The organism is Streptococcus sp. 27098_8_113 (assembly GCF_041432545.1).
Classification (GTDB): domain Bacteria; phylum Bacillota; class Bacilli; order Lactobacillales; family Streptococcaceae; genus Streptococcus.
Window position 1 is genome coordinate 57,165 of record NZ_JAPVZU010000001.1, and the last position, 203,457, is coordinate 260,621.

The 203,457-nt window shown below is 43.3% G+C and carries 202 protein-coding genes and 2 tRNA genes (1 of these 204 cut by a window edge); 174 read left to right on the forward strand and 30 right to left on the reverse strand.

Features of this window, described 5'->3' with window-relative positions:
- From O3644_RS00315 to O3644_RS00325, 3 genes are all read left to right on the forward strand, one after another.
- Positions 1-291 carry the final stretch of an Asp23/Gls24 family envelope stress response protein gene (locus O3644_RS00315; protein WP_005591615.1) on the forward strand. 309 nt of this gene lie to the left of the window's left edge, so only the last 291 of its 600 coding nucleotides appear in the window; its start codon lies off the left edge, out of view; it ends in the stop codon at positions 289-291.
- 34 nt (positions 292-325) lie between these two features.
- Complete coding sequence (locus O3644_RS00320; protein ID WP_005591616.1) at positions 326-532, forward strand: CsbD family protein; 207 nt, start codon at positions 326-328, stop codon at positions 530-532.
- Between the two features lie 727 nt (positions 533-1,259).
- Positions 1,260-2,297, forward strand: a complete 1,038-nt coding sequence (locus O3644_RS00325; RefSeq protein WP_371594776.1) for an alcohol dehydrogenase catalytic domain-containing protein — start codon at positions 1,260-1,262, stop codon at positions 2,295-2,297.
- 38 nt (positions 2,298-2,335) lie between these two features.
- On the opposite strand, the gene O3644_RS00330 is transcribed toward O3644_RS00325, so the two are convergent.
- Positions 2,336-3,481, reverse strand: coding sequence for a low temperature requirement protein A (locus tag O3644_RS00330; RefSeq protein ID WP_048766155.1), 1,146 nt, complete (start codon positions 3,479-3,481; stop codon positions 2,336-2,338).
- Positions 3,482-3,668: 187 nt separating this feature from the next.
- Between O3644_RS00330 and O3644_RS00335 the strand changes: the two genes are divergently transcribed.
- From O3644_RS00335 to O3644_RS00345, 3 genes are all read left to right on the forward strand, one after another.
- Positions 3,669-4,487 carry an oxidoreductase gene (locus tag O3644_RS00335; protein WP_048766156.1) on the forward strand — a complete coding sequence of 273 codons (819 nt, stop codon included), beginning with the start codon at positions 3,669-3,671 and terminating at the stop codon, positions 4,485-4,487.
- Between the two features lie 18 nt (positions 4,488-4,505).
- The gene (locus tag O3644_RS00340) at positions 4,506-5,483 is read left to right on the forward strand and encodes an AraC family transcriptional regulator (RefSeq protein ID WP_048766159.1); all 978 of its coding nucleotides are present in this window, start codon (positions 4,506-4,508) and stop codon (positions 5,481-5,483) included.
- 240 nt (positions 5,484-5,723) lie between these two features.
- A complete protein-coding gene (locus O3644_RS00345; protein ID WP_048766162.1) occupies positions 5,724-7,427 on the forward strand; it encodes an alpha-L-fucosidase in 1,704 nt (567 codons plus the stop codon).
- Positions 7,428-7,715: 288 nt separating this feature from the next.
- Here O3644_RS00345 and O3644_RS00350 read toward each other — a convergent pair whose 3' ends face one another.
- Positions 7,716-9,815 carry a GH92 family glycosyl hydrolase gene (locus tag O3644_RS00350; protein ID WP_371594777.1) on the reverse strand — a complete coding sequence of 700 codons (2,100 nt, stop codon included), beginning with the start codon at positions 9,813-9,815 and terminating at the stop codon, positions 7,716-7,718.
- Between the two features lie 169 nt (positions 9,816-9,984).
- On the opposite strand from O3644_RS00350, the gene O3644_RS00355 reads away from it, so the two are divergent.
- From O3644_RS00355 to rpmH, 21 genes are all read left to right on the forward strand, one after another.
- Complete coding sequence (locus O3644_RS00355) at positions 9,985-11,274, forward strand: glycoside hydrolase family 125 protein (protein ID WP_048766422.1); 1,290 nt, start codon at positions 9,985-9,987, stop codon at positions 11,272-11,274.
- 23 nt (positions 11,275-11,297) lie between these two features.
- Positions 11,298-13,937 (forward strand): alpha-mannosidase, encoded by a 2,640-nt coding sequence (locus O3644_RS00360; RefSeq protein ID WP_371594778.1) that lies wholly within the window; start codon positions 11,298-11,300, stop codon positions 13,935-13,937.
- Positions 13,938-14,031: 94 nt separating this feature from the next.
- Complete coding sequence (locus tag O3644_RS00365; protein WP_371594779.1) at positions 14,032-14,910, forward strand: ROK family protein; 879 nt, start codon at positions 14,032-14,034, stop codon at positions 14,908-14,910.
- Positions 14,895-16,778: a family 20 glycosylhydrolase gene (locus O3644_RS00370; RefSeq protein WP_048766415.1), complete on the forward strand. Its 1,884-nt coding sequence runs from the start codon at positions 14,895-14,897 to the stop codon at positions 16,776-16,778. The genes O3644_RS00365 and O3644_RS00370 overlap by 16 nt, the downstream gene beginning before the upstream one ends.
- Before the next feature lie 167 nt (positions 16,779-16,945).
- On the forward strand, positions 16,946-17,866 hold the full coding sequence (locus O3644_RS00375) for an ABC transporter permease subunit (protein ID WP_313962911.1): 921 nt from the start codon (positions 16,946-16,948) through the stop codon (positions 17,864-17,866).
- Between the two features lie 12 nt (positions 17,867-17,878).
- On the forward strand, positions 17,879-18,811 hold the full coding sequence (locus O3644_RS00380) for a carbohydrate ABC transporter permease (protein ID WP_371594780.1): 933 nt from the start codon (positions 17,879-17,881) through the stop codon (positions 18,809-18,811).
- Between the two features lie 85 nt (positions 18,812-18,896).
- Positions 18,897-20,378, forward strand: a complete 1,482-nt coding sequence (locus O3644_RS00385) for an ABC transporter substrate-binding protein (protein ID WP_371594781.1) — start codon at positions 18,897-18,899, stop codon at positions 20,376-20,378.
- A 134-nt stretch (positions 20,379-20,512) separates the two neighbouring features.
- On the forward strand, positions 20,513-21,133 hold the full coding sequence (locus tag O3644_RS00390; protein ID WP_371594782.1) for a DUF624 domain-containing protein: 621 nt from the start codon (positions 20,513-20,515) through the stop codon (positions 21,131-21,133).
- Positions 21,130-22,773, forward strand: a complete 1,644-nt coding sequence (locus O3644_RS00395) for a sensor histidine kinase (RefSeq protein ID WP_371594783.1) — start codon at positions 21,130-21,132, stop codon at positions 22,771-22,773. Before O3644_RS00390 ends, O3644_RS00395 begins: the two co-directional genes overlap by 4 nt.
- A 6-nt stretch (positions 22,774-22,779) precedes the next feature.
- Complete coding sequence (locus O3644_RS00400; RefSeq protein ID WP_371594784.1) at positions 22,780-24,063, forward strand: response regulator; 1,284 nt, start codon at positions 22,780-22,782, stop codon at positions 24,061-24,063.
- A 157-nt stretch (positions 24,064-24,220) separates the two neighbouring features.
- A complete protein-coding gene (locus tag O3644_RS00405; RefSeq protein WP_371594785.1) occupies positions 24,221-25,351 on the forward strand; it encodes an ABC transporter ATP-binding protein in 1,131 nt (376 codons plus the stop codon).
- 328 nt (positions 25,352-25,679) lie between these two features.
- Positions 25,680-27,062, forward strand: coding sequence for a glycoside hydrolase family 1 protein (locus O3644_RS00410; protein WP_371594874.1), 1,383 nt, complete (start codon positions 25,680-25,682; stop codon positions 27,060-27,062).
- 443 nt (positions 27,063-27,505) lie between these two features.
- Positions 27,506-29,173 carry a ribonuclease J gene (locus O3644_RS00415; RefSeq protein ID WP_371594786.1) on the forward strand — a complete coding sequence of 556 codons (1,668 nt, stop codon included), beginning with the start codon at positions 27,506-27,508 and terminating at the stop codon, positions 29,171-29,173.
- Positions 29,174-29,332: 159 nt separating this feature from the next.
- Positions 29,333-30,112, forward strand: coding sequence for an alpha/beta hydrolase (locus O3644_RS00420; protein WP_371594787.1), 780 nt, complete (start codon positions 29,333-29,335; stop codon positions 30,110-30,112).
- A 111-nt stretch (positions 30,113-30,223) separates the two neighbouring features.
- A complete protein-coding gene (gene gltX / locus O3644_RS00425; RefSeq protein WP_371594788.1) occupies positions 30,224-31,681 on the forward strand; it encodes a glutamate--tRNA ligase in 1,458 nt (485 codons plus the stop codon).
- A 96-nt stretch (positions 31,682-31,777) separates the two neighbouring features.
- Positions 31,778-32,419, forward strand: a complete 642-nt coding sequence (locus tag O3644_RS00430) for a DUF6287 domain-containing protein (RefSeq protein WP_371594789.1) — start codon at positions 31,778-31,780, stop codon at positions 32,417-32,419.
- 328 nt (positions 32,420-32,747) lie between these two features.
- Entirely contained in the window at positions 32,748-33,107 is a 360-nt protein-coding gene (rnpA, locus tag O3644_RS00435; protein ID WP_371594790.1) for a ribonuclease P protein component, read from the forward strand.
- A complete protein-coding gene (locus tag O3644_RS00440; protein WP_371594791.1) occupies positions 33,091-33,906 on the forward strand; it encodes a YidC/Oxa1 family membrane protein insertase in 816 nt (271 codons plus the stop codon). Before rnpA ends, O3644_RS00440 begins: the two co-directional genes overlap by 17 nt.
- Positions 33,907-33,924: 18 nt before the next feature.
- Complete coding sequence (jag, locus tag O3644_RS00445) at positions 33,925-34,935, forward strand: RNA-binding cell elongation regulator Jag/EloR (protein ID WP_371594792.1); 1,011 nt, start codon at positions 33,925-33,927, stop codon at positions 34,933-34,935.
- A gap of 51 nt (positions 34,936-34,986) precedes the next feature.
- Complete coding sequence (locus O3644_RS00450) at positions 34,987-35,619, forward strand: hypothetical protein (RefSeq protein ID WP_048765825.1); 633 nt, start codon at positions 34,987-34,989, stop codon at positions 35,617-35,619.
- 139 nt (positions 35,620-35,758) lie between these two features.
- Complete coding sequence (gene rpmH / locus O3644_RS00455) at positions 35,759-35,893, forward strand: 50S ribosomal protein L34 (protein ID WP_000831905.1); 135 nt, start codon at positions 35,759-35,761, stop codon at positions 35,891-35,893.
- 422 nt (positions 35,894-36,315) lie between these two features.
- Here the strand turns inward: rpmH and O3644_RS00460 are convergent, their stop codons facing one another.
- Genes O3644_RS00460 through O3644_RS00470 form a run of 3 tightly spaced genes read right to left on the reverse strand, consistent with a single transcriptional unit; the run spans position 36,316 to position 38,440 of the window.
- Positions 36,316-37,734 (reverse strand): DUF4153 domain-containing protein, encoded by a 1,419-nt coding sequence (locus O3644_RS00460; protein ID WP_048764181.1) that lies wholly within the window; start codon positions 37,732-37,734, stop codon positions 36,316-36,318.
- A gap of 2 nt (positions 37,735-37,736) precedes the next feature.
- Positions 37,737-37,955 carry a helix-turn-helix transcriptional regulator gene (locus O3644_RS00465; RefSeq protein ID WP_048764179.1) on the reverse strand — a complete coding sequence of 73 codons (219 nt, stop codon included), beginning with the start codon at positions 37,953-37,955 and terminating at the stop codon, positions 37,737-37,739.
- An 8-nt stretch (positions 37,956-37,963) separates the two neighbouring features.
- A complete protein-coding gene (locus O3644_RS00470; protein ID WP_041826919.1) occupies positions 37,964-38,440 on the reverse strand; it encodes a DUF2975 domain-containing protein in 477 nt (158 codons plus the stop codon).
- Positions 38,441-38,674: 234 nt separating this feature from the next.
- Between O3644_RS00470 and O3644_RS00475 the strand changes: the two genes are divergently transcribed.
- The 4 genes from O3644_RS00475 to rsmA are packed head-to-tail and all read left to right on the forward strand — an operon-like array spanning position 38,675 to position 41,766.
- The gene (locus O3644_RS00475; protein ID WP_371594793.1) at positions 38,675-39,445 is read left to right on the forward strand and encodes a TatD family hydrolase; all 771 of its coding nucleotides are present in this window, start codon (positions 38,675-38,677) and stop codon (positions 39,443-39,445) included.
- On the forward strand, positions 39,411-40,007 hold the full coding sequence (rnmV, locus tag O3644_RS00480; RefSeq protein WP_371594794.1) for a ribonuclease M5: 597 nt from the start codon (positions 39,411-39,413) through the stop codon (positions 40,005-40,007). Before O3644_RS00475 ends, rnmV begins: the two co-directional genes overlap by 35 nt.
- Before the next feature lie 11 nt (positions 40,008-40,018).
- Positions 40,019-40,873, forward strand: a complete 855-nt coding sequence (locus tag O3644_RS00485; RefSeq protein ID WP_371594795.1) for an SDR family NAD(P)-dependent oxidoreductase — start codon at positions 40,019-40,021, stop codon at positions 40,871-40,873.
- A 20-nt stretch (positions 40,874-40,893) separates the two neighbouring features.
- Entirely contained in the window at positions 40,894-41,766 is an 873-nt protein-coding gene (gene rsmA, locus O3644_RS00490) for a 16S rRNA (adenine(1518)-N(6)/adenine(1519)-N(6))-dimethyltransferase RsmA (protein WP_371594796.1), read from the forward strand.
- Positions 41,767-41,882: 116 nt separating this feature from the next.
- Here rsmA and O3644_RS00495 read toward each other — a convergent pair.
- A tRNA-Leu gene (locus O3644_RS00495) sits at positions 41,883-41,965 on the reverse strand.
- Between the two features lie 99 nt (positions 41,966-42,064).
- Here O3644_RS00495 and rsgA point away from each other — a divergent pair.
- The 22 genes from rsgA to purH all read left to right on the forward strand — a co-directional run bounded on the left by rsgA (position 42,065) and on the right by purH (position 67,429).
- Positions 42,065-42,943, forward strand: a complete 879-nt coding sequence (gene rsgA, locus O3644_RS00500; protein ID WP_048764146.1) for a ribosome small subunit-dependent GTPase A — start codon at positions 42,065-42,067, stop codon at positions 42,941-42,943.
- Between the two features lie 14 nt (positions 42,944-42,957).
- Positions 42,958-43,617, forward strand: a complete 660-nt coding sequence (gene rpe / locus O3644_RS00505) for a ribulose-phosphate 3-epimerase (protein WP_048764144.1) — start codon at positions 42,958-42,960, stop codon at positions 43,615-43,617.
- The gene (locus O3644_RS00510; protein ID WP_005591653.1) at positions 43,610-44,242 is read left to right on the forward strand and encodes a thiamine diphosphokinase; all 633 of its coding nucleotides are present in this window, start codon (positions 43,610-43,612) and stop codon (positions 44,240-44,242) included. The genes rpe and O3644_RS00510 overlap by 8 nt, the downstream gene beginning before the upstream one ends.
- A gap of 1 nt (position 44,243) precedes the next feature.
- Complete coding sequence (locus O3644_RS00515) at positions 44,244-45,500, forward strand: DNA recombination protein RmuC (protein ID WP_048764142.1); 1,257 nt, start codon at positions 44,244-44,246, stop codon at positions 45,498-45,500.
- The gene (locus O3644_RS00520; protein WP_045500508.1) at positions 45,490-46,434 is read left to right on the forward strand and encodes a 3'-5' exoribonuclease YhaM family protein; all 945 of its coding nucleotides are present in this window, start codon (positions 45,490-45,492) and stop codon (positions 46,432-46,434) included. The genes O3644_RS00515 and O3644_RS00520 overlap by 11 nt, the downstream gene beginning before the upstream one ends.
- A gap of 201 nt (positions 46,435-46,635) precedes the next feature.
- Entirely contained in the window at positions 46,636-47,451 is an 816-nt protein-coding gene (gene purR / locus O3644_RS00525; RefSeq protein WP_005591656.1) for a pur operon repressor, read from the forward strand.
- 15 nt (positions 47,452-47,466) lie between these two features.
- The gene (locus tag O3644_RS00530; protein WP_125405090.1) at positions 47,467-48,012 is read left to right on the forward strand and encodes a hypothetical protein; all 546 of its coding nucleotides are present in this window, start codon (positions 47,467-47,469) and stop codon (positions 48,010-48,012) included.
- A gap of 334 nt (positions 48,013-48,346) precedes the next feature.
- The gene (gene rpsL, locus O3644_RS00535) at positions 48,347-48,760 is read left to right on the forward strand and encodes a 30S ribosomal protein S12 (protein ID WP_005591658.1); all 414 of its coding nucleotides are present in this window, start codon (positions 48,347-48,349) and stop codon (positions 48,758-48,760) included.
- 19 nt (positions 48,761-48,779) lie between these two features.
- Positions 48,780-49,250 (forward strand): 30S ribosomal protein S7, encoded by a 471-nt coding sequence (gene rpsG / locus O3644_RS00540; protein WP_005591659.1) that lies wholly within the window; start codon positions 48,780-48,782, stop codon positions 49,248-49,250.
- Between the two features lie 278 nt (positions 49,251-49,528).
- Entirely contained in the window at positions 49,529-51,607 is a 2,079-nt protein-coding gene (gene fusA, locus O3644_RS00545) for an elongation factor G (RefSeq protein WP_371594798.1), read from the forward strand.
- A 239-nt stretch (positions 51,608-51,846) separates the two neighbouring features.
- Entirely contained in the window at positions 51,847-52,854 is a 1,008-nt protein-coding gene (gene gap, locus O3644_RS00550) for a type I glyceraldehyde-3-phosphate dehydrogenase (protein ID WP_005591661.1), read from the forward strand.
- 244 nt (positions 52,855-53,098) lie between these two features.
- Positions 53,099-54,298, forward strand: coding sequence for a phosphoglycerate kinase (pgk, locus tag O3644_RS00555; RefSeq protein ID WP_125389726.1), 1,200 nt, complete (start codon positions 53,099-53,101; stop codon positions 54,296-54,298).
- A 430-nt stretch (positions 54,299-54,728) separates the two neighbouring features.
- Positions 54,729-55,253 carry an aromatic acid exporter family protein gene (locus O3644_RS00560; RefSeq protein ID WP_005591664.1) on the forward strand — a complete coding sequence of 175 codons (525 nt, stop codon included), beginning with the start codon at positions 54,729-54,731 and terminating at the stop codon, positions 55,251-55,253.
- A gap of 76 nt (positions 55,254-55,329) precedes the next feature.
- Positions 55,330-55,695, forward strand: a complete 366-nt coding sequence (locus tag O3644_RS00565; RefSeq protein ID WP_005591665.1) for a MerR family transcriptional regulator — start codon at positions 55,330-55,332, stop codon at positions 55,693-55,695.
- Between the two features lie 30 nt (positions 55,696-55,725).
- Positions 55,726-57,072 carry a type I glutamate--ammonia ligase gene (gene glnA / locus O3644_RS00570; RefSeq protein ID WP_005591666.1) on the forward strand — a complete coding sequence of 449 codons (1,347 nt, stop codon included), beginning with the start codon at positions 55,726-55,728 and terminating at the stop codon, positions 57,070-57,072.
- 184 nt (positions 57,073-57,256) lie between these two features.
- Positions 57,257-57,964 (forward strand): phosphoribosylaminoimidazolesuccinocarboxamide synthase, encoded by a 708-nt coding sequence (gene purC, locus O3644_RS00575; RefSeq protein WP_045500516.1) that lies wholly within the window; start codon positions 57,257-57,259, stop codon positions 57,962-57,964.
- Between the two features lie 56 nt (positions 57,965-58,020).
- Positions 58,021-61,746: a phosphoribosylformylglycinamidine synthase gene (locus O3644_RS00580; protein WP_371594801.1), complete on the forward strand. Its 3,726-nt coding sequence runs from the start codon at positions 58,021-58,023 to the stop codon at positions 61,744-61,746.
- 12 nt (positions 61,747-61,758) lie between these two features.
- Entirely contained in the window at positions 61,759-63,201 is a 1,443-nt protein-coding gene (purF, locus tag O3644_RS00585) for an amidophosphoribosyltransferase (protein ID WP_371594802.1), read from the forward strand.
- A gap of 38 nt (positions 63,202-63,239) precedes the next feature.
- A complete protein-coding gene (gene purM / locus O3644_RS00590; RefSeq protein ID WP_371594803.1) occupies positions 63,240-64,262 on the forward strand; it encodes a phosphoribosylformylglycinamidine cyclo-ligase in 1,023 nt (340 codons plus the stop codon).
- Positions 64,259-64,813, forward strand: coding sequence for a phosphoribosylglycinamide formyltransferase (gene purN, locus O3644_RS00595; RefSeq protein WP_371594804.1), 555 nt, complete (start codon positions 64,259-64,261; stop codon positions 64,811-64,813). The genes purM and purN overlap by 4 nt, the downstream gene beginning before the upstream one ends.
- A complete protein-coding gene (locus O3644_RS00600) occupies positions 64,810-65,889 on the forward strand; it encodes a hypothetical protein (RefSeq protein WP_371594805.1) in 1,080 nt (359 codons plus the stop codon). The genes purN and O3644_RS00600 overlap by 4 nt, the downstream gene beginning before the upstream one ends.
- The gene (gene purH / locus O3644_RS00605) at positions 65,882-67,429 is read left to right on the forward strand and encodes a bifunctional phosphoribosylaminoimidazolecarboxamide formyltransferase/IMP cyclohydrolase (protein WP_371594806.1); all 1,548 of its coding nucleotides are present in this window, start codon (positions 65,882-65,884) and stop codon (positions 67,427-67,429) included. Before O3644_RS00600 ends, purH begins: the two co-directional genes overlap by 8 nt.
- Before the next feature lie 118 nt (positions 67,430-67,547).
- On the opposite strand, the gene O3644_RS00610 is transcribed toward purH, so the two are convergent.
- Entirely contained in the window at positions 67,548-67,847 is a 300-nt protein-coding gene (locus O3644_RS00610) for a YbaB/EbfC family nucleoid-associated protein (protein ID WP_015605798.1), read from the reverse strand.
- Between the two features lie 169 nt (positions 67,848-68,016).
- Between O3644_RS00610 and O3644_RS00615 the strand changes: the two genes are divergently transcribed.
- The gene (locus O3644_RS00615) at positions 68,017-68,430 is read left to right on the forward strand and encodes a hypothetical protein (RefSeq protein WP_048764118.1); all 414 of its coding nucleotides are present in this window, start codon (positions 68,017-68,019) and stop codon (positions 68,428-68,430) included.
- Between the two features lie 36 nt (positions 68,431-68,466).
- Here O3644_RS00615 and O3644_RS00620 read toward each other — a convergent pair whose 3' ends face one another.
- The gene (locus O3644_RS00620) at positions 68,467-70,758 is read right to left on the reverse strand and encodes a Xaa-Pro dipeptidyl-peptidase (RefSeq protein WP_371594807.1); all 2,292 of its coding nucleotides are present in this window, start codon (positions 70,756-70,758) and stop codon (positions 68,467-68,469) included.
- A gap of 102 nt (positions 70,759-70,860) precedes the next feature.
- Between O3644_RS00620 and gla the strand changes: the two genes are divergently transcribed.
- The 11 genes from gla (at position 70,861) to O3644_RS00675 (ending at position 79,459) form a co-directional block, all read left to right on the forward strand.
- On the forward strand, positions 70,861-71,757 hold the full coding sequence (gla, locus tag O3644_RS00625; protein ID WP_314043236.1) for an aquaglyceroporin Gla: 897 nt from the start codon (positions 70,861-70,863) through the stop codon (positions 71,755-71,757).
- A 191-nt stretch (positions 71,758-71,948) separates the two neighbouring features.
- Positions 71,949-72,686, forward strand: coding sequence for a CppA N-terminal domain-containing protein (locus tag O3644_RS00630; RefSeq protein WP_371594808.1), 738 nt, complete (start codon positions 71,949-71,951; stop codon positions 72,684-72,686).
- Entirely contained in the window at positions 72,683-73,615 is a 933-nt protein-coding gene (locus O3644_RS00635; protein ID WP_371594809.1) for a serine hydrolase domain-containing protein, read from the forward strand. Before O3644_RS00630 ends, O3644_RS00635 begins: the two co-directional genes overlap by 4 nt.
- Before the next feature lie 179 nt (positions 73,616-73,794).
- Positions 73,795-74,673: a mevalonate kinase gene (mvk, locus tag O3644_RS00640; RefSeq protein WP_048764110.1), complete on the forward strand. Its 879-nt coding sequence runs from the start codon at positions 73,795-73,797 to the stop codon at positions 74,671-74,673.
- A complete protein-coding gene (mvaD, locus tag O3644_RS00645) occupies positions 74,655-75,602 on the forward strand; it encodes a diphosphomevalonate decarboxylase (RefSeq protein ID WP_371594810.1) in 948 nt (315 codons plus the stop codon). Before mvk ends, mvaD begins: the two co-directional genes overlap by 19 nt.
- Entirely contained in the window at positions 75,592-76,611 is a 1,020-nt protein-coding gene (locus O3644_RS00650; protein ID WP_048764107.1) for a phosphomevalonate kinase, read from the forward strand. Before mvaD ends, O3644_RS00650 begins: the two co-directional genes overlap by 11 nt.
- Positions 76,595-77,599: a type 2 isopentenyl-diphosphate Delta-isomerase gene (fni, locus tag O3644_RS00655; protein ID WP_048764105.1), complete on the forward strand. Its 1,005-nt coding sequence runs from the start codon at positions 76,595-76,597 to the stop codon at positions 77,597-77,599. Before O3644_RS00650 ends, fni begins: the two co-directional genes overlap by 17 nt.
- Before the next feature lie 176 nt (positions 77,600-77,775).
- On the forward strand, positions 77,776-78,066 hold the full coding sequence (rpsF, locus tag O3644_RS00660; protein ID WP_002896497.1) for a 30S ribosomal protein S6: 291 nt from the start codon (positions 77,776-77,778) through the stop codon (positions 78,064-78,066).
- 11 nt (positions 78,067-78,077) lie between these two features.
- Positions 78,078-78,572, forward strand: coding sequence for a single-stranded DNA-binding protein (locus tag O3644_RS00665; protein ID WP_005591685.1), 495 nt, complete (start codon positions 78,078-78,080; stop codon positions 78,570-78,572).
- A gap of 40 nt (positions 78,573-78,612) precedes the next feature.
- Positions 78,613-78,852 (forward strand): 30S ribosomal protein S18, encoded by a 240-nt coding sequence (gene rpsR / locus O3644_RS00670; protein ID WP_000068664.1) that lies wholly within the window; start codon positions 78,613-78,615, stop codon positions 78,850-78,852.
- A 97-nt stretch (positions 78,853-78,949) separates the two neighbouring features.
- A complete protein-coding gene (locus O3644_RS00675; protein ID WP_048763457.1) occupies positions 78,950-79,459 on the forward strand; it encodes a GNAT family N-acetyltransferase in 510 nt (169 codons plus the stop codon).
- A 32-nt stretch (positions 79,460-79,491) separates the two neighbouring features.
- Here the strand turns inward: O3644_RS00675 and O3644_RS00680 are convergent, their stop codons facing one another.
- The gene (locus O3644_RS00680; RefSeq protein ID WP_048763459.1) at positions 79,492-80,166 is read right to left on the reverse strand and encodes a DUF1129 domain-containing protein; all 675 of its coding nucleotides are present in this window, start codon (positions 80,164-80,166) and stop codon (positions 79,492-79,494) included.
- Between the two features lie 18 nt (positions 80,167-80,184).
- Complete coding sequence (locus O3644_RS00685; RefSeq protein ID WP_045500579.1) at positions 80,185-81,129, reverse strand: magnesium transporter CorA family protein; 945 nt, start codon at positions 81,127-81,129, stop codon at positions 80,185-80,187.
- 122 nt (positions 81,130-81,251) lie between these two features.
- On the opposite strand from O3644_RS00685, the gene uvrA reads away from it, so the two are divergent.
- On the forward strand, positions 81,252-84,077 hold the full coding sequence (uvrA, locus tag O3644_RS00690) for an excinuclease ABC subunit UvrA (protein ID WP_048763463.1): 2,826 nt from the start codon (positions 81,252-81,254) through the stop codon (positions 84,075-84,077).
- A gap of 114 nt (positions 84,078-84,191) precedes the next feature.
- On the opposite strand, the gene O3644_RS00695 is transcribed toward uvrA, so the two are convergent.
- On the reverse strand, positions 84,192-84,647 hold the full coding sequence (locus tag O3644_RS00695) for a universal stress protein (protein ID WP_048763464.1): 456 nt from the start codon (positions 84,645-84,647) through the stop codon (positions 84,192-84,194).
- A 257-nt stretch (positions 84,648-84,904) separates the two neighbouring features.
- Here O3644_RS00695 and O3644_RS00700 point away from each other — a divergent pair, with 257 nt between their 5' ends.
- From O3644_RS00700 to O3644_RS00745, 10 genes are all read left to right on the forward strand, one after another.
- Entirely contained in the window at positions 84,905-86,119 is a 1,215-nt protein-coding gene (locus tag O3644_RS00700; RefSeq protein ID WP_371594811.1) for a pyridoxal phosphate-dependent aminotransferase, read from the forward strand.
- 211 nt (positions 86,120-86,330) lie between these two features.
- Entirely contained in the window at positions 86,331-87,119 is a 789-nt protein-coding gene (gene codY, locus O3644_RS00705) for a GTP-sensing pleiotropic transcriptional regulator CodY (protein WP_005591692.1), read from the forward strand.
- Positions 87,119-87,676, forward strand: a complete 558-nt coding sequence (locus tag O3644_RS00710) for a cysteine hydrolase family protein (protein ID WP_048763470.1) — start codon at positions 87,119-87,121, stop codon at positions 87,674-87,676. Before codY ends, O3644_RS00710 begins: the two co-directional genes overlap by 1 nt.
- Before the next feature lie 309 nt (positions 87,677-87,985).
- The gene (gene aspS / locus O3644_RS00715) at positions 87,986-89,722 is read left to right on the forward strand and encodes an aspartate--tRNA ligase (RefSeq protein ID WP_371594812.1); all 1,737 of its coding nucleotides are present in this window, start codon (positions 87,986-87,988) and stop codon (positions 89,720-89,722) included.
- A gap of 202 nt (positions 89,723-89,924) precedes the next feature.
- On the forward strand, positions 89,925-90,227 hold the full coding sequence (gene gatC, locus O3644_RS00720; RefSeq protein ID WP_048763476.1) for an Asp-tRNA(Asn)/Glu-tRNA(Gln) amidotransferase subunit GatC: 303 nt from the start codon (positions 89,925-89,927) through the stop codon (positions 90,225-90,227).
- Positions 90,227-91,693, forward strand: a complete 1,467-nt coding sequence (gatA, locus tag O3644_RS00725) for an Asp-tRNA(Asn)/Glu-tRNA(Gln) amidotransferase subunit GatA (protein ID WP_048763479.1) — start codon at positions 90,227-90,229, stop codon at positions 91,691-91,693. The genes gatC and gatA overlap by 1 nt, the downstream gene beginning before the upstream one ends.
- Positions 91,693-93,126, forward strand: a complete 1,434-nt coding sequence (gatB, locus tag O3644_RS00730) for an Asp-tRNA(Asn)/Glu-tRNA(Gln) amidotransferase subunit GatB (protein ID WP_048763480.1) — start codon at positions 91,693-91,695, stop codon at positions 93,124-93,126. Before gatA ends, gatB begins: the two co-directional genes overlap by 1 nt.
- Positions 93,127-93,216: 90 nt before the next feature.
- Positions 93,217-93,573: a hypothetical protein gene (locus O3644_RS00735; RefSeq protein WP_048763482.1), complete on the forward strand. Its 357-nt coding sequence runs from the start codon at positions 93,217-93,219 to the stop codon at positions 93,571-93,573.
- Between the two features lie 48 nt (positions 93,574-93,621).
- On the forward strand, positions 93,622-93,915 hold the full coding sequence (locus O3644_RS00740) for a hypothetical protein (protein ID WP_048763484.1): 294 nt from the start codon (positions 93,622-93,624) through the stop codon (positions 93,913-93,915).
- A gap of 103 nt (positions 93,916-94,018) precedes the next feature.
- Positions 94,019-94,930, forward strand: coding sequence for a DMT family transporter (locus tag O3644_RS00745; RefSeq protein ID WP_048763487.1), 912 nt, complete (start codon positions 94,019-94,021; stop codon positions 94,928-94,930).
- Between the two features lie 66 nt (positions 94,931-94,996).
- On the opposite strand, the gene O3644_RS00750 is transcribed toward O3644_RS00745, so the two are convergent.
- Entirely contained in the window at positions 94,997-96,364 is a 1,368-nt protein-coding gene (locus O3644_RS00750) for an aspartate kinase (RefSeq protein ID WP_125371151.1), read from the reverse strand.
- 245 nt (positions 96,365-96,609) lie between these two features.
- Here O3644_RS00750 and O3644_RS00755 point away from each other — a divergent pair, with 245 nt between their 5' ends.
- From O3644_RS00755 to O3644_RS00835, 17 genes are all read left to right on the forward strand, one after another.
- Positions 96,610-97,401 carry an enoyl-CoA hydratase gene (locus O3644_RS00755; RefSeq protein ID WP_148877777.1) on the forward strand — a complete coding sequence of 264 codons (792 nt, stop codon included), beginning with the start codon at positions 96,610-96,612 and terminating at the stop codon, positions 97,399-97,401.
- 117 nt (positions 97,402-97,518) lie between these two features.
- Entirely contained in the window at positions 97,519-97,953 is a 435-nt protein-coding gene (locus O3644_RS00760) for a MarR family winged helix-turn-helix transcriptional regulator (RefSeq protein WP_045500607.1), read from the forward strand.
- Positions 97,953-98,927 (forward strand): beta-ketoacyl-ACP synthase III, encoded by a 975-nt coding sequence (locus O3644_RS00765; RefSeq protein ID WP_371594813.1) that lies wholly within the window; start codon positions 97,953-97,955, stop codon positions 98,925-98,927. The genes O3644_RS00760 and O3644_RS00765 overlap by 1 nt, the downstream gene beginning before the upstream one ends.
- 54 nt (positions 98,928-98,981) lie before the next feature.
- Positions 98,982-99,206 carry an acyl carrier protein gene (locus O3644_RS00770; protein ID WP_005591706.1) on the forward strand — a complete coding sequence of 75 codons (225 nt, stop codon included), beginning with the start codon at positions 98,982-98,984 and terminating at the stop codon, positions 99,204-99,206.
- A gap of 129 nt (positions 99,207-99,335) precedes the next feature.
- Positions 99,336-100,310 carry an enoyl-[acyl-carrier-protein] reductase FabK gene (gene fabK, locus O3644_RS00775; RefSeq protein WP_015605768.1) on the forward strand — a complete coding sequence of 325 codons (975 nt, stop codon included), beginning with the start codon at positions 99,336-99,338 and terminating at the stop codon, positions 100,308-100,310.
- Positions 100,303-101,223 (forward strand): ACP S-malonyltransferase, encoded by a 921-nt coding sequence (gene fabD, locus O3644_RS00780; protein WP_371594815.1) that lies wholly within the window; start codon positions 100,303-100,305, stop codon positions 101,221-101,223. The genes fabK and fabD overlap by 8 nt, the downstream gene beginning before the upstream one ends.
- 12 nt (positions 101,224-101,235) lie before the next feature.
- Positions 101,236-101,970: a 3-oxoacyl-[acyl-carrier-protein] reductase gene (gene fabG / locus O3644_RS00785; protein WP_148887001.1), complete on the forward strand. Its 735-nt coding sequence runs from the start codon at positions 101,236-101,238 to the stop codon at positions 101,968-101,970.
- Positions 101,971-102,022: 52 nt separating this feature from the next.
- A complete protein-coding gene (gene fabF, locus O3644_RS00790) occupies positions 102,023-103,255 on the forward strand; it encodes a beta-ketoacyl-ACP synthase II (RefSeq protein ID WP_371594816.1) in 1,233 nt (410 codons plus the stop codon).
- Positions 103,256-103,753: an acetyl-CoA carboxylase biotin carboxyl carrier protein gene (gene accB, locus O3644_RS00795; RefSeq protein WP_371594817.1), complete on the forward strand. Its 498-nt coding sequence runs from the start codon at positions 103,256-103,258 to the stop codon at positions 103,751-103,753.
- Positions 103,750-104,172 (forward strand): 3-hydroxyacyl-ACP dehydratase FabZ, encoded by a 423-nt coding sequence (gene fabZ, locus O3644_RS00800; protein WP_371594818.1) that lies wholly within the window; start codon positions 103,750-103,752, stop codon positions 104,170-104,172. Before accB ends, fabZ begins: the two co-directional genes overlap by 4 nt.
- A gap of 18 nt (positions 104,173-104,190) precedes the next feature.
- Positions 104,191-105,558, forward strand: coding sequence for an acetyl-CoA carboxylase biotin carboxylase subunit (locus O3644_RS00805; protein ID WP_045500622.1), 1,368 nt, complete (start codon positions 104,191-104,193; stop codon positions 105,556-105,558).
- 65 nt (positions 105,559-105,623) lie between these two features.
- Positions 105,624-106,487, forward strand: coding sequence for an acetyl-CoA carboxylase, carboxyltransferase subunit beta (accD, locus tag O3644_RS00810; RefSeq protein ID WP_371594819.1), 864 nt, complete (start codon positions 105,624-105,626; stop codon positions 106,485-106,487).
- The gene (locus tag O3644_RS00815) at positions 106,484-107,254 is read left to right on the forward strand and encodes an acetyl-CoA carboxylase carboxyl transferase subunit alpha (RefSeq protein WP_371594820.1); all 771 of its coding nucleotides are present in this window, start codon (positions 106,484-106,486) and stop codon (positions 107,252-107,254) included. Before accD ends, O3644_RS00815 begins: the two co-directional genes overlap by 4 nt.
- A 182-nt stretch (positions 107,255-107,436) precedes the next feature.
- Entirely contained in the window at positions 107,437-107,985 is a 549-nt protein-coding gene (locus O3644_RS00820; RefSeq protein WP_371594821.1) for a carboxymuconolactone decarboxylase family protein, read from the forward strand.
- Positions 107,986-108,233: 248 nt separating this feature from the next.
- Positions 108,234-108,815, forward strand: coding sequence for a TetR/AcrR family transcriptional regulator (locus tag O3644_RS00825; RefSeq protein ID WP_371594822.1), 582 nt, complete (start codon positions 108,234-108,236; stop codon positions 108,813-108,815).
- Positions 108,808-109,488 carry an ABC transporter ATP-binding protein gene (locus O3644_RS00830; RefSeq protein WP_371594823.1) on the forward strand — a complete coding sequence of 227 codons (681 nt, stop codon included), beginning with the start codon at positions 108,808-108,810 and terminating at the stop codon, positions 109,486-109,488. Before O3644_RS00825 ends, O3644_RS00830 begins: the two co-directional genes overlap by 8 nt.
- 3 nt (positions 109,489-109,491) lie before the next feature.
- Positions 109,492-110,643 carry an FtsX-like permease family protein gene (locus O3644_RS00835; protein WP_371594824.1) on the forward strand — a complete coding sequence of 384 codons (1,152 nt, stop codon included), beginning with the start codon at positions 109,492-109,494 and terminating at the stop codon, positions 110,641-110,643.
- 27 nt (positions 110,644-110,670) lie between these two features.
- Here O3644_RS00835 and O3644_RS00840 read toward each other — a convergent pair whose 3' ends face one another.
- A complete protein-coding gene (locus O3644_RS00840; protein WP_149555907.1) occupies positions 110,671-111,138 on the reverse strand; it encodes an NUDIX hydrolase in 468 nt (155 codons plus the stop codon).
- A 121-nt stretch (positions 111,139-111,259) separates the two neighbouring features.
- Between O3644_RS00840 and truA the strand changes: the two genes are divergently transcribed.
- From truA to tig, 5 genes are all read left to right on the forward strand, one after another.
- Positions 111,260-112,009, forward strand: a complete 750-nt coding sequence (gene truA, locus O3644_RS00845; RefSeq protein WP_149555908.1) for a tRNA pseudouridine(38-40) synthase TruA — start codon at positions 111,260-111,262, stop codon at positions 112,007-112,009.
- Positions 111,999-112,760, forward strand: coding sequence for a bifunctional hydroxymethylpyrimidine kinase/phosphomethylpyrimidine kinase (locus O3644_RS00850; RefSeq protein ID WP_149555909.1), 762 nt, complete (start codon positions 111,999-112,001; stop codon positions 112,758-112,760). Before truA ends, O3644_RS00850 begins: the two co-directional genes overlap by 11 nt.
- The gene (locus O3644_RS00855; RefSeq protein ID WP_371594825.1) at positions 112,750-113,232 is read left to right on the forward strand and encodes an ECF transporter S component; all 483 of its coding nucleotides are present in this window, start codon (positions 112,750-112,752) and stop codon (positions 113,230-113,232) included. The genes O3644_RS00850 and O3644_RS00855 overlap by 11 nt, the downstream gene beginning before the upstream one ends.
- A gap of 12 nt (positions 113,233-113,244) precedes the next feature.
- Positions 113,245-113,808: a TIGR01440 family protein gene (locus O3644_RS00860; RefSeq protein WP_371594826.1), complete on the forward strand. Its 564-nt coding sequence runs from the start codon at positions 113,245-113,247 to the stop codon at positions 113,806-113,808.
- A 427-nt stretch (positions 113,809-114,235) separates the two neighbouring features.
- Positions 114,236-115,519 carry a trigger factor gene (gene tig / locus O3644_RS00865; RefSeq protein WP_149555912.1) on the forward strand — a complete coding sequence of 428 codons (1,284 nt, stop codon included), beginning with the start codon at positions 114,236-114,238 and terminating at the stop codon, positions 115,517-115,519.
- A 174-nt stretch (positions 115,520-115,693) separates the two neighbouring features.
- Here the strand turns inward: tig and O3644_RS00870 are convergent, their stop codons facing one another.
- Positions 115,694-116,584, reverse strand: a complete 891-nt coding sequence (locus tag O3644_RS00870; protein ID WP_371594827.1) for a helix-turn-helix domain-containing protein — start codon at positions 116,582-116,584, stop codon at positions 115,694-115,696.
- Positions 116,585-116,800: 216 nt separating this feature from the next.
- On the opposite strand from O3644_RS00870, the gene O3644_RS00875 reads away from it, so the two are divergent.
- The 11 genes from O3644_RS00875 to O3644_RS00925 all read left to right on the forward strand — a co-directional run bounded on the left by O3644_RS00875 (position 116,801) and on the right by O3644_RS00925 (position 124,035).
- The gene (locus O3644_RS00875; protein ID WP_185774117.1) at positions 116,801-117,169 is read left to right on the forward strand and encodes a hypothetical protein; all 369 of its coding nucleotides are present in this window, start codon (positions 116,801-116,803) and stop codon (positions 117,167-117,169) included.
- Between the two features lie 613 nt (positions 117,170-117,782).
- Complete coding sequence (rlmB, locus tag O3644_RS00880; RefSeq protein ID WP_125371120.1) at positions 117,783-118,514, forward strand: 23S rRNA (guanosine(2251)-2'-O)-methyltransferase RlmB; 732 nt, start codon at positions 117,783-117,785, stop codon at positions 118,512-118,514.
- Positions 118,514-119,158 (forward strand): hypothetical protein, encoded by a 645-nt coding sequence (locus O3644_RS00885; RefSeq protein WP_371594828.1) that lies wholly within the window; start codon positions 118,514-118,516, stop codon positions 119,156-119,158. Before rlmB ends, O3644_RS00885 begins: the two co-directional genes overlap by 1 nt.
- A gap of 143 nt (positions 119,159-119,301) precedes the next feature.
- The gene (locus O3644_RS00890) at positions 119,302-120,165 is read left to right on the forward strand and encodes a DegV family protein (protein WP_148888643.1); all 864 of its coding nucleotides are present in this window, start codon (positions 119,302-119,304) and stop codon (positions 120,163-120,165) included.
- A gap of 183 nt (positions 120,166-120,348) precedes the next feature.
- Positions 120,349-120,795 carry a 50S ribosomal protein L13 gene (gene rplM / locus O3644_RS00895; protein ID WP_003026230.1) on the forward strand — a complete coding sequence of 149 codons (447 nt, stop codon included), beginning with the start codon at positions 120,349-120,351 and terminating at the stop codon, positions 120,793-120,795.
- Positions 120,796-120,813: 18 nt separating this feature from the next.
- Positions 120,814-121,206 carry a 30S ribosomal protein S9 gene (gene rpsI, locus O3644_RS00900; RefSeq protein WP_002902303.1) on the forward strand — a complete coding sequence of 131 codons (393 nt, stop codon included), beginning with the start codon at positions 120,814-120,816 and terminating at the stop codon, positions 121,204-121,206.
- A 353-nt stretch (positions 121,207-121,559) separates the two neighbouring features.
- Complete coding sequence (locus O3644_RS00905) at positions 121,560-121,862, forward strand: TMEM175 family protein (RefSeq protein WP_004240734.1); 303 nt, start codon at positions 121,560-121,562, stop codon at positions 121,860-121,862.
- Entirely contained in the window at positions 121,787-122,128 is a 342-nt protein-coding gene (locus O3644_RS00910) for a hypothetical protein (protein ID WP_000397556.1), read from the forward strand. Before O3644_RS00905 ends, O3644_RS00910 begins: the two co-directional genes overlap by 76 nt.
- Before the next feature lie 13 nt (positions 122,129-122,141).
- Positions 122,142-122,465, forward strand: coding sequence for a potassium channel family protein (locus tag O3644_RS00915; RefSeq protein ID WP_001253404.1), 324 nt, complete (start codon positions 122,142-122,144; stop codon positions 122,463-122,465).
- A complete protein-coding gene (locus O3644_RS00920) occupies positions 122,462-123,511 on the forward strand; it encodes a DUF389 domain-containing protein (protein WP_371594829.1) in 1,050 nt (349 codons plus the stop codon). Before O3644_RS00915 ends, O3644_RS00920 begins: the two co-directional genes overlap by 4 nt.
- Positions 123,512-123,537: 26 nt before the next feature.
- Complete coding sequence (locus O3644_RS00925; RefSeq protein ID WP_371594830.1) at positions 123,538-124,035, forward strand: GNAT family N-acetyltransferase; 498 nt, start codon at positions 123,538-123,540, stop codon at positions 124,033-124,035.
- 5 nt (positions 124,036-124,040) lie between these two features.
- Here O3644_RS00925 and O3644_RS00930 read toward each other — a convergent pair whose 3' ends face one another.
- The 4 genes from O3644_RS00930 to O3644_RS00945 all read right to left on the reverse strand — a co-directional run bounded on the left by O3644_RS00930 (position 124,041) and on the right by O3644_RS00945 (position 125,902).
- Positions 124,041-124,358 carry a hypothetical protein gene (locus tag O3644_RS00930; RefSeq protein ID WP_371594831.1) on the reverse strand — a complete coding sequence of 106 codons (318 nt, stop codon included), beginning with the start codon at positions 124,356-124,358 and terminating at the stop codon, positions 124,041-124,043.
- A gap of 122 nt (positions 124,359-124,480) precedes the next feature.
- The gene (locus O3644_RS00935; protein ID WP_048766472.1) at positions 124,481-124,684 is read right to left on the reverse strand and encodes a CsbD family protein; all 204 of its coding nucleotides are present in this window, start codon (positions 124,682-124,684) and stop codon (positions 124,481-124,483) included.
- Between the two features lie 136 nt (positions 124,685-124,820).
- Positions 124,821-125,450 (reverse strand): DUF421 domain-containing protein, encoded by a 630-nt coding sequence (locus tag O3644_RS00940; protein ID WP_371594832.1) that lies wholly within the window; start codon positions 125,448-125,450, stop codon positions 124,821-124,823.
- A complete protein-coding gene (locus O3644_RS00945) occupies positions 125,450-125,902 on the reverse strand; it encodes a DUF3290 family protein (protein WP_048792275.1) in 453 nt (150 codons plus the stop codon). Before O3644_RS00945 ends, O3644_RS00940 begins: the two co-directional genes overlap by 1 nt.
- A gap of 214 nt (positions 125,903-126,116) precedes the next feature.
- Here O3644_RS00945 and O3644_RS00950 point away from each other — a divergent pair.
- Positions 126,117-126,189: transfer RNA gene (locus O3644_RS00950), tRNA-Thr, on the forward strand.
- A 52-nt stretch (positions 126,190-126,241) separates the two neighbouring features.
- Here O3644_RS00950 and O3644_RS00955 read toward each other — a convergent pair.
- The gene (locus O3644_RS00955) at positions 126,242-126,505 is read right to left on the reverse strand and encodes a SemiSWEET family transporter (protein ID WP_005591744.1); all 264 of its coding nucleotides are present in this window, start codon (positions 126,503-126,505) and stop codon (positions 126,242-126,244) included.
- A 403-nt stretch (positions 126,506-126,908) separates the two neighbouring features.
- Between O3644_RS00955 and O3644_RS00960 the strand changes: the two genes are divergently transcribed.
- The 17 genes from O3644_RS00960 (at position 126,909) to O3644_RS01040 (ending at position 141,270) form a co-directional block, all read left to right on the forward strand.
- Positions 126,909-127,355 (forward strand): LytTR family DNA-binding domain-containing protein, encoded by a 447-nt coding sequence (locus O3644_RS00960; protein WP_015605723.1) that lies wholly within the window; start codon positions 126,909-126,911, stop codon positions 127,353-127,355.
- A gap of 5 nt (positions 127,356-127,360) precedes the next feature.
- Positions 127,361-128,026, forward strand: coding sequence for a hypothetical protein (locus O3644_RS00965; protein ID WP_371594833.1), 666 nt, complete (start codon positions 127,361-127,363; stop codon positions 128,024-128,026).
- Between the two features lie 135 nt (positions 128,027-128,161).
- Positions 128,162-128,350: a 50S ribosomal protein L28 gene (gene rpmB / locus O3644_RS00970; RefSeq protein ID WP_001140948.1), complete on the forward strand. Its 189-nt coding sequence runs from the start codon at positions 128,162-128,164 to the stop codon at positions 128,348-128,350.
- A 145-nt stretch (positions 128,351-128,495) separates the two neighbouring features.
- Positions 128,496-128,861: an Asp23/Gls24 family envelope stress response protein gene (locus O3644_RS00975; protein ID WP_005591747.1), complete on the forward strand. Its 366-nt coding sequence runs from the start codon at positions 128,496-128,498 to the stop codon at positions 128,859-128,861.
- Between the two features lie 2 nt (positions 128,862-128,863).
- On the forward strand, positions 128,864-130,528 hold the full coding sequence (locus tag O3644_RS00980) for a DAK2 domain-containing protein (protein ID WP_371594834.1): 1,665 nt from the start codon (positions 128,864-128,866) through the stop codon (positions 130,526-130,528).
- Between the two features lie 263 nt (positions 130,529-130,791).
- Positions 130,792-131,382, forward strand: coding sequence for an SP0191 family lipoprotein (locus O3644_RS00985; protein ID WP_048766462.1), 591 nt, complete (start codon positions 130,792-130,794; stop codon positions 131,380-131,382).
- A 147-nt stretch (positions 131,383-131,529) separates the two neighbouring features.
- Positions 131,530-131,706, forward strand: coding sequence for a hypothetical protein (locus tag O3644_RS00990; RefSeq protein ID WP_193388954.1), 177 nt, complete (start codon positions 131,530-131,532; stop codon positions 131,704-131,706).
- A 183-nt stretch (positions 131,707-131,889) separates the two neighbouring features.
- Entirely contained in the window at positions 131,890-132,765 is an 876-nt protein-coding gene (locus O3644_RS00995) for an ABC transporter ATP-binding protein (RefSeq protein ID WP_048766458.1), read from the forward strand.
- Between the two features lie 12 nt (positions 132,766-132,777).
- Positions 132,778-133,512: an ABC transporter permease gene (locus O3644_RS01000; RefSeq protein WP_048766455.1), complete on the forward strand. Its 735-nt coding sequence runs from the start codon at positions 132,778-132,780 to the stop codon at positions 133,510-133,512.
- Positions 133,513-133,516: 4 nt separating this feature from the next.
- Positions 133,517-134,623, forward strand: coding sequence for a sensor histidine kinase (locus O3644_RS01005; protein WP_048766453.1), 1,107 nt, complete (start codon positions 133,517-133,519; stop codon positions 134,621-134,623).
- Positions 134,620-135,219 carry a response regulator transcription factor gene (locus O3644_RS01010; protein WP_048766451.1) on the forward strand — a complete coding sequence of 200 codons (600 nt, stop codon included), beginning with the start codon at positions 134,620-134,622 and terminating at the stop codon, positions 135,217-135,219. Before O3644_RS01005 ends, O3644_RS01010 begins: the two co-directional genes overlap by 4 nt.
- Before the next feature lie 161 nt (positions 135,220-135,380).
- On the forward strand, positions 135,381-137,081 hold the full coding sequence (locus O3644_RS01015; protein WP_048766450.1) for an acetolactate synthase large subunit: 1,701 nt from the start codon (positions 135,381-135,383) through the stop codon (positions 137,079-137,081).
- Positions 137,074-137,550, forward strand: a complete 477-nt coding sequence (gene ilvN, locus O3644_RS01020; RefSeq protein ID WP_005591757.1) for an acetolactate synthase small subunit — start codon at positions 137,074-137,076, stop codon at positions 137,548-137,550. Before O3644_RS01015 ends, ilvN begins: the two co-directional genes overlap by 8 nt.
- 64 nt (positions 137,551-137,614) lie before the next feature.
- On the forward strand, positions 137,615-138,637 hold the full coding sequence (gene ilvC, locus O3644_RS01025; RefSeq protein WP_048766447.1) for a ketol-acid reductoisomerase: 1,023 nt from the start codon (positions 137,615-137,617) through the stop codon (positions 138,635-138,637).
- Between the two features lie 66 nt (positions 138,638-138,703).
- Complete coding sequence (gene ilvA / locus O3644_RS01030; protein WP_037586260.1) at positions 138,704-139,954, forward strand: threonine ammonia-lyase IlvA; 1,251 nt, start codon at positions 138,704-138,706, stop codon at positions 139,952-139,954.
- A gap of 93 nt (positions 139,955-140,047) precedes the next feature.
- Positions 140,048-140,944, forward strand: a complete 897-nt coding sequence (locus O3644_RS01035; protein ID WP_048766446.1) for an SPFH domain-containing protein — start codon at positions 140,048-140,050, stop codon at positions 140,942-140,944.
- Between the two features lie 110 nt (positions 140,945-141,054).
- Positions 141,055-141,270 (forward strand): hypothetical protein, encoded by a 216-nt coding sequence (locus O3644_RS01040; protein ID WP_001130035.1) that lies wholly within the window; start codon positions 141,055-141,057, stop codon positions 141,268-141,270.
- Between the two features lie 93 nt (positions 141,271-141,363).
- Here the strand turns inward: O3644_RS01040 and O3644_RS01045 are convergent, their stop codons facing one another.
- Together O3644_RS01045 and O3644_RS01050 are read right to left on the reverse strand one after the other, a co-directional pair.
- Positions 141,364-142,104 carry an amino acid ABC transporter ATP-binding protein gene (locus O3644_RS01045; protein ID WP_005591761.1) on the reverse strand — a complete coding sequence of 247 codons (741 nt, stop codon included), beginning with the start codon at positions 142,102-142,104 and terminating at the stop codon, positions 141,364-141,366.
- Positions 142,101-143,666 carry an ABC transporter substrate-binding protein/permease gene (locus tag O3644_RS01050; RefSeq protein WP_371594835.1) on the reverse strand — a complete coding sequence of 522 codons (1,566 nt, stop codon included), beginning with the start codon at positions 143,664-143,666 and terminating at the stop codon, positions 142,101-142,103. Before O3644_RS01050 ends, O3644_RS01045 begins: the two co-directional genes overlap by 4 nt.
- A gap of 190 nt (positions 143,667-143,856) precedes the next feature.
- Here O3644_RS01050 and O3644_RS01055 point away from each other — a divergent pair, with 190 nt between their 5' ends.
- From O3644_RS01055 to sufB, 9 genes are all read left to right on the forward strand, one after another.
- Positions 143,857-145,692 (forward strand): DUF2207 domain-containing protein, encoded by a 1,836-nt coding sequence (locus O3644_RS01055; protein WP_371594836.1) that lies wholly within the window; start codon positions 143,857-143,859, stop codon positions 145,690-145,692.
- Positions 145,693-145,780: 88 nt separating this feature from the next.
- On the forward strand, positions 145,781-146,623 hold the full coding sequence (locus tag O3644_RS01060) for an undecaprenyl-diphosphate phosphatase (protein WP_371594837.1): 843 nt from the start codon (positions 145,781-145,783) through the stop codon (positions 146,621-146,623).
- A gap of 264 nt (positions 146,624-146,887) precedes the next feature.
- Complete coding sequence (mecA, locus tag O3644_RS01065) at positions 146,888-147,625, forward strand: adaptor protein MecA (RefSeq protein ID WP_371594838.1); 738 nt, start codon at positions 146,888-146,890, stop codon at positions 147,623-147,625.
- Positions 147,616-148,788: a glycosyltransferase family 4 protein gene (locus O3644_RS01070; RefSeq protein ID WP_371594839.1), complete on the forward strand. Its 1,173-nt coding sequence runs from the start codon at positions 147,616-147,618 to the stop codon at positions 148,786-148,788. The genes mecA and O3644_RS01070 overlap by 10 nt, the downstream gene beginning before the upstream one ends.
- 83 nt (positions 148,789-148,871) lie before the next feature.
- Positions 148,872-149,642, forward strand: coding sequence for a Fe-S cluster assembly ATPase SufC (gene sufC / locus O3644_RS01075; RefSeq protein WP_371594840.1), 771 nt, complete (start codon positions 148,872-148,874; stop codon positions 149,640-149,642).
- Between the two features lie 41 nt (positions 149,643-149,683).
- Positions 149,684-150,946, forward strand: coding sequence for a Fe-S cluster assembly protein SufD (gene sufD, locus O3644_RS01080; RefSeq protein WP_297665437.1), 1,263 nt, complete (start codon positions 149,684-149,686; stop codon positions 150,944-150,946).
- A 40-nt stretch (positions 150,947-150,986) separates the two neighbouring features.
- Complete coding sequence (locus O3644_RS01085; RefSeq protein WP_371594841.1) at positions 150,987-152,219, forward strand: cysteine desulfurase; 1,233 nt, start codon at positions 150,987-150,989, stop codon at positions 152,217-152,219.
- Complete coding sequence (gene sufU / locus O3644_RS01090; RefSeq protein ID WP_371594842.1) at positions 152,206-152,643, forward strand: Fe-S cluster assembly sulfur transfer protein SufU; 438 nt, start codon at positions 152,206-152,208, stop codon at positions 152,641-152,643. Before O3644_RS01085 ends, sufU begins: the two co-directional genes overlap by 14 nt.
- A 17-nt stretch (positions 152,644-152,660) precedes the next feature.
- Positions 152,661-154,073, forward strand: coding sequence for a Fe-S cluster assembly protein SufB (gene sufB / locus O3644_RS01095; RefSeq protein WP_125383452.1), 1,413 nt, complete (start codon positions 152,661-152,663; stop codon positions 154,071-154,073).
- Positions 154,074-154,265: 192 nt separating this feature from the next.
- Here the strand turns inward: sufB and pbp3 are convergent, their stop codons facing one another.
- On the reverse strand, positions 154,266-155,543 hold the full coding sequence (pbp3, locus tag O3644_RS01100) for a D-alanyl-D-alanine carboxypeptidase PBP3 (RefSeq protein ID WP_371594843.1): 1,278 nt from the start codon (positions 155,541-155,543) through the stop codon (positions 154,266-154,268).
- Positions 155,544-155,822: 279 nt separating this feature from the next.
- Between pbp3 and O3644_RS01105 the strand changes: the two genes are divergently transcribed.
- Positions 155,823-157,781: a peptide ABC transporter substrate-binding protein gene (locus O3644_RS01105; RefSeq protein WP_371594844.1), complete on the forward strand. Its 1,959-nt coding sequence runs from the start codon at positions 155,823-155,825 to the stop codon at positions 157,779-157,781.
- A 285-nt stretch (positions 157,782-158,066) separates the two neighbouring features.
- On the opposite strand, the gene serS is transcribed toward O3644_RS01105, so the two are convergent.
- From serS to O3644_RS01130, 5 genes are all read right to left on the reverse strand, one after another.
- Positions 158,067-159,344, reverse strand: a complete 1,278-nt coding sequence (gene serS / locus O3644_RS01110; protein WP_125387382.1) for a serine--tRNA ligase — start codon at positions 159,342-159,344, stop codon at positions 158,067-158,069.
- 213 nt (positions 159,345-159,557) lie between these two features.
- The gene (locus O3644_RS01115; RefSeq protein ID WP_288931169.1) at positions 159,558-159,929 is read right to left on the reverse strand and encodes a DUF956 family protein; all 372 of its coding nucleotides are present in this window, start codon (positions 159,927-159,929) and stop codon (positions 159,558-159,560) included.
- A gap of 70 nt (positions 159,930-159,999) precedes the next feature.
- On the reverse strand, positions 160,000-160,941 hold the full coding sequence (locus O3644_RS01120; RefSeq protein ID WP_002893579.1) for a PTS system mannose/fructose/sorbose family transporter subunit IID: 942 nt from the start codon (positions 160,939-160,941) through the stop codon (positions 160,000-160,002).
- Positions 160,942-160,959: 18 nt separating this feature from the next.
- Entirely contained in the window at positions 160,960-161,766 is an 807-nt protein-coding gene (locus tag O3644_RS01125) for a PTS mannose/fructose/sorbose transporter subunit IIC (RefSeq protein ID WP_148887450.1), read from the reverse strand.
- A gap of 44 nt (positions 161,767-161,810) precedes the next feature.
- On the reverse strand, positions 161,811-162,800 hold the full coding sequence (locus O3644_RS01130) for a PTS sugar transporter subunit IIB (RefSeq protein WP_148887449.1): 990 nt from the start codon (positions 162,798-162,800) through the stop codon (positions 161,811-161,813).
- A 580-nt stretch (positions 162,801-163,380) separates the two neighbouring features.
- Between O3644_RS01130 and O3644_RS01135 the strand changes: the two genes are divergently transcribed.
- The 4 genes from O3644_RS01135 to O3644_RS01150 all read left to right on the forward strand — a co-directional run bounded on the left by O3644_RS01135 (position 163,381) and on the right by O3644_RS01150 (position 167,579).
- Entirely contained in the window at positions 163,381-164,142 is a 762-nt protein-coding gene (locus O3644_RS01135) for an elongation factor Tu (RefSeq protein WP_371594845.1), read from the forward strand.
- Between the two features lie 199 nt (positions 164,143-164,341).
- Positions 164,342-165,259, forward strand: coding sequence for a glycine--tRNA ligase subunit alpha (gene glyQ / locus O3644_RS01140; RefSeq protein WP_002893545.1), 918 nt, complete (start codon positions 164,342-164,344; stop codon positions 165,257-165,259).
- Positions 165,260-165,261: 2 nt separating this feature from the next.
- The gene (glyS, locus tag O3644_RS01145; protein WP_371594846.1) at positions 165,262-167,301 is read left to right on the forward strand and encodes a glycine--tRNA ligase subunit beta; all 2,040 of its coding nucleotides are present in this window, start codon (positions 165,262-165,264) and stop codon (positions 167,299-167,301) included.
- 20 nt (positions 167,302-167,321) lie between these two features.
- Positions 167,322-167,579 carry a DUF896 family protein gene (locus O3644_RS01150; RefSeq protein WP_039975732.1) on the forward strand — a complete coding sequence of 86 codons (258 nt, stop codon included), beginning with the start codon at positions 167,322-167,324 and terminating at the stop codon, positions 167,577-167,579.
- 164 nt (positions 167,580-167,743) lie between these two features.
- Here O3644_RS01150 and O3644_RS01155 read toward each other — a convergent pair whose 3' ends face one another.
- Positions 167,744-168,706, reverse strand: a complete 963-nt coding sequence (locus tag O3644_RS01155; protein ID WP_371594847.1) for an asparaginase — start codon at positions 168,704-168,706, stop codon at positions 167,744-167,746.
- A 66-nt stretch (positions 168,707-168,772) separates the two neighbouring features.
- Here O3644_RS01155 and O3644_RS01160 point away from each other — a divergent pair, with 66 nt between their 5' ends.
- The 7 genes from O3644_RS01160 (at position 168,773) to O3644_RS01190 (ending at position 178,291) form a co-directional block, all read left to right on the forward strand.
- Positions 168,773-170,179, forward strand: a complete 1,407-nt coding sequence (locus tag O3644_RS01160) for a Cof-type HAD-IIB family hydrolase (RefSeq protein WP_371594848.1) — start codon at positions 168,773-168,775, stop codon at positions 170,177-170,179.
- 66 nt (positions 170,180-170,245) lie between these two features.
- The gene (locus tag O3644_RS01165) at positions 170,246-171,307 is read left to right on the forward strand and encodes a M24 family metallopeptidase (protein WP_371594849.1); all 1,062 of its coding nucleotides are present in this window, start codon (positions 170,246-170,248) and stop codon (positions 171,305-171,307) included.
- Between the two features lie 61 nt (positions 171,308-171,368).
- Entirely contained in the window at positions 171,369-171,929 is a 561-nt protein-coding gene (gene efp, locus O3644_RS01170; protein WP_125387389.1) for an elongation factor P, read from the forward strand.
- Positions 171,930-171,959: 30 nt separating this feature from the next.
- Entirely contained in the window at positions 171,960-172,349 is a 390-nt protein-coding gene (locus tag O3644_RS01175; RefSeq protein WP_045500744.1) for an Asp23/Gls24 family envelope stress response protein, read from the forward strand.
- On the forward strand, positions 172,342-172,779 hold the full coding sequence (nusB, locus tag O3644_RS01180; RefSeq protein WP_297665347.1) for a transcription antitermination factor NusB: 438 nt from the start codon (positions 172,342-172,344) through the stop codon (positions 172,777-172,779). The genes O3644_RS01175 and nusB overlap by 8 nt, the downstream gene beginning before the upstream one ends.
- 815 nt (positions 172,780-173,594) lie before the next feature.
- Complete coding sequence (locus tag O3644_RS01185) at positions 173,595-173,810, forward strand: hypothetical protein (RefSeq protein ID WP_371594850.1); 216 nt, start codon at positions 173,595-173,597, stop codon at positions 173,808-173,810.
- A 656-nt stretch (positions 173,811-174,466) separates the two neighbouring features.
- On the forward strand, positions 174,467-178,291 hold the full coding sequence (locus O3644_RS01190) for a pullulanase (RefSeq protein WP_371594851.1): 3,825 nt from the start codon (positions 174,467-174,469) through the stop codon (positions 178,289-178,291).
- A gap of 277 nt (positions 178,292-178,568) precedes the next feature.
- Here the strand turns inward: O3644_RS01190 and O3644_RS01195 are convergent, their stop codons facing one another.
- Positions 178,569-179,534, reverse strand: coding sequence for a LacI family DNA-binding transcriptional regulator (locus O3644_RS01195; protein ID WP_371594852.1), 966 nt, complete (start codon positions 179,532-179,534; stop codon positions 178,569-178,571).
- A complete protein-coding gene (locus tag O3644_RS01200) occupies positions 179,515-180,969 on the reverse strand; it encodes a sucrose-6-phosphate hydrolase (protein ID WP_371594853.1) in 1,455 nt (484 codons plus the stop codon). The genes O3644_RS01195 and O3644_RS01200 overlap by 20 nt, the downstream gene beginning before the upstream one ends.
- Before the next feature lie 200 nt (positions 180,970-181,169).
- Between O3644_RS01200 and O3644_RS01205 the strand changes: the two genes are divergently transcribed.
- The 26 genes from O3644_RS01205 to O3644_RS01330 all read left to right on the forward strand — a co-directional run.
- Positions 181,170-183,182: a sucrose-specific PTS transporter subunit IIBC gene (locus O3644_RS01205; protein ID WP_371594854.1), complete on the forward strand. Its 2,013-nt coding sequence runs from the start codon at positions 181,170-181,172 to the stop codon at positions 183,180-183,182.
- A gap of 159 nt (positions 183,183-183,341) precedes the next feature.
- On the forward strand, positions 183,342-184,241 hold the full coding sequence (gene scrK / locus O3644_RS01210; protein WP_062123547.1) for a fructokinase ScrK: 900 nt from the start codon (positions 183,342-183,344) through the stop codon (positions 184,239-184,241).
- An 80-nt stretch (positions 184,242-184,321) separates the two neighbouring features.
- A complete protein-coding gene (locus O3644_RS01215; protein WP_371594855.1) occupies positions 184,322-184,732 on the forward strand; it encodes a peptide deformylase in 411 nt (136 codons plus the stop codon).
- A gap of 103 nt (positions 184,733-184,835) precedes the next feature.
- Positions 184,836-185,330, forward strand: a complete 495-nt coding sequence (locus tag O3644_RS01220) for a hypothetical protein (RefSeq protein WP_371594856.1) — start codon at positions 184,836-184,838, stop codon at positions 185,328-185,330.
- A gap of 151 nt (positions 185,331-185,481) precedes the next feature.
- Positions 185,482-186,576, forward strand: coding sequence for a DUF4352 domain-containing protein (locus O3644_RS01225; RefSeq protein ID WP_371594857.1), 1,095 nt, complete (start codon positions 185,482-185,484; stop codon positions 186,574-186,576).
- A gap of 109 nt (positions 186,577-186,685) precedes the next feature.
- A complete protein-coding gene (locus tag O3644_RS01230; protein ID WP_371594858.1) occupies positions 186,686-187,822 on the forward strand; it encodes a M20 peptidase aminoacylase family protein in 1,137 nt (378 codons plus the stop codon).
- Positions 187,823-188,026: 204 nt separating this feature from the next.
- Complete coding sequence (locus tag O3644_RS01235) at positions 188,027-188,860, forward strand: transporter substrate-binding domain-containing protein (RefSeq protein WP_371594859.1); 834 nt, start codon at positions 188,027-188,029, stop codon at positions 188,858-188,860.
- 86 nt (positions 188,861-188,946) lie between these two features.
- Positions 188,947-189,822: a MetQ/NlpA family ABC transporter substrate-binding protein gene (locus tag O3644_RS01240; RefSeq protein WP_125390222.1), complete on the forward strand. Its 876-nt coding sequence runs from the start codon at positions 188,947-188,949 to the stop codon at positions 189,820-189,822.
- 206 nt (positions 189,823-190,028) lie between these two features.
- Positions 190,029-191,405 (forward strand): M20/M25/M40 family metallo-hydrolase, encoded by a 1,377-nt coding sequence (locus O3644_RS01245; protein WP_371594860.1) that lies wholly within the window; start codon positions 190,029-190,031, stop codon positions 191,403-191,405.
- Positions 191,395-192,459 (forward strand): methionine ABC transporter ATP-binding protein, encoded by a 1,065-nt coding sequence (locus O3644_RS01250; protein ID WP_125383247.1) that lies wholly within the window; start codon positions 191,395-191,397, stop codon positions 192,457-192,459. Before O3644_RS01245 ends, O3644_RS01250 begins: the two co-directional genes overlap by 11 nt.
- A gap of 1 nt (position 192,460) precedes the next feature.
- On the forward strand, positions 192,461-193,153 hold the full coding sequence (locus tag O3644_RS01255) for a methionine ABC transporter permease (RefSeq protein ID WP_005591809.1): 693 nt from the start codon (positions 192,461-192,463) through the stop codon (positions 193,151-193,153).
- Positions 193,154-193,410: 257 nt separating this feature from the next.
- On the forward strand, positions 193,411-194,004 hold the full coding sequence (locus O3644_RS01260; RefSeq protein WP_371594861.1) for an MptD family putative ECF transporter S component: 594 nt from the start codon (positions 193,411-193,413) through the stop codon (positions 194,002-194,004).
- A gap of 225 nt (positions 194,005-194,229) precedes the next feature.
- Positions 194,230-195,075, forward strand: coding sequence for an S-adenosyl-l-methionine hydroxide adenosyltransferase family protein (locus tag O3644_RS01265; RefSeq protein WP_062005582.1), 846 nt, complete (start codon positions 194,230-194,232; stop codon positions 195,073-195,075).
- Positions 195,076-195,086: 11 nt separating this feature from the next.
- Entirely contained in the window at positions 195,087-195,650 is a 564-nt protein-coding gene (locus tag O3644_RS01270) for an ECF-type riboflavin transporter substrate-binding protein (RefSeq protein WP_371594862.1), read from the forward strand.
- A gap of 135 nt (positions 195,651-195,785) precedes the next feature.
- Positions 195,786-195,986 carry a potassium transporter gene (locus O3644_RS01275; protein ID WP_371594863.1) on the forward strand — a complete coding sequence of 67 codons (201 nt, stop codon included), beginning with the start codon at positions 195,786-195,788 and terminating at the stop codon, positions 195,984-195,986.
- Positions 195,970-196,167 (forward strand): helix-turn-helix transcriptional regulator, encoded by a 198-nt coding sequence (locus O3644_RS01280; RefSeq protein ID WP_005591814.1) that lies wholly within the window; start codon positions 195,970-195,972, stop codon positions 196,165-196,167. Before O3644_RS01275 ends, O3644_RS01280 begins: the two co-directional genes overlap by 17 nt.
- 19 nt (positions 196,168-196,186) lie before the next feature.
- Positions 196,187-196,681, forward strand: a complete 495-nt coding sequence (locus tag O3644_RS01285) for a DUF6773 family protein (protein ID WP_371594864.1) — start codon at positions 196,187-196,189, stop codon at positions 196,679-196,681.
- Positions 196,682-196,725: 44 nt separating this feature from the next.
- Positions 196,726-197,202: a DUF6773 family protein gene (locus O3644_RS01290; RefSeq protein ID WP_371594865.1), complete on the forward strand. Its 477-nt coding sequence runs from the start codon at positions 196,726-196,728 to the stop codon at positions 197,200-197,202.
- On the forward strand, positions 197,199-197,876 hold the full coding sequence (locus O3644_RS01295; protein WP_371594866.1) for a lysostaphin resistance A-like protein: 678 nt from the start codon (positions 197,199-197,201) through the stop codon (positions 197,874-197,876). The genes O3644_RS01290 and O3644_RS01295 overlap by 4 nt, the downstream gene beginning before the upstream one ends.
- Positions 197,877-197,885: 9 nt before the next feature.
- Positions 197,886-198,377, forward strand: coding sequence for a DUF6773 family protein (locus O3644_RS01300; protein WP_371594867.1), 492 nt, complete (start codon positions 197,886-197,888; stop codon positions 198,375-198,377).
- 136 nt (positions 198,378-198,513) lie between these two features.
- On the forward strand, positions 198,514-199,500 hold the full coding sequence (locus tag O3644_RS01305; RefSeq protein WP_371594868.1) for a rhodanese-related sulfurtransferase: 987 nt from the start codon (positions 198,514-198,516) through the stop codon (positions 199,498-199,500).
- Between the two features lie 157 nt (positions 199,501-199,657).
- Positions 199,658-200,461: a helix-turn-helix transcriptional regulator gene (locus O3644_RS01310; RefSeq protein WP_371594869.1), complete on the forward strand. Its 804-nt coding sequence runs from the start codon at positions 199,658-199,660 to the stop codon at positions 200,459-200,461.
- A 56-nt stretch (positions 200,462-200,517) separates the two neighbouring features.
- Positions 200,518-200,931: a VOC family protein gene (locus tag O3644_RS01315; RefSeq protein WP_125401348.1), complete on the forward strand. Its 414-nt coding sequence runs from the start codon at positions 200,518-200,520 to the stop codon at positions 200,929-200,931.
- A gap of 9 nt (positions 200,932-200,940) precedes the next feature.
- Positions 200,941-201,303 carry a TfoX/Sxy family protein gene (locus O3644_RS01320; RefSeq protein ID WP_371594870.1) on the forward strand — a complete coding sequence of 121 codons (363 nt, stop codon included), beginning with the start codon at positions 200,941-200,943 and terminating at the stop codon, positions 201,301-201,303.
- A 614-nt stretch (positions 201,304-201,917) separates the two neighbouring features.
- A complete protein-coding gene (locus tag O3644_RS01325) occupies positions 201,918-202,679 on the forward strand; it encodes a nucleoside phosphorylase (RefSeq protein WP_371594871.1) in 762 nt (253 codons plus the stop codon).
- A gap of 6 nt (positions 202,680-202,685) precedes the next feature.
- Positions 202,686-203,457: DUF3744 domain-containing protein (locus tag O3644_RS01330; RefSeq protein ID WP_371594872.1), on the forward strand; the 772-nt coding region annotated here is incomplete at its 3' end.

Consider the following 203,457-nt stretch of genomic DNA (forward strand, 5'->3'; position numbering starts at 1 on the left):
AAAGATGTTGTTGTGGCGGAAGTTTCTAAGATGACTGATTTGGAAGTTGTTGAAGTAAATGTCAATGTTGTTGATATTAAAACGAAAGAACAACATGAAGCTGACTCAGTTAGCCTTCAAGATCGAGTGACAGATGTTGCTGAATCAACAGGAGAATTTGCTTCAGAGCAATTCGAAAAAGCAAAATCTGGTCTTAGCGGTGGTTTTTCAGCCGTTCAAGAAAAAGTTGGTGAAGGTGTAGAAGCTGTTAAAGATGCTGCTTCATCAAGTGAAAAAGCTCGCGTACATTAATTAAAAACAAAAAGAAATAAAGGAGGACATAGCTATGTCAACAGAAGAAAAATTCAACCAAGCTAAAGGCGCTGTCAAAGAAGGTGTTGGGAAAGTAATCGGTGACGAAAAACTTGAAAAAGAAGGAGCAGCTGAAAAAGTTGTTTCTAAAGTCAAAGAAGTTGCTGAAGATGCAAAAGATGCAGTTGAAGGCGCTATTGAAGGTGTTAAAAATATGCTTCATAAAGACGACGAGAAATAAGGTTATGCTGTATTATATATAGTAGCTGGTAGAAATCAACTATAGTCTAAAGGAGACCTCATCTTAGGGTCTCCTTTACTTTTTTATGTTCATTCTTTTTAGTTAAATTTTTTCAAACTCCATAGCGTAAACGCTTGCAATCTTTTGGTAGAAGGAGTATAATACAAGTGAAGATAGGGAAAGGAAAAACTTAATTTCGCATTCGATTTGCTTTGCTGATATATTTATTTGTAACATATAAGTCGTTGCTTTACTGGACTATTGGTTAGATCATTGGGTAGGCCTGCTTAGCCTATCTGATTATGACAGTGGGATAGAAAGTAGAAGCTTTTAGATGGTTTTCAGTCTTCGAGATGTTAACCGATAGTTGCTTTGTGATTAATATTTCTAATGCTAAGATAAAAGAAAATCATTAGCGCTTAAAGGAATTAAAAATTTAATAATCAACAATCATTGTTAGTCAGTTCCGAATGGAATAAACTGATTGCTCCCATATCAGCAAGGTGAATCAGACCTCTAGCCGAGTCACGCTAGAGGTCATTTTGATGGATTCAGCAGCTATTGCTGGAGTATGGCCTCAGCTAGTGAGGACTAAGAAAGCGGCTTTAAAAAGTGATGGGTAGGGCTTGCTGGGAAAGAAAATTGTCACGCAACTCTTTTACCTTCCCTTAGGCTAGGTCTCTGAAAAGTGATATAATATAGTTAGCAAAACACAAGGAGAAAAGCAATGAAATCTGCAGTTTATCTTAAGACTGGTCAAGTTGGACTAGCAGAAATGGATCATCCGCAAATTCTAGATCCAGATGATGCCATTATCCGTATTGTTCGGACCTGTGTCTGCGGCTCTGACCTGTGGAGTTATCGAAATGAGCAGGTGAAGCCTGGGCGCATGAACAGTGGACACGAGGCGATCGGGATTGTCGAGGAAGTCGGTGAAGCAGTAACGACTGTGAAAGCAGGCGATTTTGTCATTGCTCCCTTTACTCATGGATGTGGGGACTGTGACGCTTGCCGAGCAGGATATGACGGGACTTGTGACCGGCATATTGGCAATAACTGGTCAGATGGGGTGCAAGCAGAATATATGCGCTTCAAGTATGCCAACTGGGCTTTGGTGAAAATTCCGGGTCAGCCGTCAGATTATTCAGAAGGGATGCTTAAGTCCTTCTTGTCGCTGGCTGATGTCATGCCGACAGGCTACCATGCAGCGCGTGTGGCGGATGTTAAAGCAGGTGACAAGGTAGTCGTCATCGGTGATGGGGCTGTTGGGCAATGCGCTGTTATCGCCGCTAAGATGCGTGGCGCTTCTCAGATTGTTCTCATGAGCCGTCATGAAGACCGGCAAAAGATGGCGCTTGAATCAGGAGCAACAGCAGTGGTTGCTGAACGTGGCGAAGAAGGCATTGCCAAGGTGCGCGAAATCCTCGGTGGCGGAGCTGATGCTGCGCTCGAATGTGTCGGAACAGAAGCAGCTGTTGACCAAGCGCTTGGAGTCCTTCACAACGGCGGCCGATTAGGCTTTGTTGGTGTTCCCCACTATAATAATCGTGCCCTTGGTTCCACCTTTGCACAAAACATCACAGTGGCGGGTGGCGCAGCCTCTGTCACAACCTACGACAAACAACTCTTATTGAAAGCAGTTCTTGATGGCGATATCAATCCAGGTCGCGTCTTTACTTCCAGCTATAAACTAGAAGAGATCGATCAAGCTTATAAAGATATGGATGAACGCAAGACCATTAAGTCGTTGATTGTGATTGACTAAAACAAAAATTCTAGTAGAGGCTGTCTACTAGAATTTTTTTAATACAAATCCCAATCCGGTGTTGAGAATTTCTTGGTTTGGGTCATATAAAAATGTGTGAAATGGATTTCCGTTGCTAAAGTCATCAAGGTTGCAATCGTAATAACGATGTTAGGATTGGCTGAGAAAAGCAGGGAAAGAACCAGTCCGATAAAGAAGAATGCAGCTTGTAAGCCATAGTAGAGCTTGTCATACTTGAGGTAGCTCTTGTTAAAATAGCCATTTGCCAGAATGGCAGCTTGGAAGAGCCCGATACCCGTATAGAAGAAACCAGTCGCAAAGAGGTGATGAGCTTCAGGATTTACCAAGAAACTCATAGACACAGTGACCATAATTAAGCCGATGAAGATAGGGTAGTGACTGTAAATGAGGAAAATTCCTTTATTCTCCCCTTCCTCATCAATGGCATGGTCAAACTGACCAAAGTAATTCATAAAGAGGTTGACCATGATGATAAAGTAAAGGATAGAATAGATGGAGAAGTTTTCCAGAGTAAAGAAGTCCGCTAGGCCCATAATCATCTCGCCAAAAGTGATGATAACTAAAAGCGAAATGCGTTCAATCAGGTGGGGAAGATTAATTTGAAAATGGGAAACTTTTCGGGTCAATAGGACGGGCATGATAAAGGTCAGGAGAATCCCAGTTATGTAGACATGAATTCCAAGATGAATTGGCAAGAGAGCAGCTGGGTAGACCAGGACAGTTCTGAGACCGGTCATCCAAAGAAAGCCCTTAATACTTTTTCGATTGGCCGAAGTGGTAGACTTCCGGAAGTATTCTACCAGGTATTGGAAAAATAGGGTTAAGGTTAAGGTTCCCACTGTCCAGCAGAAAGCATGGAAATAGGACTGCCAGTCATTAGTAATCATGTTTGCTATCAAGAGCAGCATGGCCATATTGATGAACATGACGACCATATTGAAAAGAGAATTCTTTCCGTAACGATTCGTGTAGACGGTCTGAATCATCCAAGAATTGACCAGAACCAGAAGTGACATCAGGAAACCAAAGATAGCATCTAATGATAAGACACCATGGTGAAGATGATGAATGAGGGCAGTGGTTTTGGAAATCGCGTAAACAAAGACCAAGTCATAAAAAAGCTCACTAAACTCTACCCGTTTGTGTTTGATAAGATTTGTCATTGTAAATCCTTTCGTGGCAATTTCTAACAATTCATTATAACAGAAAATAAATAGAATTAGAAAACTTGTTTTTTATCAGAATTCTTGACGTAAATTATCATTCCGTTGTCAGAGATTGTCATTTACCTGTCAGTTTCTGTATCGTATAATAGTCTCATCAATCAAATGAAACAAAAGAGGAATCATCATGTCAAACAAAAAAGTTATTTTAGTCACAGGCGCTTCATCAGGTATGGGAAAGTTGTCAGCTCAAGACCTCATTAAAGCAGGTCACACAGTCTACGCAGTTGCTCGTAGCGTGGACAAGATGAAAGGCTTGGAAGCTCTCGGAGGTCACATCATGAAGATGGACGTGACCAATGAAGAAGATATCGAGAAAGTAGTAGCGCAAGTCATCGCTGAACAAGGTCGTATCGATGTTCTCTGGAACAATGCAGGTTACGGTCTCTATGGCCCAGTAGAAGATGTATCTATGGAAAAAGCTCAACAACAATTTGAAGTCAATGTTTATGGTGTGGCACGCTTGACAAAGAAAGTCTTGCCATATATGCGTGCTCAAAAAGAGGGGCTTATCATTAATACTTCATCAATGGGTGGCAAAATCTACACACCACTTGGAGCTTGGTACCACGCATCAAAACACGCTATTGAAGGATTCAGTGACTGCCTCCGTATGGAAGTCAAAGAATTTGGTATCAAGGTCGTTGTCTTAGAGCCAGGTATGATCAACACTGGTTTCAACGCAACAGTTGGTCAAAACTTCTCCTACGAGTCTAAGAACGGAGCTTACAGCCGTTTGGTCAATGGATATATCAAAGCCATGGAAAACAACCCAGCACCAGGTTCAAAACCAGAAGTGATTTCACGTACTGTTCTCAAAATCATCAACGCTCGTAACCCTAAGACACGTTACTTAGTTGGACGTGGAGGAAAACTTTTGGTTGGTATCCGTCGTATCTTTGGCGACAAATTCTTCGACCGTATGATGCTCTTGTCTATGCGTTAATAGAAATGGAGGAAGCCGATGCGTCTGAGTCTCAGTCAGCAGTATATTGACAATTTGAAACTGATCGGGCTGGATCTGAACATGATCCTGGAACTGGCCAATCTTCCAGATACCACCTGGAAGGAAGAGATGAATCCCTCAACTCTGGATTATTACCATCTTTTGACGGCTTTTGACAAGGTAGCCAATGATGAGCAGATTATCGCTATGAGCCGCATCAAGGATATTCAAATGTTCATGCCACCTTTCTTTGCGGCACTTTCGTCAAAAAATGGTCTCGCAGCGATGGAGCATTTTGCTAAATACAAGAAAATCACAGGCCCCATTGTTGTCAGTATCGAAACCTTCGATGACCTTGTCCGTGTTAGCTACCGCTATGATTATCCAGGTCTCGACTTGCCTCGTTTTGCCATTCTCAATGAACAGTTGTTATTGGTGGATTTGATTCGGACAGGGACGGGAGAAACTATCACGCCAGTACATGTCGGGACTCCCTATACTTATGAAGAGTTGAGTCAGTCCACGCTTGGTTGTCACGTGGAAGAAATGGAGGGCAATGAAGTTGTCTTTAAAAAGGCAGACTTGGAGAAACCATTTTTAACTGTCAATAATATCATGTTGGACTACCTAGAGCCCCAACTTAAGGAACGTTTGGCAGAAGCCATGGCCAGTGAAAGTTTTACAGGTCTCGTCCAGCAAAAACTCTACCAAGCTATCCCAAGCGGCGCCTTTGGTATCGAAGATATCGCAGCGACTCTCGGTATTAGTAGCCGGATCTTGCAACGAAACCTGACGGCAGAAGGAACCAAGTTTAATCAAGAATTGCAAAATGTGCAGAAGATTCTAGCCTTTGGTTACTTCAAAAATCCTGATATGACAACGGATGATGTGGCTTATCTGCTGGGTTATTCAGAAGTGTCCTCCTTCTCGCGAGCCTTTAAAAAGTGGACAGGAAAGACCATTTCAGAGTATCGAGAAGAAAATAAAGCAAAATAATACTTAAAAATGCAGCTTTTAAAAAGAAATGATAGCTATTGTGTTGTCAGTTTGATAAATCAAGTTAGGCCATTTTCAATGTTCAGATTTGATGCATTTCATAAAGTTTTTCAACAAATTATAGAAGAAAGAGTGGCTTTTTAGGAAGTCAGAAAGGAGGCGTTGTTAGCGTCTTCTTTTTTTGTTATAGTGGAGCTAGAGAAGAGATTGACTAGGAAGAAATGAGGAATAGCGAGACTTATGAAAAAATTGGAAGAGATTGTGGATTTTGGCCCCTTGCCTTCAGCGGCTCAGCTGGCTTATCATCGAGATGAATTGGCCGCTTTTATCCATTTTGGCATCAATACTTTTTACGAGCAGGAATGGGGAAATGGTCAAGAAGATCCTCGGCTTTTCAATCCGACTAAACTCGATACAGACCAGTGGATCAGGGTTCTGAAAGAAACAGGCTTTAAACGGGTCATTGTCGTGGTCAAGCATCATGATGGTTTTGTTCTTTATCCAAGTCGTTATACAGACTATACGGTGGCTGCCAGTCCGTGGAGAGATGGTAAGGGTGATCTCTTGGCTGAGATTTCACGCTCAGCCAGTCAGTATGATATGGATTTGGGGCTTTATCTTTCGCCTTGGGATGCCCACAGTCCGCTCTATCACGTAGATACTCAAGAAGCCTACAATGAATATTACCAGCAGCAATTAGAAGAAATATTGAGTAATCCACTTTATGGCAATAAAGGGAAATTTGTTGAAATCTGGATGGATGGGGCGCGTGGAGAAGGGGCTCAAAAGCTTTCCTATGAGTTTGAGGCTTGGTTTGAGACCATTCGTCGCTATCAAAAGGACGCTGTCATTTTTTCAACTGAAGCGACTGAATTGCGTTGGATTGGCAATGAAAGTGGCCGAGCTGGTGATCCCTTGTGGCAGAAGATTCGGCCAGAAAAGCTAAGTGAGCAGACACCGCCTGTCTATCTTTGCCATGGGGATCCAGAAGGTACGCACTATTCTGTTGGGGAAGCAGATGTGTCCCTGCGTTCGGGTTGGTTTTATCATGACAGTCAGCAACCCAAGTCCTTGGCGGATTTGCTGGATATTTATCTGGCTTCGGTGGGGCGGGGGACACCGCTTTTGCTCAATGTGCCTCCGACCAAGGAAGGTTTGTTGGCGGAAGTCGATGTCCAGCGCCTGCAGGAATTTCATCAGGTTATCTCTAGCCTTTACGATGAAGACTTGGCTACGGAGGCTGAAGTCACAAGTAGCAGTGAAAGGGCAGGCTATCCAGCAAGCAATCTGACGGACGGCCAAAGGGAGACCTTCTGGGCTCCGAATGCGGAGGAAACTTCCTATGTCTTAGAGATTGACCTCGGTCGCAGTTGCACTTTTAATTTGCTAGAAATCAGAGAACCGATTGCCAAAGGGCAACGGATCGCAGGTTTTATTCTAGAAGTGAAGAAAGAGGATGACTGGGCTGTCTTTGCCCGTGGTCATACGATTGGCTATAAGCGTCTACTTTTGGGTGAAATGGTCGAGGCTCGTTACTTGCGCTTGATTTTGACGGATTTTCAAGCCTTGCCACTGTTGAGTAAGCTGGGCGTGTACAGGACACCAGCGATTATGGAGGAAGAGAAGAGACCTTCTGGTTTGGTACTTTCACAAGCAGCGGACACAGTAATCGGGGGGCAATTGACTCAGATTAGTCTACGTCGTTTAGATGGGCTGGAGCAGGCGGAGCAGATTCGACTGGTTACGGAGCCTGGCACAGGAACGCACGGAACGGCTTATGAGGATCAAATCTGGGATGTGAGCTTTGCTTCGGGCGAGAGCAACAAAGAGCTGACCTTATCAACCTTGGCTTTCACAGGTCAGCAAGAATTGAATTTTTACCTTTGCGCCAGCCGTGAGGATGGTCGTCAAAGCAGACTCAAGATAGAGGTCAAGGGAAGTTAGAATTCGATTTCGTCGTCCCCCTCCGCACAGTTGAGTAGGGCTGTAAAAGCTGATGAAACCAGCCTAATAGAGCCCACTCAACCACTGCGTCTTACTTGACAATCCAAAGACAATTGAGGAGTCTGAGACAAAAGTCCGACCTTAAATATAAAAAGCGAACAAAACTAGTTTTCTGGTAATCAGAATTCTGCTTTGTTCGCTTTTCGCATTTAATGATAGATTTGAAGGGCTTAATAATTAAGATTTTAAAAATTGAAATCTTTTTGTCCCAAACTCCTCTTGCTGTTTTTATGAGTGTGTAGAGGATGAATTTGGCAACCAAGATAGGTAGAAGTCCAGCCTGTCAGAAGCCAGTAAGTCCTCATGGGAAATTCGCTGCTGGCTTTGTCCGTCTAATTCTGCCTTTTTCACAAACTGGAAGTGGGGGTAGTTATCATGAGCGTAAATATCAAACCATTTTTGATTTTGTGGCAGGTAGAGGCGCAGGTGGTTAAAGAGCGGGATACCTAAGTCATAGTGAGGCTTGCCAGGGCAAGTCGGATAGAGACCCAAGGCGCTCCAGATATACCAAGCAGAAAGACTGCCATTGTCTTCGTCTCCAGGAAAAGCCTGCCAACTAGCCTGAAAAGCCTCTTCTCTTAAGCTTTTGATTAACAGACTAGTGTATTCTGGCCTGCTACTATAGCGGAAAAGATAGGGAATATGGAAACTAGGCTGATTGGAAATGGCTAGCTGGCCAAAGTGGGCATTCGCCATCTCGCTCATTTCGTGAATTTCGTAGCCGTAGCCTGTGACATCAAAATAAGGCTGGTCCTGACAGAGCCTAGTCAGATAATCGGTAAAGGCTGGCTCACCGCCTATAAGCTCTTTCAAGCCTTCAATATCATGGAAGACGCTGAGCGTATTTTGAATAGCAGAGCATTCGGCATAGTCTCGGCCCCAGCTGTAAGGAGAGAAGTCGGCTCGAAATTGTCCTTGTCGGTCTTTGGCCCGTATATAGCCCGTTTCTGAGTCGAAAAGGTTTTGATAATGGCGTGCCTGCTGGCCGTATCGCTGGGCTACTTGCTCCTCGTGGAGTTTGCTGGCTAGGCTGGCAATGCAAAAGTCGCTGTAACTATAGTCCAGCGTGTGGCTGACGCTTTCATGATAATCTGTTGGCAGGTAGCCCAAGGTTTGGTAGTCGCTAGCCCCGTGTCGGCCGTAACGTTTGGAAGGATCCTCTTTCTCTGCTGTGTCCAGCATGGCTTGGAACAATTCCTCTTCTAGGTCAGGAATGAGATCTTTCGCAGCGGCATCCGCAATGACACCGTCAATCAAGGTTCCTGGCATCATACCCCGTTCATCAGGAGCCAGCCACTTGGGGAGATAGCCCGTTTCTTTATAGAAATTCAGAAATCCTTCTAGAAAGTCGTGATAGGTGTCGGGTGCGATAAGAGCTAGGAGAGGAAAATTGGTTCGAAAACCATCCCAAAATCCAATATTAGTAAAGAATTTGCCAGACTGGACAGTCTGATGGCTAAAGTCCCAATGAATTTCTTGTCCTTCAGCATCAATTTCATAAAAGGTCTGAGGAAAGAGGAAAAGGCGGTAAAGAGTCTGGTCGAATATGCGGCGGTCAACCTTCCCCTGTTCCACAACATCAAATCGGTGGAGATAGCTTTCCCAGGCTTGCTTGGTCTGCTCTTTCACCGTATCAAAGTCAGCTTGGGGCAGATTCGTCACAGCTTGCTCTTCCGAGATAAAGGAAGTGGCTAGGGCGAATTGCAGTTGTCCCTGCTCAAAGTCTAGCACCAAGTCCTCTCCAAGGGTATGACTGGCCTGAATGGGCTGATCAAAGCGCAGGCAGACATGCATGGTCAGAGGCCGCTTGGCTGGATTGGTTTTTTCTTTTAAATTACCTATAAGCGTGTAAGCGTCCAGCATCCGAAAATAAGTCTGAGCCTCACTGTGCAGGATAAGGCTGATAGGCAGGGTCAATCGGCTTGTGAGGCGGAAGCAGGCTCCGTAAGTAGTCGGAGTCAGTTCCGTACTGACTTGATAACGGTTGGAGTGAACTTTCAAATAATGTGGCTGAAAAATACTCTCGTCCGGTCGATAGGACGACTGGCGGTGATAGATATCAGGCTTGCCTATCTTTTCAGTGACAGGCGTGAGCAGGAGCCAAGAGAAATCCCCAATCCAAGGACTGGGCTGGTGGGTCAGACGAATACCTTGGAAAATGGGTAAGTCCGGTTTAAAGAACCAAGCACCATCTGTATGGCTGCTCTGAGGAGCGAAATAATTCATACCGAATGGTGCCCCTGTATAGGGCAGGGTATTGCCGTGGGAAAAGCTATGGGAATTGTCCGTTCCATAGCGGGTATCAATCGTTTCTAGTATTGTTTTCATGGGAAATCTCCTTCAATCCAGCTTGCTTTGTCTTGATTATAACATGAATCAGGAAGCAGCGGACAAGGCAAAAATATATGATCGAAAGGCCTTTAGTTTGTGTATATATTTTAAAAACTGTTTAGCCTATACTAGAGAATGTAAACGAGTATGAAAAAGGAGAAGGAATATGGTTTATTCTAAAGAAATTGTTGGGAAATGGTTGGATTCTATCGCCCAGTTAGCTCAGGATCACCCAGCTTGGGTTTCTGTTTTTGAACGTTGCTATACGGATACCTTGGATAACACGGTCGAAATCTTAGAAGATGGGTCTACTTTTGTGCTGACAGGCGACATTCCAGCTATGTGGCTACGGGATTCGACGGCTCAGCTCAAGCCCTACCTCTTTGTAGCTAAGCAAGATCCAAAAATTCGTCAAACGATTGCTGGCTTGGTTAAACGTCAGATGACGCTGATTCTCAAAGATCCTTATGCTAATGCCTTTAATATCGCTGACAACTGGAAAGGTCACCATGAGACAGATCATACAGAGCTGTCTGGTTGGATTTGGGAACGCAAGTACGAAGTGGATTCTCTCTGCTATCCTCTGCAGCTGGCTTATCTCTTGTGGAAAGAGACTGGGGAAACGAGCCATCTAGACGCTACTTTTGTTGCTGGAGTCAGAGAAATTCTACGAGTTTGGACGATCGAGCAGGACCACAACCAGTCTTCTTATCGCTTTGTCCGTGATACAGATCGCAAGGAAGATACCTTGGTCAATGATGGCAAAGGCCCTGACTTTGCAGTGACAGGCATGACTTGGTCGGCCTTCCGTCCAAGTGATGATGCTTGTATTTACAGCTATCTAGTACCGTCTAATATGTTTGCAACGGTTGTTTTGGGCTATGTGGCAGAAATTTTTGAAAAATTGAACTTAGAGGGTGCTGAGGAGATCGTTCCGCATGCGCAGCGCCTGCAAAAGGAAATCAAGGAAGGAATTGAAAACTACGCCTACACCCAAAATGCCAAGGGTGAAAAGATTTACGCTTTTGAGGTGGACGGTCTGGGGAATGCCAGCATTATGGACGATCCGAATGTACCAAGCCTTTTAGCAGCGCCTTATCTAGGCTTTTGCTCAATTGACGACGAAGTCTACCAAGCGACACGCCGCACCATTCTGAGCCCAGAAAATCCTTACTATTACGAGGGTAAATATGCTGCGGGACTTGGTAGCTCACACACCTTCTACCGTTATATTTGGCCGATTGCCCTAGCCATTCAAGGATTGACCACGCACGATAAGGAAGAAAAACGTCGAATTTTGGACTTGCTCGTGGCCTGCGATGGTGGTACAGGTGTTATGCACGAAAGCTTCCATGTGGACGACCCGACTAAGTATTCTCGTGAATGGTTCAGCTGGGCCAACATGATGTTCTGCGAATTAGTATTAGATTATTATGATTTAAAAATTGAGGTATAGAATTAACAAGTAGAGGAACAAAAATGGAAAATATTACTGTACATATCATTTCTCACAGCCACTGGGATCGCGAATGGTATCTCCCTTTTGAATCCCACCGTATGCAGTTGGTCGAGCTTTTTGACAATCTTTTTGATCTTTTTGAGAATGATCCAGATTTCAAGAGCTTCCACCTAGACGGGCAAACCATTGTCTTGGATGATTATCTGGAAATCCGTCCGGAAAATCGCGATAAACTGCAGCGCTATATTGACGAGGGCAAGCTAAAAATCGGGCCTTTCTATATCTTGCAGGATGACTATTTGATTTCCAGCGAAGCCAATGTCCGCAACACCTTGATCGGTCAGCAGGAGTGCAAGAAATGGGGCAAGTCCACTCAGATTGGTTATTTCCCTGATACTTTTGGAAATATGGGACAAGCGCCTCAGCTCTTGCAGCAATCTGGCATTCATGTAGCAGCTTTCGGCCGAGGAGTGAAGCCAATCGGATTTGACAACCAAGTCTTAGAGGACGAGCAGTTCACTTCTCAGTACTCTGAAATGTACTGGCAAGGTGCCGATGGCAGTAAAGTTCTAGGCATTCTCTTTGCCAACTGGTACAGCAATGGGAATGAAATCCCAGTCGACCCTGAGGAAGCGAAGATTTTTTGGGAGCAAAAGTTAGCAGATGTGAAGAGCTATGCCTCTACCAATCAATGGCTGATGATGAACGGCTGTGACCACCAGCCAGTTCAGCGCAACCTCAGCCAAGCCATCCGAGTGGCCAATGAGCTTTATCCAGAAATCAACTTTGTGCACAGTTCTTTTGATGACTATATGCAAGCTGTGGAAGCGGCCCTGCCTGAGGAACTGTCAACAGTTCAAGGCGAATTGACCAGCCAAGAAACGGATGGTTGGTACACCTTGGCTAATACCTCTTCAGCCCGCATCTATCTGAAGCAGGCCTTCCAAGAAAACAGTAACTTGCTAGAGCAGGTGGTTGAGCCGCTGACTGTTATCACAGGCGGTCACAATCACAAAGACCAGCTGACTTATGCTTGGAAGACCCTCTTGCAAAATGCTCCGCACGATAGCATTTGCGGCTGCAGTGTCGACGAAGTTCACCGCGAAATGGAGATCCGCTTTGCCAAGGTTAATCAAGTGGGCGAATTTGTCAAAGGCAACCTACTGGAAGAATGGAAGCAAAAATTAGATAGCCGCCAAGCTGAGAGTGACCTGCTCTTCACCGTTATCAATACTGGGCTCCATGACAAGGTAGATACCATTTCTGTAGATGTGACATTTGCGACCTGTGATTTCAAGGAAGCGCATCCGACAGAAGCCTATCGAAGAATGGCAGAATTGACAATTCCAGACTTAATTGTGAAGGATTTGGATGGTCGTTATGTCGAAGCTAAAATCGAAGATTTGGGAGCTAATTTCCAATATGACCTACCGAAAGACCGCTTCCGTCAGGCTTATATTGCTCGGCAGCTGCGCGTGACCTTGCCGATTCATCTAGCCCCTCTGGCTTGGAAAACTTTCCAATTGCTTCCTGACGCAAAAGAAGAGCATGAAGGCCTCTACCGCAATGGCGTGATTGACACTCCATTTGTGACTATCAGCTTTGATGAAAATTTGACCGTCTATGATAAGACGACCCACGAAGCCTATGAAGACTTCCTCCGCTTTGAAGATCGGGGCGACATTGGAAATGAGTATATCTACTTCCAACCCAAAAATACAGAGCCAATCTATGCAAAACTGGCTGGCGTTAAGGTGTTGGAAAACAATGCCCGCTATACCAAGGTGGAATTAAACCATGAATTGACCTTGCCAGTAAGCGCAGACGAACTATTGAATCAGGAACAAAAGGGCATCGTTGAGTTTATGACGCGCTCAGCAGGTCGTTCGTCGGAATTGACAACTATGACCTTGACAACTGAGTTGACGGTCTTTGCGGACAGTCCGCAATTGCGCTTTAAGACTCGCTTTACCAATACCGCTAAGGATCACCGCATCCGTGTTCTCTTCAGGACTCACAACAGCAGTAAAACCAACGATTCAGACAGTATTTACGAAGTGGTTCGTCGCAACAACCAACCAGCTGCTTCATGGGAAAATCCAGAAAATCCACAGCACCAACAAGCCTTCGTCAGTCTTTATGATGATCAAAAAGCAGTCACAGTAGCCAATAAAGGCCTAAATGAATACGAGATTTTAGGCGATGATACGATTGCGGTCACTATTCTGCGGGCAACAGGTGAGCTGGGCGACTGGGGCTACTTCCCAACGCCAGAAGCGCAGTGCTTGCGTGACTTCCAAGTCGAATACACAGTAGAATGCCACCAACCACAAGAGCGATTTGCTGCTTACCGTCGGGCCAAAGCCTTCCAAACACCATTGACAGCTCTGCAAATTTCCAAACAAGAAGGAAGTGTTGCGGCAGCTGGACAAGCCTTGGATCACCCTGCCTTGAACCTAGCAGAAATTTGTCCGACAGCCCTGAAAGTGGCTGAAGATGAGTCAGGAATCGTACTTCGTTACTACAATATGACCCAAGAAGAGCAAGAAGTGACAACTGCTTCCCAAACCCTAGTCAACCTTTTGGAAGAAGTACTTCCAGAAAAAGATGGAATCTTAGGACCACAGGAAATTCGCACAGAGCTCATGAAAAAAGATTAAAAAGAGGAGGCTAGGGCAATGGACTAAATATTTGAAAATTTAGTTCCTTGCCCTATTGCCTTGCAAGTTCTAGAAAACAGAGAAAGGAGAAAAAATGCTTATTGCAACAATTGACATAGGCGGTACAGGTATCAAGTTTGCGGCTATGTCCAAAGAAGGAGAGATACGAGAAAAGCAAGAGCTTGCTACGCCAGACAATTTAGATGACTTGCTGACTTGGCTGGATTCTTGTCTTTCCAAGCAGGCTTACCAAGGCATTGCCATGAGTGTGCCTGGGGCGGTTGACCGAGAGACAGGAGTCATTGGTGGGATTAGCGCTGTTCCTTATATTCACGGTTTTTCTTGGTATGATAAGCTGGCTTCTTATGGTTTGCCGGTTCACTTAGAAAATGATGCCAACTGTGTTGGTTTGAGTGAACTTCTTGCTCATCCAGAGCTAGAAAATGCAGCCTGTGTGGTTATTGGCACTGGGATTGGTGGAGCTATGATTATCAATGGCAAGCTTCATCGTGGTCGCCACAGTTTGGGTGGGGAGTTTGGCTATATGACAACCCTAGCACCTGCTGAAAAACTCAATAACTGGTCGCAACTTGCCTCAACTGGCAACATGGTAGCTTACGTGGTCGAGAAATCAGGGCAGGCAGACTGGGATGGTCGCAAGATTTACCAAGAGGCTGCGGCAGGAAATGCCCTTTGTCAAGAAGCTATCGAGCGGATGAACCGTAATCTTGCACAAGGTTTGCTCAATATCCAGTATCTCATCGATCCAGATGTGATTAGTCTGGGCGGCTCCATCAGCCAAAATCCTGACTTTATTCAAGGTGTCCGCTCAGCGATTGCTTATTATGTTGAACGTTATGAAGAGTATTCGGTGGCACCAGAAATTTTAGCATGTACCTACAAGGGGGAGGCTAATCTTTATGGTGCTTTAGTAAACTGGTTACAGGAGGAAGGCCAATGGCCACATTCTTAGGATTATCAAGCAAGCAAGAAAAGGCTCTTGCTCGTTTAGAAAAATATTTGAACTTGGGTGAGATTGAAGTCAGTCTTGTTCCTAGCTCAGCCGTCTCAATCAAGGTGGAAGGCCATCAGGGACGTTATCAAGTCAGCTATCATAAGCCTCATCAGCTCTATCGTGCTTTAGCCCTCTTATCTGCCGCTCTCAAAGCAGGGCAGGATGAGGTACAGATTGAGGAAAGAGCGGCCTATGAGGACTTGGCCTATATGGCCGACTGCTCTCGCAACGCCGTCTTGAATCTGAACTCGGCTAAGAAAATGATTGAAGTCTTGGCCTTGATGGGGTATTCCACTTTTGAACTTTACATGGAAGATACCTATGAGATAGAAGACCAGCCCTATTTTGGCTATTTCAGAGGCCGGTACACTGTTGCAGAATTGCAAGAGATTGAAGCCTATGCCGCAGATTTTGATTTGACCTTCGTGCCTTGTATTCAGACCTTGGCCCATCTGTCAGCCTTTGTCAAATGGGGTGTCAAGGAAGTGCAGGAGCTTCGAGATGTTGAGGATATTTTACTGATTGGGGAAGAAAAGGTCTACGACCTTATCGAAGGCATGTTTAAGACTATGTCCCAGCTTCGCACACGTAAGATAAATATCGGGATGGACGAAGCCCACTTGGTTGGTCTCGGACGTTATTTGATTCAGCATGGTTTCCAAAACCGCAGTCTCCTCATGTGCCAACATCTTGAGCGCGTGCTGGATATCGCTGATAAGTACGGTTTCCACTGTCAGATGTGGAGCGATATGTTCTTCAAGCTCATGTCAGCAGATGGCCAGTATGACCGTGATGTGGAAATCCCAGAGGAAACTCGAGTTTATCTAGAGCGGCTCAAAGACCGTGTGACCTTGGTTTACTGGGATTACTATCAAGATAGCGAGGAAAAATACAACCGTAACTTCCAAAATCATCACAAAATCAGTCAGGACATTGCTTTTGCTGGCGGTGCTTGGAAGTGGATTGGCTTTACACCTCACAATCATTTCAGTCGCTTGGTAGCTCTCGAAGCCAATAAGGCTTGCCGGAAGAATCATGTCAAGGAAGTGATTGTGACTGGCTGGGGAGATAACGGTGGAGAAACCTCACAATTCTCAATCCTGCCTGCTCTGCAGATTTGGGCAGAACTAGCCTACCGAAATGATTTAGATAAATTAGCCGAGCATTTCTTGGTGAGCACAGGCCTTGATGTTGATGATTTTATGAAAGTAGACTTGGCCAATCTATTGCCAGGCTTACCAGAAAACCTCAGCGGTATCAATCCAAATCGTTATATCCTTTATCAAGATATTCTCTGTCCTTTGCTGGAACGCCATATCCGACCTGAAGAAGACAAGCAGCATTTTGGAGCTGCCGCTCAGTCCTTGCAAGAAGTCAGCTACAAAGCTGGTGAATATAGTTATCTCTTTGAGACTCAGGCTCAGTTGAATGCGCTCTTGGCCTTGAAAATTGCCGTCACATCTGGCATTCAAGAAGCCTATCGTGTAGGAGACAAGGATCGCTTGGCAGAACTAGCTGAAAAAGACTTGCCTTTGCTCTATCAAAAAGTAGAAGACTTTGCCGAGCAATTCAGTCGCCAATGGCAGCTAGAAAATAAAATTTTCGGACTGGATACCATTGATATCCGCTTTGGAGGCTTGCTCAAGCGCATCAAACGGGCGCAGGAACGCCTACAGCAATACACAACTGGTCAGCTTGATTCTGTAGAAGAATTAGAGCAAGAAATCTTGCCTTTCAATGACTTTTATGGAGACAAGGACTTTGCAGCCACAACAGCCAACCAGTGGCATACTATCGCTACAGCGTCAACGATTTACACAACGTAATTATTTTGTTTGATCATAGTTTTCATGCCTCTATTCTACTTTTTATCTGTATATTAGATAAATAATTTGTATAGTTTTTTCTATAATTAGGAGTTTAAATGAGAATAGAAAAAGGCATATAATAGAAACATGAAAACGATATCAAAACAATAGAAAGGGAGATTTGAATGAATAAGGTTATCAAAACACTAAAAGAAAACTTTATTTTCTTGCTCATGGTCTTACCAGGAGTTATTTGGTTTGTTTTGTTCTTCTATATACCAGTTTTAGGAAACGTCGTTGCATTTAAGAATTTCAAACTAAGCGGCGAAGGATTCATCCATAGCCTTATGAGCAGTGAATGGGTGGGCTTCAATAACTTCAAGTTCTTGTTTAATTCTAGAGATGCTTATACAATTACACGAAATACCATTCTCTACAATGGTGGTTTCATCGTTTTAGGATTGATTTTCTCTGTCGGAATTGCCATTATCTTTAGCGAACTTCGCTCGAAAAAGATGGTAAAGATTTATCAGACAACCATGCTGTTTCCGTATTTCCTTTCTTGGGTTATTATTAGTTTCTTCGTAGATGCTTTCTTGAACCCTGGTAAGGGCTTGCTGAATAATTTATTGCACAATCCGAATATCAACTTTTATACAGTGGTCTCTTTCTGGCCAGCCTTCATCCTCTTCATTGGTATTTGGAAGGGCTTAGGATACAGTAGTATTTTGTACTATGCAAGTATCATGGGAATTGATCCGACTTACTATGAGGCAGCAACGGTCGACGGTGCTACAAAATGGCAGCGTATCCGTAATATCACCTTGCCATCTTTGGCTTCTCTGATCACAGTACTAACCATTCTAGCAGTCGGAAATATCTTCCGCGCGGACTTCGGTTTGTTCTATACTGTTCCGCATGATTCAGGATCGCTCTATAGTGTAACCAACGTTTTGGATACCTATGTCTATCGTGGATTGACCGGTACAGGTGATATCGGGATGGCGTCAGCTGCGGGTCTCTATCAATCAGTTGTGGGCTGTATCCTTGTTATCGTCAGCAACCTGATTGTCCGCAGAATTGATAAAGAATCTGCTCTCTTTTAGAAGGAGGAACTTATGAAATCCCCAAAAATTCAAAAAGAAAAAGTCGATAATGTGGGAATTCACTCCTTTAGTAAAAAAGCCGATTTTTTCTTTAACATCTTGATTGCGATCTTCTCGCTTTCCTGTGTTCTGCCTTTCTTCTTTGTCATCATCATCTCGCTGACAGATGAAAGCAGTTTGGTTCATAATGGTTTTGCCTTTTGGCCATCACAGTTTAGCTGGGCGGGCTATGAATTCTTATTTGGCTTGAAAGATCAGCTCTTGCAGTCACTCTTTGTGACAGTGGTGATTACGGTAGTAGGTACTAGTTTGAATGTCTTTTTCACAACAACTTACGCCTATGCCATTTCACGTCGAAGCTTTAAATTCAAACGCTTCTTTACCTTGTTTGCAATGGCAAGTATGCTCTTCCAAGCAGGGATGATCCCTACTTACATCGTTATGACCAACTTGCTTGGTTTAGGAGATACAGTGTGGGCCTTGATTTTGCCACTACTGCTTAGTCCTTTCAATATCATTTTGATGAGAACCTTCTTCAAGAGAACGATCCCAGAAGCGATTATTGAATCTGCTAAGATTGATGGTGCCAGCGAGACTCGGATTTTCTTCCAAATCTGCTTGCCACTATCTCTTCCAGGTATCGCTACAATCACTCTCTTCACTGCCCTTGCTTATTGGAACGATTGGTTTAACGCCCTGCTCTACATTCGCAGTGACAACTTAGTTCCCCTTCAGTATTTGCTGATGAAGATTCAGCAAAATATGGACTACTTGTCTAAGAGTGCGGGAGCGAGTGCTCAGCTGGCAGGCTTGACAGGATCTCTCCCTAAAGAGTCTGGTCGTATGGCTATGGTCGTAATTGCAACCTTGCCAATCGCTAGCGTCTATCCATTCTTCCAACGTTACTTTGTTAAGGGATTGACTATCGGAGGCGTCAAAGAATAGCTTGCCCCCTTTAGTCTTAGAGTTTTTACTACTAAAAACTCACATTATTAAATTTGTATATAAAAAATTAAAAGGAGATTTTTCTATGAAAAATTGGAAAAAATATGCCCTAGCTTCTGCTAGCTTCCTAGCTTTCTCAGGCCTCCTAGCAGGCTGCGGTAGTCTTACTGGTAACAACCAAAAGTCATCTAAAACGGATGATGGTAAGACAGTTATCAAGATGTACCAAATCGGTGACAAACCAGATAATTTGGACAAATTGCTCGAAAATGCTAACAAGATTATCGGCAAAGAAATCGATGCTAAGTTGGATATCGAATACATCGGTTGGGGTGACTACGAACAAAAAATGAACGTTATCACTTCATCAGGTGAAAACTACGACATCGCCTTCGCTCAAAACTATGTCATCAATGCCCAAAAAGGCGCTTATGCTGACTTGACTGAGCTCTACAAAAAAGAAGGTAAAAAACTTTACGATTCTTTAGACCCAGCTTACATCAAAGGAAACACTGTCAACGGTAAAATCTATGCTGTTCCAGTTAATGCCAATGTAACTTCTTCACAAAACTTTGCCTTCAACGGACCACTTCTTGAAAAATATGGTATCAGCGATATTTCAAATATCCATTCTTACCAAGATTTGGAACCAGTTTTGAAAGCTGCTAAAGAAAAAGATCCAAAAGTTGTTCCTTTCGCTATCGGTAAGAACTTTATCCCATCTGACAACTTTGATTATCCTGTAACGAACGGCCTTCCTTTCGTTATTGACTTGGAAGGCGATACAACTAAGATTGTAAACCGTTACGAAGTTCCTCGTTTCTTGGATAGCCTCAGAACCATCCATAAGTACTATCAAGCTGGCTATATTCCAAAAGACGTAGCAACTAGCGATACTGCATATCAATTGTCTGAAGATTCTTGGTTCGTTCGTGAAGAAACAGTAGGACCTGCTGACTATGGTAACAGCTTGCTTTCTCGTGTAGCTAACCGTAAGATCGAAATCAGCCAACTGACTAAGAACTACAAGAAGAACCAAACTACTCAAGTAGCGAACTTCGTTATCTCAAACAACTCTAAGAACAAAGAAAAATCAATGGAATTGTTGACTTTGCTTAACACTAATCCTGAATTGCTGAACGGCCTTGTATATGGACCAGAAGGCGAAAACTGGGAAAAAGTTGAAGGTAAAGAAAACCGCGTTCGTACTTTGAAAGGCTACAATGGTAATACCCACATGTCTGGCTGGAACACAGGTAACAACTGGATCCTTTACATCAATGAAAACGTAACAGATCAACAAATCGAAGATTCTAAGAAGATTCTTGCAGAAGCACCAGAATCACCAGCTCTTGGATTTAACTTTAATGTAGATCCAGTTAAGGCAGAAGTATCTAGCATCACTAACACAATGAAAGAATACGACACTGCAATCAACACTGGTACAGTTGATCCTGACGTTGAAATTCCTAAGATGATGGACAAACTGAAATCTGAAGGAGCATACGATAAAGTATTGAAAGAAATGCAAAAACAATACGACGAATTCCTTGCTGCTAAGAAATAAGCAAAATCATAAATCCTCCTCGTCATATTTTGAGGAGGATTTTTCTTCTTTTGACTGAGAGGAATTTTTGGAAACGGTTGAAATGTGTTATAATTTTATAATGTACAGAATGTAAAGAACAGAAAGGAAAAATAATGGGAAGACTAGTTGAGTGGATTTTTCAACGAATTTATATGGCCATGCTTGCGTCCGCTATTTTTTGGGTATTGGCTCTGTGTGGAGGTCTTGTTTTTGGACTTGCTCCAGCCGGTTGTGTGCTCATGACTTTGTTTCAGCAATATGGCTATGACTATAAAAAATATCACTGGAAAGAAGCGTGGGATTTGTTTAAAGAAAATTTCCTTGCTACAAATAAAGTTTTCTTGACCTTGTTTGCAGTGCAGGCTCTTTTGTCTTATGGAATTTATCTCCTCATCCAGCTTCCTCATCAAACGATCCTTTATCTCTTGTTGACGATTGCAAATTTGCTCTTTTTGCTTTTGGCGCCAGCAGTGTATGCAGTTTATTTGAAATTGCAGGTTTTTTTTGATTTTTCTTATAAAAATAGCTTAAAATTATCTCTGATTGGTGTTTTTCTCAATATTTCAGCCATGCTGAAACTTTTATTGGGGACAATCTTGCTATTGATTGCCAGCTACTTTATGCCGGCTTTACTCTTCTTTGTTTTTATTGGGCTTTGGCACTTTTTCATCAGTGATGTCCTAGACCCAATTTACCAAACCATTCAGTCTAAGTTGAAAACAGAAAAATCATGAAGAAATTTTGGCTCCATTCTTTACTAAAAGTCTATGCTGTCATTATGGTGGCGATTGTGGGATGCTTGGGTATCATCCTGTCCTATTCCGGTTGGCAGAGTCGCTATAATGAGACCAAGCAGATTGCACAGCGAGCAGCTACGCGCTTGGCTGACGAAGTGGATTACTATAACCGCCGGGCTAATCAGCTAGCCCAAAGTTTGGTTGAAAATCAAGCAAAGTTGGACGGGATTTATAACTACTTTATCATGAGTCCCTCTGAGTACGCTAGTTGGCGCTTATCTGCGGATGTACCGACTTATGTTCAGGTATCCCTTCACAAAAATATCAATGATATTTATATTGAAAATGAATTTATCATGGGCATTGATATTGCCTTAAATGATTACAAAACCGTTTTTGTTTCTACAAGGCAAGCCCGAGGCGGCATGCAGATTCCAGCTGAAGAATTCAGGCCTGCACGAGAAGCCTTTCCCATTGCGATTTATGATAAGACAGTCGATCAAGTCATTGGAACGATTTACATTCGGATTGATGAGGAGGTCTTCAACAAGGTTGTCGATAATACGCGGGGCGATGTTCCACTCGCTCTCAGCGTTATTTCGCCTTATAAAAAAGAAATCCTGCATTTTGGCGATACAAAAGGAATTGGCCAAGATGACTGGATCAAAAAAGAAACCATTTACAATTATACTATCCAGACGGCAGTGCCTGCGCATTATGTGATAGAGAAAACGGTTTTCAGCACTGGTTTGATTATTTTTTCTGGTCTGATTTTGGTTGGAGTTTTATATGCCGCTTTGCAGAGGATCTTTCTCAATTACCAAAGGCAGGTCGTTGATATTGTGGATACGCTTCATCTCATCACGGATGGTGAAAATCAGAAGCGCATTGCGACAGAGACTAAGGAGCAGGAGTTGCTTCTGATTGCGACAACGACCAATACCATGTTGGACAGTCTGGACAAGAGTATTCGGGATATTTATCGTTTGGAGATTAGCCAAAAAGATGCTAATATGAGGGCCTTGCAGGCGCAAATCAATCCTCATTTTATGTACAATACCTTGGAATTTATCAGGATGTATGCGGTTATGCAGCGGCAGGAAGAGTTGGCAGATATTATCTATGAATTTAGCAGTCTGCTGAGAAATAATATCTCAGATGAATCCAGAAGCAGTTTGAAAAATGAATTGGAATTTTGTCGGAAATATAGCTATCTTTGTATGGTTCGGCATCCCAAATCAGTGGCCTATGGCTTCAAAATTGAAGAAGGCTTGGAAGAAATGATGATTCCCAAGTTTAGTATTCAGCCGCTGATTGAAAATTACTTTGCCCATGGCATCGACTACCGCAGGAAGGATAATGTCATCAGTGTCAAGGCTCAAAAGATAGACGGCGCTGTAAGGTTGATGATCCAAGACAATGGTCGAGGCATCCCAGCTGACCGTTTGGCCGAAATCCAAGACATTCTGACCAGCCGAGAGCTAATGGATGCCCAGAATCGAGAACAGCAAAGATCCATTGGTATTCGGAATATTCATGAACGCTTCTTGCTCTTTTTTGGCGACCGTTATAGTATCCGACTGAAATCTCAAAAGGACCAAGGAGTGACCTATATTATAGAAATTAAGGATGAATAGAAAAAGATGTACAGAGTATTACTAGTCGATGATGAATACATGATCACAGAAGGCTTGAAGGTGCTGATTCCTTTTGAAAAGTGGAATATGCAGGTTGTTTCTACAGCCAATGATGCGGAAACGGCCCTCGCCTATATCAAGGACAATCCTGTGGATTTGGTCATTACCGATGTCAATATGCCAGGGATGAATGGCTTGCAGATGATTGAGCAGATGAAGAATTCCCTGCCCAATGCAGCTTTTATAATTCTTTCAGGCTATCAAGAATTTGAATATGTCAAAACCGCTCTTAATTTGCAGGTGGCAGATTATCTGGTGAAGCCAGTCGATAAGGTCGAACTGGCAGCAATCTTAGAAAAATTGGAAAGGGAATTTGACCGTTCTTCCAATAATCAACTAGAGCTGATTTTTAAAGAAGAGACAAGCGAAGATGAAATAGCTACTTATCTCAAATCCTTCGATAGTGTCTGGTTGGGAGCAGCTGCTCAAGAAAAAGGGCTAGTTTCAGTTCCTTATAGTATTTTAGGACAGACAGGCTATTTGTTTTTATCCTCGCAAAAGGAAGAAGCACTCTATCTAGAAGAATTCACAGCTCCTTATAAACAAGGCCTGCAGGCTTTCAAGCTTAATCTAGAAAAAACTCTATTCTATGGAACGGTTAGCTTGCAAGAAACCAATCCGCTCTTTAGCTATTATGAGCCCATGTATCGTGTAATTATTCAAGGAAATATCGGTCAGATTTTGGACGAATTGGACTTGCTCAAGGATATCGTGCTGCAAAATACGCCTGAAGTTTCAATTACCAAACAGTTGTTCATTCAGTTTATCATGGATGTTTACCATCTGTTTCAGCATTTGAAACCAGACGATATGACAACCATTATCAAAAAGATTGAAAGCACGAATACCTTTGCAGACTTGCTGGATTATATGAAAGATCAGCTCTCAGATTTGTTCGCTCAGTATCGAATGAATGAGAATGTTGCCAATGTCTTGGAGGTGATTGGTCGTGATTATCAAAAAGACTTATCCCTAAAAGATATCAGCAAGGAACTCTATATCAATCCAGTTTATTTGGGGCAGCTAATCAAGCGTGAGACCAACTCCACTTTTGCAGAGTTGCTAAATAAGCAGCGCATCAAGGCTGCCCAGCAGCTCTTACTTGCCAAAAATGACAGTATAGAAGACGTTTGTTATGCAGTTGGATATAGCAATGTTGGTTATTTCTACAAAGTCTTTCGGAAGCTGTGTGGCAAGTCGCCTAAGGCCTATCGGAAGCAAGTCGAGTGATGAAATCGCTAAAGTGAGTGAACCTTCATTTCTTTTCTATATTAATGCTAAAAAAAGTAGAAAAAAAGATATAGAAGAGTCAGTGTGAGAGCCTACTATTCGTGATATAATCAAGCAGAAAGAACTTACAATATGATAAAGGAGTTAGGAGAAGCTTATGGTTGAGTTAAATCTGAAAAATATTTATAAAAAGTATCCAAACAGTGAGCACTATTCTGTTGAAGACTTTAATTTGGACATCAAGGACAAGGAGTTTATCGTTTTCGTTGGTCCGTCAGGATGTGGGAAATCGACAACTCTTCGTATGATTGCGGGTCTTGAGGATATCACAGAAGGAACAGCGTCAATTGATGGTAAAGTTGTCAATGACGTGGCGCCGAAAGACCGTGATATTGCCATGGTCTTCCAGAACTATGCCCTCTATCCACACATGACAGTCTATGACAACATGGCTTTCGGACTCAAATTGCGCAAGTACAGCAAGGAAGATATTGACAAGCGGGTGCAAGAAGCAGCTGAAATCCTTGGTTTGAAAGAATTCTTGGATCGTAAGCCGGCAGACTTGTCAGGTGGTCAACGTCAGCGGGTTGCAATGGGTCGTGCCATCGTGCGTGATGCAAAGGTTTTCCTAATGGACGAGCCTTTGTCAAACTTGGATGCGAAGCTGCGGGTATCCATGCGTGCTGAGATTGCTAAAATCCACCGCCGTATCGGAGCGACCACTATCTACGTTACCCACGACCAGACAGAAGCCATGACGCTTGCAGACCGGATTGTTATCATGTCAGCAACCAAGAACCCTGCTGGAACTGGAACGATTGGTCGAGTAGAGCAAATCGGTAGCCCACAAGAAGTTTACAACCACCCAGTTAACAAATTTGTGGCAGGCTTCATTGGAAGCCCAGCGATGAACTTTATCACTGTGACACTTGAGGGAAATCAAATTGTTGCCAATGGCTTGCGTTTGACAGTTCCAGAAGGAACACTGAAGGTGCTGCGTGAGAAGGGTTATGACGGCAAGAAGTTGATCTTTGGTATTCGTCCAGAAGACATCAATACAGAAGCTGCCTTCTTAGAGACCTTCCCAGACTCTGTGGTTCATGCGACTATTTCTGTCTCTGAGCTTTTGGGTTCTGAGTCTCACCTTTACTGTCAAGTTGGTGACAGCGAGTTTATCGCACGTGTAGATGCTCGTGACTACTCAGAAACAGGTGCTGGAATTGACCTTGGCTTCGACTTGAACAAGGCGCATTTCTTTGATTTCGAAACAGAGAAAACAGTTTATTAATCAGTGAAAATGATGAAGAGGCTGGGACAAAAGTCCTAGCCTCTCAATTGTCTTTGGTTTATCGAGCAAGACGCAGTGGTTGAGTGGGCTCTACTAGGCTGATTTCATCAGCTTTTACAGCCCTACTCAACTGTGCGGAGGTGGGACGACGAAATCGAATTCTAACGAATTACCGATTTCTGTCCCACACTCTTTTTGAATGAACTTTTAGTCTTCGCAATCACAAATGCCTTTAATCAGTGGAGAAATTTGAATAGACTGTTGCTTTCTTTTTGCAGAAGGTCTTTATATAATGAGGTGTAAAGATAAATCGAGAGGTAAATAAATGATGATTCAATTTCCAAAAAACTTCGTCTGGGGATCTTCTACATCGGGTCCGCAAACGGAGGGGCGAATTTCAGAAGATGGGAAGGGAGACAATCTTTGGGATTATTGGTTTAGCCAAGAAGCCCATCGTTTTTATAATGAAATTGGACCTGGTAAGGCATCCACTTTTTACGAAAATTGGGAGCAAGACATCGACCTTTTAGTCGAAACAGGCCACACGGCCTTTCGGACTTCCATTCAATGGTCACGGCTTTTTCCAAATGGACGTGGCCCAGTCAATCAAGTGGGAGTTGACTTCTATCGAAAGGTCTTTGAAAGAATCAAGTCCAAGGGCATTCGCTTGATTGTCAATCTTTATCATTTTGACCTGCCCTTTGCCTTGCAGGAAGCACAGGAAGGCTGGGAAAGTTTGGATACAGTCCATGCTTATGTAGACTATGCCCGTTTCTGCTTTGAAAGCTACGGTGATTTGGTGGATCAGTGGGTAACCTTTAACGAGCCTATTGTACCGGTTGAGTTTGGCTATTTCTACGATGGGCATTATCCTAATAAAGTGGACGCTCAAGCTGCAGTAAAGGTGGCTTATCATACCCAGCTAGCTAGCTCTTTAGCAGTGAAAGCCTGCCATGAGGTTGGAGCAGACTACAAAATCGGCATTATCCTAAATCTGACACCTGCTTATCCACGCAGCCAGCATCCAGCGGACTTGAAGGCAGCTCGTATTGCTGAGCTCTTCCAAGCTAAGTCTTTCTTGGATCCATCTGTTTTGGGATATTATCCAGTAGAGCTGGTCGATCTTTTGCGCGAGCACGATCTTTTGCCGACTACGACTGAGGAGCAGTTGCAGGCTATTCGGGAAAATACAGTAGACTTTTTGGGTGTCAATTATTATCAGCCTCTACGGGTTGCGGCGCCTAAGTATTTGAAGCATCCAGAGTCGCCACTTCTGCCCGATCATTTCTATGAGCCTTATGTCATGCTTGGTCGCAAGATTAATCCTCACCGTGGCTGGGAAATCTATGAACAAGGAATCTACGATATTGCACAGAACATCAAGGAAAACTACGGCAATATTGAATGGATGCTGACGGAAAATGGCATGGGAGTCGAGGGTGAAGAGAAATTCCGTGAAAATGGTATGATCCAAGACGATTATCGGATTGATTTTGTTAAAGGCCATCTGCGCCAGCTCCATCGTGCCATCCAGGACGGGGCTAACTGCACAGGCTACCTCATGTGGACTTTTATCGATTGTTGGTCTTGGCTTAATAGCTATAAGAACCGCTACGGCTTGATCGAGCTCAATCTAGAAACCCAAGAACGGACTATCAAAAAATCAGGGCACTGGTTCAAAGAATTAAGCCGAAATAATGGCTTTGAATAAGTCTATCTACCAATTCATCCTATATAAGATAGGGCGGCTTCCCAACTAATCTTCTGATCGATTTCAGGAGAGCAGCTTAGGGTATCCTGCTCGGATAATAGAATCTGGTCTCAGACTAGGTTCTATTATTTTTTATCTTGTGAGTATATCTAGCTCCTAAAAGCTGTCTTCTAAAACGAAACCGAGAGGATGTCTTTCTTCGCATGTTACATCAGGAAGAGAGAAGTGGTCAGAAACTTGCTGTATCAAACTACTATCTTTAGATTTGCCGCTCGTTCTATGGGTTTCCTTTGTTTTGAAAAAAACGTGAAAAAATGCTATAATGACTAAGATGTGCAAACTTTGTTTGCAAAACTGTAATTCGACTTGGCTTGCCAAGGACCGTTAGTATTAAAATCAAGGAATCTTTGATAAAGGAGATTCTAAAATCGATAGGAGTAAAAATGAGTAAAAGCACGATTAAGCTGATTACTTTGGGTGGCGTTCGTGAGAATGGGAAAAATCTCTACGTCGCCGAAGTGGATGATTCCATTTTTGTATTGGATGCTGGGCTCAAGTACCCAGAAAATGAGCAGTTGGGAGTAGATGTAGTCATTCCCAACATGGATTATTTGTTTGAAAATAAAGACCGAATTGCGGGTGTCTTTCTGACTCACGGTCATGCGGATGCCATCGGTGCACTGCCCTATCTTTTGGCAGAAGCTAAGGTACCAGTCTTTGGTTCGGAATTGACGATTGAGCTAGCTAAGCTCTTTGTTAAAAACAATGACGCTGTTAAGAAATTCAATGATTTTCATGTTATCGATGAAAATACAGAAATTGAATTTGGCGAAACGGTTGTCTCTTTCTTCCGGACGACCCACTCGATTCCAGAGAGCTTGGGAATTGTTGTTAAGACGCATGAAGGCAATATTGTTTATACGGGAGATTTCAAGTTTGACCAATCTGCCAGCGAATCTTATGCGACAGATTTCGGCCGTTTGGCTGAGATCGGCCGTGAGGGCGTTTTAGCTTTGCTGAGTGATTCAGCCAACGCTGACAGCACCGTGCAAGTGGCTAGTGAAAGCGAGGTTGGACGTGAGATTACGGACACGATTTCTGATTGGGATGGGCGTGTCATCGTGGCAGCGGTTGCCAGCAATCTGTCTCGGATCCAACAGGTTTTTGAAGCTGCGGCAGAAACAGGTCGTCGTGTCGTTTTGACAGGCTTTGATATTGAAAATATCGTCCGTACGGCTATCCGCCTCAAGAAATTATCCTTGGCGGATGAGCGCCTGTTGATCAAGCCTAAGGAAATGTCTAAGTTTGAGGACCACGAGCTGATTATCTTGGAGACGGGTCGGATGGGCGAGCCTATTAATGGTCTGCGCAAGATGTCCATTGGTCGTCACCGCTACGTAGAAATCAAAGACGGAGACTTGGTTTACATCGTTACAACGCCATCTATTGCCAAGGAAGCAGTCGTAGCGCGTGTGGAAAATATGATTTACCAAGCTGGTGGCGTGGTCAAGCTGATTACCCAAAACTTGCGTGTATCTGGCCATGCCAATGCGCGTGACTTGCAGCTCATGCTCAATTTATTGCAACCCAAGTACCTCTTCCCGATTCAGGGAGAATACCGTGGGCTGGATGCCCATGCTAAGGCAGCCATGGAAGTCGGGATTTTACCAGAAAATATCTTGATACCGAAGCGTGGCAGCATCATGGCCTACGAAAATGGCGACTTTGTACCAGCTGGAGCAGTGTCAGCAGGCGATGTCATGATTGATGGAAATGCCATCGGTGATGTGGGCAATATCGTCCTGCGTGACCGTAAGGTTCTGTCTGAAGACGGTATCTTTATCGTGGCACTTACGGTCAATCGTAAGGAGAAGAAAATCATTTCCAAAGCCAAGGTTCATACTCGCGGATTTGTCTATGTCAAGAAGAGCCGTGACATCCTGCGGGAGAGCACTGACCTGATCAATAAGACAGTGGAAGACTATCTGGCTCAGGATAACTTTGACTGGGGCGAGCTCAAGGGAACCGTTCGTGATAGTTTGGCCAAGTTCCTCTTTGAGCAAACCAAACGCCGGCCGGCTATTCTTCCGGTTGTCATGGAAGTTCGCTAGATTATTCGTGGGAAGAGCTTTCCCAGTATTTTGCAGAGAGAAAGTCGAATATCGGCTTTTTCTTATCTTTTGGCGGTCGCAGAACAGGCTTTGCTTTCAGAGTGGGACTGGCTATGATGCCTAATCAAGAACAGTAGTTTTTACAAGAGGAGAAAAAAGATGGCAGTGATGCAGATAGAATATTATTCAGAAGTTTTGGAGATGGAGTGGGGAGTCAATGTCCTTTATCCAGATGCGTCGCGCGTGGACGAACCAGATGATACGGATATTCCTGTCTTGTATCTGCTTCATGGTATGAGTGGCAACCACAATAGTTGGCTCAAACGCTCAAATATTGAGCGCCTCGTTCGCTCGACTAACTTGATTGTTGTGATGCCAAATACCAACAATGGCTGGTACACCGATACCCAGTATGGCTATCATTACTATGAAGCTATCGCTGAGGAGCTGCCACGGGTGCTCAAACGCTTTTTCCCCAATATGTCTGATAAGCGGGAGAAAAACTTTATTGCTGGCTTGTCCATGGGTGGCTATGGCTCTTTTATGCTGGCGCTTAAGACTAATCGTTTTTCTTATGCAGCTAGTTTGTCTGGGGCACTCAGCTTTCACGATCAGCATCCAGATGATACTGACCTAGCCAAGCCGGCATACTGGCGTGGTATTTTTGGTGATTTGGAAGACTGGACCAGCAGTCCTTATTCACTGGAAACCTTGGCCAAGCAGTCGGATGGAAAAACTAAGTTTTGGGCTTGGTGCGGCGAGGAGGATTTCCTCTATGCGGCCAATAACCATGCCGTGGAAAATTTGAAAAAGCTAGGTCTGGATATTAGCTACAGCCACAGTCCTGGTAAGCACGAATGGTACTACTGGGAAAAGCAATTGGAGAAGGTTTTAGCTTGGCTGCCGATTGACTTTGTTCTCGAAGAAAGACTGTCTTAAAAAATCATACGATTCAGCGGATTCTGGGTCGAGAATGTGATATAATAATAACGTTTGAATACGAAAGCAGGAGCGAGATATCCCTGCTATTCCCAAATAGGAGATCGAAAATTGACAAAAGATATTCGAGTGCGTTATGCACCAAGTCCAACGGGACTTTTACACATCGGAAATGCGCGGACCGCGCTCTTTAACTACCTCTATGCTCGTCATCATGGTGGAACTTTTATCATCCGTATCGAAGATACAGACCGCAAGCGCCATGTCGAAGACGGTGAGCGTTCACAGCTTGAAAACCTCCGTTGGTTGGGGATGGACTGGGATGAAAGCCCAGAAACACATGAAAACTATCGCCAATCAGAACGTTTGGAATTGTATCAAAAATACATTGACCAATTGCTAGCAGAAGGAAAAGCCTACAAATCTTACGTTACAGAAGAAGAATTGGCTGCCGAGCGTGAACGTCAGGAAGCAGCTGGTGAAACACCGCGTTATATCAATGAGTTTCTAGGCATGTCAGAGGAAGAGAAGGCAGCCTACATCGCAGAACGTGAAGCAGCAGGCATCATTCCAACGGTTCGTTTGGCTGTCAATGAAGCTGGTATCTACAAGTGGACTGACATGGTCAAGGGTGAAATTGAGTTTGAAGGTGGCAATATCGGTGGTGACTGGGTGATCCAAAAGAAAGATGGTTACCCAACTTACAACTTTGCCGTTGTCATCGATGACCACGATATGCAAATCTCTCATGTTATCCGTGGAGACGACCACATTGCCAACACTCCAAAACAGCTTATGGTTTATGAAGCGCTTGGTTGGGAAGCACCAGAGTTTGGTCACATGACCCTGATTATCAATTCTGAAACTGGTAAAAAGTTGTCTAAACGCGATACCAACACTCTCCAGTTTATCGAGGATTACCGCAAAAAGGGCTACCTACCAGAAGCAGTCTTTAACTTTATCGCTCTTCTCGGTTGGAATCCTGGTGGGGAAGACGAAATCTTCTCTCGTGAAGAACTCATCAGACTCTTCGATGAGAACCGCCTCAGCAAGTCTCCAGCTGCCTTTGACCAGAAAAAGATGGACTGGATGAGCAATGAGTACATCAAGAATGCGGATTTTGAGACAATCTTTGAAATGGCAAAACCATTCTTGGAGGAAGCAGGACGCTTGACCGACAAGGCTGAAAAAATGGTAGAACTCTACAAACCACAAATGAAATCAGTGGATGAAATCGTTCCATTGACAGACCTTTTCTTCTCAGATTTCCCAGAATTGACGGAAGCTGAGAAAGAAGTGATGGCTGGTGAAACTGTTCCTGTGGTGTTGGAAGCTTTCAAAGCAAAACTGGAAGCAATGACAGATGAAGAATTTGTGACAGAAAACATCTTCCCACAAATCAAAGCAGTCCAAAAAGAAACAGGTATCAAGGGCAAGAACCTCTTCATGCCAATCCGTATCGCTGTTTCTGGTGAAATGCATGGTCCAGAATTACCAGATACCATTTATCTATTAGGCCGTGAAAAATCCATCCAGCATATCGACAATATGTTGAAAAAAATTCAATAAGATAAACCAGCTTTCGAGCTGGTTTTTGCTTTCTAAAAAGCTGTATTTATGTTACAATAATGTTACAAGAACAAGAAATATTGCGAGGTGCTAAAGATGAAAAAATGGGTGATTCTCTTGGCTGGAACTTTGGTGGCATCGTCTGTGTTAGTGGCCTGCGGTCAAAAGAAAGAAAAACCGACTTCGCCTTCTAGCAGTTCCAAAGTTAGCTCGACCTCGACCAGCTCAGCTTCTTCCAAAAAGTCTGAGACGAGCAAAAGTTCGACAGAGCTGTCTACTGAAACAAGTAGTTCGGACACTTCTATCTCTAGCAGTCAGGAGCCTTCGGAGCCAGCAACTAAGGAGTCTTCTGCTAAGTCAGAAAGCAAGGGGGAAAGAGAGCCTGCCGCTACCTCTAGTTTAGATATGCAGGCCATTGCTTCTGGGGACTTTTCTAGCATGGCTGGTACTTGGCGGGATGCCAATGGCGTCACTTATACATTTGATGCCAAGGGACTTGTATCAGATGTTGCCAAGTTGGAGCTGGTTTACGCTGGTCTGGATGAAAATGGAATTTATCGTACTAGCATTCGTTGGCATAATCTTACAGGTGCTGCCTTGTCTATTATTCCAGCGGGGAAAAAGTTGCCAGCAGGAGAGACTGTTAGCGGACAGGATCCGACTGATAGTAGTCGAGATCGCTTCATTATTGCCCAAGGCATCTCAGAGCACCCAGACGTTTTTTACCGTGTAAAATGAGAGTGGGACAGAAATCGGTAATTCGTTAGAATTCGATTTCGTCGTCCCACCTCTGCACAGTTGAGTAGGGCTGTAAAAGCTGATGAAATCAGCGTAGTAGAGCCCACTCAATCACTGCGTCTTGCTCGATAATCCAAATACAATTGAGAGGCTAGGACTTTTGTCCCGGACTCTTTTTTGGAGCTGTACTGCCGATCTCTTCTTTCCGAACAGCTTCTTTCATTCGGTAAAACTATTCAAAAAGAGGGCTCGTCTCGCACCTAGCCCTTATTGGCTTTTTGGGAAAATATGGTATAATAGAGTTAATTTTGGTGGATGGAGTTGAGTTTTGAGAAAAAACTATCGCGTCAAGAGCGAAAAAGATTTCAAGGCGATTTTTAAAGCTGGGCAGAATTTTGCCAATCGAAAGTTTGTCGTTTATAAATTAGAAAAAGAACAGCGCCATTTTCGAGTGGGGGTTTCAGTCAGTAAAAAGCTGGGCAATGCAGTTGTCCGCAATAGTATCAAAAGAAAGATTCGTCATGTCTTGATTCAGCATCGGGCAGATTTGACCAAGGATGACTTTGTTGTTATTGCTCGCAAGGGAGTTGAAACTCTAGACTACCATCAAGTGGAACAAAATTTATTGCATGTCTTAAAAGTTTCAAAAATTTATCAGGAAGGATTTGTTTGTGAAAAAGAAGAGTAAGATAGGATTTCTTTTAGTGGCTTCGCTGCTCATTCTGACAGCTTGTGGCACTAGCGAAGTGACCGCTAATTCAAGTGATTTTTGGGAGAAATTAGTTTATTTCTTTGCGGAGATGATTCAATTCTTGTCCTTTAATGGAAGTACAGGGATTGGGATTATTCTCTTTACATTGATTATTCGGACAGTCTTGTTGCCAGTCTTTCAATTTCAGACGACCTCCTCTAGAAAGATGCAGGAAGTTCAGCCTCATATCAAGAAGCTTCAGGAAAAATATCCGGGCAAAGATATGGATAGCAGAGCAGCTTTGGCAGAGGAAACCAGCAAGCTTTATAAAGAAATGGGGATCAATCCCTATGCTGCTTTTCTTCCGCTCTTTATCCAAATGCCAGTGCTTGTGGCACTTTTCCAAGCTCTGACACGAGTTGAATTTCTAAAAACAGGTCACTTCCTCTGGCTTAATCTAGGAACAACAGATCCTACCTTTATCCTACCTATTCTCGCTGCTCTCTTTACTTTCTTTAGCACTTGGCTATCCAATAAAGCCTTGCCAGAAAAAAATGGTGGGACGGCAGTGATGACCTACCTAATGCCGGTATTGATTTTCTTCTTTTCGGTGTATGCAGCCAGCGGGGTTGCTCTTTACTGGACAGTTTCTAACGCCTATCAAGTCGGTCAGACCCTACTTTTGAGCAATCCTTTTAAGATTATTGCTGAACGTGAAGCAAAGGCAAAGGCGGAGCGCCAATTGGAAATGAAGAAAAAACGTGCCCTTCAAAAAGCACAGAAAAAGAAAAAGTAAAAAGGAGGACTCTTGCAGATGGTTATTTTTACAGGAGCAAGTGTTGAAGAAGCGATTCAAAATGGACTAAAAACGCTGGATATCCCACGAATGAGAGCACATATTACCGTTGTTTCGCGTGAAAAGAAAGGATTTCTCGGTTTATTTGGCAAAAAGCCTGCGCAGGTAGATGTGGAGCCGATTGCTGAAACGACTGTGACCAAGGCCAACCAACAGGCGGTAAAAGGAGTTCCTGAGGAAATCAATGCACAAAACGAGCCAGTACAAAGTGTTAGTGAAGCAACAGTCGACTTGGGACGAGTGGTGACGGCTATCAAGAAGGCCGAAGGCGAAGGTGAAACTGTTTCAGAAAAAGTCAAGGCTGAAATTCTTAAAAATGATAAAGATGCCAGTACCATTCTGGAAGAAACAGGTGCAATTGATTTCTTAAAGACCAGTCAAGCGGTTGATGAAGCACAGACTCAGAAAGACTCAGAGGAAGATAGCTCTTTAGCAGAAGTGGCACCTAGTCAGCAAGAGACAGCTGAGTCGTCCTTCTTTGACTTGGGGATCCAGGTTGAGGATGATTGTGATATTGAAGAAGTTGTCGCAAGTGTGACCACATATGTGCAAAAGATTGTGGATGAAATGGATGTTGAAGCGACTCTTTCTAGTAGCCACAATCGCCGAACAATCAATATGCAAATTGATACGAATGAGCCAGGGCGCGTGATTGGTTACCACGGTAAAGTCTTGAAAGCCTTGCAGCTGTTGGCTCAGAATTATCTTTACAATCAATATTCCAAGAGCTTCTACATTTCTATCAACGTGAATGACTATGTGGAGCATCGTGCAGAAGTTTTGCAAAGCTATGCGCAAAAATTGGCTCAGCGTGCTCTAGAAGACCGTCGCAGCCAGCATACGGATCCTATGTCTAATAGTGAGCGTAAAATCATCCACCGGATCATCTCAAGAATTGATGGTGTGACTAGCTATTCAGAAGGCGATGAGCCTAACCGCTACGTTGTTGTAGATATTGATTCGGAATAAATCTTAACCAGCTGCTCAGCTGGTTTTTAGATACAGAAAGGAGAAAATTCCATGTCACTTTTTCCAGCTATTGAGTCGTTTTTGACTGTTCAAGGAAGTAAATACATTTCACCAGATAAGGCAGGGGAACTGCGAGAGACAATGTTGGATTTGAAAGCTAGAGGTCAGGCTGCTCGGCAAGAGTTTGCGAATTTGGTCCGAGACTTTCAGGTTCTCTATCCTAAGCTGAGTCTGGAGCGGACCAGCAATTGGCTGAATCAGGCTCAGATTTTACGCCCACATTTTTGGAATTATCTAAGAGGCTATGGGGAAATCACAGAGCCCATGTTCGCTCTGCGCTTGTATGGAACTGCAGAAGATTTTGGAGTGTCGCTGGAGGTAAGCTTTATGGAGCGCAAGAAAGACGAGCACAGTCTCAGCAAGCAAAATCGGGTGCTGAATCTGCCCATTCAGCCGCCAGCTTACTATTTTGCCCAGATAGATGGCGTGAGTCAACGCTTCGAAGCTACGGAAGCAAATAGGCAGCATCTAAGCCAGCAGGTGGCTGCTGGGCTAGTCCGCAAGGTTTTGATCAAATATGACGTCAATCTTTCCGAGGCCGCAAGTAAGCAACAAGTTCTGTCGGAGCTTGAGCAGGCTATGACAGCTTTGATTCCCTTCTATGAGGCGACACGATTTGAATGATTTCGCTTCCAAAAAGAAACAATTCATCCAATACTATTGACAAACAGGAGAGAATCAGATAGAATAGTAAAGTATGTTTAGTAACTGATCACTTTATAGCCGGCTAAACGAATACAAAATCTATGAGGAGGTATTCATCGTGAAACGTACTTATCAACCAAGTAAACTTCGTCGTGCGCGCAAACACGGATTCCGTAACCGTATGTCAACTAAAAACGGTCGTCGCGTATTGGCAGCTCGTCGTCGTAAAGGACGCAAAGTTTTGGCTGCATAATCCAAACGATTACCATAAAGAAACCAGTGGAGACTCGAGACCGCTGGTTTTTCTATTGTTCTTGATAAAATAGGCTTCTATGGTTTAAGGGTGGCTAGTATTGCTATGAAGGAGTCCGTGCAGAATAGGAACTTTACATGAAATGGAAGGTAAACGGGCTAGTCTAGGTGGTTTCTAGGTGTATCTTATCTAGTTTGAATAAAAGAAAAGAGAGTGGGATAGAAATCGGTAATTCGTTAGAATTCGATTTCGTCGTCCCACCTCCGCACAGTTGAGTAGGGCTGTAAAAGCTGATGAAATCAGCGTAGTAGAGCCCACTCAACCACTGCGTCTTGCTCGATAATCCAAAGACAATTGAGAGGCTAGGACTTTTGTCCCAGCCTCTTTTTGATACTTATATTGGCATATAAGTATGCTCTCTATCAAGCAGCTAAGAGCAGGGGATAGAGGTAGCAGAGCAGCGTGAAACTAATAAGGGCGTAGAAGATACCGATTCGGATCGCTTGGATGGGCTTGTAGAAGCGAATCAGGGTTAGAATACACCAGACCAGTAGAACAAGGATAAACCAAGCTGAAATCAGGCGCAATGGTGTTGGACCATAAAGATAGATATAGATGCCAAAGAGTTTCCAGCCGGCAAGCAAGGCCAGTAAAAAGGCGAAAATAAAGAGGATAGTGCTGGCTAGACGAGTACCTTTCTGGTCCCAGAGAGGTTTTTGGGCCAGCAAATAAAAGGCGGCTAAGACAGCGAAATTTAGAAGTGATACACGAACGAGTTGCCAGAAGCCAGCAACAGCAACAGTTGAGGCATTTTGCGGAGAAATAGTTTGGAGACTAGTGCCAGTACTAAGGAGTTCGTTTAATTCTCCTAAACCAACAAGGAAAAAGAGAGCGTAGGTCAGGCAGAGACTGCCGATGATGATATAGGCTGTAAAAGCAGGAAACATCTGCAGTGGCTGAATGCTATTTTGGAAACTTTGGTAGGTAACTTTGATATTCTTTTGATTCAGTAAGCTGCCAACAATCAGACTGTAGAGATAGAGGCCAATAGGTAGGGCCAAGAAGAGACGAAGAGCGATGGCGTCTGTATCAAGATTTGAAAAGATCAAGTCAAAGAAAAGATGCAAGGCATCAGCTGTATCACTAAAGAAAAGAGCAAATCGATCAGAGACTTGGCTGAGTTGTGACCAAACGAAGAAGACAAGCGTACCAGCAATAAGAAGGCTGCTTGCGATCATCGTACTTTGGAGTGCTTTTTTAGAAGAATCGCTGTCTTCAGTAGTTGCATCTGAAGCCTTATCGCTCAGAGCAAAGACCTGAAGACCAGCGAAAAAGTTTCTAAAAGGTAGAATCACAAAGGCCTGAATGCTATCGTACCAAACCATGATTCCCAAGCGGCCTTGATTGAGCCAGCCCGTCCGTGACAGGATATAAAAAGAAAAGGAGATGTGGAGAGTCAAAGTCTGAAAAATTTCTAATTGTGGGTGAAAGCCCCAGATACTGAGTGCCAGTGCCTGAGTCAAACTGAGAATCAGGAAAAGCTTGGACTCGAGCCCAGTAGAGACATCCTTTTCGATTTGAGGCAAGCTTTTTGGCGTTTTTCTTACTAACCACTCGGTCAGGCTAATCAAACCAATTGCAATAGGGAAAAAGTAAATGGTCTTGTTGCCGTCGATGGCAACTGTATAAAAGTAGGCCAAAAAATAGAGAATGAGAGAGCTGATTCTATAATTATTCAGTTCCTTTATATTTAAAGCTGTGAAGATGTTTTTTCGTTCTTGGTCTTTTTCAAAAGGAAGGTAGGGTTGCCCCGTCATCTGTTCTTGTGATGGTGTTTCCATGTTTATTTCTCCTCGGTTTCATCTGTGATATATTCAAGAATATCGCCGGGTTGGCAGTCCAATTCCCGACAAAGGGCATTAAGTGTTGAAAAGCGTATTGCCTTGGCTCGGTTATTTTTCAAGATGGACAAGTTGGCAGGGGTGAGGTCAATCAATTCTGCTAAGCGTCCAGCACTAATCCGTTTTTGAGCCATGACAAGGTCTAAATTTATCTGAATCATAGTCCCTCCTAAATCGTGTAGTCTACTTCTTCTTGCAGCTCAATTGCCTTGCCAAAAGCATTGCGGATAACCCGAATAATCAAGGTTAAAATGCAGCAAGAAACGGCTACGAGGAGCATGGGCATATAGACAGTCAAGCCCATAAAGAAAGAAATGAGGGCGACCATTCCGACTTCCCAGCCCAGATAGCGCATATACTGTACATTCTGTCTGATAAAGACTTGATTTTTCCCGATGCGGCTAAGGAGCCGATAGAGATGCACGATACAGGTCAGAGCCAGACAGCCTAAGACATAGCCTAGAAGCAACAATATCCAATAACGACTTTCTCCCTGAAAGAAAGGAGAGGGAAATTCGATGACTAGGCTGACTACCCAAGGTCCGATGGCTATCAGGACAATGGAAGCAATGAATAAAATGCTGAGGCTGATTTTTGTAAGCACAATGCTTATATCTTCAGCTGTTTTTTGTCTTGTCTTTGACATGGATTCCTCCAAATAATTTCTATTTTTATTTACTATATCACAAAATATATCGATAATCAATAACAAAATATCGAAAAATAATAAAAAATTATCAAAAAACAGTAAAATTATTTTTGATAGGAGTTGAAAAAATAATAAATACCCTCTGAAGTAGGCGGAGAGAAAGTAAAGCTCTTGCCCCTTTATCTGACTTTTTTGGTATAATGAAGAACAGGAAATATAAGGAAGTAAAGCATGAAAATTTTTGATACACACACGCATTTAAATGTGGAAGAATTTGCTGGGCGAGAGGCAGAGGAGCTCCAGCTAGCTGCAGAAATGGGCGTTAGCAATATGAATGTCGTCGGTTTTGACCGGCCGACCATTGAGCGCGCCTTGGAGTTGGCCGACAGTTATGAGCAGATTTACGCTACGATTGGCTGGCATCCGACTGAGGCTGGGACTTATGATGAGGCGGTGGAAGCCTATCTGCTGGACAAGCTTGGTCATCCAAAAGTGGTGGCTCTGGGCGAGATTGGTCTGGATTATCACTGGATGACAGCGCCCAAGGAAGTGCAAGAGCGAGTATTTCGCCGACAAATCCAGCTCTCCAAAGAGTTAGACCTGCCCTTTGTCGTCCACACGCGCGACGCTTTAGAGGACACCTATGAGATTATCAAGAGTGAGGGTGTAGGCCCTCGAGGCGGTATTATGCATTCTTATTCGGGTTCTTTGGAAATGGCAGAGCGCTTTATCGAGCTGGGGATGATGATTTCCTTTTCTGGAGTCGTTACCTTTAAAAAAGCGACGGATATTCAAGAAGCTGCGCAGCACCTACCTTTGGACAAAATCCTCGTCGAGACAGATGCGCCTTATCTGGCACCTGTTCCCAAGCGTGGCCGAGAAAACAAAACAGCCTATACCCGCTATGTTGTAGAAAAAATTGCTGACCTGCGTGGGTTGACGGTCGAAGAAGTAGCGCAGGCGACCTATGAAAATGCAAAGAAGGTGTTTAGGCTTGACTGAGAAGATAAAAATCCCGCAAGTGGTCGTTGTGGAAGGGCGTGATGACACAGCCAATCTCAAGCGCTATTTTGATCTTGAGACCTATGAAACTAGAGGCTCTGCCATCAGCGATGCGGATATCGAGCGGATTCGTCGCTTGCAGGACTTACATGGTGTTATTGTTTTTACAGACCCTGACTTCAATGGCGAGCGGATTCGCCGTCTGATCATGACGGAAATTCCCGCTGTCCAACATGCCTTTCTCAAGCGTGACGAAGCAGCCCCTAAGTCCAAGACCAAAGGGCGTTCACTAGGCATTGAGCATGCGAGTTTTGAAGACTTAAAAACAGCCCTCGCTGGGGTAACCAGCCATTTTGAATCAAGCAGTGATTTTGATGTGACAAAGAATGACCTCATGCGGCTGGGCTTGCTTATGGGAAGCGATAGCCGTCAGCGTCGAGAGTATCTGGGCGAAGAACTCCGCATCGGCTATTCCAACGGCAAGCAGCTGCTCAAGCGGTTGGAACTGTTTGGCGTGACTTTGGCGGAAGTAGAAGAAGCCATTCTCAAATATTCAGTCTAACGGAGTAAGAAATGGAAAAAGTAATTATTACGGGCGGCAATAGTGGTATTGGCTACCAGGCTGCTAAACAGTTAGCTGAAAAGGGGTGGTCAGTGACCCTATTTTGCCGACGGAAAGAAGCTGCCGAGCAAGCTTGTGAGGAAATTCGTCAACAGACAGGAAATCGACATGTAGATTATACCTTGGTTGATCTATCAGATATGAAGAGTGTCAGGAAAGCAGTGGAACAGTATATTCAAAAAGAAGATGTTCTAGACGTTCTAATTAACAATGCAGCTGACTTTGATTTGTCAGTCAAAAAGCCCATCCTGACTAAGGGTGGTTTAGAAAAGCAATTTGCGACCAATGTTGCCGCCCCTTTCTTGCTGTCTATCTTGTTGAAAGGTTTGTTGGAAAAATCTGAGAGTGGTCGGATTATTAATATTTCTTCCCAAGGGCTGATGCTTTATCCTTTCATGAAGCTTGATTTTGAAAATTTAGCTGGTCAAAAACATTATAGTCCTGCCAAGACCTATTATCAGAATAAACTGGCCTTGTTGATGCTGTCGCTTTATATGCGGAAATGGTGGAAAGGTATCAAAATTCAGGCAATCCGTGTGACCAATGTCAGAGTTGATATGCGCCGCTACAATCACCTCAACACTTTTATGAAAAATCTGTATAAAATTAAGTCAAGATTTTCGATTAGCCCTGAAGAAATGGCTAAAGTTTACACAGCCTTATCTACAGAAGATTGCTATAAAGGATTTTTGTATGACGAAAAATGCAAAGAAGTTAAGGCTAATGCATTTGCTTACGAGGAAGAAGAGCAGAAAAAACTTTACACCTTGCTAGAGCAAATGACATCCTTAAAAGATAATGAATAAATAATTAGAAAAGAGAAAAGATGAGAATTGCAGACTATAGTGTGACCCGTGCCATTCTGGAGCGTCACGGTTTCACCTTTAAAAAATCGTTCGGTCAGAATTTCCTGACGGATACCAACATCCTCCAGAAGATTGTGGATACAGCCGAGATTGATAAAAATGTCAATGTCATTGAAATTGGTCCTGGTATTGGGGCTTTGACAGAATTTTTGGCGGAAAGTGCCGCCGAGGTAATGGCCTTTGAGATTGATGATCGACTGGTTCCGATTTTGGCGGATACTCTGCGCGATTTTGACAATGTGACAGTGGTTAATCAGGATATTCTCAAGGTTGATCTGGCTCAGTACATAGCAGAGTTTAAGAATCCTGACCTGCCTATCAAGGTAGTGGCGAATCTTCCCTACTACATCACGACGCCGATTCTCATGCATTTGATTGAGAGCGGGATTCCTTTTAGTGAGTTTGTCGTGATGATGCAGAGGGAAGTGGCGGATCGAATTTCAGCTCAGCCGAATACCAAGGCTTACGGCAGTTTGTCGATTGCGGTCCAGTATTACATGACGGCCAAGGTTGCCTTTATCGTGCCGCGGACAGTCTTTGTGCCAGCGCCAAATGTGGATTCGGCCATTCTCAAGATGGTACGCAGAGACCAGCCAGCAGTTGAAGTCCAAGACGAGAAATTCTTTTTCAAGGTTTCCAAGGCTAGCTTTGTCCACCGTCGCAAGACGCTCTGGAACAATCTGACCAGTCATTTCGGGAAGTCAGAGGAGACCAAGGCTAAGCTAACAGCTGCTTTAGAGCAAGCTGAATTGTCTCCAAGTGTCAGGGGAGAAGCCTTGACTTTGGCAGATTTTGCCCGTCTGGCGGATGCCTTGAAGGAACAAGGATTATAAGATTTGAAAACCAGCCCTTTTTGAAAAAGGCTGGTTTTTTGAAATAAATTTCAAGAAGATTTCATAATTTTCCAAAACAAAAACTCTTGTCAACTTGGACAAGAGTTCCTGTTCGATGCGGAGGAAGGGATTTGAACCCTCACACCCGTACGGGCACATGCGCCTGAAGCATGCGTGTCTGCCGTTCCACCACCTCCGCTTGCTTTTTATTATAACATATTTTTTGAAAATGCCAATAGTAAAAGCCAAATATATGTTTTTTTGATATAATAATTGTATTAACTTTAAAGGAGCAGTCTTGCAAGGAATAATTATCAAAGCCTTGGCTGGCTTTTATTATGTAGAGTCAGATGGGCAGGTGTATCAGACGAGAGCGCGTGGGAATTTCCGCAAAAAAGGACAAACGCCTTATGTTGGTGACCATGTCGAATTTTCAGCGAACAAGGATTCTGAAGGCTACATTTTAAAAATAGACGAGCGTAAAAATAGTTTGGTGCGGCCACCTATTGTCAACATTGATCAGGCAGTTGTCATTATGAGTGCCAAGGAGCCAGATTTCAATGCCAATCTCTTGGATCGTTTTCTGGTGCTTTTAGAGCATAAGCGGATCCATCCTATTATCTACATCAGCAAGTTAGACCTGCTTGAAGATGAGCAGAGCTTGGATGTCTATGTACAGGCCTATCAGGCCATCGGCTATGAGGTCGTTAAAACCACTGAGGAGTTGCTGCCACTTCTGACAGGGAAAATCACTGTTTTCATGGGTCAGACTGGTGTTGGAAAGTCCACTCTGCTCAATAAAATAGCACCAGACTTGCAATTAGAAACAGGAGAAATTTCTGAAAGTCTGGGGCGGGGGCGTCATACGACACGAGCGGTTAGCTTTTATAACCTGAATGGCGGAAAAATTGCGGACACTCCGGGCTTTTCTTCTCTGGATTATGAGGTGGACAAGGCAGAAGATCTGAATGCAGCCTTTCCAGAAATTGCCGGAATCAGTCGGGACTGCAAGTTCCGAACTTGTACCCATACGCACGAGCCGGCTTGTGCCGTCAAACCAGCCGTAGAAGCCGAGCGAATTGCAGCTTTTCGTTTTGAAAATTACCTGCAATTTCTCAGTGAAATCGAGAACCGTCGTGAAACCTATAAAAAGACAGCTAAAAAACTTCCTAAATAGAGAAAGGAACTATCATGAAAACATTTAAAATTGCTCCCTCTGTTCTGAGTGCGGATTATGCTAATTTTGAGACTGAGTTGAAAAAGCTAGAAGCTAGCGGAGCGGAGTATGCCCATTTGGATGTCATGGATGGCCATTTTGTACCCAATATCAGCTTTGGAGCCGGTGTTGTGGCCAGTATGCGTCCCCACAGCAAGATGGTTTTTGATTGTCATCTCATGGTATCCAATCCTGAGCATCATATTGAGGAATTTGCTCGAGCAGGTGCAGATATTATCAGCATCCATGTGGAAGCAACACCGCATATTCATGGAGCTTTGCAGAAGATTCGGGCGGCAGGTGTCAAGCCTAGTGTCGTCATCAATCCTGGAACACCGGTTGAAGCGATAAAAAATGTCTTGAATTTAGTGGATCAGGTCTTAGTGATGACAGTCAACCCAGGCTTTGGGGGTCAGGCTTTTCTGCCCGAAACTATGGGTAAGATTCGTGAACTGGTCGCTCTGCGAGAGGCCAATCAGCTGAACTTTGATATTGAAGTTGACGGTGGGATTGACGATAAGACGATTCAGATGGCTAGAGAAGCTGGCGCCAATATTTTTGTGGCCGGTAGCTATGTCTTCAAAGGTGATGTCAGCCATCAAGTTCAGACCTTGAGGGATGTACTAGATGCTTAGGATTGCTCTGTTTGCTGGCGGTGATTTGACGGAGGTCAATCGAGATTTTGATCTTTTTGTCGGAGTTGATCGTGGTGCCTTTTATTTGCTAAAGCAGGGCTTGCCTCTAGATCTAGCGGTTGGTGATTTTGATTCTGTCTCTGACGAAGAATTGCTGCATATCAAAGATAGAGCCAAGGAAGTCATTCAGGCTCAGCCTGAAAAGGATGATACGGACTTAGAATTGGCTGTTCTGGCTTGCTTTGAGCGCTATCCAGACGCTTATCTGACGATTTTCGGCGCCTTTGGCGGTCGTCTAGATCATGCTCTGGCCAATGTTTTCTTGCCCAGCAATGATAAAATCGCTCCCTATATGGAGCAGCTGATCTTAGTGGATGCCCAGAATTGCATCTGCTATGTTCCCTCTGGCCGTCATGAGATCAAGCCGGTGGAAGGCATGGACTATCTGGCCTTTCTGCCGACAGAGGATGTTCCTTTGACCATTGAAGGAGCTAAATATCCTTTAAACGAAACGAATTTTTTCTTTAAAAAAGTCTATGCTTCTAACGAATTTATAGATAGACCTGTATTTTTATCCTTTGACAGGGGTTATACGGTTGTTATTTACAGTAAAGATAGGAGTTGATATGGAATATATCATCATCATCCTGCTTATCATCAATCTGGTCTTTCTCTATTTCTTCTGGCAGAGACAGGGGCAGCAGGAGCAGGCAATCAGAGTCTTGCTAGAAGAGCAGGAGGATCACTTGTCCGACCAGCTGGATTACCGCTTTGAGCAGGAAAGGCAGCAGGAGGCTCTTCGGCAAAAAGAGTTGGAACTTGTTCTGGGAGATCGGCTGGCAGAAGTTCGAACAGATTTGCACCTTCATTTGACGGATTTGCGAACCGAAATGGCGGATAGTTTCAGTAAAAATCGAGACAAGACCGATGAGCGGATGCGTCAGATTCAGGAGTCAAATGACTTACGGCTGGAGCAGATGCGCCAAACTGTTGAGGAAAAATTAGAGAAGACTTTGCAGAGTCGTCTGCAGACCTCCTTTGAGACGGTGTCCAAGCAGCTAGAGTCTGTTAATCGTGGTTTAGGAGAGATGCAGACAGTGGCTCGGGATGTGGGCAGTCTCAATAAGGTTCTTTCCAATACCAAGACCCGTGGCATTATGGGCGAGCTCCAGCTGGGACAAATTATCGAAGACATCATGACACCTAGCCAGTATGAGCGGGAATTTGCCACAGTGTCAGGTACTAGTGAGCGCGTGGAGTATGCTATCAAATTGCCTGGGCAGACAGAGCAGGACTATGTCTACCTGCCCATCGATTCCAAGTTTCCTCTGGCGGATTATTACCGCTTGGAAGATGCTTATGAATCGGGCAACAAGGAAGAAATTGAATTTCACCGTAAGTCGCTGTTAGCTAGCGTCAAGCGCTTTGCCAAGGATATCAACAGTAAATATCTGGCTCCGCCAGCTACGACGAATTTTGGGATTATGTTTTTGCCAACGGAGGGACTCTATTCCGAAGTGGTTCGCAATCCAGAGTTTTTCGACGGTTTGCGGCGAGATGAGCAGATTGTCGTAGCTGGACCGTCTACCTTGTCAGCCCTGCTCAACTCTCTCTCAGTTGGCTTTAAAACCCTAAACATCCAGCGTAGCGCAGATGACATCAGCAAGGTTCTGGGCAGTGTCAAGCTGGAATTCAATAAGTTTGGCGGTATTCTAGCCAAGGCTCAGAAACATCTGAAGAACGCTTCTGGTAGCATTGACGAGCTACTGACTCGCCGAACCAATGCCATTGAAAGAACGCTACGGCATATTGAATTGTCTGACCAAGACCTTCATTTACACTTGCTCGATATTCCAGATGAAAGGGAAGACTATGAAAATTAATCAAATGAAAAAAGATGAGATGTTTGAAGGCTTTTATCTGATTAAGTCAGCCGAAGTCCGACAGACCAGAGCTGGGAAGAATTACCTCGCCTTCACTTTCCAAGATGACACTGGAGTGATTGAAGGGAAATTATGGGATGCCCAGCCCCATAATGTGGCAGAATTTACAGCGGGGAAAGTCGTTCACATGCAAGGACGCCGCGAAGTCTACAATAACACCCCGCAGGTTAATCAGTTGACCCTGCGCCTGCCAAAAGCGGGTGAGCCTAATAATCCTGCTGATTTCAAAGAAAAACCACCTGTTGATCAAAAAGAACTGCGAGAATATTTGGCGCAAATGATTTTCAAGATTGAAAATCAAGTCTGGCAAAGGGTTGTGCGCTCCCTTTACAGCAAATATGATAAGGAATTCTATTCCTACCCAGCAGCGAAAACCAATCATCATGCTTTTGAATCAGGACTCGCTTTTCATACAGCTACCATGGTCAAACTAGCTGATGCGATTGGTGACATCTATCCTCAGCTCAATAAAAGCCTCCTTTTTGCAGGGATCATGCTGCACGACTTGGCCAAAGTCATTGAGCTGAGTGGCCCAGAAAATACGGAATACACTGTCCGAGGCAATTTGATTGGGCATATTGCACTGATTGATGAGGAACTGACCAAAACACTGGCTGAGCTGAAAATCGATGATACGAAAGAAGATGTCATCGTTTTGCGCCACGTTCTTCTTAGTCACCACGGTCTCCTCGAATACGGAAGTCCCGTTCGTCCAAAGATTATGGAAGCAGAAATCCTACACATGATTGACAATCTGGATGCGGAAATGATGATGATGACCACGGCTCTGTCTCTCGTTGCTCCAGGAGAAATGACCAATAAAATCTTCGCATTGGAAAATCGTTCCTTCTATAAACCAAAAATTGATAAGTGAAATACGAAAAATGGGCATTATATTTAGTATAATGTTCGTTTTTTTGATATAGTATGATATAATGAAAAAAATAAAATAAATATTCATGGAAATCACTCCAAACTTTGAAATAGGAAGAATTGAATTACTGCTCTATGCGAGAAGAGCTACGTTTTCAGATTAGTTTGTGGCTGATTTTGATGGAGTCGAATTGGTGAAAAAATGAAATTAAGAAGAAGTGAGCGCATGGTGGTTATTTCCAATTACTTGATTAACCATCCTTACCAATTAACAAGTTTAAACACATTTGCAGAGAAATATGAATCTGCCAAGTCTTCTATTTCAGAAGACATCGTGATTATCAAACGTGCCTTTGAAGAAATCGAGATTGGTACGATTGAGACAATTACCGGTGCTGGGGGAGGTGTCGTCTTTACTCCTTCCATTTCAGAAAAGGAGGCCAAGGCTATCGTTCAAGACCTCCGCGATCAGCTGTCTGAGAGTAATCGAATCCTGCCTGGCGGCTATATCTACTTGTCAGATTTACTCAGTACACCATCTATTCTCAATAATATTGGCCGCATCATTGCCAAAGCTTTTAAAGATCAAAAGATTGATGCCGTTATGACGGTGGCGACCAAGGGGGTTCCGCTTGCCAATGCTGTCGCTAATGTCTTGAATGTTCCCTTTGTCATTGTTCGTCGTGATTTGAAAATCACTGAGGGTTCTACGGTCAGTGTCAACTATGTCTCTGGCTCTAGCGGAGATCGGATTGAGAAAATGTTCCTCTCAAAACGTAGCCTAAAGGCTGGAAGTCGAGTGCTGATTGTCGATGACTTTCTAAAGGGAGGCGGAACGGTTAATGGGATGATTAGCCTTCTGTCTGAGTTTGATTCGGAGTTGGCAGGAGTAGCGGTCTTTGCGGACAATGCGCAAGCCAATCGCGATCATCTGGAATACAAATCGCTGTTAAAGGTGACCAATATCGATGTTAAATCAAATACGATTGATGTTGAGATTGGGAATATATTTGATTAACTTTAGGAAAGAATTATGAGAAATATTTTTGATAAATTAGAGGGAATTTCTGTTTTTGTTCGTTCTGGAATTATATTGATCTTAGCGGCTATCTTGATTTCTGGTCTTTTATTTTTAAAACCGGCTCAGAAGAATACTGGCTCTACTAAAAACGTTAGTTACAGTAGACGTTCAAGTTCTAGCTACGCTAGTTCTACAAATCAAGCATCTTCAGAGGATAATACGATTCAGAATGCTGAAGCTGCTGTTAAAAAATTAGAAGAAGAGCGTACCGATGAAAGTTTAGCTCAAGCACAAGCAGCGGTTGATAAGGTAAAAGATGAGGAAGCCAAAGCTAAGTTCCAAGGTCGAATTCAAGCCGTAAAAGATGCAATGAAAACACCTGAGGAATCCTCTGAACCTGATTCAGATCAGCAGCCTGCTCCAACGCCCTCACCAGCCTATGTAGCTCCCGCAGTTTCAAGTGAGACACCATCACAACCACAGGAAAATCACAGTCCAGCCCCTGCTACAAGTTCGGAGCATACTCCCAGCTCGTCTTCTCCTCCCTCAGGAGCTTAAGCGACACAGTGATTACTAGTAGAGGAATCATAATAAAAATAATAAGAACTCTCAATCATGCAAAATGAAGCATGTTCTGAGAGTTTTTTTAGTTTGCTAGTAGTAAAATATCTTTATTTTAAACGCTTATTAAAGATTACAAGAATAAGCAAAAAATTAAGAAAACCTATTGACGAGGATATGCTTCTGTGTTACAATGATAAACGGTACTTTTTACTTTTGGTCTCTCAAAAGTGTACAGAGACGTGCTGACAAATGTTGCAAAAGTACACACAGATGATAGCTGTCACCAAGTGTATCATCACCAAAATTAAAAAAATACAGGAGAATGTAGATGCCTACAATTAACCAATTGGTTCGCAAACCGCGTAAATCAAAAGTAGAAAAATCTAAATCACCAGCTTTGAACGTTGGTTACAACAGCCACAAAAAAGTTCAAACAAACGTATCTTCACCACAAAAACGTGGTGTTGCAACTCGTGTCGGAACTATGACACCTAAGAAGCCTAACTCAGCCCTTCGTAAATTTGCCCGTGTACGTTTGAGCAACTTGATCGAAGTTACAGCTTACATCCCAGGTATTGGACACAACTTGCAAGAGCACAGCGTGGTGCTTCTTCGTGGTGGACGTGTAAAAGACCTTCCAGGGGTACGTTACCATATCGTTCGTGGTGCACTTGATACAGCAGGTGTTACTGACCGTAAGCAAGGCCGTTCTAAATACGGTACTAAGCGTCCAAAAGCATAAAGAAAGGGGATAAAGATAAATGAGTCGTAAAAACCGTGCGCCTAAGCGCGAAGTATTGCCAGATCCGCTTTACAATTCACAATTAGTTACTCGTCTTATCAACCGCGTTATGCTTGATGGTAAGCGTGGTACAGCAGCTTCTATCGTTTACGGAGCTTTTGAGCAAATCAAAGAAGCTACTGGAAATGATGCACTTGAAGTATTTGAAACAGCGATGGAAAACATCATGCCTGTTCTTGAAGTACGTGCACGCCGTGTCGGTGGTTCAAACTACCAAGTACCGGTTGAAGTTCGTCCAGAACGTCGTACTACACTTGGACTTCGTTGGTTGGTAACAATTTCACGTGGTCGTGGTGAACACACTATGCAAGATCGTCTTGCAAAAGAAATCATGGATGCTGCTAACAACACTGGTGCAGCAGTTAAGAAACGCGAAGATACTCACCGTATGGCTGAAGCTAACCGTGCCTTCGCACACTTCCGTTGGTAAGATCATGATACCAAGGGCGCTAAAGGCACAAGGCAAAAATAGGAAACTGATGCAGTGTTTGAAGAACACAAAGCAGTTTGTCTTTTTTGCGCAGGGCCTCGCTCGGGTTCAAATTAGCTAAAAATATTATTCTTAGCTATAATTCAACTGATCGTCTTATAAGTTGAAACCAACAAAAAACAAGATAAACATTGAGAACGGGTAGGTCCTGCCTATCCGTTTTTTCTAAATAATGTTATAATAGATTGTAAAATAAAAAAATAGGAGAAACTAACCTCATGGCACGCGAATTTTCACTTGAAAAAACTCGTAATATCGGTATCATGGCTCACGTCGATGCTGGTAAAACAACAACTACTGAGCGTATTCTTTACTACACTGGTAAAATCCACAAAATCGGTGAAACTCACGAAGGTGCGTCACAAATGGACTGGATGGAGCAAGAGCAAGAGCGTGGTATCACTATCACATCTGCTGCGACAACAGCTCAATGGAACAACCACCGCGTAAACATCATCGACACACCAGGACACGTGGACTTCACAATCGAAGTACAACGTTCTCTTCGTGTATTGGATGGTGCGGTTACCGTTCTTGACTCACAATCAGGTGTTGAGCCTCAAACTGAAACAGTTTGGCGTCAAGCAACTGAATATGGAGTTCCACGTATCGTATTTGCTAACAAAATGGACAAAATCGGTGCTGACTTCCTTTACTCTGTAAGCACACTTCACGATCGTCTTCAAGCAAATGCACACCCAATCCAATTGCCAATCGGTGCTGAAGATGACTTCCGCGGTATCATCGACTTGATCAAGATGAAAGCTGAAATCTATACTAATGACCTTGGTACAGATATCCTTGAAGAAGATATTCCAGCTGAATACCTTGACCAAGCTCAAGAATACCGTGAAAAATTGGTGGAAGCAGTTGCTGAAACTGATGAAGACTTGATGATGAAATACCTTGAAGGTGAAGAAATCACTAACGAAGAATTGAAAGCTGCTATCCGTAAAGCAACTATCAACGTTGAATTCTTCCCAGTATTGTGTGGTTCTGCCTTCAAGAACAAGGGTGTTCAATTGATGCTTGATGCGGTTATCGACTACCTTCCAAGCCCACTTGACATCCCAGCGATCAAAGGTATTAACCCAGATACTGATGAAGAAGAAACTCGTCCAGCATCTGACGAAGAGCCATTCGCAGCTCTTGCCTTCAAGATTGCAACAGACCCATTTGTAGGTCGTTTGACATTCTTCCGTGTATACTCAGGTGTTCTCCAATCTGGTTCTTACGTAATGAACACTTCTAAAGGTAAACGTGAACGTATCGGACGCCTTGTGCAATTGCATGCCAATAGTCGTCAAGAAATCGAAACCGTTTATGCTGGTGATATTGCAGCTGCTATTGGTTTGAAGGATACAACTACTGGTGATTCATTGACAGATGAAAAAGCTAAAATCATCCTTGAGTCAATCCACGTTCCAGAACCAGTTATCCAGTTGATGGTTGAGCCAAAATCTAAAGCAGACCAAGATAAGATGGGTATTGCCCTTCAAAAATTGGCTGAAGAAGATCCAACATTCCGCGTTGAAACAAACGTTGAAACTGGTGAAACAGTTATCTCTGGTATGGGTGAGCTTCACTTGGATGTCCTTGTTGACCGTATGCGTCGTGAGTTCAAGGTTGAAGCAAACGTAGGTGCTCCTCAAGTATCTTACCGTGAAACATTCCGCGCTTCTACTCAAGCACGTGGATTCTTCAAACGCCAGTCTGGTGGTAAAGGTCAATTCGGTGATGTATGGATTGAATTTACTCCAAACGAAGAAGGAAAAGGCTTCGAGTTTGAAAATGCTATCGTCGGTGGTGTGGTTCCTCGTGAATTCATCCCAGCGGTTGAAAAAGGTTTGATTGAGTCAATGGCAAATGGTGTCCTTGCTGGCTACCCAATCGTTGACGTGAAAGCTAAACTTTACGATGGTTCATACCACGATGTCGACTCATCTGAAACAGCCTTCAAGGTTGCGGCTTCACTTGCTTTGAAAGAAGCTGCTAAGACTGCACAACCAGCTATTCTTGAGCCAATGATGCTTGTAACCATCACTGTTCCTGAAGAAAACCTTGGTGATGTTATGGGTCACGTAACAGCTCGTCGTGGACGTGTTGACGGTATGGAAGCACATGGTAACAGCCAAATCGTTCGTGCTTATGTTCCACTTGCTGAAATGTTTGGTTATGCGACTGTTCTTCGTTCTGCAACACAAGGACGTGGTACCTTCATGATGGTATTTGACCACTACGAAGATGTACCTAAATCAGTACAAGAAGAAATCATTAAGAAACACCGTGGTGAATAATTCACTACATGACGCTCGCTTCTAGCGGGCGTTTTTTCTTTATGGAATCAAAATATGAAATTTATGAAAAATATCGAAAATACATGAAAGAAAATTTGTTACTTGTTAATAATAATGAAATCAGTTGCAATTTTACTCAATAAGGTATATAATAGATATGTTGAAAGGTGATTTGTAGTGATTCAAGTTACTCTTTTCACATAAAAATTTTTTTGATTTTCATAAGGAGGAAATCACTAATGGTAGTTAAAGTTGGTATTAACGGTTTCGGTCGTATCGGTCGTCTTGCTTTCCGTCGTATCCAAAACGTAGAAGGTGTTGAAGTTACTCGCATCAACGACCTTACAGATCCAGTTATGCTTGCACACTTATTGAAATACGACACAACTCAAGGTCGTTTCGATGGTACTGTTGAAGTTAAAGAAGGTGGATTCGAAGTTAACGGTAAATTCGTTAAAGTTTCTGCTGAACGTGACCCAGAACAAATTGATTGGGCTACTGACGGTGTAGAAATCGTTCTTGAAGCAACTGGTTTCTTTGCTAAGAAAGATGCTGCTGAAAAACACCTTAAAGGTGGAGCTAAGAAAGTTGTTATCACTGCTCCTGGTGGAAACGATGTTAAAACAATCGTATTTAACACTAACCACGACGTTCTTGATGGTACTGAAACAGTTATCTCAGGTGCTTCATGTACTACAAACTGTTTGGCTCCAATGGCTAAAGCACTTCAAGACAACTTTGGTGTTGTAGAAGGATTGATGACTACTATCCACGCTTACACTGGTGACCAAATGATCCTTGACGGACCACACCGTGGTGGTGACCTTCGTCGTGCTCGCGCTGGTGCTGCTAACATCGTTCCTAACTCAACTGGTGCTGCTAAGGCTATCGGTCTTGTAATCCCAGAATTGAATGGTAAACTTGATGGTTCTGCACAACGCGTTCCAACTCCAACTGGATCAGTTACTGAGTTGGTAGCAGTTCTTGAAAAGAACGTTACTGTTGATGAAGTAAATGCAGCTATGAAAGCAGCAGCTAACGAATCATACGGTTACACAGAAGATCCAATCGTATCTTCAGATATCGTAGGTATGTCTTACGGTTCATTGTTCGACGCAACTCAAACTAAAGTTCTTGACGTTGACGGTAAACAATTGGTTAAAGTTGTATCATGGTACGACAACGAAATGTCTTACACTGCACAACTTGTACGTACTCTTGAATACTTTGCAAAAATCGCTAAATAATTCAATTGTATGTAGAAGAGATCCGAATGGATCTCTTTTTTGTTTTACAGAACAGCTTGAAGGAGTGGCTATTGGAAATCACCCTGCTCATGCAACATCATTAGCATTTATCAGAAAAATGTGAATCGTGTAGTCTTTCATCTATCTTTGATTGGAGAAAAGGAAAAGCCATGAATTTTTACTATCACTTTTGTAGATTTTGTGATATAATTAACACGTATAAAAAAAGAAGGAGTCATATCTAATGGCAAAATTGACTGTTAAAGACGTTGACTTGAAAGGGAAAAAAGTTCTCGTTCGTGTTGATTTCAACGTTCCTGTAAAAGATGGCGTGATTACTAACGACAACCGTATCACTGCAGCACTTCCAACTATCAAGTACATCCTTGAACAAGGTGGACGTGCTATCCTCTTCTCTCACCTTGGACGTGTAAAAGAAGAAGCAGATAAAGAAGGTAAATCACTTGCTCCTGTAGCTGCTGATTTGGCTACTAAATTGGGTCAAGAAGTTAAATTTATCCCAGGCGTTACACGTGGTGCTGAATTGGAAGCAGCTGTTAACGCTCTTGAAGATGGACAAGTTCTCTTGGTTGAAAACACTCGTTTCGAAGATGTTGATGGCAAGAAAGAATCTAAAAATGATCCTGAACTTGGTAAATACTGGGCATCACTTGGAGATGGTATCTTCGTAAACGATGCATTCGGTACAGCTCACCGTGCACACGCATCTAATGTTGGTATCTCAGCAAACGTTGAAAAAGCTGTTGCTGGATTCCTTCTTGAAAACGAAATTGCCTACATCCAAGAAGCAGTTGAAGCTCCAGAACGCCCATTCGTAGCCATTCTTGGTGGTTCAAAAGTTTCAGACAAGATCGGTGTTATCGAAAACTTGCTTGAAAAAGCTGATAAAGTCCTTATCGGTGGTGGTATGACTTACACATTCTACAAAGCGCAAGGTATCGAAATCGGTAACTCACTTGTAGAAGAAGACAAATTGGATGTTGCTAAAGCTCTTCTTGAAAAAGCAAACGGCAAATTGATCTTACCAGTTGACTCAAAAGAAGCAAACGCATTTGCAGACTACACTGAAGTGAAAGATACTGAAGGTGAAGCAGTAGATCCAGGCTTCCTTGGTTTGGATATCGGTCCTAAATCTATCGCTAAATTTGACGAAGCCTTGACTGATGCGAAAACAGTTGTATGGAACGGACCAATGGGTGTGTTTGAAAACCCTGACTTCCAAGCTGGTACAATCGGTGTGATGGACGCTATCGTGAAACAACCAGGCGTGAAATCAATCATCGGTGGTGGTGACTCAGCTGCCGCAGCCATCAACCTTGGTCGTGCAGACAAGTTCTCATGGATTAGTACGGGCGGAGGCGCTTCTATGGAGCTTCTTGAAGGTAAAGTATTGCCAGGTTTGGCTGCACTTACAGAAAAATAATTTCAGCCCGTTAGTCTCTACAAAATCCTGATTTTGTAGAAAAAGGAACAAAACTGAAACGTTAACGAAAAGGTGGCTATGTCACCTTTTTGTGTAGTGGAGGTATTTGTGACGCGGTGGTGGTGCCTCAATGGAACTCCTTGAAGGTAAAGTTCTTCCAGGGCTTGCAGCTTTGACTGAAAAATAATCTTTGAAACGGAAAGAGTTGGGTAACCAACTCTTTTTCTTTTGTCCTTGTAGGCTTCTGAGGAAATGGATTTTTGGCTTCTATTTTCCTAATGAGTAATCAATAATGGGAAATATAGTTAGAAATACAGTAGAAGCTGGCTATGCATCCTTGTAGGATATAGACAATAAACTCGATGGACAGAGCCTTTTTGTTAGAAAATATGTTAGAATAAAGATAGTTTACTTTTAAAAAGGAAAAAGCATGAGCTATTTTAGTAAGTATAAATTCGATAAATCAAAATTTCGCTTGGGTATGAGGACGATGAAAACAGGGATAGCAGTCTTTATTGTCCTACTTATTTTTGGTATGTTTGGCTGGAAGGGGCTCCAAATTGGGGCTTTGACAGCGGTGTTTAGCCTGCGAGAAGATTTTGATAAAAGTGTTCATTTCGGAACTTCTCGTATTTTAGGAAATAGTGTCGGGGGCTTTTATGCCTTGCTATTCTATCTGTTGGGAAATTTATTGAACGGCCAATTTTGGGTGACCTTAGTATTTGTGCCAATCTGTACGATGCTGACGATCATGACCAATGTTGCTATGAACAATAAGGCTGGGGTGATTGGTGGTGTTTCAGCTATGCTGATTATCACTCTCTCCATTAGTCCGGAAGATACTATTTTATACGTTTTTGCTAGAGTTTTTGAAACCTTTATGGGGGTCTTTGTCGCAATAGTTGTAAATTCGGATGTGGATAGAATTAAGAATTTCTTTAAGTCTATAAATTAAAATGTGTAAGAAAATCTCACATTGATTGTTGACATACAAAAAAAATTAGTTATAATAGTGCATAGAGAGGAAAAAAATGAAGGAAAAAGAGTTTCGCCGAAATATGGCAGTCTTTCCCATAGGTAGCGTTATGAAGTTGACGGACTTATCTGCCCGTCAGATTCGATATTATGAGGAGCAAAACCTCATCACTCCCCTTCGGAATGAGGGCAATCGCCGAATGTATTCCCTGAATGATATGGACCGCCTTTTGGAAATTAAGGATTATATTTCTGAAGGTTATAATATCGCTGCTATCAAAAAGAAATATGCTGAGCGTGAAGCTAAATCCCACAAAACGATTAGCGAAAAGGAAGTCCGTCGAGCTCTCCACAATGATATTTTACAGCAAGGTCGTTTTGGCTCTTCTCTGCCAACCTTTGGTCACATGCGTCGACCATAAACTATTTTTTAAAACTATAAGGAGTTACCCATGCCCATTACAGCAGCTGATATTCGTCGCGAAGTAAAAGAAAAAAACGTCACTTTCATCCGTCTGATGTTCTCTGATATTTTGGGAACCATGAAAAACGTTGAAATTCCAGCAACGGATGAGCAGCTTGAAAAGGTCTTATCAAATAAGGCTATGTTTGACGGTTCGTCTATCGAGGGATTTGTTCGGATTAATGAATCTGATATGTATCTTTATCCTGATTTGGATACTTGGACAGTTTTTCCTTGGGGAGATGAAAATGGCAGTGTAGCAGGCTTGATCTGTGATGTTTATACGACAGAACATGTTCCCTTTGCAGGAGATCCTCGTAGCAACCTTAAGCGAGCTCTCAAACATATGGAAGCATTGGGCTTCAAGTCTTTCAATCTTGGTCCTGAGCCAGAATTTTTCCTTTTCAAATTGGATGAAAATGGTGATCCGACACTGGAAGTGAATGACAAGGGGGGCTATTTTGACTTGGCGCCGACAGACTTGGCAGACAATACTCGTCGAGAAATTGTCAATGTTTTGACTAAGATGGGATTTGAAGTAGAAGCGAGTCACCACGAGGTAGCAGTTGGTCAGCACGAGATTGACTTTAAGTATGATGAAGTGCTTCGCGCTTGTGATAAGATTCAGATTTTCAAGTTGGTGGTGAAGACCATCGCTCGTAAGCACGGCCTCTATGCGACTTTCATGGCTAAGCCCAAGTTTGGTATTGCTGGTTCTGGTATGCACTGCAATATGTCCCTCTTTGACCAAGATGGAAATAATGCGTTTTATGATCCAGAGGATCCAAAAGGAATGCAGTTGTCTGAGACAGCCTACTATTTCTTGGGCGGTTTGATTAAGCACGCCTATAACTATACGGCTATCATGAATCCGACTGTCAACTCTTATAAACGTTTGGTGCCTGGCTTTGAAGCGCCAGTTTACATCGCTTGGGCTGGGCAAAATCGCTCACCTTTGGTTCGAGTACCGGCATCGCGCGGCATGGGAACTCGCTTGGAGTTGCGTTCAGTAGACCCTATGGCTAATCCTTATATCGCTATGGCGGTGCTCTTAGAAGTGGGACTGCATGGAGTGGAAAATAAAATCGAAGCGCCAGCTCCAATTGAGGAAAATATCTATGTGATGACAGCTGAGGAGCGCAAGGAAGCCGGTATTACAGACCTGCCATCTACCCTCCACAATGCCCTTAAGGCTTTAACTGAAGATGAGGTCGTCAAGGCAGCTTTAGGAAACCATATTTACACTAGCTTTGTTGAAGCCAAGCGGATTGAATGGGCTAGCTATGCGACCTTCGTTTCCCAATGGGAAATTGATAATTATTTGGACTTATATTAATGAATTCTAGAACAGGGCTTGAAAAAGTCCTGTTTTTGTATGGAAACAAGATATTTTCAGTTTTTAAATGTTGTATTTCCAATCTTTTTCATGCTTTTGTATCCAGAATGTACGGGGAAAACTTGTAAAATATATTTAAAAGTGATACACTTAAAGCATAAAAACACGAAAGGCGAATAATAAAATGTCAAACAAGTTGTTATATTCGGGAAAAGCAAAGGATATTTTTGCGACAGAAGATGAGCAGGTGATTTTGTCCCGCTACAAGGATCAGGCGACTGCTTTTAACGGTGTCAAAAAGGAGCAAATTGCAGGTAAGGGAGTGTTAAATAATCAGATTTCAGCCTTTATCTTTGAAAAGTTGAATGCTGCCGGTGTAGCAACGCATTTTATCGAGAAAATCTCAGATACAGATCAGCTCAATAAAAAAGTTGACATTATTCCTTTGGAAGTTGTGCTCCGCAACTACACAGCTGGTTCCTTTTCAAAACGCTTTGGTGTGGAAGAAGGCATCGCATTTGAGACTCCGATTGTCGAATTTTACTATAAAAATGATGATTTGGATGATCCTTTTATCAATGATGAGCATGTGAAATTCCTAAAGATTGCGGATGACCAGCAGATTGCTTACTTGAAGGAAGAAACGCGTCGTATCAATGAACTTTTGAAAGCTTGGTTTGCTGAGATTGGTCTTAAATTGATTGACTTTAAGCTAGAGTTCGGTTTTGACAAAGATGGCAAGATTATCTTGGCAGACGAATTTTCACCAGACAACTGCCGCTTGTGGGATGCGGATGGCAACCACATGGACAAGGATGTTTTCCGTAGAGGACTAGGTGAATTGACAGACGTTTACGAAGTTGTTTGGGAAAAGTTGCAGGAATTGAAATAACAACCTAAAGGCTGTTTGGGAACATTGCAAGAGATGAAATAAAGGAATAAGAATTGATGGATAAACGTATTTTTGTTGAGAAAAAGGCTGATTTTCAGGTCAAATCAGAGAGTTTGGTAAGAGAACTCCAGCACAACTTGGGATTGTCAACTTTGAAAAGTATTCGCATTGTACAGGTTTATGATGTCTTTGATTTGGCTGAGGACTTGTTTGCACCTGCAGAGAAGCACATCTTCTCTGAGCAGGTGACAGACCATGTCTTGGACGAAGCAGCTGTGCAAGCGGATCTTGCCAACTATGCTTTCTTTGCCATTGAAAGCCTGCCAGGGCAGTTTGACCAACGTGCAGCATCTTCGCAAGAAGCCTTGCTTTTGCTGGGGAGTTCGAGTGATGTGACAGTCAATACCGCTCAACTTTACTTAGTCAATAAAGATATTGATGCGACTGAGTTGGAAGCGGTCAAGAACTACCTGCTAAATCCAGTGGATTCTCGTTTCAAGGACATCACGACAGGGATTGCCAAGCAGGAATTTTCAGAGTCAGACAAGACCATTCCTAAATTGACTTTTTTTGAAAGCTATACAGCAGAAGACTTTGCTCGCTACAAGGCCGAACAAGGGATGGCTATGGAAGTGGACGATTTGCTCTTTATCCAAGACCACTTTAAGTCAATCGGACGCGTGCCAACTGAGACAGAGCTCAAGGTTTTGGACACTTATTGGTCTGACCACTGCCGTCACACGACTTTTGAGACCGAGTTGAAAAATATCGACTTCTCAGCTTCAAAATTCCAAAAGCAATTGCAGGCGACTTATGACAAGTATATTGCTATGCGTGATGAACTAGGTCGGTCTGAAAAGCCACAAACCTTGATGGATATGGCGACTATTTTCGGTCGTTATGAGCGTGCTAATGGACGTTTGGACGACATGGAAGTGTCAGACGAAATTAATGCTTGCTCGGTCGAAATCGAAGTGGATGTCAATGGTGTGAAAGAGCCATGGCTTCTCATGTTTAAAAATGAAACCCACAATCACCCAACTGAGATCGAACCGTTCGGTGGAGCGGCTACCTGTATCGGTGGAGCCATTCGTGACCCATTGTCAGGCCGTTCATACGTTTACCAAGCTATGCGTATCTCAGGCGCTGGTGATATTACAGCTCCGATTTCGGAAACGCGTGCTGGTAAATTGCCACAACAAGTCATTTCTAAAACAGCGGCTCACGGTTACTCTTCTTATGGGAACCAGATTGGTCTTGCGACGACATACGTTCGTGAATACTTCCACCCAGGCTTTGTAGCCAAACGCATGGAGCTTGGTGCCGTTGTTGGGGCTGCTCCCAAGGGCAACGTTGTCCGTGAAAAACCCGAAGCGGGCGATGTGATTATCCTTCTTGGAGGCAAGACCGGCCGTGATGGTGTCGGTGGTGCGACAGGGTCTTCTAAGGTTCAAACAGTTGAGTCTGTAGAGACTGCCGGTACTGAGGTTCAAAAAGGGAATGCCATCGAAGAACGCAAGATTCAGCGCCTTTTCCGTAATGGGGATGTCACTCGTCTCATCAAGAAATCCAACGATTTTGGAGCAGGTGGTGTCTGTGTGGCTATCGGTGAATTGGCAGATGGTCTTGAAATCGACCTCAACAAGGTTCCTCTTAAATACCAAGGCTTGAATGGTACAGAAATTGCTATCTCTGAATCACAAGAACGGATGGCAGTTGTGGTGCGTCCTGAGGACGTAGATGCCTTCGTTGCGGAATGTAATAAAGAAAATATTGACGCTGTTGTGGTGGCGGCAGTAACTGAAAAACCAAATCTTGTCATGCACTGGAATGGTGAAACCATTGTCGACTTGGAACGCCGTTTCCTTGATACCAATGGTGTGCGTGTCGTTGTTGATGCCAAGGTTGTGGACAAGGATGTCAAGCTTCCAGAGGAGCGTACAACAAGCGCTGACACACTTGAAGCTGATACCCTTGCGGTTCTATCTGACTTGAACCATGCGAGTCAAAAAGGCTTGCAAACCATCTTTGACTGCTCGGTTGGTCGTTCAACTGTCAATCATCCACTTGGCGGTCGCTACCAACTCACTCCAACTGAGGCATCTGTGCAAAAATTGCCAGTTCAACACGGTGTAACTCACACTGCGTCAGTCATGGCTCAAGGATTCAACCCTTATGTGGCAGAATGGTCTCCATACCACGGTGCGGCCTATGCGGTTATCGAAGCAACCGCTCGTTTGGTTGCTGCTGGTGCCAACTGGTCCAAGGCTCGTTTCTCTTACCAAGAGTATTTCGAGCGCATGGATAAACAAGCTGAGCGTTTTGGTCAACCAGTAGCAGCTCTCCTAGGCTCTATCGAAGCACAAATCCAACTTGGCTTGCCATCTATTGGTGGGAAGGACTCTATGTCTGGCACCTTTGAGGAATTAACCGTACCACCAACCTTGGTTGCCTTTGGGGTGACAACGGCGGATAGCCGTAAGGTGCTTTCTCCAGAGTTCAAGACTGTTGGTGAAAACATCTACTACATTCCAGGTCAAGCCCTCTCTGCAGAAATTGATTTTGAACTTATTAAGTCTAATTTTGCTCAGTTTGAAGCCATTCAAAAAGCTCATAAGGTGACGGCGGCTTCAACTGTCAAATACGGTGGTGTGGTTGAAAGTTTGGCTCTTGCTACCTTTGGGAATCATATGGGTGCAGAGGTGACCTTGCCTGAACTTGCAAGTTCTTTGACAGCTCAATTAGGCGGTTTTGTCTTCACGTCTCCTGAAGAAATCGTTGGAGTGGAGAAGATTGGTCAAACAAGTGCAGACTTTGCTCTCCTTGTCAACGGTGTGAAGCTAGACGGACAGAAACTTGACAGTGCTTTCCAAGGAAAACTGGAAGAAGTTTACCCAACAGAATTTGCTCAAGCTAAAGAATTGGACGAAGTTCCAGCTGTCGCTTCTAACGCAGTCATCAAAGCCAAAGAAACTATTGAAAAACCTGTGGTTTACATCCCAGTCTTCCCAGGTACCAACTCAGAATATGACTCAGCTAAGGCCTTCGAAAAAGAAGGTGCAGAGGTCAACTTGGTGCCATTCGTGACACTCAATGAAGAAGCCATTGTCAAGTCAGTTGAAACCATGGTTGACAACATCGGTAAGGCTAACATCCTCTTCTTTGCAGGTGGATTCTCAGCTGCGGACGAGCCAGATGGTTCCGCTAAGTTTATCGTCAACATCCTTTTCAATGAAAAAGTACGTGCAGCCATTGATAGCTTTATCGCTCGTGGTGGCTTGATTATCGGTATCTGTAATGGATTCCAAGCCCTCGTAAAATCAGGCCTTCTTCCATACGGGAACTTTGAAGATGCCAGCAGTACCAGCCCAACTCTCTTCTACAATGATGCTAACCAGCACGTGGCTAAGATGGTGGAAACCCGTATTGCAAATACCAACTCACCATGGTTGGCTGGTGTTCAAGTGGGTGATATCCACGCTATTCCTGTATCGCACGGTGAAGGGAAGTTTGTCGTGACGGCTGAGGAATTCGCTGAGCTCCGTGACAATGGACAAATTTTCAGCCAATACGTGAACTTTGAAGGCAAACCAAGCATGGATTCTAAGTACAATCCGAATGGTTCAGTCAACGCTATCGAAGGAATTACCAGCAAGAACGGCCAAATCATCGGTAAAATGGGACACTCAGAACGTTATGAAGACGGTCTTTTCCAAAACATCCCAGGGAATAAAGACCAGCATCTGTTCGCGTCAGCTGTGCGTTATTTCACAGGGAAATAAAAGGTATAAAAAATGACATACGAAGTAAAATCTCTTAATGAAGAATGTGGCGTTTTTGGTATCTGGGGGCATCCAGATGCTGCTAAAATGACCTATTTTGGGCTCCACAGTCTTCAGCACCGTGGTCAGGAGGGGGCAGGGATCCTCTCCAATGACCATGGACAATTGAAGCGCCATCGTGATATGGGGCTTTTATCAGAAGTCTTCAGAGATCCTGCTAATTTGGATAAATTGACAGGGACTGGAGCGATTGGACACGTGCGTTATGCGACTGCGGGAGAAGCTTCTGTAGACAATATCCAACCTTTCCTTTTCCGCTTTCATGATATGCAGTTTGGCTTGGCTCATAATGGAAATCTGACCAATGCAGAATCTCTCAAGCAAGAATTAGAACAAAGAGGCGCGATTTTCAGCGCGACTTCGGACTCGGAAATCTTGGCTCACTTGATTCGCCGTAGTCACAATCCTAGCTTGATGGGCAAAATCAAGGAAGCACTTAGTCTTGTCAAAGGTGGCTTTGCTTATATCTTGCTGTTTGAGGACAAGCTGATTGCTGCCCTTGACCCTAATGGTTTTCGTCCTCTTTCGATCGGAAAAATGGCCAATGGAGCAGTCGTGGTTTCATCTGAAACCTGTGCCTTTGAAGTAATCGGTGCTGAGTGGATTCGCGATGTGAAACCAGGAGAGATTGTCATTGTTGACGACAATGGTATCCAGTACGATAGTTATACGAATGATACTCAGCTCGCGATTTGCTCTATGGAGTATATCTACTTTGCCCGCCCTGACTCCAATATCCATGGTGTCAATGTCCATACAGCTCGGAAACGTATGGGTGCCCAATTAGCGCGTGAATTTAAGCATGAGGCGGATATTGTGGTCGGTGTGCCCAATTCTTCACTCAGCGCAGCCATGGGCTTTGCGGAAGAATCCGGTCTGCCAAATGAGATGGGTCTTATCAAGAACCAATACACCCAACGCACCTTTATCCAACCAACTCAAGAATTGCGGGAGCAAGGGGTGCGGATGAAACTGTCTGCTGTTTCAGGTGTTGTCAAAGGCAAACGTGTGGTCATGATTGATGATTCCATTGTTCGTGGGACAACCTCTCGCCGTATCGTTCAGCTTTTGAAAGAAGCGGGGGCTTCTGAAGTTCACGTTGCTATTGGCAGTCCAGCGCTAGCTTATCCATGTTTCTACGGGATTGATATCCAGACGCGTCAGGAGCTGATTGCTGCCAATCATACGGTCGAAGAAACTCGCCAAATCATTGGAGCGGACAGTCTGACCTATCTTTCTGTTGAGGGATTGATTGATTCGATTGGGATTGAAACGGATGCGCCGAACGGTGGTCTCTGTGTCGCTTACTTTGACGGCGACTACCCAACTCCTCTCTACGACTATGAGGAAGAATATCGTAGAAGTTTGGAAGAAAAGACCAGTTTTTACAAATAGGCGGATAACGATTTTCCATTAAAGGAAAGGAAGAGAAGATGACGAATAAAAATGCTTATGCACAATCTGGTGTGGATGTTGAAGCGGGTTATGAAGTTGTTGAACGGATCAAAAAGCACGTGGCTCGTACGGAGCGTGCAGGTGTCATGGGAGCTCTTGGTGGTTTCGGTGGCATGTTTGACCTTTCAAAAACAGGTGTCAAAGAGCCGGTCTTGATCTCAGGGACTGACGGTGTCGGAACTAAGCTCATGCTGGCCATCAAATACGACAAGCATGATACCATCGGTCAGGACTGTGTGGCCATGTGTGTCAATGATATCATCGCTGCAGGTGCGGAGCCCCTCTATTTCCTCGACTATGTGGCGACAGGGAAGAATGAACCAGCTAAACTAGAACAAGTCGTTGCTGGTGTGGCAGAAGGTTGTGTGCAGGCTGGTGCTGCCCTCATCGGTGGAGAAACGGCTGAAATGCCTGGTATGTATGGGGAAGATGACTATGATTTGGCTGGTTTTGCGGTCGGTGTGGCTGAAAAATCTCAAATTATTGACGGTTCAAAAGTAGCAGAAGGAGATGTGCTTCTCGGACTCGCTTCAAGTGGTATTCACTCAAATGGCTACTCACTCGTCCGTCGTGTTTTTGCGGACTACACAGGTGAGGAAGTTTTGCCAGAATTGGAAGGCAAGAAACTCAAGGAAGTTCTTCTGGAGCCGACTCGTATCTATGTCAAGGCTGTCTTGCCACTCATCAAGGAAGGCTTGGTAAACGGTATTGCCCACATTACAGGTGGCGGCTTTATCGAGAATGTCCCTCGTATGTTTGCAGCTGACTTGGCTGCTGAGATTGAGGAAAGCAAGGTTCCAGTCCTTCCAATTTTCAAAGTCCTTGAAAAATACGGTCAGATCAAGCATGAAGAAATGTTTGAAATCTTCAATATGGGCGTAGGACTCATGTTGGCAGTTAGACCTGAAAATGTAGATCGCGTTAAGGAATTGTTGGATGAACCAGTCTATGAAATTGGTCGCATCGTCAAGAAAGAAAACGAAAGTGTCATTATCAAATGAAAAAAATAGCGGTTTTTGCCTCTGGTAATGGCTCAAATTTTCAGGTGATTGCCGAAAAATTTCCAGTGGAGTTTGTCTTTTCAGACCATCGTGACGCCTATGTGCTAGAGCGTGCAGAAAAGCTTGGTGTCCTGTCCTATGCTTTTGAACTCAAGGAGTTTGAGAACAAGGCAGACTACGAAGCAGCCCTTGTCGAACTCTTAGAAGAGCACCAGATTGACTTGGTTTGCCTCGCCGGCTACATGAAAATCGTTGGGTCAACCTTACTTGGAGCCTACGAGGGGCGTATTATCAATATCCATCCAGCCTACCTGCCCGAATTTCCGGGAGCTCATGGGATTGAGGATGCTTGGAATGCTGGTGTTGCTGAGAGCGGCGTTACCATTCACTGGGTGGACTCCGGTGTAGATACAGGCAAGGTCATCAGACAAGTCCGTGTGCCACGGCTGGCTGATGACACCATCGAAAGCTTCGAAGCTCGCATTCATGAGGCAGAGTACAAGTTGTATCCAGAAGTGCTGGAGAGTTTTGGAGTAGAGAGGAAATTATGAAAAAATCACAAGCCAAAGGATATTTATTAGAAATTGTACTGGCTAAGTTATTAAAAGTTAACGGATATGATTTAGTAACGAGTACCGATAATGAGATTGTAAATTTACCTAGGAATGGTTTAAATGTCAAGGGAAGAGGTGGTTATCATCAATTTGACTCTTTAGGAACGTTCCGTATCACGCCACCATTTGTATATCCTATACGTTTATTTTTAGAGGCTAAATTTTATACAAATAAGGTTGGCATAGATAGAATTAGAATGGGAATAGGTATTCTACAAGATGTAAATACTAATTATTCCACAGTTGAGATGACAAGTGAAGAGTTAAAGCTACCTAAATATAATTATAATTATGCTATTTTTTCTACATCAGGATTTACAGATGATGCTCAAAGATTGGCCATAGCTCATAAGATTTATTTAATGGATTTATCATCTGGCTATTACAATTGGATTAGAGATTTTATAAATCAAATTGTAGATAGATGGTTTGACATTAACGGGATTCGTGGTGAAGATATTAGCGGCGATATTTTTAATGGTTTCAAAGAGGATTTTTCTAGGTGGATTAATAATTTAAGTTATAATGAACTTTATAGATGGTTTTATTTCGATATTCAACAATCAGTTGTGAATGAATTTGTAAACCAAATGCAAAATGTTAGAAGTATTTATATAGCGAGTACAAAGAGTTCACAAATTATAGCACTGGTACCTGATGATGATGAAGACTTTCGTGAGTCGCTACGTAGAAACCCACATCAAGAAGTAACTATCACAAGGAATGAAAATGAGAATGATGTATGGATAGTTAGACCAACTGGAAATTATGATCGATATAGACTTACATTTCAATTACCATCAGTTATTCGAGAGTATATTTTCGATAACTCAGCAAATCAAGATGAGAGCGCTTATAACGCAAAAAGAACAAGTTTTGGGATGCTATCGTTTATTGCTTATCTAGATGATAGACATCCTACTTTGTGTACACTAAAATTCAATGAAAACGCAACGAGACGTTTGGTAGGTCGCTATAATCAACGATTAAGATTGGAGAATAATAATGACTAAACGCGCACTGATCAGTGTCTCAGACAAGACAGGCATTGTAGAATTTGCGAAAGAGCTGAAAGCTCTGGGCTGGGATATCATCTCAACCGGTGGGACCAAGGTTGCCCTTGATAGTGCTGGGGTAGAGACCATTGCTATTGACGACGTGACTGGTTTTCCAGAAATGATGGACGGTCGCGTCAAGACCCTCCATCCAAATATCCACGGTGGGCTCTTGGCTCGTCGTGACTTGGACAGCCACTTGGAAGCGGCTAAAGATAATAAGATTGAATTGATTGACCTTGTGGTGGTCAATCTCTATCCTTTCAAGGAAACCATCCTTAAGCCGGGTGTAGAGTATGCAGACGCGGTTGAAAACATTGATATCGGTGGACCATCTATGCTTCGTTCAGCAGCGAAGAACCATGCCAGCGTAACAGTTGTAGTAGATCCTGCTGACTATGAAGTGGTGCTTGACGAATTGGCAGCAAATGGCGAAACAAGTTACGAAACGCGTCAACGTTTGGCGGCCAAGGTTTTCCGTCACACAGCAGCTTATGATGCCTTGATTGCAGAATACTTCACAGCTCAAGTGGGTGAAGAAAAACCTGAAAAACTCACTTTAACCTATGACCTCAAACAAGCCATGCGCTATGGGGAAAATCCTCAACAAGATGCCGATTTCTACCAAAAAGCTTTGCCGACAGATTATTCTATTGCTTCGGCAAAACAGCTCAACGGGAAGGAATTGTCCTTTAACAATATCCGCGATGCGGATGCGGCCATTCGTATCATCCGTGATTTCAAAGAACGTCCAACCGTTGTGGCTCTCAAACACATGAACCCATGTGGTATCGGTCAGGCTGATGACATCGAGACTGCTTGGGACTATGCTTATGAGTCTGATCCAGTGTCTATCTTTGGTGGAATCGTCGTTTTCAACCGTGAGGTAGATGCTGCGACAGCTGAGAAGATGCACGGTGTTTTCCTTGAAATCATCATCGCACCGAGCTATACGGATGAAGCGCTAGCCATTTTGACCAATAAAAAGAAAAACTTGCGCATCCTTGCCTTGCCATTTGATGCTCAAGATGCTAGTGAGGTAGAGGCAGAATACACAGGTGTAGTAGGTGGACTTCTGGTGCAAAACCAAGACGTGGTCAAAGAGAGCCCAGCTGACTGGCAAGTGGTGACCAAACGCCAGCCAACCGAGACAGAAGCAACTGCTCTTGAATTTGCTTGGAAGGCTATCAAGTACGTCAAATCAAACGGGATCATCGTGACCAATGACCACATGACACTTGGTGTTGGCCCTGGTCAAACCAACCGTGTGGCTTCTGTTCGTATTGCGATTGAACAAGCTAAAGACCGTCTTGACGGCGCCGTCCTTGCTTCTGATGCCTTCTTCCCATTTGCGGATAATGTGGAAGAAATTGCTAAGGCCGGTATCAAGGCCATCATCCAACCTGGAGGATCAGTCCGTGACCAAGAATCCATCGAAGCTGCTGACCAATATGGCTTGACTATGGTCTTCACAGGAGTGAGACATTTTAGACATTAAGAAGATTTATATTGGAGAATATGCTTAGATCTTTTCTCCAATTTTTTGCGCAAAAAAACTCCCAAAAGAATGAATATATCATCTTTTGGGAGTTGATGTTTAAAAGGGCTTAACAGAATTAGAAAGAAAGTCCACTTTGGAAAGCGCTGAGTTTTTGTTTAGCTACTTCGTTGATTTGATCGATAGCAGCATTGATAGCTTGGCTAGTCAGATCAGACAGAGTTTCCATATCTTCTGGGTCTACGATAGCAGGCTGAAAGTCAATTTTAACAACCTTTTTATCACCAGTAAGAGTTGCTACAACTAAATCTTGGCTAGATTTTCCAACAAATTCAGTTGCGGCTAATTCTGCTTGAGCAATGTCCATTTCTTTTTTAAGTTTTTGGGCTTGCTTCATCATGTTTTGCATATTCATCATAAGATTTTCTTTCCTTTCTCTCGCAAGGGCTGAGCCCCTTAGTAATCTTCACTCTTCAATTATATCATTTTTTGGAAAAGTGGCAAGAAGAACATTTCTAGAAGGTTTGACAAAGATTTAGCCTTTATAGTAGAATGGTCATGAATCTATATCCCAAGGAGAAGATAACTTGAAAAATAAGAAGATAAAAGCTTTGCTGTTGGTAGTGCTCTCATCCCTCTTCATCCTAATCGGCTGTAGTGGTAGCCCTAAAATTCAGGGGAAATGGAATGTGCAGGACGCTAGCGGTGAACAAACGACCATTGAAATAAAAGAGAAAACCATCATTATCAACGAAGAAGAGTATAAGTATACTCAAAATGCTGTTGGTTTTAAAAATGGGGTGAGTTATTATGGCCTGACTCGGAAAGATAATGGCAAAATATTTTCTATCGTCTTTCCTGAGAAAGATAAAAATGTTGCTATTATGCTAATTCCTGATTCAGACGAGGATTATCTCACAGGCAGTATGCTCTTTGCTATGAACCGCAAGGAAAAGCCGGATTATAAAAAATATGCAGAGAAATATTTTAATCTACGATAAAAGAAAAAGGCGCTGAATTTCAGCGTCTTTTAGGTTTTATGACAGTGATGCCATGATCGGCAAGTCTAGACTAGACTGCCCTAGATCTACCGTCAGCTGATAGTCTGTCTTATCACGGACGGTGTGTTCGAAGTCAGTGGTGTAGAGGACGAGACGCAGTTGGTCGCCTTTTTTCATCTTGTAGATAGTTGGTTGCAGTTCAAAGCTACATTCCATCCATTGGTCAGGGGCAACTTCTTCGACCGTCAGCAAGTCTGTCCGATTTTGCAGGTTGAGGAAACCTTTGGTAATGACACGGTGTGGCGTTTCAGCAAAAGGCAACTCAACTAGATTGTCCAGCATATAGTAGCGGCCATTGTCCATGACTCGAGGATCAAGCGGTGTCGGAATCGGGGTGAGGCGCTTAGCTGGTCCGAAGTCCAGCAATTGAGCAGAAATCAGTCCCTTATCGGTGCTGGATTTGAGGCGCAGTTTGAGCTGGGTGGCTCCGTTGAGGAAGAGGTCGTCTTCCAAAGTCCAATCCAGAGTAATCTGGTTGACCTTGCCGTCAAAGAGTTCGTTTTTAAAGCTTTGGTAGTTTTTAGCAAAACGATTGTAATCTTCTTCTGAATATTGGTTTTGAATCTCTTGAAAGCCTTTACCTAGATGGAAATGAGCGTAGTTCTTTTGTCCACCGAAGTCTTCCAGAGTGAGCCAATTTTGAGCTTGGCTGTTGTCCTGCCAGATGACTGGTGGTAGTTCGAAGTCTGAAGCATGCCCCAGCAGTTTTTTGCTGAGGAGGGCATTCATGGCTTCGCGGAAGTCGATGGACTGCCAGTTGTTCATGTAAACATGGGCACCATTGTGGAAGAAGAGGTGCTTTTTGATGTGAGCTGGCAGAGCTCGGAACATATTATAAACATGGAGGGGTTTGACATTCCAGTCCTGAGAGCCGTGGGTGAAGACGACTTCGGCCTTGACCTTATCTGTATGGAGCAGATAGTTGCGGTCATGCCAAAATTGATTGTAATCTCCGGTTTGCCGGTCTAGGTCCTTACGCTGTTGCTCTAGGCTCCGCTGATAAGCATTATTATGACGCAGGTAGTCACCAGCCCTCAGGCTGCGGGAGTAAGTTAATTCGGTCAAGGATTCAAAATCCTCTCCTGGGTAACCTCCGGGACTAGTGACGAGGCCGTTTTCGCGGTAGTAGTTGTACCAAGAAGAAATCCCAGCTTCGGCGATAATGACTTCCAAACCATCTACACCAGTCGTAGCCAGCCCGTTGGACATGGTGCCCAGATAGGAAATGCCTGTCGTAGCTACTTTTCCGTTGGACCAACTAGCCTTGATTTCCCGCTGGCGTGTGTGGTCGGTGAAGGCTCGGCAGCGGCCGTTGAGCCAGTCAATAACGTTTTTATAGGCCTCGATCTGTTGATAGTCACCATTTGTCATCAGACCGTCAGAATCTTTGGTTCCCACGCCAGACACGTAGAGATTGGCAAAGCCGCGGGGTAGCAAATAATCATTGAGCGTGTAAGTGCCGATATGGCCTAATTTTTCCTCGGCTTCAGAGACTTCTTGAACAGGAGCTAGCGCATCCAGTTGGAGCAATTTAAGCTTGGGGTCGTGGACTGTGATGTGATGTGGCTCTTTTTTTACTAAGTCCACATTCATATTATGGAGAGCCTTATCGCTGGCCGGATCGTTGGTTCCCTGATGATAAGGAGAAGCGGTCATGACAGCAGGGATTTGCCCTTGGTAACGAGGACGGATAATGCTGACTTTGACTAGATCTGGCTGGCCGTCTCCATCAGTATCCACGCGTGATTCCACATAAACCACCTCTCGGATAGCATCATGGCTGGAAAAAGTTGCCAGGCTCTTGCCGTTGAAGTAGTGGTGGGTATTGTCCTCAGGGATCAATCCCTCGCTGACCAGCTTATCAACCAACAGATTGCCATTCTTTGTTCGAGTGTTGAGCAACTGGTAGAGATTTTCTAGCAGATCGCCGTAAACGATAGGGAAGTTGCTTTCTGTTCGGAATTTCTCAAGATCGGTGAAATCAACAAAAGGCACAAAATCCAAGAGCTGAAAGGCAGTCATATAGAAGACCTCAGCTGTCATTTCGCGGTCTGACTCGAAGAAGGTCAACAAGTCAGTTTCGCTATCAGCGGCCCAAGCTCGAAGCAAGTAGTCAGTATCCTGATAGAGAAAGAAACAACGTTGTAGGAAGCTTTGGAGATTGTCTTTGTCAGAAAGTTGCGGCTCATAGATGAAGCCCAACTCGGCTAATTCTTGGCGCATAGTGTCTGGATTTGTCTTGCGATAACTATACTGATTGAAGCGCATATTTTTCCCTCTTTTTCTGGTTTTTATTTAAAATGACCTTTACATTATCCATTATACTTGATAAAATATAGATTGTCTAAAAAATTTTAAAGGAGAAATTAGATGGATTTCAGTTGGGCTATTAAATATGCCACGGAATTTTTAGGAACAGCTATCCTTATCATTTTGGGGAATGGTGCTGTTGCCAATGTTGAATTAAAAGGAACTAAAGGTCATCAAAGTGGCTGGTTGGTCATTGCCGTTGGTTACGGTATGGGGGTTATGATTCCAGCTTTGATGTTTGGAAATACCTCAGGTAACCACATCAATCCTGCCTTCACTTTAGCACTTGCGATTAGTGGTTATTTCCCATGGGCGCATGTAGCACCTTACATTTTTGCTCAAGTTTTGGGTGCGATCTTTGGACAGGCTTTGGTTGTAGCGACACACCGTCCTTACTACTTGAAAACAGAAAATCCAAACAATATCTTGGGTACTTTCTCAACCATTTCAAGTCTAGATCACGGAACACCTGAATCTCGTAAAGCAGCAACAATCAATGGCTTTATCAATGAGTTTGTTGGTTCCTTTGTTCTTTTCTTTGCAGCGATGGGCTTGACTAAACTTCACTTCGGTGCGGAACTGAAGGTTCTTATCGAGAAGAATGTACAACAACAAGCTCTTCAAGCAGCTCAAGCAGGTCAAAAAGTAGCAGAATCAGATGTTCAAAGTCTTATTCATAATACATTTGCACAAGCAACAAATGGATCATCTGCTGTCGCTCACTTGGCACTTGGTTTCCTTGTCATGGCTTTGGTAACTTCACTTGGAGGTCCTACTGGACCAGGTCTTAACCCAGCCCGTGACCTCGGACCTCGTATCTTGCACTTTATCTTGCCAAAATCAATCCTTGGTGAACACAAGGGTGATTCAAAATGGTGGTATTCTTGGGTACCGGTTGTGGCACCAATTGCGGCTGGTATTGCAGCAGTAGCTTTATTTAAAGCGATTTACGGATAGTATTTATCAAAAGACCGAGAGAAATCTCGGTCTTTTTTGTTGGCTTCTGACTAATGGAAAAATGCGATTTGCTTTATATTTTTGGTCTGTTAGATTAGGATAGTGGAAATGTTCTGAAAATTGTTGGTTTGCGCATAATTTCTTGTCAAAAAAATGAAAATTTATTACAATAAAATGGTTTGGAGGAAGTTATGAGTGTGAATCATGTTGCAAGAATTGTTCCAGTAATAAAAGTAAATAATCGGAACCTAAATCAAGATTTCTATAGCAAAACGCTAGGGATGAAATCCCTATTAGAAGAAGGAGCCCAGTTGTCTTTGGGCGATCAAACCAAAACAGAAAGATTGATTTTAGAAGAATCTCCAAGCATGCGCTCTCGTCGAGTGAAAGGGGCAAAGAAATTGGCTCGCTTAGTGATCAAGGTGGCACAAGCGTCAGAAATTGAGGCTTTGTTGGCTCGAGGGATTGAAGTTGATAGTTTATATCATGGGGAGAAAGGTTATGCTTTTGAAGCGACTTCCCCGGAAGGTGATCACATCCTGCTCCATGCAGAAGAGAACCTGAGCAGCTTACAACCAGTCCAAGAAACTCCTGCATTTGAAGGGCAGGACGATTTTATCGGCTTGAGTCAATTTGATGTGGAAAAGATTGAGCTTCGTGTCCCAGATTTACAGGCTGTCAAAACTTTCTATCAGCCAGTGAGCAATGTCTTGGATTTCCTAGATGTGCAGGAAGCCCAAGGAGAAGATTTGCAAGCTGATAATACGAAAACTTGGGATCTGGCTATGCTCAAATGTTTGGTGGCGGACTTTGATGTGGAAAAATTGTCATCGATTTTTGCGACACAGAAATTTTTTGTCCCTAAATCTAAAAAATTCTTGGTCAGCCAAGACCCAAGTAATATTGAACTATGGTTTGAGCAACTATGACTCAGCGAATTTTAGAAAAGATCGATCAGCAGCTTGCTGCGGGGCTTTATCCTGGGGCTAGTTTGTCTCTTTATCGTGATGGACATTGGCAGAGTTTTTATCTGGGCTTGGCAGACCCAGCCAATCAATCAGCAACGCAAGCTGGTCTGGTTTATGATCTGGCCAGTGTCAGTAAGGTGGTTGGCGTAGGGACCTTGGTGGCATTTTTGTTTCAGACTGGTGACTTGGATATCGATGCGCCTTTGCGGCGCTATTATCCTGCCTTTCATGATGATCGGGTGACCCTGCGCCAGCTTTTGACCCATACCTCTGGGCTCGATCCCTTTATTCCCAATCGAGATAGGCTCAATGCTCAAGAATTAAAGGCGGCTCTCAATAGCTTGACAGTGCGGGATGACAAAACCTTCCATTATACAGATGTCAACTTTCTCCTGCTAGGCTTTATGCTGGAGGAGATCTATGGGAAGGATTTGGACAGGTTATTTGCAGAAAAGATTTTTCAGCCGTGGGCGATGCGGAAAACCAGCTTTGGACCAGTAGCTTCTGCGGTTCCGACTGTTCGTGGTGTTAAAGCGGGTGTGGTTCATGATCCCAAAGCGCGTGTCTTAGGCCATCATGCCGGTAGCGCTGGGCTTTTTTCAAGACTTGAGGATTTGCAGATCTTTTTAGAGCATTATTTGCAGGATGAATTTGCAGAGAAATTGAGCCAAAACTTTGCTCTAGAGCCGGGCAAGACACGCAGTCTAGCTTGGAATTTGGAAGGGGACTGGCTGGATCATACTGGCTATACGGGGACTTTTATCATGTATAATCGGGCAGAACAGAAAGCTGCAATCTTTCTTTCCAATCGAACTTATGAAAAGGATGAGCGTGCCCAGTGGATTTTAGACCGTAATGAACTGATGGATCTAATCAGAAAAGAGTGGTAGCCTCCTCTCTACCGAAGCCAAAGGTCAGTCGCTGATGATAAAATAGGATAGAACTCCGGCACTTGCTTGGAGTTTTTGACTGCTTAACGTGACTTTGTCTGTCAAGATAGGAAAAGATCGCTTTTTTTCCAAAAGTATATTAAAATATAGAAGATAGAAGGAAGAAATAGAGAGAAAGTATGACAAAAGAGAAGGGTGTCGGCAAGGCACATAGCAAGATTATTCTTATGGGAGAGCATTCGGTGGTCTATGGCTATCCAGCCTTGGCTTTGCCTCTCAATAATATCGAAGTGACTTGTCAGGTATTCCCTTCTGAGAAGCCTTGGACTCTCTATGAGCAAGATACCTTGTCCATGGCTGTGTTTGCCTGTCTGGAGCACTTAGGGAAGCAAGGCGCTCAGATTCGTTGTCAAGTGGATTCTATGGTGCCAGAAAAGCGGGGCATGGGCTCGTCTGCTGCTGTCAGTATTGCAGCTATTCGTGCGGTTTTTGACTACTTCGAAGAGGCCTTGGATCATGAAACTCTGGAAATTCTGGCCAATCGAGCAGAAATGATTGCCCATATGAATCCAAGCGGTCTGGATGCCAAGACCTGTCTTAGTGATGTAGCTATCAAGTTTATTCGTAATGTCGGATTTTCAGAGATTGAGCTAGATTTGGGCGCTTATCTGCTGATTGCGGATACGGGCATTCACGGACACACGCGGGAAGCCATCAAAAAGGTGGAAAGCTTGGGTCAGGAGGCTCTGCCCCTCTTACAGGAGTTGGGAAATCTGACGAAAATTGTTGAAAAGGCGATCCATCTCAAAGATTTGCTGACCATGGGTCAGGCTATGACTAAGGCTCACGGCAAACTAGCTCAGTTGGGAGTTTCTTGCCAGCTATCTGATGACTTGGTCGAGCTGGCGCTTGAAAATGGGGCTCTTGGAGCCAAAATGAGTGGCGGTGGTCTAGGTGGCTGCGTGATTGTGCTAATAAAAGAAAAGAAAGAGGCGGAAGACCTAGCCCGTCTTTTGAGAGAGAAAGGAGCCAGCAACATATGGATAGAAAGTCTGTAAGTGTCAAGTCTTACGCCAATATTGCCATTGTCAAGTATTGGGGCAAGGCGGATGCCGAGCGGATGATTCCTGCCACTAGTAGTATTTCCTTGACTTTAGAGAATATGTATACCCAAACCCAGTTAAGTCCACTTTCGGCTGAGGCTGCTGGCGATGAATTTTATATCGATGGGCAATTGCAAAGCCCAGAAGAGCATGCTAAGGTCAGTCGGATTATTGATCGCTTTCGGACGGAGCCAAGTGACTGGGTGCGGATTGATACCAGTAACAATATGCCGACAGCAGCAGGTTTATCCTCTAGTTCCAGCGGTTTATCTGCTCTGGTCAAGGCTTGTGATGCTTATTTTGAAACTCATTACAATACTGAGGAGCTGGCTCAGTTGGCCAAGTTTGCTTCAGGTTCGTCAGCCCGCTCCTTCTTTGGTCCTTTGGCAGCATGGGACAAGGATAGCGGAGCGATTTATCCTGTGCAAACCGATCTTAAGCTAGCCATGATTATGTTGGTGCTTCATGATGAGAAAAAGCCGATTTCTAGTCGACTTGGCATGCAGCTCTGTGCCGAAACATCTAAAAATTTTCAGGCTTGGATTGACCAGTCAGCACAGGATTATCAGGATATGCTGTCCTACTTAAAGGATAATGATTTTGAGAAAGTTGGGCAGTTGACCGAGGAGAATGCTTTGCGGATGCATGCAACGACAGAGACAGCCACGCCTCCATTTACTTATCTGACAGAGGAAAGCTATGCTGCGATGGATTTCGTTCGCCAGCTCCGAGACCAGGGGCATCCTTGCTATTTCACCATGGATGCTGGTCCTAATGTCAAGGTTCTCTGTCTGGAAGAGGACTTGGAAGACTTGGTGCCCCTCTTTGAGAATCAGTACCGTCTGATTGTCTCCAAAACGAAGGAATTGCCTGATGGAAACTAAGATGCAAGTCCAGACCTGCGGAAAGCTCTATCTAGCTGGGGAATACGCTGTTCTGAGTCCTGGTCATGCGGCTTTGATTAAGAATATTCCTATTTATATGCGGGCAGAAATTGAGGCGGCGGATAGTTATGAACTGGATTCGGATCTTTTTAGCAATAAAGCCAGTCTAGCACCAGATGCGGATTATGCCTTGATTCAAGAGACTATTCAGCTGATGAATGACTATCTCGGCTTGATACAATGCCCATTGCACCCATTTGCTTTGACTATCAGAGGAAAAATGGAGAAAGACGGGCGAAAGTTTGGGCTGGGTTCTAGCGGAAGCGTTGTTGTCCTGACGATCAAGGCGATGGCCGCTTTTTATCAACTGAAACTAAGCTCTGACCTCCTCTTTAGACTAGCTGCAGTAGTGCTTCTCGAGCGGGGGGATAATGGCTCCATGGGAGATCTGGCCTGCATTGCTTATGAACAACTGGTTTATTATCGTTCTTTTGATCGGATGGCAATCCGCCAGCGATTGGTCGACACAAGTCTATTAGAAATTTTAGGGCAAGATTGGGGCTATGAGATCAAACCAATCTATCCTGCTTTATCCTGTGATTTTCTGGTTGGTTGGACGAGAGAACCGGCTATTTCTAGTGACCTTGTTAAGCGGGTTAAGTCGAGTTTAAACGAAGACTTCTTGACTCAAACCCAGCTTCAGGTGGACAGTCTGAAAGAAGCTCTTTTGTCGGCTGATAAGATAGCTGTAAAAGATAGCCTATTGACTGCCAGTCAGTTATTAGATAGCCTCAGTCCGCTGATTTACACGGAGAAATTACAGGACTTAAGAGAGGCGAGTCAAGGCTTGGATTGTGTCGCTAAAAGCAGTGGAGCTGGCGGTGGAGACTGTGGCTTCGCCCTGTCTTTTGCTGCCGAAGATAGCCAAACCTTGATCCAACGCTGGCAAGAAGCTGGTCTGGAATTACTCTACCGAGAAAGGATGGGTGCTCATGAGCCAAAGTCGTAAAGATGATCATATCAACTATGCCCTAGAACAGCCCCTTGGCTACAATAGCTTTGATGATATAGAATTAATCCATCGTTCTTTGCCAGCCTATGATTTGGCTGAGATTGATTTATCCACTCATTTCGCCGGGCGTGACTGGGATTTTCCTTTTTATATCAATGCTATGACAGGTGGAAGTCCAAAAGGGCGAGAAATCAATGAAAAATTGGCTAAAGTGGCGGAGGCCTGCGGCATCCTCTTTGTGACAGGTTCCTACAGTGCAGCCCTGAAAAATCCAGATGATGATTCTTATGCTGTGGCAAAGGATAAGCCTAGTCTACTCTTGGCCAGCAATATCGGTCTTGATAAACCAGTAGCAGCAGGCTTGCAGGCAGTGTTGGATTTGAAACCTTTATTTCTCCAGCTACATATTAATGTCATGCAAGAATTGCTAATGCCTGAGGGAGAGCGGACTTTCAAAACTTGGAAGCAGCATTTGGAAGTCTATGGAAAAGATTTTCCGGTCCCCCTTGTCCTCAAGGAAGTAGGCTTTGGCATGGATCGAAAGACGATTGAGGAAGCGCAGGCACTAGGAATTTCAACCTTTGATATTTCTGGTCGTGGTGGAACGAGCTTTGCCTATATTGAAAATCGGAGGAGCGGTCAGCGAGACTATCTCAACGGTTGGGGGCAGACCACAGCCCAGGCCTTACTGGCAGCCCAAGACTGGGTGGACAAGGTGGAGTTGCTGGCTAGCGGTGGCATTCGCCATCCTCTAGACATGGTTAAAGCCTTAGTTCTGGGTGCTAAAGCAGTCGGCCTTTCTCGGACGATGTTAGACTTGGTCGAAAAACACTCAGTCGAAGAGGTCATTGCTATTGTAAATGGTTGGAAAGAAGATTTACGGCTGTTGATGTGTGCCCTGTCCTGCCGCAACCTCCAAGACTTAAAATCCGTCCCTTATCTGCTTTACGGTCGCTTAAAAGAAGGAGCCGAACAGGTGCAATAATCACTTGCTGGTATGCTTTGTCTAGCTGATAAAATGCTTTAGCAAATCATTCAAGGAAAAGCGAAATTTATTCTTGCTATTTGCTGGAAAATCTAGTATAATTATTATTTGTGAGTGAACCTCACTTACCCCTTGCAGCGTCTTGGGGTCATTAGACCAAAAGGAGGAACATATCAATGGCTAAATACGAAATTCTTTATATTATTCGTCCAAACATTGAAGAAGAAGCTAAAAACGCTTTGGTAGCACGCTTTGACTCTATCTTGACTGACAACGGTGCAACTGTTGTTGAATCAAAAGACTGGGAAAAACGTCGTCTTGCATACGAAATCCAAGATTTCCGTGAAGGACTTTACCACATCGTTAACGTTGAAGCAAACGACGATGCAGCTCTTAAAGAGTTTGACCGTCTTTCAAAAATCAACGCTGACATTCTTCGTCACATGATCGTCAAACTTGACGCTTAAGAAGGTAAATTATGATTAATAACGTTGTACTTGTGGGACGTATGACCCGTGATGCTGAACTTCGCTATACACCGCAAAACCAAGCGGTCGCAACCTTTACTCTGGCTGTTAATCGCAACTTTAAAAATCAAAGTGGTGAGCGTGAAGCGGACTTTATCAATGTTGTTATCTGGCGTCAGCAGGCAGAAAATCTTGCTAATTGGGCCAAAAAAGGCGCTTTGATCGGAATTACTGGTCGCATCCAGACTCGTAATTACGACAATCAGCAAGGCCAGCGTGTCTATGTCACAGAAGTCGTTGCAGACAACTTTCAGCTTCTGGAAAGTCGTGCAAGCCGTGAAGGGCAGCCTTCAGCTGGCTTTGGCGGCGGTGGCTTCGGTGGAAATTCTGCACCAAGCTATGGTAATGCTGACTCATTCAACCAAGTACCGAACTTTTCTCGTGATGAAAGCCCATTCGGCAATTCAAACCCGATGGACATCTCAGACGATGATTTACCATTCTAATAATGGACAAAACTAGAACTATAATATAAAGGAGAATAACATGGCTCAACAACGTCGTGGCGGATTCAAACGCCGTAAAAAAGTTGATTACATCGCAGCAAACAAGATTGAATATGTTGATTACAAAGATACTGAGCTTCTTAGCCGTTTCGTTTCAGAACGTGGGAAAATCCTTCCTCGTCGTGTAACAGGAACTTCAGCTAAAAACCAACGTAAAGTAACAACAGCTATCAAACGCGCTCGCGTAATGGCTTTGATGCCTTTCGTAAATGAAGACTAATATGAGTCCCTGCTTCTAGCAGGGATTTTTGCTATCTTGATGATAGAAAGGGACAGTGCTATAATATAAGAAACTATCGAGATATGAGAGGCTTGCCATGACAGAAGAACTAGCCATCAGAAAGATGCTTTTTGAGGATATTGAAGGCTTATCGAATGCTTTTATCCAGCAAGGCTGGCCTGGTCGGAGAGAGATTTTAAAAAACTACTTTCTGGAGCAAGAGGAGGGTGAGCGCCAAGTTTTGGTGGCTGTTGTTGGGGAATTTTTGGCTGGCTACATTACAGTCATCCCATTGGCAAAGCATGGGCCTTTTGCTGGTCTTTATCCTGAGTTAACGGATTTTAATGTTTTTGAAAGTTTCCAAAAGCGAGGAATTGGGACAGCTTTATTGGACAAAGCTGAGCAAGCAGCGCAGCATTATTCAGATGTGGTCAGCTTGGGTGTTGGGCTACATAAAGGCTATGGTCCAGCACAACGACTGTATGTGGGTCGTGGTTATATGCCAGATGGGTCAGGAGTTTGGTTTCAAAATCAGCCACTCACGCCCTATGCTTCGTGCGAGAATAACGATGACTTGGTTTTATACTTTTCAAAAAGTGCAAAATAAAAGAGGTTGCAAAACCTCTTTTTCTATGCTGCTTAATATTTCGCTGGTCCCATAGTCGCACTCTTGATATTGAAGCGCTTCTTGAGGTAGAAACGGAGTGCTAGGGTGATCCCTCCGATGATGGCAACGACAATGTTTGACAAATGTGGGTTGAGAGAGTCGGGCAGTAGGCTAGAACCAATGATTGAAAGGGTCCAAAGACCAATGGCTATTAGCATGATAAGGATAGATTTGAGTAGATGTGGACGCTGGCTACGGTCAGTGTCTGGTCCGTAAAAACGGTAAACGAAATGATAGAGGGCGTAGAAAGCGAGACCGCCGACAATACTTCCAAAGACAAGTGTCGTCATGCCGTAAACAGACGGTCGAGAAGATGCCAAATTAACGATGGAAGTCAGAACGGTAAAGAAACCGAAAATGAAAAGAACAGAATCCAGCATCATCCATTTTGGATCGTCGTTTTGTTTTGGATGTTCAGCATCATAGCGTTCCTTAGCAGTGAGAGAAGAAGCCCAGTAAGTTGGTGCCCCGTAGAGAGCACGGGCAGGGATACCCTTGGCTTGATTTTCTAAAATATTTGGAATGATTTCTTCTAAGATTGCCTTCACTTCTTCGTCGGATTTGCCATCTTTGAGGAGTTGGTGAGTAGCGATGTGGAGAAATTCCTTATTTTTCTTAGTTAGTTTGTCTGATACTACTTGTGACATAAGAGTCCTTTCTGGTGGTTAGAATAATTTTTTATGGAAGAGGTAGAGGGTCAGAGAGCCACTCAGAGCAAAGGCGATAAACATGATAATCCAGAAGGCATGTGGCTCGCCATTTAGAGGCAGTTCATTATCTTTGAAGTTCATCCCATAGGCTGAGAAAAGCATGGTCGGGATGGACATAACAACGGTTACTAAGGCCAGTGTCTTCATGACATTATTCTGGTTGTTGGAAATAATTGAAGCAAAAGTATCTGTCATGCTGTGGAGGATATTTCCATAAATATCAGCCATCTCGATGGCCTGCTGGGTTTCAATCAGGGTATCTTCCAGCAAATCTTCATCTTCCAAGTATTTCTTGATATTGCTGGTAGAGCTGGTCAGTTTCTTAATCACGCGCTCATTGGTCTTGAGGGAGGCTTTGAAATAGACGATGGTCTTTTCCAGCTCCATGAGCTCAATCAGTTCTTCATTTCGAGTCGACTGGTGCAGTTGGCTTTCAATCTGCTCACTCTTGCGATCAATGGAACGCAGGGCTGTCAAATACAGCTCGGCATTGCGGTAGAGAATCTGAAAGATAAAACGTGACCGCATGAAAGTATAAAAGTTACGTAAGCGACGGTGGATAAAGATATCCAGTAGGGGCAGCTTTTCCAAACAGGTCGTGATGATAGCTTCTTCTGTGATGATAATACCAAGCGGGATAGTAACATAGTAGGTCTGATTATTCCGTTCCTCTGTGATAGGCACGTCTACGATGATCAGTGTGTATTCATCCTCGATAGTGACACGAGACATTTCCTCGGCATCGAGTGGTGCTCGTAGGTCAGCTATGTCAATGCCAAAGGCGTTTGCGATTTCTAAAGATTCATTTTGGGAAGGATTGACCATATTTATCCAAGTTCCTGATTCAAGTGTATCAATTTCCTTGAACTCGGTTGTTGTTGATAAAAATACTTGCTTCATATCTCCTCCTAGAATCGTTTATAAGCACCGTCTTATTATACTACAAATTCTAGTCTTTTGGGAAAAAGTTTGCAGAAAAATTTGCTATAATAGAAGAAGTTTAAAGGTAAAGTGTGGAAGAGATGCAAGATAAAATTGTGATTCATGGAGCGCGAGCTCATAATTTAAAAAATATTGATGTAGAAATACCCCGAGACAAGCTGGTCGTGGTGACCGGTCTGTCTGGTTCGGGCAAGTCCAGTCTAGCTTTTGACACCCTCTATGCTGAGGGGCAGCGCCGCTATGTTGAGAGCTTGTCGGCCTATGCTCGGCAGTTTTTGGGCAACATGGAAAAGCCGGATGTGGACTCGATTGATGGTCTCAGCCCGGCTATTTCCATCGACCAGAAGACGACTAGTAAAAATCCCCGCTCAACAGTGGGAACAGCTACTGAAATCAATGATTACCTGCGCTTGCTCTATGCGCGTGTTGGAACGCCCTACTGTGTCAATGGACATGGAGCGATTAAGGCCTCGTCTGTTGAGCAGATTGTCGACAAGGTTCTGGAATTGCCAGAGCGTCAGCGATTACAGATTTTAGCGCCAGTCATTCGCAAGAAAAAGGGACAGCATAAGACCGTTTTTGACAAGATTCAGAAAGACGGCTATGTCCGGGTGCGCGTGGATGGGGATGTCTACGATGTAACAGAAGTGCCAGAGCTTTCTAAGAGCAAGCAGCATGATATTGAAGTTGTGGTAGACAGAATTGTCATCAAGGAAGGAGTGCGCAGCCGCCTCTTTGACTCGGTTGAAGCAGCTCTGCGGATTGCTGAGGGCTATGTGGTGATTGACACTATGGACGGTCAAGAGCTGCTCTTTTCTGAACACTATGCCTGCCCAGTCTGTGGCTTTACGGTGCCAGAGTTAGAGCCGCGCCTCTTTTCTTTCAATGCGCCTTTTGGCTCCTGTCCGGACTGTGATGGTCTAGGAGTTAAGCTGGAAGTGGATCTAGATGTGGTCGTGCCAGATTCTAGCAAGACTTTGCGCGAAGGAGCGCTAGCGCCTTGGAATCCCATCTCCTCCAACTACTATCCACAGATGCTGGAGCAGGCTATGGCAGCCTTTGGCATTGATATGGACAAGCCTTTTGAGGAGCTGACTGAGGAAGAAAAACAGCTGATTTTCTTTGGCTCAGATGGACGAGAGTTCCATTTCCATTATGAAAATGAGTTTGGCGGCGTGCGCGATATTGACATTCCTTTTGAGGGAGTTGTCACCAATATCAACCGTCGCTACCATGAAACCAATAGTGATTTTACTCGGACACAGATGCGGACATATATGAATGAGCTGACTTGTGCGGCTTGTCACGGTTATCGACTTAGTCCTCAGGCTCTGTCTGTCAAGGTTGGTGGCGAAGACGGCTTGCATATCGGTGAGATTTCAGACTTGTCCATTGCAGATCATTTGGTCCAGTTGGACAAGCTTAGCTTGACTGATAACGAAGCTACGATTGCGCGGCCTATTCTCAAAGAAATTCATGACCGCCTGACCTTCCTTAATAACGTTGGCCTTAATTACCTGACTTTGTCTCGCTCGGCAGGGACTCTATCAGGAGGCGAGAGCCAGCGGATTCGCTTGGCAACTCAGATTGGCTCGAACTTGAGTGGCGTCCTCTATATCTTGGACGAGCCCTCTATTGGCTTGCACCAGCGTGATAATGACCGCCTGATTGCCAGCCTCAAGAAGATGCGCGACCTAGGCAATACCCTCATCGTTGTTGAGCACGACGAGGACACCATGAGAGAGGCGGACTGGCTGATTGATGTGGGACCAGGAGCTGGTGTTTTCGGAGGTGAAATCGTCGCAGCGGGCACTCCAGCGCAAGTGGCCAAGAGCAAGAAATCTATCACAGGCCAATACCTGTCAGGTAAGCGCGAGATCCCAGTACCATTGGAACGCCGTGTAGGCAATGGACGCTTTATCGAAGTGACAGGGGCTCAGGAAAATAACCTGCAGAATATTACGGCTAGATTCCCTTTAGGCAAATTTATCGCGGTGACGGGAGTTTCTGGATCTGGTAAGTCAACGCTGGTCAACTCTATCCTTAAAAAAGCCATTGCCCAAAAACTCAACCGCAACTCTGCCAAACCAGGTAAGTTTAAGAAAATCAGTGGTATTGAGCATGTGGATCGACTGATTGATATTGACCAAAGTCCGATTGGCCGGACACCGCGCTCTAATCCAGCTACCTATACTGGAGTCTTTGACGATATTCGCGATCTGTTTGCCAAGACCAATGAAGCCAAGATTCGCGGCTACAAAAAGGGTCGTTTCAGCTTTAACGTCAAGGGTGGCCGCTGTGAGGCCTGCTCGGGTGATGGGATTATCAAGATTGAGATGCACTTCCTACCTGACGTCTATGTGGCCTGTGAGGTCTGCCACGGCACTCGCTATAATAGTGAGACGCTAGAAGTTCACTACAAGGAGAAGAATATCGCCCAGGTTCTGGACATGACGGTCAATGATGCGGTAGAATTCTTCCAGCATATTCCCAAGATTGCCCGCAAACTCCAGACAATCAAGGATGTGGGACTAGGATATGTGACTCTAGGGCAGCCAGCCACAACCTTGTCAGGTGGTGAAGCCCAGCGTATGAAGCTGGCCAGCGAGCTTCACAAGCGCTCGACTGGCAAGTCCTTCTATATCTTGGATGAGCCGACCACGGGTCTGCATTCTGAAGACATTGCCAAGCTCCTTCATGTGCTATCACGCTTTGTGGACGATGGCAATACAGTCCTCGTTATCGAGCACAATTTGGATGTTATCAAGACAGCTGACCATATCATCGACTTAGGACCAGAAGGCGGTGTCGGTGGCGGAACCATCATTGCCACGGGGACACCAGAAGAAGTCGCAGCTAATCCAGCCAGCTATACCGGTCAATATTTGAAAGATAAGCTGAAATAAGATTTTTATTGTTCTAAAACACAAATCCCTCACTAGGCTAACCTAATGAGGGATTTCAACTTATAGTTATGAGGGAAGTAGGGCATAGCTATCGCAGCAACCTACTAGATATTTTTAGAATGTTTTCTCTTTGTCACGAACGACCAGTAAGTCCACTTTCGCGTGGCGAAGGATATATTCGGATGATGAGCCGACTAGGAGGCGTTCAAAGGCATTGAGACCAGTAGCTCCGACCATAATCAAATCAACCTTGTGTTCGTCAGGAATATCAGTTGACAGGAGGGTTTTGGGATTGCCCAATTCAATGACGATATCGACGTATTTGACCCCAGCTTTTTGCGCCTTTTCCTTGTACTCTGTCATCAACTTTTGTGCTTCTTCTTGGAGATCTTCGTAGACCTCAGCGTCAAAGGTTGAGACGCTTTGGAGAGCCCGGGTATCAATCACATGAGCAATTGTCAAACGAGAAGCATTTCTCAGCGCTACATTAACACCTTTTTCAAAAGCGAGTTCTGCTTCGCGAGAGCCGTCAACAGCGACCATGATATTTTCATATTTTTGTTGAGTCATAAAGCTACCTCCATCTTTTGTCGAATCCTAGATTCGAGTTTCTTATGTCTTCACTTATATTGTAAACCTTTTCAGAAAAAAAGTAAAGCTGCAAATGAAATTCAGAAATCAAGTGAAATTATTTTGATGGATAAGTGTATTTTCCTAAATTAGAAGCTTTATTTTAGTTGAATGGAGCGTTCTTAGATTCTTCCTAATTGTCAATCTTTTTTTCTGATGGTATAATAAAATCATTCAAATGAATTGAGGAAAATAGGATGAAAGAATTTAATAAGTCCAGCAAACTGGAGCATGTAGCCTATGATATTCGTGGGCCAGTTTTGGATGAAGCGATGCGGATGCGGGCAAACGGAGAAAAAATTCTCCGCTTGAACACGGGAAATCCAGCTGAATTTGGCTTTACCGCTCCAGACGAGGTCATTCATGATTTGATTATGAATGCGCGTGACAGTGAGGGTTACTCTGATTCTAAGGGGATTTTCTCAGCCCGTAAGGCCATTATGCAGTATTGCCAGCTCAGAAATTTCCCTAATGTTGATATCGATGATATTTATCTTGGAAATGGAGTCAGCGATCTGATTGTTATGTCTATGCAGGGACTCTTAGATGATGGAGATGAGGTCCTAGTACCAATGCCGGACTATCCGCTCTGGACGGCTGCAGTTAGTCTGGCTGGTGGGAATGCCGTTCATTATGTCTGTGATGAGCAGGCAGAATGGTATCCAGATATTGACGACATCAAGTCAAAAATCACTTCTAATACTAAGGCTATTATTATCATCAATCCTAACAATCCAACGGGAGCACTTTATCCTAAGGAACTTTTGCTAGAGATCGTAGAAATTGCTCGCCAGAACAATCTTATCATCTTTGCGGATGAAATTTATGACCGCATGGTGATGGATGGACATGTGCATACGCCTGTGGCAAGCCTAGCTCCAGATGTCTTTTGTGTCAGCATGAATGGTCTATCAAAATCTCATCGTATCGCGGGCTTCCGAGTTGGCTGGATGGTGCTATCTGGTCCTAAGCGGCACGTTAAAGGCTATATCGAAGGCCTTAATATGCTTTCCAATATGCGCTTGTGCTCCAACGTCTTGGCCCAGCAGGTTGTGCAAACATCGCTTGGAGGTCACCAGTCGGTGGATGAATTGCTTTTGCCAGGTGGCCGTATCTATGAACAGAGAAACTTCATTTACAATGCCATTCAAGATATTCCAGGTTTGTCTGCGGTCAAACCTAAGGCGGGTCTTTACATCTTCCCGAAGATTGATCGAGAAATGTACCGTATCGATGATGATGAGCAGTTTGTTTTGGATTTCCTCAAGCAGGAAAAAGTCCTTCTTGTCCATGGTCGGGGCTTTAACTGGAAGGACCCAGATCATTTCCGAATCGTTTATCTGCCTCGGGTAGATGAGCTAGCTCAGATCCAAGAAAAAATGACGCGCTTCCTGCGCCAATACCGCAGATAAGCATAATTATAAGTCATAAACCGTTTAAAACAAATTCGTCTTAGAATTGTTTTAAATGGTTTTTTTGATGAAGTGATTTTTTTCACTATCATTAAATTCTGAATCTTTCAGAATTGTAGCGAATTTTTTTTCAATACACAATTTTCAGATAATTATTGAAAATTTCGGTCGATTATGATACAATCAAGGAGACTAAATACGAGGTAAATGTATGGCAAAACTATTAGAAAAAACAAGGAAGATTACTTCTATCTTGAAACGTTCAGAGGAGCAACTTCAGGAGGAACTTCCTTACAATGCGATCACTCGCCAGCTTGCTGATATTATTCATTGCAATGCCTGCATCATCAACAGCAAGGGCCGTCTCTTGGGCTATTTTATGCGCTACAAGACAAATAATGATCGTGTAGAAGCCTTTTTCCAAGACAAGACTTTCCCCAAAGAATATGTCCAAGAAGCAAACATGGTGTATGAGACGGAGGCTAATCTGCCTGTAACTCACGATTTGACCATTTTCCCAGTGGAAACCAAGGATGAATTTCCAGATGGTTTGACTACTATCGCACCGATTCATGTTTCAGGAATTCGCTTGGGCTCGCTGATTATCTGGCGCAATGATAAAGAATTTTTGGATGATGACTTGATTCTGGTTGAGATTGCCAGCACAGTGGTCGGTATCCAGCTGCTTAACTTCCAGCGGGAAGAGGACGAGAAGAACATCCGTCGCCGGACAGCTGTGACCATGGCGGTCAATACTCTGTCTTACTCAGAGCTAAGAGCTGTTTCAGCTATTCTGGGCGAGCTCAATGGCAATGAAGGGCAACTGACGGCTTCTGTCATTGCTGACCGGATAGGGATTACTCGTTCAGTCATTGTCAATGCCTTGCGCAAGCTGGAGAGTGCGGGGATTATTGAAAGCCGCTCGCTGGGGATGAAGGGAACTTATCTGAAAGTACTGATTCCAGATGTTTTTGAGGAAATTAAAAAGAGGGATTACTAATGGCAAGAGCGCTGATTTCCATTGATTATACGTTTGATTTTGTTGCAGATGAGGGCAAGCTGACAGCAGGAGCGCCTGCTCAGGCGATTTCTGAAGCCATTGCTCAGATGACCGAGGCGGCATTTGATCGAGGCGACTATATCTTCTTTGCTATTGATGCCCACGATGAGAATGATGCCTTTCATCCTGAGAGTAAGCTGTTTCCACCTCATAATATCAAAGGAACCAGCGGTCGCAATCTTTATGGTCCCTTGGCTGATTTTTATGACAAGCATCAAGCAGACTCTCGGGTCTTTTGGATGGATAAGCGTCATTATTCTGCTTTTTCCGGTACGGATTTAGATATTCGATTGCGGGAAAGAAAGGTAGATACGGTCATTTTGACTGGAGTCTTGACAGATATTTGCGTCCTGCATACGGCGATCGATGCTTATAATCTTGGTTATCAGATTCAGGTGGTAGAGCCAGCTGTGGCTTCTCTGTCAGAGGAAAATCACAAATTTGCCTTAAATCACTTGCAAAATGTTCTAGGTTCGACTATAATAGATACAATTTAAGAGTAAAAGAGAAGCAGAGTAGGCTTGCTGACTTGCACAGAGAGTGCTGATAGCTGAGAGCAGTACCAAGAAAGCAAAACCGAAGAACATGTTTCATAATCTTTTGTGTGACCAAGCACAAACGCCGCTCACGTTACGAGCGTAGAGGCTGCCTTTTAAGGTGGTGAATAACAGTGGTACCACGGCTTTCGTCTGTTTCAGAGACGAAGGCTTTTTGTTTTGCAAAAGGAAAAGTGGATATGCTGGAAGAAAGTTGCTAATATGCCTAAGGACAGGGCAGCTTGCAAATGGATTTGAAAGGGAGAGAATATGAAAGAAATTTTTATCGGAAACTACGGTTTAGAGCAGGTCGGACAGACCATGACCGCAACTGGCTGGGTGGCCAATATCCGCAATCATGGTAAGCTGGCCTTTATTGAATTACGGGACCGTGAGGGCTTGCTTCAGGTCTTTGTTAGCGGTGATATTGAAGATTTTGCTAAGCTGGAAGACATTGGCAAAGAAGATGTCATTGCAGTGACGGGGCAAGTCGTTCAGCGGGAAGAGCGCTTTGTCAACAAGGCCATCAAGTCTGGTCAGGTTGAGCTAAGGGCAGAGAAGATTGAGGTCATTGCTAGCAGTAAGCCTCTGCCTTTTGAGTTGGACCAGCATGCCCATACAGGGGAAGATCTGCGTCAGAAATACCGCTACCTGGACTTGCGCCGTGAGAAGATGACACATAACCTCAAACTGCGCCATCAGATCACATCAACTATTCGAGAATATTTGAACAGTTTGGACTTTTTGGAAGTGGAGACGCCTTATTTGACCAAGTCAACACCTGAAGGGGCTAGAGACTTCTTGGTTCCTAGTCGGGTCTTTAAAAATCAATTCTACGCGCTGCCTCAGAGCCCTCAGATGCTCAAGCAGTTACTGATGGGGGCTGGACTTGAGCGCTATTATCAGATTGTTCGTTGTTTCCGTGACGAAGATTTGCGGGGCGACCGTCAGCCAGAGTTTACCCAGGTAGATTTGGAGCTGAGTTTTGCCAGCGAAGAAGAAATCCGAGCTCTGGTTGAAGCTATGCTCAAGGCTGTTGTTAAGAAAACTCATGGTTTAGAGTTGACAGAAGCTTTTCCGACTATCAGCTATGAAGAAGCTATGAGCCGCTTTGGTTCTGATAAGCCAGATACACGCTTTGGTTTAGAGTTGAAGAGTTTGACGGATTTGTGCCAGTCCAATGATTCGCTTCTCATCAAGAAAGCTTTGGACAACCAAGAGGAAGTGATGGGAATCTGTTTGCCAGATGCAGCTAGTGCTTTTAGTAAGAAACAGCTGAGCCACTACTATCAGGAAATGAAGGAATTTGGCTGCAGTCGTTTCGCCAGTCTAAAGGTTGAAAATGGCCAGTTAGTTGGAGATTTGGCTAGCACCTTTGAAGCTGAAAGTCAGGAGTTACTGACACGTTTTGAGGCCAAAGATGGAGACCTCATCCTGCTAGTCATGGCCAAGAAGCGTCGGGCTCAGGAAGCTTTGGGACATCTGCGTCTAGAAGTCGCAAAAGCTTTGGATCTGATTGATCCGGGGCTGCTTCATTTCCTCTGGGTTGTGGATTGGCCGCTGCTGGAGTGGAATGAAGACCAAAACCGCTATCAAGCCATGCACCATCCTTTCACACAGGGCGTTTTTAAAGAAGGTCAGGAGCCAGATCAATACCGCAGCCATGCCTATGACATCGTCTTGAACGGTTATGAGATTGGCGGAGGAAGTCTACGGATTCATGACAGGAAGGCTCAGGAAGCGATGTTTGAGCTATTGGGCATGAACCGAGAAGATTATGAGCGGGACTTTGGTTTCTTCTTAGAAGCCTTGGAGTATGGCTTCCCACCACACGGTGGCTTGGCTCTGGGCTTAGATCGTTTGGTTATGATTTTGGCTGGGGAAGAAAATATCCGCCAGGTCATTGCCTTTCCGAAAAATGGTACTGGCTTTGACCCTATGCTGGAAAGTCCGAGTTTGGTTGACCAAAGACAGCTCAAAGAACTGTATTTGGAATTGAAGAATTAGCCTGAAATATGGTAAAATGAAATGATGCGAATTCCTGAAGAAATCAGGAAGAAGTTAAAGAAAGAGGTCGCAGCTACGAGAGCTTGGTGCCTCTATCTTAGCAAAACAATGCGAGTTAAATACCTCGAAAACAAAGATTTTTCTTAGATTTATCGTTTTCGGTCGGTATTCAGGCTCGCCTATCTTATGAAAGGAATCAGAGATGAAGATTACTCAAGAAGAAGTAAGTCACGTTGCAAAACTGTCAAAACTGGCTTTTTCACCAGAAGAGACAGCTGAGTTTGCGACAACCTTGTCTAAAATTGTCGACATGGTCGAACTGCTCAATGAAGTGGACACAGAGGGTGTGCCTTTCACTTCTAATGTGGCAGCTAATATCAACTATATGCGAGAAGATGTGGCTCAGCCAGGCTGGAACCGGGACGAGCTTTTCCAAAATGTACCTGAAAAAGAGCGGGGCTACATCAAAGTGCCTGCCATCCTAGATGACGGAGGAGATGCCTAATGACTTTTAATCACAAGACCATTGAAGAACTGCACGACTTGCTGGTCAAGAAAGAAATTTCTGCGGTTGAGTTAACTCAGGCGACTTTGGCAGACATCAAAGAACGTGAAGGAGCTGTGGACAGTTTCATTACTATCAGTGAAGAGGAAGCATTGGCTCAGGCTGCAGCTCTGGATGCCAAGGGCATTGATGCGGACAATCTTATGAGCGGAATTCCGTTAGCGGTTAAGGACAATATCTCAACCAAGGGAATCTTGACGACGGCTGCATCTAAAATGCTCTACAACTATAAGCCGATTTTCGATGCAACCAGTGTAGAAAAGCTCTATGGTAAGGATATGATTATCGTTGGGAAGACCAACATGGACGAGTTCGCCATGGGTGGATCCAGCGAAAACTCTTACTTTAAGACGACTAAGAATGCTTGGGACAGCAGCAAGGTTCCTGGTGGATCATCAGGTGGTTCAGCGACAGCTGTTGCCTCTGGTCAGGTTCGCCTGTCACTAGGTTCAGATACGGGTGGCTCCATTCGTCAGCCTGCTTCCTTTAACGGTGTAGTCGGCCTCAAACCAACTTACGGACGGGTTTCTCGTTTTGGTCTCATTGCTTTTGGTTCTTCTTTAGATCAGATTGGGCCTTTCTCTCAGACGGTTAAGGAAAATGCCCAGCTTCTGAATGTTATTGCTGGTAATGATCCTAAAGATTCTACATCATCACAAGAAGCAGTGCCAGACTTTACTAGCAAGATTGGCCAAGACATCAAGGGCATGAAGATTGCCTTGCCTAAGGAATACATGGGTGAGGGAATTGACAGCAAGGTCAAGGAAACGATTCTGGCAGCAGCCAAGCACTTGGAAAGTCTAGGAGCTATCGTTGAAGAGGTTAGCCTGCCTCACAGCAAGTATGGAGTGGCTGTTTACTATATCATTGCTTCCTCTGAGGCTAGCTCTAACCTGCAGCGTTTTGACGGTATTCGCTATGGTTACCGCGCAGAAGGCATTGAAAATCTAGAAGATGTCTATGTCAAATCCCGCAGCGAAGGCTTTGGTGAAGAGGTGAAACGCCGCATCATGCTGGGGACATTCAGCTTGTCGTCTGGTTACTACGATGCTTACTTCAAGAAAGCTGGTCAGGTTCGGACCTTGATTATGCAAGATTTTGCTAAGGTTTTTGAAAAATATGACTTGATCTTAGGCCCAACTGCACCAACTGTAGCTTATGACTTGGGCAGTCAAAACCAAGATCCTGTGGCCATGTATTTGGCTGACCTTTTGACCATTCCAGTCAATCTGGCTGGCCTGCCAGGTATTTCAATCCCAGCTGGCTTTGCAGATGGTCTTCCCGTTGGCTTGCAGCTGATTGGGAACCACTTTGATGAAGCGACCATCTATCAGGCAGCCGCAGCATTTGAAGCGACGACTGACTACCACAAACAGCAGCCAGTTATCTTTGGAGGTGAAAAATAATGAACTTTGAAACAGTTATCGGACTGGAAGTCCATGTTGAATTGAAGACCAATTCAAAAATTTTCTCACCAGCTCCAGCTCACTTCGGTGAAGATCCAAATGCCAACACCAATATCATCGACTGGTCCTTCCCAGGTGTCCTGCCTGTTATGAACAAGGGTGTCATTGACTATGGAATCAAAGCTGCTCTGGCTTTGAACATGGATATTCACCAGAAAATGCACTTTGACCGCAAGAATTACTTCTATCCGGACAATCCAAAAGCCTATCAAATTTCTCAGTTTGATGAGCCGATTGGCTACAATGGCTGGATTGAGATTGAGCTAGAAGATGGCACGACCAAGAAAATCCGTATCGAGCGGGCCCACTTAGAAGAAGATGCCGGAAAGAATACCCATGGCAGCGATGGCTACTCTTATGTGGACCTCAACCGCCAAGGGGTACCGCTGATTGAGATTGTATCGGAAGCAGATATGCGCAGTCCAGAAGAAGCTTATGCCTATCTGACTGCCCTCAAGGAAATCATTCAGTACACGGGCATTTCTGATGTCAAGATGGAAGAGGGTTCCATGCGGGTCGACGCTAATATTTCTATCCGTCCTTACGGTCAGGAAGAATTTGGTACCAAGACTGAGCTGAAAAACCTTAACTCCTTCAACTTTGTCCGTAAGGGTCTGGCATTTGAGGAAAAACGCCAAGCGGAAATCCTACGCAGCGGTGGTCAAATCCGTCAGGAAACCCGCCGTTATGACGAAGCAACTGGCGAAACCCTGCTCATGCGGGTCAAGGAAGGTTCAGCGGACTACCGTTACTTCCCAGAGCCTGATCTGCCGATCTTTGAGATTGAGGATGCTTGGATTGAGCAAGTACGCAGTAGCCTGCCAGCCTTTCCAAAAGAACGCCGGGCTAAGTATGTGGGCGATTACGGTCTTTCTGACTACGATGCTAAGCAGCTGACAGTGACCAAGGCTGTGTCAGACTTCTTTGAAGCAGCTCTTGCAGCAGGCGGTGACGCCAAGGCTGTCTCTAACTGGCTCCAAGGAGAAGTGGCTCAATACCTCAATGCCGAAGGAAAGACCATCTCTGAGATTGAGCTGACACCTGAGAACCTGACTGAGATGATTGCGCTGATTGCAGACGGTACGATTTCCTCTAAGATTGCCAAGAAGGTCTTTGTCCATCTAGCTAAAAATGGTGGCTCTGCTAAGGAATATGTACAAAAAGCAGGCCTGATCCAAATCTCAGATCCTGCCCAGCTATTGCCAATCATTCAGCAAGTCTTTGCGGATAATGAAAAAGCCATCAATGACTATAAGGGCGGCAACAAGAATGCAGCCAAGTCCTTGATTGGTCAGCTCATGAAGGCTACCAAGGGCCAAGCCAACCCACAAGTAGCACAAAAACTGCTCAACGAAGAGTTGGAGAAACTTTAGAGATAAGTAGAAAACCAGTCGCGAGGCTGGTTTTCACCTTTTATTTGAATGGTATTTATGGTAAAATAGATAAAAAATAAAGGAGTTCTTATGTCAGAAATTAAAGTAAAACGCGGAACAGGCTTTGTAGGGATCATTGGGAATTTTCCAATTTTAATCAATGGTCAAAAGGTTGGTACAATCCAGAATGGCGACGAGGCGGCCTTTCCTATTGAGGGAGAAGAAGCTGTTGTTCGTGTAGGAGCTGCCCCTATGAGAACCAAGCCAGTGACAGTTAAAGCAGGGCAAACTTTGCTAGTTGAAACAAATTTTACAAATTTTTCTATCTGTCTAGGAGTTTTGTTGCTCGGCCTGTTCTTTGGTGGTCTAGTGCGTGCAATTCTCTTAATTCTTTATATTGTTTTAATGTTTCTTCTGCCTTTTTACTCAGCTAGGATTGAAGAATAAACTGAAGAGTTTTTGTTGATAGGTTAGCTTGAAATAAAGGATTTTTTGATGCCAAAATTTACCATTACGCGTGCTACCGGTATGGTCGGAGTAGCTCAAAATGTTGCAGTATATCTAAATGGTGAACTTGTGGATAAACTTGCGAATGATGAAAGTAAAACGCTGACTTTTGAGGGAAACAGTGTTGAACTACAGGTTGGACAAAGCTTTATGAAATCGCATAATATTCAAGTGAAAGATGGTCAGAAAGTACTTGTTACAGCTTCTGGAATGCGAGCTATGCTAGGAATTATTGGCTTTATATTAGGCTTGCCTTATTTACTTCTTGAGATAGAGGATTAGCCATTTTTGGGCTCTGCTAAATCATAAAAAATCAGTCAAAACAGACTGATTTTTCTTTATGGTTTATGTTATAATGATCAAAGCTAACAGAAAGAGGTTTGAGATGTCAAAAGTTTTAAGGGGGACCCTTTATACCTTGGCTGCGGGGATTGCTTGGGGCTTATCGGGAACAAGTGGTCAATATCTGATGGAGCATGGTTTTTCGGCACTGAGCTTGACCAATGTACGCTTGTTGCTAGCAGGTTTGGTCTTGATGATGTTGGCTTATGCAACAAATAAAGATTCTTTTAAAGAGATTTGGAAATACAAGAGCTCTCTGCTACACATTTTAATTTTTGCAGTTCTAGGCTTATTCATCAATCAATATGCATATTTAGCGGCCATTCATGAGACGAATGCAGGAACAGCAACGGTTTTACAATATCTCTGTCCAGTGGGAGTCTTGGCTTACACTTGTGTCAAAGACAGAGTAGCACCGACTGTGGCTCAGGTCTGCTCCATGATTTTGGCTATCGGTGGAACCTTTCTGATTGCGACCCACGGTCAGGTCAATCAGCTCTCGATGACGCCAAAAGGCTTATTTTTAGGCATTTTCTCAGCTTTTACTTATGCACTTTATATTCTTTTGCCGATTGAGCTCATTAAAAGGTGGGGAAGCATGCTGGTTATCGGCATTGGGATGACCATTGCAGGTATCTTGCTCCTTCCTTTCAGCGGTATTTTCCAGCATCAGTGGCAATTCCGTTTAGATATCCTTCTAGCCTTGGTCGGCATCATTGTCATCGGAACAATCTTTGCTTACACCGTCTTTTTGAAGGGAACAAGCTTGGTCGGTCCTGTCAAATCTAGCCTCTTAGCCTCGATTGAGCCTATTTCAGCGGTCTTTTTTGCCTTTGTCATTATGAATGAACGCTTTTATCTACTTGATTTTGTAGGTATGGGCATGATTTTGCTGGCTGTCCTGTTGATATCTGTCAAAGACCTAATCTTGGAAAAGAAAAAAGGTTTATTATAAGCAAGAAAGAATAAGGAAAGACCTAGCTCTGAATAGAGCTAGGTCTTTGTTGTTTACTTATTCGGTTTATTCATTGCTTTCTGAGCTGCCAAAGAATGCTTTGTACAGAGCACGGATGGCCTCTTTTTCTTGGTTCTTATTGACAACAAACATGATAGAAACTTCACTAGAACCTTGTGACATCATTTGGATATTGATTTTGTTGTCAGAAAGAGCTCTAGTCGCAGTAGCAGTCACCCCGATATGACTTTTCATTTTTTCGCCGACAATCATGATGATAGAGAGGTCATGCTCAATCTCAGCGTAGTCTACTTCTGCTTTTTGTACAAGTTGGCGCAGAATTTCTTCTTCTTTGATTGGAGTTAATTCACGTTCACGAAGAATGATGGAAAGATCATCGATTCCTGTTGGCATATGCTCCCAACCGATATTTAGATCTTCCAAAATCTGAAGCGCCTTTCGGCCAAATCCAACTTCTCGGTTCATGAGATACTTGGACATGTTAATGCTTACGAAGCCAGAGTCGCCAGCGATTCCTACAACAGGAGGATGATCTTCGCTATGTTTATGGACGATGCGCGTACCAGGGTGCTCTGGATTGTTGGTATTTTTGATAACGAGTGGAATTTTTCCGCGATAGGCTGGAAGCAGGGCTTCATCGTGAAGGACAGTAAAACCTGCATAGGCTAATTCTCGCATTTCACGGTAAGTAAGCTCAGCGATAGAGCGTGGCTTATGAATAATCCCAGGGTGAGCAGCAAAGATGCCGTCCACATCAGTGAAGTTTTCATAGACGTCAGCTTTGACACCAGCTGCAATAATTGATCCTGTAATATCTGAGCCACCACGAGAAAAAGTACAGATCTGTCCATCTTGAGTGACACCAAAGAAGCCAGGGATGACAAGGACTTCATCGGAATGAATTAGTTCTTCCAATTTATCATAGCTTGAAGGAAGGATCCGAGCATTTCCTGGTTCGCTTGAAACCACTAGTCCAGCTTCTCTAGGATGGACGTAGCGAGCCGGGATGCCATTGTGGTTAAAGTAAGCTGCGATGAGCTTAGCATTGTTGTTTTCACCAGCTGCTAGGAAAGTATCGTAAAGAAATTCATTATTTTCAATTGGCAGAGTAGCTAGGGAGATGATGCTCTTAGAAATTTTTTCAATAATTGCAGATTTTAGACCTAGCTCAGAGACCATATCGGAGTAGCGTTTAATAATCCAATTTTGCTCCTTTGAGACATCATTTCCTGCAATGTACTGGCGATAATACTTAATCAGGGCATCGGTGACTTTTGTATCTTGGTCATCTCTTTTTCCTGGTGCAGAAACGACAACGAAGCGACGCTCAGCATCAGACTTTACAATATGTAAGACTTTTTCTAACTGTGAAGCAGAAGCAAGTGAACTTCCGCCAAATTTTACAACTTTCATAGAAACTCCTAAAGATGATTTAGGAAAAATTATAACAAAATTCTGAAAATTTTGCAAATCTATCAGAAGCATCGCTTTATATAAATTTATTGCAAAAATAAGCAAAAAACGAATATGAAATCAAATTTTCCAGTTTTTGTTTTCTTTCTTACATCTTTTATGCTAGAATAAATGTAATTTGACTATCAAATTATTTAATTATAAAATGAAATGACTGTAATTACCCAGTCTGGAATGGAGTTAGAATGACTTTTAATGGTATTCTTTATAAGGTAGTTGATGAAGTGGCGACTATTACCTTCAATCGCCCTGAAGTTTCAAATGGTTTCAATATTCCGATGTGTGAGGAGATTTTAGAAGCGATTGAGCTGGCCGCAAATGATGAGGCAGTGAAGTTTTTAGTGATCAATGCCAATGGGAAGGTCTTTTCTGTCGGTGGCGACCTAGCTGAGATGCAAAGAGCTGTCAGTGCTGACGATATTCAATCCTTGGTAAAAATTGCAGAGCTGGTCAATGACATTTCTTTTGCCATGAAACGACTACCCAAGCCAGTTATCATGAGTGTGGATGGCCCTGTTGCTGGTGCAGCTGCCAATATGGTCGTGGCTGCAGATTTCTGCATTGCGACGGAAAAATCTCGCTTCATTCAAGCTTTTGTGGGAGTGGGCTTAGCGCCAGACGCCGGTGGGCTTTATCTTCTGACTCGGGCAATTGGTGTGACTCGGGCAACCCATTTGGTTATGACTGGAGAGGCTCTGACTGCAGAGAAGGCTCTGGATTATGGTTTACTCTATAAGGTCTGTGAAGCAGAGAAGCTAGAAAAAACAACGGAACAGTTGCTGAAGAAGCTAAAACGCGGTTCGCTGAATTCTTACAGAGCTATGAAAGAAATGGTCTGGAAGAGCCTGTTCAGCGGTTGGAATGAATATGCGGAGTTGGAGTTATCTTTACAGAAGTCTCTTGCTTTCACTGAGGACTTCAAAGAAGGTGTCCAAGCTTATACTGAGAAGCGTCGTCCACAATTTACAGGTAAGTAAGGATTTGTAGGATAAGAAAATTATTTGAAAATCAAATAAATTTTCAAAAGGACTTGCAAATTATTTTGAGATCTGATAAAATTTGAATGTCAAAGTATTTATGAAGGAGGTGTTGGTTTGAATTATCAATTAGTCAATGATTATTTAACATCCATTTTTAATAATGTTTTGGTTATTGAAGAGTCCAGCCTCCGAGGCAGTCAATTTAAAGATGTCTCCATTAAAGAAATGCACACTATTGATGTTATTGGTACCATGCCTAATGCGACTCCAAGCGATATTTCAAAGGAATTGTTAGTCACTTTGGGGACTGTCACAACCAGCTTGAATAACTTGGAGCGTAAAGGGTATATCGAGCGTCGCCGTTCATCCATTGACCGTCGTGTAGTTCATCTGAGTTTGACTAAGAAGGGGAGACTCTTGTATCGCCTTCATAAACGATTCCACAATCGCATGGTCATGCAAGTAGTGGAAGGAATGTCCTCAGAAGAAAAAAATGCAATGCAAAAAGGTTTGCAGAACTTGTATAATTTTTTAGAGGAGTTGAAATAATGAACTATGCAAGAATCACTCAAGTAGCTCATTATGCTCCAGAGCAGATTGTCACAAATGATGATCTGGCCAAGATGATGGATACAAGCGATGAATGGATCTCAAGTCGAACAGGTATCAAACAGCGACATTTATCTCGGACTGAGTCAACCAGTGATTTAGCTACAAAGGTTGCTGAGCAATTGCTAGAAAAGGCCCAACTGTCTGCTGATCAGCTTGATTTTATCATTGTTGCGACGATCACTCCGGATTCTATGATGCCGTCAACTGCAGCTAGGGTGCAGGCCAATATTGGAGCTGCCAAGGCTTTTGCTTTTGACTTGACGGCAGCTTGCAGTGGCTTCATCTTTGCCTTATCAACTGGAGAAAAGTTCATTTCCTCTGGTCGCTATCAAAGAGGTTTGGTCATCGGTAGCGAAACGCTTTCGAAAGTCGTTGATTGGTCGGATCGTGCGACGTCAGTCTTGTTTGGTGATGGGGCTGGAGGAGTCTTGCTTGAAGCGGCAGAAAAGCAGCATTTTTGGGCTGAAAGTCAGTTTACTGATGGCTTGAGAGGTCAGAGTCTGACTTGTGGTGGACTTGGTTTGTCCTCTCCCTTTTCGGAAAAGCAAGTTGATGATCGCTATTTGAAAATGGAAGGCCGAGCAATCTTTGATTTCGCCATTCGTGATGTGGCACAGTCTATCAAAAATACCATTGAAGAGAGTCCATTTTCAGTGGAGGAGCTTGATTATCTGCTCTTGCATCAAGCCAATTTCCGAATTTTAGATAAAATGGCGAAGAAACTCGGAGTTTCTCGGGAAAAACTACCTGCTAATATGATGGAATATGGCAATACTAGTGCAGCTAGCATCCCGATTTTATTATCTGAGTGTGTCCAACAGGACTTGATTAAGCTGAACGGAGATCAGACTATTTTATTGTCAGGTTTCGGTGGAGGTTTGACATGGGGCACGCTTATTGTTACAATTTAGTTAATCATGTGGAAACACATAGATAAAAAATATATTTTTTAAAGGAGTCTATCCATGGCAGTATTTGAAAAAGTACAAGAAATTATCGTTGAGGAACTTGGTAAAGAGCCATCAGAAGTTACACTTGAGTCAACTTTCGATGATCTTGAAGCGGATTCATTGGATTTGTTCCAAGTAATCTCAGAAATCGAAGATGCATTTGACATCCAAATCGAAACTGAAGAAGGCTTGAAAACAGTTGGTGACTTGGTTGCTTACGTAGAAGAAAAAACAAAATAATAAAGATTTGAGAGTATCGCAAGATATTCTCTCTTGTTTAGGTAATAGTTTGACTGTCAAAGTAAAAAGTCTGCTATCTCGCAGCTTTAGCTCAAGCTATTACTTAAGCAATGATTAGAGGAAGGTATTATGCAAACACGAATTACAGAATTATTAGATATTAAATACCCTATTTTCCAAGGTGGTATGGCCTGGGTCGCAGATGGTGACTTGGCTGGTGCGGTTTCAAAGGCTGGTGGTCTTGGGATCATTGGTGGCGGAAATGCGCCTAAGGAAGTGGTGAAAGCCAATATTGACAAGATTAAGTCTTTGACTGATCGTCCTTTCGGTGTCAATATCATGCTTTTGTCGCCTTTTGTAGATGACATCGTGGACCTCGTCATTGAAGAGGGTGTAAAAGTGGTGACGACTGGTGCCGGCAATCCAAGTAAGTACATGGCTCGTTTCCACGAAGCAGGTATTACTGTGATTCCTGTTGTACCAAGTGTGGCTCTGGCTAAACGGATGGAAAAAATCGGAGCGGATGCCGTCATTGCTGAAGGGATGGAAGCCGGTGGTCATATCGGTAAGTTAACGACCATGACCTTGGTTCGTCAGGTCGTAGAAGCAGTCAGCATTCCAGTTATTGCAGCTGGTGGTATTGCGGATGGCTCTGGTGCTGCAGCTGGATTTATGCTGGGGGCAGAGGCTGTTCAGGTCGGAACTCGTTTTGTTGTTGCTAAGGAATCCAATGCCCACCAAAATTATAAAGATATGATCTTGAAGGCTCGTGATATTGATACGACAATCTCTGCTCAGCATTTCGGCCATGCGGTTCGTGCTATCAAGAATAAGCTGACGCGTGATTTCGAAAAAGCTGAAAAAGAAGCCTTCAAGCAAGAAACTCCAGATTTGACTGTTTTTGAAAATCTAGGTGCTGGTGCCTTGGCCAATGCGGTTGTCCGTGGTGATGTGGAAAATGGTTCGGTCATGTCCGGTCAGATTGCCGGCTTGGTCAGCAAGGAAGAAACAGTCGAAGAAATCCTCAAGGATATCTATTATGGCGCTGCTGAAAAGATTCAGCAAGAAGCAAAACGTTGGGCAGGAGTTACTAGAAATGACTAAAAAAGCCTTTCTCTTTGCCGGTCAGGGAGCCCAATATCTGGGAATGGCTCGTGACCTCTATGAGCAGTATGATGTGGTCAAGGCGACTTTTGAGGAAGCGAGTCAAGTTCTGGGCTATGATGTTCGGGCATTGATTGACCAAGATGAAGAAAAACTCAACCAAACTCGCTATACTCAACCAGCAATTTTGACAACTTCTCTTGCTATTTATCGCTTGCTGGCTGAAGAAGGAATCCAGCCTGATATGGTGGCCGGCCTCTCTCTAGGCGAATACTCTGCCTTGGTAGCTGCTGGTGCGCTGAACTTCAAAACAGCGGTAGCTCTAGTCGCTAAACGCGGAGCTTTCATGGAGGAAGCAGCTCCTGCTGGTTCTGGAAAGATGGTTGCGGTCCTAAATGTGGAAGTGGCTCTTATTGAGGAAGCCTGCCAGACGGCTAGTCAGCTAGGAGTTGTTTCTCCTGCCAATTACAATACTCCAGGTCAAATTGTCATTGGGGGAGATGTGGCAGCGGTGGACAAGGCGGTGGAATTGCTCAAGGAAGCAGGTGTGAAACGCTTGATTTCGCTGAATGTTTCAGGTCCTTTCCATACAGCACTCTTAAAACCAGCCAGTGAGCAATTAGCTCAGGTTTTGGCTGAAACAGAATTTGCTGATTTTCAGCTTCCGCTAGTGGGCAATACAGAGGCGGATATCATGGAAACAGGTAGAATTAAGGAATTGCTGACCCGCCAGGTCATGGAACCAGTTCGTTTCTATGACAGTATCGCTAAAATGCAGGAAGCTGGTGTGACAGAATTTATCGAGATTGGCCCAGGGAAAGTCCTGTCTGGCTTTATGAAGAAAATTGATAAATCGGCAATTGTTCATTCTGTTGAAAGTGTAGAGACTTTGACAGCCCTACTGGAAAAATAATGGGGAATATCAATGGAATTAAAGAATAAAAATGTTTTTATTACTGGCTCTAGCCGTGGGATTGGTTTGGCCATTGCACATAAGTTTGCAAGTGCAGGTGCCAATATTGTCTTGAACGGGCGCGGACAAATTTCGGACGAAGTTTTAGCTGAGTTTGCTGGCTATCCAATAAAGGTCGTGGCTATTTCAGGCGATGTGTCTGATGGCGCTGATGCTAAGCGAATGGTTGAGGAGGCGATTGCGGCTTTGGGTTCTGTAGATATCTTGGTCAACAATGCTGGAATTACCCGCGATAAGATTATGCTCAAGATGACAGAGGAAGACTTCGAGCAAGTGCTGAAGGTCAATCTGACTGGAGCCTTCAATATGACGCAAGCTGTCTTGAAACCAATGACCAAGGCTCGTCAGGGAGCAATTATCAACCTATCAAGTGTTGTCGGTTTGACTGGTAATGTCGGTCAGGCCAACTATGCAGCCTCTAAAGCTGGCTTGATTGGATTTTCTAAGTCAGTTGCTCGCGAAGTAGCTGGGCGCAATATCCGTGTCAATGTGATTGCCCCAGGCTTTATCGAATCGGATATGACAGACGGGCTTTCTGAAAAAATCAAAGAAGCCTCTCTGGCTCAAATCCCAATGAAACGGTTCGGCAATACCGAAGAAGTGGCTGATGTCGCCTTGTTCTTGGCAGGTCAGGAATACCTTACTGGTCAGGTTATCGCGATTGATGGCGGGCTGACCATGCAGTAAGTGCAATGCATTTGGATTTGACAGTTTACCAATTATCATAAAGGAGTTCACTATGAAACTAAATCGAGTTGTTGTAACAGGTTATGGCTTAACCTCTCCCATCGGAAATACACCAGAAGAATTTTGGAATAGTTTAAAAGAAGGTAAGATTGGGATTGGTCCCATCACCAAGTTTGATCACAGCGATTTTGCTGTTCATAATGCGGCAGAGATTCAAGATTTTCCTTTTGATAAATACTTTATCAAGAAAGATACCAATCGTTTTGATAATTATTCCTTGTATGCCTTGTATGCAGCTCAAGAAGCGGTAACAAATGCTAATCTTGATGTAGAAGCAATCGATAGAGATCGCTTTGGTGTCATCGTGGCTTCTGGTATCGGTGGTATCAAGGAAATCGAAGATCAAGTCATCCGATTGCATGAGAAAGGTCCAAAACGCGTTAAGCCAATGACTCTTCCAAAAGCTTTGCCAAATATGGCTTCAGGAAATGTGGCTATGCGCTTCGGTGCAAATGGTATCTGTAAATCAATCAATACAGCTTGTGCCTCTTCCAATGATGCGATTGGGGATGCCTTCCGCTCTATCAAGTTTGGTTTCCAAGATGTCATGCTAGTTGGTGGGTCAGAAGCTTCTATCACTCCTTTTGCCATTGCTGGTTTCCAAGCTCTGACAGCCCTATCAACTACGGAAGATCCAACTCGTGCTTCTATTCCATTTGATAAAGACCGTAACGGCTTTGTGATGGGAGAAGGATCTGGGATGTTGGTGCTTGAAAGTCTTGAACACGCTGAAAAACGTGGGGCAACTATCTTGGCTGAAGTAGTCGGTTATGGAAATACCTGTGATGCCTACCATATGACTTCTCCGCATCCAGAAGGTCAGGGTGCAATCAAGGCAATTAAATTGGCTTTGGAAGAGGCAGAGATTTCTCCAGAGCAAGTAGCTTATGTCAATGCCCACGGTACTTCAACTCCTGCTAATGAAAAAGGAGAAAGTGGTGCTATCGTAGCTGTTCTTGGTAAAGAAGTACCTGTATCTTCAACCAAGTCCTTTACAGGACACTTGCTTGGGGCTGCAGGAGCGGTAGAAGCAATCGCTACAATCGAAGCAATGCGCCATAACTTTGTACCAAAAACAGCTGGAACAAGTGAATTGTCAGACTATATTGAAGCGAACGTCGTTTATGGACAAGGCTTGGAGCAAGAAATTCCTTATGCGATTTCCAATACATTTGGCTTCGGTGGTCACAATGCTGTTCTGGCATTCAAGCGTTGGGAGGACTAGATGAATATCAATGAAATTAAAGACTTGATGGCTCAGTTTGACCAATCAAGCCTGCGTGAATTTTCTTATAAAAATCAAAGTGATGAATTGACTTTCAGCAAGAATGAAAGTTCTGCCGCAGTCGCAGCAACTCCATCAGTCAGTGCAGCTCCTGTTGTAGTTCCAGTGCAGCCAGCAAGTGCACCTGTATCTGAGACAGTTTCCCAAGCAGCTCCAACTGCAGCACCTGAGGTGGCTCCAGAGGCTCCGGCACCTGCTGCTGAGGGTGATGTCGTGGAAAGTCCCTTGGTTGGTGTGGCTTACTTAGCAGCTGGTCCAGACAAGCCACCGTTTGTATCTGTTGGAGACCAAGTTAAAAAAGGTCAAACCCTGATGATTATTGAAGCCATGAAGGTCATGAATGAAGTTCCAGCACCGAAAGATGGTCTGATTACAGAAATTCTGGTTCAGAATGAAGAAATGGTTGAGTTTGGGAAAGGGCTGGTACGCATCAAATGATTGATATCAATGCAATAAAAGAGGCGCTTCCGCATCGCTATCCCATGCTTTTGGTGGACCGTGTTTTGGAAGTCAGCGAAGATGAGATTGTCGCTTTGAAAAATGTGACGATCAACGAGCCATTCTTTAACGGACATTTCCCTCAGTATTCAGTTATGCCGGGTGTCTTAATCATGGAAGCACTGGCTCAAACGGCTGGTGTGCTGGAATTGTCTAAAGAAGAAAATAAGGGCAAGCTGGTCTTCTATGCTGGCATGGACAAGGTTAAGTTCAAGAAGCAAGTTGTACCAGGCGATCAGCTGATTATGACGGCCAAGTTTGTCAAGCGTCGTGGCACTATTGCAGTGGTAGAGGCCAAGGCCGAAGTTGATGGCAAACTTGCAGCAAGCGGAACCTTGACCTTTGCGATTGGTCAATAAGAAAGAGGAGATTTCACCATGTTTCGTAAAATTTTAATTGCTAACCGTGGGGAAATTGCGGTCAGAATTATTCGTGCAGCTCGCGAGCTGGGAATTGATACAGTCGCTGTTTATTCAACAGCTGACAAGGAAGCGCTCCACACCCTACTGGCTGATGAGGCAGTCTGTATCGGGCCGGCCAAGTCTACGGATTCTTATCTAAACATGAATGCTGTTCTGTCTGCTGCTGTTCTGACAGGTGCGGAAGCCATTCACCCTGGTTTTGGTTTTTTGAGTGAAAACTCTAAATTTGCGACCATGTGCGAAGAAGTCGGCATTAAGTTTATTGGACCTTCAGGTGCTGTTATGGACTTGATGGGGGACAAAATTAATGCTCGGGCTCAGATGATTAAGGCCAAAGTGCCGGTTATCCCAGGTTCTGATGGAGAAGTTCATACCTCTGAAGAAGCCTTGGAAGTAGCTGAAAAGATTGGCTATCCAGTCATGCTCAAAGCTTCTGCTGGTGGCGGCGGTAAAGGCATTCGTAAGGTTGAGAAGCCTGAGGATTTAGTAGCGGCCTTTGAGTCTGCTTCTAGTGAAGCCAAAGCGGCCTTTGGTAATGGAGCCATGTATATGGAGCGAGTCATCTATCCAGCGCGCCATATTGAAGTCCAGATTTTGGCAGATCAGCAGGGGCATGTGGTCCACTTGGGCGAGCGGGATTGCTCTTTGCAGCGGAATAATCAGAAGGTGCTGGAAGAAAGTCCATCTGTGGCAATTGGGAAAACCCTGCGCCAGCAGATTGGGGAGGCAGCTGTTCGGGCTGCTGAGTCTGTCGGCTATGAAAATGCCGGAACGATTGAGTTTCTGCTGGATGAAGCCAAGGGTGAATTCTACTTTATGGAGATGAATACTCGGGTACAGGTAGAGCATCCAGTGACTGAGTTTGTTACTGGTGTGGATATTGTTAAAGAGCAGATTAAGATTGCAGATGGTCAAGAGCTGTCCTTTAGTCAAGAAGATGTTGAAATTCGGGGTCATGCGATTGAATGCCGGATCAACGCTGAAAATCCAGCCTTTAACTTTGCACCGAGCCCAGGCAAGATTTCCAATCTTTATCTGCCAAGTGGTGGAGTGGGACTGCGCGTGGATTCAGCAGTCTATCCTGGCTACACCATTCCTCCTTACTACGACAGCATGATTGCCAAAATCATCGTTCACGGGGAAAATCGCTTTGATGCCCTGATGAAGATGCAACGTGCACTCTATGAACTAGAAATCGACGGTGTCGTGACCAATAGCAGTTTCCAACTGGATCTGATTTCAGATCCTAATGTGATTGCTGGTGATTATGATACAGCCTTTCTCATGGAGAAGTTCCTTCCGGCTTATCAAGAGAAAAAATAGATGACAAGGAGTGATTTTGTTTGAAAGAAGCAGAATCACTCTAAAATTTAATGAAGGAGTAAGCAATGCCTTTGTTTTCAAAAAAGGATAAATATATTCGAATCAATCCTAATCGTTCCTCTCGTGCCTTGCCTCAGCCAAAACCAGAAGTTCCAGATGAGCTTTTTTCTAAGTGTCCAGGTTGTAAGCATACCATTTATCAAAAAGATTTGGGGGCAGAGCGTGTCTGTCCAAGCTGTGGCTATACTTTTCGGATTTCAGCTTTTGAGCGTCTGAGTTTGACGGTGGATGAAGGAAGCTTTGAGGAATTGTTCACAGGTATTGAGACGACAGATCCCTTGCGTTTTCCAAATTATCGAGAAAAACTGGCGGAGACACGGGCAAAGACTGGCCTAGATGAGGCTGTTTTGACGGGGACAGCTAGTATCAAGGGACAAAAAACAGCCCTTGGCATCATGGATTCCAACTTTATCATGGCTTCCATGGGAACAGTTGTCGGTGAGAAGATTACTCGTCTCTTTGAGTATGCGACAGAACATAAATTGCCAGTCGTCCTCTTTACGGCTTCTGGCGGTGCCCGCATGCAGGAGGGCATCATGAGCCTGATGCAAATGGCCAAAACTTCTGCTGCTGTACAACGTCATTCAAAGGCTGGCCTTTTTTACCTGACCGTTTTGACAGATCCGACTACAGGTGGTGTCACAGCCTCTTTTGCTATGGAAGGTGATATTATCTTGGCAGAAGCGCAGGCCTTGGTAGGCTTTGCTGGTCGTCGGGTTATTGAGTCTACTGTACGGGAAAAATTGCCAGATGACTTTCAAAAGGCAGAGTTCTTGCTGGAGCATGGCTTTGTTGATGCGATTGTCAAACGTGGTGAATTGCGGGATCGGATTGCTACTCTCTTGAGCTTTCATGGAGGTGACCAATGACAAAAATCAGTCAGATTATCAAAGCGGCGCGTGATCAGTCCCGTTTGACGGCTCTGGATTTTGCCCAAGGCATTTTTGATGATTTTGTGGAATTGCACGGAGATCGTGGTTTCCGTGATGATGGTGCTGTCGTTGGTGGTATCGGAACTTTAAATGGTCAGCCAGTCACAGTGGTCGGTATTCAAAAAGGTCGCAATTTGCAGGATAATTTGCGACGGAACTTTGGTCAGCCCCATCCGGAAGGCTATCGCAAGGCCCTACGTCTCATGAAGCAGGCTGAGAAATTCGGCCGTCCAGTCGTGACCTTTATCAATACGGCTGGTGCCTATCCTGGTGTCGGTGCTGAGGAGCGCGGACAGGGAGAAGCCATTGCCCGTAATCTCATGGAAATGAGTGATCTGAAAGTGCCCATTATTGCCATTATCATTGGTGAGGGTGGCTCTGGTGGGGCGCTGGCCTTGGCAGTTGCTGACAAGGTCTGGATGCTGGAAAACTCCATGTATGCCATTCTCAGTCCTGAAGGCTTTGCTTCGATTTTATGGAAGGATGGCAGCAGAGCAATGGAGGCGGCTGAGATGATGAAGATCACCTCGCACGAGCTCTTGCAGATGGGTGTCGTTGATAAGGTTATCCCTGAACGCGGCTTTAATAAAAATGAGCTCTTAGCTGCAGTCAAGCAAGAAATCAGTGCCGAACTAGCAGAACTTTCTAAACTTTCCCTTGAGCAACTTTTGGAAGATCGTTATCAGCGTTTTAGAAAATATTAGTCAGAAGCCTTAGGGCTTCTTTTTCTTGCTTGAGAGAGGTATGGAGGCAGTTAAGGTGGTAATATATTTTGGTTTGACATGTAGCAATATATTCTCTTTATAGAGGTCATATAAAATATATATTATACAAGCTGTCAGACCTATGTTAAGATAGTTGCTAATCAAAAGAAATGAGGTTTCATATGTCAGAATTTACTATCCATACGATTGAGTCCGCCCCAGCTGAGGTGAAAGAGGTTTTAGAAACTGTTCAAAAAGATAACGGTGGCTATATTCCCAATCTTATCGGTCTTTTGGCCAATGCGCCAACGGCCTTGGAAACTTATCGGACGGTTGGAGCCATCAATCGCCGCAACAGCCTGACACCGACTGAGCGAGAAGTAGTGCAGATTACAGCTGCAGTTACCAACGGCTGCGCTTTCTGTGTAGCGGGTCATACAGCCTTTTCAATCAAGCAGATTCAAATGAATGATGATCTTTTGGAGGCTCTACGCAATCGTACGCCGATAGATACAGATCCGAAGCTAGATACACTTGCCAAATTTACCATTGCTGTCATCAATACCAAGGGACGGGTCGGAGATGAGGCTTTGGCAGACTTTCTAGAAGTGGGCTATACACATGAGAATGCTCTGGATGTAGTTCTGGGTGTCAGCCTTGCGACCCTCTGCAATTATGCCAATAATCTAGCAAACACACCAATCAATCCAGAATTGCAGCCTTATGCTTAGTCTTTTAGGAGATGAGAAGGGCTTTTAGCCCCTTCTTTATCATTAGCTATAGTCAAGCAAAAAACTAGTTCCGAGCTGGAGAGACTTTCTCTGGTTTAACTTCCAGAAGAGTTTTATCAATACTTTAGAAAATATAAAAAAAATTGAAGCCGAAAGGCTTCTTTTTATACTTGTTTTTTAATGTTCTGTGTGATATTATATTTTAAGAAACAGATGTTGCGCAACAATTGTATCTAAAAGGAGTTTTGATGCCACCTAAAAATAAATTTACTCGTGATGAGATTATTCAAGCAGCTCTAGGGATTGTCAGAGAAGTCGGCTTAGCTGGTTTGACTGCTCGTTCTCTGGCTGAACGTTTACAGTCTAGTCCTAAGGTTATTTTCGGTCAGTTTGAAAATATGGAGGATTTAAGTCATTCGGTTGTTCGGGCAGCTGAGTTTGTCCTAGTCCAATATATTCGTTCGGCTTTGGAGCGGGCCAAGCCTTTCAGAGCAGTTGGTATGGATTATATCCTTTTTGCTAGTCAGGAGCCTCAGCTTTTTAAAATTCTCTATCTAAATCCTCACAAGCACCCCATTGAGTCTTTCAAGGACTTTTTGCCTCAGAAAGACCATAGTTATCAGCAGATATTAGAGTCGATTGTGGAGGATTATCCCATGCACATAGAAAGTGCAGAGTTCGTGTATCAGCATTTGTTTATCTATTCTCATGGTTTGGCTAGCATGATAGCATCGGGTATTTATTCTTTTAGTCAGGAGGAAGTGACAGAACGTTTGACGCAAGTATTTGCTGCCCTCCTAAAGGAAATGAAAGGAAACAAGAATGATTAGATTAAAGGAAATTTGCAAGTCCTACAACGGAAGAGAAGTCTTGAAAGGCATCAACTTGGAGATTGCGGATCGAGATTACTTGGTCATTTTGGGAGCTTCTGGCTCTGGGAAGTCAACCTTGCTCAATGTTTTATCAGGCCTAGAAAAACCAGACAGTGGTCATGTGTACTTCGGTGAGGAAGATTTATCTCAGCTGACAGAAGGTCAGTTGACGGCTTTTCGCCGAGCGCAGATTGCCTTTATTTTCCAGCAGTATTTTTTGCTTCCAAATCTCACAGTGGAGCAAAATGTCAAAATGGGTGCCAACTTAGCAGGTAATCAAGATTATGTCCGAATTTTGGAGGCTTTAGGTTTAGGTGATAAACTCCAACATTATCCAAGTCAGCTTTCAGGAGGCGAGCAACAGCGAGTGGCTATTGCACGAGCCCTGGCCAAAAGACCTCGCGTCCTCTTTTTGGATGAGCCGACTGGAGCTTTGGACGAAGCAACAGGTCGTCAGATTCTGGCCTATATTTCAAGTCTTCAAGAAGAGCTAGGTTTTACGCTAGTCATGGTGACCCACAATGCAAATATTGCTCAGATGGCTAAGACTGTTGTCCATATCAATAGCGGCCAGATCCAAAGCATAGAGACAAATAGCCAGCCCAAAACGGCCTATGAGATTGGATGGTAAGCTATGTTTTCAATAAAAGATTTGTATAGACTAGTCGTTGTATCAGTTATTAGCTTTTGTGCGGTCTTTGTGACCAATCTCTTCCTAAATTTTTATCTGGATATCCGTTTACTAGATCAAACAAATTGGTTGCCTGAGATTCGAGCTGTTTACGATGCTCAAGTTGCGATTTCTTGGTTAATTGCATCAATTAGCGGAGCTGTTTTATCCCTAACATCGATACTCCTTCTCTTCTTTTACATTCGGCAATTTATTGACCAGCATAAGCCAGAATTAGGAGTTTTAAAAGCTCTGGGCTATAAAAACTGGGAAATTGCTCGAAAGTTTTGGCTTTTTAGTCTTCCAATTGGTTTGGGAACAGGCACTGGCTACTTCTCTTCGTTTGTCATGATGCCACATTTTTATCAGTTGCGTAATCAAAGCGGAGTTTTGCCTGAAATTACCATCCGGCAACATTGGCCCCTCTTCTTGTTTCTCGTTGTCTTGCCGACTCTTGCATTTGCTGCTTTAGCTGTCCTCTATGCTAGTTATTGTCTACGTTTGCCTGCTCTAGACTTGCTCAAGCGGGTCAGCTCTCGTAAAAAGTCACCAAAAAGGAAAGTAGGAAAGAAAATAAGGAAAGACCGTCCCTTTTTAACAGACCTTTCTGCCAGCCTGCTCTGGTCTAGAAAATTATTAATATTCTTTGTCATTTTTGGTTCGATGTGCTTTTCAGCTATGATTCAGCTATCATTTAGTATGAAAGAATTGACAGATGAGACCATTCAGAGCATGATGATGTCAATCGGTACTGTCCTGTCAGTGGCAATCCTCTATCTGTCGCTGGGAGTACTCCTGCAGGAAAATCAAGAAACCCTAGCTATTATGAAGGTTTTTGGTTATAGCAGAAATGAGTGCCATAAGAGTTTATTTGCTCCTTATCGTATTCTTGCTTTTTTGGGCTTTGTCTTAGGAACGGGCTATCAATACGGGATTATGCAGCTTTTACTCAGATTGATGGAAAAATCAATAGCTCAGAAAGTTGACTATGATTTTGATTTTGGAGTCTGCCTGATGACTTTGCTAGTCTTTGTCTTAGTTTATGAAGGTTTAATCTATTTATCCAGCAGGAGGCTGGATCAACTGACTATTAAGCAGGTCATGTTAGGAGAATAAAGAAAAAATGAAGTGATGCTGTTTACTTCATTCTTTTTTACTGATGATATGCTGGATGCCTGTCTGGAGGTGCTTGAGGATGTGTGTGATTTCCTTTGGAAAAACTTTATAGTTTTCCAAGTCTGTCAGGGGAATCCAATAGACTTGTTCTTGGTTATGTTGGTAGTCAAATTGCTTACCGTGAGACTTCATCAGGTAATAGAAGCAAATCTCATGACAATCTAGCCCTTTGAGGATGCCTGTTGAGTTTGAAAATAAATTTTCATGAACAAAAGCCAGCTTCTCAATCTCATACCTTTGCCCAGTTTCTTCGAAAACTTCTCGCTGGACAGCTTCTTCGGAGGTCTCTCCAAATCTGACTGCCCCTCCTACTGAATAGAAATAGTCTTCGCTAGGAGAGGATATGACACAGAGGGCTTCCTCCTCAATGATGAGTGCAGCAGTCCGATAGCGAAAGCGCTCCTGCCCTTGGGTATAAGAAATATCCTTTGCCATAGTGTCCTCCTTGCGTTTTTTAGTTTACTTGATTTCGCTCTTTCTGTCAATGCTTTCTGTACCCAGACAGTTATATTCTTTCTCTCTTGCGACAGGCTTTTTTTCCTGTTAAAATAAGGACATGACTCGTTATAAAGCCCTTATTTCCTACGACGGGCATGACTTTGCTGGCTTTCAGCGCCAGCCTCATGCTCGGAGCGTTCAGGAAGAAATCGAAAAAACCTTAACTCTTATCAACAAAGGTCAGCCTATTGTCATCCACGGAGCTGGTCGGACCGACAGCGGCGTTCATGCGCTTGGGCAGGTCATTCACTTTGACCTCCCGTCAGCTAGGGATGAAGAAAAGCTGCGGTTTGCTTTAGATACCCAGACGCCAGAGGATATAGATGTCATTTCTGTGGAGGAAGTGACGGAAGATTTCCATGCCCGTTACAATCCACATAGCAAGACCTATGAGTTTCTGGTGGATATTGGTCGTCCAAAAAATCCGATGATGCGTCACTATGCGACCCACTATCCCTATCCTTTGGAGATTCCTCTGATGGAGCAGGCCATTAAAGCCTTGGAGGGAACGCATGATTTTACAGGCTTTACAGCCTCGGGTACCAGTGTGGAAAATAAGGTTCGCACGATTACAACGGCCAGTCTGACTTTTGATGCGCAACGTAATTTTCTAGTCTTTACTTTTTCGGGCAATGGCTTTCTCTATAAGCAAATCCGCAACATGGTGGGAACCTTGCTTAAGATTGGAAATAAGCGGATGCCAGTCAACCAAATCGAACGGATTTTAGAAGAAAAGAATCGGCAGCTAGCTGGGCCAACTGCAGCACCTAATGGTCTTTATCTAAAGGAGATTATTTATGAAGAATAAGTTGATTTTAGCCCTTTCTGGCAATGATATTTTTAGTGGTGGTGGTCTTCATGCGGATTTGGCTACTTATACGGTCCATGGCCTGCATGGTTTTGTAGCGGTGACATGCTTGACTGCGATGACGGACAAGGGATTTGAAGTTCTTCCGACCGACGAGCAGGTCTTTGAGCAGCAACTCTCTTCGCTAAAAGATGTGCCGTTTTCGGCTATCAAGTTAGGCTTGTTACCGACGGTTGCCATTGCAGATCAGGCTCTGGGCTTCATCAAAAAGCAAACGGGCATACCAGTCGTGCTAGACCCTGTCCTAGTCTGTAAGGAGACCCACGATGTGGAAGTGTCGGCTCTTCGTGATGAATTGATCAAATTTTTCCCTTATACGACCATTATCACGCCCAATCTACCAGAAGCAGAGATCTTGACTCAGTCGGAGATAAGGACTTTGGATGATCTCAAGGCTGCGGCTGTGACCCTCCATGAACTAGGAGCTCAAAATGTCGTAATCAAGGGAGGAAATCGTTTCAGCCAAGATCGGGCCCTTGATTTATTTTACGATGGCAAAAACTTTCAGCTACTGGAAAGCCCTGTTTTACCAAATAATAATACAGGAGCTGGCTGTACTTTCGCTTCTAGCATAGCTAGTCAGCTTTTGGCAGGTCAATCACCTCTTGAAGCCGTCAACTATTCAAAAGATTTTGTTTACCGCGCCATTCAGCGCTCAGATCAATATGGAGTTATTCAATATGAAAAATAATCAGACAAGAAAAATCGCTTTGCTGGCTGTCATTACAGCCCTATCCATTGTTTTTGGGAATTTTTTCAAAATCCCTACGCCAACTGGCTTTCTAACCTTGCTAGATGCAGGGATTTACTTTACCGCATTTTATTTTGGTCGTAAGGAAGGAGCCTTGGTTGGGGGCTTGTCTGGTCTCTTGATTGACTTAGTGGCGGGCTATCCTCAGTGGATGGTCTTCAGCCTCATCTGCCATGGCCTTCAAGGCTACTTTGCTGGCTTAACTGGCAAGCAGCGTTATATCGGTTTACTCTTGGCTGGACTTGCCATGGTCGGCGGCTATGCTCTCTTTGGTAGCATCTTGAGTGGACCAGGTGCAGCTATCGCAGCTATTTGGGGCAATGTCATGCAAAATATTTTTGGTTTGGTGGTCGGCTATGCCCTTTACAGAGCTTTTCCCCTTGTCTTGAAAAGAGCCGTTCAGCCAGAGTAAGTGAGGTAAGAGATGGATTTAGAGAAGCTTGAAAAGGAGACCAGACAGATCGCTACAGATGTCTTGGACAAGGCGGGTTTGGTCAAGGGAAATATTTTTGTCCTAGGTCTATCTTCTAGTGAAGTCATGGGGGGACACATTGGCCAGCATTCCAGCAGGGAAGTCGGTCAGGTCATTGTCAAGACCTTGTTAGATATTCTGCAAGCACGGGGAATTTACTTGGCCGTTCAAGGCTGTGAGCACCTCAATCGTGCCTTGGTTGTGGAACGAGAATTGGCAGAAAAGAAAGACCTAGAAATTGTCAATGTCCTGCCCAGCCTCCATGCAGGCGGAAGTGGCCAGCTAGCAGCTTTTGACTATATGGAAGATCCTGTGGAGGTTGAGTTCATCACAGCCCATGCTGGCTTGGATGTGGGAGATACGGCGATTGGCATGCATGTCAAGCATGTTCAGGTTCCTATTCGCCCTCAACTGCGCAGTTTGGGTCAGGCTCACGTTACCGCCCTTGCCAGTCGTCCCAAGTTGATTGGCGGAGCCAGAGCCTCTTATATTGAGGATAGAATTCGAAAATCTTAGTAGAAGAGGAGAAGAGGCTGGGACAAAAGTCCTAGCCTCTCAATTGTCTTTGGATTGTCGAGTAAGACGCAGTGGTTGAGTGGGCTCTACTACGCTGATTTCATCAGCTTTTACAGCCCTACTCAAATGTGCGGAGGTGGGACGACGAAATCGAATTCTAACGAATGACCGATTTCTGTCCTACTCTCTTTTCCCAAATGGTAGACTTTGCCTGTCGCTTCTCATGCTGGCAAAGGAAGTGAATCGACAATGATAGGAGAATATTGTCTGCTAAGAGCTGGGCCAATGGTCAAAAAAGAGCAAAAAGTGGCTAAGATTTCAGCCTATGAAAGGGGAAAAAGGCGAAAAATAAAAGGTGTCTCTTGAAAAAACTGCTACTTATGTTATAATGGATTGTATGTAAAAAATTTGAAGGAGAACTGACAGAATGTCTGTATCATTTGAAAACAAAGAAACAAATCGTGGAGTATTGACTTTTACTATCGGTCAAGACCAAATCAAACCTGCTTTGGATCGTGCTTTTAATGCAGTTAAGAAGAATATTGCTGTACCAGGTTTCCGTAAAGGTCATATTCCTCGTCCAGTCTTCAACCAACGTTTTGGTGAAGAATCACTTTATCAAGATGTCTTGAATGCATTGCTTCCAGCGGCTTATGAAGCAGCTGTAAAAGAAGCTGGTCTTGAAGTGGTTGCACAACCCAAAATTGATGTGACTTCAATGGAAAAAGGCCAAGACTGGGTCATCACTGCTGAAGTTGTGACAAAACCTGAAGTGAAATTGGGTGCTTACAAAGACCTTGAAGTATCTGTAGAAGTTTCTAAGGAAGTGACTGATGCTGAAGTTGATGAGCGCATTGAACGTGAACGCAACAACTTGGCTGAATTGGTTCTGAAAGATGGAGCAGCAGCTGAAGGTGATACAGTTGTCATCGACTTTGTTGGTTCTGTTGACGGTGTTGAATTTGACGGTGGAAAAGGCGACAACTTCTCACTTGGACTCGGTTCAGGTCAATTCATCCCAGGTTTCGAAGACCAATTGGTTGGTCACTCAGCTGGTGAAACAGTAGACGTTGTTGTAACCTTCCCAGAAGACTACCAAGCAGCTAACCTTGCTGGTAAAGAAGCAAAATTCGTTACAACAATCCATGAAGTAAAAGAAAAAGAAGTTCCAGCTCTTGATGATGAACTTGCAAAAGACATCGACGAAGAAGTTGAAACTCTTGCTGAATTGAAAGAAAAATACCGTAAAGAATTAGCAGAAGCCAAAGAAGCAGCTTACAACGATGCAGTTGAAGCAGCAGCGATCGACCTTGCAGTAGAAAATGCAGAAATCGTTGATCTTCCAGAAGAAATGATTCACGAAGAAGTTCATCGCGCTGTCAACGAATTCCTCGGCAACATGCAACGTCAAGGTATCTCTCCTGATATGTACTTCCAAATCACTGGTACAACTCAAGAAGACCTTCACAAACAATATGAAGCAGATGCTGCAGCACGCACTAAGACGAACCTTGTTGTAGAAGCAGTTGCGAAAGCAGAAGGCTTTGAAGCTAGCGCTGAAGAAGTTGAAGCAGAAATCACTTCATTGGCAACAGACTACAACATGGAAGCAGACCGCGTTCGCCAATTGCTTTCAGAAGAAATGCTTAAACATGATATCGCTGTTAAAAAAGCAGTTGAAGTCATCACAAGCACTGCTAAAGTAAAATAATAGCTTCTAGTCAGCCCTAGTGGGTGACAAATGCAAGCACAAGAGAGAACGATTTGTTCTCTCTTTTTTGATGTTGGAGGGATAGTTTAAAAATAGGAAAGCTAATCTCTAAATTAAAATAAGCTCTACAATTCCTACAAGGAGTGAACCACTGTAAAAATTATAGAGCTCATATCACAACATCCATGGAATACCCATTTCGTTTGATGCTTCAATAGCATGAAATGCAGCTATTTCGTTTTCAATAATTTTTAATAACTCATCCTCCTCTAGTAAACGTAATATTTCAAGATTTTTTTGTATTAGTTCTTCATCAGCATCACAAATTCCGATTCTGGCCGAATGAAATGCAATTGCATCATACCGTTTAAGTAATTTTGCTGTTTTAATAACAATCGAACAAATATGACTGCACATCGGAAAATGTTTGTAATAAAAATAAAAGGTAGACAAATTTGATAGAAGGGCTAACTTTATAGGAAGGATATTTTGGAAATCAGAGTATTTTTCTAGTCTGTGAAGAATTAATTGAGTGGTATCTAGAATAGTCTCCGTAGGAAGGACAAAAAGAATGGAGTTTAAAATGTTGAAATCTGATGCGTACCATGTGTCATGGTGTTTTAGATCGTTCCATAAAATGTCAACGATATCTTGTGTCACCTTATCTCTGTTTGAAATTCCATTCTTTCTGATTTGAAGTATAACTGTCAAGGATTGGTGCAATTTTTGGATAGAGATATCCCAATGAGTTTTTAGATAAGATTCACATTTTTTGTAAATTGTTTCGAGTTCTCCTACTCCACTAATTGAATGGATATTGCTGATTTGATTTAATAGTTGGGTATGCTCGCTAGGATGGTAAAGATTGCAAATATAATCAAATTCATCAAAGCTCATATTAATTTGTTGAAGTAAAAAAGCCATGTTCTCATACTTTGGAACGACAAGCCCATTCTCTATCTTAGAGAGTGTTGTAGGAGACAGTACATTGCCACACACATCTGACTGAGTGAGGTTTTTAGACTTTCTAATTTCTTTATAAACTTTTCCAAAATCATATCTCATATCATAATCTCCAAAAAAACTTGAAAATAGTTAAAACAATACTACATGATTCTGACTACATTATATAATTTAGTAAGGAGGAATGCAAAGAAATATAAAAAATTTCAAGTCGTAAATTATGTTGTGTCATTTTCTTATATATTCTTACTAAACTCTATGTTAGGCTAGAGAACTGTGTAGAATATAGAACTTAGAAATAAGAAAGTAGGTCAAAAAATGGCTAAGAAAAAGATGCTGTTAACTTTATCAGTCGTAGCATTAGGAATTGCTTCATATGCTTTGCTGAAACCAGTTATTGCAGAAACAACAATCGGTAAAACAAACGAAAATCAGACGATTTCAATTTATAAGAATTTACTAAAAGGTAAATCTGAAAAAGAAATTAATGACTACTTTTCAGGTTTATCAGACAGTAAACTGATCATTGCAGACAAATCAGGTGGTTTTACAACTAGCTCTACAGATGACTACAGTAATCCAGTAGAGACAATCGATGAGAATGGCAATAAAGAATTAAAATCTTTCCAAGATAAAAGTGTTGCCGCAACAGTTGGTGAAATCAAAGAAGCACTTAAGAATAACTAAATTATACAGCCTGCTGATGTTAATTGCTGGTTGTTGAATTAGAGAGAAAAGTTCCACTGAAAAGTGGAACTTCTTTTGTCGTATGTTTAGATTTTGGGCTCTATGATAAAAAGCTTGACCTCTTGGAGTGACTGGTTAGAGGAAGTATGTCTAGCTTAAGCCTCGGCTGGTCACTTTTCCTATAGATTCATGGCAACCTAGGTCACGGCTGGTCACTTTTCCTATAGATTCGTGGCAATCTAGGCCTCGGCTGGCTACTTTTCCTATAGTTTCTTGGTATTCTAGGCCTCGGCTGGTCACTTTTCCTATAGATTCATGGCAATCTAGGCCTCGGTCGGTCACTTTCCTTTAGTTTTTAAGGTAAATGATACTTGAGATAGCTGTTGGACAAAAGTAAGTGTCTGATGAGGGAGTATTTCTTTCTGTTTGGAAAACGGCTAGAGGAACTGGCTAGTCTAGCTTGTTTCTAGGTCTCAAATAGGGAATTGTTTCAAAAATAAATAGGATAACAAAATGAAGTTTTTTGCTGATTGCTGAGAAATGCTAGGCTGTCATAGAGAGATATTTAGCTTTTAGACAGATTTTTTTGGGGAGCTTGTGATATACTGTTAGTATGGAAAAAAATGATATTGTTTACGGCGTGCATGCTGTGACCGAGGCCTTGATGGCCAATACGGGAAATAAACTTTACATTCAGGACGACTTGCGTGGCAAAAACGTGAGTAAGCTGAAAGATTTGGCGGCAGAAAAGAAGGTTTCTATCTCTTGGACACCCAAGAAAACCTTGCAGGAGATGACGGATGGAGCCGTTCACCAAGGCTTTGTCTTGCGGGTATCAGAGTTTGCCTATGCAGATTTGGCGGATGTTTTGAAAAAAGCGGAGCAGGAAGAGAATCCTCTGCTGTTGATTTTGGATGGCTTGACAGACCCGCATAATCTGGGCTCTATCTTACGTACGGCTGACGCGACCAATGTGACGGGAGTGATCATTCCTAAGCACCGAGCAGTCGGCGTGACACCAGTTGTGGCCAAGACCTCTACGGGGGCTATCGAGCATATTCCTATTGCCCGTGTGACCAATCTCAGCCAGACCCTGGACAAGCTCAAGGAAGCTGGCTTCTGGATTTTTGGGACGGATATGCAGGGGACGCCTGTTCATAAGTGGAATACGGCTGGCAAGCTAGCCCTCATCATTGGCAACGAAGGTAAGGGCATTTCCAGCAACATCAAGAAGCAGGTGGATGAGATGCTGACTATTCCCATGAATGGCCATGTCCAAAGCCTCAATGCCAGCGTCGCAGCGGCCATTCTCATGTATGAAGTCTTTAGAAATCGGGTGGGCTAATGCAAGTACTAGGAGCTTATGCGTTAGAAAAATATCAAACAGAAACGTTTGAGCCAATCATTTATGATATCTACCATAATAAAAGAGAAGATAATTATTGCTTTTGCTTTGAAATCACTGAGGAAGCAGATCAGTATCCCTTAGAGGATTTATTGACCCAATATTCCTTGAATTGCACGGATTTATACGGTCAAGGAAGTCAGGTAAATGGCGCTTTGAAATACCTAATTGAGGTAGAAACTTTATCCAGTGATAAGGCGAATCTCATCAGCATTCTCAATTTTTCTACAATTTTAAATAAAGAGATTGTGAATTATGTAAAAGGAAAATATGAGTGCCTTGCTGAAAAGAGGTGTATGAGTTCCTTTTATATGGGAAATCAAAAAGTGGAAGTTCCTGTGCTTGCTTACCGAAGTGATAACTCTGGGATGGTTTCTTTTCAAAATAAATATCCAGAAGGACAATTAACAAATTTATTTTTAGAAGATAAAAAATATGATGTTGAGTGTTTAGATGGGGAATGGACTTGTATTGAATTGCTTAATGGCAAAGCAAACCTTATTTTAAAAAATTCACAAGATGAATATTTCCAATATAATTTTGATTTGAAAGGCTTTCAAGGTGTTAGTCCTGTTTTAGACTAACCGAGCGCAACTAGCTTTCCTAAGAAGCAAGCGATTTCCAATAGCTAGTCCCGATATGGTGGTAGGCAAATCACCACTACTAACCCGCTGATGTCCATGGAGCAGCCTTCTCTTTGGTAACTAAAAAATGATGGAGAAAAAAGATGACCTTTAAAATTTTAACGGATTCGACGGCAGACCTGCCAGAAAGCTGGACCCAAGAACATGATGTGCAGGTTCTGGGCTTGACTATTCAGCTGGACGGGCAAACCTATGAGACAGTCGGACCAGATAAGTTGACTAGTGAGCAGCTTTTAGCCAAGATGGAGTCTGGCAGCAAGCCGACGACCAGCCAGATCAATGTCGGCCAATTTGAAGATGTTTTCCGCCAGTATGCTCAGGAGGGCACAGCAGTTCTCTATGTGGCCTTTGCTTCAGCCTTGTCTGGAACCTACCAAAGTGCGGTCATGGCGCGGGAGATGGTCTTAGAGGATTATCCTGAGGCGATCATCACCATCCTTGATACCAAGGCAGCTTCGATGGGTGAAGGCCTCTTGGTCATGAAGGCTGCAGAAGCGAGAGCGGCAGGTCAAAGTCTGGAGCAGACGGCAGACTTGCTCCAAAGTCTAGTGCTTAGAGTCCAGACCTATTTCTTAGTAGATGACCTCAACCACCTCATGCGGGGTGGCCGTATTTCTAAGGCAGCGGCTCTTATGGGAAGCTTGGTCAATATCAAGCCCATCATCGCAGTGACAGCTGACGGAAGTCTGGATTCGGTCGCTAAGGTGCGGGGCAAGAAGAAGGCGCAGGCTGAGGTGGTTCGGATGACCTTAGAGACGATTTCTGATCCACGGGTTGTAGTCGCCTATGCAGGTGAAAAAGAAGTCGCTGAAAATGTCAAGGAGCAGCTGTTGGCTTCTGGACAGGTTACAGAAGTCCTGATTCTGCCTCTCGGCCCGGTTATTTCGACGCATACTGGTCCAGGTACTCTAGGACTCTTTAGCATTGGCAGTGAACTTTCAGACTAAATGGAAATGAAATCGTTATTTTATAAATAATTGCATCAAATATATTGACTTTTGGTTAGAAAATTTGGTATGATAGTAGGCGGTATTGTTTACCCCATTTGTAAGGCCCCGGAACCTTTCAAATAACCCGCGGACCGGAACATCCGCCCTGTAAACAAAAACGATATTCATATAGGAGAAATCATGAACAAAACAACATACATGGCTAAGCCAGGTGAAGTTGAACGCAAATGGTATGTAGTAGACGCTACTGATGTACCTCTTGGACGCCTTTCTGCAGTTGTAGCAAGCGTACTTCGTGGAAAAAATAAACCAACATTCACACCACACACTGATACAGGTGACTTCGTAATCGTTATCAACGCTGAAAAAGTTAAATTGACTGGTAAAAAAGCAACTGATAAAGTTTACTACACTCACTCAATGTACCCAGGTGGTTTGAAGTCTATCACTGCTGGTGAACTTCGCTCTAAGAACGCTGTTCGTTTGATCGAAAAATCAGTTAAAGGTATGCTTCCACACAATACTCTTGGCCGTGCTCAAGGTATGAAGTTGAAAGTATTTGTAGGCGCTGAGCACACTCACGCTGCACAACAACCAGAAGTTCTTGATATTTCAGGACTTATCTAAGGAAAGGAACAATAAAGTATGTCACAAGCACAATATGCAGGTACTGGACGTCGTAAAAACGCTGTTGCACGCGTTCGCCTTGTTCCAGGAACTGGTAAAATCACTGTAAACAAAAAAGATGTTGAAGAGTACATCCCACACGCTGACCTTCGTTTGGTTATCAACCAACCATTCGCAGTTACTTCAACTGTTGGTCAATACGACGTTTTCGTAAACGTTGATGGTGGTGGCTACGCTGGTCAATCAGGAGCTATCCGTCACGGTATCGCTCGTGCCCTTCTTCAAGTAGACCCAGACTTCCGCGATTCATTGAAACGCGCAGGCCTTCTTACTCGTGATGCTCGTATGGTAGAACGTAAGAAACCAGGCTTGAAAAAAGCTCGTAAAGCATCACAATTTAGTAAACGTTAAAACTTATTTAAACTTATTGAAAGCATTTCGTATCAAAAATACGGGATGCTTTTTCTGTTCACCCCAAATTTTTGTAACTAGGTGATACTTGAAATTAATACAAATTTGGTTGTTTTTGATAAATCTAAGCAACACTAAATGATGAAGTGAAAGGGGATGAATCTTTGATAGTATTCATTTATTGTGAAATATGATATATTTATTAATTAGATGGATGAATACTTCTAGAGTTAAATATAGCATAATAGGGACAGACTTTTTGGTTTATTTTTGTTTGTAGTCGGATTATGAAAGAATATCCAATATTATGCGATAAGATAGAATGTTACAAAAAAGAAAGGGGATGCAATCCGATGAAGAAAGACAGATTAATTGTATTGACAGATGCTGTTCTAGCAATTATTATGACCATCTTGATTTTAGAGTTAGAAAAACCAACAACACCAAGTCTTGAAGCTTTTTGGGATTTACGGCAAAATTTCTTTGCTTGTTTTCTTTCCTTTTTCTGGTTGGGATCGTTATGGATGGCACTAAACACATTATGGGAAAAGGTTGAGAAAATTTCCTCAGAAATTATTTGGTGGAATTTGTTTCTACTCTTGGAGCGGCAGGAGTTCTCTTTGGAGAATTTCATGCCATCCAAGATACCAGTCTGAATGATGTGGTGGACCGGATCTATATAAATGTCAAGGATTTACCGTTTCAGTCCTTGGGAGCTTTAGCTAATATCCTGTCTGATGTTAAGAAGGGACTGATTCAAGACAGTCATATCTGGTCTTTCTTCCAGTCATTTTTCAAACAATATCAGTTGATAATCAGCTTAAATCAGATCTATCAGTTTGTCTATCTTTCTCTGATGGAGATCATGTCCTATCTTCACTTTGATTATTGGAAAAAACGGCTCGGTCAGGAGCTAGTATGAATAAGGAGAACAAATGAGACGTTTAAAAATGTTATGGCATATTATACAGGTTACGGGTTTTACTCGGTTTGCTCTGAGTTTTGTGACCTTTGTTTTTGGGTCAGGAGGCGTGCTTTTCCTAGTTGAACCTGCTATCACAAATTACGGAGACGGTCTTTGGTATGCTTTTGTGACTTCGACGACTGTCGGCTACGGGGATCTCCTAGCTGTGACCTTGATTGGAAGGATTACCAGTGTCTTCTTGACGATTTATGGGCTCATATTTTTTGGCTGTTTATCAGCTGTTATTATTAATTATTATACCGATTTAAATAAGGAAAGAGGAGAGGACAAATGACTGCCAATTATTCAACACGGGAATTCCGTGAGAAATTATATGATGACCTTCATGTTCGATTAAGAGATACAGTGATTTTGATGTGTGCGATTTTTATTGCCTCTATAGGTCTAAATATGAATTCAACAGCTGTCATTATTGGAGCCATGTTGATTTCCCCTCTTATGACACCGATTGTTGGACTGGGGTTTGGTTTAGCTATTTTTGATACGCGTTTAATCAAGCAATCTCTAGAGGTTTTATTTACTCAAGTATTGGTCAGTTTGCTTGTATCGACTCTGTATTTCTGGATTTCTCCCTTATCTTATGCAAGTAGCGAGTTGATTGCACGAACCTTTCCAACCATTTGGGATGTTCTCATTGCTATTGCTGGTGGGATAGCAGGTTTCATTGGTTCAAGGAAAAAAGAAGCAAACAATATCGTGCCAGGAGTAGCCATTGCTACAGCTCTGATGCCACCTATCTGCACTGCCGGCTATGGTTTAGCTAATGGAAATGTACGATTTTTATTTGGTGCTCTCTATCTTTTCTTGATTAACTGTGTCTTTATAATGCTAGCCAACATTATAGGAGCAAAAATTTTAATGAGAAAATCTCCCTTAACTTCATTCAAAGAGCTAAGCATTAAAATGAAAATTGGTTTGATATCTTTGATTGTATTATTGGTTGTTCCAGCCGGTTATTCGGCAGTTACTCTGACTATAGAACAAGCGCGAAAAGAAGGTGTCAAACAGTTTGTAGGAAAAGAGTTTGCCAATTATACGGTCATTAATCAAGTCTACAAGTCAAGGGACAATGAATTGGTCTTGACAATTGTTGGTGACCCGATTTCAGAAGAAGAATTAGAAATAATTCACCAAAAACAAGCCTCTTACGGTATTGAATCTGTTCAATTGAAAGTCAATCAAGTCAATAATTCGCAAAAATTAGATAGTGAAGCGACAAAGGAATTTTATGAAACCATTGACAAGTATATCGATCAAAAACTCTCTGAAAAGGATTCGCAAAAAGATCTCGTAAAAGAAAATGAAGCAGACAAGGATTGAGGACGATGAACTGAATAGGTTTAGAGTTGCTGTCTGAAGAAAATAGTCTAGATGTCTATTCTTTTGAAAAAGAAAATCGGGAGTATTTTGAGCGGAATTTGCCTCCCAGACCAGCTAACTATTTTGATCCAGAAGGTTTTAAAGAAATTACAGCGCAATTATTAACGGAACAAGAAAATCACGACGCCTACATGCATCTTATTAGAGATTCGCAAGGCGTTATGGTTGGAAGAATCAATTTAAGTATTTTAGGGAGCGATAGAAAAACAGCAGAACTTGGATATAGGATTGGAGAAAATGTTACTAATTTAGGCTATGCAAGCGAAGCGGTTAAACTTGTTTTAGACAAGGCATTTCATACTTATGGTTTAAATAGAATCATTGCGGGAACGGCAACGGATAATATTGCCTCTAAGAGAGTGATTTTAAAAAATGGTTTCACCTTTAGTAGGAACATAGAAAATGACCTACAAATGAATAATGAGTGGGTTCATACAGAGATGTTTGAGATAACGAATCTATAACATCATCATTCCCAGTTTAGTGACAGGCTCGATGGAGTCATTAATCTTTGCGGACATTCAAGAATTTTCTCTGGCTCTAAAAAGTCAAGAGTTTCCCGGAAATTTCTCTGAGTCATTTTTTGAGATTTATAAAAGCAATTTTCACGAATTGTTTGATTAGCGATATCAGCTGTAATTACATATGCTTTTGTTACCTGTTTATCACTATGAGTTAAGGCTCCAGAAACAGGCTGTAGTGAAACTCCAGCTTGCTTTATTAATGTGGCTTCTGTGTATCCCAGTTTATAAAAGGATCGTAGAAAAAATCTCAGTTTGACATTCATGAGATGCTTTTGTTCTCTTCTGAAAAATCGATGCCTTAGCAATATAGAAAAACACCCTCATCCCTAGTTCTGCTAAAAGCATTGGATAAGAGTGTTTTTTCTATAAGAACGATAGACGATGATTATTCTTCGTCTTTTTTGATAATGTTTTTAACGCCTGCGATAGCACCTTCAACAGCGCCTTTTGCGTCTTCAGCAACTTCTTTCGCTTTTGAAGCTAGTTTTTCAGCAGTGCCTTCTGCTTGAGTTTTTGTATCGCCAGTAAGTTTTCCCAATCCTTCTTTGAGAGAACCTTTAGCTTGGTTGAATTTTTCTTCGATTGACATGGAAATTTCCTCCCTTTATTAAATGTATTATCTAAGTTGGATGCGGTTTGATACTCATTCAAGCGAGATAATACATACAAGTATAGACTCTTTACTAAGAAAAAGCAAATAACTGCTACGAAATGACAAAACATTTTTAATAAGTCACGACATTAATTTCGCCTTTGTCATATTCTGCAATGAAGATATCGGAGACATTTTCAAAGCCTTCTTTTTGGAGTTCGGTCATCAACCATTCTTCTGACTTACCAATAGATTCTAAAATTTCAAGCTGGACAACTCCATCCGTAATGATTGGATACTTCGGATTTTCGTCGCCAATTCTTACGATAATCAATTGACCATTTTGCTCGATGACAGCTCTTTTGACTTCTTTCAGTTGGAAGCCTCCTTGGGAGCGTAATTTCAGAGCGACGTCTGATGCGGATAGGCCTTTTGAACGGCAGGCTTCAGGATCTAGTTTGCCGTTTTTGATGATAATAGTTGGCTTCCCGTCAATCAGGTGTTTGATGTAGGAAACATTGGTGTTCAGCCATTTTAAGAGCAAAATCAGAATAGTCCAGATGATTAGGATGATTGCATATTGAAGGATAGTAATGGAGCTATTGTAGATGATCCCGCCGATAATGCCACCGAGAACAAAGTTTTGTACTTGGTCTGTTGCAGAGCTTGGTGCTAAATTTCCCTTACCTGTCATATTGATGACAAAAACGAGAGAAACGAGTCCCAAAGCTAACTTAATTGCAATTGTAATAAAAAAGCTCATTATTTTTCAACCTCCACGAGTTCAACGTCTGATTTGTACAGTTCCATTTTTTCCAATAAATAGCTATCCTGATCGGTTCCGCTAATAGCACGGTAGAATTGTTTGCCAACCTTAATGATAGCTCCATCTGTTGTAGCTGAAGTGTTGACGTAGACTTTTTCCTTCTCAACGCCTAATTCTTTTGAGACAACCTCAATAAAATGCAAGGAGCTACGGAATTGATTGTCATTTGACTGATTGTTTTGGAAGTTAGTAATGCTAATCAAAACAGTGGCTACTAGGGACAAGATAGAAATAATGGATAACTCACGGAACTTACTTCCTCGTTTATCTTTATAGGCCTTAAAGGCGAAAAATCCCGTCACTAAAACCAAGCAGGCTGATATAATCACCATCACCCAATTCTGCTGGCTAATCTGACTCAGTACATAGTCATATGAATAGAATTTCATAAGATCCCTCACTTTTTTTGAATTCAAGCTATTATAAAACAATTAATCAGCTACATCAATAGCTTTATATAGAAAAAATAAAGTTTTCTAGAACTTGTTTGAAAGATGGAAGCTATATATTCCTAAGTAGAATATTTCACTTCATTCGAGTTTTGAAACTGCTAATAAAGCTTGACAAAATCCTTCAGAGTGCTAGAATAAGAGACAGGTAGAGGCCGATTTAGCTCAGTTGGTAGAGCAACGCACTCGTAACGCGTAGGTCACAGGTTCGATCCCTGCAATCGGCAGAAAGAAAACCAGCACCTTTTTATGGGGTTGCTGGTTTTGTTTATATAATTCTTATAAAGAAGTAAGAAAAGTTAGGCCACCTAATATCACTCCCGCAGCATTGGGAATAATGAGGATCCAGTCTTTTTTAGGTTCTTTTGTCCAACCGTAGATAACCCAAATCAGGCAAGAAACCGCTGCGAATAGTGGTTGGAAAGGTTGAGCTTTGGATCCTTGTAAGTTTGCGATAATTTGTGGAATATAAGCGACGAATACAAGAATTCCAATAAAAGCTCCAATAGATCCGACAAAACGATTAATTTTTTGTTTTGACATACGATACCTCCTGAACGTCCATTATATCAAAACGGAAAAAATTGTCAAATGAGACGTAAGCCAGTATGGAGAATAAGTTTTAGTTTTTATCTAAAACTAAGAGAAAGAGCCAAGTGTGGTTTGAGAAGTAGCGTTAGAATTGTTCATACCCGATTTATCCATGTTAGGCTGGATAGAGAGCTTATGATCATAGAAATAGTAGTAAATCAGTATTGTCGTGTTGATAAAAATGGGTAATGATCAATTTCTTTGAAGCCTTATGTTTGGAAAATTCAAGATTTTTTATTTCATTTCAATCTTTTAAAACAACCACTTACCAGTCGAAATTGACCACTTACTGAAAGTCCCTTGTTTCTTTTCAAGAAATTGTTATAATGAAGATAGAAAAAGGGGAGGAGTGCTTATGAAGGTTCGAATTGAGCTAGACGATCGTTTGGCTGATACAGAATTGGTGATTCGAGTATCGCGGATTGATGAGAGAATTCAGAAGATTCAAGATGCTTTGAATGAAGCGACTGCTCCAGCCATTCTCTTTTATAAGGAAAATAGTGAGTATTTTGTGGACTTGGCGGAGATTCTTTTTTTCGAGACGGACGGAGCCAAAATCTTTGCTCACGCGCGCAATGATGCCTATGAGGTCAAGTTGAAACTCTATGAGTTGGAGGAATTGCTGCCTCGCTATTTTTGCAGAATTTCCAAATCAACCATTGCTAATGCTAGGGCGATTTATTCTCTAGAAAAGTCTTTCTCGGGTACCAGTTCCGTTCAGTTTTCTGAAACGCATAAGAAAGTGCATGTTTCAAGGCATTATTATCAACTACTAAAAGAAAAGTTAAGTGAAGTGAGGTAATCATCATGAAAAAAACAATTCTAGGCGTCGGTTTTTTGGTTTTAGCCGGCTGGATTTTGCTTCAGGGAAACTTTGGTATTCCCATGTTTAATTTTAATATCTGGCCCCTGCTTTTGGTCGGCATGTTTGCGTATTTTGCCCTGGAAAATTTCTTGGAGCGAGATTTTGGGGCTGCTCTGATCATGATGATTATTGCTCTGATAATTGCTAATTCTGTCTACCACTTCTTGGCTATCTCCACAGGCACCTTGATAATGGGTGGTATTTTGGCCTGCATTGGGCTTAACATGATTTTTAAGCCGAGAAGAATCTGGGGTGTCCGTTATTTGTCTGGCAAGGGCTTGTCTACAAAGGAAGGAGAGATTTCCTTTGGCAGTGGGACTCGCTATATCAACTCGGATAATTTTATCCATGATAAAGTAGAGTGTGCTTTTGGCAGTGCGGCCGTCTATTTTGATAATGCCAGAATTTTAGGTGATTCTGCTAGTTTTGATGTAGAAGTATCTTTCGGCAGTGCGGTGCTTTACATTCCAAGCAACTGGCGAGTAGAGCTAAATGTGGACAATGCTTTCGGTACAGTGGTCAATCCGCATAATGTCAATGAAAAAGACAAGACTTTATATGTGCGCGGTAACGTCGCCTTTGGCTCTTTGAAGATTGTTTATATCTAAGAAAACGGATTATTGATTAGAAATTGTAAAGTTTGGGAAAATGTACTTGCCAAACGTCAAGTTTTTTGATAATATAGTACGGTATGTGGTGCTAGCACATCCGTAATATTAGATCTAATAGGAGGAAACACACTAATGGCTAAAGTATGTTACTTTACAGGTCGTAAGACTGTATCTGGAAACAACCGCTCTCACGCGATGAACCAAACAAAACGCGCTGTTAAACCAAATCTTCAAAAAGTTACTGTTTTGATCGACGGAAAACCTAAAAAAGTTTGGGCTTCAGCTCGCGCGCTTAAGTCAGGTAAAGTTGAACGCGTTTAATACATGAAAGGGATTGGAAAGATTTATTCCTTCCCTTTTTTGTTGTTGAATTTTCAGACTAGACAGTTTATTTCTGCCCTTCCTCTTTTACACCCTGTATAAAATATGGTAGAATAAACTATAAAATACTTTTGAGGTACAAGTGATGACTGTAAAAATCAATACAAAAGATGGTCAAATTGAGCTGACTGATGACGTGATTGCAACAATCGTTGGCGGCGCAGCAACTGAAATTTTTGGTGTGGTTGGAATGGCTAGCAAAAATGCAATTAAAGATAACTTTCAAGCTCTTTTGGGTAAAGAAAACTATGCCAAGGGTGTGGTAGTAAAAACGTCTGAGGATGGTGGTATTGCAGTTGATGTTTATACCGTTTTGAGCTACGGCATTAAAATCAGTGAAGTTTCCAAAAATATCCAAGAACGCGTTAAGTTTAGTTTGGAAAATCAACTTGGGATCACTGCCCATACAGTGAATGTCTATATCCAAAATATTAAAGTTGTAGGAGAATAATCGTGTCAAATATTACTACTAGTTTATTTCAAGAAATGGTGCAGGCGGCATCAACTCGTTTAAATAAACAGGCTGAGTATGTCAATTCTTTAAATGTTTTCCCAGTTCCAGATGGTGACACAGGAACGAATATGGGCATGACCATTGAAAATGGTGCCAAAGAAGTAGCTGATAAGTCAGCTTCAACAGTTGGTGAAGTGGCCGCTATCTTTGCCAAGGGACTCTTGATGGGTGCGCGTGGGAACTCTGGCGTTATCACGTCGCAGCTCTTCCGTGGTTTTTCGCAAAGCGTAAAAGGCAAAGATGAGCTTGATGGACAAGCTTTGGCTCTTGCCTTCCAGTCTGGTGTAGAAGTAGCCTATAAGGCTGTTATGAAGCCAGTTGAGGGAACAATTCTGACTGTTTCTCGTGGTGCGGCCATCGGTGCTAAAAAGAAAGCTGAAGCGACAAATGATGCTGTCGAAGTTATGAAAGCGGCTCTTGAAGGAGCAAAGGCTGCCCTTGCTAAAACGCCAGATATGTTGCCAGTTCTCAAGGAAGTTGGTGTTGTGGACTCTGGTGGTCAAGGTTTGGTCTTTATCTATGAAGGCTTCCTTTCTGCCCTGACTGGCGAATACATCGCATCAGAAGATTTCCAAGCGACTCCGGCTACGATGACTGAGATGATCAATGCTGAACACCACAAATCTGTAGCAGGCCATGTGGCGACAGAAGATATCACTTTTGGTTATTGTACAGAAATCATGGTGGCTTTGAAGCAAGGACCAACCTATGTCAAGGACTTTGACTATGATGAATTTCGTAATTATTTGAATGAGCTTGGTGATTCCTTGCTGGTAGTTAATGATGATGAAATCGTGAAAGTGCACGTCCATACAGAAGATCCAGGTCTGGTCATGCAAGAGGGACTGAAGTATGGTAGCCTTGTCAAGGTAAAAGTGGACAACATGCGTAACCAGCACGAAGCCCAGCTTGAGAAGGAAGAAAAAGCAAGCAAGCCAGCTGAAGAAAAAGAATACGCTATTATCGCCGTAGTAGCTGGTGATGGTCTTGCTGAAATCTTCAAGGCTCAGGGTGTGGACTATATCATTTCTGGTGGTCAGACTATGAACCCTTCTACAGAGGACTTTATCAAGGCTGTTGACCAGGTGAATGCGCGCAATATCATTTTCTTGCCAAACAATAAAAATATCTTCATGGCGGCTCAATCTGCGGCAGAAGTGCTTGAGCAACCGACGACTGTCATTGAGACACGTACGCTTCCTCAAGGTTTGACAAGTCTTTTGGCCTTTGATAGTGGAAAAACAATCGAAGAGAACCATGAGCGAATGACAGCTGCCTTGAGCGACGTGGTCAGCGGTAGCATTACGACTGCAGTTCGTGATACGACCATTGATGGCCTCGAAATCCATGAAAATGATAACTTGGGCATGGTTGATGGCAAAATCCTTGTGTCCAATCCAGATATGTTAACAACTCTGAAGGCAACCTTTGCGAAGATGTTGGATGAGGACAGTGAAATTGTTTCCATTTATATCGGCGAAGATGGTGACGAGGAATTGGCAAATGGCTTGGCTCAAGATCTGATGGAAGAATATGAAGATCTAGAAGTTGAGATCCACCAAGGAAATCAGCCAGTTTATCCATATATTTTTAGTGTAGAATAATTTATTTGGGAGTAGGACAGAAATCGGTAATTCGTTAGAATTCGATTTCGTCGTCCCACCTCCGCACAGTTGAGTAGGGCTGTAAAAGTTGATGAAATCAGCGTAGTAGAGCCCACTCAACCACTGCGTCTTTGCTCGACAATCCAAAGGCAATTGAGAGGCTAGGACTTTTGCCCCAGCCTCTTTGATTTTTTTATATGCAAGATTTAGACAAGATAGTGGCATTATGGTATACTGGAAAAAATAAAAAGAAAAGGTGTACTATGAAAAAGTTATTTATTCTAGTTATTTCTGCTTCTGTATTATTGACAGGATGTGTAGTTCCGAAATTTGGCAAGCATCGTCCAAAGGTTCCAGCTGAATCAAGAGTCGCTGAAACGAGCTCAAGTTCCAGCTCAAGTGACTCCTCTACGAGTGCTTCTTCTGAAAGTACAGCTATTGTCTCTAAAACCTTGGTCGGAGACCTCAAAGGCATCCATCATCGTGATACGGTGACCTATCGAGGAGACAAACTCTTGAAACTTCGAATGGAGCTGTTGAGTAATTTGCCAGAAGAAGCCAGTGGTGCTGCAGCTACTATGAGCCCAGAGGAAATGACCGCTATTATTCGAGAAGGAATGGAATCAGAACCAAACTATGTGGAAGCTAAGAATATGGAGGGAGTGACGATTGAATACTCCGTAACAGCTGATAAGAAATTACAGGCCATAGTTGATCTGGATTTTGAGAAAATGGATGTAGCGAAAGCAGCAAGCCTATCTTTCTTTAAAGACTTGGGACTTAATGACATAAAAGACACCTCTCCTTCAATGTTTATTTTAGGTATGAAATTAGGCGGCTTGAAAGAAGAATAAGAGTGTATAAAGGCGAGTTATCTCGTCTTTTTTTGCTGCCTAGAAACCGTGACATTTGTCATATGGTCTAGTGACAAAATCATCTAGTCGGAAGATGCAGGAAGTTTTATAATACAAGTAAGAAATGAAGAAATAGGGAGTAGTTACATGAAAATATGGTTGATAAAGGTAGCAGTCTTGAGTCTAGTTGGGATGATGTTTTATCAGTTGGCGAGAATGAGCGGAGCAGCTCTTTACCGCTTTCCTTGGGAGATTTTCGCTAGCTTGGGAATGGCTAGCTACGTCCTAAAGGAAGTGGCTAAGTTAAGCAAAAGGGGAAAGTAGAAATGAAAAAATACTTGTCCATCTTATTCATTGGAGTTGCAATGGGTGTATGGTGTTTTCAGATGATACCGGGTTTTCTGTTGGAATTTCTACCCCGGCAATTTTATATAGGAGTAGGGGGAGTGATTCTAGTTGTCTTTGTCATCTGGCCGCTCATCTATGATTTTATTAAGGAGGAAGATCATGAAATTGATTGAAGTGAAAAAGCTATCTAAAAGCATTCGGGGGAAGGAAATCTTGCGTCACATTTCCTTTGACATTGAAGAAGGGGATTGTGTGGCTCTGATTGGCCCCAACGGAGCTGGTAAAACAACTCTGATGGATTGTCTCCTAGGCGATAAATTCCTGACTTCTGGTCAAGCACTGGTTCAAGGCTTAAAGCCAACGGATAATCGTTTGAAAGAGATGGTTGCCATTTTGCCTCAGGAAAATACAGTGGTGGGGGATTTGAAAGTCAAGGAACTCCTCGCTTTCTTTCGCTCTATCTATCCTAACAGCTTGTCTGAAGAGGAAATCGATGCCTTGTTGGGCTTTTCTGACAAGCAAAAGAACCAGCTAGCTTCCAAGCTCTCTGGTGGTCAAAAACGCCTCTTCTCCTTTATTTTAGCCTTGATTGGCCGTCCAAAGATTCTCTTCTTGGATGAGCCGACATCGGCTATGGATACCTCGACCCGCCAGCACTTCTGGGAAATTGTGGATCAGCTCAAGAAGCAAGGCGTGACTATTGTCTATTCTTCCCACTATATTGAAGAAGTGGAGCATACGGCTGATAGGATTTTGGTGCTCCATAAGGGAGAGCTAATCCGCGATACCACGCCTTATGCCATGCGCAAGGAAGAGCAGGAAAAGCACTTCACCCTGCCCCTTTCCTATAAAGAAGTTGTGGAAAAGATAGCTGGTGTGACAGAGATTGAAATCAAGCAAAAGGCCTTATCCTTTGCGACCAAGGATGCCAGTCAGGTCTGGCAAATTCTGCAGGAGCATGGCTGTACGATTGAAGAAATCGAAGTCCGCAATCGCACCCTGCTGGATAGCATTTTTGAGACGACACAAGAGTAAAGGAGAAACATCATGAAAAATATGGTTAGTTTAATGAAAATGGAGTTGATTTTGATGAAGCGGCAGGCGGCTTACTACCTGCTCTCTATCGGTCTGCCCAGCGTGTTCTATCTGATCTTTTCAGGGATAATGTCAGGTTCTGATGTACCGACGCTTGCGCTCCATACCTACCTCTTTTCTATGACCGTTTTTAGTATCATGTCCAGTGCTTTTTTCAGTATTCCCAGTACCTTGCAGTCGGACAAGACCAATAACTGGCAAAAAATGATTCAGCATTCGCCCGTTTCTATGGTAGAATATTATATATCCAAGCTTTTCAGTACTTTGTTGACCTTTCTGCTTTCCATTATCGTGGTCTTCTCTGTCGGACATTTCGTTCGTGGAGTCAATGTGCCCATGATGGACTGGCTAATGATTGCACTGATTCTTTTGATCGGTAGTCTGGTCTTTATCGCCATGGGCGTCTTGGTCAGTCTCCTGCCCAGTGCCCAGCTTATGTCGGTCGTAGGCAATATCGTTTATATGGCTTTAGCGGTCTTGGGTGGGCTTTGGTTTCCACTGACTATGTTTCCAGACTGGTTGCAATCTATCGGCAAGCTAACTCCGAGTTACCAGCTCATGCAGGTGGTTTCTGCCTATTTGGAACACCATGACTGGAATCTTTCTGCCATGCTAATCGTCCTGGTCTATACCATTTTCTTTAGCATTTTAGTCCTTCAGCTCAAAAAACGGATTGAGGTTAAATAATTCTATGTGGGAAAAGTTCAAAAACATACATCATATGTTTCATATTTCTCTGGTCTTTATCATCTTTCCAATAGCGGGTGTCATCAGCGGTGAATACCCGCTTTTGACTTTGCTTTGGACAGCATTGTTTATAGGGGCTTACTATACCATCCTCACAGAGAAAAAGCCTTTCTACCAGGCTCTGTCCTGGTGGATCATGCTTGCCTACATTTTTTATACTCCCATTTGGCTGAGTGTGGGCTTCGTGTGGTATATTTTTTATTTGTCCAATCTTCTAGTTTATCATTATAAGGAAATTTCCTTTACATCTTGGCGCTTTTGGAGTTTCTTAGCTATACAACCGGCTCTTCTAGTCGGGTTGTATCTGCAACATCAATTGAACACTGGCTATCTGGTCTTTTTCTCAACGACCTTTCTCTTTTCGGATTTCTTGACGCTGGGTCTGCACCGTATCCAAGTTGCTGAACAGCTTAAGGAAGAAAAAAGCAAGCAAAATGCCCAGCTCAATCTTTTCTTAGCGGAAAATGAGCGCAATCGAATCGGACGGGATTTACACGATAGTCTGGGACATACCTTTGCCATGCTTAGTGTCAAGACGGAGCTGGCCCAGCAATTCCTACAAATGAAGGCTTATGAGCAGGCGGAGAAAGAGATGGAGGAAGTGCGACGGATCAGTAAGCAGGCCATGGCTGATGTTCGACGGATTGTAGACAATCTCAAGACGCGGACGCTGGATGAAGAATTAAATACAATCCGAACCATGCTGGAAATGAGTGCTATTGACTTGGAGCTTCATAATCAGCTCAATGTAGCCAGTATCCCTACGGAAATGCAGTTTACAATTAGTATGATTTTATTGGAATTAGCAACCAATATTATCAAGCATGCGGAGGCCGAGAAGTCCAGGATTGATTTGTATAGTCAGGATCGAGATTTAATATTGGAAGTTGAAGATGACGGCCGAGGCTTTAAGCAAGTGACGGGCCAAGACTTGCATTCGGTACGTGAGCGCTTGGAGGGGCTTGATGGTAGCGTGGAGGTCATCAGCAATCACAAGCCAACCATTATTCTCGTGCGCTTGCCATATAGGATTAGAGGAGACGAGCGATGAAGTTATTATTAGCAGAAGACCAGAGTATGCTGCGGGATGCCCTTAGCCAGCTCTTGCAGTTGCAGCCGGATGTTGCTAGTGTTTCTCAAGCGGCAGACGGTCGTGAAGCTATTGAGCTACTTAAGACCAATCCAGTCGATGTGGCTATCTTGGATGTAGAAATGCCTTATCAGACAGGGCTGGATGTCCTAGAATGGATCAAGGAATACCAGCCAACTGTCAAGGTTATCATTGTGACAACTTTTAAGCGTCCAGGCTATTTTGAGCGAGCGGTTAAGGCGGATGTGGATGCCTATGTACTCAAGGAACGTAGCATTGCGGATCTGATGAAAACTATTCACACGGTCTTGGCTGGGCAGAAAGAATACTCACCTGAACTTATGGAAGTGCTGATGACTCATAAAAATCCCCTCTCTCATCAGGAGCTTCTAGTCTTAGAGGCAGCAGCAACTGGGCTTTCTAATAAAGAAATTGCTGAAAAACTCTATTTATCAAATGGAACTATTCGTAACTATATGTCGGCCATCCTGACCAAGCTAGCAGCTGACAATCGTACGGAAGCTGTCCGGATTGCTCAAGAACAAGGATGGATATAAAATAATTATCTCGCTACATTCGGATTTAGCGGGATTTTCTTATCTTTTTCAATCAGAATGAAAAAAAACATCCGCGATACTTGCAATTTTTTTCAAAAATGTTATCATAGTAGAAAGCTTTTTGAATTTTTAGAAAATTGTAAATAAATGAAAGGGGAAATATGGAAAGAATCCAATTAGAAACTCCTAAGTCCGGCTCGCAGCTGGTCTTGGAAACCTTGAAGAATCTTGGTGTTGATACTATTTTTGGCTATCCTGGTGGTGCAGTCTTGCCCCTCTATGATGCTATTTATAGCTTTAAAGGTATCCGCCATATTCTTGGTCGCCATGAGCAAGGGTGTGTTCATGAAGCAGAAGGCTACGCTAAGTCTACTGGGAAAATTGGTGTGGCCGTTGTAACTAGTGGTCCGGGGGCAACCAATGCCATTACTGGGATCGCCGACGCTATGAGTGACAGTGTTCCCCTTTTGGTTTTTACTGGGCAGGTAGCGACACCAGGCATTGGTAAGGATGCCTTTCAAGAAGCCGACATTGTCGGTATTACTACTCCTATCACTAAGTACAATTATCAGGTACGGGAGACGGCAGACATACCAAGAATCATTACGGAGGCTATTCATATTGCGACCACAGGTCGTCCAGGGCCAGTCGTTATTGATTTGCCAAAGGATGTCTCAGCTCTGGATACAGACTTTATCTATGACACTCAGTTGCATCTGCCAAGCTATCAACCAACAATTGAGCCTAATGAATTACAAATTAAGAAGATTCTTAAACAGCTTTCTAAGGCTAAGAAACCTGTTCTTCTTTCTGGTGGCGGTATTAGCTATGCAGGAGCAGCAGCGGAGATGGTTGCTTTTGCGGAGCGGTATCAGATTCCAGTAGTGACCTCATTGTTGGGACAGGGAACGATTGCGACAGATCATCCTTTGTTCTTAGGTATGGGTGGCATGCATGGTTCTTTCGCGGCTAATATTGCGATGACGGAAGCGGACTTCATGATTAGTATTGGTTGTCGTTTTGATGACCGTCTGACTGGTAATCCTAAGACCTTTGCTAAAAGTGCTAAGGTGGCCCACATTGATATCGATCCAGCAGAGATCGGTAAAATCATCAGCGTGGATATTCCTATTGTAGGAGATGCCAAGAAAGCTTTGCAAATGTTGCTTGAAGAAGAACAGGTGCACAACAATACCAGTAAGTGGATAGAAAAGGTGACACGAGACAAGGAGCGGGTGCGCTCCTATGATAAGAAGGAACGAGTTGTCCAACCTCAGGCTGTTATTGAGCGCGTGGGTGAGTTGACCAAGGGCGACGCCATTGTGGTCACGGATGTTGGCCAGCACCAAATGTGGACAGCCCAGTACTATCCTTATCGCAACGAACGTCAGTTAGTTACGTCTGGTGGTCTTGGAACCATGGGCTTTGGTGTTCCAGCAGCGATTGGAGCCAAGATTGCCAATCCTGATAAGGAAGTGGTTCTCTTCGTTGGAGACGGTGGCTACCAGATGACCAATCAAGAAATGGCCATCCTAAATATCTACAAGATTCCGATTAAGGTCATCATGCTCAATAATCATTCGCTAGGTATGGTTCGCCAGTGGCAGGAAGCCTTCTATGATGGTCGTACCTCCGAGTCAGTCTTTGACAGTTTGCCAGATTTTCAGCTGATGGCTCAGGCTTATGGTGTCAAATCCTATAAATTTGATAATCCAGAGACCATTGCTCAAGATTTGGAAGTCCTAAAGGAAGATATACCGATGTTTATCGAGGTAGATATTTCCCGCAAGGAGCACGTGCTTCCAATGGTGCCAGCTGGCAAGAGCAATCATGAGATGTTGGGGGTGAAGTTCCATGCGTAGAATGTTGACAGCTAAACTCCAGAATCGTTCGGGTGTTCTGAACCGCTTCACTGGTGTGCTTTCCAGACGTCAGGTCAATATCGAGAGTATCTCCGTTGGTGCGACCGAGGATGAAAATGTTTCTCGGATCACCATTATCATTGATGTAAATTCCCTCAATGAAGTGGAGCAGATTATTAAGCAGCTTAATCGCCAGATTGATGTGATTCGGGTGCGAGATATTACAGATCATCCTCACCTAGAGCGAGAAGTTATTTTGATCAAGGTATCAGCACCGGTTGCTAAGCGTGCAGAAATCTTGGCCATTATCCAGCCTTTCCGGGCAACGGTAGTCGATGTGGCGCCAAGCTCGATCACTATCCAGATGACGGGCGATGCAGAAAAGAGCGAAGCGCTCTTACGAGTCATCCGTCCTTACGGCATTCGCAATATCGCACGGACTGGAGCAACTGGTTTTACCCGCGATTAAACGCAACCTTTAATTTGTTAAAACAGCCTAACAGGCAATAAAAATAGAAAAGAGAGTAAACATTATGGCAGTAACAATGGAATACGAAAAAGATGTAAAAGTAGCAGCACTTGACGGTAAAAAGATCGCCGTTATTGGTTATGGTTCACAAGGTCATGCTCATGCACAAAACTTGCGTGATACAGGTCATGATGTGATTATCGGTGTTCGTTCTGGTAAGTCATTTGACAAAGCTAAAGAAGATGGCTTCGACACATACACAGTAGCAGAAGCAGCTAAATTGGCTGATGTTATCATGATCTTGGCACCAGATGAAATCCAACAAGAACTTTACGAAACAGAAATCGCTCCTAACTTGGAAGCTGGTAACGCAGTTGGCTTTGCTCATGGTTTCAATATCCACTTTGAATTTATCAAAGTTCCTGCAGATGTAGATGTCTTCATGTGTGCACCAAAAGGTCCTGGTCACTTGGTTCGACGTACTTTTGAAGAAGGCTTCGGTGTTCCAGCTCTTTACGCGGTATATCAAGATGCTACTGGAAATGCCAAAGACATCGCTATGGACTGGTGTAAAGGTGTTGGTGCAGCTCGTGTTGGTTTGCTTGAAACAACTTATAAAGAAGAAACTGAAGAAGATTTGTTTGGTGAACAGGCTGTACTTTGTGGTGGTTTGACTGCCCTTATCGAAGCAGGTTTTGAAGTCTTGACAGAAGCAGGCTATGCTCCAGAATTGGCTTACTTTGAAGTGCTGCACGAAATGAAACTCATCGTTGACTTGATCTATGAAGGTGGATTCAAGAAAATGCGTCAATCTATTTCAAACACTGCTGAATATGGTGACTATGTATCAGGTCCACGTGTGATTACAGAGCAAGTCAAAGAAAACATGAAAGCAGTTCTTGCAGATATCCAAAATGGTAAATTTGCAAATGACTTTGTAAATGACTATAAAGCTGGACGTCCAAAACTCACTGCTTACCGTGAACAAGCAGCTAACCTTGAAATTGAAAAAGTCGGTGCAGAATTGCGTAAAGCAATGCCATTCGTTGGTAAAAACGACGACGATGCTTTCAAGATCTACAACTAAGATTGTGTGGAAAACTCAGCTGGGATACCAGCTGAGTTTGTTTACCTCATTTGGAAAGGAAAAGGAATGTTAACAGCAAAAGATATCGTCCGTGCTCATAAAGTATTAAAAGATGTTGTTGTCAATACACCACTTGATTATGATCATTACTTGTCAGAGAAGTATGGGGCAAAAATTTATCTTAAAAAGGAAAATGCCCAACGTGTCCGTTCTTTCAAAATCCGTGGTGCCTATTATGCTATTTCTCAGTTGAGCAAGGAAGAGCGAGAACGTGGGGTTGTCTGTGCTTCTGCGGGCAATCACGCTCAGGGTGTCGCATACACTTGTAATGAAATGAAAATCCCAGCGACTATTTTTATGCCTATCACAACTCCTCAGCAAAAAATTGGGCAGGTTCGTTTCTTTGGTGGTGATTTTGTTACGATTAAGCTAGTAGGAGATACTTTTGATGCTTCTGCTCGGGCGGCTATGGAATTCACACGGATGGAAAATCGGACTTTCATTGATCCTTTTGATGATGCTCATGTTCAAGCAGGTCAGGGAACGGTTGCTTATGAAATCCTAGAAGATACAGCTCGGGAGTCCATCGATTTAGACTTGGTCTTGGTACCAGTAGGAGGCGGCGGTCTCATCGCAGGAGTATCCACTTACATCAAGGAAAGCCAGCCACAAATTGAAGTGATCGGGGTAGAGGCGAATGGAGCCCGCAGTATGAGAGCAGCTTTTGAAGCAGGCGGTCCTGTCAAACTCAATGAAATTGACAAATTTGCGGACGGTATCGCAGTCCAAAAGGTAGGGGCATCTACTTATGAAGCAACGAAAAAGAATGTAGAAACGCTTATCGGGGTTGATGAAGGCTTGATTTCAGAAACCTTGATCGATCTCTATTCTAAACAAGGAATCATCGCAGAGCCTGCTGGTGCAGCTAGCGTGGCAGCCTTGGAAGTGTTGCGAGAATATATCAAAGGAAAAACTGTCTGCTGTATCATTTCGGGTGGAAATAATGACATTAACCGTATGCCTGAAATGGAAGAGCGCGCCCTCATCTATGATGGCATCAAGCATTATTTTGTAGTAAATTTCCCGCAGCGGCCTGGTGCCTTACGTGAATTTGTAAATGATATTTTAGGGCCAAATGATGACATTACTCGATTTGAATACATCAAGAGGGCCAGCAAGGGAACAGGTCCGGTCTTGATTGGGATTGCTCTGGCCAATAAGCATGACTATGCGGGTCTGATCAATCGAATCGAGCATTTTGATCCTTCCTTCATCAATCTAAACGGAAATGAAACGCTTTACAACATGTTAGTCTGATCCTAAAAATATTTTAGCAAAATCCCACTTTTTAATTGCAAGTGAGTGAGGACTGTGCTAGAATATACTATATTAAATTAAGGAGATGCGCTTATGTTACTGAATTTCTTTTTCTTCTTTCTCATTTTTGTCCTTCTTTGTGGTCTATTGGCATTTAGCTCGCTTTATGTCGTGCGCCAGCAATCTGTTGCCATCATTGAGCGTTTTGGTCGGTACCACAAGACTAGCACAAGTGGGATGAATGTCCGTTTGCCTTTGGGAATTGACAAAATCGCCGCTCGTGTTCAGTTGCGTTTGCTACAAAGCGACATTATTGTTGAGACTAAGACTCAGGATAATGTCTTTGTGACCATGAATGTGGCGACTCAGTATCGGGTAAATGAACACAATGTCACGGATGCTTACTATAAACTCATGCGGCCAGAAGCGCAGATCAAGTCCTATATCGAAGATGCTCTGCGTTCCTCAGTTCCAAAACTGACCTTGGACGAGCTCTTTGAAAAGAAAGATGAGATCGCCCTAGAAGTTCAAAAGCAGGTAGCTGAAGAAATGTCGACTTATGGCTACATCATTGTCAAGACCTTGATTACCAAGGTTGAGCCAGATGCAGAAGTTAAACAGTCTATGAACGAAATCAATGCCGCTCAACGCAAGCGCGTGGCAGCTCAGGAATTGGCAGAAGCAGATAAGATTAAAATTGTAACTGCTGCAGAGGCCGAAGCTGAGAAAGACCGTCTTCATGGGGTTGGTATTGCAGAGCAGCGGAAGGCAATCGTAGACGGCTTAGCAGATTCAATTAAGGAGCTTAAAGGCGCCAATGTTGAGTTGACAGAAGAACAGATTATGTCCATCCTCTTGACTAACCAGTATTTAGATACCTTGAATAATTTTGCAGATAAGCAAGGAAATAACACGATCTTCCTTCCAGCAAATCCTGATGGAGTGGAGAGTATTCGTACCCAGATCCTTTCAGCCCTCAAAGCTAAATAAATATAGAATATTCAGAATTATTTAATTTGTTTGTTTTGGTTTTTCTAAGTTGACAAACTGTATAAAAACCATTATATTAGTATTCGAAATAAGTTAGAGAGGAGTAAGAAATGGCTAAATCAAATTTTGAAAAAGTAGAGTCAGTCGTTGGATGGGTTCGTGACAAAAAAATTACAGGTTACCGTATTAGTAAAGAAACAAACGCGCGTGAAATGTCAATTATTGCTCTTGCTCAAGGACGTGCAAAAGTAAAGAATATTTCTTTTGAAACAGCTCTTGGCTTGATTGATTTCTACGATAAGAATCATGAAAAGTTTGAAGACTAATCTTCGGAAAGTGGGGAAACCCGCTTTTTTATTTTGCGAATAAAAAAACAAGGCGGATGTATCTTTTTCCGTCTTGTTTGTTTGCTTGGTTGTTTATTTCAAGAAGCGATGTAGGAATTCCTTGGTTCGTTCTTCTTTAGGATTGGTAAAAAATTCTTGTGGAGTGCCTTCTTCTGCGATGACGCCCTTATCCATAAAGATAACACGGCTGGAAACATCGCGGGCAAATTCCATTTCGTGGGTCACGACAATCATAGTCAGGCCTTCTTTAGCCAATTCTTTCATGATTTTCAGGACTTCGCCAACCATTTCTGGGTCAAGAGCTGAAGTTGGTTCATCGAAAAGGATGGCATCAGGATTCATGGAAAGCGCACGTGCAATGGCAACCCGCTGCTTTTGTCCACCTGAGAGTTGTTTAGGCTTGGCTTGCCAGTAGAGCTCTCCCATACCCACCTTTTCCAGATTTTCTTTAGCAATCTTTTCTGCTTCAGCACGCTCTCTTTTGAGCACGGTTGTCTGAGCTACGATGGTGTTTTCCAGCACATTGAGATTTTCAAAAAGATTGAAACTTTGGAATACCATGCCTAATTTTTCGCGGTAGTGAGTCAGGTCGTAGTTTTCGTCCAAGACATTTTTTCCACGGTAGAGAATTTCGCCAGCAGTAGGTGTTTCTAGGAGGTTGATGGAGCGGAGAAAGGTTGACTTTCCGCTACCTGAACTTCCGATAATGGAGATAACTTCGCCCTTGTGGACAGTAAGAGAAATGTCTTTTAAGACTTGATTCTCCCCATAGGATTTTTTGAGATTTTTAATTTCTAAAATTGTTTCGGTCATTGTTTCAATTCTCCCGTCTGCATTTGGTTGGCACCTGTTGTGTAATGATCTGTGTCAAATTTCTGCTCGATGAAACGAAGGATTCGAGTGACGGTAAAGGTCAAGACAAAGTAAATAACTGCGATAATAGTGAAGGTTTGGAAATACTGATAAGTCTGAGTAGCAATAGTATTTCCTGAGAAGTAGAGCTCCACCACGGAGATCACATTCAGGACAGATGTATCCTTGATATTGATGACAAATTCATTCCCCGTCGCAGGCAGAATGTTGCGGACCACCTGTGGCAGGACAACCTTGCGCATGGTTTGGCCGTGGGTCATTCCGAGCGCAGTAGCTGCTTCGAATTGTCCCTTATCAACGGCAAAGATACCACCGCGGACAATTTCACTCATGTAAGCACCAGTATTGATAGAAACGATAAAGATGGCTGCAGCTGTCCGGTCAATCGAAATACCAAAAGCCTGAGCCGTTCCATAGTAGATAACCATGGATTGTACAATCATAGGAGTACCACGGAAGATTTCAATGTAAACATTGAGGAACCAACCGAATAGTTTTTGCAGGAAGGCTAGAGCCTTATTTTTTGAAATGGGCGCTGTCCGATAGACCCCAATCAGCAAACCGATGAGGAGACCAGCGATTGTCCCTGTAATGGAAATGAGCAAGGTCAAACCAGCTCCGCGTAAGAATTGTGGCCAATTTTCCTTCCAAATCTTAAAAACTTTATTGAAGAATGTATCTTCTGCATCGTCAGTGTCAGTATCTACAGGCTGATTTTTAATCATCTGATCCATCAGCTGGACTTGGTCATCCGTTGAGAGTTTAGCGATAGCTGCATTAGCTTGCTCGATTCGGCTGTCGTCTTTACGCATACCGACGGCGATGGAAGCATCCTCTTCGCCAACCTCAAAGCCCTCTTTGAATTGGATCATTTTGAACTTAGAGTTGGCAGCTTCAGCTGTCAGAGCTTCGGGACGTTCAGAAATGTAACCGTCAATAACACCAGATTCTAGAGCTTGACGCATTTGGGCGAAATCTCCCATGGCGGTCTCTTGCTTAGCACCTGGCAGTTGAGAAATCAGATTGTAAAGATAGACACCTTGCTGAGAGGTGATTTTAGCATCTTTAAAGTCCTTGAGGGTCTTGGCATTGGCGTAGTTGCCGTCTTTTCGAACCAGCATAACAGGCTCACTGGTGTAGTAGCTGCTAGAAAAGGCGATTTCTTTTTTCCGTTCGGCTGTTGGGCTCATACCAGCGATAATCATATCGATTTTACCAGAGGTCAAGGCTGGAATCAGTCCGTTCCAAGAAGTTTTCACAACTAGAGGTTCCTTGCCCATTTCCTGAGCAATCTTCTTAGCAACTTGGACATCGTAGCCGTTGGCATACTGATTTGTTCCTTCGATTTTGACAGCGCCATTCGAATCATCATCTTGGGTCCAGTTGAAAGGGGCATAGGCCGCTTCCATCCCAATTCTAAGATAATCATCCGCCTGAGCTACGGTAAAGGTCCCCAGACAGACGAGGAGGGCTGTCAATAAGGTTAAAATGAATTTTTTCATATTCTCTTCTAGTCCTTCTAAAATAGTTCTTTCTATTCTACCGAAAAATATTCGACTTTTCAATCCTGGTAAGCCCTTACTTGAGAAAAATGCTATAATAGGATAAAGATTTAGAAAAGGACTTTGGTTTATGAAAAGGTACTTGTCAGGGATTTTTATTCTTTTTTTGAGTTTATTTTTTGCTGGAACGGTGTCAGCTTTAGACTATCAAATCCAGTCGTATCAAGGAGATTTGGAGATCCATGCCGATAATACAGCCACCTATACAGAAGAGGTGACTTATCATTTTGATGATGATTACAATGGCCAGATGGTCTCCTTAGGATCGGCGGGAAAGATGCCAGAAGGCTTTGCTATTGATTCAGATCCAAAAGTTTCCGTGAGAACGAATGGAGTCGTAAAATATGACTTTGAGCCACGAGTCACAGATTTAGGAGATGGCTACGAGGTTAAGATTTACAATGCGGGTAAAGAAGGCGATACGGTCAAAGTAACAGTCACATGGAACCTGACCAATCTTCTGTTTCTCCATAAAGATATTGCAGAGCTCAAATGGACGCCGATCAGTGATTGGGAAGAAGAGCTGCAAAATGTGACGATTAAGGTTTGGGGCCTGGGAACTTGGACCTTAACGGACATGTATGTCCATACAGGTTATTTTGGTCAATCGGCTACTATAAATAGGGACCGAGGTGATTATCGGATACAGCTATCTCATTTGCCTAGCAGGAAGAAGGTTGAACTGCATGGATATTGGCATCGCCAAGCTCTGCATCAGGCAGTAGAGGATCCAAAAGCAACCAACTATCTACAGACTTTTCAAGCAGTTGAGAAAGAGATTGTAGCCAAGAGCCAGTTTTATCATCGCTTGGGGAAAGTTTATCTGCCTCTTTTGGGGTTGTTCTTGCTGATGCTTTCGGGAATATTTTATTTGATCTTTCGAGTTAAGATTCGTCCTAGCCAAGCTTTTCCAAAAGATGCTCGCCTCTATGAAGCTCCGCAAGATCTGGCTCCGCTCATTGTAGCGGCCAATATCTTTGCTGTGGATATGAGGGAAGTCGATCCGACCAGTGGCGGACGAGCCGCATTGAAATTTGAAAATTTGGTGCAGGCGACCTTGCTGGATTTGATGGATCGAGGCTATATCGAGCTTTTAGGAACTGCAGACAAGCCAATCTTGAAACCAACTTCTAAAAAAGGTTTGTCAGAGTTTGAAGGTCAATTCTTACAGATGGCATTTGGTGACCATAAACAGACAGCTGTAGCAGACTTGTTTGAATCTTATCAGATTTCAGAAGATCTTTATAAAAATAAAAAATCAACAGATGAAGCACGAATCCGCCAAATTGGAAATCGAATAAAAAATCGCTTTTCAACTGATTTAAACCTTTTGTCTGAACAAGTATTAAAGGAGATTCGGGAGCTAAACTTGCTGGATCACTATCGTCCTTTGAAACGAGGAGAAAAGCTTCTCTTGTGGTTGGCTCTAATGGCAAGTTTCCTTGCTTTTGGCTTGTCTCTCTTGACATTTTTTATCTATTTGATCAAGCTAGACGGTTTTATTTGGTCCTATCTTCCGCTTGCAGCTGTCGCTTCGGTGTTGACCGTTCTGCTGGGCAGAGCCTTGCAGTTATATCAGCGGGATGGTGTCTTGAGCGATGAGGGGGCCCATGATTTCTATCTCTGGAATAGCTTTGCGAATATGCTACGCTACATCGCTCGCCTATACGATACCGAGGTAGAGGGCATTGTCCTGTGGAACCGACTTTTGGTCTATGCTACCCTATTTGGCTATGCGGATCGGGTTAGTCGGGTCATGAAGCTGCGTCAGATTTCCTTGGAAAACGCGTCTATGAATACTTATCTACAATATAATCTTCATCCTATTTTCTACGCAAGTTCCCATAGTTTTTCAAATTATGGACACATTGCCTCGACGGCCAGTCATTTTTCTGTTTCATCAGGAGGGGGAGCAGGAGGTGGCTTCTCTGGTGGCGGTGGAGGCGGAGGTGGCGGAGCCTTTTGATAAAAAGCTTGCTAAAGCCCTTGAGAAAGCTTTTCCTCTCCTCCAATATGTGGTATAATAAATGTTAAAGTTGTTTTAGGAGTTATGTATGTTTATTATTGAAATTTTAAAGTCCATTATTTATGGAATTGTTGAAGGAATTACAGAGTGGCTACCCATTTCGAGTACCGGCCACTTGATTCTGATTCAAGACTTTATCAAGTATAAAAATGAAAATCCAGCCTTCATGGAAATGTTCAATGTTGTCATTCAACTGGGAGCTATCTTGGCGGTTGTGGTGATTTATTTTGATAAGCTCAATCCTTTTAAGCCAGGGAAAACAGCTCGTCAAATTCAGCTGACATGGCAGCTCTGGGCCAAGGTAGTCGTTGCTGCTTTGCCAGCTGCAATTATCGGCCTTTTCCTAGATGATTGGTTTGAAGCCCATTTTTATAATCTGGTATCCGTTGCAATCATGCTGATTATCTACGGGGTTGCCTTTATCTATCTGGAAAAACGAGAGCAGGTGGAACCGACTGTTACAGAATTGAGCAAACTTCCTTATCAAACCGCTCTTTATATCGGTCTTTTCCAAGTCTTGTCCCTCTTTCCAGGAACTAGCCGATCAGGTGCGACCATTGTCGGTGGTCTCTTGAATGGTATCAGTCGACCAGTTGTAACAGAGTTTACTTTCTACTTGGGTATTCCAATCATGTTTGGTGCAAGTGGGCTGAAAATCCTGAAATTTATCATCAAGGGTAATTCTTTAGGTTTCGATCAATTATTCCTTTTATTGGTAGCGATGGGAGTGGCTTTCGGAGTCAGTCTTTATGTGATTCGCTTCCTGACAGACTATGTCAAGAATCATGACTTTACAATCTTTGGTAAATATCGGATCGGCCTCGGAGCCCTGTTGTTGGTTTACGGTCTGATCAAGGTTATTATTGGCTAATCAAGAGGCTGGGACAAAAGTCCTAGCCTCTCAATTGTCTTTGGATTGTCGAGCAAGACGCAGTGGTTGAGTGGGCTCTACTACGCTGACTTCATCAGCTTTTATAGCCCTACTCAACTGTGCGGAGGTGGGACGACGAAATCGAATTCTAACGAATTACCGATTTCTGTCCCACTCTCTTTTCTTATTTGACTCGTTATTTTTTTGAAATAAGTTTAGAATTTTAGTATAATAGAAAGACTATGAAAGTATGAGGTTAATGAGATGGAAGTGAAACAGATTAATGATTCGACGATTAAAATCACCATCCAATTGGAAGATTTAGAAGAACACGGCATGGAAATTGCAGATTTCCTAGTTCCCCAAGAAAAAACAGAAGAATTTTTCTATACAATCTTGGATGAGCTGGAAATGCCGGAAAGCTTCTTAGATAGTGGCATGCTGAGCTTTCGGGTGACGCCTAAGCCAGACAAGCTGGATGTCTTTGTAACAAGATCCAAGATTGATAAGAATTTGAATTTTGAAGATTTGGGCAATCTACCAGATCTGGATGAGCTCAGCCAGATGTCTCCAGATGAATTCTTAAAGACTTTGGAAAAAAATATCTTTGAAAAGAGTAAGGATGATCTCGAGGCGGTTAAATCTTTAGAGGCAGCAGAGGCTGATCAGGAGGATTCTTCAGAAGAGAAGGAAGAAGAGAACCTAGACCGTTATGTCTATTATATTCTGTCTTTTACTGATTTGCGCAGCGTAGTTTCTTTCGCCAAAACGGTTAACTATCCGATAGACCTGTCAGAACTCTATAAATATGACTCAGCCTACTACCTGACTATTTTGGTAGATTTGGAAGAGCAACCGGAGCTCTATCCAGCTTGGTTACTGGCTAAAATGCGGGAATTTGCTGAGGATACAGATATTACTCGTGCTGTCCTGCAAGAACACGGACGTCTGCTTTTGGTGACAGAAGCCATCCAACAGTTGCAGAAAGTTGAATGCGTATGATTGCTTTTCCATTGAAGTTCATTTTGGTGCTACTAGCGACATTTTTTGTCGGAGTTTTGCTGACTCCCCTAGTTCGGCTCTTGGCTTTTAAAATGGATGCAGTCGACTATCCTAATGCTCGACGAATCAATAAAAAGCCCATGCCGAGTGCAGGCGGACTGGCGGTTGTGGCAGCTTTTACCCTGGCAACTTTGGTCTTCATGCCGCAGATTGTTGGCCTCACTTTTTTTGAACAGACTTATTTTGACTATATTTGGCCGGTAGTGTTGGGGGGCTTGATTGTTGCCCTGACGGGGCTTATCGATGATATTAAAGAATTAAGTCCCCTGATGAAGTTAGGGGGGATTGTGCTGGCTGCCTGCCTGATTTGGTGGCTGACGGATTTCCGCTTGGATGATTTTAAGATTCCTTTTGGAGGTCCCCATCTCTTTTTCCCACCTTGGTTATCTTTCATTTTGACCATTCTCTGGATTGTCTCCATTACCAATGCGGTCAATCTCATGGACGGTTTGGACGGCCTTGTCAGCGGGGTCTCCATTATTTCCTTGCTAACCATGGGGATTGTTTCCTACTTTTTCTTACCGGGTCATAATTTATTCCTGACCCTGACCATTTTGGTTTTAGTGGCCTCTATTGCTGGCTTCTTTCCTTACAATTATCATCCAGCCATTATATATGGCGGGGATACGGGGGCTCTTTTCATCGGTTTTATGATTTCGGTCCTGTCTTTACAAGGCTTGAAGAATGCGACGGCAGTAGCGATTGTTACACCTATGATTATCTTGGGTGTGCCAATTACCGATACTTTTTTAGCAATCGTTCGTCGGACTTTGTCTGGTCAGAAATTCTATCAGCCTGACCGCCACCACCTTCACCATAGGCTCCTGTCCTTAGGATTGACACATCGGGGAACAGTTCTGGTTATCTATGGGATTTCGATGATTTTCTCTATGATTTCCCTCCTGCTAAATGTATCGACTCGTATCGGCGGACTCCTCCTCGTGATTGGCCTTCTACTAGGTGTTGAACTCTTAGTAGAACTAATAGGGGTTCTGGGGCCGCAGAGGACGCCTCTGCTCAATATCTTGCGCTTTATCGGAAACTCCTCTTATCGAGAAGAAGTTCGAGAGAAGAGATATCAAAAGAAACACAAACAAGAATAGTTCTAAACAAAATAAAAGCCTTTTGGGCTTTTTTTTGGTATACTAAAGTATGTAAATCAGCTAAGTAAAGAAAGGAAAAAGAAATGTCTGTCTTAGAAATCAAAGATCTTCATGTTGAAATTGAAGGGAAAAAAATTCTCAAAGGGGTAAATCTTACTCTGAAAACGGGAGAGATTGCAGCGATCATGGGTCCAAATGGAACAGGGAAATCTACCTTGTCTGCAGCCATTATGGGTAATCCTAACTACGAAGTAACTCAAGGAGAGGTGCTTTTTGATGGGGTTAATATCTTGGAGCTGGAAGTAGACGAGCGTGCTCGTATGGGACTCTTCCTTGCGATGCAGTATCCTAGTGAAATTCCTGGCATTACCAATGCAGAGTTTCTCCGTGCGGCCATGAATGCTGGCAAGGAAGACGATGAAAAAATCTCTGTCCGTAACTTCATTACTAAACTAGATGAAAAAATGGAACTGCTCAACATGAAAGAAGAAATGGCTGAGCGCTACCTCAATGAAGGCTTCTCAGGTGGTGAGAAAAAACGCAACGAAATCCTCCAGTTGCTCATGCTAGAACCAACTTTTGCGCTCTTGGATGAGATTGACTCAGGTCTGGATATTGATGCTCTCAAGGTCGTATCTAAAGGGGTCAATGCTATGCGTGGAGAGGGCTTTGGCGCTATGATCATCACCCACTACCAACGCCTGCTCAACTATATCACTCCAGACGTAGTTCATGTCATGATGGAGGGGAAAGTTGTTCTTTCTGGCGGTCCAGAATTGGCAGTTCGCTTGGAAAAAGAAGGCTATGCCAAATTGGCTGAAGAGTTGGGCTTCAACTATACTGAAGAAGTCTAGTCAAACATTCTTTTGACTTTGATAAAAGATAGGAGAATGACATGACGAAAGAATTAATTCACGAATTTTCACAGCTTCACGCAGAACCAGATTGGTTGGCTAATCAACGTCAGCAGGCTTTTGACAAGATGGACCAACTAGATTTACCAGTTATTGAGCGGGTTAAATTTCACCGCTGGAATCTGGGAGACGGACGGATTTCTGATAGCGAGCCTTTGACCAGTGTGCCAGATTTTACGGCTCTTGGAGACAATCTCAAGTTTATCCAAATGGGAACTCAAACTGTCCTTGAGCAATTGCCAGCTGACTTGGCAGAGCAAGGTGTGGTCTTCACTGATTTTCACACTGCTTTGGAAGAGATTCCAGAGCTGGTGGAGCAGCATTTTATGTCTGCGGTCAAGTACGACGAGGACAAATTGGCGGCTTACCATACGGCCTACTTCAACAGCGGTGCGGTGCTTTATGTGCCGGACAATGTTGAGATTGACCAGCCGATTGAAGGAATTTTTTATCAGGACAGCGAAAGCGATGTTCCTTTTAACAAGCATATTTTGATTATCGCGGGCAAGCATTCCAAGGTTAACTACTTGGAACGCTTGGAAACTTACGGCGAGGGCTCTGTTCCAGTAACAGCTAATATCACCGTCGAAGTCATTGCCCAAGCAGGTGCCCAGATTAAGTTTTCAGCCATTGACCGCCTAGGCGAAAATGTAACAGCCTATATCAGCCGCCGTGGCAAGCTGGATAATGATGCCATGATTGACTGGGCCATCGGCGTTATGAACGAAGGCAATGTCGTGGCTGACTTTGATAGCGACCTTTATGGTAAGGGCAGCCATGCGGATATGAAAGTGGTGGCTCTTTCCAGCGGTAAGCAAGTTCAGGGAATTGACACCCGCGTAACTAACTATGGCTGCAACTCTATCGGAAATATCCTGCAGCACGGGGTTATCCTGGAAAAAGGGACCTTGACTTTCAATGGTATCGGTCATATTATCAAGGGGGCTAAGGGTGCTGATGCCCAGCAGGAAAGTCGGGTTCTCATGCTGTCTGACCAAGCGCGCTCAGATGCTAACCCAATCCTCTTGATTGATGAAAACGATGTGACAGCTGGTCACGCGGCTTCTATCGGCCAGGTGGATCCAGAGGATATGTACTACCTCATGAGTCGGGGTCTTGATAAGGCGACGGCAGAGCGCTTGGTCGTGCGTGGCTTCTTAGGCTCAGTGATTGTAGAAATCCCTGTTAAAGAAGTCCGTGATGAAATGATTGAAAATATCGATATTATTCTCGCAAAAAGATAAAAAGCTGGGCCTTGTCCCTTGTAAGTAGATAGGAGTCTTCATGTCTGGATTTAATGCAGAAGTAATCAAGCAAGATTTTCCCATTTTGGACCAAATTGTCAATGATGAGCCTTTGGTTTATTTGGACAATGCGGCGACAACCCAGAAACCCAAGCAGGTGCTGGCAGCTATTGAAAACTACTATCTTAGAGACAATGCCAATGTCCACCGCGGTGTGCATACGTTAGCTGAGCGGGCAACTGCAGCCTATGAAGCAGCCAGAGAAAGAGTTCGCTCTTTTATCAAAGCAGCTTCTAGCAGAGAAGTCCTCTTTACACGAGGAACTACGACGGGGCTTAACTGGGTGGCTCAGTTTGCGTCTGAAAGGCTGCAGCCTGGTGACGAAGTGATGATTTCCATTATGGAGCACCATTCCAATGTTATTCCTTGGCAAGAAGCTTGTAGGAAGACTGGAGCCAAGTTGGTTTATGTCTATCTCAAGGACGGTGCTCTGGATATGGAAGATTTCCGTGCCAAGCTCAATGAGCGAACCAAGTTTGTTTCTCTGGCTCATGCTTCTAATGTCCTCGGGGTCATCAATCCCATCAAGGAGATTGCCCAGCTGGTTCATCAGCAAGGAGCGCTTTTGGTGGTGGATGGTGCTCAATCCATTCCGCACATGAAGATTGATGTACAGGATTTGGATGTGGACTTCTTCGCCTTCTCTGGGCATAAGATGGCAGGCCCGACTGGTATTGGAGTTCTCTATGGCAAAGAAGAGCTGCTAGAGCAGATGTCGCCAGTTGAGTTCGGCGGTGAAATGATTGATTTTGTCTATGAGCAGGAAGCGACTTGGAAGGAGCTTCCGTGGAAGTTTGAGGCTGGAACGCCGAATATGGCCGGAGCAATTGGTCTTGCGGCGGCCATTGATTATTTGGAAGACTTAGGTATGGATGCCATTGCCCAGCATGAGCAGGACCTGATTGCCTACGTATTTCCTAAGCTGCAGGCAGTGGAAGGCTTGACCATTTATGGCTCTCAGGATTTGGCTCAGCGCTCAGGTGTGATTGCCTTTAATCTGGATGGTCTTCATCCGCATGATGTCGCGACGGCTCTGGACTACGAAGGTGTGGCTGTTCGGGCGGGTCACCATTGTGCTCAGCCCTTGCTAACCTATCTGCAGGTACCAGCGACTGTACGGGCCAGCTTTTATATCTACAATACCTATGCGGATTGTGACAAGCTGGTAGATGCTTTAGAAAAGACAAAGGAGTTTTTCAATGGCACTTTCTAAGTTAGACAGTCTTTACAAGGCGGTTGTGACCGACCATTCGGCTCACCCCCATCATCATGGGAAGCTGGAAGATGTGGAGCAAGTAGTTCTCAATAACCCGACCTGTGGCGATGTTATCAACCTGTCTGTGAAGTTTAATGCGGAAAACCAGATCGAGGATATTGCCTTTGTGAATTCCGGCTGTACCATCTCAACAGCTTCGGCCAGCATGATGACGGATGCAGTTCTGGGCAAGACAAAAGAGCAGGCGCTGGAATTAGCAGAAGTCTTCTCGCAGATGGTTCAGGGCCAGGAAGACAGTCGCCAGAAAGAATTGGGAGATGGCGCCTTTTTAGCAGGCGTTGCCAAATTCCCACAGAGGATTAAGTGTGCGACCTTGGGTTGGAATGCCCTCAAGCGAGCAATTGAAGAAGATAAAAAGTAAGAATGTGAAAGGAAATTATGTCAGAAGAAAGAGTAGAACCAAAACCAATTGATCTTGGTGAGTACAAGTTTGGTTTCCATGACGATGTTGAGCCTGTTCTCTCAACAGGGAAAGGGCTGAATGAAGCGGTTATTCGCGAGCTCTCTGCAGCCAAGGGTGAACCAGAGTGGATGTTGGATTTTCGCCTTAAGTCCTACGAGGTTTTCAAGAAAATGCCGATGCAGACTTGGGGTCCAGATTTGTCAGAAATTAATTTTGATGACTTGATTTATTACCAAAAGGCCTCTGATAAGCCAGCTAGAAGCTGGGATGAAGTGCCTGAGAAGATCAAGGAAACCTTTGAGCGGATTGGGATCCCAGAAGCGGAGCGAGCTTACCTTGCTGGTGCAGCTGCCCAGTATGAGTCCGAAGTGGTCTACCACAATATGAAGGAAGAGTTCCAAAAGCTTGGGATCGTCTTTACGGATACCGACTCAGCTCTTAAGGAATACCCAGAGCTTTTCAAGCAGTATTTTGCTAAGTTGGTTCCGCCGACAGACAACAAGTTGGCTGCCCTTAACTCTGCAGTTTGGTCTGGCGGAACCTTTATCTATGTACCAAAAGGCGTTAAGGTAGACATTCCGCTCCAAACCTACTTCCGTATCAACAATGAAAATTCCGGTCAGTTTGAGCGTACCTTGATTATCGTTGATGAGGGAGCAAGTGTTCACTACGTAGAAGGATGTACAGCGCCTACTTATTCAAGTAACAGCTTGCATGCGGCTATTGTCGAAATCTTTGCCCTCGATGGGGCCTATATGCGCTACACCACTATTCAAAACTGGTCCGATAATGTCTACAACCTTGTGACCAAGCGGGCGCGAGCTATGAAGGATGCGACAGTTGAGTGGATTGATGGAAACTTAGGTGCCAAAACAACCATGAAATATCCATCAGTCTATCTGGACGGAGAAGGGGCGCGTGGTACCATGCTTTCTATTGCCTTTGCCAATGCTGGTCAGCATCAGGATACAGGGGCTAAGATGATTCACAATGCTCCGCATACCAGCTCATCTATTGTTTCCAAGTCCATTGCTAAGGGCGGAGGTAAGGTAGACTACCGCGGACAAGTGACCTTTGCTCGCAATTCTAAGAAATCTGTCAGCCATATCGAATGTGACACCATTATTATGGATGATTTATCTGCTTCAGATACCATTCCATTTAATGAAATCCACAACTCACAGGTAGCTTTGGAGCATGAAGCTAAGGTTTCTAAGATTTCCGAAGAGCAGCTCTACTACCTCATGAGCCGTGGCTTGTCAGAATCCGAAGCGACTGAAATGATTGTCATGGGCTTTGTTGAGCCATTCACCAAAGAACTACCAATGGAATACGCTGTTGAGTTGAACCGTCTCATCAGCTATGAAATGGAAGGGTCTGTTGGATAAAAAGAGGCGTTGGCCTCTTTTTAATTACGAATAAATCTTTGCTTAAGCAAAGTGTTTAAAAAATTCAGAGGACCTGTTAAACAGTAGCAGAATACTATATTGCTAGTCAACTCTCAAAGAACTTTTTTTGATTACGTTAAACGTTTATAAACTAAAGAAATACCACGAATCAATTGATTCGTGGTATTTCTTTTATAACTTCTCATTGACAAAGCGGATAAAATCGTTCCACCAGACTTTGAAAATGATAGCTTTTTCAACCTTTTTTTCTGTAATCATAGAAATAGAAGTTTTCTTATTTTCGATGTAGCCCTGGCCGATTGGCTCAGAATCTGTATAAGTGAGGGTGCCCACTACACTACCCTTTTTCAAGGGTGCCTGCAGCTCCTGTCGACTTGGAGTAAAGGTGACTTTATGTTCAGCCTGATTGGCTATCCGTTCTAAGATTACCAAGTCCTCACTAGCAACTGCAGCGACCTTATCTTCTTGGCTGTCTCTAACAGCTACTTGAGAGTTATTGTATCTTTCACCTTTTTTGACTAAGACTGTCGGAGAGAAATTCTGTGTAACGTAGGTCATTAGGCTAGATGTAACGCCAAAACGGGTATTAGGGTCGTTATCTTCCTGTGCGACCCCTAAAACGACTGTAATCAATCGCATCCCTTTTTCACTTGTCACGCCGACAAATGAAACACCATTCTGCTCAGATCTTCCTGTCTTCAACCCCTTCACTCCTGTCCGAAAACTAGGAGAGCCTTCCAACATTAAGTTGGGATTTTCTAGTTGGATTCCTGCAAAATTCACATGAGATTTGGAAGTGATGCCAAGGACCTCTGGGTAGTCATCGATCAGATGTGAGGCAATCACAGCTATATCATAAGCACTGAACTTATTGACAGTCTCTTGTTTTTTCTTGCTTTTAGAATTCTCTGCGGCCTCCTCTTCGGTATTGGTAGTTTCTAACGAACCATCTAGTAAACGAATATCCGTACCAGTAGCATTTACAATGGTTGCATCAGAAATATTCCATTCTTTGAGTTTGGCTTTCATCATCTTGACAAAATTTTCCTCATTTCCACCAACTTTTTCTGCCAGAGCAATGGTGGCGCTGTTGGCACTGGCCAAAAGAGAGGCATTCAGCAAGTCCTTTACCTTGTAGCGTCGCGCTTCCAGAGGCAAGTTTGCGATAGATGGATTTACTGTCAGCTGGTAAGCATAATCAGAAATATCAACCTCAGTTTCTAGGCTCAATTTGCCATCAGCAATGGCCTCGTAAACCAGATAAACAGTCAAAATGTTAGTAATAGCACCGACTTCTAGTGGGCTTGTAGCCTCCTTTTCATAGAGGATTTTTCCTGAGTTTGCATCGACAGCAATGGCGCTTTTAGCGGCAATTTCATAGTCATCTGCCAGAACAGGCTTGGCAATCAGGCTAAAGAATAGCAGTAGGAATACAAAAAGTTTTTTCATTTCTTTCCCCTAGATTAGTAATAAATCTATTGTAACATAAAAAAGCCGATATTTTTGATAATCCTATTCAAGAATCCTTGTAAAATATTGAACAAATTTTTATTTATAAGATTTTCTGCATTTTTATGAAAATATATGAAAATGCATAGAAATTTTCCTATACTTTGTTTCAATAAAAATAAGAAAAATGCATAGAATTTTAAAATTTTCTTAAATAAGACTTGTTTTTGTCTGGAAATGATGTATAATAATACATAATCTAAAGAAGGAGATTTGCTCATGAAAAAATCTAAATGGTTGGCTATTACTGGTTTGGTTGCAGCATCAGCGCTATTCTTGGCTGCTTGTGGCAAGTCAAGCACTAGCTCGGCAAAGACATATTCTTATGTCTATGGAACAGATCCAGATACATTGGATTATGTAAACTCCAATCGCTCCTCTACTTCTGACGTTATTGCCAATTTGGTCGACGGTCTTTTAGAAAATGATCAATATGGGAATCTTGTTCCTTCATTGGCTGAAGACTGGACTGTGTCTAAAGATGGCCTAACTTATACTTATAAGTTGCGTAAGGACGCTAAATGGTACACAGCAGAAGGTGAAGAATATGCTGCTGTCAAGGCACAAGACTTTGTCACAGGGCTTAAGCACGCTGCAGATGAAAAATCAGAAGCATTACCAATCGTGCAAAACTCTATCAAGGGACTAGATGCTTATATCAAAGGGGAAAGCAATGATTTCTCTACTGTAGGTGTCAAGGCGATCGACGATTATACAGTTCAATACACTCTGAATCAGCCAGAAAGCTACTGGAATTCTAAGACAACGATGGGCATTCTCTTCCCGATTAACGAAGAATTTCTGAAGAAAGAAGGCAAAGACTTTGGTACAGTGAAACCTTCCGGTATCCTCTACAATGGTCCATATGTATTAAAGTCATTTACTTCTAAGTCTGTTATCGAATATTCTAAAAACCAAAACTATTGGGACAAGGACAATGTGAAGATTGAAGATGTCAAGTTGACTTACTACGATGGTTCTGACCAAGAGTCATTGATCCGTAACTTTACTGATGGTGCTTACACACAAGCTCGTCTCTATCCGACTAGCTCAAACTACGCATCAGTAGAAAAGAAATACAAAGACAACATCATTTTTACTCCACAAAACTCAACTAGCTATTTCTATGCCTTTAACTTGAATCGTCAGGCTTATAGCCACACTTCTAAGACAGATGCCCAAAAAGCTGCCAGCAAAGAAGCAATTCAAAATAAAGACTTCCGTCAAGCAATCAACTTTGCTTTTGACCGTAAATCCTTTGGTGCCCAGATGAATGGTAATGAAGGAGCAACGAAGATCATCAGAAGCTTGCTTGTCCCTCCTAGTTTTGTGCAAGTAGATGGCAAGGACTTCTCGGATGTCGTTGAATCACAGTTGGCTTCTTATGGCGATGAATGGCAAGGTGTCAAATTAGCTGATGCTCAAGACAGCATTTACAACCCAGATAAGGCCAAGGCAGAATTTGCTAAGGCGAAAGAAGCTTTGCAAGCACAGGGAGTTGAATTCCCGATTCATCTAGATGTACCAGTTGACCAAACTGATAAAATCATGGTGCAGCGGACCAATTCCTTCAAACAATCTGTTGAGGCAGCTCTAGGCCAAGAAAACGTTGTGATTGACGTGCATCAAATGTCATCAGACGATTTTGATAACTCTACTTACTTTGCGGAAACAGCTGCCCAAAAGGACTATGACCTTAATATGTCTGGTTGGTCAGCGGACTATCAAGATCCAGTGACTTATTTGAATATCTTTAACCCAGAGACAGGGGATATCTTGGACAATATTGGTCTGACAAAAGGCCAAAACCAAGACCTTGCTTCCAAGGTTGGTTTAACGGACTACAAAGCGCTTTTGGATCAGGCAGATGCAGAAAAGCAAGATACCAATGCTCGCTATACCAAGTATGCAGCAGCGCAGGCTTGGTTAACAGATAGTTCTATTGTGATCCCATCTATTTCTGCAGGTGCGTCACCAATGGTTCAAAAGGTCGTACCATTTACCAAAGCCTACTCTTATGTAGGTATCAAGGGCGATACCTATGTATTTAAGGGAATGGAGCTTCAAGATAAGGTTCTGACAGTAGCTGATTATCAAAAAGCTTTGAAAAAATGGGAAAAAGAAAAAGAAGAATCAACTAAAAAAGCTCAAGAAGAGTTAGCAAGTCACGTTAAGTAACAGAAAAGAGGCTGGGACAAAAGTCCTAGCCTCTCAATTGTCTTTGGATTGTCGAGCAAGAAGCAGTGGCTGAGTGGGCTCTACTACGCTGATTTCATCAGCTTTTACAGCCCTACTCAACTGTGCGGAGGTGGGACGACGAAATCGAATTCTAACGAATGACCGATTTCTGTCCCACTCTCTTTTAAAGTGGAAAATCCTATATTTCGTTTATTTTTTTGAACTGTTGGATTTCTCCTCAAGTAGAATAAGAAAAGGTCCGATTTGTTTCGGACCTTTCATTGTTCATTTTGGTGCGATGACTTCCAAACCACCCATGTACGGACGTAGGACTTCAGGAATGGTTACAGAGCCATCTTCGTTTTGGTAATTTTCTAAGATAGCAGCCACTGTGCGTCCGACAGCAAGTCCAGAACCGTTGAGAGTATGAAGGAGTTTGACCTTGCCATCTGCTTCGTCACGGTAGCGGATTTGAGCTCGACGAGCTTGGAAATCTTCCGTGTTAGAGCAGCTAGAGATTTCACGGTAGGTGTTCTGAGCAGGAATCCAAACTTCCAAGTCGTAGGTTTTAGCAGCTGAGAAGCCCATGTCGCCAGTAGAAAGGGCAACAACGCGGTAAGGCAGATTGAGCTTTTGTAGGATGTTTTCTGCATTGGCAGTCATCTTTTCTAGCTCTTCATAAGATTCTTCTGGCTTGGCAAATTTTACCATTTCAACCTTGTGGAATTGGTGCAGGCGGATCAGACCGCGCGTGTCACGACCGGCAGAACCGGCTTCAGAGCGGAATGATGGGCTCATAGCTGTGAAGTAGATTGGCAATTCTTTACCGTCTAGAATTTCGTCTCGATAATAGTTGGTCAGCGGAACTTCAGCAGTCGGAATAAGCACGAAGTTAGTGTCGCTCAGTTCAAAAGTATCTTCTTTGAACTTAGGATATTGCCCGGTACCAAACATAGAGTCATGGTTGACCATATAGGGAGTGATGACTTCTGTATAGCCTTCTTTGCCATGCTCATCCAGCATGAAGTTGTAGATAGCACGCTCTAGTCTAGCTCCTAAGCCTTTGTAGAAGAGGAAGCGGGCTCCCGTAACTTTTGCGCCACGTTCCCAGTCCAGAATATCCAAGTCTTCGCCCAAATCCCAGTGAGCCTTAGCTTCAAAGTCAAATTGGCGCGGTGTACCCCAGCGGCGGACCTCTACATTGTCATCCTCGTCTGCCCCGACTGGCACGCTATCGTGCGGAATATTTGGCAGGGTTGTGGTGAACTCGGTCAACTTAGCATCTAATTCAGCCAAAGTAGCATCCAAGTCCTTGATTTCAGCAGATAGTTTTTGCATGGCTGCAATCTTATCATCTGCATTTTCTTTGTTGCGCTTAGCTTGGGCAATCTCTGCAGAAACGGTGTTGCGTTCTGCTTTGAGATTTTCTACTTTTACCAACAAATCACGTCGTTGCTCATCAATTTCCTTCATTTGATTGAGCACATCAGCTGCTACGCCACGGGTAGCTAATTTCTCTGCGACAGCATCAAAGTCTGTCCGAATACGTTTTAAATCTAACATAAAACCTCCAAAAAATAAAAGCACACCGAGGAAACTGTTGGAGCGGCTAGGCCGCGGTTCCATCCAACTTCACAGGTGTGCACTTGATTATGTATGTAGTTGTATTGCAACGGTAGAATTTCACACTAGGCTCCTATCTGCTCGCAGCACCCGCAGACTTTCTGAAAGAAGCGATAGTCTTACTTATCCGTTTCCTAGATTATACAGGATTTTCTATTTTTTTGCAAATAGATTTTTAAAGAATTGGCCAATTGTTTGGATCAAGGTAGGCAATTTGACAACCTTTTCATTCCCGATATGTTGCCGTGCAATTTTGAGAATCTTTCCAGTGTCCTTGGAGGCAAAGAGAAACTTTCCCTTGTCTGTAAACACTTCAAAATGGCGACTGACATTTTTACCAGAGACATTGGCACCGATCTGCTGGATGCTAGACCAAGGTAGCTGGATATAGTCTTCTACATTGGAATCAGCGTAGAATTCCAGTGCGACATCACCGACTAAAAACTTTCCAACCTTGCCACCTAAACCCAGATAGGAAACCCCTGTCGTTTGAAATTCAATCGATTTATTTTGCGATTGCGCCATAAAACATCTCCCTTTTAAATACTATAGCTATTATACCACAATAAAAAGAAGGCCGAAACCTTCTTTTTAATTACATCAAACCAGCAACGTGAGCTAGCACACCAACTACAAAGAGGGCGATGATGATAGTGATAGGGGATACTTTCTTCTTAAGCAACCACATACAAGCGAAAGTTAGAAGCAGTCCCATCAAACCAGGAATCAAAGAATCCAAGTTTTGTTGGAAAGTTGTAACTTTTTCAGGGGTTTGAGATAGTCCTTGCCCTACTTGAGCAAAGGCTTCTTGGATACCCTTATAGCCACTAGACAATTTGTCCCAATGAATATATGCTTTATCATCTAGCTTAACAGATGAAACGTTAAAGACAAACTTAATAGATACCCAGCGCTCAACCAGAACAGCCAAGATAAACATACCTAGAATTGAAGCACCTTTGGTAATGTCTTGGAGGATACCACCAGACATGTCCTTAGTGATTTCAGAACCAGCCTTGTAGCCCAATTCTTGTGTGTACCAGAGGAAAGCCATCCGGATAGCATTCCAAGCTAAGAAGAAGATAAGTGGGCCAATGATATTTCCAGTCAAAGCAAGAGATGCCCCAAGTGCTCCAAGGATAGGACGAACTGTGAACCAGAAGACAGGGTCTCCGATACCAGCCAGAGGTCCCATCATACCGATTTTAACCCCTTGGATAGCCGCATCGTCAATTGCTGCACCATTTGCTTTTTCTTCTTCAAGCGCAAGTGTAACTCCGATGATTGGAGCTGCAACATATGGGTGAGTGTTGAAGAATTCCAAGTGACGCTCAAGAGCAGCAGCTTGATCTTCTTTTTTAGTATAAAGCTTCTTAATAGCTGGAATCAGTGAATAAGCCCAGCCCAAGTTTTGCATACGTTCGTAGTTCCAAGAACCTTGCAAGAAAGTAGAACGCCACCAAACTTTTTGACGGTCAGCCTTTGAAAGAGTCAATTTTCCTGACTCATCAGGTTTTACAGTATTTAATTCTGTCATGATAGTGTGTCTCCTTTCTTAGTAGTCTTCTAGGATATCGCCGATTGGATCGTTAGATGAAGCTGTTGCTCCACCGCCACCATTTCCGCCTTTTTTAGACAGGGTAAGGTAGATGAGAGCGATAGCGACACCAATTGCACCAAGAGCAATCAGAGTGAGTTCGCTGACAGCAGCTAAAGCGAAACCAATAGCGAAGAATGGCCATACTTCACGAGTTGCCATCATGTTGATAACCATGGCATAACCAACAGCTACGACCATACCACCACCAATTTGCATCCCTTCTGATAGCCAAGCTGGCATAGCTTCAAGAGCAGCTTTAACGGACTCAGCAGGAATCATCAAAAGAAGTGCTGCAGGGATAGCAATACGTGCTCCTTGCATGAAGAGAGCGATAAAGTGAGCGCGTTCAACGCCTTTGATGTCTCCTTTTTTCGCAGCAGCATCTGCACCGTGAACCAAACCGACTGACAAAGTACGGACAATCATAGTTAAGAAGAGACCAGCAACAGCAAGTGGAATTGCAACACCTTGTGCTACAGCAATTCCTTTGCTTGAGAAGTCTCCACCCAGTACCATGATGATAGCAGCGGCAACAGAAGCGAGGGCAGCATCAGGTGCTACAGCAGCTCCGATATTAGCCCAGCCAAGAGCGATCAGCTGGAGAGAGCCACCAAGCATAACACCGGCTGCCAAATTACCAGTTACCAGTCCAATCAAGGTACAAGCAACCAGCGGTTGGTGGAATTGGAATTGGTCCAAGATACCTTCTAGACCAGCTAAGAAGGCAACAAAGACTACTAAAACCATAGAAATAATAGACATGTTTTAAATCCTTTCATAATAATATGAGAGCGAAACGTTTAAGATTATTGAACGTTGGCTTTGTTAATTAAGTCAAACAAATCTTTCTTAGAGTCATTTGGTACTTTACGTACGTCGAATTCAACTCCGAGATCACGCAATTTTTCGTAAGTAGCTACGTCGTCCTTGTCCATTGACAGAACGTTGTTGACCATTGTCTTACCAGTTGAGTGAGCCATTGAGCCGACGTTGAGAGTCTTGATTGGCACACCGCCTTCGATAGCGCGTAGGGCATCTTGTGGAGTTTCAAATAAGATAAGAGCGTGCGTATTACCAAAGCGTGGATCTTTTGAAACAGCAATCAGCTTATCAATTGGAACAACGTTTGCTTTAACATTACCAGGTGCAGCTTGTTTGATGAGCTCTTTACGAAGTTCATCTTTAGCTACTGAGTCAGAAGCAACGATGATACGGTCTGCTTTTGAATCTGGAGTCCAAGCTGTTGCAACTTGTCCGTGCAACAAACGAGTATCGATACGAGCAAGGTTGATTTTGAGCTTGCCGTCTCCGATAACAGTTCCTTCTGGGATAGCTGATTGAGTAACTGGTGCAGCAGCAGGAGCAGCGCTTTCTAGGACTGGATTCAGCTCTTCTGGAAGTGCTTTTACGCCTTCCTTAGCTTCCTTGATGATATTTGCAACGACAGCATCTACGCCAGCGTTTGCATCCATCATGCGCTCTGTGTAGGCTTGAATTAGCATAGGCAGGTTCAAACCTGTAATAATCGCGAACTTGCGGTCTGGATTTTCACCCATGACACGGCTAGCTTGGTTAAATGGAGACCCGCTCCAAAGGTCAGCCAAGACCAATACCTCATCGTCCGCATCAAACGAAGCCACTGCGTCATTGAATTTTGCATACAGATCATCAGGACCTTCGTTTGGCATGAAAGTTACAACTTGAACTTTTTCTTGCTCACCAAAAATCATAGAACCTGACTGATGAATGCCGGCAGCAAATTCACCGTGGCTGGCAATAATGATTCCAATACTCATTATTGTTTTTCCTCCTTATAAAATGTTTGACTTAAGTTTAAGAAAACTTTAAGGCTAACTATTATTATAAAACGTTTTCATGAAAAATGCAAGTACCTGAGTCAAAGCAACAAAGATTTTCAAATTCTATTTCTAGTGAAAAACGCTGTTATATCAGTCTTTTTTTATCCTTTCTTCTCACTAAATAATTAGATGAAGATTAGATTATCAATATAACTAGGTTAATATATGGAAATTGTTGAAAATTTCTATGAAAATGCTTATCTACTAGATTGATAGAAAGCAAATCTGTATAGGAAGAATTTATAGCTGAAGCTCAAGAAGTATTTTACAAAGCATCTATTTTCTGTTATAATCTTTTTTAGGAAGAATTCTCATTATCTACTTTTTAGCGAGTCTGGGTGGGTGGGAGCCAGATAGGGAAGCAGTGCGGATGGCGCTTTCGGTTAACATTTTTAAACGTAATGAAGTAATAAATTAGGGTGGAACCGCGTCTTGACGCCCCTAGGTCGCATAGCCTAGGACTGTCGGATGTGGTTCTTTTGCTTACTGAGCCTATTGTTCGAAAGAAAGGAGATTCGTGGAGAACCTTTATCTTGTAAAAGACGAGAACCAATTAGCAGCTTTTCGAGGTTTCGTCGCAAAGAATGCCGCAAAGTTGCAGGACTATCTAGCTTTTTTGAAAGACGAGTTTGCGGTTTATGACTTGCCGCAAGCCATCATTTGGTCCGATTTTGATTCTGCTACGCAGATCATTCGGGAAATTCCTGTGCCGGCTTATACAAATGATAAGCGGATGGTTATGACTCCCGAGTTGACGGTTTGGAAAGATTTGTATCTCCTTCAGTTGGAGAATTACGAGTCCTCTCACCAAACTCAAGCAATAGCCAACCACTATCAGTCTTTGTCTGAAAATTCTCTCTTGCAGATTGTGGGCCATGAGTTAGCTCATTGTTCGGAGCATTTTTCAGATGACTTTGATGGATACGGTGCCTATATCTGGTTTGAAGAAGGGATGGCTGAGTATATTAGTCGCAAGTATTTCTTTACAAATGAGGAATTTCGAGTGGAAAAAGCTTGTAATCAGTCTCTCGTAAAGCTCTTTCAGAAAAAGCACGGTTGGCACTCATTGAATGATTTTGGCACTTCAACTTATCAAGGGAATTATGCTAGTATTTTTTACGAATACTGGCGCAGTTTTTTGACAGTTGACAAGTTAGTAGAAAATCTAGGCAGTGTGCAAGCGGTCTGTGATTCTTATCATCGTTGGACGAATACAGATAAAACACTTCCCTTGTTGGATTGGTTCATACAGCAGAAAATAATAGACAAAGAGATATAAACAAACTAAAGGAGTAACAAATGTCTAAGAAATTAACCTTTCACCTCGCCAAAGTCAATTGCGAACCTAAAGGTTCGATTGACTAACGACAACCGCTATGGGGCGGTTTGTCTAGGCGATGTACTAGCTTTTCAAAAGGGAAATAATCGTTCCCTTTTGAACGCTTCGCAAGAATCTCAAGAAACTAAAGGAGTAACTAATGTCTAAGAAACTTACCTTTCAAGAAATTATCTTGACTTTACAGCAGTTCTGGAATGACCAAGGCTGTATGCTCATGCAAGCTTATGATAATGAGAAGGGGGCGGGAACGATGAGTCCCTATACCTTCCTGAGAGCTATTGGGCCTGAGCCTTGGAACGCGGCCTATGTAGAGCCGTCTCGTCGGCCAGCAGATGGCCGTTATGGGGAAAATCCCAACCGTCTTTATCAGCACCATCAATTTCAGGTGGTCATGAAGCCATCTCCAAGCAATATCCAAGAACTTTACTTGCAGTCTTTGGAGCTCTTGGGCATCAATCCGCTGGAGCACGACATCCGCTTTGTTGAGGATAACTGGGAAAATCCGTCAACTGGTTCAGCTGGTCTGGGCTGGGAAGTCTGGCTGGATGGTATGGAAATCACGCAGTTCACTTACTTCCAGCAGGTCGGAGGTCTGCCAACTCAACCGGTGACAGCTGAGGTGACTTATGGTCTGGAGCGTCTGGCTTCTTATATCCAAGAAGTGGACTCAGTTTACGACATTGAGTGGGCTGATGGTGTTAAGTACGGTGAAATTTTCACTCATCCTGAGTATGAGCATTCTAAATACAGCTTTGAGGTCAGCGACCAAGACTTGCTCCTGGGGAATTTTGAGAAGTTTGAAGCGGAAGCTAAGCGCTGTCTGGACGAGCATCTGGTGCACCCGGCCTATGACTATGTTCTCAAATGCTCGCATACTTTTAACCTCTTGGATGCGCGTGGAGCCGTATCTGTGACAGAGCGGGCTGGTTATATTGCTCGTATTCGTAATCTGGCGCGTGTCGTGGCCAAGACCTTTGTGGCTGAGCGCAAGCGTCTAGGCTACCCACTTTTGGATGCAGAGACTCGCGAGAAACTCTTGGCAGAGGAGGGAGAATAATCATGGTAAAAAATTTATTAGTTGAATTAGGCTTGGAGGAAATGCCAGCCTATGTCGTGACACCGAGCATGAAGCAGCTGCGCGACAAGATGGGAGCCTTCCTTACAGACCATCGTCTGACCTTTGAGAAAATTGAAATGTTCTCAACGCCTCGTCGTTTGGCAGTGCGCGTAGTTGGCTTGGCGGACAAGCAGTCTGATCTGACAGAAGATTTCAAAGGCCCTTCTAAGAAAATTGCTCTGGATGCAGATGGCAACTTTACCAAGGCTGCTGAAGGATTTGTTCGTGGCAAGGGCTTGACGGTTGAGGACATTACTTTCCGCGAAATCAAGGGCGAAGAATACGTCTATGTGACTAAGGAAGAGGTCGGCCGCCCGGTAGAGGAAATCATCCCAGCAGTGACGGAAGTTCTGCAAGCTTTGACCTTCCCTGTCAGCATGCACTGGGCCAACAACACCTTTGAATACATCCGCCCAGTCCACACCTTGACTGTGCTCTTAGATGAGCAAGTCTTTGATTTGGATTTCTTGGACATCAAGAGCGGTCGTACCAGCCGTGGACACCGCTTCTTAGGTCAGGAAACGGAGATTGCTTCTGCAAATTCTTATGAAGATGACCTGCGTGCTCAGTTTGTCATTGCCAGTCCTATTGAGCGGGAAAAGATGATTATCGAACAGATTCGGGCGTTAGAGCAGGAGCACGGTGTTTCTATCGAGATTGACGAAGACTTGCTCAATGAAGTGTTGAATCTGGTAGAATATCCAACTGCTTTCTTGGGTAATTTTGATGCTAAATACTTAGAGGTGCCAGAAGAAGTCTTGGTAACTTCCATGAAAGAGCACCAGCGTTACTTTGTTGTGCGCGATGCTGAAGGCAAGCTTTTGCCGCACTTTATCTCTGTCCGTAACGGAAATGCAGAGCATTTGGAAAATGTCATCAAGGGGAATGAGAAAGTCTTGGTGGCTCGTCTGGAAGATGGGGAATTCTTCTGGCGGGAAGACCAAAAACTAGCTATTGCCGACTTGGTTGAAAAGCTGAGCAATGTGACCTTCCACGAAAAGATTGGCTCTCTGGCAGAGCACATGGAGCGGACTGGCAAGATTGCTGCTCTCTTGGCGCAAGAAGCAGGCTTGGATGCTGATGAGACAGCTGATTTGGCTCGTGCAGCGGCTATTTATAAGTTTGACTTGCTGACTGGCATGGTTGGGGAATTTGATGAGCTGCAAGGTATTATGGGTGAAAAGTATGCTCTTCTGGCTGGTGAGAATGCTGCAGTGGCAGCTGCCATTCGGGAGCACTATATGCCGACTTCAGCCGATGGCGAATTGCCTGACACCAAGGTCGGTGCTGTCTTGGCGCTGGCTGATAAGCTGGATACTATTCTGTCCTTCTTCTCAGTTGGCTTGATTCCGAGCGGTTCCAATGACCCTTATGCGCTGCGCCGTGCGACTCAGGGTGTTGTGCGTATCTTGGACAAGTTTGGCTGGAACATTGACTTGGCTCAACTTCTTGGTCGACTTTACGAACTCAAGTTTGATAGCCTAAGCTATGACAACCAAGAGGCCGTGCTAGACTTCTTCCGTGCCCGTGTTGAGAAAATGATGGATCGCAACATTCCAAAAGACATCGTGACGGCTGTTCTTCAAAGCACTCACTTCGTTGTACGCGATTTGGTAGAAACGGCTGGGCTTCTGGCAGAAAAAGCTCAGGAAGATAACTTCAAGTCAGCGGTGGAAAGCCTATCTCGGGTCTTCAATCTAGCTGAGAAAGCCCAAGGGCAGACAGCTGTCAATCCAGCCCTCTTTGAAAATCAAGAGGAAAAAGACTTGGCTGCAGCCATTGAAAAAGTGGGGCTGACGCCTGACTTAGCTGCCAATCTGGACCAACTCTTTGCTCTCAGTCCAGTTATCGATGCTTTCTTTGACCATACTATGGTCATGGCAGAAGATGAGGCAGTGCGTAACAATCGCCTAGCTCTCCTAGCTTCTTTGACAGCCAAGGCCGGCCAGCTGGCGCAGTTTAATCAGATTAATACCAAATAAAAGGTAAGAGAGGTAGAATCATGGATCCTAAAAAAATTGAACGTATTAACGAACTGGCTAAAAAGAAAAAAACGGAAGGTTTAACTGCTGAGGAAAAAGTGGAGCAAGCCAAGCTTCGTGAAGAGTATATCGAAGGCTACCGCCGCTCAGTTCGCCATCACATTGAAGGCATCAAGATTGTTGACGAGGATGGCAATGATGTAACGCCTGAAAAATTGCGCCAAGTTCAGCGCGAGAAAGGTCTTCATGGCCGCAGTCTAGATGATCCAAATTCATAATAACAAGAAAATAGACTCCGATTTATGATTTCGGAGTCTTTTTTTGCAGTTTATAACTTAGCTTAAGGCTAAGAATATTTATGGACTTTATATCGAGGGATACAGCATTTATAAAGGAAAATCAAGAAATAATGCCTAGCAAGCGAGTAGACAAGCTTGGTTTTTTATCCTTCTATATAGTCTCTTAATGCTTGACCACTTAGGCCGACATTGAGGGCAATCAGTAGCTTGATGCGAGCCTTCGGTGCATTGAGCTCTTTGACAAACATGATTCCGGCTTGGTGCAGCTTGACACCACCGCCTTCATAGGCGTAGACAGGTTCAGCAATACCGTTGAAACAACGTGAAACGAGAGCGATGGGGAGACCAGCTTCTGCCATCTCTGTTAATGTTTCCGCAGTTTCTTTTGGCAGATTGCCTGCGCCAAAGGCTTCGATGATGAGACCGTCTAGCTTTTGCCAATCCAGCATATCAAGCAGTTCTGTTTTCATACCGGCATAGGCTGGAATGATGGGTACCAGTCCCGAAATGCTAGTCAGATCAAAGCGGACGCGGGGCTCCGCTGTTTTAAAGTAGAGGATTTCCTGCTTCATAACGAGGCCCAGAGGACCGTGTGTCGGAGTTTGAAAGGTGCTGACATTGGTGGTGTGGGTTTTGGTGACATACTTGGCAGCATGGACTTCATCATTCATGACGACGAGGACACCCTTGCCACGAGCTTTCTGGTCACTGGCCACCCGCAAAGCAGTCAGGTAGTTATAAACTCCGTCACTGCCGAGTTCATTTGAACTTCTCATAGCTCCGGTCAAAACGACAGGGATATCAGGCAGTTCCATGGTATCAAGGAAGTAGGCTGTTTCCTCCAGAGTATCGGTTCCGTGGGTAATGACTACTCCATCGTATTGGTCAGCGTCAGCCTTGATCTTTTGGTAGAGTTCCAGCATGTGCTGGGGAGTGATGTGAGGGCTGGGAACGTTGAAGAAATCAACGACCGTTACTTCAATACCATCTAAGGGAACTGCCACATGGTTCATGGGATTGTCTTGGCTGCTATTGACAGCACCGCTTCCGTCAGCCTGCATGGAAATGGTGCCACCAGTATGTAAAACTAAAATCTGCTTATTCATAGATGTGCTTCTCCGTGAATTGTGTTATAATTTATTGTATCATAAAAGGAAAGAATGAGAAAATCAATGGAAATAAAAGCCGTCTTTTTCGATATCGATGGAACCTTGATTAATGACAGTCGAACCGTCTTGAAATCGACAGAGGCCGCCATTAAGAGTTTGCAAGAACAAGGGATTTTGGTCGGTTTAGCGACAGGCCGCGGCCCCTTCTTTGTCAAGCCTTTTATGGATAAGCTGGATTTAGACTTTGCTGTCACCTACAATGGTCAGTATATTTTTTCAAAGGACAGGGTTATTTCTGCCACACCGATTGATAAGCAGAGCCTGCGTGATTTGATTGCCTATGCCAAGGAGCACCGGAAAGAGATTTCCTTGGGGACAGAACAGGCCATGCAAGGTTCAAAAATTATGACCTTTGGTATGAGTTCCTTTTCTCAGTGGGCAACCCAGTTTATCCCTAGGAGCATGACTCGGACGGTGAGCTGTGGTTTTAACAAGATTGTGAGTAAGGCCCTGCCTCAGCATGAAGAAGACCTGTTGAAATTGATTCAAGAGCCTATTTATCAAGTGCTGATTTTGGCGGATCCGGCTGAGAGTGAAAAAATTGAAGCGGATTTTCCCCATTTGAAATTTACTCGTTCGAGCCCCTATGCGGCGGACATTATCAATCAAGGGATGTCCAAGCTGGAGGGGATTCGTCTAGTTGGTCAAGAATACGGCTTTGATATCCATCAGGTCATGGCCTTCGGAGATTCAGACAATGACTTGGAAATGCTGTCGGGAGTTGGCTTGTCTATTGCCATGGGAAATGGGACCAGCTCTGTCAAGGAAGTAGCCAAGCATACGACTAGCAGCAATAGTCAGGATGGGATTCATCGGGCGCTGGAACATTTCGGTATTTTGGCCAGCGAGAAAGTCTTTGTATCCCGCGATCACCACTTCAATAAGGTCAAGACCTTCCATGGTGTCATGGATGAGTCTACGCAGGAAGAACCCATCGCTTGGACACCAGAGGAAGCTCGGCATCGTGCTGACTTCAAGTTGGAAGAGGTAGTTGAATTTCTCAGAGCTGCCAGCTCTTCAGAGGAAGAATTTGATCAGTCGATGGCTAGAATGCACGAGGCTTTAGATAAGGCTGCTGCCAAGGTACGAAGCAAGCGAGAGGCCGAAATTTCCTTGGTTGGGCAAGTCGATGCCCTGATCGACATGCTCTACTTTACATATGGTAGCTTTGTCTTGATGGGAGTCGATCCCGAGCGGATTTTTGATATTGTCCATCAGGCCAATATGGGGAAAATTTTCCCAGATGGAAAAGCGCATTTTGATCCCGTGACTCATAAAATCCTAAAACCAGATGACTGGGAAGAGAAATATGCGCCAGAACCAGCGATCGAACGTGAGTTGGAACGCCAGATTCAGGCCTATCAGCGCAATGTGGAAAAGACGCAAAAAGAAACAAAAGACGAAGAGTAGTGACTCTTCATTAGCTAAATTTTTATTTTACGATACTCAATCGGATTATTTTACGGAGGTTTTCTCATGTTATCAAGAGTTGAAAAATTTGAAGCAGCCTTGGCTCAGACAGAATGCGATGCTGTTCTAGTAACCAATCTGAAGAATATTTACTATCTGACTGGTTTCAGCGGGACAGAGGCGACAGTTTTCATTAGCAAGTCACGACGGATTTTCCTGACGGATTCTCGTTATACCTTGATTGCCAAGGACGTGGTTGAGGGCTTTGATATTGTTGAAACGCGGGATGCGGTTGGTGAAATTGCTAAAATCATTGCGGACGACAAGCTGCAAAAAATCGGTTTTGATGATGAAATTTCCTATGCTTACTTCAAGATGCTGGAAAGTGTGTTTGCTGGTCATGAGCTGGTGCCGATGACAGGTTTTATTGAAAAGTTGCGCATGATCAAGGATGAACAAGAAATCGCGACCATTTGCAAGGCCTGCCAGATTTCTGACCAAGCCTTCCTAGACGTGCTGGACTTTATTAAGCCTGGTCAGACGACAGAGCTGGCTATCATGAACTTTTTGGATGCTCGCATGCGCCAGCTAGGTGCTTCAGGTGCCTCCTTTGACTTCATCATCGCTTCGGGCTACCGTTCTGCTATGCCGCACGGTGTGGCTAGTGACAAGGTCATCCAAAATGGTGAAACCTTGACTATGGACTTTGGTTGCTATTATAATCACTATGTCAGCGATATGACACGGACTGTTCATGTGGGGCAGGTGACAGATGAAGAGCGGGAAATTTATGATATTGTCCTGCGCAGCAATCAAGCCTTAATAGAAGCGGCTAAAGCTGGACTCAGCTGTATTGATTTTGACCGGATTCCTCGTCAAATTATCAACGATGCAGGCTACGGACCTTACTTCAGCCACGGGATTGGCCACGGGATTGGTCTGGATATCCATGAGATTCCTTACTTTGGCAAGTCAGAAGAGCCAATCAAGGCTGGCATGGTCTTGACCGATGAGCCGGGCATCTATCTGGATGGCAAATACGGCGTTCGGATCGAAGATGATCTTCTGATTACAGAGACTGGTTGTGAGGTCTTGACCCTCGCTCCAAAAGAATTGATTGTGATTTGAGAATTATCAAGCTTTATGGTAGAATAAAGAGTAAATTATTTATTAAAGAGGTAAAAAACAAATGATTGAAGCAAGCAAGCTGAGAGCTGGAATGACTTTTGAAACTGCAGATGGTAAATTGATCCGCGTGTTGGAAGCAAGCCACCACAAACCAGGTAAGGGAAATACTATCATGCGTATGAAATTGCGTGATGTTCGTACTGGTTCTACATTTGAGACTAGCTACCGTCCAGAAGAAAAATTTGAACAAGCTATCATCGAAACAGTACCAGCACAATACTTGTACCAAATGGATGGTACTGCGTATTTTATGAATACTGAGACTTATGACCAATACGAAATCCCAGTCGTTAATGTAGAGGACGAGTTGAAATTCATCCTTGAAAACTCAGATGTGAAAATCCAATTCTACGGATCAGAGGTGATCGGTGTGACAGTACCTACAACTGTTGAATTGGTGGTAACAGAAACACAACCATCTATCAAAGGTGCTACTGTAACAGGTTCTGGTAAACCAGCAACTCTTGAAACAGGTCTTGTTGTTAACGTACCAGACTTCATCGAAGTTGGGCAAAAATTGGTCATCAATACAGCAGAAGGAACTTACGTTTCTCGTGCGTAATTTCAATCTTTCATATAGAAAGGAATTCTTATGGCAAACGAACAATTAGGCGAAATCGTTATTGCGCCACGAGTCTTGGAAAAAATTATTGCCATTGCTACGGCTAAGGTAGAGGGCGTTCATTCTTTTGCAAATAAAAGCATGTCCGATAGCCTTTCTATGCGTACGCTTGGACGCGGTGTTGCGCTGCATACGGATGAAAGTGGCGACATATCAGTGGATATCTACCTCTATCTGGAGTACGGTATCAGTGTACCAACAGTTGCAGTTGCGATCCAAAAAGCAGTCAAAAGTGCTGTGAACGATATGGCTGAAGTGGAGCTGTCTGCTGTTAATATCCATGTGGCAGGCATTGTTCCAGAAAAATCACCAAAACCAGATTTGAAAGATCTGTTTGATGAGGATTTCCTCAATGACTGATGTTTTGTTAGAATCTAGAAGAGAGCTACGTCAGCGGGCTTTTCAGGCTTTGATGAGTCTGGAATATGAGGGTGACGCCATTGAGTCTTGCCGCTTTGCTTATACCTATGATAAGGACGAAGAGGAGACAGATGCTGAGGTCAATATCCCAGCCTTTCTACTCAACTTGGTCACAGGGGTGCTCCAGTCCAAGGAAGAATTGGATAAAAAAATTGCCCAGCACTTGAAAGCAGGCTGGACAGTTGAGCGTCTAACTTTGGTGGAAAAGAATATCCTGCGATTAGGCATCTTTGAAATAACAGAGTTTGATACTCCGGAGCGAGTAGCGGTCAATGAAGCCATTGAACTTTCCAAGCAATTTTCTGATGAAAAATCAAGTAAGTTTATCAATGGTATTTTAAGCCAATTTATAACAGAAGAAAAAGACTGAGACGACTGCCTCAGCTTTTTTGGTTTTCGATAGTTGCAGTCGCTGACAAATCATAAGAAAGTTTCTGTAGGTCTATGGCTGGACCAGTCTAGCTTGCTATATGTTAACGGCGACCTAGGTCTCGGCTGGTTACTTTTCCTATAGATTCATGGTAACTTAGGCCTCGGTCGTCTACTTTTCCTATAGATTCATAGCAACCTAGACCTCGGCTGGTCAATTTTCCTATAGTTTAATGGCAATGTAGGTCTCGGCTGATCACTTTTCCTATAGATTCATGGCAACTTAGGCCTCGGCTGGTTACTTTTTCTATAGATTCGTGGTAACTTAGATCTAGGTTGGTCACTTTCCCTATAAATTCATGGTATTCTAGATCTCGAACGCTCTTTTCATATCTGTTTATAGGATAAATCGCTTTCGTTTCTTACGATTTTTACTAGGTCTTTTAGAGATGAGGAATGGTCTAGTCAGTCTAAGTAAGAAAAGAAAGAGATAATAGAACATCTCCTAAAGAGCAATTTTTTAGAAGAGAATTTTTGAGGGAGATCTTTGGATTTAATAACTATTTGAATACGGCTATATGGGGAAATTTAAATTGATAGTAAACTTGATAATGTTGAAAAAGTTTCTGTCTATTTTTGTATAATATTTCTACATAAAAACTTTATGGACTAAATAATAATTGATATAATAGGAAAGAGGGAGTATCTAATAGATTGTATTGTTAAAAGCTCTAAGGTACTTGAAAAATTCTAAGAAGAGGAAGAGCTTAGAGCAGGTGAATACATGGATTATTTGCAGATTACAAGAGTATAAGTATGACGATTGTTTTGATTTCAGTTATTACTGCATTTCTATATCATAAAATCGCAGAACATTTTAAGAATAGTTATATTGATTGGATTCTATTTCTATCATTGATTTTATTTCATTTTATATGGGATTACTATTTCTTACCAATTGACATAGTAATAGCCCTCAGTGGGGTACATCTACTATCAAATTTCTTTGAAAAGGTAAGAAGTAAACAATGAAACTGATTTAGAGAGAATCACAATAAAATGAAAGATAAAAAGTTGGGTATTTAAAATGAAACATTTTTTGCAGGTCTTGGTTCAATAAACTTTGCTAGTTATCTAATTGCTATAGGTGTAGGATTGGCACCTCTCTTTCACATTTTTATAATCGGTTCGGAAGTAAGTTTTGGGAAAATAGTATTGTCTATAATAGCTATATTTTCAATCATTGTTTTAACAATTGCTCGAATTTATAGAAGATTTTTCTATGTAGATTAGTTCGATTTTCTTTAAAGTTTGGGAAAATCTTATCTTTCTAAAAAAACGGACAGTGCTATTGAAATGCAGGTGATAGCCTAAGAAAAGCGGTAGTGATTCTAACACCAAAAAGTAATCAGGGATTGAACTACATTAAAAAAACTTTAAAAGAAAAGCTTTATGAAAGAAAAGCTTTTTTTGATGAGTCTAAAGAAATATTTAGCTTCATTATCTTAAACAAGACAGAGAGAGCTGGTGAATTTCGTATAAAACTAATCTGAAATCATACATAAAGCTTTGGAATAAAAAATGATCTATGAAAACCTTTACATTTCGATAGATAATCTGTATAATAAATACAGAAAACGTTTGCATACGTATTTTCTATAGGAAAAAATAAAGGAGTTTTTTTATTTATGAAAAGAAACTATCATCTACAGTCTCGGACCAGTGAAAAGCGTCATTATTTTGGGATTCGTCGCTTAAAAGTCGGAGTAGCATCTGTCGTGATTGCATCCGGCTTCCTCTTTGGAGGTGCTCAGTTAGCCAAAGCGGATGAGACAAAGGCTACGACTAGCCCAGTAACGAAAGCAGTATTAGCTGCTAATTCAGAAGTTTTGCCTAAGCCAGCAGATGAAGCAAAAGCTGAGGAAGTGGATAGTTCAGCGCAAAAAGAAAGCGAACAAAAAGGAGAGATCGAGAAAAGTACTCAGCCTGAAGCAGTAGTAAGTCAAGCTGCCCAACCTACAGAGGTGGTAGACTCTAGTGCGACTCCAGAAGCAGCTGGGAAAGAAGCAAAAGAAACAGCTGCATCTGACGAGAAAGAAAAGCCAGCGTCAACTAATCAGTCGGAGACATTGCCAAAGGATGCTATCGCAGATGGCCATATGCGTTTCCATTTCAAAAATCTACCATCCGAGAATCTGGATAGCTTAGGCTTATGGACTTGGGATGATGTTGAAACGCCTTCTGGTCAAAAGGGAGGTTGGCCGACTGGTGCGACTAGTTTTGCGACAGCTAAAAAAGATGATTACGGCTATTACCTTGATGTCAAGATGGCAGAGAAAAGAAGCAAGGTTAGTCTCTTAATCAACAATACGGCAGGTCAAAACATTACGGGAGACAAGACAGTTGAGCTGCTGAGTCCTCAGATGAATGAAGTTTGGTTTGACAAAGACTACAATCCTCATACCTCTGAGCCCTTGAAAGAAGGAATGCTTCGGATCAATTATTATCGTACAGATGGTCAGTATGATAAGAAATCCCTCTGGCTCTGGGGAGATGTGCAACATCCAGGTCAAAATTGGCCTGATGGCGTGGACTTTGAAAAGACTGGGAAATACGGTCGCTACGTAGATGTTCCTCTGAAAGAGGCTGCAAAGATGGTTGGTTTCCTGCTTTTAGATGAAAGCAAGTCAGGAGATGATGTGAAGATTCAAAAACAGGATTATAATTTCGCAAATTTGGGTAAAACTAGCCAGATTTTCTTGCGTGATGCGGATCCAACGGTTTATACCAACCCTTACTTTGTCAATGATATCCGCATGACAGGAGCCCAGCATGTTAGCCTGACAGAAATTGAGGCGACCTTCTCTACCTTAGAAAACGCTAAAAAAGAAGACATTCTGAAAAACCTAAAAATTACCAACAAAGATGGCGGAGAAGTCGCTGTTAAAGATGTGGTTCTGAATTCAAAGAATAAAAGTGCAAAATTGATCGGTGATTTTAACCAAGCTCAGTCACCTTACCTTATCAAATATGGCAATGACCAATTCAAAACCAGCATGAACTGGCAGTTGAAGGACAGTCTTTACAAGTATGATGGTGATTTGGGCGCGCGTGTTTCTCAAGCGGGCAAACAAGTGGATCTGACCTTCTGGTCACCAAGTGCGGACCAAGTCGATTTAGTGGTCTATGACAAAGAAGATCAGAACAAGGTTCTTGGGCGCATAGCTATGCAGAAGGGGGAGTCTGGCACATGGACTAGTAGCTTGACGCCTGAGAGCGGGCTAGGTCTTTCTGACTATCGTGGCTATTTCTATCATTATGAAATTAGCCGTGGCGGCAAAAAAGTTCTTGTGCTGGACCCATATGCCAAGTCTTTAGCAGCTTGGAACAATGAAGATGCGGACAAGGGAGATGCCTACAAGATTGCCAAGGCAGCCTTTGTAGATCCAAGTGAATATGGACCGAAAGACCTGACCTATGCCAATATTCCAAACTTCAAGAAGCGGGAAGATGCCTTGATTTATGAGGCGCACGTTCGTGACTTTACCTCTGATCCAGCTATCTCAAAGGATTTGAAATCTCAATTTGGGACCTTCTCAGCTTTCATTGAGAAATTGGATTATTTGAAAGACTTGGGAGTGACGCATGTTCAGCTCTTGCCAGTTCTGAGCTATTACTTTGTCAATGAGCTAAAAAATGCTGAGCGCATGGACAAGTACGCTTCCAGCAACAGCAACTATAACTGGGGTTATGACCCGCAAAACTACTTCTCGCTGACAGGTATGTACTCCAGCACACCGACAGATCCAGCCAAGCGCATTGAGGAATTTAAAAATCTTGTTAACGAAATTCATAAGCGTGGTATGGGCGTTATCATGGACGTGGTCTATAATCACACAGCCAAGACCTCTATCTTTGAAGATTTGGAGCCCAATTACTACCACTTTATGGATGCGGATGGCACACCGAGAACCAGCTTTGGTGGCGGCCGCTTGGGTACTACCCACTATATGAGCAGACGGGTCTTGGTGGATTCGATCAAGTATTTGACAGAGCAGTACAAGGTAGATGGTTTCCGTTTTGATATGATGGGAGACCACGATGCAGAGTCCATCCAAAAAGCCTTTGAAGAAGCTAAAAAGCTCAATCCAAATCTCATTATGCTGGGTGAGGGGTGGAAGACTTATGCAGGTGATGAAAATAAAGCAGTCCAGCCTGCTGACCAGTCTTGGATGAAGTCAACAGACACGGTGGCTGTCTTCTCAGATGACATTCGCAACACCTTGAAATCGGGTTATCCAAATGAAGGAACGCCAGCCTTTATCACTGGTGGAAAGCGCAATGTAGAAGATGTTTTCAAGAATATCAAGGCACAGCCAACCAATTTTGAGGCAGATAGCCCAGGGGATGTGATCCAATACATTGCGGCCCATGATAATCTGACCCTCTTTGATATTATTGCCCAGTCGATTAAGAAAGATCCAGCAGTCGCTGCCAATAATCAAGAGATTCATCGCCGCCTGCGTCTGGGAAATCTGATGATGCTGACTTCGCAAGGGACACCATTTATTCACTCTGGTCAAGAGTACGGTCGGACCAAGCAATTCCGTGATCCTGCCTATAAATATCCTGTCTCTGAAGACAAGGTTCCTAATAAAGCGCATTTGTTGACCAATGAGGACGGCACACCGTTTGAATACCCGTATTTCATTCATGATTCTTATGATTCGAGCGACGCGGTCAATCATTTTGACTGGACCAAGGCGACTGATGCGGAGAAATTCCCAGAAAATGCCAAGAGTCGTGCTTATATGAGGGGCTTGATTAGTCTGCGGAAATCAACGGACGCCTTTACCCGCAGCTCCAAAGCAGAAGTAGATCAAAATGTGACCCTCATCACCCAGCCTGGCAAGGATGGCGTTGAGAAAGAAGACCTTGTCCTTGGCTACCAAGTGGTTGCTTCGAATGGCGATATTTATGCAGTCTTTGTCAATGCGGATAAAAAGGAGCGAAACTTCAACTTTGGTGAAACCTACAAGCATCTAGCAGGTGCAGAGGTTGTGGTTGATGGCAATAGCGCAGGCGTTTCTGCTATTTCAAATCCAGCAGGTGTCACTAGAAACAGTAATGGATTGACTCTAGCTCCGCTGACAGCGATAATTTTGCGGATTAAAAAGGCGAGTCCAGCTCAAGAAGAAAAGCCTCAAGATACAAGTAAAGACATCCAGCAAAATCCGTCTCAAGGCAGCGTTAAGGAGCTTCAAAAAGAACAAAGCCCTAGACCTAGCTTGTCGAATAAGCTTGTTCAAGTTCCATCTGCTACTACATCTCCATCTTCAGAGAGTCAAAAACAACTTGCTGCAGAGCCACAGCAGGACAAAGTAAGTCCTACTGAGACTGCTTCGACAGAAAAAGTCTTGCCGAAAACGGGCACAGAAACTTCTCTGCTGGCGATTTTAGGTGGTTCTCTTGCCTTCTTGGCTGGCTTGCTCGCTTTTAGAAAGAAGCAATAAAGTGAGAGTGGGACAGAAATCGGTAATTCGTTAGAATTCGATTTCGTCGTCCCACCTCCGCACAGTTGAGTAGGGCTGTAAAAGCTGATGAGATCAGCGTAGTAGAGCCCACTCAATCACTGCGTCTTGCTCGACATTCCAAAGACAATTGAGAGGCCAGGACTTTTGTCCCAAACTCAGCAGTTGTAGAAATCCATGTTTCTCAGCCGTGATAGATAAAAATACGACTTCCATTTTGGAAGTCGTATTTTCTTATTTAGTAGGGATTGAATGAAAATTACACACTTTTACCAGGCAAGAGGTTCACAGGCAGGAAGTAGCCGGTTGTTGTGACTTCTTGCTTGTCAATTTTTTGTAGCAGTAAATCGACCAGAAGTTTGGCAATCTCCTTCAGTGGCTGTTTAATAGTCGCTAGTTGAGGATAATAATTTTCGACAAAATAAGTTCCGTCGTAGCCGATGATTTTTAAATCTTTAGGAATCTGGATGCCTAGCTCCTGAGCGACTTTCATCACTAAAATGGCTGTCAAATCATCTGAAGCAAAGATAGCATCTGGCTTCTCATGGGTTAAAATATGCTTGATTTCCATTTCCTTTCGGACGGGAGAATAATCGCTGGATACATTGATGATTGGAGCGTCTGGCAGGACAGAGGCAAAGCCAGCATGGCGCAGGCCAGTTGGGGAATTGGAGTTGTCATTGCCGGTGATCATGATGATATTTTGAGCGCCAGACTTTACCAAGGTCTGAGCAGCCAGCACCCCGCCGCCATAGTTGTCTGAGGAGACAACTGGAATATCTGGTGAAAGGTTACGGTCAAAGGAAATGATAGGAGCAGTTACGCGATTATAGTCTTCGATGCCTAGATTGTGACTGCCGGAGATGATACCATCCACCTGATTAGCCTCGAGCATCTCAAGGTACTCACGCTCCTTGTCTGAGTCATGCTCGCTATTGCAAATGATGGTTTTATAACCCTGTTTAAAGAGCTCATGCTCCAATTTACCAATCAATTCTGCGTAAAAAACATTGCTGATATTAGGGAAGATGAGTCCAATTAGCTTGGCTGATTTTCCTTGGAGGCTGCGCGCCAGATTGTTGGGCTTGTAGGCCAATTCTCGCATGGCTGCCTCAACCTTGGAAATCGTTTTGTCGGACAAGTAGCCTTTCCTGTTGATGACGCGGGAAACAGTTGTAGGGCTGACTCCTGCTAGTTTTGCTACATCAGTTAGCTTTGCGACCATAATCTAATTCATAGTAAGTACCGGTTGGATTGCCTTTGGTAATGGCAATGCCTGTCTGGTCTTCTCTCGGGAAGACACGGCCGGAAAATACTTTCTCTCCTTTATTGATGAAAATTTCAAAAATTGATTTATCGATGAAGATAGTAGCGCTTGTGGCTTCTTTGCCAATATCACAGCTTCGGCTAGTTCCAAAGTCCAGAGAAAATGGATCACCCGCCTGACTGCGGTCAACTGTCACTTTCCCTGCCTTGAGGTCGAAGTTGATGCGTAGCCCCTTGCCGTCCTTGTCTGCAAAGAGGACGATTTCGTGTTCGGTATCCGCAGCGAGATTTAGCTCTAGTTCGTAGCTGTTCTTGCTTTCTGCCAAAGCAGCGAAAGGCTGTTCTTCTGCTCGTAAGTCTTTGATAGCAGGCACTGGGTATTGGTAGAGCTTGCCATCTTTCAGACTTAATTCCTTGACGAGAGAGAAGGCACCTTGATGATCGAAGCGGTCAGATGGGTATTCGACATCAGGCAAGCCTAGCCAGCTGACAGCCAGTGCACGACCGTCAGGCGCGTTAAAAGCTTGGGTCGCGTAGCAGTCGAAGCCATAATCCAGATTTTGGATAGGACTAGGATCAATCATAGCGGCTTGATTTGTGTCAAACGATTGACCTATTTTATACATATTTGGATAAATGTTGCTATAATCCAGCACGTCCTTAGACAAACCTTGAGGGCAATAGAGCAGGATTGGCTGGTCGTTGATAAAGACTAGATTAGGACACTCCATCATATAGGCCGTCTTGTCATTTGCGAAGTCTAAATCGCCAATAGCTTCCCAGTTGGTATAGTCATTATCAACAGCCTTGTAAAGCTTGACATAGCCTTGCTTGTCTAGATTTTGCCCACCGACAATGGCATAGAATTGCCCTTTGTAGTTGAAAATCTGCGGATCGCGGAAGTGGTCGGTTGCTTCAGCAGGCTGCTCAATCAAAACCTTGTCGATTTTTTCCAGCTTGCCTGATTTGTCTAGCAAGGCACCGATTTGATAGGGGTGACGCACCCAATTTTCATCACGAACATTGCCAGTATAGAAGAGAAAGAGATTGTCACCGAACTGCATGGCAGAGCCAGAGTAGGCGCCGTGGCTGTCCAGAGCAGTATCTGGCAGCACCCGAAGGCCGGTTTCAGTGAAGTGAACTAGGTCATCACTTTCTAATTGAACCCAGCATTTGAGACCATGGGCAGCCCCAAAAGGAAAGTTTTGGTAGAAAACCACCCACTTGCCGTCAAAGTAAGAAAAGCCATTGGGGTCATTGAGCAGACCAGTTTGAGGCTCCACATGATAGCTGGCCCGCCAAGGAGATTTAGCGATGTTTTCTTTGATCTGCTGTACCTCTTCCTGAGTCCAGTCTTCATAGCGTTTGTAGCGTTTTTCAGTCGTCCAAGCCAATCTTTTGTCCTCCGAATCATATTATTTCTTATTACTATAGTAAACGTTTTCTGCTGAAAAATCAACATTTAAAAGTAAAAAAATATTTTTTCTGCAAAACGCTTGACATATCTCTGAATCATGGTAAAATAATATTCGTAAAGGCGATAAAATCGCTTTCAAAAAAGTTTTACAATATTTTTATAAGGAGATTTTTGCAAATGAACAATACTGAAATTGCAAAAAGGGTCATCGAAGCCTTGGGTGGACGTGAGAACGTTAACAGTGTAGCCCACTGTGCGACTCGTCTGCGCGTTATGGTTAAAGATGAAGGAAAGATCGACAAAAATACTGTCGAGAATCTAGAAAAAGTTCAGGGAGCTTTCTTTAACTCAGGCCAATACCAAATCATCTTTGGTACTGGTACGGTTAATAAAATCTATGACGAAGTTGTAGCCTTAGGTTTGCCAACTTCATCAAAAGATGACATGAAAGCAGAAGCTGCTAAGCAAGGGAATTGGTTCCAACGCGCCATCCGTACATTCGGTGACGTATTTGTACCAATTCTCCCAGCTATTGTTGCGACAGGTCTTTTCATGGGAGTTCGTGGAGCAATTGCTCAGGATCAAGTTTTATCTTTATTTGGTACCACAGCGGATGCTTTCAAATCGACTGACTTCTATACTTATACAGTAGTATTAACTGATACAGCCTTCGCTTTCTTCCCAGCTTTGATTTGCTGGTCAGCTTTTAGAGTCTTTGGAGGGAACCCCATCATTGGTTTGGTTCTTGGTCTCATGATGGTTAACTCAGCACTTCCAAATGCTTGGGATGTAGCTGGTCAGGCTACTAAATTTGCTGTTGATCCTTCTAAGGATATTTTAGACAAAATTGCTAATATGGATGTTCTAGGAAGTCTAAAATTTGCTAGCGAAGTTACAGCAACAAAAGCTCATCCAATTTACTTCTTTGGTTTTATTCCGGTGGTTGGCTACCAAAACTCTGTGCTTCCTGCCTTCTTTGTAGGTTTGTTTGGTGCGAAATTTGAAAAATGGCTGCACAAGAAAATTCCAGATGTCTTGGACCTTCTTCTTGTTCCATTCCTTACTTTCCTTGTAATGTCTATTTTGGGACTCTTTGTGATTGGTCCGGTCTTCCACATTGTTGAGTCATATGTTTTGAATGGTACAGAGTTCCTTCTTAGCCTTCCGTTTGGTCTTGCTGGTTTGATTATTGGTGCAGTACATCAACTGATTGTCGTAACTGGTGTTCATCACATCTTCAACTTACTGGAATCTCAATTGGTATCTCAAACTGGGAAAGATCCATTTAATGCGATTATCACTGCTGCTATGACAGCTCAGGCTGGTGCGACTTTGGCTGTAGCTGTGAAGACAAAATCTAAAAAACTCAAGGCTCTTGCATTCCCAGCAGCACTTTCTGCAGGATTAGGTATTACTGAGCCAGCTATCTTCGGGGTTAACTTGCGCTTCGTTAAACCGTTTGTCATTGGACTGGGTGCTGGTGCTGTTGGTGGTTGGTTAGCTTCTATTATGGGGCTTGCAGGTACAAGTTTCGGTATCACAATTATTCCAGGTACACTCCTTTACCTGAATGGTCAATTGTTGCAATATATCTTTATGGTTGTTCTGACAACTGGTTTGAGTTTTGTTCTGACTTATATGTTCGGATACAAAGACGAAGAAACTGCTGAAGAAAAAGCTGAAACTGAAAAACTTGTCGAAGAAGAAACAACTGGTAATGTTCCAGCGGCTCTCCAAAATGAAACAATCATTTCTCCAATTGTTGGTAGTGCAGTAGCTTTGAGCGATGTAAATGATCCTGTTTTCTCAAGCGGAGCAATGGGTCAAGGGATTGCGATCAAACCAACTGAAGGTGTCGTTTATGCCCCAGCCGATGCAGAAGTGACAATTGCTTTTGCGACAGGCCATGCTTATGGTTTGAAGACAGCTAATGGTGCTGAAATCCTGATCCACGTTGGTATTGACACAGTGTCTATGAATGGCGAAGGATTTGATCAAAAAGTTTCTCAAGGTTCTAAGGTAAAAGCTGGCGATATTATTGGAACTTTTGATTCAGCTAAAATCGCAGCAGCTGGTCTGGATGACACGACTATGGTTATCGTGACTAACACAGCTGACTATGCTTCTGTGACTCCAGTAGCAGAAGGAACTGTTGCTAAAGGCGATGCGATTATTGAAGTGAAAGCTTAATCTTAGCTATAGAAAGTCAACAAAGGAAAACGAACAACTTATGTTTGTTCGTTTTTTACTTGAGTGCTAAGATTTACAGAGGAAAATCTAAAATATAGAGCCATTTCTGATATGGAAATATGCTATAATGGAGTATAAAGAATACAAGAGGTGTTTGAAATGACAAAATTGTACGGAAGTTTAGAAGCCGGTGGAACCAAGTTTATCTGTGCTGTGGGCGATGAAAATTTTAATGTTGTAGAAAAAACACAGTTTCCTACAACTACGCCGATTGAGACGCTAGATAAAACAATTGAATTTTTCTCTCGTTTTGACAATTTAGCAGGTCTGGCAGTTGGCTCTTTCGGTCCAATTGATATTGACCCTAATTCAAAAACATATGGCTATATTACGACAACTCCAAAACCACATTGGGCTAATGTGGATATCGTGGGAGCGCTTCGTCGTGCTTTGAATGTGCCAATCTACTTTACGACAGATGTCAACAGCTCAGCTTATGGTGAAGTTGTAGCCCGCAATAATGCTGGTGGTCGCATTGAAAATCTGGTTTATTATACGATTGGAACAGGGATTGGCGCTGGTGCTATCCAACGTGGTGAATTTGTTGGGGGTACAGGCCATCCAGAGATGGGACACTACTATGTAGCTCAGCACCCGATGGATGTGGAAAAAGGCTTTAACGGCGTCTGTCCTTTCCACAAGGGCTGTTTGGAAGGCTTAGCAGCTGGTCCTAGCTTAGAAGCGCGGACGGGTGTGCGTGGTGAAAATATCGAGCTCAATAACTCTGTCTGGGATATTCAGGCTTACTATATTGCGCAGGCAGCTATTCAAGCAACGGTGACGTTCCGTCCGGATGTCATTGTCTTTGGTGGTGGTGTGATGGCGCAGCAGCACATGCTAGACCGTGTCCGTGAGAAATTCACTGTCCTGCTCAATGGTTACCTGCCAGTGCCAGATGTGCGTGATTACATTGTTACACCGGCTGTAGCAGGAAATGGCTCAGCTACACTAGGAAATTTTGTTCTCGCAAAAGATATTAGCGAACGCTATGCAAAATAAGTAAACAAGGCGTTGAGAGTGTTCAAATAAACTAAGGAGGCTGAGATAGGGAATCCAGCCTCTTCCATTTGAGGTGAAATATGCAAAAAGCAATTGTGAAAGATCCTTTCTTTTTACAGCAAAAATCAGTCCCTGCCACGAAAGCTGATTTATTCTTGGCTCAGGATTTGCTGGATACCTTGTTGGCTCATAGAGAGTCTTGTGTTGGCCTTGCTGCCAATATGATTGGCTTCCAAAAGCGGGTGATTATTTTTATGTATGGTATGTTGCCCATGGTCATGTTTAATCCAGTTCTCATTCAGAAATCAGGAGCTTATGAAACGGAAGAAGGCTGTCTGTCTTTGACAGGCAGTCGGTCAACCATTCGTTACCAGAAAATCACTGTCGAATATCTGGACCAGAATTGGCTGAAGAAGACCATCGCTTTAGAGGATTTCCCAGCGCAAATCTGCCAGCATGAATTGGATCATTTGGAAGGAATTCTCATATAGGAAATATATCTGGAAAGGATAGGAATAGAATGAAAGTATATCAGCGCGATGGAGCAAAATTTTATGCCATAGGCTTTCTCTTACTCTTTGCTATTTTTTTATCATGGCTTTTGTATCTATGGATAAGGCCTCCCTTGAGTCAACAAGTCAAAATAGTAGCAATCAACTGGTTCATAGGACTTCTATCAGCAAAGAAGACCAAAGAAGCAGGCAGACTACTGAAGAAAGTAACAATATGCTCAATCCAGTCTATTGGGGAATGGGCATAACCGCTATTTTTATGTTTGTTCTATGCTATGTTTCGAATCATAAACCACCGATTTTAGAGATGGATGAGATGGGAATAAGGCTGAAAGGCTTATCTGCTAAAAGAGAGAAGTACTTCTTGTGGCAGGAGATTGAGCAAATTGAATACGACATATCTCGACCTAGGCTGACATCTTCCGAACCGACCAGTCGAATTTTATATTTCTATCCTAAAAATCAAGAGGAGAGTGCGGTCTCTTTAAACTTGGCAGATGTGAAAAATACTAGCTTCAATGAACTTCATCAAGAAATTTCCGTTTTTGCTCCGCATATCAAGTGGCTTTTTCCATAGAAATATTATTATGGAGTAGAGATTTGATCTGCTTGGTCATTCTAGCGATTGCAAAGTTGCATTTATATATAGATAAATGCAACCGCTATTTACCAGTTTAGCCAAGTATGATAAAATAGAAAAGTCACAGTATTAAGAAATTAAGGAGACAATGATGAAAAAAGTATTTAAATACACAGCCTTGCTTGTGGCAAGTGTGAGCTTAACAGCCTGTGCCTTGCTTCCAAGTCCAAATAAAAAACATTCTGGTAAGCCAAGCCAGGAAACGACTGTCAAAAAATCAGCCAGCAATGGGCAGGTTGATATCCAGATTAAGGATGGTCAGTTTATTATGCCAAGCAACGGATCAGCTGATGCCAAATACTTGGCCTTGTCTTTGGAAATTAAAAATAAAACAAATGATAAGATTATGATTTCCTCCTCAGACATTGGTTTTTATGATTCAGAGGGAGAAAAGATCCAGCCAGTCGGAGTCTATGACGACAAAGAAAACTTTAAAACACTGAGCTATGAAGACTTAGCGGAAGGAAAGACTCTTTCTGGTAATCTGGTCTTTAAGGTTGAAGATGGCAAGAAATATGAACTTCACTATGAGAAGAAATCCTATGGCTCCGATGAAAAAGCAGAACCCATCAAACTAAAAGTTGATCCTGCGAAATATCCGAATCACGTTGACGAATCAAAGAAATTAGCTTCTGATTACCTCAATGCTGTTTTCTTGGGAGGAGAAGCCAAGACAAAATCCTCCAAAGACAAAGGCGATTTGGTTTTAGGCGTCGATTTGGAGCAAGATAAAAAAGATTATAGAGCAGCCTTTGCAGCAGATTTTACACGTAAATTGCATGATTATCCATTTAGTGATGATGAAATCAATGCTTTCATTGATGCCTATGTGAAAAGTAATGCCAAACGCTCAGAAATTGATTACACAGTAGCGCAGTACATGCCAAATTCAATCGTTATCAAGATCAAACCGAGAACGGTCAGTCTAAATAAAACCATGTATACCTACCGTCAAGATTTTTATGACAAACATCGTTCTGAATATGGAAGCCTGAGTGACCTCTATAAAGCTACCGATAAGAGCTATGCTAATGACATGATGGCTGGAATGGATTCGCGTCCTCTCCTTACACCAGAACGAGATTATCAGTTGAAATTTGTCAAAACAGATGGCAAGTGGGTCCTAGAGCGTGATTATTCTTATGAATCTATCGTCAGAGCTTTTGAGGGCGATATATCCTAATAGCCAAAATAGAGGGCAGATGCTTCATTCTGCTCTCTATTTTATTTTGTTTCCTAGCTTAGCTTTGTGCTATACTGGAGGGTAGATATGTAGAGTAAAGGAGTCTACCATGAAAAAATTCTATGATAAATTAGTAAAAACGCGTCATCATCTCCATCAGCATCCAGAGTTGTCTAGCCAAGAGTATAAAACGACGGCCTTTCTAAAGCGTTATTTGCAAGACTTGGGGATAAAAATCTTGGACTCCGGCTTAGAGACAGGCTTGATTGCCGAAATCGGTCAAGGAAAGCCAGTGATTGCCTTGAGGGCAGATATTGATGCCCTGCCCATTTTAGAGAAGACAGGTCTGCCTTACGCTAGCCAAAATCCTGGTGTCATGCATGCCTGCGGTCATGATTTTCATCAGACTAGTCTTTTAGGGGCAGCGGAGTTGCTCAAGGCTATGGAAGAAGATTTACAGGGGACTATTCGCCTGATTTTTCAGCCAGCCGAGGAAACGTCTCAGGGAGCCAGTCAAGTTCTGGCTACGGGTTTGCTGGATGATGTGGCTGCGATTATCGGTTTTCACAATATGCCCCAGTTAAAAGCTGGGCAAATAGCCTTGAAGGCGGGAGCTATGATGGCAGGTGTGGAAAAGTTTAAGGTGACTGTTGAGGGAGTCAGCAGCCATGCGGCTCGGCCGGACCTGGGAGTGGATACGGTGCTGACCCTGACCAGCATGATTCAAAATCTTCAAGCTCTGGTTTCTCGGACTGTTTCGCCCTTTGAGCCAGTTGTTTTGTCTGTGACCCACATTGAGGCTGGGGCGACTTGGAATGTTCTGCCGCAAAATGGCTTCTTTGAAGGCACGATTCGTTGTTTTAACCCTGATTTGCAAAAGCGTTTGAAGGCAGATTTTATCCGTATTGTGGAGCATACGGCGGAGAACTTCGGTGCTAAGGCCACTATTGTCTGGGATCAGACTCCGCCAGTGACCTATAATGATCCAGAATTAGCCGAGCTTATTTTTAAAAATTCTCAGAATATCGGGGAGCTACTGCCTGCTCAGCCGTCTTCAGCTGGCGAAGACTTTGCCTTCTACCAGGAAAAAATCCCTGGTGTCTTTGCCTTTATCGGCTCAAATGGTGCAGCAGATGCGCCTGACCTGCACCATGATAGCATGACGATTGACGATGCGGCCTTTCAAGTTTCTGTGCCTTACTATGTCGAAAACGCCCTCTTCCTCCTCAAGCACTATAAGAAATAACTATAGTCTTTCATAGAAAATAAGAACTAGGCAAGCTCCTCTTCTTTTGTTACCATAGAAAAACAAGATTTCGATATTTTCAAATAGTTTGAATAATCGAATCAGTGATAAAGAAAATCTATCACCTTGATAAAAAATATATAATGGTCAGGACTTTCGACTTTTGGTATGATAGAAACATGCTCTTTAGGAGGAGATAGAGATATGAATATTAAAAAAATATTGAAATACACTGCCACTGCTGTGGTAGGAAGTCTTGCAGTTGGGCTGCTTGTAGCCTGCTCGTCTTCTGCAAGTAAAGATAGTACTACAAAGAAAAAGACGATTGAAGTCGGAACGGTTGGAACAACTAAGCCTTTCTCTTATGAGGATAAGGACGGAAAACTAACTGGTTACGAAATTGAAGTGCTTCGTGAAATCTTTAAAGGTTCAGAAAAGTACGAAGTCAACTTCAACAAAACCAAATGGGCTTCTGTTTTCTCTGGCTTGGACAGTGACCGCTACCAAATCGGTGCCAACAACATCAGTTATTCAGAAGACCGTGCTGGTAAATACCTCTATACCAACCCTTACGCTAAAAACCCAACCGTCTTGGTGGTTCGTAAAGGAGTGAATATCAAGTCGTTGGACGATATCGGAGGCAAGTCTACAGAGGTTGTTCAAGGTACTTCAACAGCTAAGCAGTTGGAAAGGTACAATGAAGAGCACAGTTCAAACCCAACAACTATCAACTATACAGATGGTACAATCCAGCAAATCTTGGCTAATTTGAATGACGGCCGCTCAGACTACAAGATCTTTGAACGTATCACAGTAGATACTATCATCAAAGACCAAGGTTTAGATAATGTCGAAGTGATTGAACTTCCAAGTGACCAACAACCGTATGTCTATCCGATCCTTGCTTCAGGACAAGAAGAGCTTCAAACCTTCATGAACAAGCGGATCAAGGAACTCTACGAGGATGGAACACTTGAAAAATTATCAAAAGAATTCTTTGGCGGCACTTATTTGCCAGATGCCAAGGATATTAAGTAAGTTCTGATTTTCTTTGCCCTAAACAATCAGAAATAACTTACAACCCTTTCATTAGAAAAAAATATATTTTATAAGGAGATTATCTCATGAAATTGAAAAAATGGTTTGGTGCAACAGCACTCTTGGCTGTAGCAGCATTTGGTTTGGCAGCTTGCTCGTCTTCAACATCAAAAAACGCTAAGTCAGCAGACAGTGCAACAGTGACTGTAAAAGTTGGTGTGATGAGCCTCAGCGATACAGAAGAAGCACGTTGGAACAAGGTTCAAGAAATCCTTGATAAGGATAAAGCAGGTGTTAAATTGGAGTTCACCCAATTTACAGACTATTCTCAGCCTAACCAAGCAGTTCGCGATGGCGATGTAGACATCAATGCCTTCCAACACTACTACTACTTGAAAAACTGGAATAAAGAAAACAATGCTGACTTGGTTTCTGTAGCAGATACGTATATCGCACCAATCCGCCTTTACTCTGGTACTAAAGATGGTAAAAACAAATATACTGATGTAAAAGATATCCCAGAAAACGGAAGCATTGCTGTACCAAATGACCCAACAAATGAAAGCCGTGCTTTGAACCTTCTTCAAGCAGCTGGTTTGATTAAGTTGGACGTGGATTCAACGAAGCTTGCGACTGTTGCTAACATCAAAGAAAACAAGAAAAACTTGAAAATTTCTGAATTGGATGCTTCTCAAACAGCAGCTTCTCTTACTTCTGTAGATGCAGCGGTTGTCAACAATACCTTCGTTCGTGAAGCTGGTATTGACTACAAGAGCGCTCTTTACAAAGAAAAGACAGATGAAAATTCTAAACTGTGGTACAACTTGATTGCTGCTAAGAAAGATTGGGAAAAATCTGACAAGGCAGATGCCATCAAGAAAATCATCAAGGCTTACCATACTGACGAAGTTAAAAAAGTCATTGAAGAGTCTTCAGATGGTATGGATCAACCAGTTTGGTAAGATTTTATAGAAAATAATTGAAGATAGAAAGGGCGGGGAATGGATTTCTCCAGCCCTTTATCTGCTATTAGTTAGATTTTTTATTGGCAGAGATGATTTGGCCATTTTTAAAAGCAGAGTCAAGGACTTACATGACAGCAAGTCTTTGCTCTTTCGTGAATCATAGCAGATAATCTATAAACAGATGCGATTAGTAGGAGTTACACATGCCTTTCTCAACTGAGAGTGAACAAATTAAAAAGTTTGAAAATGATGAGGTGGCCCAACACTATTTTGAGGTGTTGCGGACTTTGATTTCTAAAAAGTCTATCTTTGCCCAGCAAATTGGGCTCAAGGAGGTAGCTACCTATCTGGGAGAAATTTTCACTGCCGTAGGTGCTAAAGTGATGATTGATGACAGTTACACGGCTCCCTTTTTATTGGCAGAGTTTCAGTCGGACAATCCTGAGGCCAAGACTATCATTTTCTATCACCACTATGATACGGTGCCGGCCGATAATGACCAGCCTTGGACCAACGACCCCTTTACTCTGTCGGTCCACTACGGTGTCATGTATGGCCGCGGAGTCGATGATGACAAGGGACACATCACTGCGCGTTTGACAGCAGTGCGTAAGTATATCCGAGAGAATGGTTCGCTGCCAGTCAATATCATCTTCATGATGGAGGGAGCAGAGGAGTCGGCTTCGACAGACTTGGATAAATACCTGGCCAAACATAAGAAACATTTGCGGGGAGCAGATTTGCTGGTCTGGGAGCAGGGCACGCGTAATAATCTAGGTCAGTTGGAGATTTCTGGTGGGAATAAGGGCATTGTCACCTTTGATATGTCTGTTCGCAGTGCAGAAGTCGATATCCATTCTAGCTATGGCGGTGTCATTAATTCAGCTTCTTGGTACTTGATGGATGCTATCTCTAGCCTGCGTAGTGCTGACGGTCGAATTTTGGTGGAGGGCATCTATGAGCAAGTACAGGAGCCCAATGAGCGAGAGCTAGCTTTGATTGCCCAGTACGCTCTGAAGACACCAGAAGAGTTGAAGGAAATTTACGGCCTCCAGCTTCCAGTCTTGAAAGAGGACAGGCAGGAATTTCTGCGTCGCTTCTATTTTGAGCCAGCCATTAACATTGAAGGCTTCGGTTCAGGCTATCAGGGACAAGGAGTCAAAACCATCCTCCCAGCATATGCATCTGCCAAGATGGAAGTGCGCTTGGTACCGGGCTTAGAGCCCCATGATGTCTTGGACAAGATTTGCAAGCAACTGGACAAAAATGGCTATGATAAGGTAGAATTAACTTATACATTGGGAGAAATGAGCTATCGTAGTGATATGAGTGCTCCTTCTATCCTGAATGTGATTGAACTGGCCAAGGATTTTTATCCAGAAGGCATCTCGGTGCTTCCGACATCGGCAGGAACAGGACCCATGCATACAGTCTTTGAAGCTTTGGAAGTTCCGATGGCTGCCTTTGGCTTGGGGAATGCCAACAGTCGGGATCATGGTGGTGATGAAAATGTCAAGATTGCCGATTATTATACCCATATTGAATTAATCAAGGAGTTAATCAGAAGTTATGAGCAATGAAATTATCAAATTAGACCGTATTGATGTCACTTTTACACAGAAAAATCGTGTCATCAAGGCGGTTGAAGATGTGACCATTCACATCAATCAGGGGGATATTTACGGTATCGTGGGTTATTCTGGTGCCGGAAAGTCAACTTTGGTGCGGGTTATTAATCTTTTGCAGAAGCCATCTGGTGGTCGCATCACTGTGGATGGGACAGTCCTATACGACAAGGGGACAGTCCAGCTGAATGCGGCTCAACTGCGGGAAAAGCGCAAGGATATTGGCATGATTTTCCAGCATTTCAATCTGATGGCTCAGATGACGGCTAAGGAAAATGTCGCATTTGCCTTGAAGCACTCTTCCCTGTCTGCTGCTGAAAAAGAGGAGAAGGTTCGCAAACTTTTAGAATTGGTTGGTCTGGAAGATCGAGCGGATAATTATCCGTCTCAGCTGTCTGGCGGTCAGAAGCAGCGCGTGGCGATTGCTAGAGCCTTGGCTAATGATCCGAAAATCTTAATTTCAGATGAAGCGACTTCGGCATTGGATCCTAAAACAACTAAGCAAATTTTGGCCTTGCTTCAGGATTTGAATCAAAAGTTGGGGCTGACGATTGTACTGATCACGCACGAAATGCAGATTGTCAAAGATATTGCTAATCGTGTAGCTGTTATGCAGAATGGGAAATTGATCGAGGAAGGATCAGTTTTGGATATCTTTACCAATCCGCAGAACGAATTAACCCAAGACTTTATCACAACGGCAACAGGTATCACTGAAGCGATGGTTAAAATCAATCAACAGAAGATTGTGCAAGATCTGCCAGCGGATTCTGTCTTGGCGCATTTGAAGTATGCTGGTACGGTGACAGATACAGCCATTATCAACGATATCTACAAGCAGTATCAAGTTTCAGCCAATATTTTACATGCTAACATTGAGATTTTAGACAATGTGCCTGTCGGGGAGATGGTAGTCATTTTGTCAGGGAATGCAGAAAATCTTGCGTCTGCTCAAAGCAATTTGCAAGCTGCTGGCGTAGAATTAAAGGTGCTTAAGGGAGGAATTTAAATTGATAGACTTGATTAAAACATTTTTGCCCAATGTCTATAAGATGGGCTGGGCTGGTCAGGCTGGCTGGGGAACAGCGATTTATTTGACCCTTTATATGACAATTATTTCCTTCCTGATCGGTGGGATTCTAGGCTTGATCGCTGGACTTTTCCTAGTATTGACAGCGCCAGGCGGTATTTTAGAAAATAAAACAGCCTTTTTCATCTTGGATAAGGTCACATCCATCTTTCGGGCAATTCCCTTTATCATTCTCCTAGCCTTGATCAATCCCTTCACACGGATGATTGTGGGAACAGGGATTGGTCCAACAGCAGCTTTGGTGCCATTATCTTTGGCAGTCTTTCCTTTCTTTGCTCGTCAGGTGCAGGTGGTTCTATCAGAATTAGACCGCGGTGTGATTGAAGCAGCGCAGGCGGTTGGAGCTAACTCATGGGATATCATCGGTGTTTACCTGCGTGAAGGCTTACCAGACTTGATTCGGGTGACAACAGTGACCCTAATCTCGCTAGTTGGTGAAACGGCTATGGCGGGAGCGATCGGTGCAGGCGGCCTTGGGAACGTAGCGATTGCCTACGGTTATCAACGTTTCAACCAAGACGTGACCATTTTAGCGACTGTTTTGCTCTTGCTTCTTATCTTCTTTATCCAGTTTCTGGGAGATTTCCTAACTAGAAAGATCAGTCATCGCTAGACAAGGCTTCCATTTGGAAGTCTTTTTGTCAGCTTAGTTGGAATTCGCCTATGCTGAGGGAGGTTACGTTACTGAGCAGCCAGCTTTCCTAAAAAGCAGGCATCTTAATAGTGTGAATAGCCTCATACAAACCTTGATAACATCGTCTTTTGCGGGAGGATTACAAGGCGTGAGGCCTACATTTTCCATACTTTTCGAGAATGATAGCAATAATAGTTTTATGAAGTTTTAACTTCACAATTAGAAAGGATTCAATAATGACATCGTTAACACTGAAAGAGTTGAAATGGACGGGAGCCTTTGCTCTGCTCTACTTTCTCTGTGTCGGAATAGGAGTACTAGTAGGGCACTTTTTTGACAATGCTGGCAATATGCTCTATGCTCCAGTATTTGCTGCAGTTTTTGGCGGAAGCGTTTATATGTTGCTGCAAAGTAAGATTAAAAAATTTGGAGCGATCAGCTTAGTAGGCCTAATAATGGGAGGCTTTTTCCTCCTGTCTGGTCATTTTATGATTGCTGGTCTGCCGGGCTTGGTGTTCGGTCTCTTGGCGGACACGATTGCAGGCTTGGGCAAATACGAAAATAAATTTTTGAATCTGCTTTCCTTTGTTTGTTTCTCTTTTGTTAATTCAGGCCCTATTATCCTCATGTGGCTAGCGCGGCGAGCTTATATTGATAGCTTGGTGGCGCGTGGCAAGACAGCAGAATACATCAATCGGATTTTGTTGCCGTTGGATTTCCCGACCATTGCTAGTTTTATCGTGATGGTAGTGGCAGGTGCTTTAATCGGTGGCCTGCTGGGCCAATATCTGGTAAAAAAGCGCAGTTCAAAAGCTGCCTCTCAGTCATAAAAAGTCAAGCCAGATGAAAGTTGCTGGATTTTCCTATTCTAGCTTGCTCAAGGAATTGTTCTGGCATAAGTTTGATCCAGAAAAAAAACTAGCTTGCATGCTATATCTTTGAGAAATAGACGGTTATAAAAAAATTCTATGCCTCCAGCTCTAGCGAAAAGAGCCTAATTTTGGTAAGATTAGAAGACTTGGAGAATATCAGGCTCAAGGCCTGGGAGGAATAAGATGAACAACATATTAGTGCTGCAGTCAGACTTCGGTCTGGTAGATGGAGCAGTGTCAGCTATGATCGGAGTAGCTTTGGAGGAATCACCAACGCTGAAAATCCATCATTTGACCCACGACATCACCCCTTACAATATTTTTGAAGGTAGTTATCGTCTCTTTCAGACGGTAGATTATTGGCCTGAGGGAACGACTTTTGTTTCAGTCGTGGATCCGGGAGTGGGTTCCAAGCGGAAAAGTGTAGTTGCTAAGACCAGTAAAAATCAATATATCGTGACACCTGATAATGGTACTCTGTCCTTTATCAAAAAGCATGTCGGTATTGTAGCTATTCGTGAGATTTCAGAAGTGGAAAATCGCCGCAAGAATACCGAGCATTCTTATACCTTCCACGGGCGAGATGTCTATGCCTATACAGGTGCCAAGCTAGCCAGTGGCCATATCAGTTTTGAGGAAGTTGGCCCAGAGCTGAGTGTCGAAGAAATTGTCGAAATCCCTGTTGTGGAGACGAGACTAGCGGATAATTTGGTTAGTGGGGCTATTGACATTCTGGATGTTCGCTTTGGTTCCCTTTGGACTTCGATTACGCGCGAGGAGTTCTGCACCTTGGAGCCAAGCTTTGGCGACCGATTCGAAGTCACTATTTACAACAATGATATGTTGGTTTATCAAAACCAAGTGACCTATGGTAAGTCCTTTGCGGATGTTCGTATCGGTCAGCCAATTTTATACATCAATTCCCTCTATCGGGTAGGCTTGGCTATTAACCAAGGTTCCTTTGCCAAGGCTTATAATGTTGGTGTCGGTGCTCAATGGCATATTGAGATTAAACGTATAGAAAACTAAAGGAGAACATTATGAAAAAGAAATTGTTAGATACAAAGTTTACTATTAAAGAAGTTGTTGCAACGGGGATTGGAGCTGCACTTTTTGTAGTTATCGGAATGATTAGCATTCCAACACCTGTTCCAAATACCAGTATTCAGCTGCAATATGCGGTTCAGGCCCTCTTTAGTGTCGTTTTCGGCCCCTTTGTTGGCTTGCTGATGGGCTTGATTGGTCACGTTATCAAAGATGCTATGGCTGGCTACGGTCTCTGGTGGTCATGGATTATCGCTAGTGCCTTCTTTGGTTTCATTCTTGGTTTGTTTAAAAATCGCATCCGTGCAGCAGAAGGTGTTTTTGAAGTGAAGGACATCGTCAACTTCAATATCTTCCAGCTTTTGGCCAATGCTTTTGTCTGGCTCTTGGTCGCTCCGATTGGAGACATTTTGATTTATAGCGAGCCGGTCAATAAGGTCTTTGTACAAGGCTTTGTGGCAACTCTGTCCAATGGAGTAACAGTTGCCATAGCAGGAACCTTGCTCTTACTAGCCTACGCCCGTACTCAGACTCGCTCAGGCAGCCTTAAGAAAGATTAATCAAACTAGATAATTACAAGATTGGGAAAGTCCCAATCTTTTTTTGCACAAAATAAAAAACAAAATGTAATTTATATATTGCATTATTTAAAATATATTGTATAATGGATTTATGAAGACGAAAGGAGCGCAAATATGAATAAGAAAGGGAATAATCTGCTTACACTACTTATCTATCTTGTATCGGCGATAGCTCTACTAGTTGTTGGCACGATTCAGAAAAATCAAACCTTTATCATACTTGCTTTTAGTAATGTCGCCCTTTGCTGCACTTTCTATGCCGTAGGTGGGCAAAAGAATGACGATAAGGATGGTGGCCATGGCAAAAAATCTTAGGTTAAAAATGGCAAGGGCTGAGCATGACATGACCCAAGGAGACTTGGCTGATGCTATTGGTGTGACTCGTCAGACCATTGGCCTGATTGAGGCAGGCAAGTACAATCCCAGTCTCAGTCTATGCTTGGCCATTTGCAAATGCCTCAATAAAACGCTGGATCAGTTGTTTTGGGAAGAATAGTAGGAAAGTGAGAAAGAAAATGAAGGACAAACCACAAAAAGTCTATACAGACGAGCGGACTTTACAACTTGAGCGAAAATTAGGAAATGAAGTTGCATTTTTTGCGATCATCTTGCTCCTTATCTCTATTTTTATCAAAATCATGATTTGGCATGTGCCAGTAGAAGGCTACTTATCGGAAATTCTAGTTATTTTGGGTATGGAAATCTATGCTGGAATTCGTAGCTGGCAGTTGGGACTTGATATCAGACGCGACAAGCCATCTATTGGGCATAGGAGTTTCAGAAGTCGTTTGGCTAACGGAGCTATCTTAGCGATTGTAATCATAGCTGTTCAGATGTGGAGTGGGAATTCAGCTCTTCGACCATTCTTTCGCCATCATCCAATCTTACAATTTATTTTTATTGTAGCTTTGATAACTGCCTTTTCTAGTATATTTGATCAGTTGGTCGATTATTTTTATCAGAAGAGACAGGTTTTATTGGACCAAGAACTAGAAAATGATGAGAATTAGAATCAATGAATCTTTAACTTATAAATAAGAAAGTGAGTAAAAAAATGAAGAAGCAGCCTGTTATAAAAGATGAACGAACAGAAAAATTAGACGGCAAAGTTGCGGGAGAGTTAGTACTAGGAATGTTCCTCTTCTTGGCTATCTCTGTATTTTTCAAAGCCTATGTCCTCCATCTAAGCTTGTTGGCCTATCTGCCAGAGGGTATTCTACTTACCCTAGTAGGTCTATATGCCTTGCTTCGTCGCGTAAGCCTAGGCGTTGATGTTCGCGATATGGTGAGAGAGGAAAAATGGCCAGAGCGATTTGGCGGTGGAGTCGTCTTTGCTCTCATTGTTATAGGCATTGATTTCTTTGGTCAGCGAGAAAGTCTGGCAAGCATGTTCAGCATTTTGTATCTGCTCAAGCTGGCTCTTGCAATGATACTGTTTATGCTTGGAAGCTTGACCATGGACAAGATCAGTCTTTATCTAAACAGTAAACGTCAGGCAAAGCTAGATCAGGAATTGGAGGATGAGGAATGACTTGGTGGAAACGATTGATCTGGGTTGGCTGTGCTTTCTTAGCTTTGGGCTTGTATGTCCTTCCTATGCTATTTCAGCAGGTAGCAATCATTTATCAATTTCCTAAACAATGGACCATTGGTCTTGGGCTTTTGCTGATAATCTTCATTTTACTGGTCTTTGTCGTGGCAGCAAAGAAAACTGGCATCCTATCTCCATCTGGAAAAATTTTTCAAAAAGGAGACGGGAAGCGAATTGCTCTAGGTCTCTTAGGCATGTTGCTCATATCTGTCCTTGGGACGGTATTACTCCGTTGGCTGCATGGAGAAGCGACAACGGCTAATCAGGCCTCTTTGATGGAGGAGTTCCGAAGAGGAAATACGATGTTGTTGGCCATCATGCTTGGAGTTTTAGCGCCTATCGCAGAAGAAATTATTTTCCGTGGCATCATTCCTCTCAAAATCTTTAAAGGCTATGAAAGCTGGGGTTATATCATAGGCGGACTACTCTTTGCGATTTTTCATGGCCCAACCAATATTATGTCTTTTGTGATTTATGGTGGAGCCTCTGTGATTTTGACCTTGCTGGCTTATCGAACTCGGCGCTTGGAAGTCAGTATCGCAGTTCACATGATAAATAACGGACTTCCTGCCATTCTTATGTTATTAATTACTATTTTTGGAGTAGAAGTATAGGAGCTTGAAATGAAAATGAAACTTATTAAACGTCAAATCTTAGACGAACGCGAAGAGCAGATTGTCAACAAGGCTGGTATGGAGAGTTTCAGTCTCATGCTATGTGGCAGTTTAGCTTTATATATGGGTTCTGTCGCTATGAATGGGGGAGTCGTTCATTATCAGCCCTTCTTGCTTCTGATTCTCATCACCAGCTTTTATTTTATGTGTCGAGCTCAGTATCTGGGGGCTAATTATTACAATAGTTTCAGTCTGACTATCTGGGGTGTCCTGGCTGCGACAGGCTTTTTGATCCTTTTGATTGCCTGCCAGAATTTCCAGCTCAATCATACTATTTATCATAATAGTATTTTTCACCCCATGTTTCTTTTGGTCATTTTGGTTACATTTTGCATTCATCTTCCCTTGATGCTGCTGGTCAATATTCTCTTGGAGAGTCTCAGCAAGTGGCAGAAGAAGCGCTTTGAGAAGTATTTGGAAGAATTGGAGAAAGAGGGCTAACCTGCTTTTCTGCGTAGAGATTCCAGCTCTGCTATTTTCCAAACAAATTTTTTGCCCAGTTTTTTCAATCAGGTTATAATAAATAGATGAATTAAAAAATTCAGAAAATTTATAGAGAAATGAGAGTTGAAATCTTATGGCAAAAGATATTCGCGTATTACTTTACTACAAATATGTTCCGATTGAGAATGCTGAGAAATTTGCAGCTGATCATCTGGCCTTCTGTAAATCTATCGGTCTTAAAGGCCGTATCCTGGTGGCAGATGAAGGAATCAATGGAACGGTTTCTGGTGATTATGAAACCACTCAAAAATACATGGATTATGTGCACAGCCTTCCGGGCATGGAAGACCTTTGGTTCAAGATTGACGAAGAAAACGAGCAAGCTTTCAAGAAAATGTTTGTTCGCTACAAGAAAGAAATCGTGCACTTGGGCTTGGAAGACAATGATTTTGACAATGACATCAACCCGCTGGAGACGACAGGAGCTTACCTGTCACCTAAGGAATTTAAGGAAGCACTCTTGGATGAAGATACAGTTGTCCTCGACACTCGTAACGACTATGAGTACGACCTAGGACATTTCCGTGGAGCTATCCGTCCAGACATCCGCAACTTCCGCGAATTGCCGCAATGGGTTCGCGATAACAAAGAGAAGTTCATGGACAAGCGCGTGGTTGTTTACTGTACTGGTGGTGTTCGCTGTGAGAAATTCTCAGGCTGGATGGTTCGTGAAGGCTACAAGGATGTCGGTCAGCTTCATGGCGGTATCGCGACTTACGGCAAGGATCCAGAAGTTCAAGGTGAGCTGTGGGACGGCAAGATGTATGTCTTTGATGAGCGTATCTCCGTTGATATCAACCATGTTGATCCAGTTGTGATTGGAAAAGACTGGTTTGACGGTACTCCTTGCGAGCGCTATGTCAACTGTGGCAATCCAGGGTGTAACCGCCGCATCCTGACTTCAGAAGAAAACGAAGACAAGTACCTCCGTGGCTGTTCTCACGAATGCCGCGTTCACCCTCGCAACCGTTATGTGACTGAAAACGGCCTGAGCCAGGCAGAAGTGATGGAGCGTTTGGCTGCGATTGGGGAAAGCTTGGAAACACTGGTAGCTCAGTAATTTAATCGTGAAGATAAAAAACTTTAGATGTTTCAAGTGTCTAAAGTTTTTTCATTATTTATTTGCAGCTTAGCTTTTCTTTATTCAGGTTTCGATGTTTTGGCCTTTCTTTTTGATGTGATATAATGGGCTTAATAAATGGGAAAGGAGCAAGTCTATGTCTAAAGCTATCATGGAAGAAGTGGCAGCGTATCTGCGTCAGTATGCAGATGAAGAGCTGAGTCTGACCGATTTGGCTCAGTATTTCCACTATAGCCCTTCCCATCTATCCAGAACTTTCAAGAAAAAGATGGGCTTTTCTATCAAGCAATATATGGAAGCTCTTAAGATGGAAAAAGGGATTCAGGAGATTGTGGAAGGTCGGCAAAATGTGACGGATACCTCTATGGAAGCTGGTTATGATAGCCTAGGCAGCTTCTCCAATACGTTTAAGCGGCATACTGGACTTTCGCCTAAAAAATACTATCAGGAATCAACCAAGGCTTATGATTTCATGGTCAAACAGCTGGATGAGAAGGGAGCTTTCTTGCATCAGGATCCCGACTGGAAAAGTGGCAATCGATTGACTGTGACGCTATCTTATCCTGAGGGGTATGAACCACGTATTAGTTGTGTCGGGCTTTTTAAAACTCGCATACCCAAAGAAGAGCCGGTTATCGGAGTAGCACTGAGTCAGGAGAGCCGGTTTATTTTTGAAAATGTACCGGATGGTCACTACTATCTTTTGGCCTGTGAATTGCTGGAGGATTTATGCCTAACTAAAAACTATGTCTTGAAGCATAACTTTCGCTGGGGCAGCGATGAGCCTCTCACTTTTTCAGGCGATAGCATCTATCAGGAGGAAATCAGCATGCGCAGGCCCTTGCCCAGCGATCCACCTATTACAGTTAATCTTCCAGTTTTAATCATGCGTTCCCTAGCCAAACAAGCGCAATTGAGAATAAGAAAATTTTTATCTTAATTGATAAACTGATACTAGAGATTTATTCTCAGATATAAAAAATTGGAGGAACAATAATGAAATTAGACGTATTTTTAAGTTTTAATGGTCAGGCCGAAGAAGCTTTTCGTTTTTATGCAGATCTTTTTCAGACAGAGATAAAGGGACTTGTACGAGCCAGTGAGATGATGGATCCAGCAAACCTTCCTGCAGAAAAACGGGATAAGCTTGCCTGGATTGCTTTAGATACAGAAAACTTGACCCTGAATGGTGAGGATGTAGGTGTTTTTAATGACCTATCTATTCCTAGCAATCATCAGCCTAATCAATGGTTGGTTCTGAGCCCAGATAGTAGAGAAGAAGCCAATGAGCTTTTTGCCAAGCTTGCTGAAGGTGGACAAATTCTCTATCCTTTAGAGGAACAAGCTTTCGCAGAGTTTTATGGCCGCTTGATTGACCGTTTTGGTATCGGCTGGGATGTGATGAAATGAGGTAGAAGGATGGCTTATAGTGAATCCTTAGCCCAGCAAGTCCGTGCTATTTTAGCTACTGAACTTTCTCCTCATGTTTTTGAAGAAGAGGTAGAAGAGAAGAAGATGTTTGGTGGTTTGGCTTTTATGGTCCGAGGCAAGATGACTGTTACAGTGAGTTCAGAAAGAGGTCAAGAGCTTGTCATGGTACGCATAGGTAAGGAAATGGAAAAGCAGGTCCTGCCTAAAAATGGTGCCAGTGTGACGTTAATGAAGGGCAGGCTTTATCATGGCTATATTGATTTAGATGCCGAAGGACAAAAAGAACTGTCTTACTGGATCAAGCTAGCCTTGTCCTACAATCAGGAGCTGACGCAACATGATAAAAAGTAAGAATTGCTCAGAATGAGTTTTGCTTTCTTAGAAATTCAAATATATTCTCAGAAGCTGTATTGATGAAGCTTTCAGTCGGAAAGACTCTTCATGGATACAGTTTTTTCGTATTTTGTTGCACGGATTTTATACCAATGCCAGAGTTCGTTTTGTAGAAGGAGCATGTTTTAGAAGTATGGTAGCAAAGGTGGTTTATAACCTCACTGAGTTTGGATTTTAATTCTTTAGAACAGAAGTACTCAGCGTATATACATGTTGGTTTAGATAGAAATACTAGATAATTAAGCACCTACAAACTTTTCTGAAAAATTCTAGATGTGCACCGTAATTATTGGAATTCAGAAATTCAATTTTTTGAAACATGAAGACATTATTTCTAAGGTGCTTGGTGGAAATCAGAGATTATGATTTAATAGTCAATATGATGAATATCTCTTTTTTGTTTTGAAATGCGCTTGAGCCTGTCCCTGCTATAGAGTCTGCCTATATCCTTGGCTAGCTAGAAAATATGCAGGCGATAGTCAGTAGATAGCCTTTTTATGATACAATAGTAGGATAGAGTCAGTGGACGTTAACTGGCTATTTTATGCTAAAGAAAGGGACAAAACAAGTCGATGATTCTTGAAGAGTTTGATCAAAACCGTAAGGCCATCATCAATCCAGAGGATTTGATAGAGCCTATTGAAGGCTTTCCGCAGACGGCAGTGTCCTGCTTTGCTCGGGAGACCTTTGCCCGAATGTTGGCGGATTTTGACCATGAGTTGATTACGACGACGTCTATGGCTAACATTGAAATTCCTATTTATCGGGTCTTTGCGGATAGGCAGGAGCTAGCTCTTTTCAATGCACCAGTTGGAGCTTCTGCTTGTGTGGCTATTCTGGAGGATTTGATTGCTTTTGGTATGAGAAAGCTGGCTCTCTTTGGGACTTGTGGTGTGCTGGACGAGGATATCAAAGAAACATCCGTCATTATTCCGACAGCAGCTTTGCGTGATGAGGGGACTAGCTATCATTACCAGCCGGCTAGTTCGGAGATAGCAGTCAATGTCGGCTTGCAGGATTTTCTGGTAAATTTCCTTGAGCGGCGAGGGATTTCTCATAGCTTGGGAAAGGTTTGGACGACCGATGGTATTTTCCGAGAAACTGCGGACAAGCTACGCAGGCGAAAAGAGGCGGGAGCTATCTGTGTGGACATGGAGTGCTCGGCTGTAGCGGCTTTGGCGGCCTTTCGTGACATTCAAGTTTGCCAGTTCTTTTATGCGGCGGATCATCTGTCTGAGGAGGCTTGGGACATGCGCAATCTGGCTAATCACGCGGATTTAGACGAGAAAGACAAGGTGGCCAATCTGGCGATTCAGATCGCTCTGGCCTTATAGAAAAACATGAAAAAACCAATTATTCAATTTGAAGATTTTAGTTTTCAATATCAGGCTCAGTCGGAGCCAACTTTGAAGCATATCAATCTGACTATTTATGAAGGGGAAAAGGTACTGCTGATTGGGCCGTCTGGCTCTGGTAAGTCAACCTTGGGTCAGTGTCTCAACGGCATTATTCCCAATATTTACAAGGGTCAGGCCAGTGGGCAACTCTTGATTAAGGGGCAGCCAGCCTTTGATAGCAGTATTTATGACAAGTCAAATCTTGTAAGCACGGTCTTGCAAGACACAGATGGTCAGTTTATCGGGCTCAGTGTGGCAGAGGATTTGGCCTTTGCCTTAGAAAATGATATGGTGGACTTACCCTTGATGCGGGAGAAAGTCCTGCGTTGGGCGAAACAGTTAGATCTGCAACAGCTTTTGGACAATCGTCCTCAAGACTTGTCTGGCGGACAGAAGCAGCGGGTCAGTCTGGCGGGTGTCTTGATTGATGAGAGTCCAATTTTGCTGTTTGATGAGCCTTTGGCCAATCTCGATCCCAAGTCTGGTCAGGACACGATTGACTTAATTGATCAGATTCATAGAGAAGCAGCGACCACGACCATCATCATCGAACATCGCTTGGAAGACGTTCTTTATCGACCTGTTGACCGAGTTGTCCTCGTCAATGATGGGGAGATTCTCTTTAACGGTGCGCCGGATGATCTGCTCAAGACGGACCTCTTAGCAGAAAATGGGATCCGAGAACCCCTCTATATCACAGCCCTGCGGCAGCTTG

Excerpts from the sequence above, each read along its gene's own strand:
- O3644_RS00320 (WP_005591616.1), top strand. The coding sequence starts at position 326 with ATGTCAACAGAAGAAAAATTCAACCAAGCTAAAGGCGCTGTCAAAGAA.
- O3644_RS00325 (WP_371594776.1), top strand. The coding sequence starts at position 1,260 with ATGAAATCTGCAGTTTATCTTAAGACTGGTCAAGTTGGACTAGCAGAA.
- O3644_RS00330 (WP_048766155.1), bottom strand. The coding sequence starts at position 3,481 with ATGACAAATCTTATCAAACACAAACGGGTAGAGTTTAGTGAGCTTTTT.
- O3644_RS00335 (WP_048766156.1), top strand. The coding sequence starts at position 3,669 with ATGTCAAACAAAAAAGTTATTTTAGTCACAGGCGCTTCATCAGGTATG.
- O3644_RS00340 (WP_048766159.1), top strand. The coding sequence starts at position 4,506 with ATGCGTCTGAGTCTCAGTCAGCAGTATATTGACAATTTGAAACTGATC.
- O3644_RS00345 (WP_048766162.1), top strand. The coding sequence starts at position 5,724 with ATGAAAAAATTGGAAGAGATTGTGGATTTTGGCCCCTTGCCTTCAGCG.
- O3644_RS00350 (WP_371594777.1), bottom strand. The coding sequence starts at position 9,815 with ATGAAAACAATACTAGAAACGATTGATACCCGCTATGGAACGGACAAT.
- O3644_RS00355 (WP_048766422.1), top strand. The coding sequence starts at position 9,985 with ATGGTTTATTCTAAAGAAATTGTTGGGAAATGGTTGGATTCTATCGCC.
- O3644_RS00360 (WP_371594778.1), top strand. The coding sequence starts at position 11,298 with ATGGAAAATATTACTGTACATATCATTTCTCACAGCCACTGGGATCGC.
- O3644_RS00365 (WP_371594779.1), top strand. The coding sequence starts at position 14,032 with ATGCTTATTGCAACAATTGACATAGGCGGTACAGGTATCAAGTTTGCG.
- O3644_RS00370 (WP_048766415.1), top strand. The coding sequence starts at position 14,895 with ATGGCCACATTCTTAGGATTATCAAGCAAGCAAGAAAAGGCTCTTGCT.
- O3644_RS00375 (WP_313962911.1), top strand. The coding sequence starts at position 16,946 with ATGAATAAGGTTATCAAAACACTAAAAGAAAACTTTATTTTCTTGCTC.
- O3644_RS00380 (WP_371594780.1), top strand. The coding sequence starts at position 17,879 with ATGAAATCCCCAAAAATTCAAAAAGAAAAAGTCGATAATGTGGGAATT.
- O3644_RS00385 (WP_371594781.1), top strand. The coding sequence starts at position 18,897 with ATGAAAAATTGGAAAAAATATGCCCTAGCTTCTGCTAGCTTCCTAGCT.
- O3644_RS00390 (WP_371594782.1), top strand. The coding sequence starts at position 20,513 with ATGGGAAGACTAGTTGAGTGGATTTTTCAACGAATTTATATGGCCATG.
- O3644_RS00395 (WP_371594783.1), top strand. The coding sequence starts at position 21,130 with ATGAAGAAATTTTGGCTCCATTCTTTACTAAAAGTCTATGCTGTCATT.
- O3644_RS00400 (WP_371594784.1), top strand. The coding sequence starts at position 22,780 with ATGTACAGAGTATTACTAGTCGATGATGAATACATGATCACAGAAGGC.
- O3644_RS00405 (WP_371594785.1), top strand. The coding sequence starts at position 24,221 with ATGGTTGAGTTAAATCTGAAAAATATTTATAAAAAGTATCCAAACAGT.
- O3644_RS00410 (WP_371594874.1), top strand. The coding sequence starts at position 25,680 with ATGATTCAATTTCCAAAAAACTTCGTCTGGGGATCTTCTACATCGGGT.
- O3644_RS00415 (WP_371594786.1), top strand. The coding sequence starts at position 27,506 with ATGAGTAAAAGCACGATTAAGCTGATTACTTTGGGTGGCGTTCGTGAG.
- O3644_RS00420 (WP_371594787.1), top strand. The coding sequence starts at position 29,333 with ATGGCAGTGATGCAGATAGAATATTATTCAGAAGTTTTGGAGATGGAG.
- O3644_RS00430 (WP_371594789.1), top strand. The coding sequence starts at position 31,778 with ATGAAAAAATGGGTGATTCTCTTGGCTGGAACTTTGGTGGCATCGTCT.
- jag (WP_371594792.1), top strand. The coding sequence starts at position 33,925 with ATGGTTATTTTTACAGGAGCAAGTGTTGAAGAAGCGATTCAAAATGGA.
- O3644_RS00450 (WP_048765825.1), top strand. The coding sequence starts at position 34,987 with ATGTCACTTTTTCCAGCTATTGAGTCGTTTTTGACTGTTCAAGGAAGT.
- O3644_RS00460 (WP_048764181.1), bottom strand. The coding sequence starts at position 37,734 with ATGGAAACACCATCACAAGAACAGATGACGGGGCAACCCTACCTTCCT.
- O3644_RS00465 (WP_048764179.1), bottom strand. The coding sequence starts at position 37,955 with ATGATTCAGATAAATTTAGACCTTGTCATGGCTCAAAAACGGATTAGT.
- O3644_RS00470 (WP_041826919.1), bottom strand. The coding sequence starts at position 38,440 with ATGTCAAAGACAAGACAAAAAACAGCTGAAGATATAAGCATTGTGCTT.
- O3644_RS00475 (WP_371594793.1), top strand. The coding sequence starts at position 38,675 with ATGAAAATTTTTGATACACACACGCATTTAAATGTGGAAGAATTTGCT.
- rnmV (WP_371594794.1), top strand. The coding sequence starts at position 39,411 with ATGAAAATGCAAAGAAGGTGTTTAGGCTTGACTGAGAAGATAAAAATC.
- O3644_RS00485 (WP_371594795.1), top strand. The coding sequence starts at position 40,019 with ATGGAAAAAGTAATTATTACGGGCGGCAATAGTGGTATTGGCTACCAG.
- rsmA (WP_371594796.1), top strand. The coding sequence starts at position 40,894 with ATGAGAATTGCAGACTATAGTGTGACCCGTGCCATTCTGGAGCGTCAC.
- rpe (WP_048764144.1), top strand. The coding sequence starts at position 42,958 with ATGAAAACATTTAAAATTGCTCCCTCTGTTCTGAGTGCGGATTATGCT.
- O3644_RS00510 (WP_005591653.1), top strand. The coding sequence starts at position 43,610 with ATGCTTAGGATTGCTCTGTTTGCTGGCGGTGATTTGACGGAGGTCAAT.
- O3644_RS00515 (WP_048764142.1), top strand. The coding sequence starts at position 44,244 with ATGGAATATATCATCATCATCCTGCTTATCATCAATCTGGTCTTTCTC.
- O3644_RS00520 (WP_045500508.1), top strand. The coding sequence starts at position 45,490 with ATGAAAATTAATCAAATGAAAAAAGATGAGATGTTTGAAGGCTTTTAT.
- purR (WP_005591656.1), top strand. The coding sequence starts at position 46,636 with ATGAAATTAAGAAGAAGTGAGCGCATGGTGGTTATTTCCAATTACTTG.
- O3644_RS00530 (WP_125405090.1), top strand. The coding sequence starts at position 47,467 with ATGAGAAATATTTTTGATAAATTAGAGGGAATTTCTGTTTTTGTTCGT.
- rpsL (WP_005591658.1), top strand. The coding sequence starts at position 48,347 with ATGCCTACAATTAACCAATTGGTTCGCAAACCGCGTAAATCAAAAGTA.
- rpsG (WP_005591659.1), top strand. The coding sequence starts at position 48,780 with ATGAGTCGTAAAAACCGTGCGCCTAAGCGCGAAGTATTGCCAGATCCG.
- fusA (WP_371594798.1), top strand. The coding sequence starts at position 49,529 with ATGGCACGCGAATTTTCACTTGAAAAAACTCGTAATATCGGTATCATG.
- gap (WP_005591661.1), top strand. The coding sequence starts at position 51,847 with ATGGTAGTTAAAGTTGGTATTAACGGTTTCGGTCGTATCGGTCGTCTT.
- pgk (WP_125389726.1), top strand. The coding sequence starts at position 53,099 with ATGGCAAAATTGACTGTTAAAGACGTTGACTTGAAAGGGAAAAAAGTT.
- O3644_RS00560 (WP_005591664.1), top strand. The coding sequence starts at position 54,729 with ATGAGCTATTTTAGTAAGTATAAATTCGATAAATCAAAATTTCGCTTG.
- O3644_RS00565 (WP_005591665.1), top strand. The coding sequence starts at position 55,330 with ATGAAGGAAAAAGAGTTTCGCCGAAATATGGCAGTCTTTCCCATAGGT.
- glnA (WP_005591666.1), top strand. The coding sequence starts at position 55,726 with ATGCCCATTACAGCAGCTGATATTCGTCGCGAAGTAAAAGAAAAAAAC.
- purC (WP_045500516.1), top strand. The coding sequence starts at position 57,257 with ATGTCAAACAAGTTGTTATATTCGGGAAAAGCAAAGGATATTTTTGCG.
- O3644_RS00580 (WP_371594801.1), top strand. The coding sequence starts at position 58,021 with ATGGATAAACGTATTTTTGTTGAGAAAAAGGCTGATTTTCAGGTCAAA.
- purF (WP_371594802.1), top strand. The coding sequence starts at position 61,759 with ATGACATACGAAGTAAAATCTCTTAATGAAGAATGTGGCGTTTTTGGT.
- purM (WP_371594803.1), top strand. The coding sequence starts at position 63,240 with ATGACGAATAAAAATGCTTATGCACAATCTGGTGTGGATGTTGAAGCG.
- purN (WP_371594804.1), top strand. The coding sequence starts at position 64,259 with ATGAAAAAAATAGCGGTTTTTGCCTCTGGTAATGGCTCAAATTTTCAG.
- O3644_RS00600 (WP_371594805.1), top strand. The coding sequence starts at position 64,810 with ATGAAAAAATCACAAGCCAAAGGATATTTATTAGAAATTGTACTGGCT.
- purH (WP_371594806.1), top strand. The coding sequence starts at position 65,882 with ATGACTAAACGCGCACTGATCAGTGTCTCAGACAAGACAGGCATTGTA.
- O3644_RS00610 (WP_015605798.1), bottom strand. The coding sequence starts at position 67,847 with ATGATGAATATGCAAAACATGATGAAGCAAGCCCAAAAACTTAAAAAA.
- O3644_RS00620 (WP_371594807.1), bottom strand. The coding sequence starts at position 70,758 with ATGCGCTTCAATCAGTATAGTTATCGCAAGACAAATCCAGACACTATG.
- gla (WP_314043236.1), top strand. The coding sequence starts at position 70,861 with ATGGATTTCAGTTGGGCTATTAAATATGCCACGGAATTTTTAGGAACA.
- O3644_RS00630 (WP_371594808.1), top strand. The coding sequence starts at position 71,949 with ATGAGTGTGAATCATGTTGCAAGAATTGTTCCAGTAATAAAAGTAAAT.
- O3644_RS00635 (WP_371594809.1), top strand. The coding sequence starts at position 72,683 with ATGACTCAGCGAATTTTAGAAAAGATCGATCAGCAGCTTGCTGCGGGG.
- mvk (WP_048764110.1), top strand. The coding sequence starts at position 73,795 with ATGACAAAAGAGAAGGGTGTCGGCAAGGCACATAGCAAGATTATTCTT.
- mvaD (WP_371594810.1), top strand. The coding sequence starts at position 74,655 with ATGGATAGAAAGTCTGTAAGTGTCAAGTCTTACGCCAATATTGCCATT.
- O3644_RS00650 (WP_048764107.1), top strand. The coding sequence starts at position 75,592 with ATGGAAACTAAGATGCAAGTCCAGACCTGCGGAAAGCTCTATCTAGCT.
- fni (WP_048764105.1), top strand. The coding sequence starts at position 76,595 with ATGAGCCAAAGTCGTAAAGATGATCATATCAACTATGCCCTAGAACAG.
- rpsF (WP_002896497.1), top strand. The coding sequence starts at position 77,776 with ATGGCTAAATACGAAATTCTTTATATTATTCGTCCAAACATTGAAGAA.
- O3644_RS00665 (WP_005591685.1), top strand. The coding sequence starts at position 78,078 with ATGATTAATAACGTTGTACTTGTGGGACGTATGACCCGTGATGCTGAA.
- rpsR (WP_000068664.1), top strand. The coding sequence starts at position 78,613 with ATGGCTCAACAACGTCGTGGCGGATTCAAACGCCGTAAAAAAGTTGAT.
- O3644_RS00675 (WP_048763457.1), top strand. The coding sequence starts at position 78,950 with ATGACAGAAGAACTAGCCATCAGAAAGATGCTTTTTGAGGATATTGAA.
- O3644_RS00680 (WP_048763459.1), bottom strand. The coding sequence starts at position 80,166 with ATGTCACAAGTAGTATCAGACAAACTAACTAAGAAAAATAAGGAATTT.
- O3644_RS00685 (WP_045500579.1), bottom strand. The coding sequence starts at position 81,129 with ATGAAGCAAGTATTTTTATCAACAACAACCGAGTTCAAGGAAATTGAT.
- uvrA (WP_048763463.1), top strand. The coding sequence starts at position 81,252 with ATGCAAGATAAAATTGTGATTCATGGAGCGCGAGCTCATAATTTAAAA.
- O3644_RS00695 (WP_048763464.1), bottom strand. The coding sequence starts at position 84,647 with ATGACTCAACAAAAATATGAAAATATCATGGTCGCTGTTGACGGCTCT.
- O3644_RS00700 (WP_371594811.1), top strand. The coding sequence starts at position 84,905 with ATGAAAGAATTTAATAAGTCCAGCAAACTGGAGCATGTAGCCTATGAT.
- codY (WP_005591692.1), top strand. The coding sequence starts at position 86,331 with ATGGCAAAACTATTAGAAAAAACAAGGAAGATTACTTCTATCTTGAAA.
- O3644_RS00710 (WP_048763470.1), top strand. The coding sequence starts at position 87,119 with ATGGCAAGAGCGCTGATTTCCATTGATTATACGTTTGATTTTGTTGCA.
- aspS (WP_371594812.1), top strand. The coding sequence starts at position 87,986 with ATGAAAGAAATTTTTATCGGAAACTACGGTTTAGAGCAGGTCGGACAG.
- gatC (WP_048763476.1), top strand. The coding sequence starts at position 89,925 with ATGAAGATTACTCAAGAAGAAGTAAGTCACGTTGCAAAACTGTCAAAA.
- gatA (WP_048763479.1), top strand. The coding sequence starts at position 90,227 with ATGACTTTTAATCACAAGACCATTGAAGAACTGCACGACTTGCTGGTC.
- gatB (WP_048763480.1), top strand. The coding sequence starts at position 91,693 with ATGAACTTTGAAACAGTTATCGGACTGGAAGTCCATGTTGAATTGAAG.
- O3644_RS00735 (WP_048763482.1), top strand. The coding sequence starts at position 93,217 with ATGTCAGAAATTAAAGTAAAACGCGGAACAGGCTTTGTAGGGATCATT.
- O3644_RS00740 (WP_048763484.1), top strand. The coding sequence starts at position 93,622 with ATGCCAAAATTTACCATTACGCGTGCTACCGGTATGGTCGGAGTAGCT.
- O3644_RS00745 (WP_048763487.1), top strand. The coding sequence starts at position 94,019 with ATGTCAAAAGTTTTAAGGGGGACCCTTTATACCTTGGCTGCGGGGATT.
- O3644_RS00750 (WP_125371151.1), bottom strand. The coding sequence starts at position 96,364 with ATGAAAGTTGTAAAATTTGGCGGAAGTTCACTTGCTTCTGCTTCACAG.
- O3644_RS00755 (WP_148877777.1), top strand. The coding sequence starts at position 96,610 with ATGACTTTTAATGGTATTCTTTATAAGGTAGTTGATGAAGTGGCGACT.
- O3644_RS00765 (WP_371594813.1), top strand. The coding sequence starts at position 97,953 with ATGAACTATGCAAGAATCACTCAAGTAGCTCATTATGCTCCAGAGCAG.
- O3644_RS00770 (WP_005591706.1), top strand. The coding sequence starts at position 98,982 with ATGGCAGTATTTGAAAAAGTACAAGAAATTATCGTTGAGGAACTTGGT.
- fabK (WP_015605768.1), top strand. The coding sequence starts at position 99,336 with ATGCAAACACGAATTACAGAATTATTAGATATTAAATACCCTATTTTC.
- fabD (WP_371594815.1), top strand. The coding sequence starts at position 100,303 with ATGACTAAAAAAGCCTTTCTCTTTGCCGGTCAGGGAGCCCAATATCTG.
- fabG (WP_148887001.1), top strand. The coding sequence starts at position 101,236 with ATGGAATTAAAGAATAAAAATGTTTTTATTACTGGCTCTAGCCGTGGG.
- fabF (WP_371594816.1), top strand. The coding sequence starts at position 102,023 with ATGAAACTAAATCGAGTTGTTGTAACAGGTTATGGCTTAACCTCTCCC.
- accB (WP_371594817.1), top strand. The coding sequence starts at position 103,256 with ATGAATATCAATGAAATTAAAGACTTGATGGCTCAGTTTGACCAATCA.
- fabZ (WP_371594818.1), top strand. The coding sequence starts at position 103,750 with ATGATTGATATCAATGCAATAAAAGAGGCGCTTCCGCATCGCTATCCC.
- O3644_RS00805 (WP_045500622.1), top strand. The coding sequence starts at position 104,191 with ATGTTTCGTAAAATTTTAATTGCTAACCGTGGGGAAATTGCGGTCAGA.
- accD (WP_371594819.1), top strand. The coding sequence starts at position 105,624 with ATGCCTTTGTTTTCAAAAAAGGATAAATATATTCGAATCAATCCTAAT.
- O3644_RS00815 (WP_371594820.1), top strand. The coding sequence starts at position 106,484 with ATGACAAAAATCAGTCAGATTATCAAAGCGGCGCGTGATCAGTCCCGT.
- O3644_RS00820 (WP_371594821.1), top strand. The coding sequence starts at position 107,437 with ATGTCAGAATTTACTATCCATACGATTGAGTCCGCCCCAGCTGAGGTG.
- O3644_RS00825 (WP_371594822.1), top strand. The coding sequence starts at position 108,234 with ATGCCACCTAAAAATAAATTTACTCGTGATGAGATTATTCAAGCAGCT.
- O3644_RS00830 (WP_371594823.1), top strand. The coding sequence starts at position 108,808 with ATGATTAGATTAAAGGAAATTTGCAAGTCCTACAACGGAAGAGAAGTC.
- O3644_RS00835 (WP_371594824.1), top strand. The coding sequence starts at position 109,492 with ATGTTTTCAATAAAAGATTTGTATAGACTAGTCGTTGTATCAGTTATT.
- O3644_RS00840 (WP_149555907.1), bottom strand. The coding sequence starts at position 111,138 with ATGGCAAAGGATATTTCTTATACCCAAGGGCAGGAGCGCTTTCGCTAT.
- truA (WP_149555908.1), top strand. The coding sequence starts at position 111,260 with ATGACTCGTTATAAAGCCCTTATTTCCTACGACGGGCATGACTTTGCT.
- O3644_RS00850 (WP_149555909.1), top strand. The coding sequence starts at position 111,999 with ATGAAGAATAAGTTGATTTTAGCCCTTTCTGGCAATGATATTTTTAGT.
- O3644_RS00855 (WP_371594825.1), top strand. The coding sequence starts at position 112,750 with ATGAAAAATAATCAGACAAGAAAAATCGCTTTGCTGGCTGTCATTACA.
- O3644_RS00860 (WP_371594826.1), top strand. The coding sequence starts at position 113,245 with ATGGATTTAGAGAAGCTTGAAAAGGAGACCAGACAGATCGCTACAGAT.
- tig (WP_149555912.1), top strand. The coding sequence starts at position 114,236 with ATGTCTGTATCATTTGAAAACAAAGAAACAAATCGTGGAGTATTGACT.
- O3644_RS00870 (WP_371594827.1), bottom strand. The coding sequence starts at position 116,584 with ATGAGATATGATTTTGGAAAAGTTTATAAAGAAATTAGAAAGTCTAAA.
- O3644_RS00875 (WP_185774117.1), top strand. The coding sequence starts at position 116,801 with ATGGCTAAGAAAAAGATGCTGTTAACTTTATCAGTCGTAGCATTAGGA.
- rlmB (WP_125371120.1), top strand. The coding sequence starts at position 117,783 with ATGGAAAAAAATGATATTGTTTACGGCGTGCATGCTGTGACCGAGGCC.
- O3644_RS00885 (WP_371594828.1), top strand. The coding sequence starts at position 118,514 with ATGCAAGTACTAGGAGCTTATGCGTTAGAAAAATATCAAACAGAAACG.
- O3644_RS00890 (WP_148888643.1), top strand. The coding sequence starts at position 119,302 with ATGACCTTTAAAATTTTAACGGATTCGACGGCAGACCTGCCAGAAAGC.
- rplM (WP_003026230.1), top strand. The coding sequence starts at position 120,349 with ATGAACAAAACAACATACATGGCTAAGCCAGGTGAAGTTGAACGCAAA.
- rpsI (WP_002902303.1), top strand. The coding sequence starts at position 120,814 with ATGTCACAAGCACAATATGCAGGTACTGGACGTCGTAAAAACGCTGTT.
- O3644_RS00905 (WP_004240734.1), top strand. The coding sequence starts at position 121,560 with ATGAAGAAAGACAGATTAATTGTATTGACAGATGCTGTTCTAGCAATT.
- O3644_RS00915 (WP_001253404.1), top strand. The coding sequence starts at position 122,142 with ATGAGACGTTTAAAAATGTTATGGCATATTATACAGGTTACGGGTTTT.
- O3644_RS00920 (WP_371594829.1), top strand. The coding sequence starts at position 122,462 with ATGACTGCCAATTATTCAACACGGGAATTCCGTGAGAAATTATATGAT.
- O3644_RS00930 (WP_371594831.1), bottom strand. The coding sequence starts at position 124,358 with ATGAATGTCAAACTGAGATTTTTTCTACGATCCTTTTATAAACTGGGA.
- O3644_RS00935 (WP_048766472.1), bottom strand. The coding sequence starts at position 124,684 with ATGTCAATCGAAGAAAAATTCAACCAAGCTAAAGGTTCTCTCAAAGAA.
- O3644_RS00940 (WP_371594832.1), bottom strand. The coding sequence starts at position 125,450 with ATGAGCTTTTTTATTACAATTGCAATTAAGTTAGCTTTGGGACTCGTT.
- O3644_RS00945 (WP_048792275.1), bottom strand. The coding sequence starts at position 125,902 with ATGAAATTCTATTCATATGACTATGTACTGAGTCAGATTAGCCAGCAG.
- O3644_RS00955 (WP_005591744.1), bottom strand. The coding sequence starts at position 126,505 with ATGTCAAAACAAAAAATTAATCGTTTTGTCGGATCTATTGGAGCTTTT.
- O3644_RS00960 (WP_015605723.1), top strand. The coding sequence starts at position 126,909 with ATGAAGGTTCGAATTGAGCTAGACGATCGTTTGGCTGATACAGAATTG.
- O3644_RS00965 (WP_371594833.1), top strand. The coding sequence starts at position 127,361 with ATGAAAAAAACAATTCTAGGCGTCGGTTTTTTGGTTTTAGCCGGCTGG.
- rpmB (WP_001140948.1), top strand. The coding sequence starts at position 128,162 with ATGGCTAAAGTATGTTACTTTACAGGTCGTAAGACTGTATCTGGAAAC.
- O3644_RS00975 (WP_005591747.1), top strand. The coding sequence starts at position 128,496 with ATGACTGTAAAAATCAATACAAAAGATGGTCAAATTGAGCTGACTGAT.
- O3644_RS00985 (WP_048766462.1), top strand. The coding sequence starts at position 130,792 with ATGAAAAAGTTATTTATTCTAGTTATTTCTGCTTCTGTATTATTGACA.
- O3644_RS00990 (WP_193388954.1), top strand. The coding sequence starts at position 131,530 with ATGAAAATATGGTTGATAAAGGTAGCAGTCTTGAGTCTAGTTGGGATG.
- O3644_RS00995 (WP_048766458.1), top strand. The coding sequence starts at position 131,890 with ATGAAATTGATTGAAGTGAAAAAGCTATCTAAAAGCATTCGGGGGAAG.
- O3644_RS01000 (WP_048766455.1), top strand. The coding sequence starts at position 132,778 with ATGAAAAATATGGTTAGTTTAATGAAAATGGAGTTGATTTTGATGAAG.
- O3644_RS01005 (WP_048766453.1), top strand. The coding sequence starts at position 133,517 with ATGTGGGAAAAGTTCAAAAACATACATCATATGTTTCATATTTCTCTG.
- O3644_RS01010 (WP_048766451.1), top strand. The coding sequence starts at position 134,620 with ATGAAGTTATTATTAGCAGAAGACCAGAGTATGCTGCGGGATGCCCTT.
- O3644_RS01015 (WP_048766450.1), top strand. The coding sequence starts at position 135,381 with ATGGAAAGAATCCAATTAGAAACTCCTAAGTCCGGCTCGCAGCTGGTC.
- ilvN (WP_005591757.1), top strand. The coding sequence starts at position 137,074 with ATGCGTAGAATGTTGACAGCTAAACTCCAGAATCGTTCGGGTGTTCTG.
- ilvC (WP_048766447.1), top strand. The coding sequence starts at position 137,615 with ATGGCAGTAACAATGGAATACGAAAAAGATGTAAAAGTAGCAGCACTT.
- ilvA (WP_037586260.1), top strand. The coding sequence starts at position 138,704 with ATGTTAACAGCAAAAGATATCGTCCGTGCTCATAAAGTATTAAAAGAT.
- O3644_RS01035 (WP_048766446.1), top strand. The coding sequence starts at position 140,048 with ATGTTACTGAATTTCTTTTTCTTCTTTCTCATTTTTGTCCTTCTTTGT.
- O3644_RS01040 (WP_001130035.1), top strand. The coding sequence starts at position 141,055 with ATGGCTAAATCAAATTTTGAAAAAGTAGAGTCAGTCGTTGGATGGGTT.
- O3644_RS01045 (WP_005591761.1), bottom strand. The coding sequence starts at position 142,104 with ATGACCGAAACAATTTTAGAAATTAAAAATCTCAAAAAATCCTATGGG.
- O3644_RS01050 (WP_371594835.1), bottom strand. The coding sequence starts at position 143,666 with ATGAAAAAATTCATTTTAACCTTATTGACAGCCCTCCTCGTCTGTCTG.
- O3644_RS01060 (WP_371594837.1), top strand. The coding sequence starts at position 145,781 with ATGTTTATTATTGAAATTTTAAAGTCCATTATTTATGGAATTGTTGAA.
- mecA (WP_371594838.1), top strand. The coding sequence starts at position 146,888 with ATGGAAGTGAAACAGATTAATGATTCGACGATTAAAATCACCATCCAA.
- O3644_RS01070 (WP_371594839.1), top strand. The coding sequence starts at position 147,616 with ATGCGTATGATTGCTTTTCCATTGAAGTTCATTTTGGTGCTACTAGCG.
- sufC (WP_371594840.1), top strand. The coding sequence starts at position 148,872 with ATGTCTGTCTTAGAAATCAAAGATCTTCATGTTGAAATTGAAGGGAAA.
- sufD (WP_297665437.1), top strand. The coding sequence starts at position 149,684 with ATGACGAAAGAATTAATTCACGAATTTTCACAGCTTCACGCAGAACCA.
- O3644_RS01085 (WP_371594841.1), top strand. The coding sequence starts at position 150,987 with ATGTCTGGATTTAATGCAGAAGTAATCAAGCAAGATTTTCCCATTTTG.
- sufU (WP_371594842.1), top strand. The coding sequence starts at position 152,206 with ATGGCACTTTCTAAGTTAGACAGTCTTTACAAGGCGGTTGTGACCGAC.
- sufB (WP_125383452.1), top strand. The coding sequence starts at position 152,661 with ATGTCAGAAGAAAGAGTAGAACCAAAACCAATTGATCTTGGTGAGTAC.
- pbp3 (WP_371594843.1), bottom strand. The coding sequence starts at position 155,543 with ATGAAAAAACTTTTTGTATTCCTACTGCTATTCTTTAGCCTGATTGCC.
- O3644_RS01105 (WP_371594844.1), top strand. The coding sequence starts at position 155,823 with ATGAAAAAATCTAAATGGTTGGCTATTACTGGTTTGGTTGCAGCATCA.
- serS (WP_125387382.1), bottom strand. The coding sequence starts at position 159,344 with ATGTTAGATTTAAAACGTATTCGGACAGACTTTGATGCTGTCGCAGAG.
- O3644_RS01115 (WP_288931169.1), bottom strand. The coding sequence starts at position 159,929 with ATGGCGCAATCGCAAAATAAATCGATTGAATTTCAAACGACAGGGGTT.
- O3644_RS01120 (WP_002893579.1), bottom strand. The coding sequence starts at position 160,941 with ATGACAGAATTAAATACTGTAAAACCTGATGAGTCAGGAAAATTGACT.
- O3644_RS01125 (WP_148887450.1), bottom strand. The coding sequence starts at position 161,766 with ATGTCTATTATTTCTATGGTTTTAGTAGTCTTTGTTGCCTTCTTAGCT.
- O3644_RS01130 (WP_148887449.1), bottom strand. The coding sequence starts at position 162,800 with ATGAGTATTGGAATCATTATTGCCAGCCACGGTGAATTTGCTGCCGGC.
- glyQ (WP_002893545.1), top strand. The coding sequence starts at position 164,342 with ATGTCTAAGAAACTTACCTTTCAAGAAATTATCTTGACTTTACAGCAG.
- glyS (WP_371594846.1), top strand. The coding sequence starts at position 165,262 with ATGGTAAAAAATTTATTAGTTGAATTAGGCTTGGAGGAAATGCCAGCC.
- O3644_RS01150 (WP_039975732.1), top strand. The coding sequence starts at position 167,322 with ATGGATCCTAAAAAAATTGAACGTATTAACGAACTGGCTAAAAAGAAA.
- O3644_RS01155 (WP_371594847.1), bottom strand. The coding sequence starts at position 168,706 with ATGAATAAGCAGATTTTAGTTTTACATACTGGTGGCACCATTTCCATG.
- O3644_RS01160 (WP_371594848.1), top strand. The coding sequence starts at position 168,773 with ATGGAAATAAAAGCCGTCTTTTTCGATATCGATGGAACCTTGATTAAT.
- O3644_RS01165 (WP_371594849.1), top strand. The coding sequence starts at position 170,246 with ATGTTATCAAGAGTTGAAAAATTTGAAGCAGCCTTGGCTCAGACAGAA.
- efp (WP_125387389.1), top strand. The coding sequence starts at position 171,369 with ATGATTGAAGCAAGCAAGCTGAGAGCTGGAATGACTTTTGAAACTGCA.
- O3644_RS01175 (WP_045500744.1), top strand. The coding sequence starts at position 171,960 with ATGGCAAACGAACAATTAGGCGAAATCGTTATTGCGCCACGAGTCTTG.
- nusB (WP_297665347.1), top strand. The coding sequence starts at position 172,342 with ATGACTGATGTTTTGTTAGAATCTAGAAGAGAGCTACGTCAGCGGGCT.
- O3644_RS01185 (WP_371594850.1), top strand. The coding sequence starts at position 173,595 with ATGACGATTGTTTTGATTTCAGTTATTACTGCATTTCTATATCATAAA.
- O3644_RS01190 (WP_371594851.1), top strand. The coding sequence starts at position 174,467 with ATGAAAAGAAACTATCATCTACAGTCTCGGACCAGTGAAAAGCGTCAT.
- O3644_RS01195 (WP_371594852.1), bottom strand. The coding sequence starts at position 179,534 with ATGGTCGCAAAGCTAACTGATGTAGCAAAACTAGCAGGAGTCAGCCCT.
- O3644_RS01205 (WP_371594854.1), top strand. The coding sequence starts at position 181,170 with ATGAACAATACTGAAATTGCAAAAAGGGTCATCGAAGCCTTGGGTGGA.
- scrK (WP_062123547.1), top strand. The coding sequence starts at position 183,342 with ATGACAAAATTGTACGGAAGTTTAGAAGCCGGTGGAACCAAGTTTATC.
- O3644_RS01215 (WP_371594855.1), top strand. The coding sequence starts at position 184,322 with ATGCAAAAAGCAATTGTGAAAGATCCTTTCTTTTTACAGCAAAAATCA.
- O3644_RS01220 (WP_371594856.1), top strand. The coding sequence starts at position 184,836 with ATGGCTTTTGTATCTATGGATAAGGCCTCCCTTGAGTCAACAAGTCAA.
- O3644_RS01225 (WP_371594857.1), top strand. The coding sequence starts at position 185,482 with ATGATGAAAAAAGTATTTAAATACACAGCCTTGCTTGTGGCAAGTGTG.
- O3644_RS01230 (WP_371594858.1), top strand. The coding sequence starts at position 186,686 with ATGAAAAAATTCTATGATAAATTAGTAAAAACGCGTCATCATCTCCAT.
- O3644_RS01235 (WP_371594859.1), top strand. The coding sequence starts at position 188,027 with ATGAATATTAAAAAAATATTGAAATACACTGCCACTGCTGTGGTAGGA.
- O3644_RS01240 (WP_125390222.1), top strand. The coding sequence starts at position 188,947 with ATGAAATTGAAAAAATGGTTTGGTGCAACAGCACTCTTGGCTGTAGCA.
- O3644_RS01245 (WP_371594860.1), top strand. The coding sequence starts at position 190,029 with ATGCCTTTCTCAACTGAGAGTGAACAAATTAAAAAGTTTGAAAATGAT.
- O3644_RS01250 (WP_125383247.1), top strand. The coding sequence starts at position 191,395 with ATGAGCAATGAAATTATCAAATTAGACCGTATTGATGTCACTTTTACA.
- O3644_RS01260 (WP_371594861.1), top strand. The coding sequence starts at position 193,411 with ATGACATCGTTAACACTGAAAGAGTTGAAATGGACGGGAGCCTTTGCT.
- O3644_RS01265 (WP_062005582.1), top strand. The coding sequence starts at position 194,230 with ATGAACAACATATTAGTGCTGCAGTCAGACTTCGGTCTGGTAGATGGA.
- O3644_RS01270 (WP_371594862.1), top strand. The coding sequence starts at position 195,087 with ATGAAAAAGAAATTGTTAGATACAAAGTTTACTATTAAAGAAGTTGTT.
- O3644_RS01275 (WP_371594863.1), top strand. The coding sequence starts at position 195,786 with ATGAATAAGAAAGGGAATAATCTGCTTACACTACTTATCTATCTTGTA.
- O3644_RS01280 (WP_005591814.1), top strand. The coding sequence starts at position 195,970 with ATGGCAAAAAATCTTAGGTTAAAAATGGCAAGGGCTGAGCATGACATG.
- O3644_RS01285 (WP_371594864.1), top strand. The coding sequence starts at position 196,187 with ATGAAGGACAAACCACAAAAAGTCTATACAGACGAGCGGACTTTACAA.
- O3644_RS01290 (WP_371594865.1), top strand. The coding sequence starts at position 196,726 with ATGAAGAAGCAGCCTGTTATAAAAGATGAACGAACAGAAAAATTAGAC.
- O3644_RS01295 (WP_371594866.1), top strand. The coding sequence starts at position 197,199 with ATGACTTGGTGGAAACGATTGATCTGGGTTGGCTGTGCTTTCTTAGCT.
- O3644_RS01300 (WP_371594867.1), top strand. The coding sequence starts at position 197,886 with ATGAAAATGAAACTTATTAAACGTCAAATCTTAGACGAACGCGAAGAG.
- O3644_RS01305 (WP_371594868.1), top strand. The coding sequence starts at position 198,514 with ATGGCAAAAGATATTCGCGTATTACTTTACTACAAATATGTTCCGATT.
- O3644_RS01310 (WP_371594869.1), top strand. The coding sequence starts at position 199,658 with ATGTCTAAAGCTATCATGGAAGAAGTGGCAGCGTATCTGCGTCAGTAT.
- O3644_RS01315 (WP_125401348.1), top strand. The coding sequence starts at position 200,518 with ATGAAATTAGACGTATTTTTAAGTTTTAATGGTCAGGCCGAAGAAGCT.
- O3644_RS01320 (WP_371594870.1), top strand. The coding sequence starts at position 200,941 with ATGGCTTATAGTGAATCCTTAGCCCAGCAAGTCCGTGCTATTTTAGCT.
- O3644_RS01325 (WP_371594871.1), top strand. The coding sequence starts at position 201,918 with ATGATTCTTGAAGAGTTTGATCAAAACCGTAAGGCCATCATCAATCCA.